This is a genomic window from Sulfurimonas sediminis (assembly GCF_014905115.1).
In the GTDB taxonomy this organism is placed as follows: Bacteria; Campylobacterota; Campylobacteria; order Campylobacterales; family Sulfurimonadaceae; genus Sulfurimonas; species Sulfurimonas sediminis.
The window spans coordinates 1375636-1606321 of record NZ_CP041235.1; the positions used below are offsets into that span (position 1 = coordinate 1375636).

General features: G+C 37.2%; 244 protein-coding genes, 8 tRNA genes and 1 pseudogene (1 of these 253 cut by a window edge). 125 read left to right on the top strand and 128 right to left on the bottom strand.

Going from position 1 to position 230686, the window contains the following annotated elements:
* Positions 1-42 precede the first annotated feature (42 nt).
* The 6 genes from soxY to dsbD form a co-directional block, all read right to left on the bottom strand.
* Positions 43-510, bottom strand: a complete 468-nt coding sequence (gene soxY, locus FJR45_RS07435) for a thiosulfate oxidation carrier protein SoxY (protein ID WP_193149970.1) — start codon at positions 508-510, stop codon at positions 43-45.
* 18 nt (positions 511-528) lie between these two features.
* Positions 529-1053: a sulfur oxidation c-type cytochrome SoxX gene (gene soxX, locus FJR45_RS07440; RefSeq protein ID WP_193149971.1), complete on the bottom strand. Its 525-nt coding sequence runs from the start codon at positions 1051-1053 to the stop codon at positions 529-531.
* Positions 1054-1132: 79 nt separating this feature from the next.
* Positions 1133-2290: a sensor histidine kinase gene (locus FJR45_RS07445; RefSeq protein WP_193149972.1), complete on the bottom strand. Its 1158-nt coding sequence runs from the start codon at positions 2288-2290 to the stop codon at positions 1133-1135.
* A complete protein-coding gene (locus tag FJR45_RS07450) occupies positions 2280-2933 on the bottom strand; it encodes a response regulator transcription factor (RefSeq protein ID WP_193149973.1) in 654 nt (217 codons plus the stop codon). Before FJR45_RS07450 ends, FJR45_RS07445 begins: the two co-directional genes overlap by 11 nt.
* Complete coding sequence (locus tag FJR45_RS07455) at positions 2930-4024, bottom strand: cache domain-containing protein (protein ID WP_193149974.1); 1095 nt, start codon at positions 4022-4024, stop codon at positions 2930-2932. The genes FJR45_RS07450 and FJR45_RS07455 overlap by 4 nt, the downstream gene beginning before the upstream one ends.
* Positions 4025-4054: 30 nt before the next feature.
* Entirely contained in the window at positions 4055-5791 is a 1737-nt protein-coding gene (gene dsbD, locus FJR45_RS07460; protein WP_193149975.1) for a protein-disulfide reductase DsbD, read from the bottom strand.
* Positions 5792-6207: 416 nt separating this feature from the next.
* On the opposite strand from dsbD, the gene FJR45_RS07465 reads away from it, so the two are divergent.
* Complete coding sequence (locus tag FJR45_RS07465) at positions 6208-6429, top strand: (2Fe-2S)-binding protein (RefSeq protein ID WP_193149976.1); 222 nt, start codon at positions 6208-6210, stop codon at positions 6427-6429.
* 161 nt (positions 6430-6590) lie between these two features.
* Here the strand turns inward: FJR45_RS07465 and FJR45_RS07470 are convergent, their stop codons facing one another.
* The gene (locus tag FJR45_RS07470) at positions 6591-9182 is read right to left on the bottom strand and encodes an ABC transporter substrate-binding protein (protein WP_193149977.1); all 2592 of its coding nucleotides are present in this window, start codon (positions 9180-9182) and stop codon (positions 6591-6593) included.
* Positions 9179-9679 carry a nucleoside 2-deoxyribosyltransferase gene (locus FJR45_RS07475; RefSeq protein ID WP_193149978.1) on the bottom strand — a complete coding sequence of 167 codons (501 nt, stop codon included), beginning with the start codon at positions 9677-9679 and terminating at the stop codon, positions 9179-9181. The genes FJR45_RS07470 and FJR45_RS07475 overlap by 4 nt, the downstream gene beginning before the upstream one ends.
* Before the next feature lie 415 nt (positions 9680-10094).
* Here FJR45_RS07475 and FJR45_RS07480 point away from each other — a divergent pair, with 415 nt between their 5' ends.
* Entirely contained in the window at positions 10095-12026 is a 1932-nt protein-coding gene (locus tag FJR45_RS07480) for a thioredoxin domain-containing protein (protein ID WP_193149979.1), read from the top strand.
* On the opposite strand, the gene FJR45_RS07485 is transcribed toward FJR45_RS07480, so the two are convergent.
* The gene (locus FJR45_RS07485) at positions 11998-12867 is read right to left on the bottom strand and encodes a CHAD domain-containing protein (RefSeq protein ID WP_193149980.1); all 870 of its coding nucleotides are present in this window, start codon (positions 12865-12867) and stop codon (positions 11998-12000) included. The two genes, FJR45_RS07480 and FJR45_RS07485, sit on opposite strands and share 29 nt — an antisense overlap.
* Positions 12868-12953: 86 nt before the next feature.
* Between FJR45_RS07485 and ppk2 the strand changes: the two genes are divergently transcribed.
* The 5 genes from ppk2 to FJR45_RS07510 all read left to right on the top strand — a co-directional run bounded on the left by ppk2 (position 12954) and on the right by FJR45_RS07510 (position 17729).
* Positions 12954-13895, top strand: a complete 942-nt coding sequence (gene ppk2, locus FJR45_RS07490) for a polyphosphate kinase 2 (protein WP_193149981.1) — start codon at positions 12954-12956, stop codon at positions 13893-13895.
* Positions 13896-13959: 64 nt separating this feature from the next.
* A complete protein-coding gene (locus FJR45_RS07495) occupies positions 13960-14676 on the top strand; it encodes a lysophospholipid acyltransferase family protein (RefSeq protein WP_193149982.1) in 717 nt (238 codons plus the stop codon).
* A complete protein-coding gene (locus tag FJR45_RS07500; RefSeq protein WP_193149983.1) occupies positions 14673-15455 on the top strand; it encodes a pyridoxine 5'-phosphate synthase in 783 nt (260 codons plus the stop codon). Before FJR45_RS07495 ends, FJR45_RS07500 begins: the two co-directional genes overlap by 4 nt.
* Positions 15452-16393 carry a 4-hydroxythreonine-4-phosphate dehydrogenase gene (gene pdxA / locus FJR45_RS07505; protein WP_193149984.1) on the top strand — a complete coding sequence of 314 codons (942 nt, stop codon included), beginning with the start codon at positions 15452-15454 and terminating at the stop codon, positions 16391-16393. Before FJR45_RS07500 ends, pdxA begins: the two co-directional genes overlap by 4 nt.
* A gap of 322 nt (positions 16394-16715) precedes the next feature.
* A complete protein-coding gene (locus FJR45_RS07510) occupies positions 16716-17729 on the top strand; it encodes a cytochrome-c peroxidase (RefSeq protein ID WP_193149985.1) in 1014 nt (337 codons plus the stop codon).
* Positions 17730-17750: 21 nt separating this feature from the next.
* On the opposite strand, the gene FJR45_RS07515 is transcribed toward FJR45_RS07510, so the two are convergent.
* From FJR45_RS07515 to FJR45_RS07540, 6 genes are all read right to left on the bottom strand, one after another.
* On the bottom strand, positions 17751-19127 hold the full coding sequence (locus FJR45_RS07515; protein ID WP_193149986.1) for a BatD family protein: 1377 nt from the start codon (positions 19125-19127) through the stop codon (positions 17751-17753).
* A complete protein-coding gene (locus tag FJR45_RS07520; RefSeq protein ID WP_193149987.1) occupies positions 19105-20652 on the bottom strand; it encodes a vWA domain-containing protein in 1548 nt (515 codons plus the stop codon). The genes FJR45_RS07515 and FJR45_RS07520 overlap by 23 nt, the downstream gene beginning before the upstream one ends.
* Entirely contained in the window at positions 20653-21465 is an 813-nt protein-coding gene (locus FJR45_RS07525; protein ID WP_193149988.1) for a vWA domain-containing protein, read from the bottom strand.
* Positions 21466-21559: 94 nt separating this feature from the next.
* The gene (locus FJR45_RS07530; protein WP_193149989.1) at positions 21560-21946 is read right to left on the bottom strand and encodes a hypothetical protein; all 387 of its coding nucleotides are present in this window, start codon (positions 21944-21946) and stop codon (positions 21560-21562) included.
* Positions 21943-22803: a DUF58 domain-containing protein gene (locus FJR45_RS07535; RefSeq protein ID WP_193149990.1), complete on the bottom strand. Its 861-nt coding sequence runs from the start codon at positions 22801-22803 to the stop codon at positions 21943-21945. The genes FJR45_RS07530 and FJR45_RS07535 overlap by 4 nt, the downstream gene beginning before the upstream one ends.
* A gap of 4 nt (positions 22804-22807) precedes the next feature.
* The gene (locus FJR45_RS07540) at positions 22808-23755 is read right to left on the bottom strand and encodes an AAA family ATPase (RefSeq protein WP_193149991.1); all 948 of its coding nucleotides are present in this window, start codon (positions 23753-23755) and stop codon (positions 22808-22810) included.
* A 62-nt stretch (positions 23756-23817) separates the two neighbouring features.
* Here FJR45_RS07540 and amrA point away from each other — a divergent pair, with 62 nt between their 5' ends.
* Entirely contained in the window at positions 23818-24372 is a 555-nt protein-coding gene (amrA, locus tag FJR45_RS07545; RefSeq protein WP_193149992.1) for an AmmeMemoRadiSam system protein A, read from the top strand.
* Positions 24373-24391: 19 nt separating this feature from the next.
* On the opposite strand, the gene rbr is transcribed toward amrA, so the two are convergent.
* A complete protein-coding gene (gene rbr, locus FJR45_RS07550) occupies positions 24392-25048 on the bottom strand; it encodes a rubrerythrin (protein WP_193149993.1) in 657 nt (218 codons plus the stop codon).
* A 150-nt stretch (positions 25049-25198) separates the two neighbouring features.
* Between rbr and FJR45_RS07555 the strand changes: the two genes are divergently transcribed.
* The 5 genes from FJR45_RS07555 (at position 25199) to FJR45_RS07575 (ending at position 29920) form a co-directional block, all read left to right on the top strand.
* Positions 25199-26446 (top strand): serine hydroxymethyltransferase, encoded by a 1248-nt coding sequence (locus tag FJR45_RS07555; RefSeq protein WP_193149994.1) that lies wholly within the window; start codon positions 25199-25201, stop codon positions 26444-26446.
* 9 nt (positions 26447-26455) lie between these two features.
* The gene (locus FJR45_RS07560; protein WP_151900118.1) at positions 26456-26998 is read left to right on the top strand and encodes a DUF1882 domain-containing protein; all 543 of its coding nucleotides are present in this window, start codon (positions 26456-26458) and stop codon (positions 26996-26998) included.
* Positions 26999-27059: 61 nt separating this feature from the next.
* A complete protein-coding gene (locus FJR45_RS07565) occupies positions 27060-27692 on the top strand; it encodes an SPOR domain-containing protein (protein WP_193149995.1) in 633 nt (210 codons plus the stop codon).
* Positions 27693-27708: 16 nt separating this feature from the next.
* Positions 27709-29133: an anthranilate synthase component I family protein gene (locus FJR45_RS07570; RefSeq protein ID WP_193149996.1), complete on the top strand. Its 1425-nt coding sequence runs from the start codon at positions 27709-27711 to the stop codon at positions 29131-29133.
* Positions 29126-29920 carry a shikimate dehydrogenase gene (locus FJR45_RS07575; RefSeq protein ID WP_193149997.1) on the top strand — a complete coding sequence of 265 codons (795 nt, stop codon included), beginning with the start codon at positions 29126-29128 and terminating at the stop codon, positions 29918-29920. The genes FJR45_RS07570 and FJR45_RS07575 overlap by 8 nt, the downstream gene beginning before the upstream one ends.
* 2 nt (positions 29921-29922) lie before the next feature.
* Here the strand turns inward: FJR45_RS07575 and FJR45_RS07580 are convergent, their stop codons facing one another.
* From FJR45_RS07580 to mltA, 3 genes are read right to left on the bottom strand one after another with little or no spacing between them, the layout of a single operon-like run.
* The gene (locus tag FJR45_RS07580; protein WP_226966404.1) at positions 29923-30822 is read right to left on the bottom strand and encodes a phospholipase A; all 900 of its coding nucleotides are present in this window, start codon (positions 30820-30822) and stop codon (positions 29923-29925) included.
* Entirely contained in the window at positions 30819-31388 is a 570-nt protein-coding gene (gene recR / locus FJR45_RS07585) for a recombination mediator RecR (RefSeq protein WP_193149998.1), read from the bottom strand. Before recR ends, FJR45_RS07580 begins: the two co-directional genes overlap by 4 nt.
* Positions 31385-32488 carry a murein transglycosylase A gene (gene mltA, locus FJR45_RS07590; RefSeq protein ID WP_226966405.1) on the bottom strand — a complete coding sequence of 368 codons (1104 nt, stop codon included), beginning with the start codon at positions 32486-32488 and terminating at the stop codon, positions 31385-31387. The genes recR and mltA overlap by 4 nt, the downstream gene beginning before the upstream one ends.
* Before the next feature lie 87 nt (positions 32489-32575).
* On the opposite strand from mltA, the gene dnaJ reads away from it, so the two are divergent.
* Complete coding sequence (dnaJ, locus tag FJR45_RS07595) at positions 32576-33697, top strand: molecular chaperone DnaJ (protein WP_193150000.1); 1122 nt, start codon at positions 32576-32578, stop codon at positions 33695-33697.
* A gap of 5 nt (positions 33698-33702) precedes the next feature.
* A complete protein-coding gene (locus FJR45_RS07600) occupies positions 33703-34293 on the top strand; it encodes a class II aldolase and adducin N-terminal domain-containing protein (protein ID WP_193150001.1) in 591 nt (196 codons plus the stop codon).
* Here the strand turns inward: FJR45_RS07600 and FJR45_RS07605 are convergent.
* Positions 34290-35585 (bottom strand): adenosylmethionine--8-amino-7-oxononanoate transaminase, encoded by a 1296-nt coding sequence (locus FJR45_RS07605; protein WP_193150002.1) that lies wholly within the window; start codon positions 35583-35585, stop codon positions 34290-34292. The genes FJR45_RS07600 and FJR45_RS07605 overlap by 4 nt on opposite strands.
* Positions 35586-35679: 94 nt before the next feature.
* Here FJR45_RS07605 and FJR45_RS07610 point away from each other — a divergent pair, with 94 nt between their 5' ends.
* Genes FJR45_RS07610 through FJR45_RS07625 form a run of 4 tightly spaced genes read left to right on the top strand, consistent with a single transcriptional unit; the run spans position 35680 to position 39948 of the window.
* The gene (locus tag FJR45_RS07610) at positions 35680-37146 is read left to right on the top strand and encodes a peptidylprolyl isomerase (RefSeq protein ID WP_193150003.1); all 1467 of its coding nucleotides are present in this window, start codon (positions 35680-35682) and stop codon (positions 37144-37146) included.
* 1 nt (position 37147) lies between these two features.
* A complete protein-coding gene (gene ftsA / locus FJR45_RS07615; RefSeq protein ID WP_193150004.1) occupies positions 37148-38512 on the top strand; it encodes a cell division protein FtsA in 1365 nt (454 codons plus the stop codon).
* Between the two features lie 12 nt (positions 38513-38524).
* Complete coding sequence (gene ftsZ / locus FJR45_RS07620) at positions 38525-39640, top strand: cell division protein FtsZ (RefSeq protein WP_193150005.1); 1116 nt, start codon at positions 38525-38527, stop codon at positions 39638-39640.
* Between the two features lie 5 nt (positions 39641-39645).
* Entirely contained in the window at positions 39646-39948 is a 303-nt protein-coding gene (locus FJR45_RS07625) for a J domain-containing protein (RefSeq protein ID WP_193150006.1), read from the top strand.
* A 4-nt stretch (positions 39949-39952) separates the two neighbouring features.
* Here FJR45_RS07625 and FJR45_RS07630 read toward each other — a convergent pair whose 3' ends face one another.
* From FJR45_RS07630 to FJR45_RS07675, 10 genes are all read right to left on the bottom strand, one after another.
* Positions 39953-40912, bottom strand: a complete 960-nt coding sequence (locus FJR45_RS07630) for a hypothetical protein (RefSeq protein ID WP_193150007.1) — start codon at positions 40910-40912, stop codon at positions 39953-39955.
* Positions 40903-41562, bottom strand: coding sequence for an ABC transporter ATP-binding protein (locus tag FJR45_RS07635; protein WP_193150008.1), 660 nt, complete (start codon positions 41560-41562; stop codon positions 40903-40905). The genes FJR45_RS07630 and FJR45_RS07635 overlap by 10 nt, the downstream gene beginning before the upstream one ends.
* Entirely contained in the window at positions 41559-42731 is a 1173-nt protein-coding gene (locus tag FJR45_RS07640; protein ID WP_193150009.1) for an ABC transporter permease, read from the bottom strand. Before FJR45_RS07640 ends, FJR45_RS07635 begins: the two co-directional genes overlap by 4 nt.
* Positions 42728-42925, bottom strand: coding sequence for a hypothetical protein (locus tag FJR45_RS07645; RefSeq protein WP_193150010.1), 198 nt, complete (start codon positions 42923-42925; stop codon positions 42728-42730). Before FJR45_RS07645 ends, FJR45_RS07640 begins: the two co-directional genes overlap by 4 nt.
* Entirely contained in the window at positions 42918-43586 is a 669-nt protein-coding gene (locus tag FJR45_RS07650; protein WP_193150011.1) for a nitrous oxide reductase accessory protein NosL, read from the bottom strand. Before FJR45_RS07650 ends, FJR45_RS07645 begins: the two co-directional genes overlap by 8 nt.
* 62 nt (positions 43587-43648) lie before the next feature.
* Positions 43649-44140, bottom strand: a complete 492-nt coding sequence (locus tag FJR45_RS07655) for a DUF4149 domain-containing protein (protein ID WP_193150012.1) — start codon at positions 44138-44140, stop codon at positions 43649-43651.
* Between the two features lie 14 nt (positions 44141-44154).
* A complete protein-coding gene (gene prmC / locus FJR45_RS07660) occupies positions 44155-44985 on the bottom strand; it encodes a peptide chain release factor N(5)-glutamine methyltransferase (protein ID WP_193150013.1) in 831 nt (276 codons plus the stop codon).
* Positions 44967-46226 (bottom strand): M48 family metallopeptidase, encoded by a 1260-nt coding sequence (locus FJR45_RS07665; protein ID WP_193150014.1) that lies wholly within the window; start codon positions 46224-46226, stop codon positions 44967-44969. The genes prmC and FJR45_RS07665 overlap by 19 nt, the downstream gene beginning before the upstream one ends.
* A gap of 42 nt (positions 46227-46268) precedes the next feature.
* Positions 46269-46481, bottom strand: coding sequence for a hypothetical protein (locus FJR45_RS07670; protein ID WP_226966406.1), 213 nt, complete (start codon positions 46479-46481; stop codon positions 46269-46271).
* 133 nt (positions 46482-46614) lie between these two features.
* On the bottom strand, positions 46615-46908 hold the full coding sequence (locus FJR45_RS07675; RefSeq protein ID WP_193150015.1) for a Dabb family protein: 294 nt from the start codon (positions 46906-46908) through the stop codon (positions 46615-46617).
* 77 nt (positions 46909-46985) lie between these two features.
* Here FJR45_RS07675 and FJR45_RS07680 point away from each other — a divergent pair, with 77 nt between their 5' ends.
* A complete protein-coding gene (locus FJR45_RS07680) occupies positions 46986-47171 on the top strand; it encodes a hypothetical protein (RefSeq protein WP_193150016.1) in 186 nt (61 codons plus the stop codon).
* On the opposite strand, the gene FJR45_RS07685 is transcribed toward FJR45_RS07680, so the two are convergent.
* The 7 genes from FJR45_RS07685 to FJR45_RS07715 all read right to left on the bottom strand — a co-directional run bounded on the left by FJR45_RS07685 (position 47166) and on the right by FJR45_RS07715 (position 54095).
* Complete coding sequence (locus FJR45_RS07685; protein ID WP_193150017.1) at positions 47166-48497, bottom strand: SLC13 family permease; 1332 nt, start codon at positions 48495-48497, stop codon at positions 47166-47168. The genes FJR45_RS07680 and FJR45_RS07685 overlap by 6 nt on opposite strands.
* A gap of 15 nt (positions 48498-48512) precedes the next feature.
* Positions 48513-49400 carry an NAD(P)H-dependent glycerol-3-phosphate dehydrogenase gene (locus tag FJR45_RS07690; protein ID WP_193150018.1) on the bottom strand — a complete coding sequence of 296 codons (888 nt, stop codon included), beginning with the start codon at positions 49398-49400 and terminating at the stop codon, positions 48513-48515.
* Positions 49372-50091 (bottom strand): NAD-binding protein, encoded by a 720-nt coding sequence (locus FJR45_RS07695; protein WP_193150019.1) that lies wholly within the window; start codon positions 50089-50091, stop codon positions 49372-49374. Before FJR45_RS07695 ends, FJR45_RS07690 begins: the two co-directional genes overlap by 29 nt.
* Complete coding sequence (locus tag FJR45_RS07700) at positions 50084-51646, bottom strand: ion transporter (protein ID WP_193150020.1); 1563 nt, start codon at positions 51644-51646, stop codon at positions 50084-50086. The genes FJR45_RS07695 and FJR45_RS07700 overlap by 8 nt, the downstream gene beginning before the upstream one ends.
* Positions 51647-51651: 5 nt before the next feature.
* Entirely contained in the window at positions 51652-53082 is a 1431-nt protein-coding gene (gatB, locus tag FJR45_RS07705) for an Asp-tRNA(Asn)/Glu-tRNA(Gln) amidotransferase subunit GatB (protein WP_193150021.1), read from the bottom strand.
* A gap of 62 nt (positions 53083-53144) precedes the next feature.
* A complete protein-coding gene (locus FJR45_RS07710; RefSeq protein WP_193150022.1) occupies positions 53145-53408 on the bottom strand; it encodes a hypothetical protein in 264 nt (87 codons plus the stop codon).
* A gap of 9 nt (positions 53409-53417) precedes the next feature.
* Positions 53418-54095: a F0F1 ATP synthase subunit A gene (locus tag FJR45_RS07715; RefSeq protein ID WP_193150023.1), complete on the bottom strand. Its 678-nt coding sequence runs from the start codon at positions 54093-54095 to the stop codon at positions 53418-53420.
* Positions 54096-54206: 111 nt separating this feature from the next.
* Between FJR45_RS07715 and FJR45_RS07720 the strand changes: the two genes are divergently transcribed.
* Positions 54207-54782, top strand: coding sequence for a Tll0287-like domain-containing protein (locus tag FJR45_RS07720; protein ID WP_193150024.1), 576 nt, complete (start codon positions 54207-54209; stop codon positions 54780-54782).
* A gap of 16 nt (positions 54783-54798) precedes the next feature.
* Here the strand turns inward: FJR45_RS07720 and rny are convergent, their stop codons facing one another.
* Positions 54799-56367 carry a ribonuclease Y gene (rny, locus tag FJR45_RS07725; RefSeq protein WP_193150025.1) on the bottom strand — a complete coding sequence of 523 codons (1569 nt, stop codon included), beginning with the start codon at positions 56365-56367 and terminating at the stop codon, positions 54799-54801.
* Between the two features lie 25 nt (positions 56368-56392).
* A complete protein-coding gene (locus tag FJR45_RS07730; protein WP_193150026.1) occupies positions 56393-56959 on the bottom strand; it encodes a 5-formyltetrahydrofolate cyclo-ligase in 567 nt (188 codons plus the stop codon).
* A gap of 75 nt (positions 56960-57034) precedes the next feature.
* On the opposite strand from FJR45_RS07730, the gene FJR45_RS07735 reads away from it, so the two are divergent.
* The 9 genes from FJR45_RS07735 to acpS all read left to right on the top strand — a co-directional run bounded on the left by FJR45_RS07735 (position 57035) and on the right by acpS (position 62694).
* Positions 57035-57598, top strand: a complete 564-nt coding sequence (locus tag FJR45_RS07735) for a TlpA family protein disulfide reductase (RefSeq protein ID WP_193150027.1) — start codon at positions 57035-57037, stop codon at positions 57596-57598.
* 1 nt (position 57599) lies between these two features.
* Positions 57600-58478 carry a signal recognition particle-docking protein FtsY gene (gene ftsY, locus FJR45_RS07740; RefSeq protein WP_193150028.1) on the top strand — a complete coding sequence of 293 codons (879 nt, stop codon included), beginning with the start codon at positions 57600-57602 and terminating at the stop codon, positions 58476-58478.
* A 134-nt stretch (positions 58479-58612) separates the two neighbouring features.
* Entirely contained in the window at positions 58613-58840 is a 228-nt protein-coding gene (locus FJR45_RS07745; RefSeq protein ID WP_193150029.1) for a hypothetical protein, read from the top strand.
* Between the two features lie 3 nt (positions 58841-58843).
* A complete protein-coding gene (locus FJR45_RS07750) occupies positions 58844-59104 on the top strand; it encodes a type II toxin-antitoxin system RelE family toxin (protein WP_193150030.1) in 261 nt (86 codons plus the stop codon).
* A gap of 353 nt (positions 59105-59457) precedes the next feature.
* Positions 59458-59829 carry a type II toxin-antitoxin system PemK/MazF family toxin gene (locus FJR45_RS07755; RefSeq protein ID WP_193150031.1) on the top strand — a complete coding sequence of 124 codons (372 nt, stop codon included), beginning with the start codon at positions 59458-59460 and terminating at the stop codon, positions 59827-59829.
* A gap of 178 nt (positions 59830-60007) precedes the next feature.
* Positions 60008-61354 carry a DNA repair protein RadA gene (gene radA / locus FJR45_RS07760; RefSeq protein ID WP_193150032.1) on the top strand — a complete coding sequence of 449 codons (1347 nt, stop codon included), beginning with the start codon at positions 60008-60010 and terminating at the stop codon, positions 61352-61354.
* 70 nt (positions 61355-61424) lie between these two features.
* Positions 61425-61685: a hypothetical protein gene (locus FJR45_RS07765; RefSeq protein WP_151900081.1), complete on the top strand. Its 261-nt coding sequence runs from the start codon at positions 61425-61427 to the stop codon at positions 61683-61685.
* 64 nt (positions 61686-61749) lie between these two features.
* Positions 61750-62307, top strand: coding sequence for a flagellar basal body-associated protein FliL (gene fliL / locus FJR45_RS07770; protein ID WP_193150033.1), 558 nt, complete (start codon positions 61750-61752; stop codon positions 62305-62307).
* A gap of 3 nt (positions 62308-62310) precedes the next feature.
* Positions 62311-62694, top strand: coding sequence for a holo-ACP synthase (acpS, locus tag FJR45_RS07775; RefSeq protein WP_193150034.1), 384 nt, complete (start codon positions 62311-62313; stop codon positions 62692-62694).
* Here the strand turns inward: acpS and thiS are convergent.
* Entirely contained in the window at positions 62662-62862 is a 201-nt protein-coding gene (gene thiS, locus FJR45_RS07780) for a sulfur carrier protein ThiS (RefSeq protein ID WP_193150035.1), read from the bottom strand. The two genes, acpS and thiS, sit on opposite strands and share 33 nt — an antisense overlap.
* A 226-nt stretch (positions 62863-63088) precedes the next feature.
* Complete coding sequence (locus FJR45_RS12625; RefSeq protein WP_193150036.1) at positions 63089-63586, bottom strand: c-type cytochrome; 498 nt, start codon at positions 63584-63586, stop codon at positions 63089-63091.
* 72 nt (positions 63587-63658) lie between these two features.
* Between FJR45_RS12625 and FJR45_RS07790 the strand changes: the two genes are divergently transcribed.
* The 8 genes from FJR45_RS07790 to FJR45_RS07825 are packed head-to-tail and all read left to right on the top strand — an operon-like array spanning position 63659 to position 71673.
* Entirely contained in the window at positions 63659-64804 is a 1146-nt protein-coding gene (locus tag FJR45_RS07790; protein ID WP_193151922.1) for a succinyldiaminopimelate transaminase, read from the top strand.
* Positions 64791-65300, top strand: coding sequence for a hypothetical protein (locus FJR45_RS07795; RefSeq protein ID WP_193150037.1), 510 nt, complete (start codon positions 64791-64793; stop codon positions 65298-65300). The genes FJR45_RS07790 and FJR45_RS07795 overlap by 14 nt, the downstream gene beginning before the upstream one ends.
* A complete protein-coding gene (gene murC, locus FJR45_RS07800; RefSeq protein WP_193150038.1) occupies positions 65297-66610 on the top strand; it encodes a UDP-N-acetylmuramate--L-alanine ligase in 1314 nt (437 codons plus the stop codon). Before FJR45_RS07795 ends, murC begins: the two co-directional genes overlap by 4 nt.
* Entirely contained in the window at positions 66610-66939 is a 330-nt protein-coding gene (locus tag FJR45_RS07805; protein WP_193150039.1) for a hypothetical protein, read from the top strand. The genes murC and FJR45_RS07805 overlap by 1 nt, the downstream gene beginning before the upstream one ends.
* On the top strand, positions 66920-69154 hold the full coding sequence (locus FJR45_RS07810) for an endonuclease MutS2 (protein ID WP_226966407.1): 2235 nt from the start codon (positions 66920-66922) through the stop codon (positions 69152-69154). Before FJR45_RS07805 ends, FJR45_RS07810 begins: the two co-directional genes overlap by 20 nt.
* Positions 69154-70368: a BaiN/RdsA family NAD(P)/FAD-dependent oxidoreductase gene (locus tag FJR45_RS07815; protein ID WP_193150040.1), complete on the top strand. Its 1215-nt coding sequence runs from the start codon at positions 69154-69156 to the stop codon at positions 70366-70368. The genes FJR45_RS07810 and FJR45_RS07815 overlap by 1 nt, the downstream gene beginning before the upstream one ends.
* Positions 70365-70886: a YtfJ family protein gene (locus tag FJR45_RS07820; protein ID WP_193150041.1), complete on the top strand. Its 522-nt coding sequence runs from the start codon at positions 70365-70367 to the stop codon at positions 70884-70886. The genes FJR45_RS07815 and FJR45_RS07820 overlap by 4 nt, the downstream gene beginning before the upstream one ends.
* A 1-nt stretch (position 70887) precedes the next feature.
* Positions 70888-71673: an EI24 domain-containing protein gene (locus tag FJR45_RS07825; protein WP_193150042.1), complete on the top strand. Its 786-nt coding sequence runs from the start codon at positions 70888-70890 to the stop codon at positions 71671-71673.
* Between the two features lie 153 nt (positions 71674-71826).
* Here the strand turns inward: FJR45_RS07825 and FJR45_RS07830 are convergent, their stop codons facing one another.
* Positions 71827-73908 (bottom strand): ATP-dependent helicase, encoded by a 2082-nt coding sequence (locus FJR45_RS07830; RefSeq protein ID WP_193150043.1) that lies wholly within the window; start codon positions 73906-73908, stop codon positions 71827-71829.
* 108 nt (positions 73909-74016) lie between these two features.
* Between FJR45_RS07830 and FJR45_RS07835 the strand changes: the two genes are divergently transcribed.
* From FJR45_RS07835 to FJR45_RS07850, 4 genes are all read left to right on the top strand, one after another.
* Positions 74017-74838 (top strand): GGDEF domain-containing protein, encoded by an 822-nt coding sequence (locus tag FJR45_RS07835; RefSeq protein ID WP_193150044.1) that lies wholly within the window; start codon positions 74017-74019, stop codon positions 74836-74838.
* A 66-nt stretch (positions 74839-74904) separates the two neighbouring features.
* Positions 74905-77532, top strand: a complete 2628-nt coding sequence (locus FJR45_RS07840) for a valine--tRNA ligase (protein WP_193150045.1) — start codon at positions 74905-74907, stop codon at positions 77530-77532.
* 1 nt (position 77533) lies between these two features.
* Positions 77534-79072 (top strand): SulP family inorganic anion transporter, encoded by a 1539-nt coding sequence (locus tag FJR45_RS07845; RefSeq protein WP_193150046.1) that lies wholly within the window; start codon positions 77534-77536, stop codon positions 79070-79072.
* A gap of 92 nt (positions 79073-79164) precedes the next feature.
* Positions 79165-80976, top strand: a complete 1812-nt coding sequence (locus FJR45_RS07850; RefSeq protein WP_193150047.1) for a diguanylate cyclase domain-containing protein — start codon at positions 79165-79167, stop codon at positions 80974-80976.
* Between the two features lie 3 nt (positions 80977-80979).
* On the opposite strand, the gene FJR45_RS07855 is transcribed toward FJR45_RS07850, so the two are convergent.
* Positions 80980-82395: a hypothetical protein gene (locus FJR45_RS07855; RefSeq protein WP_226966408.1), complete on the bottom strand. Its 1416-nt coding sequence runs from the start codon at positions 82393-82395 to the stop codon at positions 80980-80982.
* Positions 82370-83095, bottom strand: coding sequence for a flagellar basal body L-ring protein FlgH (gene flgH, locus FJR45_RS07860; RefSeq protein ID WP_193150049.1), 726 nt, complete (start codon positions 83093-83095; stop codon positions 82370-82372). Before flgH ends, FJR45_RS07855 begins: the two co-directional genes overlap by 26 nt.
* 70 nt (positions 83096-83165) lie before the next feature.
* Between flgH and FJR45_RS07865 the strand changes: the two genes are divergently transcribed.
* A complete protein-coding gene (locus FJR45_RS07865; protein WP_193150050.1) occupies positions 83166-83609 on the top strand; it encodes a GatB/YqeY domain-containing protein in 444 nt (147 codons plus the stop codon).
* 3 nt (positions 83610-83612) lie between these two features.
* Here the strand turns inward: FJR45_RS07865 and FJR45_RS07870 are convergent, their stop codons facing one another.
* From FJR45_RS07870 to FJR45_RS07920, 11 genes are all read right to left on the bottom strand, one after another.
* Entirely contained in the window at positions 83613-86657 is a 3045-nt protein-coding gene (locus FJR45_RS07870) for a MutS-related protein (protein ID WP_193150051.1), read from the bottom strand.
* 223 nt (positions 86658-86880) lie between these two features.
* Positions 86881-86970 (bottom strand) — tRNA-Ser (locus FJR45_RS07875).
* A 43-nt stretch (positions 86971-87013) separates the two neighbouring features.
* Positions 87014-87697 carry an orotidine-5'-phosphate decarboxylase gene (gene pyrF, locus FJR45_RS07880; RefSeq protein ID WP_193150052.1) on the bottom strand — a complete coding sequence of 228 codons (684 nt, stop codon included), beginning with the start codon at positions 87695-87697 and terminating at the stop codon, positions 87014-87016.
* Between the two features lie 57 nt (positions 87698-87754).
* Positions 87755-89719, bottom strand: a complete 1965-nt coding sequence (gene acs, locus FJR45_RS07885; RefSeq protein ID WP_193150053.1) for an acetate--CoA ligase — start codon at positions 89717-89719, stop codon at positions 87755-87757.
* The gene (locus FJR45_RS07890; protein ID WP_193151924.1) at positions 89688-90320 is read right to left on the bottom strand and encodes a 3'-5' exonuclease; all 633 of its coding nucleotides are present in this window, start codon (positions 90318-90320) and stop codon (positions 89688-89690) included. The genes acs and FJR45_RS07890 overlap by 32 nt, the downstream gene beginning before the upstream one ends.
* Before the next feature lie 11 nt (positions 90321-90331).
* Positions 90332-92146: a putative nucleotidyltransferase substrate binding domain-containing protein gene (locus FJR45_RS07895; RefSeq protein ID WP_193150054.1), complete on the bottom strand. Its 1815-nt coding sequence runs from the start codon at positions 92144-92146 to the stop codon at positions 90332-90334.
* Positions 92147-92148: 2 nt separating this feature from the next.
* Positions 92149-93816 (bottom strand): cation acetate symporter, encoded by a 1668-nt coding sequence (locus FJR45_RS07900; protein WP_193150055.1) that lies wholly within the window; start codon positions 93814-93816, stop codon positions 92149-92151.
* A complete protein-coding gene (locus FJR45_RS07905) occupies positions 93809-94132 on the bottom strand; it encodes a DUF485 domain-containing protein (protein WP_193150056.1) in 324 nt (107 codons plus the stop codon). The genes FJR45_RS07900 and FJR45_RS07905 overlap by 8 nt, the downstream gene beginning before the upstream one ends.
* Positions 94133-94146: 14 nt before the next feature.
* Positions 94147-95580 (bottom strand): OprD family porin, encoded by a 1434-nt coding sequence (locus FJR45_RS07910; RefSeq protein WP_193150057.1) that lies wholly within the window; start codon positions 95578-95580, stop codon positions 94147-94149.
* A 130-nt stretch (positions 95581-95710) separates the two neighbouring features.
* Positions 95711-96364, bottom strand: a complete 654-nt coding sequence (locus FJR45_RS07915; protein ID WP_193150058.1) for a response regulator transcription factor — start codon at positions 96362-96364, stop codon at positions 95711-95713.
* A complete protein-coding gene (locus FJR45_RS07920; protein WP_193150059.1) occupies positions 96364-97557 on the bottom strand; it encodes a sensor histidine kinase in 1194 nt (397 codons plus the stop codon). Before FJR45_RS07920 ends, FJR45_RS07915 begins: the two co-directional genes overlap by 1 nt.
* A gap of 119 nt (positions 97558-97676) precedes the next feature.
* Here FJR45_RS07920 and FJR45_RS07925 point away from each other — a divergent pair, with 119 nt between their 5' ends.
* From FJR45_RS07925 to FJR45_RS07960, 8 genes are all read left to right on the top strand, one after another.
* Positions 97677-98183, top strand: coding sequence for a peptidylprolyl isomerase (locus FJR45_RS07925; RefSeq protein WP_193150060.1), 507 nt, complete (start codon positions 97677-97679; stop codon positions 98181-98183).
* A gap of 154 nt (positions 98184-98337) precedes the next feature.
* Positions 98338-99423, top strand: coding sequence for an epoxyqueuosine reductase QueH (locus FJR45_RS07930; protein WP_193151925.1), 1086 nt, complete (start codon positions 98338-98340; stop codon positions 99421-99423).
* 50 nt (positions 99424-99473) lie between these two features.
* Positions 99474-99923 carry a 3-hydroxyacyl-ACP dehydratase FabZ gene (gene fabZ / locus FJR45_RS07935; protein WP_193150061.1) on the top strand — a complete coding sequence of 150 codons (450 nt, stop codon included), beginning with the start codon at positions 99474-99476 and terminating at the stop codon, positions 99921-99923.
* An 11-nt stretch (positions 99924-99934) separates the two neighbouring features.
* Positions 99935-100720 carry an acyl-ACP--UDP-N-acetylglucosamine O-acyltransferase gene (gene lpxA, locus FJR45_RS07940; protein ID WP_151900048.1) on the top strand — a complete coding sequence of 262 codons (786 nt, stop codon included), beginning with the start codon at positions 99935-99937 and terminating at the stop codon, positions 100718-100720.
* Entirely contained in the window at positions 100717-101961 is a 1245-nt protein-coding gene (gene clpX, locus FJR45_RS07945) for an ATP-dependent Clp protease ATP-binding subunit ClpX (RefSeq protein WP_193150062.1), read from the top strand. Before lpxA ends, clpX begins: the two co-directional genes overlap by 4 nt.
* 10 nt (positions 101962-101971) lie before the next feature.
* Positions 101972-103009 carry a rod shape-determining protein gene (locus FJR45_RS07950; RefSeq protein WP_151900046.1) on the top strand — a complete coding sequence of 346 codons (1038 nt, stop codon included), beginning with the start codon at positions 101972-101974 and terminating at the stop codon, positions 103007-103009.
* Positions 103002-103763 carry a rod shape-determining protein MreC gene (mreC, locus tag FJR45_RS07955; protein ID WP_193150063.1) on the top strand — a complete coding sequence of 254 codons (762 nt, stop codon included), beginning with the start codon at positions 103002-103004 and terminating at the stop codon, positions 103761-103763. The genes FJR45_RS07950 and mreC overlap by 8 nt, the downstream gene beginning before the upstream one ends.
* Positions 103760-104509, top strand: coding sequence for a MipA/OmpV family protein (locus tag FJR45_RS07960; protein ID WP_193150064.1), 750 nt, complete (start codon positions 103760-103762; stop codon positions 104507-104509). Before mreC ends, FJR45_RS07960 begins: the two co-directional genes overlap by 4 nt.
* A gap of 280 nt (positions 104510-104789) precedes the next feature.
* On the opposite strand, the gene FJR45_RS07965 is transcribed toward FJR45_RS07960, so the two are convergent.
* A complete protein-coding gene (locus FJR45_RS07965; RefSeq protein WP_226966519.1) occupies positions 104790-105971 on the bottom strand; it encodes an ISAs1 family transposase in 1182 nt (393 codons plus the stop codon).
* 189 nt (positions 105972-106160) lie between these two features.
* Between FJR45_RS07965 and carB the strand changes: the two genes are divergently transcribed.
* Genes carB through FJR45_RS07990 form a run of 5 tightly spaced genes read left to right on the top strand, consistent with a single transcriptional unit; the run spans position 106161 to position 112057 of the window.
* Complete coding sequence (gene carB, locus FJR45_RS07970; RefSeq protein ID WP_193150065.1) at positions 106161-109418, top strand: carbamoyl-phosphate synthase large subunit; 3258 nt, start codon at positions 106161-106163, stop codon at positions 109416-109418.
* Entirely contained in the window at positions 109379-109852 is a 474-nt protein-coding gene (locus FJR45_RS07975; protein WP_193150066.1) for a hypothetical protein, read from the top strand. The genes carB and FJR45_RS07975 overlap by 40 nt, the downstream gene beginning before the upstream one ends.
* The gene (locus FJR45_RS07980; RefSeq protein ID WP_193150067.1) at positions 109849-110295 is read left to right on the top strand and encodes a hypothetical protein; all 447 of its coding nucleotides are present in this window, start codon (positions 109849-109851) and stop codon (positions 110293-110295) included. The genes FJR45_RS07975 and FJR45_RS07980 overlap by 4 nt, the downstream gene beginning before the upstream one ends.
* A 1-nt stretch (position 110296) precedes the next feature.
* Positions 110297-110875 carry a Cj0371 family chemotaxis-regulating polar lipoprotein gene (locus tag FJR45_RS07985; RefSeq protein ID WP_193150068.1) on the top strand — a complete coding sequence of 193 codons (579 nt, stop codon included), beginning with the start codon at positions 110297-110299 and terminating at the stop codon, positions 110873-110875.
* 3 nt (positions 110876-110878) lie between these two features.
* A complete protein-coding gene (locus FJR45_RS07990) occupies positions 110879-112057 on the top strand; it encodes a glutathionylspermidine synthase family protein (protein WP_193150069.1) in 1179 nt (392 codons plus the stop codon).
* Positions 112058-112066: 9 nt separating this feature from the next.
* Here the strand turns inward: FJR45_RS07990 and hemC are convergent, their stop codons facing one another.
* Genes hemC through argB form a run of 9 tightly spaced genes read right to left on the bottom strand, consistent with a single transcriptional unit; the run spans position 112067 to position 119706 of the window.
* The gene (gene hemC / locus FJR45_RS07995; protein ID WP_193150070.1) at positions 112067-113026 is read right to left on the bottom strand and encodes a hydroxymethylbilane synthase; all 960 of its coding nucleotides are present in this window, start codon (positions 113024-113026) and stop codon (positions 112067-112069) included.
* Positions 113026-113859, bottom strand: a complete 834-nt coding sequence (locus FJR45_RS08000) for a DsbA family protein (protein ID WP_193150071.1) — start codon at positions 113857-113859, stop codon at positions 113026-113028. Before FJR45_RS08000 ends, hemC begins: the two co-directional genes overlap by 1 nt.
* Entirely contained in the window at positions 113813-114244 is a 432-nt protein-coding gene (locus FJR45_RS08005; RefSeq protein ID WP_193150072.1) for an FxsA family protein, read from the bottom strand. The genes FJR45_RS08000 and FJR45_RS08005 overlap by 47 nt, the downstream gene beginning before the upstream one ends.
* The gene (locus tag FJR45_RS08010; protein WP_193150073.1) at positions 114245-115948 is read right to left on the bottom strand and encodes a proline--tRNA ligase; all 1704 of its coding nucleotides are present in this window, start codon (positions 115946-115948) and stop codon (positions 114245-114247) included.
* A gap of 3 nt (positions 115949-115951) precedes the next feature.
* Complete coding sequence (hemA, locus tag FJR45_RS08015) at positions 115952-117232, bottom strand: glutamyl-tRNA reductase (RefSeq protein ID WP_193150074.1); 1281 nt, start codon at positions 117230-117232, stop codon at positions 115952-115954.
* Entirely contained in the window at positions 117232-118119 is an 888-nt protein-coding gene (locus FJR45_RS08020) for a polyprenyl synthetase family protein (RefSeq protein WP_193150075.1), read from the bottom strand. Before FJR45_RS08020 ends, hemA begins: the two co-directional genes overlap by 1 nt.
* Positions 118120-118551, bottom strand: coding sequence for a hypothetical protein (locus tag FJR45_RS08025; protein WP_226966410.1), 432 nt, complete (start codon positions 118549-118551; stop codon positions 118120-118122).
* 3 nt (positions 118552-118554) lie between these two features.
* Positions 118555-118842, bottom strand: coding sequence for a DUF2018 family protein (locus FJR45_RS08030; protein WP_193150076.1), 288 nt, complete (start codon positions 118840-118842; stop codon positions 118555-118557).
* Between the two features lie 12 nt (positions 118843-118854).
* Positions 118855-119706: an acetylglutamate kinase gene (gene argB / locus FJR45_RS08035; RefSeq protein ID WP_193150077.1), complete on the bottom strand. Its 852-nt coding sequence runs from the start codon at positions 119704-119706 to the stop codon at positions 118855-118857.
* A gap of 128 nt (positions 119707-119834) precedes the next feature.
* On the opposite strand from argB, the gene FJR45_RS08040 reads away from it, so the two are divergent.
* Positions 119835-120380: an HdeD family acid-resistance protein gene (locus FJR45_RS08040; RefSeq protein ID WP_151900029.1), complete on the top strand. Its 546-nt coding sequence runs from the start codon at positions 119835-119837 to the stop codon at positions 120378-120380.
* 1 nt (position 120381) lies between these two features.
* A complete protein-coding gene (locus tag FJR45_RS08045) occupies positions 120382-121668 on the top strand; it encodes an APC family permease (RefSeq protein ID WP_193150078.1) in 1287 nt (428 codons plus the stop codon).
* Here the strand turns inward: FJR45_RS08045 and FJR45_RS08050 are convergent.
* The 3 genes from FJR45_RS08050 to FJR45_RS08060 are packed head-to-tail and all read right to left on the bottom strand — an operon-like array spanning position 121652 to position 124502.
* Positions 121652-122542: a tetraacyldisaccharide 4'-kinase gene (locus FJR45_RS08050; protein ID WP_193150079.1), complete on the bottom strand. Its 891-nt coding sequence runs from the start codon at positions 122540-122542 to the stop codon at positions 121652-121654. The two genes, FJR45_RS08045 and FJR45_RS08050, sit on opposite strands and share 17 nt — an antisense overlap.
* Positions 122543-123679, bottom strand: a complete 1137-nt coding sequence (locus FJR45_RS08055) for a DegT/DnrJ/EryC1/StrS family aminotransferase (protein ID WP_193150080.1) — start codon at positions 123677-123679, stop codon at positions 122543-122545.
* A gap of 16 nt (positions 123680-123695) precedes the next feature.
* On the bottom strand, positions 123696-124502 hold the full coding sequence (locus tag FJR45_RS08060; protein WP_193150081.1) for an NAD+ synthase: 807 nt from the start codon (positions 124500-124502) through the stop codon (positions 123696-123698).
* A gap of 232 nt (positions 124503-124734) precedes the next feature.
* On the opposite strand from FJR45_RS08060, the gene FJR45_RS08065 reads away from it, so the two are divergent.
* The gene (locus FJR45_RS08065; protein ID WP_193150082.1) at positions 124735-126597 is read left to right on the top strand and encodes an HD domain-containing phosphohydrolase; all 1863 of its coding nucleotides are present in this window, start codon (positions 124735-124737) and stop codon (positions 126595-126597) included.
* Positions 126598-126605: 8 nt separating this feature from the next.
* Here the strand turns inward: FJR45_RS08065 and FJR45_RS08070 are convergent, their stop codons facing one another.
* The 3 genes from FJR45_RS08070 to FJR45_RS08080 are packed head-to-tail and all read right to left on the bottom strand — an operon-like array spanning position 126606 to position 128747.
* Positions 126606-127619, bottom strand: coding sequence for a transporter (locus FJR45_RS08070; protein WP_193150083.1), 1014 nt, complete (start codon positions 127617-127619; stop codon positions 126606-126608).
* A 50-nt stretch (positions 127620-127669) separates the two neighbouring features.
* Positions 127670-127954, bottom strand: a complete 285-nt coding sequence (locus tag FJR45_RS08075) for a hypothetical protein (protein ID WP_193150084.1) — start codon at positions 127952-127954, stop codon at positions 127670-127672.
* A gap of 34 nt (positions 127955-127988) precedes the next feature.
* On the bottom strand, positions 127989-128747 hold the full coding sequence (locus FJR45_RS08080; RefSeq protein WP_226966520.1) for a ferritin-like domain-containing protein: 759 nt from the start codon (positions 128745-128747) through the stop codon (positions 127989-127991).
* Positions 128748-128845: 98 nt separating this feature from the next.
* Between FJR45_RS08080 and FJR45_RS08085 the strand changes: the two genes are divergently transcribed.
* The 3 genes from FJR45_RS08085 to FJR45_RS12635 are packed head-to-tail and all read left to right on the top strand — an operon-like array spanning position 128846 to position 130047.
* Positions 128846-129439: an MBL fold metallo-hydrolase gene (locus FJR45_RS08085; protein WP_193150085.1), complete on the top strand. Its 594-nt coding sequence runs from the start codon at positions 128846-128848 to the stop codon at positions 129437-129439.
* A gap of 9 nt (positions 129440-129448) precedes the next feature.
* Positions 129449-129772 carry a methyltransferase domain-containing protein gene (locus FJR45_RS12630; protein WP_347402227.1) on the top strand — a complete coding sequence of 108 codons (324 nt, stop codon included), beginning with the start codon at positions 129449-129451 and terminating at the stop codon, positions 129770-129772.
* Complete coding sequence (locus tag FJR45_RS12635) at positions 129721-130047, top strand: methyltransferase domain-containing protein (protein WP_430739311.1); 327 nt, start codon at positions 129721-129723, stop codon at positions 130045-130047. The genes FJR45_RS12630 and FJR45_RS12635 overlap by 52 nt, the downstream gene beginning before the upstream one ends.
* A gap of 2 nt (positions 130048-130049) precedes the next feature.
* Here FJR45_RS12635 and FJR45_RS08095 read toward each other — a convergent pair whose 3' ends face one another.
* On the bottom strand, positions 130050-130544 hold the full coding sequence (locus FJR45_RS08095; RefSeq protein ID WP_193150086.1) for a PaaI family thioesterase: 495 nt from the start codon (positions 130542-130544) through the stop codon (positions 130050-130052).
* A complete protein-coding gene (cmoB, locus tag FJR45_RS08100; RefSeq protein WP_193150087.1) occupies positions 130544-131437 on the bottom strand; it encodes a tRNA 5-methoxyuridine(34)/uridine 5-oxyacetic acid(34) synthase CmoB in 894 nt (297 codons plus the stop codon). Before cmoB ends, FJR45_RS08095 begins: the two co-directional genes overlap by 1 nt.
* 61 nt (positions 131438-131498) lie before the next feature.
* Between cmoB and FJR45_RS08105 the strand changes: the two genes are divergently transcribed.
* Entirely contained in the window at positions 131499-132392 is an 894-nt protein-coding gene (locus tag FJR45_RS08105) for a cation diffusion facilitator family transporter (RefSeq protein WP_193150088.1), read from the top strand.
* A gap of 27 nt (positions 132393-132419) precedes the next feature.
* Positions 132420-134102 carry a bifunctional diguanylate cyclase/phosphodiesterase gene (locus FJR45_RS08110; protein ID WP_193150089.1) on the top strand — a complete coding sequence of 561 codons (1683 nt, stop codon included), beginning with the start codon at positions 132420-132422 and terminating at the stop codon, positions 134100-134102.
* Here the strand turns inward: FJR45_RS08110 and FJR45_RS08115 are convergent.
* From FJR45_RS08115 to FJR45_RS08125, 3 genes are read right to left on the bottom strand one after another with little or no spacing between them, the layout of a single operon-like run.
* The gene (locus FJR45_RS08115) at positions 134097-135101 is read right to left on the bottom strand and encodes a tRNA pseudouridine(13) synthase TruD (RefSeq protein WP_193150090.1); all 1005 of its coding nucleotides are present in this window, start codon (positions 135099-135101) and stop codon (positions 134097-134099) included. The genes FJR45_RS08110 and FJR45_RS08115 overlap by 6 nt on opposite strands.
* A gap of 20 nt (positions 135102-135121) precedes the next feature.
* Positions 135122-136375 carry a PHP domain-containing protein gene (locus tag FJR45_RS08120; protein ID WP_193150091.1) on the bottom strand — a complete coding sequence of 418 codons (1254 nt, stop codon included), beginning with the start codon at positions 136373-136375 and terminating at the stop codon, positions 135122-135124.
* A 50-nt stretch (positions 136376-136425) separates the two neighbouring features.
* A complete protein-coding gene (locus FJR45_RS08125; protein ID WP_193150092.1) occupies positions 136426-137055 on the bottom strand; it encodes a CDP-alcohol phosphatidyltransferase family protein in 630 nt (209 codons plus the stop codon).
* Positions 137056-137150: 95 nt separating this feature from the next.
* Between FJR45_RS08125 and FJR45_RS08130 the strand changes: the two genes are divergently transcribed.
* A complete protein-coding gene (locus FJR45_RS08130; RefSeq protein WP_193150093.1) occupies positions 137151-137591 on the top strand; it encodes an FAD synthase family protein in 441 nt (146 codons plus the stop codon).
* Between the two features lie 30 nt (positions 137592-137621).
* Here FJR45_RS08130 and FJR45_RS08135 read toward each other — a convergent pair whose 3' ends face one another.
* The 3 genes from FJR45_RS08135 to ligA are packed head-to-tail and all read right to left on the bottom strand — an operon-like array spanning position 137622 to position 141143.
* Entirely contained in the window at positions 137622-138443 is an 822-nt protein-coding gene (locus tag FJR45_RS08135) for a bifunctional riboflavin kinase/FAD synthetase (RefSeq protein WP_193150094.1), read from the bottom strand.
* A 34-nt stretch (positions 138444-138477) separates the two neighbouring features.
* Positions 138478-139194, bottom strand: a complete 717-nt coding sequence (tlyA, locus tag FJR45_RS08140) for a 23S rRNA (cytidine-2'-O)-methyltransferase TlyA (RefSeq protein ID WP_193150095.1) — start codon at positions 139192-139194, stop codon at positions 138478-138480.
* Complete coding sequence (ligA, locus tag FJR45_RS08145) at positions 139191-141143, bottom strand: NAD-dependent DNA ligase LigA (RefSeq protein ID WP_193150096.1); 1953 nt, start codon at positions 141141-141143, stop codon at positions 139191-139193. Before ligA ends, tlyA begins: the two co-directional genes overlap by 4 nt.
* Before the next feature lie 102 nt (positions 141144-141245).
* Here ligA and FJR45_RS08150 point away from each other — a divergent pair, with 102 nt between their 5' ends.
* Both FJR45_RS08150 and FJR45_RS08155 read left to right on the top strand, forming a co-directional pair.
* Complete coding sequence (locus tag FJR45_RS08150; protein ID WP_193150097.1) at positions 141246-141491, top strand: hypothetical protein; 246 nt, start codon at positions 141246-141248, stop codon at positions 141489-141491.
* 70 nt (positions 141492-141561) lie between these two features.
* Positions 141562-142596, top strand: coding sequence for a coproporphyrinogen III oxidase (locus FJR45_RS08155; RefSeq protein ID WP_193150098.1), 1035 nt, complete (start codon positions 141562-141564; stop codon positions 142594-142596).
* Positions 142597-142732: 136 nt separating this feature from the next.
* Here the strand turns inward: FJR45_RS08155 and FJR45_RS08160 are convergent, their stop codons facing one another.
* The 4 genes from FJR45_RS08160 to FJR45_RS08175 are packed head-to-tail and all read right to left on the bottom strand — an operon-like array spanning position 142733 to position 145765.
* The gene (locus FJR45_RS08160; protein WP_226966521.1) at positions 142733-144061 is read right to left on the bottom strand and encodes an MATE family efflux transporter; all 1329 of its coding nucleotides are present in this window, start codon (positions 144059-144061) and stop codon (positions 142733-142735) included.
* The gene (locus tag FJR45_RS08165) at positions 144046-144318 is read right to left on the bottom strand and encodes a hypothetical protein (protein WP_193150099.1); all 273 of its coding nucleotides are present in this window, start codon (positions 144316-144318) and stop codon (positions 144046-144048) included. Before FJR45_RS08165 ends, FJR45_RS08160 begins: the two co-directional genes overlap by 16 nt.
* Positions 144315-144560, bottom strand: coding sequence for a hypothetical protein (locus FJR45_RS08170; RefSeq protein WP_193150100.1), 246 nt, complete (start codon positions 144558-144560; stop codon positions 144315-144317). Before FJR45_RS08170 ends, FJR45_RS08165 begins: the two co-directional genes overlap by 4 nt.
* A complete protein-coding gene (locus FJR45_RS08175) occupies positions 144557-145765 on the bottom strand; it encodes an MFS transporter (RefSeq protein WP_193150101.1) in 1209 nt (402 codons plus the stop codon). Before FJR45_RS08175 ends, FJR45_RS08170 begins: the two co-directional genes overlap by 4 nt.
* Before the next feature lie 120 nt (positions 145766-145885).
* Here FJR45_RS08175 and FJR45_RS08180 point away from each other — a divergent pair, with 120 nt between their 5' ends.
* From FJR45_RS08180 to FJR45_RS08265, 20 genes are all read left to right on the top strand, one after another.
* Positions 145886-146287, top strand: coding sequence for a flagellar protein FlaG (locus FJR45_RS08180; RefSeq protein ID WP_193150102.1), 402 nt, complete (start codon positions 145886-145888; stop codon positions 146285-146287).
* A gap of 163 nt (positions 146288-146450) precedes the next feature.
* Positions 146451-147674 (top strand): argininosuccinate synthase, encoded by a 1224-nt coding sequence (locus tag FJR45_RS08185; RefSeq protein WP_193150103.1) that lies wholly within the window; start codon positions 146451-146453, stop codon positions 147672-147674.
* 15 nt (positions 147675-147689) lie between these two features.
* The gene (locus FJR45_RS08190) at positions 147690-148427 is read left to right on the top strand and encodes a ferredoxin-thioredoxin reductase catalytic domain-containing protein (RefSeq protein WP_193150104.1); all 738 of its coding nucleotides are present in this window, start codon (positions 147690-147692) and stop codon (positions 148425-148427) included.
* A gap of 20 nt (positions 148428-148447) precedes the next feature.
* The gene (rplI, locus tag FJR45_RS08195; protein ID WP_193150105.1) at positions 148448-148894 is read left to right on the top strand and encodes a 50S ribosomal protein L9; all 447 of its coding nucleotides are present in this window, start codon (positions 148448-148450) and stop codon (positions 148892-148894) included.
* 6 nt (positions 148895-148900) lie between these two features.
* On the top strand, positions 148901-149446 hold the full coding sequence (hslV, locus tag FJR45_RS08200) for an ATP-dependent protease subunit HslV (protein ID WP_193150106.1): 546 nt from the start codon (positions 148901-148903) through the stop codon (positions 149444-149446).
* Entirely contained in the window at positions 149443-150771 is a 1329-nt protein-coding gene (gene hslU, locus FJR45_RS08205; protein WP_193150107.1) for an ATP-dependent protease ATPase subunit HslU, read from the top strand. Before hslV ends, hslU begins: the two co-directional genes overlap by 4 nt.
* Positions 150772-150872: 101 nt before the next feature.
* Positions 150873-151757 carry a GTPase Era gene (era, locus tag FJR45_RS08210; RefSeq protein ID WP_193150108.1) on the top strand — a complete coding sequence of 295 codons (885 nt, stop codon included), beginning with the start codon at positions 150873-150875 and terminating at the stop codon, positions 151755-151757.
* A complete protein-coding gene (locus FJR45_RS08215) occupies positions 151747-152739 on the top strand; it encodes a L,D-transpeptidase family protein (protein WP_193150109.1) in 993 nt (330 codons plus the stop codon). Before era ends, FJR45_RS08215 begins: the two co-directional genes overlap by 11 nt.
* Entirely contained in the window at positions 152740-153705 is a 966-nt protein-coding gene (locus tag FJR45_RS08220; RefSeq protein ID WP_226966411.1) for a M99 family carboxypeptidase catalytic domain-containing protein, read from the top strand.
* A 34-nt stretch (positions 153706-153739) separates the two neighbouring features.
* Positions 153740-153982, top strand: coding sequence for a M99 family metallo-carboxypeptidase C-terminal domain-containing protein (locus FJR45_RS12460; protein WP_226966412.1), 243 nt, complete (start codon positions 153740-153742; stop codon positions 153980-153982).
* Positions 153951-154034, top strand: coding sequence for a M99 family metallo-carboxypeptidase C-terminal domain-containing protein (locus tag FJR45_RS12690; protein ID WP_488349774.1), 84 nt, complete (start codon positions 153951-153953; stop codon positions 154032-154034). The genes FJR45_RS12460 and FJR45_RS12690 overlap by 32 nt, the downstream gene beginning before the upstream one ends.
* 11 nt (positions 154035-154045) lie before the next feature.
* Positions 154046-155581 carry a hypothetical protein gene (locus FJR45_RS08225; RefSeq protein ID WP_193150110.1) on the top strand — a complete coding sequence of 512 codons (1536 nt, stop codon included), beginning with the start codon at positions 154046-154048 and terminating at the stop codon, positions 155579-155581.
* Positions 155578-156210, top strand: coding sequence for a hypothetical protein (locus FJR45_RS08230; RefSeq protein ID WP_193150111.1), 633 nt, complete (start codon positions 155578-155580; stop codon positions 156208-156210). The genes FJR45_RS08225 and FJR45_RS08230 overlap by 4 nt, the downstream gene beginning before the upstream one ends.
* On the top strand, positions 156210-156656 hold the full coding sequence (locus FJR45_RS08235; RefSeq protein ID WP_193150112.1) for a hypothetical protein: 447 nt from the start codon (positions 156210-156212) through the stop codon (positions 156654-156656). The genes FJR45_RS08230 and FJR45_RS08235 overlap by 1 nt, the downstream gene beginning before the upstream one ends.
* A gap of 9 nt (positions 156657-156665) precedes the next feature.
* The gene (gene mshL, locus FJR45_RS08240) at positions 156666-158306 is read left to right on the top strand and encodes a pilus (MSHA type) biogenesis protein MshL (protein WP_193150113.1); all 1641 of its coding nucleotides are present in this window, start codon (positions 156666-156668) and stop codon (positions 158304-158306) included.
* A 3-nt stretch (positions 158307-158309) separates the two neighbouring features.
* The gene (locus FJR45_RS08245; protein ID WP_193150114.1) at positions 158310-159116 is read left to right on the top strand and encodes an ATP-binding protein; all 807 of its coding nucleotides are present in this window, start codon (positions 158310-158312) and stop codon (positions 159114-159116) included.
* Complete coding sequence (locus FJR45_RS08250) at positions 159109-159906, top strand: CDC27 family protein (protein ID WP_193150115.1); 798 nt, start codon at positions 159109-159111, stop codon at positions 159904-159906. The genes FJR45_RS08245 and FJR45_RS08250 overlap by 8 nt, the downstream gene beginning before the upstream one ends.
* Positions 159903-160448, top strand: a complete 546-nt coding sequence (locus FJR45_RS08255; protein ID WP_193150116.1) for a hypothetical protein — start codon at positions 159903-159905, stop codon at positions 160446-160448. The genes FJR45_RS08250 and FJR45_RS08255 overlap by 4 nt, the downstream gene beginning before the upstream one ends.
* Before the next feature lie 8 nt (positions 160449-160456).
* On the top strand, positions 160457-162193 hold the full coding sequence (locus FJR45_RS08260) for a GspE/PulE family protein (RefSeq protein WP_193150117.1): 1737 nt from the start codon (positions 160457-160459) through the stop codon (positions 162191-162193).
* On the top strand, positions 162190-163437 hold the full coding sequence (locus tag FJR45_RS08265) for a type II secretion system F family protein (protein ID WP_193150118.1): 1248 nt from the start codon (positions 162190-162192) through the stop codon (positions 163435-163437). Before FJR45_RS08260 ends, FJR45_RS08265 begins: the two co-directional genes overlap by 4 nt.
* Here the strand turns inward: FJR45_RS08265 and FJR45_RS08270 are convergent.
* Positions 163438-163761 (bottom strand): annotated as a pseudogene (locus tag FJR45_RS08270) (YigZ family protein); the annotation flags it as partial.
* Positions 163762-163885: 124 nt separating this feature from the next.
* On the opposite strand from FJR45_RS08270, the gene FJR45_RS08275 reads away from it, so the two are divergent.
* Together FJR45_RS08275 and FJR45_RS08280 are read left to right on the top strand one after the other, a co-directional pair.
* Positions 163886-165484, top strand: coding sequence for an IS1634 family transposase (locus FJR45_RS08275; RefSeq protein WP_193150119.1), 1599 nt, complete (start codon positions 163886-163888; stop codon positions 165482-165484).
* A gap of 43 nt (positions 165485-165527) precedes the next feature.
* Entirely contained in the window at positions 165528-165830 is a 303-nt protein-coding gene (locus FJR45_RS08280; protein WP_430739307.1) for a type II secretion system F family protein, read from the top strand.
* Here FJR45_RS08280 and FJR45_RS08285 read toward each other — a convergent pair whose 3' ends face one another.
* Both FJR45_RS08285 and FJR45_RS08290 read right to left on the bottom strand, forming a co-directional pair.
* Complete coding sequence (locus FJR45_RS08285) at positions 165831-166409, bottom strand: IMPACT family protein (protein WP_193150120.1); 579 nt, start codon at positions 166407-166409, stop codon at positions 165831-165833.
* A 12-nt stretch (positions 166410-166421) separates the two neighbouring features.
* Positions 166422-167132, bottom strand: coding sequence for a YebC/PmpR family DNA-binding transcriptional regulator (locus tag FJR45_RS08290; RefSeq protein ID WP_193150121.1), 711 nt, complete (start codon positions 167130-167132; stop codon positions 166422-166424).
* 73 nt (positions 167133-167205) lie between these two features.
* On the opposite strand from FJR45_RS08290, the gene FJR45_RS08295 reads away from it, so the two are divergent.
* The 6 genes from FJR45_RS08295 to FJR45_RS08320 are packed head-to-tail and all read left to right on the top strand — an operon-like array spanning position 167206 to position 171749.
* Positions 167206-167655 carry a hypothetical protein gene (locus FJR45_RS08295; protein WP_193150122.1) on the top strand — a complete coding sequence of 150 codons (450 nt, stop codon included), beginning with the start codon at positions 167206-167208 and terminating at the stop codon, positions 167653-167655.
* 3 nt (positions 167656-167658) lie between these two features.
* A complete protein-coding gene (locus tag FJR45_RS08300; protein WP_193150123.1) occupies positions 167659-168924 on the top strand; it encodes an O-acetylhomoserine aminocarboxypropyltransferase/cysteine synthase family protein in 1266 nt (421 codons plus the stop codon).
* A gap of 51 nt (positions 168925-168975) precedes the next feature.
* On the top strand, positions 168976-170082 hold the full coding sequence (gene metX, locus FJR45_RS08305; protein WP_193150124.1) for a homoserine O-acetyltransferase MetX: 1107 nt from the start codon (positions 168976-168978) through the stop codon (positions 170080-170082).
* Positions 170075-170263 (top strand): exodeoxyribonuclease VII small subunit, encoded by a 189-nt coding sequence (gene xseB / locus FJR45_RS08310; protein WP_151899980.1) that lies wholly within the window; start codon positions 170075-170077, stop codon positions 170261-170263. Before metX ends, xseB begins: the two co-directional genes overlap by 8 nt.
* Positions 170260-171075 (top strand): carbon-nitrogen hydrolase family protein, encoded by an 816-nt coding sequence (locus tag FJR45_RS08315; protein ID WP_193150125.1) that lies wholly within the window; start codon positions 170260-170262, stop codon positions 171073-171075. Before xseB ends, FJR45_RS08315 begins: the two co-directional genes overlap by 4 nt.
* On the top strand, positions 171075-171749 hold the full coding sequence (locus FJR45_RS08320; protein ID WP_193150126.1) for a HesA/MoeB/ThiF family protein: 675 nt from the start codon (positions 171075-171077) through the stop codon (positions 171747-171749). Before FJR45_RS08315 ends, FJR45_RS08320 begins: the two co-directional genes overlap by 1 nt.
* A 163-nt stretch (positions 171750-171912) precedes the next feature.
* On the opposite strand, the gene FJR45_RS08325 is transcribed toward FJR45_RS08320, so the two are convergent.
* The 7 genes from FJR45_RS08325 to rsmH all read right to left on the bottom strand — a co-directional run bounded on the left by FJR45_RS08325 (position 171913) and on the right by rsmH (position 177495).
* Positions 171913-172203: a HigA family addiction module antitoxin gene (locus FJR45_RS08325; protein ID WP_193150127.1), complete on the bottom strand. Its 291-nt coding sequence runs from the start codon at positions 172201-172203 to the stop codon at positions 171913-171915.
* A gap of 10 nt (positions 172204-172213) precedes the next feature.
* Complete coding sequence (locus FJR45_RS08330; RefSeq protein WP_193150128.1) at positions 172214-172498, bottom strand: type II toxin-antitoxin system RelE/ParE family toxin; 285 nt, start codon at positions 172496-172498, stop codon at positions 172214-172216.
* Positions 172499-172601: 103 nt separating this feature from the next.
* Positions 172602-172678, bottom strand: a tRNA-Ile gene (locus tag FJR45_RS08335).
* A gap of 64 nt (positions 172679-172742) precedes the next feature.
* Positions 172743-173180, bottom strand: coding sequence for a globin domain-containing protein (locus FJR45_RS08340; protein ID WP_193150129.1), 438 nt, complete (start codon positions 173178-173180; stop codon positions 172743-172745).
* A gap of 2 nt (positions 173181-173182) precedes the next feature.
* Positions 173183-176284: an efflux RND transporter permease subunit gene (locus FJR45_RS08345; RefSeq protein ID WP_193150130.1), complete on the bottom strand. Its 3102-nt coding sequence runs from the start codon at positions 176282-176284 to the stop codon at positions 173183-173185.
* Positions 176285-176293: 9 nt separating this feature from the next.
* The gene (locus FJR45_RS08350) at positions 176294-176572 is read right to left on the bottom strand and encodes a hypothetical protein (protein WP_151899975.1); all 279 of its coding nucleotides are present in this window, start codon (positions 176570-176572) and stop codon (positions 176294-176296) included.
* Positions 176569-177495 carry a 16S rRNA (cytosine(1402)-N(4))-methyltransferase RsmH gene (gene rsmH, locus FJR45_RS08355; RefSeq protein WP_193150131.1) on the bottom strand — a complete coding sequence of 309 codons (927 nt, stop codon included), beginning with the start codon at positions 177493-177495 and terminating at the stop codon, positions 176569-176571. Before rsmH ends, FJR45_RS08350 begins: the two co-directional genes overlap by 4 nt.
* A gap of 108 nt (positions 177496-177603) precedes the next feature.
* Between rsmH and FJR45_RS08360 the strand changes: the two genes are divergently transcribed.
* The 9 genes from FJR45_RS08360 (at position 177604) to cobA (ending at position 186597) form a co-directional block, all read left to right on the top strand.
* Positions 177604-178587 (top strand): response regulator, encoded by a 984-nt coding sequence (locus tag FJR45_RS08360; protein ID WP_193150132.1) that lies wholly within the window; start codon positions 177604-177606, stop codon positions 178585-178587.
* Between the two features lie 222 nt (positions 178588-178809).
* Positions 178810-179136 (top strand): hypothetical protein, encoded by a 327-nt coding sequence (locus tag FJR45_RS08365; protein WP_151899972.1) that lies wholly within the window; start codon positions 178810-178812, stop codon positions 179134-179136.
* A gap of 42 nt (positions 179137-179178) precedes the next feature.
* A complete protein-coding gene (locus FJR45_RS08370; protein ID WP_151899971.1) occupies positions 179179-179832 on the top strand; it encodes a c-type cytochrome in 654 nt (217 codons plus the stop codon).
* Positions 179822-181270: a cbb3-type cytochrome c oxidase subunit I gene (locus FJR45_RS08375; protein ID WP_193150133.1), complete on the top strand. Its 1449-nt coding sequence runs from the start codon at positions 179822-179824 to the stop codon at positions 181268-181270. Before FJR45_RS08370 ends, FJR45_RS08375 begins: the two co-directional genes overlap by 11 nt.
* A 220-nt stretch (positions 181271-181490) precedes the next feature.
* Positions 181491-183128 (top strand): nitrite reductase, encoded by a 1638-nt coding sequence (locus FJR45_RS08380; protein WP_193150134.1) that lies wholly within the window; start codon positions 181491-181493, stop codon positions 183126-183128.
* Positions 183129-183334: 206 nt separating this feature from the next.
* Positions 183335-183643 carry a c-type cytochrome gene (locus FJR45_RS08385; RefSeq protein WP_193150135.1) on the top strand — a complete coding sequence of 103 codons (309 nt, stop codon included), beginning with the start codon at positions 183335-183337 and terminating at the stop codon, positions 183641-183643.
* Entirely contained in the window at positions 183643-184764 is a 1122-nt protein-coding gene (locus FJR45_RS08390; protein WP_193150136.1) for a radical SAM/SPASM domain-containing protein, read from the top strand. The genes FJR45_RS08385 and FJR45_RS08390 overlap by 1 nt, the downstream gene beginning before the upstream one ends.
* Positions 184764-185870 (top strand): cytochrome D1 domain-containing protein, encoded by a 1107-nt coding sequence (locus FJR45_RS08395; RefSeq protein ID WP_193150137.1) that lies wholly within the window; start codon positions 184764-184766, stop codon positions 185868-185870. Before FJR45_RS08390 ends, FJR45_RS08395 begins: the two co-directional genes overlap by 1 nt.
* Entirely contained in the window at positions 185863-186597 is a 735-nt protein-coding gene (gene cobA / locus FJR45_RS08400; protein WP_193150138.1) for a uroporphyrinogen-III C-methyltransferase, read from the top strand. The genes FJR45_RS08395 and cobA overlap by 8 nt, the downstream gene beginning before the upstream one ends.
* On the opposite strand, the gene FJR45_RS08405 is transcribed toward cobA, so the two are convergent.
* Complete coding sequence (locus FJR45_RS08405) at positions 186594-187073, bottom strand: tetratricopeptide repeat protein (RefSeq protein ID WP_193150139.1); 480 nt, start codon at positions 187071-187073, stop codon at positions 186594-186596. The genes cobA and FJR45_RS08405 overlap by 4 nt on opposite strands.
* Before the next feature lie 13 nt (positions 187074-187086).
* Positions 187087-187281, bottom strand: a complete 195-nt coding sequence (locus FJR45_RS08410; RefSeq protein WP_193150140.1) for a hypothetical protein — start codon at positions 187279-187281, stop codon at positions 187087-187089.
* Positions 187282-187346: 65 nt separating this feature from the next.
* Between FJR45_RS08410 and FJR45_RS08415 the strand changes: the two genes are divergently transcribed.
* Together FJR45_RS08415 and FJR45_RS08420 are read left to right on the top strand one after the other, a co-directional pair.
* Positions 187347-187685, top strand: coding sequence for a hypothetical protein (locus tag FJR45_RS08415; RefSeq protein WP_193150141.1), 339 nt, complete (start codon positions 187347-187349; stop codon positions 187683-187685).
* A gap of 53 nt (positions 187686-187738) precedes the next feature.
* Complete coding sequence (locus tag FJR45_RS08420) at positions 187739-188632, top strand: glycosyl transferase (RefSeq protein WP_193150142.1); 894 nt, start codon at positions 187739-187741, stop codon at positions 188630-188632.
* Positions 188633-188640: 8 nt separating this feature from the next.
* On the opposite strand, the gene FJR45_RS08425 is transcribed toward FJR45_RS08420, so the two are convergent.
* From FJR45_RS08425 to FJR45_RS08445, 5 genes are read right to left on the bottom strand one after another with little or no spacing between them, the layout of a single operon-like run.
* The gene (locus FJR45_RS08425; RefSeq protein WP_193150143.1) at positions 188641-188988 is read right to left on the bottom strand and encodes a thioredoxin family protein; all 348 of its coding nucleotides are present in this window, start codon (positions 188986-188988) and stop codon (positions 188641-188643) included.
* A 25-nt stretch (positions 188989-189013) separates the two neighbouring features.
* Entirely contained in the window at positions 189014-190819 is a 1806-nt protein-coding gene (locus tag FJR45_RS08430; RefSeq protein ID WP_193150144.1) for a cytochrome b/b6 domain-containing protein, read from the bottom strand.
* On the bottom strand, positions 190816-192018 hold the full coding sequence (locus tag FJR45_RS08435) for a cytochrome-c peroxidase (RefSeq protein WP_193150145.1): 1203 nt from the start codon (positions 192016-192018) through the stop codon (positions 190816-190818). The genes FJR45_RS08430 and FJR45_RS08435 overlap by 4 nt, the downstream gene beginning before the upstream one ends.
* 31 nt (positions 192019-192049) lie before the next feature.
* A complete protein-coding gene (locus tag FJR45_RS08440; protein ID WP_193150146.1) occupies positions 192050-192427 on the bottom strand; it encodes a hypothetical protein in 378 nt (125 codons plus the stop codon).
* On the bottom strand, positions 192417-192992 hold the full coding sequence (locus FJR45_RS08445; RefSeq protein WP_193150147.1) for a precorrin-2 dehydrogenase/sirohydrochlorin ferrochelatase family protein: 576 nt from the start codon (positions 192990-192992) through the stop codon (positions 192417-192419). The genes FJR45_RS08440 and FJR45_RS08445 overlap by 11 nt, the downstream gene beginning before the upstream one ends.
* A gap of 135 nt (positions 192993-193127) precedes the next feature.
* On the opposite strand from FJR45_RS08445, the gene ahbA reads away from it, so the two are divergent.
* The 4 genes from ahbA to FJR45_RS08465 are packed head-to-tail and all read left to right on the top strand — an operon-like array spanning position 193128 to position 194987.
* Complete coding sequence (gene ahbA, locus FJR45_RS08450) at positions 193128-194132, top strand: siroheme decarboxylase subunit alpha (RefSeq protein WP_193150148.1); 1005 nt, start codon at positions 193128-193130, stop codon at positions 194130-194132.
* 12 nt (positions 194133-194144) lie between these two features.
* Positions 194145-194549 carry a hypothetical protein gene (locus tag FJR45_RS08455; protein ID WP_193150149.1) on the top strand — a complete coding sequence of 135 codons (405 nt, stop codon included), beginning with the start codon at positions 194145-194147 and terminating at the stop codon, positions 194547-194549.
* Complete coding sequence (locus FJR45_RS08460; RefSeq protein ID WP_193150150.1) at positions 194539-194700, top strand: hypothetical protein; 162 nt, start codon at positions 194539-194541, stop codon at positions 194698-194700. Before FJR45_RS08455 ends, FJR45_RS08460 begins: the two co-directional genes overlap by 11 nt.
* Positions 194697-194987, top strand: coding sequence for a hypothetical protein (locus FJR45_RS08465; protein ID WP_193150151.1), 291 nt, complete (start codon positions 194697-194699; stop codon positions 194985-194987). The genes FJR45_RS08460 and FJR45_RS08465 overlap by 4 nt, the downstream gene beginning before the upstream one ends.
* Positions 194988-195002: 15 nt before the next feature.
* Here FJR45_RS08465 and FJR45_RS08470 read toward each other — a convergent pair whose 3' ends face one another.
* From FJR45_RS08470 to FJR45_RS08490, 5 genes are all read right to left on the bottom strand, one after another.
* Complete coding sequence (locus FJR45_RS08470) at positions 195003-195302, bottom strand: metal-sulfur cluster assembly factor (protein ID WP_193150152.1); 300 nt, start codon at positions 195300-195302, stop codon at positions 195003-195005.
* 22 nt (positions 195303-195324) lie between these two features.
* The gene (locus FJR45_RS08475) at positions 195325-196563 is read right to left on the bottom strand and encodes a hypothetical protein (protein ID WP_193150153.1); all 1239 of its coding nucleotides are present in this window, start codon (positions 196561-196563) and stop codon (positions 195325-195327) included.
* 8 nt (positions 196564-196571) lie between these two features.
* Positions 196572-196919, bottom strand: a complete 348-nt coding sequence (locus FJR45_RS08480) for a hypothetical protein (RefSeq protein ID WP_151899951.1) — start codon at positions 196917-196919, stop codon at positions 196572-196574.
* Between the two features lie 86 nt (positions 196920-197005).
* On the bottom strand, positions 197006-197653 hold the full coding sequence (locus FJR45_RS08485) for a Crp/Fnr family transcriptional regulator (RefSeq protein ID WP_193150154.1): 648 nt from the start codon (positions 197651-197653) through the stop codon (positions 197006-197008).
* Positions 197650-198882 (bottom strand): glutamate-5-semialdehyde dehydrogenase, encoded by a 1233-nt coding sequence (locus FJR45_RS08490; protein ID WP_193150155.1) that lies wholly within the window; start codon positions 198880-198882, stop codon positions 197650-197652. The genes FJR45_RS08485 and FJR45_RS08490 overlap by 4 nt, the downstream gene beginning before the upstream one ends.
* Positions 198883-198948: 66 nt before the next feature.
* Here FJR45_RS08490 and FJR45_RS08495 point away from each other — a divergent pair, with 66 nt between their 5' ends.
* Entirely contained in the window at positions 198949-199707 is a 759-nt protein-coding gene (locus tag FJR45_RS08495) for a pyrroline-5-carboxylate reductase (RefSeq protein WP_193150156.1), read from the top strand.
* A 12-nt stretch (positions 199708-199719) separates the two neighbouring features.
* Here FJR45_RS08495 and FJR45_RS08500 read toward each other — a convergent pair whose 3' ends face one another.
* The 8 genes from FJR45_RS08500 to FJR45_RS08535 all read right to left on the bottom strand — a co-directional run bounded on the left by FJR45_RS08500 (position 199720) and on the right by FJR45_RS08535 (position 207902).
* Positions 199720-200130, bottom strand: coding sequence for a hypothetical protein (locus FJR45_RS08500; protein WP_193150157.1), 411 nt, complete (start codon positions 200128-200130; stop codon positions 199720-199722).
* A 90-nt stretch (positions 200131-200220) separates the two neighbouring features.
* Positions 200221-201693, bottom strand: coding sequence for a threonine synthase (gene thrC, locus FJR45_RS08505; protein WP_193150158.1), 1473 nt, complete (start codon positions 201691-201693; stop codon positions 200221-200223).
* Between the two features lie 40 nt (positions 201694-201733).
* Positions 201734-202960 (bottom strand): murein hydrolase activator EnvC family protein, encoded by a 1227-nt coding sequence (locus FJR45_RS08510; protein ID WP_193150159.1) that lies wholly within the window; start codon positions 202958-202960, stop codon positions 201734-201736.
* Positions 202960-203772 carry a cell division protein FtsX gene (locus FJR45_RS08515; protein ID WP_193150160.1) on the bottom strand — a complete coding sequence of 271 codons (813 nt, stop codon included), beginning with the start codon at positions 203770-203772 and terminating at the stop codon, positions 202960-202962. The genes FJR45_RS08510 and FJR45_RS08515 overlap by 1 nt, the downstream gene beginning before the upstream one ends.
* The gene (locus FJR45_RS08520) at positions 203759-204430 is read right to left on the bottom strand and encodes a cell division ATP-binding protein FtsE (protein WP_193150161.1); all 672 of its coding nucleotides are present in this window, start codon (positions 204428-204430) and stop codon (positions 203759-203761) included. The genes FJR45_RS08515 and FJR45_RS08520 overlap by 14 nt, the downstream gene beginning before the upstream one ends.
* Positions 204423-205595 (bottom strand): tRNA (guanosine(46)-N7)-methyltransferase TrmB, encoded by a 1173-nt coding sequence (trmB, locus tag FJR45_RS08525; protein WP_193150162.1) that lies wholly within the window; start codon positions 205593-205595, stop codon positions 204423-204425. Before trmB ends, FJR45_RS08520 begins: the two co-directional genes overlap by 8 nt.
* Positions 205595-206980 (bottom strand): fibronectin type III domain-containing protein, encoded by a 1386-nt coding sequence (locus tag FJR45_RS08530; protein ID WP_193150163.1) that lies wholly within the window; start codon positions 206978-206980, stop codon positions 205595-205597. The genes trmB and FJR45_RS08530 overlap by 1 nt, the downstream gene beginning before the upstream one ends.
* The gene (locus FJR45_RS08535) at positions 206928-207902 is read right to left on the bottom strand and encodes an RluA family pseudouridine synthase (protein ID WP_193150164.1); all 975 of its coding nucleotides are present in this window, start codon (positions 207900-207902) and stop codon (positions 206928-206930) included. Before FJR45_RS08535 ends, FJR45_RS08530 begins: the two co-directional genes overlap by 53 nt.
* A gap of 53 nt (positions 207903-207955) precedes the next feature.
* Between FJR45_RS08535 and FJR45_RS08540 the strand changes: the two genes are divergently transcribed.
* Positions 207956-209068, top strand: a complete 1113-nt coding sequence (locus FJR45_RS08540; RefSeq protein ID WP_193150165.1) for an FtsW/RodA/SpoVE family cell cycle protein — start codon at positions 207956-207958, stop codon at positions 209066-209068.
* 19 nt (positions 209069-209087) lie between these two features.
* Here FJR45_RS08540 and FJR45_RS08545 read toward each other — a convergent pair whose 3' ends face one another.
* Entirely contained in the window at positions 209088-210800 is a 1713-nt protein-coding gene (locus FJR45_RS08545) for an ABC transporter ATP-binding protein (RefSeq protein WP_193150166.1), read from the bottom strand.
* 92 nt (positions 210801-210892) lie between these two features.
* Here FJR45_RS08545 and FJR45_RS08550 point away from each other — a divergent pair, with 92 nt between their 5' ends.
* Entirely contained in the window at positions 210893-211969 is a 1077-nt protein-coding gene (locus FJR45_RS08550) for a glycosyltransferase family 9 protein (protein WP_193150167.1), read from the top strand.
* Between the two features lie 177 nt (positions 211970-212146).
* Here the strand turns inward: FJR45_RS08550 and FJR45_RS08555 are convergent.
* The 7 genes from FJR45_RS08555 to FJR45_RS08585 form a co-directional block, all read right to left on the bottom strand.
* Positions 212147-212223, bottom strand: a tRNA-Asp gene (locus FJR45_RS08555).
* 275 nt (positions 212224-212498) lie between these two features.
* Positions 212499-212574 (bottom strand) — tRNA-Val (locus FJR45_RS08560).
* A 147-nt stretch (positions 212575-212721) separates the two neighbouring features.
* Positions 212722-212797: transfer RNA gene (locus FJR45_RS08565), tRNA-Glu, on the bottom strand.
* A gap of 137 nt (positions 212798-212934) precedes the next feature.
* Positions 212935-213010 (bottom strand) — tRNA-Val (locus FJR45_RS08570).
* Positions 213011-213016: 6 nt separating this feature from the next.
* Positions 213017-213093: transfer RNA gene (locus FJR45_RS08575), tRNA-Asp, on the bottom strand.
* 11 nt (positions 213094-213104) lie between these two features.
* Positions 213105-213180: transfer RNA gene (locus tag FJR45_RS08580), tRNA-Lys, on the bottom strand.
* A gap of 74 nt (positions 213181-213254) precedes the next feature.
* Positions 213255-214343 carry a CinA family protein gene (locus FJR45_RS08585; RefSeq protein ID WP_193150168.1) on the bottom strand — a complete coding sequence of 363 codons (1089 nt, stop codon included), beginning with the start codon at positions 214341-214343 and terminating at the stop codon, positions 213255-213257.
* 114 nt (positions 214344-214457) lie between these two features.
* Here FJR45_RS08585 and ileS point away from each other — a divergent pair, with 114 nt between their 5' ends.
* The 12 genes from ileS (at position 214458) to FJR45_RS08650 (ending at position 226225) form a co-directional block, all read left to right on the top strand.
* Complete coding sequence (gene ileS / locus FJR45_RS08590) at positions 214458-217226, top strand: isoleucine--tRNA ligase (RefSeq protein ID WP_193150169.1); 2769 nt, start codon at positions 214458-214460, stop codon at positions 217224-217226.
* Between the two features lie 108 nt (positions 217227-217334).
* Positions 217335-218675: an Asp-tRNA(Asn)/Glu-tRNA(Gln) amidotransferase subunit GatA gene (gene gatA / locus FJR45_RS08600; protein WP_193150171.1), complete on the top strand. Its 1341-nt coding sequence runs from the start codon at positions 217335-217337 to the stop codon at positions 218673-218675.
* A 51-nt stretch (positions 218676-218726) separates the two neighbouring features.
* Positions 218727-219134 (top strand): hypothetical protein, encoded by a 408-nt coding sequence (locus FJR45_RS08605; protein ID WP_193150172.1) that lies wholly within the window; start codon positions 218727-218729, stop codon positions 219132-219134.
* A gap of 84 nt (positions 219135-219218) precedes the next feature.
* Positions 219219-219569: a hypothetical protein gene (locus tag FJR45_RS08610; protein ID WP_226966414.1), complete on the top strand. Its 351-nt coding sequence runs from the start codon at positions 219219-219221 to the stop codon at positions 219567-219569.
* A gap of 65 nt (positions 219570-219634) precedes the next feature.
* Positions 219635-221080, top strand: a complete 1446-nt coding sequence (guaB, locus tag FJR45_RS08615) for an IMP dehydrogenase (protein ID WP_193150173.1) — start codon at positions 219635-219637, stop codon at positions 221078-221080.
* A gap of 275 nt (positions 221081-221355) precedes the next feature.
* Positions 221356-221766 carry a DUF1924 domain-containing protein gene (locus FJR45_RS08620; protein ID WP_226966415.1) on the top strand — a complete coding sequence of 137 codons (411 nt, stop codon included), beginning with the start codon at positions 221356-221358 and terminating at the stop codon, positions 221764-221766.
* Positions 221763-222302 carry a diheme cytochrome c gene (locus tag FJR45_RS08625; RefSeq protein ID WP_193150174.1) on the top strand — a complete coding sequence of 180 codons (540 nt, stop codon included), beginning with the start codon at positions 221763-221765 and terminating at the stop codon, positions 222300-222302. The genes FJR45_RS08620 and FJR45_RS08625 overlap by 4 nt, the downstream gene beginning before the upstream one ends.
* A 2-nt stretch (positions 222303-222304) precedes the next feature.
* Complete coding sequence (locus tag FJR45_RS12465; RefSeq protein ID WP_226966416.1) at positions 222305-223420, top strand: cytochrome b/b6 domain-containing protein; 1116 nt, start codon at positions 222305-222307, stop codon at positions 223418-223420.
* Positions 223421-223807 carry a Spy/CpxP family protein refolding chaperone gene (locus FJR45_RS08635; RefSeq protein WP_193150175.1) on the top strand — a complete coding sequence of 129 codons (387 nt, stop codon included), beginning with the start codon at positions 223421-223423 and terminating at the stop codon, positions 223805-223807.
* Positions 223800-224471 carry a response regulator transcription factor gene (locus FJR45_RS08640; protein WP_193150176.1) on the top strand — a complete coding sequence of 224 codons (672 nt, stop codon included), beginning with the start codon at positions 223800-223802 and terminating at the stop codon, positions 224469-224471. The genes FJR45_RS08635 and FJR45_RS08640 overlap by 8 nt, the downstream gene beginning before the upstream one ends.
* Positions 224468-225670: a sensor histidine kinase family protein gene (locus FJR45_RS08645; RefSeq protein WP_193150177.1), complete on the top strand. Its 1203-nt coding sequence runs from the start codon at positions 224468-224470 to the stop codon at positions 225668-225670. The genes FJR45_RS08640 and FJR45_RS08645 overlap by 4 nt, the downstream gene beginning before the upstream one ends.
* 51 nt (positions 225671-225721) lie before the next feature.
* On the top strand, positions 225722-226225 hold the full coding sequence (locus FJR45_RS08650; RefSeq protein ID WP_193150178.1) for an RDD family protein: 504 nt from the start codon (positions 225722-225724) through the stop codon (positions 226223-226225).
* Here the strand turns inward: FJR45_RS08650 and FJR45_RS08655 are convergent.
* From FJR45_RS08655 to FJR45_RS08685, 7 genes are all read right to left on the bottom strand, one after another.
* Positions 226209-226931, bottom strand: coding sequence for a tRNA 2-thiocytidine biosynthesis TtcA family protein (locus FJR45_RS08655; RefSeq protein ID WP_193150179.1), 723 nt, complete (start codon positions 226929-226931; stop codon positions 226209-226211). The genes FJR45_RS08650 and FJR45_RS08655 overlap by 17 nt on opposite strands.
* Positions 226932-226947: 16 nt before the next feature.
* Positions 226948-227640 carry a 5'-methylthioadenosine/adenosylhomocysteine nucleosidase gene (locus FJR45_RS08660; RefSeq protein WP_193150180.1) on the bottom strand — a complete coding sequence of 231 codons (693 nt, stop codon included), beginning with the start codon at positions 227638-227640 and terminating at the stop codon, positions 226948-226950.
* A gap of 2 nt (positions 227641-227642) precedes the next feature.
* Positions 227643-228365, bottom strand: coding sequence for a nitrilase-related carbon-nitrogen hydrolase (locus tag FJR45_RS08665; RefSeq protein WP_193150181.1), 723 nt, complete (start codon positions 228363-228365; stop codon positions 227643-227645).
* A gap of 1 nt (position 228366) precedes the next feature.
* Positions 228367-229305: an ACP S-malonyltransferase gene (gene fabD, locus FJR45_RS08670; RefSeq protein ID WP_193150182.1), complete on the bottom strand. Its 939-nt coding sequence runs from the start codon at positions 229303-229305 to the stop codon at positions 228367-228369.
* Complete coding sequence (locus tag FJR45_RS08675; protein ID WP_226966417.1) at positions 229302-230105, bottom strand: DNA-binding transcriptional response regulator; 804 nt, start codon at positions 230103-230105, stop codon at positions 229302-229304. Before FJR45_RS08675 ends, fabD begins: the two co-directional genes overlap by 4 nt.
* On the bottom strand, positions 230053-230577 hold the full coding sequence (locus tag FJR45_RS08680; RefSeq protein WP_193150183.1) for an FKBP-type peptidyl-prolyl cis-trans isomerase: 525 nt from the start codon (positions 230575-230577) through the stop codon (positions 230053-230055). Before FJR45_RS08680 ends, FJR45_RS08675 begins: the two co-directional genes overlap by 53 nt.
* A gap of 74 nt (positions 230578-230651) precedes the next feature.
* A protein-coding gene (locus FJR45_RS08685) for a tetratricopeptide repeat protein (RefSeq protein WP_193150184.1) crosses the window boundary here: on the bottom strand, positions 230652-230686 show its end. Its footprint extends 871 nt past the window's final position; 35 of the gene's 906 nt are visible here — the last part of the coding sequence; its start codon lies off the right edge, out of view; it ends in the stop codon at positions 230652-230654.

The following is a 230686-nucleotide window of genomic DNA, read 5'->3' on the forward strand; positions in this document are numbered from 1 at the left end:
CTCTATTTTATATTTTTCTTGACTTTAAATGTTTGGTTAGAATCAACCACAACCACCAATAGTTACTTTAACACTTTGAGAAGCTGTTAAAAACTCACCATTACTTAACTCTACCAAAGCAACTACTTTTTGCGTGCCACCAAGTTTAATACGTGTTGAAAACATTGCTTTGCCGTTAGCAGGAGTCAAATAAACATCAATTGTACGAGCGTTTGAATTTTTTCCTGTTAAAATATGAATAGCTTTCACATAGTTACTCTCAGTCATTGGAGAATCAACTGTTACAGTTACCGGAACAACTGCACCGTTTTCCGCAATTTCCGGAACTTTTAATTTCACTTTTTTTGAAGGTTTAGGAGTTTTCCCGCCTGTTATCGTCTTTACAGCAGTATTGTAGTCCATTTTATTTGGACTGACAGGTTTCGAACCACCGGCAAAACTCATTGCTGGCATAACAGCTGATACCGCAGCTACTGTTCCTAATTTTTTGAAAAAATCTCTTCTTTGCATAGTTTAAATTCCTTATAATTATTTTGGAGCAACAATATATGAAGTAATATCACATATTTCTCTTGGAGTGAATAACTTGGTTGTCAAGTTAATTGTCATATGAGTATCCGGATTGTCAATACGAGCATCTGCTATTTTTTGAAAAACAAACTGGTTGTCTCTTGCACCACTGTTAATAAAGTTTTCTCTATAGTCAGTTAAATCAGGACCTATATTACCGGCACCTTTTGCACCTTCTATATTATGACATGCAACACAGTTTCCGTATTGCTTGACTTTTCCGTCCTTTGTTTTTCTAGACAAACCTTTTGGCGGGTTTTTCTTTGCCTTTTTTCCGTTTAGGTTATGGAAAATATATGCACCTCTTGCTATCGCATCAGGGTCAGTTGTTACACAACCGGCTGGCATACTATATACTTTGGGTGGTGCTAACAAATCTTTTTCTATCATCTTACTCGCATCCGGATGCGTTATTACTTTGCTATAATCAGTAGCAAATAATGAAACACCCACAAGTAATGACATCATAACAGTTTTCTTCATTCTCGTTCCTCCTATTTGTTTTATGGAGTAAGTGTAACTACTAAATGTAAAATTTATGTAAAATCAGTTTTATTTATATTTAATTTGTCTTTTTTTGAGGAAATGTGTAGATAAATAGACTTCCCTGCTTCGGCAGTGACTCTATTTTGAGTTCTATATTCTCTTTATCTATAATCGCTTTTACTATATTGAGCCCTATTCCAAAACCGCCTTTGCTGCTGTCTTCTCTATAGTATCGGCTAAATATCTTTTCAACCTTTTCAATGCCTACACCATAGTCTTTAAAACTCAAACAGCATTTTTCGTTTTCTTTATACAGCGTAATGTCAATATTTGAATTTTCATACGAGTACTTTATGGCATTGGAAATGTTGTTGTCAATGAGACGCTGCAGTTCTTTGTCATTCATATACACCGTTTTGCACTCCTGTACTGATGCATTTATCTGAATATTTTTCATTTTGGCAACTTCATTAAAATACTCTATGCGTTCTTTGAGGAACTCGGCAAGATCTATATCTTTTTTTTCATGATGCAAGCGTTCGTATTTTATAAGATAGTCCATATCATTGTAGATATTTGAAAGTACTTTTGCGGCAGCTTTCATTCTCTGCATATATTTGTTTTGTTCATGTTTTCTGTTGTAAAGATCAATATTTACATTAATGATAGACAGAGGTGTATTAATCTCATGCATGGAGTCTTTTATAAAATTGTCCAACTGTTTGTTAATTCTTTGAAAAGGTTTGGCAAAACTGCCCAGAAAAAAGAGACTCAGTATAAAAACAAAGACAACAATGGTAAAAAGGATAATAAATACTTTTTCATACACAGGCGCAAAGGAGATTTCATTTTTCAGTACAAGATATCTTGCACCGAAATATCTCTCTTTTGGCAAGGTTACAATGAGATAGGCGTTGTTGCCTTCTAAATAATATCCCTCTTTAAAATAATTGATCGGAGTGTCAATCAAAGTAAAAATCGGATGGAAACCTTCGTCATAAAGACCTGATTGAAATGTTTTAAATCTCGGATACTCAAAATATTCATCATCCTGATTAAACTCTTCCATCGCTTTTACCACCAAAAGAGACTTTTCTTTCAAAAAAAGCTCATTTTGAATGGAGTGTATATTTTTCATATAGACTAAATAAAAAAACAGAGGCGTCAGCAAAATGCCTGATACCAAAAAAGTATAAATAAGTGCATATTTTGCCGAATATTTATTATCTTTCAATAATGTACCCTAAACCACGTCTGTTTTGTATGACTGCCTGTGGAAGTTTCTTTTTAAGATTGTTAAGCTGAACCCGTATTGTAGCCGGTTCCACATACTCTCCCCAGACTTCATCTTGAAACATTTCTGTAGAAACTATAGAGTTTTTATGCTTGATAAGCACTTCAAGCAAATCTTTTTCTGTTTTTCGCAGTACAATCTCTTCATCATCTTTCGTCAGTTTGCTTTTTTTCAAATCATACACCAGACCACAGCCGAGTTCCACACTGTTCCCGTCATTTTGCAAATGACTTGCAATTGCCTGATCTATACGCAGTTCAAGCTCTTCGAGATCAAACGGCTTGCGGATATAGTCACAACATCCTCTTTTGTAGCCCTCTTTTAAATCATCAACATCCGTCATGGATGTTAAGAATATAGCAGGTGTTGTAATTTCATCTGCACGCAGTTTTTTTAAAAGTTCAAAACCGTTGAGAGAAGGAACATTTACATCCAAAAGGAGCAGGTCATAGCTTTTATCATAAACAGCATCATATGCTTCAAGTCCGTCCGTAATCCCGTCTACTTCATATCCAAGATCACTCAAAAATTCTTCTACACTGATACGCAAAGAGTATTCATCTTCCAAAAGTAAAATTCTCATTTAATTTTCCCGTCTATTTTTTTTACTATTTTTCTGTTAAGCATCATTTGAATCAACTCGTCTTTGGAATATTTGTCAAATTTTTCATAGGCTTCATCAAAAAACAACTGCCTCTCTTCTTTGTCTATTACATCCTGTAAATAGACCATTGATTTGGCACTGTAATCTTTATATATATTGTTTTCATACTTTTCTTCTTTGACAACATCATACAGTCCGCTTCTTGTAACATTGATTAAAAAAGAGATATCGTCTTCGGGATTTCTAAAATAATCCAAATACCTTTTTGGCAGTACAAAAACAAAAGCTCCTATTATTGTACCACTTCCGTCTTTCATATTTTCATAAAAAATATATTTTTCATCTGCATAAACAACACCGTTAAGCTTCAGTTCTTTAAAATCAATATGGTTGAGAGTTTGAATATGTGCATAATTATAGTTTCTGTTTGCCAGAACATAATTGTCAACCGTCAGGTTTTGCATCATCAAAACTGCAGTATCTGTGTGCTTTACATCAAGTAACACATACAAATCAACACCCATGGAACTGAAAAAATCTGTCATAGATTTAAAAAAAGAGATAACTTCCACAAAGCCTAAAAAGTTACCGTTTTTATATACAGGCACTGTTGCCTTTATACCCAGACGGCGTCCTATTTCTACAGAAGTACGGGGGTTTGTATGTGTATAAAAATATTGCAGATCCAGTCTGTAGTCACCTATAGGCATACCGGCATAGATGTCATCCCAGCTTCTTGCAAAAATATTCAGCTCTTTTGTAATGACCTGGGCACGTATCCGCATACCGGTGTTTTTTTCAATATCCTGTGTAATGTCTTCTAAAATTTTATAGCCTAAATCTTCATCATCATTTTCCAAAGCATTGACAAGCGCTTCATTCTTTGAAAGAAGCAAGGCAATTTTCAGGTCATCCATTTCATGAGATTTAAGCTGGGAATCAAGTGTCAGCCGCATTTGATCCATAATATGGTAAATTTTTTCTTCTTTGACTTCATTTTTAAAGTATAAAGTAAGAAGCAGGACAATAACTATGATTCCCCCAAAAAAGATTACTATTTTTTTTAACAAATAAACTCCGCCTCTGTTCTTTAGTCCAAATTACTGAAGATGTTTTAAAAACGCTTCCGGTTCTATAAACCCTACAATTGTTTTGGATTTCTCTACATGTAAATCTTTGTCAAAAAAGATCATTACAGGAGGACCAAAAACACCATATGCCTTGCTGAGTGCCTTTTCTTTTGCACCGTTTGCCGTAACATCTGCGCGAATCAGGACATACTCACGTAGTTTTTCTTTTACTCTCGGGTCTGCAAAAGTCACCTCTTCAAGTTCTTTACAGGCTGTACACCAGTCAGCTGCAAAATCAAGCATTATTTTTTTACCTCTGTTTTTTTCTAACAAAGTATTGAGCTCATCCAATGAGGTTACTTCTGTAAATGTCAGCTTTTTCTCATTTGAAGGAAGTACTGTGCCCGCTGCCTGTGATTTTAAAAATCCAAGTGGCTGTTTTATACTTGGTGCGCCCGCCAAAACACTCATAAAAAGTGTCGAAGAGTAGATAAACAACAGTAAGGACAGACTCCGCTTGAAACTGTGTCCCTCTTTGTCAAAGGCTCCAAAATGGACACTGAATCCTATTCCGACAATTGCATACATCAGAGTGGTAACAGAAGATGGCAGTACTTTTTCAAGCATCCAAATAGCAACACCCAACATTAATGCGCCAAAAATTTCATTGACCATAACCATCCACGGACCAGGCTTAGGCATAAACTTACCGGCACTTACACCGACCAGAATAAGTAAAACCCCCATTCCTATACTCATACTGAAAAGTGCAGCTCCGCCTAAAAGTGCATCACCCGTTTGTCCTATGTATACCAAAGCACCTGCCAAAGGAGCAGCAACACAGGGACCGACAATAAGTGCTGAGAGAAATCCCATAATGGCTACACCTATAAAACCGTTACGATTTGTATTTGTACTGACTTTGGTTACAAGTGCATCAGGAAGTTTCAATTCATAAAAACCAAACATACTTGCAGCAAGAGCAACAAAGATACCTGCAAAAGAGTAGACAACCCATGGATTTTGCAGTGCGGCTTGCAAATTAGCTCCAAAGACTCCTGCTAAAATACCTGCGATTGTATAGGCAACAGCCATTGCAAGTACATACACCAAAGAGAGGGCAAAAGCTTTTTTTGTCGTAAGTCCTTCTCCCTGCGAAATTATTACACCGGAGATTATAGGAATCATTGGAAAAACACAGGGAGTCAGAGAGAGTAAAACGCCAAACCCGAAGAATGTTGCCAAAATAACGAAGAAACTGCTTGATTTTATTGTATCTGCTATAGAGTCAGTCTCTGACTTTTCTTCTGCCTTTACATGTAAAGCATTATTTTCAGCAGAGAGCTTGTCTGCATCTATTTGAAGAGTAAACTCTTTTGTACTGGGTTCATAACACAGTCCCTGCTCCGAACATCCCTGGAAAGAGATTTTCAATTTTATTGTTTGCATCCCTTTCAAAGAAGCATCTTTTTTCAATGTAACAATAAAATTCGGTGACTTGATATAAACTTTGTCACCCTGATGCTCGGATGTAGCAGGCTTTGTGATGTTTTGTATTGACAAACCTTTTGCATCAATCAGTTCAATTTTTAATTTATCAGCATACAGATAAATATCTTTGGCGATTTTCACACCTGTTTCTATCTGCATTGACTCATTGACTTTGGCATAAGGTTTAAATGCCTCATCAGGCATTAAAAAAGCAGCTGCATTTACAAAAGAAAAAACCAGAGTCAAGATAAAAAATATTTTTGCCAATAGTCTCATATAATTGTCCTTTTTAAAAAATAAGTGCCTAGCCAGCATAAATGACATATTTAACAACATACAAAGGATTTAGTTTCAAGGCGAACTTTTGTTGGCGATACGAGTATCGTTAACGAAGTTCAACGCAGAAAATGAATCCTTTGTGTGTTGCCCTTCGGGTGAAGAAAAAAAATACAATCTAACTTCGTTGAAAACCCTTGTACCCAAAGGGCATAGCAAAAGCTACTAGTAGCTCCTACGGATTTTCGCCTTGTATCTTGCATTTTCTCTCTTCATTAAATTATGTCATTTATGCTGGCTAGGCACTTATTACATTTTTGTGTGTATTCTCTGTGTAATTGTATCTCATAAATATAAAATTTGTGTTAATAAAAATATATTATAATTCCATATAAAAGAAAAAGGTTTATAAAAACATGATAGATTTAGATACTGAGATATGTGTATGCAATTCACTGACTCTAAAAGATATAGCTGAGTGTATAAAAGAAAATAACTTTACCACCCTTGAGGAACTCCTGGAAAATGACATATGCCCTATGGGTGATAAATGTGAATCATGCAGAGATGAAGGGTATCATAACGACGGACTCAACCTCCCGATGGTTTTGGCAATGGTAAAAAGAAAACAAATCTAAAGAGCACCTCCAATGCCATTAAGTTAAAAAAATTAATGCTTTCTCGGAACCGGTACTTCAGTGCCGGCTGTTGCAATAGTCTTGCCACTCTCAGCCGGCACTGAAGTACCGGTTCCAAATAAATGCTTAACTTAAATGGCATTGAAGGGCACTTCTCAATATTATTTTTGCACATCTTTTGGTATGACTATGGTAAAAGTTGTACCAAACATAGAGGTTTTCACACTGATACTCCCACCAAACTGTTTTTCTATAATCATTTTGGACATATAAAGCCCAAGTCCTGTGCCATTTTTGCCTTTCGTAGAAAAATAGGGTTCAAACAACTTGGACAAGTATTCTTTTCTTATCCCTCCGGCTCTGTCAGTCACATCAATCTGAATATTTGGACCGTTTTGTTTACATGTAACCTTTATGATTTTATCTTCTGTTTTCTTGTTTTCGTAGGCTTCAATGGCATTGTTTAACAGATTCAGTAAAACCTGTATCAGTTCATTTGCATATACATTTGCATGCAACTCAGAATCACATTCTGTTTGGAGTTCAATTTTATTTGACTTGAGTCTTGGCTCAACAAATTTTATCGCTTTTTTGAGCAATCCTCTCATGTCACTCTCTTGAGCAGCTTTGTTTGGGCGAAAATATGTCTTAAAATCCTCAATAGTATCGGAAAGATACACAACAGAATCGCTGATATCTTCCAAAGTCTGCATAATATCCTCTTTGGAAATTTGTTGCCCCATAAGATATTTTAACTGTAAATTTGAGATTTGAAGCGTAATTGTATTTAAGGGCTGGCGCCACTGATGGGCAATCATGCTAATCATTTCTCCCATTACAGCCTGTTTTGACTGTGCCGTCAGAATTTCATCTTTTTTAATCAGTTCTTTTGCTTTTTCCTGTACTTTGTGTTTTAAAATTTCATTTGTTTCTTGCAGTTCTTTTGTTTTTTGCTGCACTCTTTGTTCAAGCGCTACATTGAAGTTTTTCAATTTCTTTTGATAATAAATCATAATAAAAAAAATGATTGCAACAACCCCTAAAACCATCCATAAAAGAAAATAATCAACCCTTTCATGGTACCGTGTGAGTCTCCAGCTGTTTTTTATTGCCTCTATCTTCTCTTTAGAAAGACTTTTTAAAGCTTTTTGCATAATTGAGTACAAAACCGGTTCATCCTTTTGTACACCGATACTTCCATGCAGCAGCCTCTCTTTTGCCAGGAACCCATTGATTTTCAGCTTGCCGTATCCATACTTGTCTATAAAATAGTCAGCCTGTTCGTCTATAGATGCTATAGCATAGGCTCTGCCGTCAAGCACTTTTTTCACCATTGTATTTTTATTCTCTTCCACTTCAATGTTTAAATAGGGATACAGATAATTTAAATAATTTTTAAATGAGTTTTTTTGCACCAGTAACAACTTTCCTTTTAAAAACAGAGGATTTTCAACGAAAGATTTGTCAAGTCTGCTTAACAATGTAAAATGGGTACTGCTGAGAGGTTTTGTCGGTCTGATAGTAGTAAAGTGTCTGTTGTTTGTTGCCATAATGGCAAGAAGTTTGCACTTTTTTTCTTGCAGTTTTTGAAACAACTCTTCTTCTGAGTGTGATTCTACAGGAATAAATTCAAAACCTGTTTTATTGGCAATCATTGTAAACACATCAGCCATAATGCCAATGTGCTTACCGTCTTTATATCCGTCAATCGGAAAAAAATCATAATTTATACACAAAGGTATTTTTTTATGCACCTCTATATATCTTTGTTCCTCATCTGTCAATGTAAGTCCGTTTATCCCGGGCTTTACAATAAAATTATCCAGTGTTTTTCCCGCACCCACATGAAAATCATTTTTAAAAAGCTGCATCTGTTTATGCAGGAAGTTTTTGTCTATGGAACCTATGTCATATATAAAAGGCAGTACCAGTTTGTTGATTGTTTCTGCCTCATATTCCAATGTCTCTTTGTCAAGCTGTGGCGCATATTTTTCATGAATGATTTTGGCAATCTCTTTTCTGTGCGAAAGAGCATACTCCCAGCCTTTTATGGAAGCTTTTTTAAAAGCATGCACCCGGTATGGATGGTTTTTCAGTTCAGCAGCGGAGGTAAAGAGTTCCTCCTGCAAAACAAACAGATTGTCATTTGAGGGATCCAGAATATTATATTTTACACCGAGTTTGTCAAGCTTGTGAGGCTGATCGGAAATAAAGGCAGTCATAGCATCGACTTCACCCTTTGCAAATTCATCTACACGGTATGTTTGCGGAACCATTTTAAGATCACTTATCTTTACACCGTATCCGTCAAGATAAGGTTTGAAATTGAGCCTGAAATCATCAACAAGCGAAGACATGACTGTTTTACCGATCAGATCTTTGGGAGAATGAATAGAAGGCTGCGTAATAAGCACAAGTGCGGAGCGTTTAAAAAAAGATGCCAGCAAAACCAGGGGTTTCCCCTGCAGATACTCCAGTAAAATAGAAGAGTTGTAAATACCGTAATTTGCTCTTTGTGAGAGAACCTCATCAACAACATTCATCCCAGTCTGGTACTCTTTGATCTTAACATCCAGACCGGCATCCCGGTAAAATCCCTTCTCTTTGGCGGCAATAAATCCCGCAAACTCAAACTGGTATTTCCAGTGGAGCTGTAAAGAGACTTTTTCCAGGGCATCTGCAGCATGTCCGCGGTTTGTATCGGCTTGTGCGAAACCGCATAAAAAGAAGAGTATCAATATGAAAAATCTCATTCTCTGCCTTTTAAAAATTTTAAAACTGATTCAAAATCACCTTCTATAATTTTTGTAGAACAGGAGAGCATTAGATTCAGCGGATAATCAAAATCTTCTATCACTCTTGCATCCAGATCATAAAAAGATCCCTCTTTGGCAAATCTTTCATCTTCTGCAAACCTGTCGATATAATGAGAAGAATCACTTAAATACCCGTATACTTCTTTGTTCAGTCCATAGGCATATCCACACTCAAAAACAGTTCCGCTGTCAGGCTCTTTTCCTCGAAAAGGATTTAAATTGGCTATCACTGTGTCAGCCTCTTGTATCATCTTTATATTTGCATCAAATATATCCTGTGCTATCTTATGTTTTGTTTGTGAAAAATCGACAACATTATCCAAAGGATAAAGGCCCTGGTAGCCATACTTTTCACATAATTTGACCAGGTTTTTACCGATCTCTATAGAATTAACTTCAAATACATCAGGTCCGGCTATATAGATTTTTTTCATACAATACTCTGTTCACTAAATTCAACACTATTGTATCATGTTTTTATATAAGTTGTGTAAATTTCATGCTTAAGCAAAGCATCAGCCCTTTTTTCATACCCTACATAAGTGCCTGACCAGAATAAATGACATAATTTAATGAAGAGAGAAAATGCAAGATACAAGGCGAAAATCCGTAGGAGCTACTAGTAGCTTTTGCTATGCCCTTTGGGTACAAGGATTTTCAACGAAGTTAGATTGTATTTTCTCTCTTCACCCGAAGGGCAACATACAAAGGATTCATTTCCTGCGTTGAACTTTCGTTAACGATACCAGTATCGCCAACAAAAGTTCGCCTTGAAACTAAATCCTTTGTATGTTGTTAAATATGTCATTTATTCTGGTCAGGCACTTAAAATAAAGAAGGTTATATATTATGTCAAACAGATTAGCAAACGAAGATTCTCCATACCTGCAGCAGCATAAAGACAATCCCGTGGACTGGTGGCCGTGGTGTGAGGAGGCTTTTGTTCAGGCAGAAGCCCAAAACAAGGCAATTTTTATCAGCATAGGCTACAGTTCCTGTCACTGGTGCCATGTTATGGAAGAAAAAGTATTTGAAAACAAAGAGTGTGCTCAGATTTTAAATGAGAACTTTATTTCCATAAAAGTGGACAGAGAAGAGCGTCCGGATATAGACAAGTATTATCAGGAAGTTTATATGCTTTTAAACCGCCGTGCCGGTGGATGGCCGACGAGTATATTTTGTACACCACAGAACAAACCCTTTTTTGCAGCCACTTACATACCGCCTGAATCAAATTCTGGCAGTATAGAAGGTATGGGTTTTAAAGAGATTACACAGCTTATAGCAACAAAAGTAAAAGAGAAAGATCCCAAACTCTTTGAAAATGCCAATGAAATAGAAGGCTTTTTGGGTCAAAAAGAGCATCCAAAAGAGGCGACTGTATTAAAAGAGGAATTTTATAAAAATTTTCTGCTCCAAGCCAAAAACAATTATGACGCACAAAACGGCGGTTTTTCAGATAAACCAAAATTTCCACGTGCTTCAACTCTTGATGCTCTACTCGTTGTTGCAAGACTCTACAATGATACCGATGCGAAAACAATGCTGACCAATACACTCAATAACATGATAAAAGGCGGTATGTATGATCTTGTAGACGGAGGATTCTGCCGTTACAGTGTAGATGAAAAATGGCTGGTACCGCATTTTGAAAAGATGCTCTATGACAATGCCCTGCTCTGTGGCATCTACACAAAAGCCTATTTGTTATATGAAGATGAAACATATTTGCATATTGCAAAAGAGACAGCAGACTTCTGGTACAACTTTATGAGTGAAGATGGACTTTTTTACAGTGCAAGTGATGCTGACAGTGAAGAGGGAGAGGGAAGCTACTTTGTTTATACCTATGATGAAGTGTACACGCTTCTTGTTCAAAGTGGATATGAAAATGCAAAAGAGATGTGTGAGACGATGCATGTTACGCATCACGGAAATTTTGAAGGCAAAAATATCATTCGTTTTGAGGAAGAGATTCCTGCATGGTTCAGTGATGTAAAACCACTTCTACAAAAAATTCGACAAAAAAGAGACTACCCCTTTACAGACAAAAAAGTACAGACATCATGGTCGGGTATGATGATAAACGCTCTGTTTTTGCTTGGAACTGTAGATAACAAGTACAAAGAAAAAGCCATAAAAAGCCTTGATAAGCTTCTTGAAACACTCTTTATTGATGAAAAGCTGTATCATACGACACTTATACACAAAAAGCCAAAAGTCGAAGCTTTTTTGGAAGACTATGCATTTCTTTCACAGGCACTTCTGAGCGCTTTTCAATACACACAAAATGAAATCTATCTCATACATGCCCAACGGTTTGTCAACAAAGCATTAGAAGAGTTTTATGACAAAGGAGTGTGGAACTTCAGTAGCGGCGAATTTGCTGTCAAAGCCGAAATAACCGATACAACATATACAAGTTCCGTCAGTATTATGATAGATGTTCTACAAACACTGGGAACACTTCTTGAAGATGAAAAATATACTCATTTTGCCTTTAAAACAATGGAATACAACTCTTATGAACTCGGGCGTAAGCCAATTTACTACCCCTCTATGCTTATACAGGCTTTACGATATCTCAAAGGGGACAGAGTTATAAAAACAAGCGAACAAAACATTGACAACTACGCGTACAAACTGGCAAAAATAAAATATCCGTTCATACTGTTAAAAAGAAGTGAAAGGGATGATTTTATGATATGCGGAGACAAAAGCTGTTTTGCAAATACACAGGATGTGGATAAGATTAATCAACTTGTTGAGCAATCTCTCTAAACTCTTTCCACTTGAGAAAAAAAGCTTCTTTAAGCTTTTTTTTCCTCTTCATATTCTCTGCTTCAAGTTGTTTTATACAGGTAAAAAGTTTTTTGTCTTTTTGGGACTGCAGAAAAACTTTGTGCAACTCTTTTGTTACATATATATCATGAAGCTTTCCTAAAATATCCTGCAGTTCTTTGAGTGTGTTTCTGAGAGTATCTTTCTTTTGCAGATAAGAGGAAAACAGGTCTGTGGCATATCGCAGTTTTTTTAATTTAATTCGTAATTTGTGTGCCTGCTCATCTTCCAAGACAGTCCCTATTGTAGAACCGTATAAAATTATTTCATTTGTATAGCTTTTTAAAAAATTTTCGGCAAAAGGGATAATGTTTTCTTTCAGGGCAGACAACTCATTTTTTTTAAGCTTTTTTCGCCATTTTTTTGTTTCTATCCATCTTCTTAGTTTTCTTATAAGTTTTTTATATTTATGAGACTTTAAATACTTTTGAATCTTTTTATACTCTTTTTCTCTGTAGTGGACAACAATTTTGTAAAGCAGCAATTCAGTAGAAGAGAATGTCTCTTTTTTCAAGTATGTTTCTATGTAAACATCAATATCACGGGCTCTGTTGCAATAAGAAGCCACGGTTGCAATTTTGATGTCAATTTTTTTTGTAATTTTTTTTGGTATTACGGATTGAAAAGTAAATAATACTGAACGCATTCTTCTCAAAGAGACACGCATTTGATGCAGGGGCTCAGTCTCTTTTTTTACAAGCACAGCTTTTTTGTATTTTTGTATTTTTTTAAAATCAATTTCCAAAAAATTTTTAAATGCTGATTCAATACTTACATCCATTTTTTCATACCTTCTTGTAGCATTATAACATAGAACAAAATTTATGTTAAGGTAAAAGTGATTATAATAAATCAAAGGATAAAAAGATGGGACATGAAAGAACTATGCTCGAAGATGAGATAAAAGAAGGTACTGATTTAAAAGATATTGTACATGAAGACAGAAGAAAAAATAAAACGAAAGAGAAAGACATTGAGGACAAAAGAGGCAAAGACCCTCATAAAAAACGTGTTGCCGTCTGGGTAAAAGATGAAGTCCTGCGATATGAAAGCGAACTCAAAGATTTACAGATAGAACTCTTAAAAATGCAAAATCATGTCAAAGAAACAGGACAAAAAGTTTTAATGATTTTTGAAGGTCGTGATGCTGCGGGAAAAGGCGGTACAATCAAACGCATAACAGAACATCTCAATCCTCGTGGTGCAAGAGTGGTGGCCCTTGACAAGCCCAGTGACAAAGAGAGAACACAGTGGTATTTTCAAAGATATGTCCAACACCTGCCATCAGCCGGAGAGATAGTCCTTTTTGACAGAAGTTACTATAACCGTGCAGGTGTTGAACCTGTTATGGGATTTTGTACACAAGAAGAGCATAAAGAGTTTTTACATGAAGTTCCCGAATTTGAAAAGATGCTTGTCAATTCCAATATAAAAATTTTTAAATTCTATTTTTCCGTTTCAAAAGCCGAACAGAAAAGACGTTTTGAAAAGAGAAAAACAGACCCGCTCAAACAGTACAAACTCTCACCGGTGGATGAAAAATCACAAGATTTATGGGACAAATACACCATAGCAAAATATTCTATGCTCTTAGCATCCCATACAGACTATGCACCCTGGACAATCATTCGCTCCGATAACAAGAAAAAAGCCCGTATAAACACCATCAAACATATATTGAACCATTTTGACTATCCACAAAAAATTGACAAACAAAAGCTCAAAGCAGATGATGACATTCGCATTTCTGCCAATGATGAAATCAGAATCATGGAAACAGAGATGACCTTAAAAAAAGACAATGCCTAAGCGTGTTACAAAAGAGTTGTATATTTTTAGCTATAATTTTCTTTTTTAATAAAGAAGGTTACTCATGCTAAAAGATTTAGGAAAATTTATTTTTATGATTGAGCTTGGCTTCAAATACATAAAGATTTTCAAACAAACCTATTTTCATCCGTTTATCACACAAAAATATGCCTATCAGGAACTCTCAAAAGCAAGGCAGGAGTATTCAAACAAGGTTTTGGATTTTTTAAATATCAAAGTAAAACTTGTAGGGGAACTTCCAAAAAAAGACAAAATTCTTTATGCGATCAACCACCGTTCTCTGCTTGATATTCTCGTGATGGAAAATATTTTTTCAAGATACAACAAAAGTGGTACCTGGATAGCGAAACAGGAACTTTTTGAAGACCCGATATATGGCAAGTTTTTTCAATACAGCGGATGTATTCCGGTTGATTTGGAAAACAAAAAAGGACTCGTACGCTTTTTTAAGACCATCAAAAGAACACTTGCCAAAGTTGATGACTTAAATATTTACATCTTTCCCGAAGGTGAGAGATACAATGGAGAAGGCATTAAACAATTTCAAAGCGGTGCTTCAAAAATAGCCAAAGCAAACAATCTTGACATAGTTCCCGTATATATCAACGACAAACTTGAAAAGGTGTTTAAAAATGCCCCTTACAATGAACCTTACACTGTTGAAGTTCATGTAGGCGGAATCATCAACTATGAAAATTTGGAAGAGAAGTATCTCGAATTTTATAAATCAGTCAAAGAAAAAACAAAAGGAAACAAATGAAACTCGGTGTAAACATTGATCATGTGGCAGTTTTACGAGAAGCCAGACAGGTAAATGACCCTGATATTTTACAGGCACTTTATGTCGCCTGCCAAAGCGGTGCTGATCAGATTACTATACACTTACGAGAAGACAGAAGGCATATTCAAGACAATGATGTTACAAATATTTTGCAGTTTTCAAAGGTGCCTGTTAATTTGGAATGTTCTATCAACAAAAAAATACTCGACATTGTCAGTAAGGCCAGACCTCATCGGGCAACCTTGGTTCCTGAAAAAAGAGAAGAAGTTACCACAGAAGGCGGACTTGATGTTTTTGCCTATGAAAATGAAATATCCTATGCAATAGAGCAACTTCATGACGCCATCATTCCTGTTTCACTGTTTATTGACCCCTCTACAGATGCTATAGAACAGTCAAAAAAGCTCGGAGCCGAGATGGTTGAACTCCACACCGGACTTTTTGCAAATCTTTTTGCAATGCTTCACTCCTCTTTGCCAAAATCAAATCACTCTGTAAAAGAACTTGAATTTCCAAGATACGAACTCAGTGACAGGCTTGAAACTGCCCTTGAAGAGTTAAAACTCTCTGCAAGATATGCAAAAGAACTTGGTCTCGAAGTAGCAGCAGGCCATGGACTCAATTATCATAATGTAGATGAAATCATGCAGATTCAAGAGATTACAGAGTTGAACATTGGACAAAGCATTATTGCCCGCAGTGTTTTTACCGGATTGCGTGAAGCGATACAAGAGATGAAAAGAGTCACAAGGCGATGAGTCAGCCAACAATAGCCGTAAGTGTCGGTGATGTAAACGGCGTCGGAGTAGAGATAGCACTCAAAGCACATGAAGAGATTGCTGAAATTTGCCATCCGGTTTACTGCATTAATAAAAATATCCTGCAAAAAGCCTCTGCCCTTTTACATGTAAGCATCCCTGATGATTTCACACTTTATGAAGTTGCGGGAGATTTTGCTGTACAGCCGGGAAAAGTAGATGCCAAAAGCGGTTTGTATGCCTATGATTCTTTTATGGCTGCCGTGCATTTGTGTGAAGAAAAAAAAACCAAAGCCGTTGTAACCTTACCGATACATAAAGAAGCCTGGATGCAGGCAGGACTTGAGTACAAAGGCCATACAGACCTCTTACGCAAACACTTTGACAAAGAAGCCATTATGATGCTAGGATGCCATAAAATGTATGTGGCACTTTTTACAGAGCACATTCCTCTCAAAGATGTTGCAAAAAATATAAAATACAAAAAACTCAAACAGTTCTTTTTGGATATGCACAATGCAATTCCAAAAGCCCCTGTAGCCGTGCTCGGTCTCAATCCGCATGCTGGAGACAACGGTGTTTTGGGGCATGAAGAGCTTATAATCACAAAGGCAATAAAAAGTGCCAACAAAAAAATAGGCTTTGAGCGGTTTGTAGGTCCAATCGTGCCTGATGTGGCCTTTGCACCTTATTGTCGCAACAACTACAACTATTTTGTAGCAATGTATCACGACCAGGGACTTGCTCCGCTCAAAGCACTCTATTTTGACGAAAGTGTGAATATTTCACTTAACCTGCCCATCATACGCACATCAGTCGATCATGGAACTGCTTTTGACATCGCCTACAAAAATGAAGCAAAAACACTGAGTTATATCAATGCTGTACAAGCAGCATTAGAATTCATTAAAGCTGAAGAATCAATTCCGTCAAATTAAAAAAGGGGATTTACTCTTTTAATACCCAAAGCCCGCACTGAAGTACGGGTTCCGAACAACATTCTTTTTCTGCCATACCACTCTCAGCCCGCACTACAGAAAAAAATTTAGTTTTTCTAAGTCATGCTTTAGTATTAAAAGCACTGGTTCCGAACGATATCCTGTTCTTGGAATCGGTACTTTAGTGCCGACTGTTGCTGCTTTTTGCCACTCTCAGCCCAGCTTGAAAGATAAATTCCATAAACTTTTTTAAATGATAATTATTTTCCTTTAAGATTAGTTCTGTTATACTACACCTATAAATATTTAGAAGGAAGACAAAATGAAAAAAATCGCAGTACTAGCATTAACAGCCGCTTCGTTAATGGCATCTTCGTTAGTTCAAGATGCAAAAAACGCAGGCCTTATGCCAATTCCGAGTTCACAAACTGAGCTTTTAAAACTGATAGACAATCCGAAAAACCCTATCACAAAAGCAAAAGTAAAACTCGGTGAAAAGCTTTATATGGATCCGCGTCTTTCACGCAGTGGTCTTATTTCATGTAACACATGTCATAATTTAATGGAAGGTGGAGATGACGGCGTAGGTCCTTCAACAGGACATATGTGGAGACACAACCCGCATCACTTAAATGCACCGACAGTTTACAATGCAGTGTTTTTCGGCTCTCAGTTTTGGGACGGACGAGCAAAAGATTTGGAAGAGCAGGCACAGGGACCGGCACTTGCCCATCCTGAAATGGCAGCAACAAAAGAACACATAGAAGAAGTAGTCAAATCTATGCCACAATATGTAAAAGCATTTAAAAAAGCATACGGTGACAATGTAAAAATCACTTTTGAAAAAATTACGGACACTATTGCAAATTTTGAACGTACACTTGTAACACCGGCACCGTTTGATGCATTTATGAATGGTTACAAAGAAGCAATGACGCCAAAACAAAAAGAGGGTCTGAAAACTTTCATTCAAGTCGGTTGTGCATCTTGTCATAACGGTGTAGCGCTTGGTGGTGAAATGAATGTATTGAATGTGGCAGCAACATACAAATACATGAATGTAGGTGACTTTAAAGGTGACAAAAACGGCATGGTAAAAGTACCGACGCTTAGAAACATTACTGAGACTGCACCTTACTTTCACAATGGTATGATTTGGAACTTAAAAGATGCTATCAAAGAGATGGGACGCATTCAACTTGGGATGAAAATTACGGACAACCAGGCTGAGTCTATTGAAGCGTTCCTGGGTTCACTGACAGGGAAAAAACCGCATATGATGATGCCTATGCTTCCTGCTTCAACAAATAAAACTCCTAAACCGAACTTAAACTAGTTTTATAGCAACATAATGTTGCTATAAAATATCTTCTTCACAAATATATCTGATTATCTCTTTTTTCAATTGCTTAAATTCAGAATTTTCTACATTTTCAAGAGTATACACTAATCTGTCCAATGATCTGTTTTTTCCCAAATAAGGTACGACTTTTTTCAAAAACTTCTCTTTATCCCCAATACTCTGCAACTCTTTTTTGATTCTTTTTTGTTTGTCTGTTTTTCTAGTATTTTTCAGTACCTGATACATGTAAACTAAAAACAGTGTTACAAATACGCCCGACAAAAAATAAACTGCTTTTTCCATCATAGTTGTCCTTTGCTTCTTTTTTGTTCTCTCTTCAAGCACAGCATCTTCCACATGTATCGCAAAAGCCTGTGTTGTTATCTCTTTTACTCTTTGCTCCTTGATATCAAAATATTCTAAAGAAACAGAGGGAATTGTAAAGTTTTTATCCGAAACAATTTCAAAACTTTTTTGATAAATTTCTTCTTCTCCCCGGTGCAGTTTTTTTGTACTTTTTTCATATACGGTTGCACCTTCTATGCTTATGTTTATATCATCAAAATTATTGATATTGCCCTCGCCCTGCAGAGAGAGTGTGAGTTGTACCGGCTGATTTTTTTGGACATGTTTGACATTCACACTTGCATTAAGCTTATAAGAGCCCATAACAGTAAGATTATTTGGAATTTTTTTCACTTCCAAGCGCAGAGCATTAGAATAAATATTTCGTTTTGCATATTTTGGGGTTGAGAGTTCTATTGCAGCTTTTATGGGATTCAAAACAAAAGGACCGCTTTTTTGGGCTATGATTTCATAGCTAAGCTCTTCGACCCATTCGCCTTTGTTGTTTTCATACTCTTTGTCACTGATTTCTTGCAGTGCAAAGTCATTGAAACGGGGTGTCTCAACAGTATAATCTTCCACATTTTTAGAGACAAGCATTACATGTAACAGAAATTTTTCACCTACCATCGGCGTTGTATTGCTGATGTTCATACTGAGTTTATAATCCGGTGAATGTGTCTGTGTGCGTTTTTTCACCTTTACATGTAAAGGCTGTGTCTTTTCAACCTTGCCGTCAACTTTGATACTAAAAGCAGGTAATGTAACATCTTCGGTCGGTGTCAAAGAGTAAATTTTAGTCACTTTGTCTGCTTTTTTCGCATGAATCAGCGTTGCCTCATGGAGAGTTTTCACATTTTGCACGACATACCCGTCTATATACTCTATCATCGGAAATGTAACATGAAAGCCTTTTGCAACCACGCGAAATTCCAAAGTTTCTGTTTTGACAATCTCTTTTGGTGCAGTTGTCTGTACCCATGCATAGAGTTCCAAAGGAATACAAAAGAGTAGAAAAATCATACTACCGGGGTTTTTTACTGTCACTACTACTCCTTTTTGTTCGGATTTTTTGCAAGAAAACAGGAGTTTTTTGTTTTTGTATTATTTTTATCCATTTTTCTTCCTCTGACAAAACCAGTTTTTGCAGTTTTATCTTGTATTTTGAACTGACTTTGTAATCATTATTCATTTGTTCAAGCCTGTTTTTAAAACATACTTTTGCCGTGCCTCTGCTGAAAATCTTTTTGAGTTTTTTTCTTTTTTTAAGCTCCTGTGTAGTTATCTGTAAATTCTTTTTTGTCTCATCAAAAGCATGCAGTTGCAAAGAGTGCTCAAACTGAGACTTTGCCCGTTCCAGTTTACCAATTTGTACATAACAGTTGCCGATATTGTGATAAATTTTTGCATTGAACAGTTTGTCTTTGCCAAGTGCTTTTTTATAATACTTTATTGCCTGCAGATATTCACGTTTTTTATACAAAGCATTGGCGATATTGTAATTCACTTCATTTGTCGGCTTGAGCTTTTTATAATATTCTATCGCTTGTTCATACTGCTTTTGTGCATAAAAAGACTCTGCTTTTTGCAGGGTTATAAAATCGAAAACACCTGCATTTGCAGGCGCGTTCAAAGAGGTCAGCTGTATCAGACCAAACAGCACAGCCCGTGTAACTGTATGCTTTTTTTTCAAACCCGCTATAAAAACAAAATAGAGAATTAACAATGCAAGCCCCAGAGGATACATAAACAGTTCCTGATACTGTTTCATATCATAGGCATTGGCAATTATCTTTTGCGAACTCTTTTGTATGGCATTGAGAATTTTTTCTATGTCGCCCTCTCCCCATTGATATTTTGTATAATATCCATGACTCTTTTGCACCATACTTTTCAAACCATTATTTGACTTTGATGCAAAATCGATGACATACAGCCTCAGGTGATTTTTTCTTATATATGCAGTTTCATCCACTCTTGTGACATCTTCACCGCCGTCACTCAGCAAAATTATATTTTTTGTTTTTTCCGTACGCAGCATTTTATTACTTGCCTCAAATACGCCAAAGAGATTGGTGTTTGGTTCAAATTTTTGCTTTATCTGAGCGTTTTTAAGCATATATACAAGAGCCTGTGTATCTTCACTCAGAGGATAAAGCATATAGCTGTTTTTAGCAAACAAGAGTACTCCTACATGTAAATGCTCTGCTTTTTCGATGAGTTTTACAAGTTTTTCTTTGGCTAAGACCAAGCGGCTCGGATAAATATCTGATGCGTTCATAGATTTTGAAACATCAAGTGCAATAACAGCCGAACTGCTCATCTGTTGTATCAGCGCATTTTGTTTCAAATATACAGGACGGGCAAGTGCGATTATCATCAAAGATATGACAAGTAAAAAATATCTGTAGCGCAGAGAAGCCTGTAGCCACTGAGGATGTAATGTGAGTTCTCTGATCACTGCCTGAGAAAAAACATTTTCAAGAGTATTTTTTCCCTTTTTAAAAGAGAAAACAAAGAGCAAGGCGGGAATAACCAAGAGGTAAAGTACATCATCATATAAAAAAAACATTTACAACACCCCTTTGTTTTTTACATGCGGTAAAAGCAAGATTGCACACAACAACGAGAGCAGAAGAAAATAAAAATATATATGTTCTTCTACATCTAAAGTATTGTACTCGAGTTCACTTTTTTGCAGCATATCAATGCGTTTGTAAACTTTGAGCAAATCTTTTTTATTTTGCACTTCAAAGTTTTGTGCACCGTTTTTATTGGCAATAACCTTCATCATATTACTGTAACTTTTGTCTATGGTTATCGTATAAATTATTATGCCGTATTTTTTTGCCAGTTTCAGCGCAAATGCAAGCGGAATTTTACTTGCAGAGTCTTCTCCGTCGCTCAGCAGTATAATGATTTTTGACTTACTTTTTGAATTTCTCAAAAGTTCTGCAGCAGAGACGACAGCATCAATCAAAGCTGTGCTTTTTCCAAGAACCCCCACTTCAATCTTGCCCACGATATTTTTTTGTGCCTCTTTGTCAAAACTCAAAGGAGAGGCTACAGCGGCCGTTGTCCCAAAAATGACCAGACCTATTCTGTCTCTCTTTCTCATATCTATAAAACTTTGCACGACCTCTTTCACCACATCAAGTCTGCTTTGTTTGTAATTTTTTGCATTAAAACCATAGGTACTCATAGAACCGCTGGTATCAAGTGCCAACACAATATCAACAGCATTGCTCTTGAGTGCTTTTATTTTTTTTACTACAACAGGATCGCTTAATGCAACAGTCATACATGTAAGCATAAACCATTTTAAAATTTCTCTTACATAGTGTCTCTTCTTAACATGCGAGAACAGTTGCAAAAAATGCGGCATATAGAAAGATTCTTTTTCCCGTTTGAACAACAAAGCACTCAAAGCGAACAAAGGAAGCAGCAGCAAAAAAAACGGATATGTAAAATGAAAGGAACTAAGCATAGAATTCTCTTAGCCTGTCTAAAAACTTCTCTATTTCCTTGTGCAGCTTTTGCGGTATCTGTAGAGGTTTTTGCTGGTATTTATAGAGAAAAAGCTGTGAAATTATATGCTCAAGCTCTTTTTTCTGCTCCTGTGTTTTGGCCAGCTTTCTTCCATAATAGGTAAAAAGATACGCACTTTGTTTGGCATTATAAAAATTTGAATGCAGCAGTATATTTAAGTAATATTTTTCGTCTCTTTTGTTTTTTTGCACTCTTTTTTTATAAAAATAAAAGAGTGCAAAAAGCAGTATAAGAAAAAGCAGTATAAAAAACACCAATAGATACAAAGAGTTGTCCGGTACTGTTACAGGAGCAAAAATGTCATTTATTTCATTCATGCTTTTTCCATAAGAGCGATAATTTTTTCAGCCGGGTCTTCATCTGTGTAAATTTTCACAAAACGAACCCCTGCTGTTTGCAGTTTTTTATACAACATCTCATCATTTTGTACTATTTTTTTTCTATACGAATGAAGCGTGTTTTTGTTTAGGCTTATCTCTGCACTCATACCCAAAGCCGGGTCGGTAATATTCAACTCTCCAAGTTCTGCAGGATTTTCTTCAAAACGGTCACGGACAATAATAAGTACAATCTCATGTTTCAGACTCAATGCCATTAAATTTAAATCATGCGTATCAAAAAAATCTCCGATTAAGAACAGCATACTCTTTCTTTGAATTTGTCTGTAAAGAGCCTGCGTACTGTACGAATAATCCAAAGTTTTTCCAAGAACATCGAAACTCTCAACCTTTTCTGCCAGTCTTCTCACACCAAAGAGCTGTTTTGTCTTTTGCGTACACAAAAAGAGTGTATCACTGCAGATATAGCTCTCAAAGGGATTGTTTTGCTTGACACAGCTGTAACTGAGTAATACACAAATCTGAGTCAGTAAATCTTTTTTCAGTGTCCGAGTTCCAAAATGAAGCGAACCGCATAAAAACGGAACAATCACCACATTGAGTTCTTTTTGCTGATGAAAAACTTTCACATAGGGTTTTGTAGTTTTTGCACTTATGATCCAGTCAATATGCCTTATATCATCTCCGGTTTCATACTCTCTGAGTTCTTGAAAATCATATCCCTCACCTCTTTTTTTTGAAATATTTTCCCCTGCAATTTTACTAAAGACTTCCCTTTGTGTTTTGATAAGGATAAGTGCAAGTTTTTTATTGGACTCCAAAAGTGTTTTTAGCATGCTGTTACGGTATTTCTATAGATTCTAAGATTGTTTGGATAATATCATCGCTGCTCAACCCTTCTGCAATAGCGTCATAACTTAAAATGATACGGTGTCGCAATACATCTTTGATACTCAGAGCAATATCTATGGGAGAGACAAAATCATTTCCTCTTAAATAGGCTCTTGCTTTGACGGCTTTGAGCATATTTATAGTGGCTCGCGGACTTGCCCCAAAAGCGATATAGCGTTGCAACTCTTCAAGACCGTATTTTTTCGGATCTCTTGTTGCAAAGATCAGTCTTACTATATAGGCACTCAGCTCTTCTTCGATATGAACAGCTTTTACCTCTTCTTTCATCTCTTCGAGTTCACTGGCCAAAAGAACCGGTTCAATGGACTCAAAAGTCTCATTTGCAGCTTTTTGTGCTATTAGATACTCTTCATCTTCTGTGTTATAACCGACAATTACTTTAAACATAAAGCGGTCTAACTGCGCTTCGGGTAAAGTATAGGCACCCTCCTGCTCAATCGGATTTTGCGTTGCAAGCACCAAAAAAGGAGGTTCGATTTTAAAACTTTCATCACCAATAGTAACCTGTCTCTCCTGCATCACTTCCAAGAGTGCCGATTGTACTTTTGCAGGCGCTCTGTTTATTTCATCGGCCAAAAGTAAATTTGTAAAAACCGGACCGTGTTTGATTTTAAACTCTCCGGATTTGACATCATAAATTTCTGCTCCGATAATGTCTGATGGCAGTAAATCAGGAGTAAACTGCACACGTTTGAAATCCAGACTCAATGCTTTTGACAAGGCATTGACAGCCGTTGTTTTTGCAAGACCGGGCACTCCTTCAAGCAGTATATGTCCGTTTGTAATAAGTCCTATAAGCAGAGCATCAATCATGTTTTCATGACCGATGACCCCTTTTGCAATTTCTTGTTTTAGTAATTTTATCTTGTTTTTCATATATAAAGTGTAGTATTAGTTTGTAAAAGATATGTAAAATATATTTGCAAAGGAGTTTTATTATGGACACAGATGAGTTTTACCTCACAGACGAAGAAAAAAAAGCACTCAAAGAGATAGCAAAAGCAGCGCTTTATGAAGCTGTTATACATAACCGAAAAATTGCTCTTGATGAAGAGAAAGTACCTCCAAAATTCAAACTGCATTTGGGAGCTTTTGTCACGCTCAAAGAAAACGGCAGACTTAGAGGCTGTATAGGACGATTTGAACCGGATGAACCTCTTTATCAAGTCATTATAGATATGGCAATTTCCGCTTCACGGTATGACACCCGTTTTACCCCTGTCACAAAAGAAGAACTTGACAATATAGAGATTGAAATTTCAGTCCTCACACCCAGAAAAAAAGTCAACTCTGTTGATGATGTCATTGTCGGCAAACATGGAATATATATTGAATACGGCAATAAAAACGGTACCTATTTACCGCAGGTTGCAACAGATATGGGATGGGATAAAGAACAGTTTATCAGAAGCTGTTGTGTGGAAAAAGCGGGAATTGCACCCGAGCATTGCAAAGATGCAACGCTCTATGTATATGAAGCGATAGTCTTTTAACCTTCATACTCTTTGAGACCTATTTGATTTCAAGCAGTCTTGAAAAATATTCCTGTGGATGTTTGCACACAGGACATTTTTTCGGTGGTTTTTTTCCATAATGAACATGCCCGCACACTTCACATATCCATGCTTCTTCTTCATCACTCTCAAATTCATGTCCGGATGTGAGTCTGTCTAAAAGCATTTTATACATTTTCTCATGTTCCACTTCTACTTTTCCTATGGCGCTAAAGAGTGCAGCGGCTTCTTTATCACCCTCTTCTTTGGCAATTTTTGCAAAATCCGGATACATATCAGAATTTTCATAATGCTCACCGTTAATGGCATCCTGAAGGTTTTCCATTGTCTTGCCAAAACTCTCTTCACTGTTGTTTTTGAGTCTGTTATGCAGGGCAAATTCTAATTTTGCATGCTCTTTTTCATTGTTTGCCGCTCTTTGAAAGTGGGCAGCTATATCTCGGTATCCTTCTTTTTGTGCTACTTTTGCATAAAATTCATATTTGTTTCGGGCTTGAGATTCTCCGGCAAACGCTTTCATAAGATTGACTAAAGTAAGATTTTGCGTAATCATTTCCATTGCCTCACCACAACAATGTAGTTCTCCTCCTCCGACTGCCTGCAGTTCTACAATATTTCCACATTTATTACATCTATATGTTTCATACTTTCTCATATTAACACCTTTATATTGAAATCTTTCATCATTATTGCACAGACAAACTTAAAGTTTATCTTTAGTGCGTAAGCTCAGTGATTCAGAACAATATTATTATATTTTCAGTACAATAAATATATTTTTAATTTTTACAAGGATTTTGACACCATGAGTTTTTTAAAAGAGTACGATGAAGAAGTTTATAACTTGTGCGAAAAAGAGTTAGAGAGACAGACTAACCATCTGGAAATGATAGCAAGTGAAAACTTCACACTTCCGGCAGTAATGGAAGCTATGGGTTCGGTATTTACAAACAAATATGCTGAAGGGTATCCGGCAAAACGCTACTATGGCGGATGCGAATATGCTGACAGCGTAGAACAACTGGCGATAGACAGAGCCTGTAAACTTTTTGGGTGCAAATATGCAAATGTGCAGCCACATTCAGGATCACAGGCAAACGGAGCTGTTTATGCGGCACTTTTAAAAGCAGGTGACAAACTTTTAGGTATGGATTTAAGCCATGGCGGACACTTGACACATGGTTCCAAACCAAGTTTTTCAGGGAAAAACTACTCCAGTTTCACCTATGGTGTTGAACTTGACGGACGCATCAACTATGACAGAGTTTTAGATATCGCTAAAATTGTACAGCCTAAAATAATCGTTTGTGGTGCTTCTGCGTATGCTCGTGAAATCGACTTTAAAAAATTTCGTGAAATTGCAGATGAAGTAGGTGCAATTCTTTTTGCCGACATTGCACACATTGCAGGTTTGGTAGCCGCAGGTGAGCATCCTAGTCCATTCCCTCACGCGCATGTAGTAACAACAACCACACACAAAACACTTGCAGGACCTCGCGGCGGTATGATTATGACGAACGATGAGGATATAGCAAAGAAGATAAACTCTGCTATTTTCCCGGCGCTTCAAGGCGGACCGCTTGTACATGTAATCGCTGCAAAAGCAGTTGGTTTTAAACACAACCTTGCACCAGAGTGGAAAGACTATGCGAAACAGGTAAAGAAAAATGCTTCTGTATTGGCTGATGTACTTATGAAACGCGGCTATGATGTTGTAAGTGGCGGAACAGACAACCACTTAGTGCTTGTCAGTTTTGTAGGCAAAGAGATTTCCGGAAAAGATGCTGATGCTGCACTGGGAAATGCAGGGATTACTGTCAATAAAAACACTGTTCCCGGAGAGACACGAAGCCCTTTCGTAACATCAGGTATTCGCATTGGTTCACCGGCACTGACATCTCGCGGTATGAAAGAAAAAGAGTTTGAACTCATCGCAAATAAAATGGCAGATGTTTTGGATGATATCAACAATACTGAACTTCAGGCAAAAATAAAAGAAGAACTCAAAGAACTTGCACAAAATTTTGTAATATACAACCAACCAACATATTAAGGTTCCTACATGACTGCCATGGATTTAAAACTTATAAAAATGGTAAGTGACCACTACTGGATCAAAAGAGATACGGTAGTGAACAAAATCACTTTTAAAGGGCGTACTTTTTACAATAAATTTGAAAAAGTCAATGCACCTTTAAACCAGTCTGTGATCAACAAACATATAAAAGGTGAAATAACTGTCGCCCATTCGATTGTGGACAAAAAAGGGATTGTTGAGAATATAGTGATTGATTATAACGGCAGAGATCCTGAAAGATTTTATCACAAAGCACAGCTCCTTTTACGAGAAGAGGGTTTTATCAACTTTACAGCCTATGAAACGAAGACCAAAGGGCATTTGCATCTCTATATCCACAAAGGGCATACAACACTGCAAGAAGCTATACAGCTTGGCAAAATGATCAGTATGAAGCTGGCTGCCAAACAGCCAAAACAGTGGAGAATGTTTCCGACAAATGATTTGCCTGATGAATACAACATTTTGACACTTCCTTATGAAGTCTATGCAAAAGAGAGAGGCGCTTCGTGGTCGAAGCATATGTGATTTTGTTCTTTAGGTTATTTTTGGTATCATAGAACAAATAAAAAACTGAGGGTATAATAGTATGAATGATAAGAATGAACTAAGTGATATTGTCCTGAATAAAAACGGCTCATCCAGCTCAAATAAAAAAATAATTCTCGCTGTTGCTACACTGGGAATTATTCTCATTGTAGTTGTTATGCTTATGAATTCACTTAATTCCAAGGGTACAGACAATTTACCTCAGGCTATACTGCCGCCGGAACCTCAAGCCAAAACTCTTACACAGGAAACACCTGAAGAACCTCTTTTTGAAGAAGTGGATGTCATACAGGAAAATAATTCTGTTGATGAAGATTTGGACAAAATCGCACAAAAACTCAAACAAGAGAGTAAACAAGAACACAAAACAGTTGCTGCACCACAGAAAAAAGTAGTGACTCAAACCAAAAAAGTGACACAAAAACCTCATGAAACATCAAAGGTAAAGTATTATATACAGGTGGGATCTTTTTCAAAATATGAACCAAATAAAAAATTCCTAAAATCTATTACGAATTTAGGCTATAAATATAGATATCATAAAGTTACAGTCAATTCAAAAACGCTTAACAAAGTATTGATTGGACCATTTAAAACACAAAAAGAAGCAAATAATGCTAAACGTGTTATTCGTGCCAAAATTGAGCCGGGTGCATTTTTAGTAAAATTATAATTTTACAAGGGTAATCTTGATATATTCTAAACAATTTACACAAGATCAGCTGGCACCTATTGCCGTTTATTCAAAACTCAAAGAATTTTTCAAGGAGGAAGTATCCTACCTTTTTGAAAGTGCCGGACAGAGTGAAGGGAACTACAGTTTTATCTGTATAGGCGCAAGAGAACGCTTACAGTATATAGACGACAAAACAGTCTATACAGACAAAAACGGTACAAAACACATTAAAAAAGAAAATCCTTTTTCCTTTTTAAAAGAGTATTATAAAAATATAGATATCAATGAATATAAAAATGCCACAAAAGAACTAAATGTCGGCTATGTGGATGGGTTTATAGGCTATATCGGTTATGATATGGTGAAAGTTTTTGAGCCAAAACTTCGGTCATTCATGGACAAGCTCAAAGATGAATTAAACACTCCGGACTTAGACCTGATTTTGCCAAAACTTGTCCTTGTCTATTCGCATAAAAATCATCAGATTACACTTATTTCAACACTCAAAGAGTACAGTGAGAAATTTCAGGCCATTGAAGATGATTTAAAAGGCACATATACTTACAAACACAGAGTTTTTAACATTGGAAAGGACAAAGGAAGCTTTGCCCATACAAAAGAAAAATTCTTTGCCATGATAGACAAATCAAAAGAGATGATTAAGAGCGGTGATGTTTTTCAAATTTTGATGACAAATCGTTTTACAAGACATATAAAAGTACACCCTTTTAGTTTTTATCGTATTCTTCGTACAAAAAACCCCTCCCCTTATATGTTTTTAATGGAGTATGAAAATTTCAGTATCGTCGGCTCATCGCCTGAAGTTATGGTGAGACTCACCGATACACAACTCCTGCTTCGCCCAATTGCCGGTACAAGAAAACGCGGAACTACAAAACAAAAAGACAAAGAACTTGAAAAAGAACTGCTCGCAGACCCAAAAGAGTTGGCTGAACATTTAATGCTTATAGACCTTGGCAGAAACGATGTCGGTCGGGTTGCCAAAACAGGAACAGTCAAAGTGGAAGACATTATGCATATAGAGCGTTTTTCCCATGTAATGCATATTGTTTCTGATGTGGTGGCAACACTCGATGATGACAAAGATATGTTTGATCTGTTTATGGCAACATTTACAGCAGGGACTATGACCGGTGCGCCCAAAATTCGCGCTATGGAACTTATAGCCGAGTATGAAGGCTTAAAACGCGGTTTTTACAGCGGCAGTGTCGGATATTTCGGGTTTGACGGGAATATGGACAGTGCAATCGCCATACGAACAGCCCTTGTAAAAGAAGACAAGGTAGTCCTCCAGGCAGGTGCAGGCATAGTTGCGGACAGCATAAAAGAGCTTGAGTATCTTGAAGTAAACAATAAACTGGGTGCGCTCATTCACTCACTTGAAGATTTAGATATGGAAGAAAAAAATTATGAATAAAATTTTTTCTATCTTTGGTAATCCTGTTGCACACTCTCGTAGCCCTCTTATGCATAACAGTGTTTTTAAAAACCTTAACTATAAAGCTTGTTATACGCGTACATTACTCCAAAATGGTGCAAAATTGAAAGAAACTTTTTTTTCTCTAGGTCTAAGTGGTGCCAATGTCACAGTGCCGCACAAAGAGAGTGCCTATGCTGCCTGTGATGAAGTTCGGGGTTTTGCAAAAAAAATCGGAGTTGTCAATACACTTATAAATGAAAACGGAAAACTTATCGGCTACAACACAGATGCCGATGGATTTATGTATGCCATAAATGAGTTTCAAAATATACAAAATATTTTGGTACTTGGTGCAGGTGGCACAGCAAAAGCTCTTGTACAAAAATTCTTAGAAGAAGGATTACATGTAAGCATACTCAACAGAAGCAAAGCACGCCTTACATACTTTGAAAAACTTGACTGTGAATGTTATACATGGGATAACTTTCAGCCCAGTCAGTATGACTTGGTTATCAATACAACAAGTGCCGGTCTCAAAGATGAAAATCTACCTGCACCAAAAGAGATAATTGAAATTGCTTTGCAAAACACTCGTTATGTTGCAGATGCCATATATGGTAGAACTACTCCCTTCTTGCAACTTGCCAAAGAAAAAGGCCTTACATGTAAAGACGGTGCAGACATGCTGTTGGGACAGGGAGTATTGGCAAATGAGCTTTTTTGCAACTTTGAACTAGACAAAGAAGCTATAAAAAAGGAGATGCAAAAAAGCTTTTTTTACTAAATTTATCGAGAGAAACTAAAACCTATGGAGAGTTTTGTAATATTTTGATTATAATCTATTAAAGATTCCATATAGCCGCTAAAAAACTTAATATACAAATATGATTTATCCCTTCGTAAAGGATAAGAATAAGTTGCCAAAAATGTTCCTCTAAGGCTATCTATATTTCCACGCAACATGAGACTCAACATATGCTTATGGTAGAAATAGGTAAATTTTACTTTTGTATATCCCAGATATTTCATGATATCAGGATTATCACTTAAGTTGGCACTTCCTGGTAAAGGAGCTAAAAAAGTAAGATCTGTAATCAATGTTGTATGCTGAAGGCGTAATGTTGTGTAAAAATAATTGATACTTTTTGAAAGATTAAAACCATTAAATTCTTGTATATCTCCTGTATCTGGCAATCCATTTGATTTATGAGCCAAGGCAAATTTCACTGAACGCATTTGAAATATTGATGTTTTATCACTGATAGGAAAAACAACAAAAGCTTCAGGATTGTAGAGATTTTCCCGAAACGGAGATGATGTTACATACAATTGCCAAAAAGCCTGTTGTGTATAGGCTAACGAATATTTTTCACCAAGTCCAAAAAGATTTTTATACACTTCAAGCTGCAAACTTACTTGAAGTTCAGCTTCATATTTCTTATATTTTACAAGTTCTAATTTCCGGTTTATATATGTTTTATTTGCAATTCCAAAAGGTAAGATGTAATTTGCTTTATAGGGATGAAGTCCAAAAGAGTTGTCTAACCATTTTTGCATATTCTCTTTTGAAGTATCATTTGTAATATTCTCAATATTAATTTTACTTTTTGTTGCATCTATTTCTTCTGATGCCTGTAGATAGCCTAAACCTAACACTATATACAAAAATATAAAAACTTTCATCATACTCTCACCCTGTCTTCCAAAGCCCTTGTCAGTGACAACAAATCTATATTTTCCAAACTGACTCCTGTCGGAACACCCTGTGCTATTTTAGAAAAATTCAAATCATATATGCCAAGTTTGTCTTCTATATACAGAATGACGGCATCATTTGCTATTGAGGGTGTAAGCGCAAACAACACTTCTCTTATTCCATTTTGTACAATAGTTTCAAGATGTGCCATACTTAACTCTTCGAGTGATTCCAGAACAAAATATTTTCCGTCAAACAGACCATTTTCTTCCAAAAGCAAAATATCTTTAGCATTTTCAACTATGCACAATAAGGAGGTGTCGCGTGTCTCGTCACAGCAGATATGACACAGTTCATCTTCGCTCATGCCACCACACTCTTTGCATTTTTTCAGACTCCCCAGGGCATCTTCAATAGCATGTGCTATTTTCATGCCTACAAAGGTATCATTCATAATCATGTGATACGCCAGTCTTGTCGCCGACTTTTTTCCTATACTCGGCAACTCACCGAGTGCCTCAACAAGTCTGTTAAACTTTTCCAATGAATTGTTCATTTATCCACTTCTTTTCTTTTTGGCACAAACAACCATAGTTGTAACGGTGATTGCAGTTGTCCGGCAATTTTCAATGCATCTTCTTCACTGCCCAAAAACAAATCAGCTCTCAGCGGACCTTTAATAGCGCCACCTGTGTCTTGTGCAAAAACAATTTTATTAAATTTTTCTTTTCCTAAATTTGATGATAAGTATAGCATATTTCCTAACGGAATATATTTTTTATCAACTGCAAGAGAACTTTTCTCTCGAAGTTGTAACCCTAATGCACCTGTTGCCCCTTTGTCTCTTTTTACAAAAAAGATTAAAGAGGGATTATAATCAAGTATCTCATCGACCTGAGAGGGATGCTCCTCCAGCCATTTACGGATACTCTGCAAAGAGATGTTTTGCAAAGAAATTTCTCCTTTTTGCACCAAATACTTTCCTATTGACTTATATTTATAGCCATTTTGGTTTTCATATCCTATATACATTGTCGAATTATCGTCCAAGATTACCTTTCCTGAGCCCTGTACCTGTAGAAAAAATCTGTCTATTTTGGAATCACAGTAGCAAATGACCGAGGCATTTAAATCATTCAGTTTTGCTTCTTTGCGGCTGTAATAAGGAACCAGTCTGTTGTTGTGTATCTTCCCTCGAAGCCTGTAGTTTTTGAGTTCTGGATATACAGCACTCAAATCTACAACAACCAGATCCTTCGGTGTTGCATAAATCGGGTATTTGTAGGTATCACTCTTATAAAGAGAACCGTATATCCGTGCTTCATAGTAGCCGGTTAACAATCCCTCTTTGTTTCCGCTTTTGTCAGCTATGGAGTAAGGTGTGAAGTTATTGAGCAAAAACTGTTTTGCATCTGTTACATGTAAGGCTTTTTGACATAAATTTTTATAGATTTTTTGTCCCTGTCTGCTTTTACAGTTGTTTATAAAATTATTTAAAAATTCATCATAATCTTGTTCTTGAAATCCGGGAAGTTTTGCAAAGGATGTTTTGGTAAAATTTACATTTTTTATTTTACTTGGCTGTAGTGACTGTGTATGTTTGCTACACCCTAAAAAAAGTGTCATCATCAGGAAAAAAAGAGTTGTTTGTTTCATAAACAGCATTATATCATCTAATTATTTTTTTTTAAACTACAAAATGGGTATAATTTCAAAAAAATATTTAAATAGGATTTTATTATAATGGAACATTTAAGCTATTATGAGATTTTAGAAGTATCACAAAATGCAGATAAGGCAACTATCAAAAAAGCTTACCGGACTTTGGCAAAAAAATATCATCCGGATAAAAACTCTGGAGATAAAGAGGCAGAACATAAATTTAAGCTTATTAATGAAGCCTATCAGTGTTTGAGCAATGACCAGCAACGCAGTATTTATGACCGTTACGGCAAAGAGGGTCTGCAGGGAATGGGTGGAGGCAGCCGTTCTTCTTCAAGTTTTGATGATTTGGGATCTATGTTTGAAGAGATGTTCAGCGGATTTGGCGGCGGACGCGCAAGACGTCAGAATCCTGCCGATATGGACAAATATCCGCTTGACATGAATGTTGATATTGTCATTGATTTTAATGAGGCTGTATTTGGCTGTGAGAAAGAGATAAAATATACCTACAAAAAAGCCTGTGAAGCATGTAAAGGTACAGGAGCAAAAGACGGCAAACTCTCAACATGTCCGCAATGTAAAGGACAGGGGCAAATCTATATGAAACAGGGCTTTATGACCTTTTCTCAAACCTGTCCGGTATGTAACGGAACAGGCAGTTCAGCTGCAGACAAATGTAGAAAATGCCATGGCAAGGGTTATGAAGAGGTAAAAGAGACTATTACCATCTCTGTGCCAAAAGGTATTGACAGCGGGAACCGCTTACGCGTTTCAGGAAAAGGAAATATTGGAAAAAAAGGAAACCGTGGCGACCTTTATGTAACATTTGAAGTCAAACCAGACAAACATTTTATAAGAGACGACAACGATGTATATATTGAAATTCCGGTATTTTTCACTCAAGCCGTTAAAGGGGATACCCTGACAATACCTTCTTTAACAGGTGAACTTGAGCTAAAACTTGACATCGGAACAAAAGACAAACAACGGTATGTATTTAGAGGTGAAGGGATAGAAGATGTCCACGGACACGGAAAAGGTGATTTAATCGCTGTGATCAACATTCAGTATCCTAAAAAACTGACTGATGAACAAAAAGAACTTTTGGACAAAATTCAAGACTCTTTTGGCATAGAATCAAAACCTCATGAAGGCATTTTGGATTCAGTGATAGACAAAATGAAAAACTGGTTTAAGTAACCCTTATGAATAAAACACGCCTGAAAAATCAACTCTCATCACTGGCTCTTTCCATGTTTAGAAAAGATTTTTTTGGCATATATCACGGTTCAATATCTTCCAAAACAGACAAAAGCCGCTTTATCATCAACACAAAAGAGGCTATATTTGACAACATCAACGAAGAAAGTCTTATAGAGTTGTCTTTCAAACAGGACTACAGATGGAAACAGGCAAGTATAGACGCCAATATTCATCAGGGTATCTATTCGCATATTTCAGAAGCAAAATTTATATGCTTCAGTATGCCACAATTTACTACAGCCTATTCGCTTGAACATAACATTATCATCCCAAAAGATTATTTTGGATATACAGAGATAGGCTTGGTGGAAATAATTGATCCCAAACAATTTGAAGACTGGTATGAAAGAGCACAAAGTGAAATTATCTTGTATTTTCAAACAAAAAAGACAAATCTAATGGTGATTCGCGGATATGGGGTTTATGCATACAGCAGAGATATGCATGAAATGGCAAAAAAACTTGCCATTTTGGAAAAGAGCTGTCGACTGCTTATGTTAGGTGAGTCACAGACTCTTTGCGATTATAATTAAAGATTTTTTATAGCTTCGTATGCCGTATCCATCATAATATCTATCTCTTCTTTTGTGATGACATAAGGCGGCATAAAATAGACTATATGTCCAAGCGGGCGCAGTAAAACACCATGTTGCAATCCATACTCATATACCTTCAGCCCTATTCTCTCTTTCGCATCATACCCTTGTAACTCTACCACACACACCATACCTGTCTGTCTGATTTGCGATACGTTTGGTAATTGTAAAAATTTCTGCAGTTTTTGTGACATATACTCTGCAAGCTCTTTGTTTTTTGCAATAATATTGTTATTTTCAAAAATATCAAGCGTTGCATTTGCAGCGGCACAGGCTAAGGCATTCCCTGTATAGGAGTGAGAGTGTAAAAAAGCTTTGTGTTCATTGTAGTCACAGTAGAATTTTGCATATATGTTATTGGAAGTCAGCACCACAGAAAGCGGTAAATATCCACCCGTCAAGCCTTTTGAAAGAATAAGAAAGTCCGGTGAAATTCCTGCTTTTTCACAGGCAAAAAGTTCTCCTGTTCTTCCAAAACCAACCATTACCTCATCGGCTATAAGATGAATATCATATTTTGTACATATTTCCCGAACAAGCACCAGATACTTTGCATGGTACATATGCATATAGCCTGCACCCTGTATAAGAGGTTCTAATATCAAAGCACTGATTTGCGATGCTTTTTCCTGACACAGTTCTTCAAACTTCTGCGCTGCTTCTACAGCTGCCGTCTCACTCATGTCAACCGGAACCGGTGTCTGAACTGTTTTAATCAAAAGAGGCTCATAGGTCTCTTTGTAAAGTTTCACATCTCCGACACTCAAAGCACCTATGGTTTCTCCATGGTATGAGTTGCTCAATGAGACAAAAAGAGATTTTTTCTTTCCGTCATTATAATGTGCATGATAACTCATCTTCAAAGCAAGCTCAACAGCAGAAGAACCGTTATCTGAGTAAAAACACTTATCCAGGTTAGCCGGTGTTAGTTTTACAAGACGTTCTGAGAGTCTTATAACCGGCTCATGTGTAAAACCTGCCAGGATAACATGTTCTAAAGTATCAAGCTGTTCTTTTATTTTTGAATTAATATATTCATTCGTATGTCCAAACATGTTTACCCACCAGGAACTGATAGCATCTATATACCTGTTCCCCTCAAAATCTTCCAGGTAAATGCCGTGTGCTTTTTTAATCGGAATAAGCGGCAGCGTTTCGTGGTCTTTCATCTGTGTACACGGATGCCAAAGGACATCCAGGTCTCTGTTTTTCAATTCATTGTTTTTCATAGGCAAATTATACCTTTTATTTTCTCTCTTTATCAAGTTTTAATACGAATTTACATAGAATATCAAACAATATCACAAACAAGGTTTTTATTATATGATTACATGGATGCAAAGACATAAGAAATGGCTTATTATAACTATATGGATTTCAACAATAGCATTTGTTGGAGCAGGCTTTGTCGGCTGGGGGCAATACAGCTATGGCAACAAAGCAGGTGCTGTTGCAAAAGTGGGAAATGTTGAAATTACAAACGGTGAACTGCAAAAAACCTATTCTCGTCTTTATGCACAGTATAATCAAATGTTTCAGGGAAACTTTGATGAAGAAAAAGCAAAACAGTTCGGATTGGACAAACAGGCACTCCAACAGTTGATACAGCAGGCACTGCTTATCAATCTTGCACAGTCATATGATCTTATTGTAAGTGATGAAGAGATGATTGAAGCACTCAAACAGCAAAAAGCTTTTTATAAAAACGGAGCATTCGACAAAGAGACATACAAACTTGTTCTTTCCCAAAACAGACTGAGTATCAAAGAGTATGAAACCGAGTTGCGAAAAGAACTTCTTATACAAAAAACCCTGAAACTTCTTCCTGTAAAAACATCAAAAAATGAAGAAAATATTTTAAACACGATTTTTAATATCGCAGACAAAATAAACTATAAAGTCCTTACACTTGACGACATTCAGGTTTCCGTAGACAATGAAGCATTAAAAAAGTTTTGGCAAAAACAGAAAAACAATTTTATGAATGATGTTGTTTACGAGGTTAATTTTATCAAGGTAGCCCCTGTAACAAAAGAATTCAGTGATACAGAGATTGCGACATACTACAAAGAAAACAGAACACATTTCAAAGGCAGTGACGGTAAAATTTTACCTCTTGAGGCAGCTAAAGAAAAAGTTCTCAGTGAGCTCAATGCAAAAGCGATGAAAGACAAAGCCTTACGAACATATATAGCATTTAAAAAGAACAAGCTTCAAGAAAGTATAAAACCGCAAAGTGCGCAAATCTCAAAATCAAACAATCCGTTCAATGTGCAGACACTCGATACAATTTCCAAACTGGCACTGACGAAACCATATACAAAACCGATAAATATCAACGGAACATACTATATTTTTGAGTTAACAAAAATAATACCTGCAAAACCAAAATCATTTGAAGAAGCAAAAGCAGAAATTTTACCACTCTATATAACACAAATGAAAAAAGAAAAGCTAATGAAACTTGTCAATGATTCTGTAAATACTTTTATAGGCAAAACTTCTGATTTTCTTACTGTGACTTCTGTAGACAAGTTGGCACCTCTGAGCAAACAAGAAGCTGCTGATTTCTTACAAAAACTGTTTGTGAGTGATAAAAAAAGATCTTCTATCGCTCTGAATAACGGAAAAGTTGTTTTATACAACATTTTGGAACAAAAACTGCTTACAAATAAAAACAACGATGTTAGCGACACTGTCGCAAAATTAAAAAATACTCTGTTTAACGAAGGGCTTATAAAAACGCTTCAAAACAAGTACCAAACTGAGATTTATATTCAAGGACTCTAAATTGAGTAGAACTGTTTTAGCCATAGATATAGGTTCAACAAAAATTTGTGCAATCATTGCAGAAATCGACAATAATCATACAATCTCAATAACCGGTGCAGGCACAACAAAAGCACAGGGTTTAAAAAAGGGAAGCATAACAAACATTGAACTTGCTTCAAGAAGTATAAAAACAGCAGTTGAAGATGCAAAACGGGTATCAGGCAGTAACATTAACACTGCAATTGTTTCCATATCCGGAGCCTACACAAAAAGCCTTAACTCAAACGGTATTGTAAACATTCAATCAAAGGAGATCTCCTTTGAAGAGATAAAACGTGTTATGCATACTTCTTTGTATAACGCCAATATACCAAACGAATACGAAGTTCTGCATGCCCTGCCTTTTAACTTTAAAGTAGATGATCAGGATTACATAGAAGACCCGCTTGGAATGAATGCTTCACGACTTGAGGTTGAAACACACATTATAACGACACAAAAATCAAACCTGAACAACCTTAAAAAAGCTGTCAGAGGAGCTGGTGTCGAGGTGGAAAATGTAGTCCTTAACAGTTATGCTTCAGCCATCGCAACACTCAATGAAGATGAAAGAGAGTTAGGTGCCGCAGTTATAGATATGGGTGGCAACACAAGCAACATTGCAATTCACTCAGGCAATTCAATTCGCTACAATGAATTTTTGGGTGTTGGTTCAAACCATGTCACAAGTGACCTTTCCATGGCACTGCATACACCGCTTAATGTTGCGGACAAAGTAAAACTGACCTACGGTTCACTGCTCACACCAAGCAATGATTTAATAGAGCTTCCTATTATCGGAGATGAGAACTCTACACATGAAGTCTCTTTGGAAGTTGTCCACAATGTTATATTTGCAAGAGTTGAAGAGACATTAATGATACTTGCGCAGTTTATAGAAAACAGTGGGCTTAAAGAGCAGATTGGAGCAGGTATAGTCCTCACAGGCGGTTTTTCAAAAATGGACGGCATACGGGACCTGGCAGTAGCAACCTTTGGTTCTGTCCCTGTTCGTTTGGCAAAACCTATTGAGATGAACGGTCTTTTTGACTCACTGCGCGGTCCGGAATATGCAAGTGCAGTCGGGCTGGTTATCTACTCTGCTTCTCCTTATACCCCTTATGAGATTGATGTCAATAAAAGAGTCCGTCATACTAATGAAGAACCGACAGTAACAAACAGTATTGATCTGTCCAATGAACCTGTTATACCTATAGTCCCATCAGAAGAACAAACAGTTAGTGATAAGGATAAAATGGTAAACTTAGAAACAGTGAAAGAGAAAAAGAGTGAGGAAGCTGGAAGTTTCAGTAAATTTTGGAACTGGGCAACCCAGTTATTTTAAAGGAGTGAAAGAATGGAACCATTTGTAATAGAAGAAGCACAAAGCCCTACCGGTGCAAGAATTATAGCTGTCGGTGTCGGTGGCGGCGGTGGAAATATGATAGGACATATGATTAATGAAGGTGTTACGGGTATTGAAATGATGCTTATCAATACCGATGCACAGGTTCTCAATGAAACAAATGCCGCTTCAAAGATTCAAATAGGTGCAAAACTTACAAAAGGTTTGGGTGCCGGAATGAAGCCAAGTATAGGCAAAGATTCTGCACTGGAGAATTATGATGAAATCAGAGCGGCACTTGAAGGGGCTGACATTGTTTTTATCTCTGCAGGTCTTGGTGGCGGGACAGGAACAGGTGCTGCACCTGTAGTTGCCCAGATAGCCAAAGAAGTCGGAGCCCTTACTATTTCAATCGTTACCAAACCTTTTATGTTTGAAGGGAAAAAACGTTTAAAATTGGCAGAAGAAGGATTGGAAGAACTCAAAAAAGAGAGTGATTCTATAGTAGTCATTCCAAATGACAAACTTTTATCAATCATCGACCGAAGACTGGGGCTCAAAGAGAGCTTTAAAATAGTAGACAGTGTATTGGCGCAGGCTGTAAGCGGAACATCAGGTGTTATTCTCTCAAGCGGGGACAATGATATCAACCTTGACTTTGCCGACTTGCAAACTGTTATGAGTCACAAAGGTATGGCACTGATGGGTGTGGGTGAACATGAAGGTGAAAATGCAGCCTATGAAGCGATTAAAGCGGCAATAGAGTCTCCGCTCTTAGACAACATGTCCATTAACGGTGCAATGGGTGTTTTGGTACATTTCAGTATGCATCCTGATTTTCCAATGATGGAACTTGCAGAAGCTATGGAAGTTGTCCATGAAAGTGCACATGATGATGCAGAAGTTATCTGGGGAACATCTACAAGCGAGAAAATACCTGAAAACTATATCAAGATTACTATTGTTGCAACAGGTTTTGAAAAAGAACTGACAAACAATGAAGATTTTGTCAGTGAAACACCTGCTCCTCCTGTTCGTGCCAAAGTAAGACCGAGACTTGTCGTAGGCGGTGAGCTTGACGGTGACTATCTCGATATTCCTGCTTACATGAGACAACAACAAGACTAACTCCATTGCACTCTTTTGAAAAAATAATGAAGGCCAAATCACTCCTTGGTCTTCGCGAAAAAGCTTCTCTCAAAGAAATAAAAAACAAATACAAAAACCTTATGAAAAAATGGCATCCTGACAAGCATAAAGACAACTATGAGCAGGCAACACAGATGAGTATGCAAATAAATGAAGCATACCAAATTATACTTGACTACTGCAGTGCTTATGAATACCCGCTTGATGAGGAGAGTGTTAAAAAATCAACCTACACACCTCAAGAGTGGTGGAACAGTAAATTTGGAGACAACCAGCATAACATCTGATTTTTTACAGCCAAACACCATTTTTTATATAATATGCCAGCGGGTAGTAACTTACAGCTACAACATACAAAGTTGTAAAAAAAAGTGATATCTTATATTTTGCATTTTCATCTTCTTTCCCAAAAGGCACAAGTCCGAGAACAATACCAAAAAAAGTACCGATAAATAAAAATATATATAACAAATATCCTACATAGTTATAATCCTTTTGCAGCAGACAAAACGGGCAGTGATGTGTTGGCAGTTCGTATATATACGTTCCAAAAAAACCTATGAGTGAAACCAAGGCTGCAATAACAAACAGTAGATTCATAAGAGAAAACAGATATCTGTTTTTTATTTTATATGCAAATACAATAAACGCAAACAGAGCATAAAAACTTCCAAGAAGCATGATCGGATTTATACTTAGCAAATATGCCATATAGGTACCGTCTGTTGTAGAAAAAATAGCACCGCAACAGTCTACAACACTCTTTGTATCTATAGAAAGAAACATCAGACTCTCCAGCCCTGTTTCGAGGATGAGTAAAAAATATGCAAACAAATATACTTTTAACTTCAATTGTAGATATATCTGCTGTTCTGATTTCATATCTTCACTGTTGAGTACCAGCCAGTAGGCAAAAATATACAAATTGATGACTTTAAGTATCAGAAGATAGGTACCGTATTGTGTTGCATTGACGACACCGGCTCCACACATTGCCCCGGGTAAAATATTTGAAATATCATCAAGCGTAAAAATAAAAAATATAAACAATACAACCTTGGTGTAAAAAATAAATTTTATAACTACACTTACCAGATAGCTTTGTTTTTCCAGATTATACTGTAAGAGAGTTGTAGCATTAGGGTCATACCGATAGAGTATTTTCACACTGTAATAGAATGCAAGAGTGGCAAAAACAACAAAGAGCAGATTGAGTATATCAATTGTCAATACTTCAGGCGTCAGGAGCATAGCAGTTTACCATTATGTATCTCTACAACACGATCCACAAAATCCAAATCAAAAAAAAGAGGGTCATGCGTTGCAACGATGACAGTTTTGTTCATAGACTTTAATTCTTTAAGGATTTGTATAAATTCACAAGAGAGCTTTTCATCCAGATTTGCAGTCGGTTCATCTGCCAGAATTATTTTCGGATTATTGACATTTGCCCTGGCTATTGCAACTCTTTGCTGTTCACCACCCGAAAGACTCTTTACCCTCACATCTTTTTTATGTTCAATATCAAACATCTTCATTACAGAATGAAGCTTTACATGTAAAGCTTTTTCATCCAGGTTTAACGGTACCAATGGCAGTAAAATATTATCACGAACATTCAGCGTCGGAATCAAATTATATTTTTGAAATATAAACCCGATATTGTCTCTTCTGTATCTCGAGCAAAAATGATCGGGCAGTTTTGAGATATGTTTATTTTCAACCAAAACATCTCCGCTTGTCGGTTTGAGCAGTCCGGCAATCAATGAAAGTATGGTACTTTTTCCACTGCCACTGACACCTTTTAATATGACAAGTTCGCCTTCGCCAATTTCCAAATCAATAGTATCCAAAGCTTTTATATCATCATATATTTTGCTTACATGTAGCAGTTTTATCATCGTATTACCTCATCAGCATCAAGCGTAGCAATTCTCCATGACGGAATGACTGTTGCAAACATATATACAGGAACACTGAGCAAAAAGAGTAAAAGCAGTATCTTATAGTCAAGCACAAAGGGAAGTGTAAAACTGTTTGCAATATCATTATAGTCTATAAATATATTTTTAATGATTGGAGCATTTAAAATATATACAAAAAAGAGCGTCAGAATTATTCCCATACAATAAGCAATAAAAGAGATGATAAGCCCTTCATACATACGCGCGGTAAGAACATCCTCTATGGTCCAGCCTATTGCCTTGAGTATGCCTATTTCTTTTTTCTCTTCACTGCTGAGTCCGCTTGATTTGTCATAAACAATCATAAAAAATGTAAAAAGAGTAATGGTAAACAGGATTAAAAAAACAGTGCTGAGAAAATTAAACTGATTTTCAAGTGCTGTTTTCAAATCCTTTCTTGCAACGACTTTAAAAGTCGGAAACATATTTTGAATCTTCGACACTATGGAAGATAGTTCCAGAGGGTTATTGACACGAACAGCCAAATCTGTAGCCTCACTGTTTTTGTAAGCAAATATTTCTCTTAGCGTATCTTTACTCATAACGATCATATCATTTGATTCCAACTGTGTTGCGGCTTTGAATGTCCCTGCTATATAAATTTTTTTTACTGATAAATCAGGAGTGATAAAGTTGAAATATTCTTTGTAATAACTTGCATCCAATATGCGTTTGACCCCCTCTCCTACAAGCATAGAAGAAGCATTCAGTTCGCTGTTTTTTATTATATTTTCAAAAGTAGTGTTGTATTGGTTTTCAAATTCATCTATACCCACTACAATAAATCTGGCATGCATATGTTTAAAATCATAATATCCCCATACCCGTCCGGTTACATCAGAAACACCTTTTATATTTACAATGCTGTCTATAACATGCTCATCCAGTGTGGTGTCTCTGCCCGCCTTCTGATTTGTCACTATAATTTGCGGCTGCGTATCAAGAGTAGATTCCAGCTCATACTTCAGCGAGTTTTGCACAAAAAAGAATGACGCCAACAGAGCAATGAGCAGTGTCAGTATTATGAGAATAAATATGTTCTTTGCTTTATATCGCAAGATATAATTAACAGCATATTCAAGAAGATGAAAATTAATCTTCTTCACGGCATTGTCTTTATAGAGTTGTTTTTCAGTGCCAAAACAAAATTAGAAACAGTTGTTGTTTTGACAAATGCTCTCTTGGTCTCAAGCTCTTTTCTTGTCAGTGTATTATTCTTCTGCAAATACAGTATCTCCCCTATTGCTACAACTATCAAAACACTACATGTAAAGAGACAAAAGCGGCTTTTTTTATTCATCCAGTTTATACACATCTTCAGGCGTTATATCATCAAACTTGAGTATCTTTTTGCCTTTATGGTCAAGATAAAACCGTTTGGCAGATGCTTCATCCTTAAAAGCTATCAACTCATTTCCCATGGGTCCGTACACATCACTCCACATAACAAAATAGGCTTTTTTTGCATCAATAACCTGCTGCGTATAATACTCTTGCACCAACATATGTTTTATCTTCTTCGGATGTTCAAAATAGTACTTCATCATATCTTTAATTCCGTCAAAAGATACATTTTTGTCATCATACTCTATACGTGAAATCCAACTCGGATATTTATACAAAAGCATACCGCATACAGGACATTTTTCATCCTTTGTTACAGTAAGTTTAGTAAAATGTCTGTGTTTGCCTGAAACTCTTTTAACCTCCCACAGATAAAGTGCCAAAGCCTCCAGATATTTTTTATTGAGTGTTGCACAACTCTTTTTTGCAAGCAAAGCATTTGAGAGTTCTTCATAACTTTTGTATCTCTTTACATCTATATCAGAACATTTTTTCTTATAAATTTTTTCACCCATAGGATAAAGCTTCTTCTCTTTAAAGGCCTGTGAATAATTCGGATAAGACAAAAGAAGTGTTGAAAAAAGAGCAACAAGAATGAAAAGTTTAAAAATTGACATAAAACCACCTAATACAAAAAATTTGTTTAGGTAAATCTTATCAAAATAGTGTTAATTTAGCGTTAAAGTGACTTCGAAGGGACTCTTAAAAGCATCAATCTTCTGACAAACAGGACCAAAAGAGCAAATGCCAGTATTTTAAAATCTATCTCACTTGCAATATGAAGATGTTCAAAGGTGTCACTTTGCGTAGCTTCTGCTCCCAGTGCCTGCATGGAAAGGATTTTTGGAACATACACTGCAGAAAACATCAAAGATGCAAATATCACTGTGACAGCTGCTGCAAAACTGATAGCATCACGCTGACCCATTTTATAAGCCTTGGCCTCATACAAAGCGACAAAAGTGGCTACAAAATAGGTCCAATATGAAAACCTGTGAAAAATCTCTCCCATTATAATACCCGCATTATAATGGTCTATCAGCAAGTTGACTGTGATCTTGTCTGTATGAAAAATAACAGGCGCAACAATGGCACCTAAAACCAAAACAGCCCCAAAAGTAGCTGCTAAAACAATAAAATATGTAAAATCCAGATAAATATTTTTTTTCATTTTGTAAAACCTTGTTATATTTGTAATGTAAATCCGCGATCGAACGAGCTGTAGTCTTTGTAGAAAGTTATAGATTTAAAATCTTTTCCTTGCATATAATCCCGTATTTTATCTTGTTGGTCATAACCAATCTCACAACTAAAAAATCTAATCTTTTGTCTTAAGACTTCATCAAGAAGTTTTTTAATAATTTCATCACCCACCCTTCCGCCAAAAAGTGCATTTTGCGGTTCATAGGAGAGATTTGATTCCAAAGCAATACCGTTTTCAATATACGGCGGATTGGAAACCAGATAGTCTATTTGTTCGCAAACCGGCTCTAGCAGTGAGCCCAATCGCAATTCAATTTGTTCCTGCAGTCCAAATTTTTCTATATTTTTTTGTGCTACATCCAAAGCTTTTTGAGAAATATCCACTGCTATGATTTTAGAATTTTTAAAAGTCTTTGCAAGCATTATAGAGATAATACCACTCCCTACTCCGACCTCCACAAAAGTTAAAGCACTCTTTTTATCCGGCACATGTTTGATCACTTCATCTATGAGCAGTTCTGTTTCGGGACGGGGTATCAAGGCTCCCTCGTCTATGTAAAATTCTTCACTGTAAAAACTTACCTGCTTTGTGATGTATTCAAAAGGTTCATTGTTTTGTCTTCTTTGTACCCATTGGAAAAACTGCTGAGAAATTTCTACAAAACTGTTTTGATGGGTAATGAGCCAGAGTTCATCCACCCCAAGATATTTCATCAAAAGAAGCTGCGCTTCTCTTGGGGCTCTTTGTACACAGGGCTGCAAGTTCTGTGTAACCTCACGAAGTAAATCTTTGACTATATATCTGCTTCGCATTTACCCTCAGTACCGCTTTTTTCTATGTATCCCACATCCATGCCGAGTTCCTTCAAGCGTTCTATTACCGGAGGATGTGTATAATGAAAGAAAATATACAAAGGATGCGAAAGCGGAAAACTTTTGTTTTCATTGACCAGTTTTTTCAGTGCATTTGCAAGTTCAATTGCACCTGCGCTTCCGCCAAGTTCACTCCCCATCTTATCCGCTTCATATTCGTTATGACGACTCACAATGCCCATAACAGGCATCATAATAAAACCGAGTACCGGCATAAACAGCATCAGTAAAATCATAATGACATAGGGCTGTTTGGAAACACCTAGTTCCATATAAAGCGAATCCGGCAAATTACCAAAGATAGCGAACATTGCAAAAAGCATCACACCCACCAAAGCAATATTTTTATAAATATCCCCATGTGCAAAATGTCCGAGTTCATGCCCTAAAACGGCTAAAAGCTCCTTCGTTGTCAGTTTTTTGAGCAAAGTGTCAAACAAAACAACTTTTTTAGCTTTTCCGAATCCGCCAAAATAGGCATTGAGCCTGTTGTCCCGCTTACTCGCATCACTCACAAAAACACCCGAACTTACAAAACCTGTTTTGTCCATAAGTCTTTTAATTTCACTGTCAAGTTCTGCATCTTCAAGCGGTGTCAGTTTATCAAAAAACATTGCACGAAAAGTAGGATAAAGCATATTTATCAAAATCACTATCGCAAAAATAAACAAAAAGCTCCACAGCCACCACAACTCAAAATTTACAATGATTTCATAAACACCCCACACAACAAGGGAACCAAAAACAATTGTCAGGAAAAAAGAGATAAGCGTATCTTTTATCCACTGTCCAAGGGTTGAATTGTTAAAGCCGTATTTTGCATCAATCACAAATTTTTCATAATAAGAAAAAGGCAAAGAAACAATATAGTTAATCACTACAAAACTCATCACTATAGCCACATTCATCAATGCCTGGTTTGACATAGTATAGTACTGTTCGACAAGGTATTTCAATCCCACACCAATCCAGCCGATAAATACAAGATAGTCCACAAATGTATTCACAATGGAAAGCTTTTCTTTTTCGACAGCATAATTACCCGCTTTTAAGAAATCAGCGGCAGAGAGTAAAACCGGTGTTTTTCTCTTTATAAGATTGATATAGCCTATCTGCATTACACTTGTGTATATCATTATCAATACATAAAAACTATATATTCCTACTATTGTCATTAACATGCCGTCACCGCCTTATTTTAATTGAGAAATTATAGCCAAAACTTATCTAATCGGAATACTTTTGCTTAAAGGAACCACTGTTATTTCATCTTTTACAGGAATCGCATCTTTTGTGTTGTCGTAGAGATTATAGGCTATTAGATAAACAACTCCCAAAAGCAGACCTGCAACGATAACGGCCCAGACAATTCTCTTTTTTTCACCTTTTAATGTGTTGTAATCACCTATATCTTCCAATCTTGGTTCTGATATCATCTTTTCATCCTTCTTAAATATTTTTGTGAGATTATATCAAAAAGAAATATAAGCTGATGTGATAAAAAAGAGCTAGTTTGACGACTTAAGTCTATTTTTTATTTTGTTTTATCGTCATTTTAGAAAAATTCACTTATTCAAGTATATAATCAACAACTTTTGACTCTATAGTAACTTCTTTGATAAAAGAGACCACTTTGAGATGCTCTTCATGTGTTGCATAGATTTTAAGATCTTCCTCAGTTGCAAAAGTTGAGTAAAGAGAGAGGTCCATCGCTCTGTCTGATTCATTAAAGTTAATACCGACTTCAATAGATTTGAGGACATCAATACTTTTTTCCAGATTTTCAAGTTTCGCTTTTACCTTGGCTATATTGAAAGCTTTATTTTCCTCTTTAAATTTAAACATCACTATATGGACTATCATTGTTTCAACCTTCAAAAATTTATTATCTTCTTAAAATCTTAGCAAAAATTTTATAACATTTGGCTAAGATACTTCCTATGAAAGAATTATACGGCGTAGGAATTTTATTTTTTTATTTTTTAAAATGGCCCATCGCCATTGCTTATCCCTATATGCTGACACATGGTCTGCAACATAACCCTGTTATAGATATTTTATGGATCTACTCTGTTTTTTTAATTATCAAAGACCTTTACATGTACATCAGAAAAAGAAAATCATAGAATATTTTTCCAGAAATATTCTGCAATGAAAACGATAAAAAATATTCCAAGCAAATTCAAAACTATTCCATATTTCATCATATCTTTTACCCCGACAGCTCCGCTGCTCATTGCAATAGCATTAGGTGGTGTGGCGATTGGAAGCATAAAAGCATAACTCGCACACAGAGTGGCCACCATCATAAAAAGTGTTGTATTTATTCCTGAGTGTTCTGCTACAGAATAGATAACAGGCAGCATTATAGAAATCAGTGCCGTATTTGAGGTAATTTCAGTCGTAAAGGTTATCAACACAGCAACACTCAACAGCAGCAGCAGTGGTGAAAGCTCGGTCATATGCAAGAGATATGATGCAAGTTCATCTGCCAGTCCGGTTTGTGCAAAAGCTTTTGCAATGGAAAAACCCGCGCCAAACAAGAACATGATGGCATAAGGAATTTTTTTACTGTCTTCATTCCATTGCAGTATATTAAAAGGCGGCATAAACAGCGCCAATCCAAAACCAAGCAGTATGCCACTCTCACTCATACCAAGACCATTCCAGTAGGGTCTTACAGGAGCATTGACAAACAAGAGTGCAACTAGGCCCAACAATAAATACATCACTTTTTTTTGTGACGGCTCTAAAACTTTTTTTTCTATTTTTGTCTCTATCGGTATTGCATTGACACCATAACTCAACAGAAAACCGACACTTGTCAACATAAAAAGAGAGAGCGGCGCAACCATAAATATCCACTGGAAAAACGGGATAAGCTGCATATTGTGTTCTTGCATAATACCGAGCAAAATCAAATTTGGAGGTGTGCCGATGGGTGTCAATATGCCTCCTATACTTGCACCATAAGTAATAGCAAGGGCAAAACGCATTTTTAATTTTATGTTATCTGTTAAAAAAACTGCAATACTGATAAGCAACAGGGTTGTTGTAGTATTGGACAAAATGGAACTTAAAAGTGCTGATGTCAGTGCAAGAGAAAATATCATTCCTCTTGGTGTTGCAGGAAACAGACCCAGAAGTTTATTGGCTACATGTAAATGCAGCTTAGTTTTTTCAACCGCTATTGCAAGTAAAAAACCGCCAAAAAAGAGATAAATGATAGGATTGGCATAATTTGCGGCAGTCATTTTTGTATCTAAAATCCCAAAGGCAGGAAAAAGAACTATGGGTAAAAGAGAGACAACACCCAATGGCAGACCTTCATTTGTCCAAAGCGTTACAAAAAAGGCTATACACCCTATAAGGGAACTTTGCTGGAGTGTAAAAAAGACTCCGCTGAGAGCAAAAAAGAAAAGTCCTGTACTCAGTGCCATTGCTATTTTCATATAAATCCTTACATCCTACTTTGTCAATAAATCTTTCAAACTCTCATGTGGATTTTTCCCCTCGAGTGTCAGATACACTTCTCTCGCAATAGGAAGATACAAATCTTGCTTTACAGAGATGTCATGCAGAGCATACGCAGTTCCTATTCCTTCTGCAACTTCGCCCAGTGCTTCAAGAATCTCTTTTTGAGTACGGCCTTTTGCAAGACCGATTCCCACTCTGAAGTTTCTGCTCATGGGAGAAGAAGCTGTTAAAAACAGATCACCTGCACCACTTAAACCTATAAAACTCTCCTCTTTTGCGCCGTATGCAATGCCAAAGCGCTGCATTTCAACCAAACCGCGAGATATCAACGCCGCAGCTGCATTATTTCCTAATTCCAATCCATTGCATATACCCGCGGCAATCGCAATGACATTTTTGTATGCACCGCAAACTTCTGCGCCTATCACATCATCTGAAGTATATGTTTTAATAAAAGAGGGAAACAAATCACCCAACTCTTGAGCAAGTTTTTCATTCGAAGAGTTTATAACCAAGGCAGTCGGCAGGGACTGCATCACTTCTGAAGCAAAAGAGGGACCAGATAAAAAGGCTATATTTTCATCGGGAACATACTTTTCATATATTTCATTTAAAAACTTTCCGCTTGTAGCCTCTATACCCTTGGATGCCACAAGAATTTTTTGGTTTTTAAATACAAAATTTTCTTCAAGCCAGTCTGCTATCTGCTGTGCCGGTACTGTAACCACAAGATACTCGCATGCAAGAATCTCATCAAGAGTGACAAAATTGTCTAAATCTCTCGGAGTTCTAGACGTAATAAAAACACTGTTTTTTTCACTCAGGGCAAATGCCAAAGCACTGCCCCACTTACCTGCTCCAATGACTCCAATTGACATATCGCTTACTCCCAATCAAATTTTCAAATTCCTGTATATCTTTTTCATATCCTACTATTACTAGAATATCACCGCTTTTTATAACATGCTCTTTTGCTTTGTTTGAATATATAAATTCACTCTGCATATCTTCATGCATCACAGATAATACCAGTATGCCATTATATCGTGTCCAGTCTATACTTTTAAGTTTTTCATCCTTAAAATGGCTTGTATCGTCAATTTTAATTTGTGCAATTTTGAGATCACTCTCTTCATATAAAATACTGTGCAGTACCTTGTTCGATACCGGTTTTTCCAGTACATTTGCAATAATATCCGATGTGGTCTCTACAATCGGAATGACTTTTGTGGCGCCTGCCATTTTCAGTTTATCTGAATTTTCTTTATTTGATGCAATCGTTATAATTGTCAGGTTTTCAAAACTTGAACGCAGTGATATCGTTAAAAATATATTTTCGGAAGGGTCTTCCAATGCACAAAAAGCTATTGAATTTTCAATATCTACATTGTTGTCTATCTCTTCCCACTCATCGCTTAAATCAAAAAGTTCCACATCATACAAACCCTCTTTTTTATCACTCTCATCCAAAGAGTAAACTTTGATGCTGTTGTATTTGTCTTTTAGATTTTTTATGATTTCATAGGCGTATTTATTGTGTCCAAATATCAATGCTGTAGTTTTAGTCATCATGTACTCTTGTATGTAAATATTTTTCAAATTCTTTAATATACACCTGATATCCAATGACCAAAAGATAATCTCCGGCCTCCAGCAAAGTGCTGTCTAAAGGGTTAAAATAAAAGCGGTCTTTTTCATGTTTGTAAACACCGAGCAAAACGATACTGTAGTGTTTATTGTTCAAATCTCCGACTGTAGGGAAGTTTTCTACTATTCTTTTGGTGATGCCGATTTCATCGATAATTACATCAGAATCTTCACTCCTCAGCTCATGAATCACTTCAAAAGCGACAGGCTTTCCTACCAACTCTTTTGTTATAAGCCCCACAAGCTCCTGAGGATAGACTATTTTATTGATACCTACAAACTCCAGTTTGTTACGGTTTGCATCATTGTTTAACAAAGACAAAATCATAACATCTTTGTTTAAAGACCGTATAGTCAAAGCGGCATAGACATTGTCTACATCATTTTCACGCAGACACAGCACGCCTTTGAGTTGTTTTTGCATATCTATGTTGAGTTTTTCATAGCTTTCTTTGTTGCCGGGATTATAATTTAATGTAGTATACCCGTCCATTTTTGCATTTTCCACTCTTTGTGTATCTTCATCAAGAACGATAATATTATGCCCGCTTTTTGAAAGTTTTCTGGCAACTTCCCTGGCGACATTTTCATATCCGCATATCAGATAAAATTTTTTCAGTTTGGCAATATTTTCAATTGTTTTTATCTCTTTAATCTCTTCAAGTTTCTCGGTAAAAGCAGAAACAAACAAAGATGTGGTAAATGCCAAAACCGCAATACCTGCGATGATAACGATGACGGCTACAAAACGCCCTTCGCTCGTTACCGGAACTATGTCGCCGTATCCCACAGTCGAAATGGTCACTATAGCCCAGTACAGTGCTTCAAAAAGAGTATCAACAGGAGAGTCTGCCCTGTTGCCTTCCATAACATAAATCAAAACAGAAGAGATAAAAATGACAACAAAGGCAAAAATACCAAGCGTAAAAAACTCAAACTTTTTTGTTGCAAGAACAGAACTTAAAATCTGCAGACTTTTGGCATATCGAAAAAGTTTAAAAACCCGAAAAAGAATAAATATACGCAACAGTCTCAATTCATGGAAAAACGGTAAAATTGCAAGAAGATCTATAATAGCTTTTGGTGATGCCATATAGCTGAGTTTTACTTTGAGTATCTTTTTAAAAGCTTTGTAAAGATTGACCTCGCGAAGCAGAAATGTATCATGTTCCGCGCGTTTGACAATGATTTCACTGACACTGCTGTTTACCCACAAACGCAGCATATACTCTATAAAAAAGATGATAGAAATGACATAATTGCTAAAAAACATCAGGTAGTCATTTACATGATGTTTGACTTCCCGAATTAAAACACCTACACTTATAAAAATAAGTATAATCATAAAAATATCTATGTATTTCTTATATTTACACTTGTCATTCTCTAAAATATTGTAGAAAAAGTTTTTAAAAGACTGATACTTTTTTGAGGTATTTAAAAAATAGGCCGCATCAAGTATCAAACTTTTTATCATAGAAATTAGCCCAGTTTAGCTTTAAGAATTTCATTGACAACCTGCGGATTTGCACTTCCTTTGCTTGCTTTCATCACCTGACCGACAAAGAAACCGAAAAGTTTCTCTTTTCCGCCTTTGTACTGTGCAACTTTATCCTCATTTGCATTGATAATTTCATCACACATCGCCTCGATTGCTCCGGTATCTGTAACCTGTTTGAGTCCGAGTTTGTCAATTGCACTGTCAACATCTGTCGTTTCATTCTCCATTAAAAAATCCAAAACTTCTTTCGCCGCTTTGCCGCTGATGGTTTTATCATCTATTCTTTTGACCAAAAACCCAAGCTTTTTTGCATCTACCGGAGAGTTCGTGATATTTATCTCCCCTTTGAAACGGGCAGGCAACTCTACAGTCAGCCATGTAGTAGCCGTTTTTGCACTCACTCCTTCTTCTTGCAGCATTGTTTCAAAAAAGTTTGCTGTCTCCACAGCAGAAGTGATTACCATTGCGTTGTATTTATTCATACCGTATTCATTCACAAAACGCTCTTTTTTTGCATCAGGCAGTTCAGGAATTTGTGTATATTTTTGCATCATTTCATCTGTGACCACACATTTGAGCAGATCAGGTTCCGGAAAATATCTGTAATCAGCCGCTTCTTCTTTTCCTCTCATAGAGCGTGTTTCCTGTTTTACAGGATCAAAAAGACGTGTCTCCTGACAAATTTCCTCTTCATATGTGCCATCTTCCCATGCATCAACCTGACGAGCCACTTCAAGCTCTATGGCACGCTGAATAAATTTAAACGAGTTGATGTTTTTAATCTCGACACGGGTATACAACTTTTCATCTCCCTTTGGACGGATAGAGACATTTACATCCACTCGAAAAGAGCCCTCTTGCATATTTGCATCCCCTATATCCAAATAACGAATAATCGAGTGGAGCTTTTTCAGGTAAAGAATCGCATCTTCGGCACTGCGCATATCCGGCTCGCTTACAATTTCGAGCAAAGGCGTTCCGGCACGGTTCAAATCAACTTTTGAAATATTGCCGTCATGGATGTTTTTACCGGCATCAGCCTCTATGTGTGCCCGATTGACACGAATCGTTTTGTTCGAACCGTCTTCAAAATCAATTTGCAGTTTCCCATGCTCCACTATAGGTGTATAGAGTTGTGTAATTTGATAAGAAGAGGGAGAATCCGGATAAAAATAGGATTTTCTGTCAAAATAAGAAACTCTGTTAATCGTAGCATCAAGGGCCGTACCGAGCATTATGGATTTATGTATAACTTCTTTGTTAAGCACAGGAAGTGCACCGGGAAGTGCCAGACAGGTCGGACAGGTATTTGTATTTTGCTTATGGTTAAAACTCGTAGGACACGAGCAAAAAAGTTTCGTTTTTGTATTTAATTGTACGTGGACTTCAAGACCGATAACTACTTCAAACATAAATTTCCTTGTGAAAATAAATTAATTGTTCTTATTTTAACCAAAGTATGCTTTAAAGGACGTTATGAAGTGACTTGAGTATAGATTTTTTCTAACAGTTTCGTTTGTTTTTTCGCTTCTTGAAGTCGCTGTTTATTGACTAAAAAAGCATCTATTGCGAGAATAAGAAAGAGTGCGATAAAGATATAGACCATCGTGGTAAAAATCGCTATTACGATTCCGAAATTGATAAATATCTTGAAAGTAAACAGAGCACCGAACAATACTATTGCCCATGATGCTCCAAGCAAAAAGCTTATAATTTTTTCATAAATGTCTTTTTGCATTAAAAAAATCTAGTGAGATTCGTCAACAATTACTGCACCACCAAGGTAAACATATGTAAGCATCATAAAGATAAACGCCTGTAAAAATGCCATAAATGTCAATAGTGCAAAAGGAATCATCGGCAAAACCCATGGAGCAAGCATCAAAATTACCATCAAGAACATATCGTCTCCTTTAACATTTCCAAAAAGACGGAATGATAAAGAGATAATACGGGAGATATGAGAAACAATTTCAATCGGGAACATTAACCAGTACAGCCACCAGACAGGACCTAAAAAGTGTTTTAGGTATAAAAGTAATCCATGCTCTTTGATACCTACATAATTATAGTACACAAATACAGTCAAAGCAAGTGCTAAAGGCATTTCCAACATTGCAGTTGGTGCCTCAAAACCAGGAATAATACCAATAATATTTGCAATTCCAACAAACAAACCAATAGTTGCTACCAGTGCAAGATATTTACGGGCATGCAATCTACCCATTACATCCGTACCCATAGACCATACACCCTGCACATATGCTTCCATCAGGTTTTGTGTTCCTTTGGGTACAAGTTGTAAATTTGACATAGCCACTCTCGCTAAGATTAAAGCTATACCGGCTGATAGCAACATGTGACTCATAAAAATAAATGTCTTATCTTCTGAGATAAGTCCGAAAAAAGTAAACAGTTCACCCATAGGTGTGCTCCCTTGTCTTTAAATATTGGCGCAATTATACTCAAAGTTGCATTAAATTATTCTAAGTTTTGCTATAATCATCCCAAGAAAATCTTAATCGAGGAGGATTTCATGAATATTTTAAAATCCGTTACATATATTACACTGAGTGTTTCATTGCTTTTTGGGGCCTCTCAACAAGAGAACAAACAACTGCAGAACATAGTAAAAACAGGACAGAAAAGTTCTATGCTGCTGCTAAAAACCCTGGGTTCCAATATGAAAAGAAATATGAAAACAGGCGGTCCTATGCAAGCCCTTGATTTCTGTACACAAAAAGCCTATACCCTTACAGAGGAAGTGAATAAAAAGCTTCCAAAAGGAGTAACAGTCAAAAGAATCAGTACAAAATACAGAAACCCTGCCAACCAGCCACAAGGCAGTGAACAAGAAGTTTTGGTATCACTTGAAAAACTCCAAAGCTTACATGTAAAGCTACCAAAACAATTAGTACAAAAAGTCGATGAGCATACTTACAAATACTATAAACCTTTAGTAATCAACAAGCAGGTTTGTCTGAAATGTCATGGTAATATAACAAACAAAAAGTTAAAAGATGCCATTGCCAAAAGATACCCACAAGATAAAGCACAGCACTACAAAATGGGCGACTTAAGAGGAGCCGTTGTTGTAACGATTAAAAAGTAAAGTAGAAAATTCTACTTTACTTGGCAAATTCCACAGCCCGGCTTTCCCGAATAACATTTACTTTAATTTCACCCGGATACTGCACACGCTCTTCTATCTCTTTTGCAATTTCTCTTGCCATCAGAATTGACTCATCATCATTTACCAATGTAGCATTCACAATGACTCTGACTTCTCGTCCGGCATTAATCGCATATGCCTGTTTGACACCGCTGTGACGTGATGCGATATCTTCTATCTCGGTAACACGTTTTAAAAAGCTCTCCAAAACTTCTCGTCTCGCACCCGGACGTGCTGCTGAGAGTGCATCTGCCGCACAAACCGCACCACACTCTATGGAGTTGATTTCCTGTTGTCCGTGATGTGCATAGATTGCATTGATGACAACTTCATCTTCATTGTATCTGCGACAAATCTGGGCTCCCAAATCAACATGATTTCCATCCATATCATGCGTCAATGCCTTACCTATATCATGTAAAAGTCCTGCCCGTTTTGCCAAGATCGGGTCTCCCCCCATTTCTGCAGCCATAATTCCCGCAAGATGGGCAACCTCAAGTGTATGGGCTAAAGCATTCTGTCCGTAACTCGCACGGTAACGCAATCTTCCGATTAATTTCATAAGTTCGGGATGCATAACACCGATATTCATTTCGGCTATGAGTTCTTCACCTTCTGTTAAAATTTTGGATTCAAACTCTTCAGAAACTTTTTTAAATATCTCTTCTATTCGCGCAGGCTGAATTCTTCCGTCTTCTATGAGCAACTGCAGTGTTTTTGTTGCAATAGCACGACGATACAAATTAAAACTGCTCACAAGAATTGCGTTTGGTGTATCATCTATGATGATATCGACACCGAGCAATGTCTCCAAAGCCTTGATATTTCGCCCTTCTTTACCGATAATACGGCCTTTGAGTTCATCACTTTCCAAATGAACCAGATTTGTCAATCTCTCAGAAGCAAAGTCTCCGGCAAAACGACTCGTTGCCTGTGCCAAAATAAAGTTGGCTTTGCGCTCCCCTTCCTGTCTGGCTTCATTTTCATATTTTCTTACAATATGTGCTATCTCGCCACGCGCTTTTTCTTCAATTTTGTCAAGAAGAATCTTTTTAGCCTCTTCCTGCGTCATACCGGCACTGTGTTCTATGGTATGGACTGCTTCATCTATTTTCTCTTCATACTTTTTTTTCAGTGAAGCCAGTGATTTTTCATTTCTTTCCAGATTAACTTTTTGTGCTTTTATTCTGTTCAACTCATTTTGAATGTTTTTTTCTTCATCCTGTATCAAACGCTTCAGACTTTGTTCTTTGCGTAAAAGTTCATCTTCTCTTTGCGCAAAATCTGCACGTGCACGCTCTTTGGCACTCTCAAAGGCTTTTTGTGCTTCATGTTCTATTTCACGTGCTTTGAGTTTTGCACGCTCAAGAAGTGTCTGTGCCTCATTTTCAATCGCCTTTGCTTTGGCAACCGCCTGTTCAACATATACATCAAAGTTAGCACCGGTTATCTTTTTAGAAATTAAAAAACCAACTACTCCACTTACTGTTGCAATTGCACCACCAAGTAGTATTTCGTTTAACATCTAATAAACCTTTTTTATAAAGATCTTAGCTGCTCCGTTTACGCAGTGTTCTTGTCGGGGTTATAAGTACATCACATGCCACATCATATGCATCACATATCAAACTCTCTGTGTGGCAAAATACCGGTTGTACAAAAATAGTATATGGTTTTTCTTTTAATTTTGCAAAGAAACGATCATACATCCCTTTTCCAAAACCAATTCTCTGTAAATTACCGTCAACTCCCACTGCTGGAACTATAGCTATATCAATTTTATTATTTTTTTTTATTGTATTTCCCGCTTCAAAAATATCAAATTTTTTTTTCTTTAGCGGCAATCTAAATGGTACCATTTTAAAACTTTCGCCTTGCATAAACGGCACAAAAATATCATGTTTTTTTCTCATTTTTTTAAGCACTTTAAGGATGTCTGCCTCATACGGCAGCGGATAAAAAAACAATATTTTCAGTCTTTTGCCGGTTTTAAAATGTTCCAACTCTTTTAAGAGTACATTATTTATTAAAAAATCTTTATAAAACTTATTGTGTTGTGATGCTTTTTTAATCTTTTGTAGACATATTCGCCTGAAACTGTTTTTTGTAAGAGTCATATTAAATCTTTATCGCTATAATTTTAAGTGTCAAACTATATTTTACACAAACAAATAAACAAAGGCAAAAAATATATGAGAAATACTCCACTTTTAACTACTTTACTCACAATCAGTTTACTTTTTGGAGCCTGTTCAAAAGAGAAAGAAAACACCCAACAAGAAGCAAATTCACTCCTTGCAACAAATGAAATCGTTTTAACATCACTCGACAATAAACAGCTTGTTGTCAAAAAAGCAGACAATGGACTGCAACTTGAGGGGGCAAAAGGCAAAATAGTCATTTATGATATATTTGCGACCTGGTGTCCACCTTGTCAGGCGGAAGCTTCCCACCTTGCCTCACTCCAAAAAAAATATAAAAACAGACTGATTGTTATTGGCGTCAGTGTTGAGGATGGTATTGCAAATGAAAAGCTTGAAACATTCAAAAAACAATACAATGCAAACTATACTCTTGTCAAGTCAAGTGAAAATTCACGTATCATCAGTGAAATAGCAAAAGAGTTAAAACTGGGCAGAGACTTTGGCATTCCGCTTATGGTTTTATATAAAGACGGTAAAATCATCAATTATTATCAGGGTGCGACGGAAGAAGAGTTTATCGAAAGTGACATCAAAAAAGCGTTAGGAATATAAAATGTTTGGTTTTATAAAAAAATCTCTCAGCAAGACTGTCGCCGCTATAAAAACAGTCGCTCCAAAGAAAAAAATCACTTTTACAAAAGACGAACTTGAAGATATTTTACTTGAAGCTGATGTAGAATATGCTTTGGTCGAAATCATTCTCAATGAAATATACCAAGACAAAATCACACGCGAAATTCTTCGCTCCAAACTCCTGGCGACACTGGCATACACCTCATACAAAGAACCGAAATTCACTCCGCCTTTTGTAGAACTTATAGTCGGTGTCAACGGTGCCGGTAAAACAACCACTATTGCAAAACTGGCATACAAATACAAGCAAGAAGGCAAAAAAGTTTTACTCGGTGCAGGAGACACCTTTCGCGCCGCAGCTATCGAACAGCTGACACTCTGGGCAAACAGACTTGACATTCCTGTAGTTTCTTCAAAACAGGGACATGACAGCTCCGCCGTTGCCTATGATGCCATAGATTCGGCAAAGGCAAAAGGTTTTGACAATGTCATCATAGACACCGCAGGACGTCTGCACACCCAGACAAACCTGGCAAATGAACTCAAAAAAGTAAAGCGTATCTGCGACAAAGCCCACAAAGGCGCTCCGCACAGAACCGTACTCATTATAGACGGCACACAAGGAAACTCTGCAATTTCTCAGGCAAAAGCCTTCAATGAAATGATAGGAATAGACGGTATCATCATCACAAAACTAGACGGCACAGCAAAAGGCGGCAGTATCTTCTCCATCGCCTATGCCCTGGAACTTCCTATACTTTACGTAGGCACAGGAGAACAACCGGAAAATCTCACACCGTTCGATAAATACGAATTTGTAGACGGTCTGCTTGATGCCATTTTTGTAGAAGAAGAGTAATTACCCTCATTCAAATACTTCAAAGAGATGTATTATGAAAAATGGATTTTCAAGCACAGGAATAAACTACTTAAGTCTAAATTTATAAATTGTATGTATAATTATTCATACAATTATATTACAAGAGGTTCCCTATGCATAAGATAAGAAGTACTTTTACAGTATCTGATTTTATTATTGACGAGTTAAACAGTATATCACAAGAACTTAATGAAAAGAAGTCTCATATTGTGGAAAAAGCACTAAGTATGTATTTTGATACTCTTGACGAAAAACTATCGGATCAAAGACTTAAAAATTTAGAAAATGATCAAGAAAAAATTATACCTGCTGATAAAGTTTTTAAAGAATTAGGCTTATAGTACATGTATGAACTTCACTTTTTAACAAGTGCAAAAAAAGAGTTTAAAAAGCTAGATACTTCCGTCCAAAAAATCATAAAAGAAAAATTATTATTACTTATAACAAACCCAGACATTTTAAAAAACAATATAAAACCTCTAAAAGGTGAATATAGAGGAAAATTCCGACTTCGTGTGCATCAATACAGAGTTGTATTTCAAGTTAAAGATGCAGAATTAATTATAATTGTTGTCCGTATTGGGCATAGGAAAGAAGTTTATTAGAACAAAGGCATTTTGCAAAAATAACTTTCAAATTAAAAATTACACCCCTGTTATTGAAAATCCACTTATAAAATAATATTTCAATTAACAACCAACCTATATGATATAATACATATAGATTAAAACATAAGGATATAAAATGTTAAGCTATGGAATTACAGAGATTTAATCAAAGCCTTCACTTATTAAAAGTATAGATATTGGGAAGATTGTAGATAAACGGGCACATACTACTTTAGGTTATTTTATATCCGATAAATATGAGAGTTATATCAGACCACTTATCGATAAAATAGACAGAGAAGAGAAACTGAAAAAACTAAAACGTTTATCACAACATCAAGATTTGGAATTTGCAGAACTGGGCGTTGATGATGGACTCTAATAGCAATTATAAAAGAGGGGATATTGTTGTTGTAAACCTTAATCCTAAAAAAGGACATGAAGTAGGGAAAATCAAGCCTGCTGTTATTATCTCGGGAGAGGATGAAAACAGCATTCTTATACTGTTTATACTCATGCCCCTCTCAACTGATCTTATTGAAGATATGTCGCCATATAGAATTCGCATAACTCAGCGCGATAAATTACAACAGGATTCAGATATACTTATTAATCAAGTGAGAAGCCTCTCCAAACAAAGAATTGGCAAAAAGATTGCAACACTTACAAAAAATGAATATGAGCTGGTCATTCAATCTCTTTGTAAAAACTTCACTTCTTAAAATTACACTGATATGATGAAAAATCTGGCAAAATGCCATATTTTATACAATTGAAGCAGATATTTTATATGATGTCAGTGTCAGTTGACAATTATCTGGGACGAAGTTCGCGTTCCTCATCTGTCCCAACTGACTCAAGTTATAACATATTTTAAAAAATAAACAAAAAGAAAAAATTATGGCTAAGAAAAAAGTACTCTTTGAATGTCAACACTGTGGACTCACAACACCTAAATGGATGGGAAAATGTACCAACTGCGGTGCCTGGGACAGTTTTGTTGAATTAAACGAGCATCAGCAAGAAGTTGTCAAACAGACAAAATCAACGACATCATCATCGGCTAAGGCTGTCAGTATAAATGACATTGTGGAAGAAGAAGTTTATAGATTTTCTTCACTCGATGATGAACTTGACAATGTTTTAGGCGGCGGTATTGTTCCCGGTTCGCTTACGCTCATTGGAGGAAGTCCGGGTGTTGGCAAATCAACCCTGCTACTTAAAGTAGGTTCAAACATTGCATCAACAGGCAAAGACGTCCTTTATGTTACAGGTGAAGAATCAGCCGGACAGATAAAACTGCGTGCAAACCGTCTCAAATCCAACCATGATTCACTCTACCTTTTAAGTGAGATACGACTTGAACAGATTTTGGTTGAGCTTGAACACAGAAAGTATGATTTTTTGATTATTGATTCTATTCAGACTATTTATTCTGAAAACATTAGCTCTGCTCCGGGAAGTGTTACACAGGTGCGCCAAATAACCTTTGAATTGATGCGTATTGCCAAAGAAAAAGATATAGCCATTTTCATTATCGGGCATATTACAAAAGAAGGCTCTATTGCCGGTCCCCGTGTTTTGGAACATATGGTTGACACCGTTTTGTATTTTGAAGGGGATTCTTCTCAGGAGCTGAGAATTTTACGAGGTTTTAAAAACCGTTTTGGGGCAACAAGCGAAATAGGCGTTTTCGAGATGAAAGCCGAAGGACTTGTGAGTGCCACAGACATTGCTTCGCGCTTTTTTAACCGTAACTCTTCTCAAAGCGGTTCTGCACTTACTGTCATTATGGAAGGTTCGCGTCCAATTATTTTAGAAGTACAGGCACTTGTTTCAGAGTCACACACACCAAATGCCAAGAGACAGGCAACCGGATTTGACAACAACCGTCTTAACATGCTTTTGGCTTTGCTTGAGCGAAAACTGGAGATTCCTCTTTCAGGGTATGATGTTTTCATAAATATAACAGGCGGGATAAAAATCACCGAAACAGCGGCAGATTTAGCCATACTTGCCGCAATTATCAGCAGTTTTCGTGACCGTGCTATCTCCAAAGAGACAATTTTTATCGGCGAAGTCTCTCTCGTTGGTGATGTACGAGAAGTATACGCCCTTGATGCAAGGCTCAAAGAGGCAAGAATGCAAAATATCACCAAGGCACTTGTCTCTAAAAAACCGCTTGAAAAGACAAGTATCAAAACATTTATAGTCGATGAAGTAACAAAACTTTTGGAGTGGTATTAAATTATACATTTTAAAGTTATATTTGCATAATTTCGTTGTATAATAACGCTATATTTTTAAAAGGCAAAAAATGATAGATGCAGAGTTTAGAAGCGAAGAACGATTTTCAAGATTGTCACTGGCTTACGAATGTGCGAAAGAAAAAGATGATGTATGTGCAAAAATAGAATCAATAATCAATAAGTATGCTTTCAAGCCTGACACATATACAACAAAAGTCGCTAACGGAAAAGAAGTTTTGGTGATTGAGTTTCATGATGACTGTAATCGTGAAGCCGGACCGATTTTTGAAGAAATAATCAAGTCTCTTGATGTTAAAGTTATTAACTGAAAATAAAAATAATTATTTTTCTGATATACTAACAAAAATAAAACTGTAATTTCAAGGAAGAAATATGGCTGAAGAAAAAGAAACCGAAGAATCCGCACCCGTAGAAAAAAAATCCAGCAATATGCTGATGATTATTATCATCGTTGTTTTGATTCTTATCATAATCATAGGTGCCGTAGTTGCCTTTTTGTTAATGGGTTCAGATGAAGAAGCAGCAGTCAACAACGCTCCTCAGGCACAGGAAAGAGTGGCAGATACACGCACAAGCAGAAAGAGTGTATCCAGCGCTTCATTTGACAACAACAGAAAACTGAGTGATATCGGTGTCTTGTATCCGCTAGACACTTTTACAGTGAATTTAAAAAGTGATTCCGGAAGAAGATATCTCAAAGCAACAATGTCTTTAGAACTTGATTCTCCCGAACTCAGTCATGAACTTGACTCAAAAGCACCGGTACTTCGAGACAGAATTATTCGAATACTCAGTTCTAAAACTTTAGAAGAAATCTCTTCCAAAAAAGGCAAACAAAAAGTTTCACAACAAATTATGGATACTCTGAACTCTATGATTACTGACGGAAAAATACAAGGTATCTATTTTACTGAATTTGTCATTCAATAATTAATGATTGGTATAGACATCATAAAAGCATCGCGTATGCAGCATCTCATGGAGCGTTTTGGCGACAAAGGGCTTCGCAGATTTCTGTTAGAAGATGAGATCAGACTTATAAAGTCCTATAAAACAGCAGCCGGATTCTGGGCTGCAAAAGAGGCATTTTCCAAAGCACTGGGAACAGGTATAGGCGCAGAGTGTTCCTTTTTTGATATAAAGATTTACAAATCAGAAAAAGGCGCTCCGCTTTTTGCACTTTCAAAAAAGATCATTGAAAAATTTAAGATTATTGATGCTGCTTTATCCATTACACACGATGGAGACTATGCAATCAGTGTTGTCAGCATAGAGTCTTTAGACTCATCCTCCTCCGACAAAATCAAGCAGTTCTAGTTTATCATTATCTTTTAAAACTTTTCTGTCCCATTCATCCTGCTTGACTATTTCCATATTTACTGCCGCAGCCATCACTTTATCAACCAAAGCAAGCTCTTTTAGAATTTCCAAAAGCGTTACTCCGTCTTGAAAGACTTTACTGTTTCCATTTACTATTATTGTCATTCATATTTCCCGTTTCTATTTTTAGAGGTGCCCTTCATTGCCATTAAGTTAAGCATTTATTTGGAACCGGTACTTTAGTGCCGGCTGAGAGTGGCAAGACTATTGCAACAGCCGGCACTAAAGTACCGGTTCCGAGAAAGCATTAATTTTCTTAACTTAATGGCATTAGAGGTGCCCTTTATATAATTGTAGCAATTTTACTTGAATATCAGTGTAATATTGCACATTATAATTGAGAAATATACTCTGCCAAAGCTTTTATGTCAGCATCGGAAAGTTTTGCAGCCTGTCCTTTCATCACAGCTTTCATAGCTCCGCCGTATGTCCCGTCTTTATATCCTTTGAGTGCTGTTATAATTTTTGTTTCACTCCATCCTTTGATAATTTGAGATTTACCCAAAGCTTTTTTCTCAGCATTCGCACCGTGACAGCTTGAACAAGCAGTAAAAAGTTTTGCACCGTCAACTTTCACGGCCTCTTTTACTTGGGCAACCGTTGTTTTTTTTGCCTTTGCAACCGTTGTTTCCGTCTTTTTAGTTATATCTGCTGCTGTAGTATTTACTTCTACCGCTACAGGTTTACTCGGTGTTGTCTCTTTCACACTTGATACTGTCTCTTTCACACTTTGCGGTGCCTGAACTTCCTGTGCACTTTTTTGTGAGCCTTTTTCATTGCTGCACCCGACAATCAACACTGCCAGTACAACTGATAATACTATCTTCATTTTCTTCTTCCTTAATTGTTTATTAGTTATTGTACAGTATAATAACTTTAATTTAATAAAGCGATGACAAATATGAATTTTGAACCCTATCCATTTGAAAAACTAACAAATTTACTTGAAAATATACAACCCGACAAAAACCACACTCCGGCTGTCCTGACAATAGGCGAACCCCAGTTTGAAACCCCTGATTTTATACAAAAAGCGCTCTGTGACAATGCTTCTCTACTCAAAAAGTATCCAAAAACAACCGGCGAGACTGTTTTGCGTGAAGCACAAAGAAATTTTATAAGCAGACGCTTCGGTGTCAGTTTGAAAGATGAGGAGATTATTCCTACATTCGGAACAAGAGAAGTACTGTTTAACTTCCCGCAGTTTTTGCTTTTTGATATTGAAAAGTCTGTTATAGCCTACACAAATCCTTTTTATCAGATATACGAAGGGGCGGCAACGGCAACACGTTCAAAAGTCATCCATCTGAATTTGGATGAAAAAAACAACTTCAAACCTGACATAAATGAGAGTGAATTGGGCAGTTGCGATTTGGTTATACTGAACTTTCCAAACAATCCTACAACTGCTACACTTGGACTTGAAGAACTGGGAGAGTGGGTAAAACTGGCACTCAAATATGATTTTGTCCTCCTAAATGATGAATGCTACAGCGAGATATATACAGACAAGCCGATTCCTTCTCTGCTTGAAGCTTCTTTACATGTAAACAATGACAGTTTTAAAAATGTTTTAGTCATTAATTCCATTTCAAAACGCTCTTGCGCACCGGGTCTGCGTTCAGGCTTTATCGCCGGCGATGCGACAATCCTGGGAGAATATATGAAGTACAGAACCTATATAGGCTGCGCCATACCTCTGCCACTGCAACACGCAGCAGCCGAAGCATGGAATGATGAAGAACATGTAGCAAAATCAAGAGCTGTTTATAAAGAAAATTTTGAAATTGCACAGAAAATATTGGGAACACAAATTCCTGATGCGACATTTTACTTATGGATAAAAGTCGGTGATGCACTTGCATTTACACAAAAGCTTTACAAAAACTATAATGTCAAAGTACTCCCGGGTGAGTTTCTCGCAAGAGAAGATGCAGAAGGTGAAAATCCCGGTAAAGGTTTTATTCGTATCGCTCTGGTTGAGAGTCCGAAAAAAACAAAAGATGCACTACTAAAAATCAAGGAATGTTTACATGAGCAAAGATAAAGAGTTAAAAGAAAAAGTTTTAAAAGCCCAACAAGAGGGTGATATAGCCTCATTATATGTGCTGGAACAACAGGCACATGATACATTTGATGAAGATGCACTTCAAGGTTTTTATGCAAATATTCTTGATCTGGCATTTGAACGTCTCACACAAACACTAGAAGAACACACAAAGATGGATATGAATGAAGTGCAGGATTTTGCGACGCTCCGTGCCTTGTATGAGTATGCAATAGAACACTACTCAGCAGGAAAGACACAGGATGCGGCTGCACTTTTTGAGGTACTGAGCGGGCTGAGTAATGATGAGAAATTTTCTGCTGCTTTAAAACTGCACTGGATGGCGGCTCAGGAAAAAATTTCTTTTGACGATTTTTTAGACAAAATTGCAGACATTGAAGCAACACAAAGAGCAGGTACTTTTTACATCAGTGAGTTTCAATCTGAGGCACAGAAGTTGCTTGACAACTTGAAATACAAAGGCAAAAAAGCATGAAAATTCATTTTATCGGAATCGGTGGTATAGGCATCTCAGGACTTGCACAATACATGCATTTCAAGGGTCATGAAGTAAGCGGCTCAGATATCAAAGAGACTGTCATTACCAAAAAACTGCGCGACCTCGGTTTACATGTAACCATACCCCACTCCAGGGATGCCATTACAAACCATGACCTGGTTGTACACTCTGCGATTATCCGTCCTGACAATCCTGAAATTATTGCAGCAAAGGAAAAAGGCATAGAAGTGCTTGCCCGCCGTGAAGCATTGCCAAAAATTCTGCAGGACAAAAAGGTATATTCTGTTGCGGGAGCACACGGAAAAAGTACCACAACAGCTATTCTTGCCGCTATTATGAGCGGTTCTGCAATCATCGGTGCGGAATCCAAAGAGTTTGGCTCAAATGTCCGTTATGATGCAACAAATGATGTCATGATTTTTGAAGCTGATGAAAGTGACGGAAGCTTTATAAATTCAAACCCGCATTGTGCCATCGTCATCAATGCAGAACCTGAGCATATGGAGTATTATGACTATAATTATGAAAGATTTTACGACTCTTACAAAACCTTCATAAACCTTGCACCACTCAAAGTTTTAAATGCCGAAGACCCGTTTTTGGCAACACTCATCAATGAAATTGAAGCCGAGTGGCTTTATCCCAGCAAAGATATTCAAAACATAGAATTTGTTCTCATAAACAATCAGCCCCATACCCGTTTTACTTTTCGTGATTTTGGCAGTTTTGATGTCTGGGGATTTGGCAAGCATATCGCCATTGATGCCTCCCTTGCCATACTTGCAGCACATAAATCTATGTCCATAGAAGATATTCGCAAAAACATCTTACATTTCAAAGGCATTAAAAAACGTTTTGATATTGTCGGGTTTGAGCATGACAGTGTCATTATAGACGATTACGGACACCATCCGACAGAGATAAAAGCCACTTTTGAATCAGTCAAAGAGTATGCTATGCTCAAAGGGTTTGACAAGATTACAGCCATCTGGCAGCCACACAAATACTCAAGAACCATTGACAACCTCGAAGAATTCATCAAATGCTTTGACGGAGCAGCCGAGCTTATCATCCTCCCCGTATGGGCAGCAGGAGAAGCACCGCGAGATATTGATTTTCAAGAAAATTTCAAACACTACAACCTGACGATGGCGGACAAAATATCCCGCAGTAACAATACTATAAAAGTGATAAAAGACAATAAAGACCTGGAAACACTCGACAAAGGTCTCATTATAGGCTTTGGTGCCGGTGATATTACCTATCAGATCAGAGGAATCGCCTAATGGCATATATTTACGGCCTAATAATAGTAGCTCTTTTATTTGCGGCACTGCACTATTTTACAGAACTGAGCAACTCTCAAAAACTTCTTATCGGAGCTGTATTGCTCTTTATCATACTCGGTGCCGTTGCCTACAACAAATACAATCAGGCACAAAGAGACAAAATGCTCAATGCAATTGTAAAATACAAACAGGGCAAAACCATTATATGTAACGGTGTCGATGTCAATGCAGACATATACTCCCTCAGTACAGGAACCTACACCTTCATAGGCAAAAAGAACACACCCCACTATGCAGAGATGATAAGTGCAGACAGTTGTGAATAAAACTGCTAAAAGTTCCCGAGTCGATACCCTCATCCAGCAGCTTGACTTAGTTGAGCATATAGAACAGTTTAAAAGTTTTTTTTCCCGTGAACACTCTTTGTATATAGAAGGTGATCAGGAACTGCATTTTCGCTATATCAAAGAGCTTGACAAGCTGGAGTTTAAAGCCCCACCTAAAGTGAGTGATTTTTTTGAAATCAAAGGGCACCTCAAAAAACACGGAGTTTTAAATTTTGAACAGATTTTTGAGATTGTCAAAATTGTGCGCTATTTTCGCTACTTTAAAAACCGTGAACTTGAGGGTCTTATCGGGGAGTGGATGGACAAATTCATCATCCCAGAGCAATTTTTGGAGATAGAAAAGTATTTTACGCATGAGGGAAAATTTGAAGAAAATCTCGATGAAAACCTTTTTCAGCTCTCCCAAAGAATAGCAGAGTATAAAAACAACATTTCAGGTGCCCTCAAGAGAATGATGTCAAGTTCCAAACTTGCAGGCTACCTTGTCGATACCCAGATTCACTTCATAAACAATGAAGAGTGTCTGCTTGTGCGCGGTGGATTTAACCATGTCCTAAAAGGTGCCATACTTGGTAGAAGTACAGGTGGATTTTTTTATGTTGCACCAGACAGCGTCCTTAAATCAAAAGAGCAGATTCGGTTTATAGAACAAGAGCGTAAAGCTATATTTTACGAATATGCAAAAGAGTTTTCAAAAAAACTCTATGAACTTCAACCTTTTATTAACTTTATAGACAAAGAGTTTACAAAATTTGATAACTATCAAGCAAGGGTACTCTTTGCAAAAAGCAAAAACCTACAACTCATTAAAAGTAAAAAAGATACAAAAATAGTACTCAACAGTTTTGTTCATCCGGCTTTGCATAATGCAAAGCCTATCAATGTTGATTTTTCTAAAAATATTTTGATGATTACTGGAGTCAATGCCGGTGGGAAAACCATGCTCTTAAAGTCCATTTTAGCGGCTGCTTTTATGGCAAAATATATTATTCCTATGAAACTTAATGAAACAAAGTCACACATAGGAAGCTTTAAAGCGATACAGGCCATTATAGATGACCCGCAAAATGTAAAAAATGACATTTCAACTTTTGCAGGCAGAATGCAGCAGTTTTCCCGTATATTTGATTATAAATCAGCACTTATCGGAGTAGATGAAATAGAACTTGGAACTGATTCTGATGAAGCAGCAGCACTTTTTAAGGTCATTCTTGATGATTTAATCAAGCGTGGGCAAAAAGTCGTTGTAACAACCCACCACAAACGACTTGCGGCATTGATGGCAGACCGTGATGATGTGGAACTTATGGCGGCAATTTATGATGAAGAGCAGCGAAAACCAACTTATGAATTTATGCAAGGTATCATAGGCAAAAGTTATGCATTTGAAACAGCCAGCAGATATGGTATTTCCAATAGCATTGTCAATGAAGCGAAAAAAGTCTATGGAGATAACTCTGAAAAACTTTCACTCTTGATTGAACGCGGTTCACAGCTTGAACGAGAACTTAAACAAAAGCATAAAAAAGTTGATGAAAAACTAGATGAAATTTATAAAAAAGAGCATGCTCTCAAAGAGCAAAAAGAGCAGCTTTTGCGTGAACTTGAAAAAGAAAAAGCAGCACTCAAACACTCTTATGATATTGCCATAAACGAAGCCAAAAATGCGGCACGTGCAGGCGATGTCAAAGAGATTCACCGTGCGATGAACAAAGCAAACAAAAAACTGCCAAAACAGACACAAAAAGAGGACAAAAGAGATATAGAGTTTAAAGTCGGGGACAAAGTAAAATACCACTCCCAAAAAGGAACTATAGTTTCTATGAAAGGCAAAAATGAAGCTACCATAGAAGTGGACGGTATGCGAGTTCGCGTCAAAACAAAACATCTCAAACGCACCCAAATCATTCAGCCAAAACCGACGACAAACCTGAGCTTACATGTAGAGAAAAAAGCAGGACTCAAATGTGACCTGCACGGTTTAAGAGCCGAAGAAGCCTGTGAAGTCTTAGACAAATTTCTCAGTGATGCCCTTATCAACGGCTGGGATGAAGTCATTGTCTATCACGGCATAGGCACAGGAAAACTTTCCTATGCTGTCAAAGAGTTTTTAAAACGCCACCCACGAGTGAAAAAATTTGAAGATGCACCCCAGCATATGGGTGGATTTGGAGCAAAGGTAGTACATCTATAATGGCAAAATCAGTTGCAATCATCGGAGGCGGTGCAAGCGGGCTTCTATGTGCCATCTTTTGTGCCAAAGCAGGTTTACATGTAACACTGTTTGAACAAAACACAAAACCGGCAAAAAAAATTCTCGTCTCAGGAAACGGACGTTGCAATATTACAAACAAGCATTTACATGTAAACGATTTTTTTTCACAAAATCCCACCTTTGTAGAATATGCTTTAAAAAATTTCGGTTTTAAGGCGTTTGAAAAATTCACAAACTCCATTGGGCTGCTCTTACATGTAACGGATGACGGTAGAGCCTATCCTCTAAGCAATGAAGCAAAAAGTGTTGCAAAGATTTTTGTAGAATATGCGCAGAGTCTCGGTGTAACTTTTCATACAGAGCATAAAATCACAGATATAAAAAAACTGACAGACAGTTATGACAGTGTTGTTGTGGCAAGCGGTTCGCGTGCTGCTTCTCATCTGGGAGGCAATGCCGATGCCGAGGAGTTTGCAAAGGCATTTGGGCACACTGTAATTCAAGCCTATCCCTCTTTGGTACAACTGCACTTAAATTCAAAAACAGCCCATAAAATGAGCGGGGCAAAACTCAATGCCGAAGTCACTTTGCTTGTCAATCACCAAAAAGAGCTTACATGTAACGGCGATGTGCTTTTTACAAACTACGGTGTTTCCGGTTTTGCCATTTTAGATATTTCCCAGCGTGCGTCTGAAGCACTTTTAGAATATGCAGCGGTAGACATTTCCATAAATCTGCTCCCTGAATTTAACACACAAAAACTCTCGACACATCTCTTACATGTAAAGAAAAACATGCCTGCATTTACACTCTTGGATATACTTGTCGGCTTAATTCCATTCAAAATAGCAAACGGCGTATTAGAAGCCTTACATGTAAAGCCTGAGAGTAAAATTTTGGACACAAAACTTTCAAAAAAAATAGCAAACCTTATGCTCAACTGGCGGTTTGAAGTGACCGATACTCATGGATTTCGTCATGCAGAAGTCAGCGGTGGCGGCATAAACACTCTTGAAATCAATGAAAAAACATTTGAATCAAAGAAACAAAAAAATCTCTACTTTATCGGGGAATGTCTCGATGTCGTCGGGAGACGCGGAGGCTATAACTTTGCTTTTGCCTGGGCAAGCGGATATTTGGCAGCACAGGATATAATTAAAAAACAAATCCCACACAAAGAGAGTAAAAGATGAAACGAACACTAGGATTTTTAGCACTGATGACTGCACTGAATTTATTTGCAATTACAGTAGGAGAAAAGCCCAAAGAAGCAACTCTTGAAAAAGAAAACGGCGGCTACGCCAAAGACGGTTCCGCCTGGAATTCCAACAGCATAAAAGAGAAAGTCTATGTTATGTTTTATGTCGATCCGGATGAAAAAGATGCCAATGAAGCCTTCTCTGAGGCACTCAAGAAAAAAGAGTACAGAAAGAGAGGAGCGTATGGCAGCATTGCCATTGTCAATCTTGCCGCAACATGGAAACCGAATTTCATTATAGAATCTCTTTTAAAAAGCAAACAAAAAGAGTTCCCTGATACGATTTATGTAAAAGACAAAAACAAAGTTCTTGTCAAAGAGTGGAATCTGGCCGATGACAGTTCTGACATTATCATATTTGACAAAAACGGCAAAGTGCTCTTTTACAAAGCAGGAAAAATGAGCAAAGAGGATATGCAAAAAGCATTTACAGTGATTGAGGAAAATTTATAAAATGAATAACGAAATCGGTATTCTCAGCCTGAGTCTCAAAGATTTATTTACAAAAAAGATGCTGATATACTCCCTGATGCCTTTTATAGTCAGTATGCTTATACTCTACATTCTTTTTTTTATTGTTGCAGGCTTGGGTGTTGACCAACTTACGACTATGGAAGTGCAAACTACACAGACTACGATAGAAAACGGCATACCTCATACGGAGAGTTTTCAAGCCACACTCGCAGGCACAGGTATCATGAAGTTTTTGATGAGCAGCGCACTGACTTCGTGGATAGCCACTTTTCTCATCTATACCATAGGCGGATTGATGACGCTCTATGCTTCCATATTTGTCGCTTTGCTTATCATTGGCTTTTTAACTCATGCAATTTTAAAAGAACTGCAGCAAAGGCACTACCAGGATGTGCAAATGATAGGCTATTCAAATGCAATCGAAGGGATATTTTTAACACTCAAGTGGATATTTATCATGATACTGCTCTTTTTTGTTTTTATTCCTCTGTATTTCATCCCCGTTATCAATATTGTGGCCTTTAACTTTCCACTCTATTACTTTTTTCATAAAATGCTGACTTATGATGTCTCTTCGGCCATCTGTACCAAAGAAGAAGCAATGAAAATCAAGTTTTTTCATGCAAATACCCTGCGGCTCAAAACACTCGGACTCTATCTGCTCTCACTCATCCCTTTTGTCATCTTTTTCGCATCGGTATTTTATGTCATCTATCTCGGACACAGTTATTTTATAGAAACCAGAAAATTACGTAATGAAAGCTAATATGAGAATAGGTTTGCTTTCCTGCCACTCCCAGCCCACCCTAAAGGATGGGTTCCGAAAAAACTGTACACTCCCCGGAATCGGTACTTCAGTGCCGACTGTTGCTGTTCTCCTGCCATTCTCAATCCGCAATAAAACATGGGTTCCGAAAAACTACTCTTGCTCTTTTTCCTCCGCCTGCATCACCATTTTTCTGTAGGCCTCATCTTTTGCAACCATGCCGGCTTCATATAAAAACTGGCTTGGTACAAAGTTCTGTTTTTTGATTTTGTCATATTTTGCATAACTCAAATAGAGTATGTCTTTTGCACGTGTGACTGCCACATAAAAAAGTCGGCGCTCTTCGTCAAGACTGCCGCCCCGCTGCATCAGTTTTCTGTTTGGAAAGCGTCCGTCCATCAAATCTATCACATAAACTTCTTTGTATTCAAGCCCTTTACTTGCATGCACACTCAGCAGATTTACCCCTTCGCCCTGTGTCAAATCGGATGAGCCTAAAATCATCGCATTTAAAAAGCGTTCATGCTCCGAATAAGGTTTTGAAAGTTCTTCCAAAAGCAGTGTTTTTCTCTGGATTCGGCTCAAAGCTTCTGTTTTTTGTTTCTCATCAACAGAGCCGTCTTTGAGCGTGGCTCTTTTTGTTGCCAAAACATCGGCTATATACATGTAAAGTGCGGAATTTGCAATTTTTTTTACCACGGTTTTTGGCTGTTTAATCCCTTTCAAATCACGAAAAAGCAGATAAAAATTATGCAAAAAAGTCGCACTCTCTTTTGTCAGTTTAGGATGTTTGAGCACCGGATTTTTCATAAATTTCGCTTCAAAGCCGAGTTTTGCATATTTCCCAACAGCACCGAGTTCCAAAAAGTCATCAAAAAGCCCAAGTTGATGGTTGAGCTTTCGTTTTTCAAAAGGGTTTTTCACCGATTCATCAGGTGCATAAAGTCCGTAAAAAATACTCCCCTGCCCCAAATATTTAAGAGCAGTATACAACTCTTTTGCCATGGCAGAACCTATGCCCCGTGCAAATTCAAACAGATGAATAAATGCCATCATATCCGACTCATTCACAAGCAGAGTGTATAAATCTAAAATTGCTTTAATCTCACGCGAATCAAAAAAGCTTGTGCCGCCTTTACGCTTGCAGGGAATGTCAAGCTCACGCAGTCCTACCTCTATGCCGTCAGCCGAAGAGTTGTTACGAAAGATGACTGCTATCTCTTCTCTTGGTGTGGATGTGTCACGAATCATCGCAGCCATGGCATGATACTGGTCAAACAGCTCATCAAATGCCAAAAGTTTTGGCGCCTGTGCATCATAAATACGGGTCACTTCCAGCTTTTTAGGGTAAATCCGTTCATTATGCTCTATCACCTTGTTTGCAAGTGAGAGAATAGGCACGGAAGATCGGTAGTTTTTTGTCAGCGTATGCACAACGGCATCGGGATATTTTGTCGTAAAAGAGCCTATAATGCCTATATCTGCGCCGTTAAAAGCATAAATACTCTGGTCGTAATCTCCCACACAAAAGAGCGAAGGCGGATTCATGGCATCTATGAGCGTTCCCTGCAGAGCATTGGTGTCTTGATACTCATCCACCAAAACCTCTTTATATCCCAGCTCGTCATTTTTGCACATTTCTCTAAAATTCAAAAGCAGATCATTAAAATTTAAAAAACCGTATTCTTTTTTCAAGGCTTCAAATTCATCCACTATATCTGCATATATCATGGCAAAAAGTTCATGCTCCGGATAGTTCTCGATAAGCCAGTCTTCAAAATTGTTTTTCAGCTCTGTATTTTGATAAAAAGAGTACAAATCATACAGATAATTTCCGCCGTAAGGCTGTACTTCTGCTTCTATATGCATAAAGGAACGCTTCTCAAAAACAGAACGAAAAAGTGTTTTGAGCTCTCGCTGCTGCTTGAGCACCACTCTTTTGTCTCTTTTTTTCAGCCATCTGTAGCTTACCGCATGAAAAGTTCCCGCATCTATTTTTTTGGCAACACCCGCACCGAAATACTCCGCAACCCGAGCCACCATCTCTGCAGCTGCTTTGTTTGTAAAAGTCAGCAGAAGAATTTCATTTGGGGCAACGCCATTGTTGAGCAAATGTCCTATTCTTCCTACAATAGTCGAAGTTTTTCCTGTTCCGGCAGAAGCAATGATGAGATTTTTGCTGTGAGGAGATGTTGCAGCGGCATATTGTTCTTCATTTAATCTCGACAACGGCATAAACAAACTCCTTGGGCAAAAATTTTAAGAGTGTGATTATACTTATTTATTGTTAAATTTATTTGTGATATGCTAAAATCATTTAAATTAAATATTCTAAGGCAAGCAATGGAAGAAAATAAAAAAATATTAGAGATTGTTTCGAATGAGGCAAAAAACTCTATCGCACAGATTCCTGTTGTTACACCTACTATTTATGCTTCAGTTTTTTCAGACTTTGCCAAGAAAAACAATCTTGAAATAGAAGATGAGGAGAGTCTTTCAAGAAAGATTCTAGAAACTGAATGTTCACGATTTACAACTTTACAAAATGAAACATCCAAAAATGTACAGACATTAAGTGAAAATACGAACAGGGCCATTCATGCTATTGAACAAAAAGATGAAAAAATTCTCAATCAGGTACTGCAAGAGACGCAATATCTGCGTCAGGAAATTGAAAAACTCAAAGAGTCTGTTTACAAAGACGAACTGACCCACGCATATAACAGAAAATGGCTTCACGATACTCATCTGGACCCACTTGGCAATGCTTTTGTGCATAACGGAACACTTGCGATTATAGATCTGAACTATTTTAAACAGGTGAACGATACATATGGCCACATTATTGGTGATAAAGTTTTAATATATCTGACAAATGAACTGAAAAAATTAAAAATCCCTGTCGTACGCTACGGTGGTGATGAGTTTATCATACTCTTTGGCGACAGTGTCTCCGAGGAAAAAGCAAGCTCTCTTTTACATAAAATCAGAGAAAATGTTCTTGGCAAAAAATTAAAAGCACACAACGATACTTTTCGTGTCAGTTTTTCATTTGGTGTAACAAAATTTAAAAAAAATGATCTCCTGCCACAGGTTATAGAAGTGGCTGATAAAAATATGTACAATGACAAGATAGAGATAAAAAAGAGAGTCACCGGCATCTAAGCAAATACTCACCTCTTTTTGGATATAATCGCGCAATTTTAATTTAGATAATTTAAGGCGCGCACTATGTCAGACAACAAATACAATCCACAAGAAACCGAAAACAAATATTATAAAATTTGGGAAGAAAGAAAATACTTCGAAACAGACGGAAACAAAGCCATCCAAGAAGAAGGAAAAAACTTCTCTATTATGATGCCACCGCCAAATGTAACAGGACGACTGCATATCGGGCATGCTCTTACCTTTACACTCCAAGACATCATTACCCGCTACAAACGCATGGATGGCTATAAAACGCTTTGGCAGCCGGGAACGGACCATGCAGGAATTGCCACACAAAATGTTGTTGAAAAACAGCTTTTGGAACAGGGGCTCACCAAAGAAGAGATAGGACGCGAAGCATTTTTGGAGCGTGTCTGGGCATGGAAAGAAGAATCTGCCGGCATAATGACAGAACAACTCCGCAAAATGGGTGTAAGTCCTGCCTGGGAGAGAGAGCGCTTTACCATGGATGAAGGTCTGCAAAAGTCAGTCAAAGAGGCTTTTGTCCATCTCTACAATGAAGGTTTGATTGTTCGCGGAAACTACATGGTAAACTGGTGTACACATGACGGAGCCCTCTCAGACATCGAAGTAGAACACGAAGAAGAAGATGGCAAGTTTTACCACATGCTCTATCATTTTGCAGATGGCAGCGGCAGTGTTGAAGTGGCGACTACACGACCTGAAACCTATTTTGGAGATACTGCCGTCATGGTACATCCTGATGATGAGCGCTACAAAGACATTATAGGAAAAGAGGTTGTTTTACCACTTCTTGAGAGAAAAATAAAAATCATCGCTGATTCGTATGTTGATATGGAATTTGGAACAGGTGTCGTAAAAGTAACGCCTGCACATGACCAAAATGACTACGAAGTCGGGAAGCGTCATGATTTGGAATTTATTACGGTTTTTGATGAAAAAGGTATTTTAAATGACTATGCCGGAGAGTTTAAGGGTATGGAACGCCTTGAAGCAAGAGAGCCTATTGTAAAAAGACTGCAAGAAGAGGGTTATATCGTTAAGATAGAAGACCATAAACACCAGGTCGGACACTGTTACCGATGTAAAAACGTTGTAGAGCCTTACATTTCAAAACAGTGGTTTGTCCGCAAAGAAGTGGCAGACAAATCCATAGAAAAAACAAATGCAGGCGAAGCACAGTTTTTTCCACCGCACTGGATAAACTCCTATAACTCCTGGATGGGTGAACTGCGTGACTGGTGTATAAGCCGTCAACTCTGGTGGGGACATCAGATTCCTGTTTTTTACTGCGGAGATTGTGACCATGAATGGGCAACAGAGAATGAGCATCCGACAGAGTGTCCAAAATGTGCTTCAAAAAACATTTCGCAAGATCCTGATGTGCTTGACACCTGGTTTAGTTCTGCTTTATGGCCTTTTTCAACTCTAGGCTGGGGAAATGGCGACACCGAGATGGACAGACTTTTTCAATCACAGGATATGAAAGATTTTTATCCGAATTCTCTGCTTATTACCGGTTTTGACATTCTTTTCTTCTGGGTTGCAAGAATGATGATGATGGGTGAGCATTTCATAGGAGAACTGCCGTTTAAGCACATCTATCTGCATGCACTTGTGCGTGACGAACACGGTCAGAAAATGAGTAAATCAAAAGGCAATGTCATTGATCCGCTTGATATGGTCAACAAATACTCTGCAGATATTTTACGTTTTACCCTGGCTGTTTCTGCGGCACAGGGACGTGATATACGCATGAGTGTTGACAAACTCGAACAAAACCGTAACTTTACAAACAAACTCTACAATGCAAGCAAATACCTGCAGATGAATGGTGATACTTTTCCTGATATGGAGAGTTTTTGTGTTGAGACCGACCTTGGGCGTTACATGATGAGCCGTCTGAATTTTGCCACAAAAGAGGTTCGTACCTATCTTGATGAGTACAAGTTTAACGATGCCGCTCTTACAATGTACCGTTTTTTATGGAATGAATTTTGTGACTGGGGAATTGAGCTGAGTAAAGCGGACAAAGCATCTATCATAGAACTTGGTGCAATTTTCAAAGAAGCCATGAAACTGTTGCATCCGTTTATGCCGTTTATCACAGAACATTTATACCATGAACTCAGCGGCACTTCTTTGGAAAATGCTGATTCTATTATGATTAAGAAATTTCCGCACAAAACAAAACAGCGTAAAGAAGAAAAAACATTTGAAATCATTATGGATGCCATTGTCTCTATTCGCCGTGCAAAAGTTTTGGTTGATTTGGCAAACCAGAAAATCCAAAAAGCCTATGTCAAAATTGACGGTCTGAGCGATAAAGAAAAAGAGATGATGCTGCCTTACATCGCTAAACTTGCAAAGGTTGAAGATGTCGAATTTACCGATACAAAAATAGAAAATGCGGTCAGTGACATCGCAGACAGCTGTGAGACATTTATTCCGACAGACTCTATTGATTTGACGCCGATTATCAACAAACTGACAAAACAGGATGAAAAACTCCAAAAAGAGATAGGCAAACTGAGCGGTATGCTGAATAACGAACGCTTTGTTGCGAATGCTCCTGCGGATGTTTTGGAAAAAAACCGTGAAGCCCTCAAAGAAGCAGAAGCCAAACGTGAAAAAGTTTTAGCACAATTAGATTCATTAAAGGCATAGTTTGTTTGACATAAGAAAATACACCTCTCCAAATATAAAAAATGACATTTTATCAGGACTTGTGGTGGCTGTTGCACTTGTTCCTGAAGCCATTGCTTTTAGCTTTATAGCAGGTGTCAGTCCTATTGTAGGACTTTATACGGCTTTTATCCTAGGTGTTATTACTGCGCTTATCGGTGGCAAACCGGGAATGATTAGTGGAGCTACCGGCAGTGTCGCTGTTGTTATCGTCGGGCTTGTTATAGAAGCAAACCTGAAATTAACGGCACAGGGGTATAGCGGAGATGAGCTCTACTTCCATATGCTCCACTATGTTTTGCTGGCAACCATCATAGCAGGACTCATTCAGGTTGCAGTAGGCGTGCTCAAATTTGGAAAGTTCATTCGTCTTGTTCCCCAACCTGCTCTGTATGGTTTTGTAAATGGTCTGGCAATCGTTATTGCCATGGCACAGTTTAAATTCTTTGACGGACAGGGTTTAAGTATGTATGTTATCGTAGCCATTACCATGTTTATCATGTACTTCTTGCCAAAATATACAAAGGCGGTTCCCTCAGGACTTGTTGCCATTGTCCTTTTAACACTTGTCGTCTATTTTACGCATTTAGACACACTCACCGTCGGAGCCCTGGCCGATTTGTCAGAATTTAAAGGCAAACTGCCGCATCTCATTATTCCTGATACGCTTTTTAGTCTGGATGCCATTATAATGGTCCTTCCTTATGCCGTCATCATGGCACTTGTCGGTCTTATAGAATCACTCTTGACGCTTGCAGTTTTAGATGAAATGAGTGGAACAAGAGGCAGTGGAAATCAGGAGTGTATCGCACTTGGAACTGGAAACATCGCCTGTGGATTTTTTGGCGGTATGGCGGGATGTGCAATGATTGGGCAGAGTATCATCAACTATACATCAGGCGGTCTTGGACGGCTCTCCTCATTTACTGCAGCTGTCGGACTTTTAATCTTGGTCATCTCTTTAACAGATGTTTTAAATGCCATTCCGGTCGGTGTTCTTGTGGGCATTATGTTTATGGTGAGTATCGGTACCTTTGAATGGTCAAGTTTTTCGCATCTCAAACACATGCCAAGAGCCGATGTTTTTGTTATGGTCGTTGTGACAATTATAACAGTTGTAGAAGATTTGGCTGTTGCAGTCATAGCCGGTGTTATCATCTCTGCACTTGTATTTGCATGGAAGCATGCACGCATCTGGGCAAAAACACATACCGAAGCAGATGGCACAAAAGTATACGAGCTTGAAGGTCCGCTCTTTTTTGCAAGTGCCACAACTTTTTCAGATAATTTTGACATTCAAAATGATCCGCCAAAAGTTGTCATTGATTTTAAAAATGCAAGAGTATTGGATTTTTCCGGTGTCGAAGCCATTGATTCTCTCGTAAAAAAATACGAAGATGCCGGAAAAAATCTTCTTTTGCGCCATCTAAGTGATGACTGTAAAAAAATCATGAAAAAAGCCGGACCGCATTGCAGTTATGAAGAAGATGATCCGACATACAAGGTTGCTATTAATTATTAAATCATGTTTCAATGTGAAACATGATTTAAACTTTTAACATTTTCCGTACATGTAATGATATCTTTTAATCTATATCAGCATATCATTGAAGCATGAATTTAAAATCTTTGCAGATAAAAATTATCCTTATTTTTTCTCTTCCTGCCCTTGCATTACTTTACTTTTCCTATTCTTTGGTAAATGAAAACTATATCAAGTATAAGAACAGTACTTCCTATGCATTCTCTGCAAAACAAACAAAAATTCTCAGTAAACTCATTCATAATTTACAGCTTGAAAGAGGACTGAGTGCAGGGTATCTTGTTTCAAAAGACGAAATAATCCGAAAAAATTTGGAAAAACAGTATATCCATACAGACAGTGCCTATCAGGATCTGATTCACTTTTCTAATGCATATCAGTATTTTAAAAAACAGTTTCATTCTATTACGGCAGTAAGAAGAAAAGTTCTTACAACACAAATCAGCTTTTGGGATGAAATGCAATACTATAACTCCCTCAATAAAGAGCTGCTTCAGGCCATTACTGCACTGATGCATGATTTAGAATCAAAATCATATAACGGCAAAGCCCTTATTGAACTTCAAAAACTTAAAGAGTATTTGGGACAGGAAAGAGCGTATGTTTATAACCAGATACTCGCTCCAAAAAAAAATGAAAAGTATATACACTATATTCATCTTCTGCAGGAAAAAGAGAAAAAACTTCAGACTGTTTTTTACATATGTGCTTCCAAAAACACGCAAAATATTTTTAAACAACTCATACAAAAAGAGACTGTACAAAAAACAGCTGCCTTAAGAACAATGTTTTTTCAGGATAAACTCTCATCCAAAGAAGATGCAAAGATATGGTTTCAGACTGCTTCACAATACATTACACAACTTTACAATGTGTCAAGCCACATTCTCAATACCATTGTAACCGAGGCCCTGCAGACACAAAAAGATATAAAACAGGTTTTCACATATACAATTATCTTATGGATTCTCTCTTTTATCTCTTTTTTTTTCTTCCTCTATTATATCAATGCCCTGATCAAAAAAGAGGACAAACTTCTTGCAAAAATACGTATTGCTTCGCATACATTCGACTCACACGAGGCTATAGTCATTACTGACAAAAACGGTGTTGTTCTTGAAGTCAATAAATCTTTTACCAGAATTACAGGATATAAAGCAGATGAGATTATAGGACAGACGACTAAAATACTCAAATCAGGCAAACACACTAAAGAATTCTATGCTGACATGTGGCATCAGCTCCTTACATCCGGACAATGGAAAGGTGATATTTACAACAAACGTAAAAACGGTGAAATAATAAACTTTATAGCACAGTTTTATGATATTTCAGATCTAAGAAATGCACAGGAAGAGGCTCAATATCAGGCAAACCATGATTTTCTTACAGGACTGATGAACAGAAAAGCCTTATTGCAAAGACTGCATGAAGAGAATGCAAAAGCCATCAGACATAACTTCATTCATGCCTTTTTATTTATTGATCTGGACAATTTCAAGCAGGTGAATGATACCTATGGTCATCATGTCGGAGATGAATTACTCATTCAGGTCTCACACAGACTGCGAAGTGTTTTAAGAGAAGAAGATATCCTTGCCAGAATAAGCGGCGATGAATTCACCATCATCTTAGTCAATATAGCAGACAGCAAAGAAGCAGCCAAAGAGTATGCACAAAAAAAATGTCAAGCTATCATCAAAGCTCTTTCTGCGACATTTGTCATTGAAGGCAATGAAATTCATATTGGAGCAAGTATCGGTATCAAGATATTTCCGGATGAAAAGCATAATATAGAAGACATAATGAATGATGCGGACAAAGCTATGTATGTTGCAAAGAAAAACGGAAAAAACAGTTGTGCTCTTTATGATGAGGCATAAAACCTACTTTACATACACAAAACTCTCAGGCATGACAGATCTGTATTTTGGTATGGTTTCTCCCAAAGAAGCATTTATGTATGTCGGGTCTGCCACAACATATCTTTGACCTGATACCTCTACACTCTCCCCTGCCATAGGTACATGTAAAGCAGTACTCATATGGTCTTTATACTTAACACCCACAATACCAATACCAAATAAGTCTTTAACCAAACGGGTATACAATACAGCTCTGTCCTCGCAATCTGATTTTTCATAATAAAGCGTTTCCTCTGCAAACATAACTTTTTCTCTACCAAACTGTTCCTGGTCACGCTCATATATAAAAGCTTTTTGTACAAAATGCAGTACAAAATCCAAAGCTTCACTTGCTTTTTTGTTCTCAGTATATTTCTTGATATCACTTGCTATGTCTTTATATGTCTCATATTCCAAAGGTGCATTGAAAAAAACTTTATATTCCACCTGAGGATATGTTTTCATAAAATCAATAAGATTTTGGTTATACCGATAAGAAAAAGTGTAAACTTTTCCATGTTCTTTGAAAGAAACAGTTTTTGTTTGGATTTTTTTTGCAAGGAGAGGAAGTGTTTTTAACGTAAAATCAAGCGCTTTTGTTGCATTCGGATAATCATTTTTGTAAGTATATACTTTTGCAATATTTTCTTTGTTATATTTAGAAATGACATAAAATTTTCTATTATCCAGGGTATAGTTTGGTGTAGAGTAGATCTTGCCTTTGACACTGTGAAGCAGAACTATATGTTTGTCTGCACCCAAAGCTACGCGAACCCTGTAGCCAAGCTTATTCAACAAGAACCAGCTCAATAGTTTTTCATTATCCTGTGCAGGAAAAAGAGTATAGGAGAGTCTGTTTATTAAAAGATAGACTCCCCAGTCATTAAGATGCATCTCTTTACATGTATTCTCAATCTCATACAAAAGGCCATCATAATCGCTTGTCGCTACAACACTGAAAAAATTCTCAATCCCCTTTTGTGTTCTGGGGTAAAAGTTGGCGTTTTTTATTTTTTTATCAACATCAAACCCCAAACTTGTTCCAAAAAATTCAAAAACTGTATTGTCAGCTTTTATTTTTTTTTCCTGAGGAGCGGATTTTTTCTCAGCAAAAGGTTTTATCTTTATCACTAAATTCGGACCGACACCTCGAACTTTTTTTTGATGCAACGCCGGCAAACTCTTTGGTTTTTTCTTTTTGTATAAGGGTGTTGAGATATACGCACTGTATTCTTCCCACTGCTGCTGAAGATATTTGTTGAATTCACTGTCTTTTTTATCTTTGAAGCTGTTAAAAGATCCCGTCTGCACCTTTTTAAACTCTGCAAAACTCCCTGCATATACAGAACTTAAAAAAAGCGCTGTAACAAGACTAAAACGGCCAAATTGATTGAACAATTTTCGTCCCCCATCCCTGTTTTGTAGCACGATCCATATCTCCCTCGGTTTTATACAATATTTTTGCATCACTGATTTGTGTAGAGTTGATTCGGTTATATTGATCGATATCATATGGACGGATCACACCACTTAACTGAATTATCTGCTTCTGGTCATCTATCAAAATCTCTCTTTTTCCGGAAATATAATAATTTCCGTTTTTTAAAATTTTTACAATTCTTGCCGAAATGGTTGTTGTAAAACTTGCATCCTTTGTTGCACTTCCCGATCCCTTATAGTTACTGTTTGATGTAGAGTTAAAACCTACATTCGTAAATCCGTTCAAGTCTGCTACTTTGGAGTTTACAGCAGCATTGAGACCTGTGCTTGAAAACAATCCCCCTCCAAGTGTACTTGTATCAGCCTCTTGCAACTGCTTTGTACCGGTATTTGAACTTTGTGCAGTTTCTGAAATAACTACAGTTACAATATCACTGACATGCATAGCTTTGTGATCTGAAAAAAGAGGATTTTCTCCCTGTCCAAATATACTGCCGGTAGATGCAAAGTCTTGTTGATCTTCTTTTGCAGGCATCTGCTCAACATATGCAGGCGGTTCAAAGTTTATTTCGGGGTCGGTAAGGTTGGCCGTACATCCATTAAAAAACATCATTATCGAAGGTACTAGTACAAAAGTAGCTAATTTCATTTTTTTCATCAAGAAAATCCCTTAATTTTGCTATAATACTAGCAATTTTAGTTCCATAATATAAACAAGGAAAAAAACAATGTCATTAAAAGAAACAATAAACCAAGACGTCAAAAATGCAATGAAAGCAAAAGATACAAAAAAAAGAGATGCGCTTCGTCTGCTGACAAGTGCTTTTAAACAGATAGAAGTCGATGAGCGAAAAGAGCTTAGTGATGAAGATGTCATAAAAATTATTCAGACACAGGTAAAACGCAGAAATGATGCTGCAAGCCAATACAAAGAAGCAGGTCGGGAAGATTTAATGCAGATAGAACTTGATGAAATAGCCTACTATGAAGTCTATCTGCCAAAACAGCTCAGTGATGAAGAACTGCAAAATGAAGTAAAAACCATCATAGAAAAGACAGGTGCTTCGAGCATGAAAGATATGGGAAAAGTTATGGGTATGGCGAGTAAAGAACTAGCCGGTCGTGCTGATGGTAAACGCATCAGTGATGCAGTCAAAAAAGCCTTGTCTTAAGGCTTACCAATCATCCAGGACGAAGCCTTTTGGTTCGTCTTCTTCTTTCTTTTTCACTTCTGTATTTTTATTTATTTCAGGTTCTTGCACTTTTTTGACTTCAGCTTTACGCATCTGCTCTTCAAACTGCAATTCAAGCCCTTTACTCGTCATGATAAAACCGTTTACATGTAACTTGCCGTCGTGAATCTGTTGGTGATGATCTTTACACAAAGGCACGAGATTATGCTTGTTGTCTTTGTGAAAATGCCCTATAAATCCGGCACCGTCAGCCAATGACTTTTGCGAGATATGATGCACATCTTCTGCCACCGCACCACAGATAACACATTTGGTCACATAAAGCTCTTTGTTATACTTGGATTTTTTCTTCTTCACAAGCAGTTCAAGCTCATCATAATCATTGGCAAGACGTTTTCTGATGGCATTGGCATTTTCCAAAAATTCATTGTCCATATGGAGTGATTTTGCAAACTCCAGTCCATAGATACTGCTGCCACTTCCAGCTTGAAGCACACGGTTAAATATCAGCTTGTCATTTTCTTCATCATACTCCACACTCAGGTGCAAGTCTACAACATTGTCAAGCGAGGTAATTTCATCCATCGTTGAGAGTTGATGCAGGTGCGTTGCAAACAAAAACAGACATCGGGTATGTGAGAGCTTTTGTATGGCTGCGGCGACAATGGCAACGCCTGAGAGCGTTTCTGTACCATGGCTTATCTCATCACCCAGAACAAGTGACTTTACGGTTGAACGGTTGAAAATATTTTTGAGTTCGAGCATCTCCACTGCAAAAGTAGAGAGCCCTTTTGCCAAATTGTCACGTGATACGATACGTGTAAAAAGAGAGTCAAAAATGCTGAATTTCATCACCGCAGCACTCACAAAAAAACCTGACTGCGCCATCAATACCGCAATACCTATACTCTTCATCAAAGAAGATTTTCCGCTTGAATTTATACCGTATAAAAGGACTCCGTTGATGTCATGTCCGTCATGCACAGCCACATCAAGCATCACCGTTTTTGGATGCGGCAGATCCATATAGTCACGTTCTCCCATCACAATATCATTGGGAACATACAGCCCGCCCCGTTCCTGTACTTCTATCAGAGGGTGACGCAGCTGCATAATTTGCATAAAGTTTTCATCCTCTTTAGTATCGACTATCATCGGTCTTGAATGTTTGTACTCCTGTGCCACTTTTGAAGAACTTACACCTACATCCAAATCTGCCACATAGCTGATAACTCTGTCAAAAAGAAGAGAATAGCGTCGCTCAAACAGTGCCTGGAGCTGTATATAACGCTCTTTTACCAGCACAACAATTTTACGGCGGTTTTTCATAATATTGTCAGAGAGTTTATCGGTAAAAGCCGAAGTGATTTTGACATTGTTAGTCAGTTTTTTTACATTGAAATCTGCAAACTCTTCGCGTTTTTTAAATTCACTCTCAATGAGAGAAAACCTGTTTTTGCTCAAAGAGATGTAGTAGCCCTCTTTTTCTAAAAGTCCCAGGCTTACAAGTTTTGTCGAACTGTTGGCATTGACGCTGCTCAGCAGTGCCTCAATTTTGTGTATTATATCTTCAAAAGCAACCATCATAACGGCATTTTCTTTTACCAGCGTATCTATGGCTTCATCGACACCGCTCATCAAAAAGTTTTCATCTACCGTTGCATTGGTAAAACGCCGTGATATGTCCAAATCTATCGTTTTTGTTATATCACGAAGAAACTCTTCCACTTCGCTTTCATGAAAAGGTGTTTTTTGGATTTTATGTTTTTTGACATAGAGCATCAACTCTTTGACACTTACCATAGAGTCATACATGTGATTCATCTCAAACGGATGCAGTCTGCCGAGGCTTAAACGGCGTGCAAGCCTCTGTATATCATATACTCCCCGCATCATCTCATCCAAATATCTTACATGGGAAGAGACCCGTTCTATCAAATTGTACCGACGTTCGAGTTCATTCTCTTCCATTATAGGGTTGAGCAATCTCTCTTTTAAGAGTCTTTTTCCGATAGCCGTCGCACTTTTGTCAAGCATTTTTAAAAGTGTGAACTCTTTTCTGTCTTTTGAAATAATGCCCATCTGCTCCAGTGCATTGTTACCCAGATACATAAAACGACGATTGTCTATAATCCGCGGCATCGCCATCTTTTGTACGATGTGATAATCATGTTCTATCACAAAATCAATAAGAATCGCCAAAGCTTCCGTAATCATTGGCGAGCGTTCCAAATCCAAATGCTCTATGGGTGAAAGCAAAGATTGAATCTGATACACCTCTTTAAAAAGCTCGTTTTGATACTCTATTTTTGCCCGTTTGTTGTTTACAGAATAATGATAATGTTCAGGAATTTCCAAATACTGCATCACATGACGCTGATCATCAATTCCATCTAAAAAAGTCACAACTATTTCACTGGTTCGATAAACATTCAAAAGGTTAAAAATTTCATCAAGTGCATACGACGGGTCTTCACTCGTTCCATGTGTCTCATACAACCAGGTTTTTCCCGTGGTTACATCTATGGCAGCGTAACCAACCGTATAAATATCACGAAATTTGTCAATCAAAATAGAAACAATGTAGTTATCGTCATTATCAACAATGTGTTCAAAGTTGGTACCAGGGGAAACTATCTGGGAGATATACCGGCTGATTTTAGGAGGATTGCCTTTTTGTTTAACGACTATAACCGTATACTTTTGTTCTTGAATCAAACGGTTTAAATAGCGTTCAAAAGAGACCGCAGGCACACCCGCAAGCAGAGGATTTTTTTCAGAATTTTCTATTATTTTTTTATTTTTTTTTGTAAGTTGTATGTTTAGAAGCTCGGCAATCTCTTTTGCTTTTCCAATCTGTTCTTCATCATTATTGACTTCATACACTTCAAAAAAAGTGCCGATTTCCATAAAAACAACAGTATCTTTACCATATTTTTGTTCAAAAAACCGTTGCAAATCAAAATATACCTGCGTTAAAAGTTTCTCTTTATTGTTTAATATTTTATCAACTTCTGATGATTGCATGGAACTCTTTTTTAATGTTTTAGTATAGTGTGATTATAGCGTAAGTATAGAAAAAAATAAATGTCATATTTTGATATGGTCAGATACTTATATCTCCAACATACACTTGATTGGAGTTGCTATTGATAATTAGTTACACTGTTATCAAACGAACTGCTAGAATTTATACTAAGGAAAGTTAAATAAAATTTATAAATAATGGGTGGCCTAAAATAGGGGCTTCTGGTGGACGAGGAGAGATTCGAACTCTCGGTACCGTTGCCAGTACGCATCCTTAGCAGGGATGTGGTTTCAGCCACTCACCCACTCGTCCTTTTGAAGAGTGAGATTATAGTCATTATTTCATAATATTTAGCTTAAATCTGTGCCAATATTTTTTCTACGACGGCAGCAGGCTCTTTTGCCTGATAAATCGGACGACCAACTACTATAAAATCAACAAGTGCTTCTTTGGCATAGACAACATCGGCAACTCTTTTTTGATCTCCCGCATCTTCACCAAAAGGACGAATTCCCGGAGTAAGGGTCATAAACTCTTTACATGTAAGCTCTTTGATAGCCTTACTCTCATACGCCGAACAGACAACGCCATCAAGCCCACTCTCCATGGCATCTTTTGCAAACTGATTTGCTTTTGTTGCTATGTCCGCTTCATATACAGCAAAAAATTCATCTTCACTAAATGATGTCAAAGCCGTTACCGCCAAAACTATGGGGCGTTCTTTATATTTTTCAAGTCTTTGCATCACAGTACTCATGGCACGCTTTCCTGCACTTGCATGAACATTAAACATATCAACACCCAGTCCCATAATAGACTCAGCAGCATCTGCCATGGTATTTGGAATATCATAAAGTTTCAAGTCTAGAAATATTTTAAAATCGGGGTTGATTTCTTTAATAGCCTGCAAAAATGCTTCACCGTCACGAATATAGGTACGCAGTCCGACTTTGAGCCAGACATCATACTCTTTTATTTTTTCAATTAAAGCGAGATTTTCTTCTTTTGTAGGTAAATCGAGGGCAACACATAATTCCATAAACAACTCTTTATAGTAAATTTATGGAATTATAGCATCAAAACATAAAGCCTTGTATTATTTAGACTTTACCATTGTTTCAATTTTTTCAACAATACCTGGATCTTCAAGAGTTGAAATATCCTGAGTAATTGGCTCACCTTTGGCAATAGCGCGTAAAATACGACGCATAATTTTTCCGCTCCTTGTTTTTGGAAGTCCCGGTGCAAAAACCATATCATCACAGATAGCGATATTTCCTATCTCTTTTTTAATGATATTGTTAATAATTTTTGCCTCCTCAACCTCATCAGCCACGCCTTTGTCATCTTTTAAAACGATGTAGGCAAAAATACCCTCTCCTTTGAGTTCATGCGGTTTTCCAACAACAGCAACCTCAGCAACATTTGAATGTTTTTTAATAGCTGCTTCTATTTCAGCTGTACCCATTCTATGTCCACTAACATTGATAACATCATCTGTGCGTCCAGTAATCGTAATATAACCGTCTTCATCATAAACAGCACCATCACCTGTAAAATAGACAGGCTTGCCATCTTTTTGCACATCACCAAAATAAGATTTGACAAATCGCTCTTCATCACCCCAGACACCACGAATCATTGACGGCCAAGGTTTTGTTATACACATATATCCTGTTTCGCCTACTTCTACTCTCTCTCCTGTCGCAGGATCAAGAATCTCACCCATAATTCCAGGCAATGGAAATGTTGCACAGCCTGGCTTGATTGGTGTTGCTCCAGGAAGAGGAGAAACTATATGTCCACCTGTTTCTGTCTGCCAATAGGTATCTACAATAGCACACTTAGATCCACCCACCTCTTCATAATACCATTTCCATGCAGGAGGGTCAATAGGTTCTCCAACAGTTCCAAGTACCTTCAAGCTACTCAAATCATACTTAGCCGGTTCATGTTCTCCCATTTTATGCAATACACGAATTGCAGTAGGAGCAGTATAGAATTGATTAATTTTATACTCTTCTACCATTTTCCACGGACGACCAGCATCAGGATAAGTCGGTACCCCTTCAAACATTACAGTTGTAGCACCCATTGCAAGCGGACCGTAAACTATATAAGTATGTCCTGTAATCCAACCTATATCTGCAGTACACCAGAAAGTATCGTTTTCTTTAACATCAAACACCCATTCCATTGTCATCTGTGCCCACAGTATATATCCTGCAGAATTATGTTGTACACCTTTTGGTTTTCCTGTACTTCCGGAAGTGTAAAGTAGAAACAGTGGATCTTCACTATCCATAATTTCTGCTTTACATGTAACCTCTTGCATCTTAATAAGTTCATTATAAGAGTAGTCACGCCCTTCAACCCATCGTATATCTTCATTGTTTCTCTCAACAACGAGTACTTTTTCTACCGGCCCACCCTCAGCAAGTGCAGCATCTACTACCGGTTTTAACATATATGGCTTATCTTTTCTGTAAGCGCCATCAGCAGTGATCACAACTTTTGCATCCGCATCTTCAATTCTGTCTTTGAGTGCTTCTGCAGAAAACCCACCAAATACTATAGAGTGAATGGCACCGATTCTGGCACAGGCAAGCATCGCATAGGCAGCTTCGGGAATCATCGGCATATAGATGACAACTCTATCCCCTTTTTTGACACCAAATTCATTTTTTAATAAATTGGCAAAACGGTTTACATTGTAATAAAGTTCCAAATAGGTAATGATTTGCTTGTCTCCACGGTCACCTTCAAAAATAATCGCAGCTTTATTCTTGCGTTTGTCTAAATGACGGTCTATACATTGTTCTGAAACATTTAACTTTCCACCTTCAAACCATTTGACAAAAGGGTAATTCGATTCATCCATCACTTTTGTAAACGGCTCTTTCCAGCTCAGTTTTTCTTTGGCAAATCTACCCCAAAATCCTTCATAATCTTCAATTGCTTCATCTTGCAACTCATGATATTCACACATATTTTTGATTCTTGCAGTTTTTGCAAACTCTTTATTTGGTTTAAAAATCGGTTTTTTTTCTATTTTTGACATCTATTTTCTCCTGTGTTAGTTTTAAATATATCATTGCTGTCATAATGGCATCATTTACAGCATTATGCACACCCATTTGAGGAATATTACATTTTTTCAAGATTGTATCAAAACGCAAATCAATATTAGCTTGTGGTATCATTGCAATTGTTTTATCAAAATATATTTCAGAAACTTCAACCATTTTATTTGGCAAAGTGATTCCAAGTACCGGCTTTATATATTTATTTATCATTGCAACATCAAACTCAAGATAGTACCCCACCAAAGTGGCACCTTTGATATAATTCAAAAACTCTTTAATTCCTTCCAAAGGTTCTTTTGCATTCTCCAAGTCACATGGACGAATTCCATGTATTGTTATACTTTTTGCATCAATTGCTCCAAAGTTTTTCAAATAAACTTCAAAAGTATGTGATGTCAGTATTTTATTGTCTTTAATCTTAACTGCACCTATAGAGAGTATTTCATCTTCTTTTGGGTTGAGTCCCGTGGTTTCGGTGTCGAAAACTACAATTTCATCATTTTGTTCAAAAAGAGTAGAAAAAGATTTATCTTTGAGTTTTGATAAATTTCTCTTTTTTTTCATCTGTTCAAACATAGAGAAAAGCATTATGAAACCATTTCCAAATGAAAATGAAAACTAATAAACTTTTTCAGTTTATCTACCACTTGAAAACTATCTTTGAGCAAATCCCGGCTTGTTTTATCCAAATCTTTTGGATTTATATAATTGATATCTTTTTGATCCTTTGCATACAACATTGTTTTGAGCCTCATAGACAATAGAGTATCAAAACTTTCTATAAGTTCTGTCGCAAAAACTTTATCAAAAACACCTCGGTTATTCAACTCTTTGATACGTTCGATTGTATTGTTTTTTTTGATTTTATTCTCCAGCGCCAGACATCTTATTCCGTGAACAATTGCAAATATGCCACCTTTTTTCAAATCCAGTTTGTTTTCATGCTCTTTGTCAAGCTTAAAACCACTAAAAAGAGAGATAGGTGTTTCGAAAAAAAGTGTTGCTTTGGCAAGATGGGCTAAAACATCATCTCTCTTCTCAAAATGTGCAAAAAGATGGTCTTTTGCCACATTCACTAAAGTACAATCACCCGCAACACACTTTGCATCTAAAAATATACTCAAGTTTTGCAAACTGTTACCTTTAAAACTTGCTATCCAGTTATCTATTTCATTTTTAAAATCCTCTAAATTACGACGCCAATACGCATTAGAGACCATAACATTACCCTCACACTTGACAAACCCTATTTCTAAAAGTGCTTTGTTGAGTTTATGCATAGGCTCTACAAAAAGTTCTTTATCCATATCATCGGCAATAATCAGAGCATTGTCTTGATCGGTTTTGAGTATCTGTTCCTCTCTGCCCTCAGAACCCATTATGATAAGAGCAGATTTCTCCTGCAGAGATTCATCAACATACATCGTAAACACTTTTGCATATATTTTCTGGTTGAGTGTTGCAACAAGCTTGCTGATATAGCGTACTTTTACACCATTGGAATCAAGTGTTGTTACAAGATTTTTTAATCCATTTTGAACCTCTTTTAAATCATCAATATTCTGTGCTTTGTCTATTTGCACAGCAATCAGGTAAGAATGGTTTGCAAAATAACTCAACAAATCCAACTGTTCTAATATTCCGATAACTTTATCACCCTCTTTTACAACCAAGCGTTTAATTGCATTATGCGTCATAAGCACCAAAGCATTAAATAAAAAGTCACTCTTTTCAATAGTAATAATATTTTTAGATGCTATATGCACAATGGCATCACTCACATCATATTTACCCATCAAAACCTTCTCTCTCAAGTCCGTATCCGTAACAATAGCGTAGCTGTTTTCATCCCGTACGAGAATACATGTAGCCTTAAGCTTTTTCATCTCTTTTAAAGCATCTGCTATTATTGTATCTTGTGTAACAATACAAACAGCATGAAGATAAATATCTTTTACCTGAGATACCAAAAAAGGAGTTAATTGATTCTGCTGTGAATACTCTTTCAAATGTTGATGGCGTGTAATAAAATCTTGTAAAAAATACTCTTGGATGCGTTTGTTTTGTATCAATTCCAAAAAGTCATCTTTTTGAATCTCATAGCAAATCAAATCTTCACTGACAACAAACCTCTTCTGTGTTGTCCCGTAAATCAAAGCATCCGCATCAAAACTGTCCCCTTCACCATAAACAGTATGTAGTGTATCATCAATATACTCGGATACATATCCTTTTATGATGATGTAAAAAGCAACAGACGGAAGATTTTTGCTGATAAGCAGCGTCTCTTTAGGGTAGTATGCAATGTCGATTTTTTGCATCAGCTTACTCAGTTCTTCTGAACTGAGTAAGCCAAAAGGATGAATAGACTCAATAAGTTTTTTTTGGTCTAAGATGCTCATAGTTAATGCTCAGATGCACCCTCGGCACCAATACCGGTCTGGCTTCTAATGTATTGTGCTTCAAAAGCCTCCATCTCTTGTGCTGCAGCCTCTGATTTGTCAGTTACTGAGAAAAACCAGATACCGATAAAGGCAACAGTCACAGAAAAGAGTGCCGGGTATTTATATGGAAAAATCGCTTCGGCATTGCCAAAAATCTGTACCCAGACAATCGGACCAAGAATAACAAGTATAACAGCCGTAGCCAATCCTAATGTTCCACCAATCACAGCACCACGCGTCGTAAGCTTTTTCCAGTACATAGAGAGTAAAAGTACCGGAAAGTTGGCAGAGGCTGCTATTGCAAACGCAAGCCCGACAACAAAAGCAATATTTTGCTTTTCAAATGCTATTCCCATAATAATAGCAACAATCCCCAGTACAACAGTGGCAATTTTTGATACTTTCATCTCTTTGAGCCCATCAACTTCACCTTTTTTATACACAGAAGCATATAAATCATGTGATATTGCAGAAGCACCGGCTAGTGTCAGACCCGAAACAACGGCCAAAATTGTTGCAAATGCCACAGCAGAGATAAATCCAAGAAAGAAATCACCACCAACTGCATGAGACAAGTGAATTGCAGCCATGTTGTTTCCACCAAGAATTGGAAATCCACCGCTTATGGCCTGTTTTGCCAGATCCAGATACTGAGGGTTTTTATACACCATCACAATCGCACCAAAACCGATGATGAATGTCAGTATATAAAAATAGCCGATAAAACCTGTCGCATAAAAGACTGATTTACGGGCCTCTTTCGCATTGCTTACTGTAAAGAACCGCATCAAAATATGCGGCAGACCCGCTGTACCAAACATCAGAGCTATTGCCAAAGATATTGCAGAAACAGGGTCTGAAACAAGTCCGCCCGGAGACATAATTTCTACACCTTTTAACTCTGTTGCATGAGCAAACAATGCTCCAAAGCTGAAATCATAATGTGCCATTACGGCAATAGCCATAAAAGTAGCCCCTGAAAGCAGTAAGAATGCTTTAATTATCTGTACCCAGGTTGTTGCAAGCATCCCGCCAAAAGTGACATAAAGAATCATTAAAACACCAACCAAAATAACCGCTACTTCATACTGCAGACCAAACAAAAGCTGTATCAGTTTTCCTGATCCCACCATTTGGGCAATTAGATAAAGAATCACTGTAGCAACAGAACCAAATGCAGCCAGTATTCGAATAGGTTTTTGGCGCAATCTGTACGAAGCAACATCCGCAAAAGTATATTTTCCAAGATTTCTCAAAGGCTCCGCAATAATAAAAAGAATAATCGGCCAACCGACCAAAAAGCCAATAGAATAGATAAGCCCGTCATACCCTTTGAGATAAACAAGCCCAGAAATTCCCAAAAAGGATGCCGCAGACATATAATCACCTGCTATGGCCATACCATTTTGTAGCCCTGTAATGCCACCACCTGCTGTGTAGAAATCTTTCGCAGATTTTGTTCTTTTGGCTGCCCAGTATGTGATACCCAGAGTTGCACCGACAAAAATAACAAACATAACAATTGCCGGAACATTTAGCGGCTGTTTTTGAATCTCACCGTTGATAGTTCCAGAAGCAAATACCGCAATACTTCCAAAAATTAAAAATAAAAATATTCTATTAAACATCTAAGCGATCCTTTAATTTGTTTTTTACTTTGTTTGCCAAGTCATCAAACTGACCGTTGGCTCTTTTTGTATATATACCTGTCAATATAAAAGCAAAAACGATTACAGCCATTCCAATGGGAATGCCTATTGTTGTTACGGTTTTACTCGAAAGAGGTACAGCCAGTGTTGCAGGGTCAAAAGCTATTGTCAGTATAAATGCAAAATAGACTACAAGCATCGCTACAGTTAATTTCAGAGCAAACCCCTGTCTTGTTTTTACAAGCTTTTGATAATCAGGATCTGCTTTTATCTGTTGTATCTGTTCTTTGGTCATAATTTTTCCTTGTATTAAAAGTTATAGTTTGCAATGAGTCTGTACTCATTCCAGCCAGTGTCACTTCCTGGAGTTGTTTCTGCAAATTTTCTAGGAAAATTTCCACGAAAACGAAGTTGCAGTTTTTCAACTGCCTTTGGATAATATTTTATATCAAATCCAGCTTCTGTTGCTGTTCTCGCTACACCATATCCAGAGTTTGCATCTGTATCAAAAGAGCAATAATACGCAGCAGTTGAAAGATTGACTCCATGTTGTTTGAAGTTATAAACAGCAGCAACCTTTGTTGCTTTTGTTCCCGCTAAAAACATATGACGGGTCACCATCCCCTGAGTATATGCCGGCATACCGCCAAACTGTGTAAGTATCGCATTTTTGTAAGCATCATCTCCTGCATTGTTTGAAGATGCTTGAGAGTAGGCAATATATGTAGCAAAACCTTCATATTTTGCCCCGATTTTACCTGCCCAGTAAAAAGAGTCTACCTCACCGGACCCTCCCAGCGGAGAGTACTGCATATATTTTTTGCCAACACTGTTTTGTTTAATCATCTGTACTTTTACAAATGGTTTTACATCACTGTTAAGCAGACAGTTCCAGGAAACTCCTGCATCAGCATAAAGTGTATTATAAAGATTCCATGCATAATCATTTGACACATCTATATGAAAGTTCTTTGCTGTATATTTTAGTTGAATATTTGTAACACCTGCAGTTTTTTTCCCAGTTGTTGCAAGTCCCAGGTTCAAATACTCTCCTGTTGACACTCCTGTTGAAGCATTGACTCCTCTTGAAGTATATCCTGAAGTAGCAGCGAGTATTCCTCCTGCAGAATAGATATTTGCGAATGTTCCATAAGCGATTCTGTCTACATGTGCTATTTGCACAGTAATATTTTTCACATCCTTGCTTACAAACTTGTATGCTCTAAAAGTATTTGGAAGCGTTCTTGCATCGTCTGATCCCATCATTAAAGAGTCATATCTCTGATAACCGAGCTTAGCATCACTTTTTAGCCCATATTCACTGAAATTGTATCCAAGATACCCCTCACCAAGAATTGAATATGACTTGTACCCTGTTCCAAGCAGTGCCGGTGACTGGGCAGTGTGTTGCTGCACTCCAAGATCCTGCACTGTATAAAAAGCCGCAGCCAAACGAATGCCATTTAATGTAGCTGTTTCATACTTGAGATGGCCACCTAAAACAGTAGCATCTCTGTATGTATCTGCTCCTGAACCTCCTTGGTATTGTCTGTCCACATAAAACATTCTAATCTGACCGCTTGTTGTTCCTTTTAGAAACATATCTTTTATATCATCAGAAAGAACATGCACCTCTGGTGTCTCTGTAATACCATGCTTTAATTTTATATTCACGCCGTCATAATCAGCATATACACTTGTCACCAATGCTGTAACAAACATACTTAATGCAATTTTTTTCATATATACCTCCACTGTTTGATAAGGTAATCATAAATCCAAAACATAGCATTAACGTAGCAATTCATATTTTTTACACAAAATCAAAATCTAATCTCTGCTGTGTATCAATAGGTAACAATCTAAACTTCACTTATTTTTCGATCATATACCCCATGCCTCTGACATTAACAATAATATCTTCATGAAGTACTTTTTTCAGCCTGTTAATCTCTGCTCTTATGGTTGCATTGTCTACAATTTGTTCATCCCATACATATATACGAAACTGTTCAAAATCGACTATTCTGCTTCTGTTCCTGGCTAAAATATCTATAATCTGTGATTGTTTTTTTGTAAGAATCTGGGGAGTATTCTGAAACAAAAGCGTATTGTTTTCCTGATCATACATATAGTTTTTTGAAAGCCTGAGAAAAACCAGAGGAATATCTTTGTCTGTCAAAATTCTGTCAATTTTCAAAGCAAGCTCTTTTAAATGAAAAGGTTTTTTCAAGTAATCATAGCATCCCAGATCATAGGCACGGGAGATATCTTCTATATCTACCAGGGCACTGATATAAATGCTAGGCGTATGAATTTTGATTGCATGAAGTTTTTCCAAAAGTGTCAATCCGTCTATATTTGGTACAGAGATATCCAAGATCAATAAATCATAGTCGTCTTTTTGAAGATTTTCAAATGCTTCAAGACCGTCTGTAAAACTTACAACAATATGCCCCTGCTCCTGCAGATACTCCTGTATAGATTCGTTTAACATTATTTCATCTTCCAGTAAAAGAATTTTCATTATTCACCCATCATTTTAAATTTGTATTCAAATGTAGTCAGTTTGTCAGTGGATGCTATATCTATGCGCACATTGTCTTCTTCACAAATATTTTTCACCAACTGCAGCCCCAATCCAAATCCTTTGACATTGTTGTTTTCTCTGTAGTATGCATCAAAAATTTTCTCCGGATTTTTTATAATTTTAGACTTGCTTGCTACACTAAACATCACATCTGCTCCTGTTTGCTTTACATGTAAGAAGACTGTTTCCTCTGGCAAAGTGTATTTGATGGCATTTGTAATAGTATTGTCTACAATACGCTGAAGTTTTGTTTCATTAAAATAAATATAAACCTTGTCCAAATCACTGCTGTATTCAAAATCAATTTTAGCCAGATGTGCAACATCTCTGAAAAACTCTATCCGCATGCTGAGATACGAAACCAGTTCAATTGAGACTTTGGGATACGGCACCTGATCTTTTTTTACAAGATAACTCAAATCATCATATATATTAAATATATTTTTTGCAGCTGCTTCTATTTTGGACAATTGTCTGTCTTTTTTATTTTTCATTTCATACAGTTCTATACTTGTCAAAATAACACTCAGAGGCGTATTTGTTTCGTGCACAGTGTAGCGTAAAAACTCTTTTTGTGCGGCAAGTATCTCCTCTGAAAACTTTTTCTCTTCTAAAAGTTTTGCATTTGCCTCTTCCAAATACAATGTTTTCTTTTGTACCTTTTTTTCAAGAATAAGATTGATCTCTTTTAATGATAGCTTTTGCTGATTTATTGTCTTTACCATTTCATTTGCATACAGAACCATCTCTTTAAATTCTTTAAAAAAAATTTCATCAGGACTCAGCAATGCTTCTTTGTGTGCCGCATTTTTAAAAAAATTCAAAAACCGATGCATATCATTTTGAATCAACGCATAAAATATCTTATACAATCCAAGCATGATTGCAAAAAGTATAAAAGAGAGTGTCACAATAGCTAAAGTATTTTTCACCAGAAGGCTTTTGAGCTGTTTTTGTGTATCTCCGTAATCAGCCACACTGTGTTCTTGCTTGTAGATCGTTTTTTCATAATCCTGATAATTTTCTTTTATCAGCAAATAGGCAAATATAATAACAAAGACCAATATAACAACAGTTGTAACAGTATTGGCTTGCTTGATAGTCCAAGATGTAAATCTCTTCTTTTGCATTTTTTATCCCTATTTTTCTCAACAAAATTATACCGCTTTTAAGTACTTAATTTTAAAAATACAAGATATATTTATAAAGTTTAACTATAATAACAAAAAAATAAAATAAAGAGGTTTATATGTTTGGAAAATCACAACTCAAAGAATACAATTTAAGCGAAGAAGAATTAAAAAAACTGCAATATGCAAAAATCGTAACAAACAAAGGCGATATCTGGATTAAACTTTATCCGGAGGAAACACCAAATACCGTTGCAAACTTTGCACATTTGGCACAAACAGGATTTTATGACAACCTTAGTTTTCACCGTGTTATTCCTGGTTTTATGGCACAGGGCGGTTGTCCGCAGGGAACTGGAACAGGTGGTCCGGGCTGGTCTATTGCATGTGAGACTGACAAAAATACGCACAAACATGTCAAAGGAACACTTTCTATGGCACATGCCGGGCAAAACACAGGCGGAAGCCAGTTCTTTATCTGTTTTGTGCCGTGTCCGCATTTAGATGGTGTCCATACAGTTTTTGGCGGAATTGAAGAAAATGACGCTGAGAGTTTTGCGGTTTTAGATTCAATTGAAGGGCAGGACGAAATAAAAACTATAGAGATTCACGAAAAAAGAGACTAGTTTTAAATAACTTTATTTATTTACATGTAAGCTTGTAAACTTTTTCGGAACCGGTACTTTAGTGCCGGCTTTGTGTTTTTAAAGACTAAGGCCCAGGTTAAAACCCAGGTTCCGAAAAATACTCATTACCTAAAAAATCTTTCAAGGAAAAATCATCTTAGTACACATCTGTTGCAGTGTTGACTCACACTTCTTTCTGGAAAAACTTCAAAAAGATTTTCCGGATGAAAAACTGACCGGTTTTTTTTATGACCCGAATATTCACCCCTATTCTGAATATCAACTGCGATTACTTGATGTAAAACGCAGTTGTGACAAACTCGGAATAGAACTTTTAGAAGGCGAATATGACTATGAAAACTGGCTTGAAGCAGTTCGTGGACTCGAAAATGAACCTGAAAAAGGGGCTCGTTGTGAAGTCTGTTTTGACAAACGTTTTACAACAAGTGCAAAAAAAGCCCTCGAACTCGGTGAAAAGAAGATAACAACAACACTTTTGGTAAGTCCGCTCAAGTCCCAGGAACAGCTTAAACGTGTCGGTGACGAATTTTATAAAAGTCACGGTGTTGAGTTTGTAGCCGTTGACTACAGAAGCGGCGGCGGAACACAGAATCAAAGCCGTGTCACAAAAGAAGAACAACTCTACCGTCAGGACTACTGTGGCTGTATTTTCGGTCTTACCATGCAACGCGACCAGCAAAACAAACTGATGGATGAAATGTTTTCTCCGATTTCAGGACAAATGCTGCCTGCTTCCATCGAAGAACGCCTTTACATGTACACAAAACGCAATAACCTCGAAGATGAGGGCAAAGTATATAAAATAATCAAACAAAAATTTTTAAACTACAGACAATTTAAGTGTAAACTCACATCGGGTAAAAAAGATATTCTTGAAGCCTATGCTCTAAGTTACTCTACTCTACCGAGAAAAAAAGCACAAGGACGTATAGAATTTTCACACAATGGAGTGCATTATTTTAATCGTGAAGAGATAAAATTTATCACTTTGCAAACCTACAATGACTTGAGCAAATCAACTTATAAATCTGTCAAAGAGCTTATTTACAATCCTTTGGATTTTGAAAAAGAGCAGAGACTCAGAGCTGTTGTATCGGGCTCAGATTATGACATAACTCCCATAATAGTTGTTCAGGATATACCGCAGGCCAAGCTTATGCTTGAACTCGATGCCAAAGTATATGAAGACACCAAAGAAAAACTTATTATCTTTTCTTAACAATAAATTAGATAAAATATCAAAAAAATATTGTTATAAGGTTTATAAATATGCTTATGGATGTTACAGAAATACAAAAAATTCTTCCTCACCGTTATCCTTTTTTATTAGTTGACAGAGTTACTCAGCTCGAAAAGGGACAATCGGTTACTGCTTACAAAAATGTCTCTATTTCAGAACCGGTCTTTCAGGGACACTTTCCCGGTCATCCGATTTATCCTGGTGTTATGATTTTAGAAGGAATGGCACAGGCCGGCGGCATATTGTCATTTTTAAGTATGGGAGACCTTACAGAGGAAGAGATAGCAAACAAAGTAGTCTATTTCATGAGCATCGACAAAGCAAAATTCAGAATGCCTGTAAAACCGGGAGACAAACTCGAATACAGAATTTCTGTCATAAAACAAAAAGGTACTATCTGGATGCTTAAAGGTGAAGCCTATGTTGATGACAAATTGGCAAGCGAAGCAGAACTTAAAGCTATGATAGTTGACAAGTAAAGGATTTATTTTTGTCTCAAATATCTCAACTTGCCGTTATTGAAGACGGCGCGACAATCGGAGAAAATGTTACAATCGGACCATTTTGCTTTATCTCAAGTGAAGCAACGATTGGCAATGGAACAAGCATAGATGCAAACAGCTGTATTTACGGAAAAACGACTATCGGCAAAAACAACAAAATTTTTTCACATGCAGTCATCGGTTCAATTCCGCAAGACCTGAAATTCAACGGTGAAGATGTTGAACTTATCATCGGCGACAACAATACTATCCGTGAATTTACCCTTTTTAACCCGGGTACCAAAGGCGGTGGCGGAAAAACCATCATAGGAAACGATAACCTTTTTATGGGATATGTTCACCTTGGACATGATGTTATCATCGGCAATCACTGCATTTTGGCAAATGCTGCGACACTTGCAGGACATGTGGAACTTGGCAACTATGTTGTCATTGGCGGTATGACACCAATTCATCAGTTTGTACATGTAGGCGATTATGCCATGGTGGGAGGCGCTTCGGCTTTGGCACAGGATATTCCTCCCTTTTGTATGGCTGAGGGAAACCGTGCTTCTCTAAGAGGACTTAATTTAACAGGTCTGAGAAGACATTTGTCAAGAGATGACATCAATGCCCTTAAATCAGCCTACAGAGAACTTTTTGAATCAGGCAGACCACTCAAAGATACAGCAAGCGAACTGCTGGAAAACTCAGACAATCATTATGTAACAGATTTATGTAACTTTGTCATTACAACAAAACGCGGAATTCCGTTTGAAAGGAAAAAAGTATGATACACAGACATTGCAGCTTTTGTGATGCAAGCGAAAGCGAAAAAAACCCTCTAATAGCAGGCAACGGTGTTTACATTTGTAAAAACTGTGTTGTTTCAGCTTACAAAATAATGTTTGGTGATGAAAAAGAACTTGCAAAAGAGAACAACAGCGAACTTGTTGATGCAGTACACAAACTTATGACACCAAAAGAGCTTGATGCTTTTTTGGGTGAGTATATTATAGGACAGGAAAGAGCAAGAAAACTCCTGAGCGTTGCTGTTTATAATCACTACAAGCGTATATTTAAAATGCACAAATCAGATGAAGATGATACGGAAATTTCAAAGTCAAACATTCTGCTTATCGGTCCTACAGGAAGCGGTAAAACACTGATGGCACAGACCATTGCACGGGTATTGAATGTCCCTATCGCCATTGCGGATGCGACAAGTCTGACAGAAGCCGGATATGTCGGAGAAGATGTTGAAAACATTTTGACAAAACTCATTCAGGCAGCCGACGGTGATGTCGAGCGTGCACAAAAAGGCATCATCTTTCTTGATGAAGTTGACAAAGTTTCACGTATGAGCGAAAACCGCTCCATTACCCGTGATGTTTCAGGAGAAGGTGTCCAACAGGCACTTTTAAAAATCATCGAAGGTTCTTCTGTCAATATCCCGCCAAAGGGCGGAAGAAAACATCCTAATCAGGAGTTTACAGCTATTGATACTACAAATATTTTATTTATCTGTGGCGGTGCCTTTGACGGACTTGAAGATATTTTAAAGCGTAAACAGGGTGAAAATGTTCTTGGTTTCGGACAGGAAAAGAAAACAAAAGAAGAGAAAAAACCTACATTTGACATGGTTGAACCGGATGACCTGGTTCATTACGGACTTATTCCCGAGCTTGTCGGACGTCTCCCTATCATTGCATCACTCAATGAAATCACTGAAGATGACATGGTACGCATTTTAACAGAGCCGAAAAACTCATTGGTAAGACAGTATAAAAAACTTTTTGCCATAGATGATGTGGAACTGAACTTTGAAGAAGATGCACTCCGTGCCATAGCAAAAAAAGCCATCAAAAGAAAAACAGGCGCACGGGGACTTCGTGCAATTTTAGAAGAGAGCATGATAGATATCATGTATGAACTCCCTGAATACAGCGGTTATGAAGTAATGATTACAAAAGAAGTCATTGAAAATGGCGAACAACCTCTTTACATTAAGAAAACAACACAAAAAACAGCATAAGGCACAATAAATGATATTTAATAAAATAGTCGGACTTTTTTCAAATGACCTTTCAATCGACTTGGGAACTGCCAATACAATTGTAATAGCAAAAGGTCGGGGAATCATTATCAACGAGCCTTCTGTTGTTGCTGTCAAAACCGAAAAATATGGACAACAGCGTGTGCTGGCTGTCGGACATGAAGCAAAAGAAATGGTAGGAAAGACTCCCGGCAATATCAAAGCCATCCGTCCTATGCGTGACGGTGTTATCGCTGATTTTGACATGACTGAAAAAATGATCCGCAAATTCATCGAAAAAGCACATGGAAGAAGCTCTTTAATATCTCCCCGTATTATTATCTGTGTCCCTTACGGATTGACACAGGTTGAAAGAAAAGCTGTTCGCGAGTCTGCTTTAAGTGCCGGAGCACGCGAAGTTTTTCTCATAGAAGAGCCTATGGCAGCAGCTATCGGAGCCGGCATAGATATTCGGGAACCACAGGGGAATCTTGTTGTAGACATTGGTGGCGGTACAACTGAAATAGGTGTTGTCTCTCTTGGCGGTCTTGTGCTCTCAAAGTCCATCCGTACAGCCGGAGATAAAATCGATCAGGGTATTGTCAACTATGTCAGAAAAAAGTACAACCTTCTCATAGGAGAGAGAGTTGCCGAAGAGATTAAAATAAACATTGGAACAGCTGTAGAACTTGACCAGGAGCTTACAATGGTTGTTAACGGACGCGATCAGGTTGAAGGACTGCTGAGTTCCGTGGAACTTACAAGCGAAGATGCCAGAGAAGCTATGAAAGAACCGCTCAAAGAAGTCGCCGAAGCACTACGGGATGTTTTAGAAAGAATGCCGCCTGATTTAGCCGGTGACATTGTCAACCACGGTATTATTTTAACCGGTGGCGGTGCTTTGATCCGTCAACTTGACAAATATCTCTCAGACATTGTCAGAATTCCCGTTTTTGTAGCCGACGAACCTCTTTTGGCTGTTGCACGGGGAACAGGAAGAGCTTTGGAAGAGATAGACCTCCTTCAAGAACTTTTTGAGAATGAATAAAAAAACGTTTGTCTATTTTTTTATCCTGATAGCACTCTTTATGGGTGCTTTATACTACAACAACCCTATACAGTCTCCAATTGTTTCAGCACTCAACACTATAAAATCAAATTATCTTAACAGTATAGAATTTTTTAACAACAAAACAGACAAATATTTATTTCAGGCACAGGAGATAGAGAATCTAAAAAACAGACTGAAAAAATATGAAAATAACCATCTTCTCCTGCAGCAACTCACTTCTGAACTCAAGGATTTATACAAAGAAAACAACTCTTCACTCAAAACAGATCCAAAAGTAGAGCTTGTCCGTGCAATATCGTATGAAAAATTTGGAAATATCAACAGATTATGGATGGATATTCCAGATTATAATGCCTCAAAAATTTATGGCTTAACCTACAAAGAGTTTGTTGCAGGAATAGTGATAGCAAAAAACAACAAACCTCTGGCACTGCTTAATTCTGACATAAAAAGTGCCTACTCTGTTTATGTAGGGAAAGAAAAAGCACCCGGTATTGCACATGGGAACAATGCAGAAAATATAGTTATCAATTTCATACCGGCCTGGTTCAGTATCAAACCCGGGGATGAAGTGATCACATCAGGTCTCGACAACATTTTTTTTAAAGGTCTCAAAGTAGGAAAGGTTCTTTCTGTTACAAGATCACAAGGCTATCAAAATGCTGTCGTTAAACAATACTACAAGGCGAACGAGCCGGGTTATTTTCATATAATAAGGAGTCTAAAATGAAATATTTCATAATCTTGGTGTTGTTGTTTTTACATCTTACAGCCCAACAAAACAAACAGGAAATTACTATCGGTGCCGGACCGTACTTTCAGAGTCAACCGTACAAGGAGGCTTCTGCCCTTGTTTTGCCTTCACCGGTAATCTTTTTTGACAATTCTGTTGTGTATGCAAGATGGAGCAGATTCGGGCTTTACTTTTTAGGAGACAAAAAAGAGGAATATTCCTGGGGATTTTCCTTTACTGTGCAGCCGAGAACACTTGGCTACAAAGCATCAGACTCCGTCTCTTTACAGGGAATGAGTGACAAAGACTCAACAATGGAAGGTGGTATTGCTTTTAGTGCCGGCTATAAAGACTCTGCCTATATTGAAGTAATGCTTTTGGCCGACATCCTCAATAAATATAATTCATGGGTAGGCAGTGTAGAAATTGGTGACAAGTACACAGCAGGTCGATTTATTTTTTATCCGAGTGCTGTACTTTTATACCAGCCCAGAAAATTTCTTGACTATTATTACGGCGTCAAAAATTCCGAAGCAACACTGCAGCGTCCTGCTTACATGCCAAAGGGAGGATTTTCATTTGCCGTGCAAACATATATTAAATATCCTCTGACCAAAAAGCTCTCAGCTCTTTTGAACATAAGAGCAGACAGAATTCCAAACAGTGCCTACAACAGTCCTTTGGTAAACAACAAATTTATTTACTCTGGACTTGCCTCGGTTATCTACACTTTTATCTATTGATACCAATCCCCAGTAAAGATATGAAATTTAAATTAAAAATAAGCTATTAGATACAAGGCAGAGTGTTGCAGGAGCTACTGGTAGCTTCAAAATAGTCTAACGAAGTAGATGATAACTTATTTTTAACCCTTCGGGCGATAGTATTGCACCATATTGCTTCGTTGAAAACCCTTGAGGCTACTTGTAGCCCCTACGGGATTTCGCCTTGCACTATAATGAAATACTATCGTTTAAGTTTCATATCTTTACTAGGTAAATCCCACGAAAAATAAAACAAATCTTAATCAATATAGTTTGATTCAATCAATTGAACACTAAAATCATCACGATAAAGAGCATTTCTTTTAATATCTGCCATTGTAGTTTTACCGGTTAGGAGTACCTTTTTATCTTTGTTCTCATTTAAAAACAACTGATAAAGATTAACAGTAAAACTTCTAAGAATAGCTATAGAGAAAGGCTCTTTATATGCTATATGGTCATCTTCTTCAGTAAGCATATCTAAGTGATAGTGATATGTTTCCACTCTCCAATGTTGCAGTATCTTTTGAAGAAACTCTTTTGCAGTTGTTTTAAAGTTAGCCATTAAATATTGAGTTGAAATTGTAACTTCACCAGTCTGTGCATTTGTTAATGTTTTCGTCACTTTAATGAGTGATTGAATATTTTGAAAGTTCTCATGATACATAACTAAATCAGCACTTTTATTTTGAAAAACTTCTACTTTTCGAGAGACTCTTTTGTTGTTTTCAGTTAAATAGCTATCTTCATCATCAACTCTATCTGTAGGCTGATTAAACTCTTCTATGGTCTTTATAGCTTTCTCTTTGAGGTGTTTCTGGTTATCTTTGAGTTTTGCTATATATCTGTTACCTTGCTCATCAATAGTGTTGAGAATCTCTGATTGAGTAAGCAGTGCATCAAAGGAAAATATCTGTCCTTCATTGCTAAAAATATTATCGTTTAAAACCTCTTTGAGTGCAGTAATTTCGCTACTCTTATTTTTATCTAAAAACTTGTGAGCAAACACTATTTTTATATCTTTATCCAAGATATTTAGTATTGCTTTATGTCTTTCCTGTGTGTATTGACCATTCACGTCGCTACCTCTCAGCCACTTCCCGTCAATAGCAATATTTTCTTGTGCAATGAATGGAAAAAAGAACTCTCTAAATACTTTTTCCAAAGCATTATTATCTGTGTTTATCAATAAACGATGATATGTTGATTTGGAAGGAATCGTTATCTCTTCTTTATCAAAAATCTCTTTGAGTATTGCATTGTCTTTGTTATATATCATCCATGAAAATATATCCTTAAAAGTTGTATTTCCTTTGATAAGTGCAAAAAGTGTCATGAAAAGAACTTCGTGCAATGGATATTCTATCTTCCCTGTATCTACTCTATAGTCTGGGATACTTTTTAGCGATTCAAGTAAGGCTTTTGTGCGTGTTAATTTGATGGTAAACTCCTTGTTTTAGGAGTCTAAGCAATATTTCTTCCAGTTCTTTTGAATCTATTGATTAAGATTTATTTTATTTTTCGTGGGATTTACCTATATCTTTACTGGGGATTGGTATAACTAAACTCCTATTAAGTGCCTTTTGGCTATAATCTCTAAATTTATATAACCATATTTAAGAGGGAACAAATGCCAAAACGCACCGACATAAAAACTATTTTACTTATAGGTTCTGGCCCGATTATTATCGGTCAGGCCTGTGAATTTGACTATTCTGGAACACAGGCTGTTAAAACATTAAAAGAATTGGGTTACCGCGTTGTTCTCATCAACTCAAATCCTGCAACCATTATGACTGATCCTGAATTTGCAGACAGAACCTATATAGAACCTATCAAAGAAGATGTTATCGCCAAAATCATCAAAGATGAAAAAGTAGATGCTGTTTTGCCGACTATGGGCGGACAGACTGCACTCAATGTAGCTATGAGTATGTATGAAAAAGGGATGCTTGAAGGTGTAGAATTTTTAGGTGCAAACCCTGAAGCAATTAACAAAGGCGAAGACAGACAGCTTTTTAATGAAGCGATGACAAAAATCGGTATGGATTTGCCAAAAAGCAGAAATGCCTACAGTGTTGAAGAGGCCATAGAAGTTGTCAAAGAGATAGGTTTTCCGGTCATCTCAAGAGCTTCGTTTACTCTTGCCGGTGGCGGTTCCGGTGTTGCCTATAACATGGAAGAGTTTAAAAAACTTGCACAAGAAGGCATTTCAGCTTCACCGGTGAATGAAATAGAGATTATGGAATCCATGCTTGGATGGAAAGAGTATGAAATGGAAGTTATCCGTGACAAAGCGGACAACTGTATCATTGTTTGTTCTATAGAAAATTTCGACCCTATGGGTGTCCACACAGGAGACTCTATAACAGTAGCCCCTGCCCTAACACTCACAGACAAAGAGTATCAAAGAATGCGTGATGCCTCTTTTGCAATTTTACGTGAAGTCGGCGTTGACACAGGTGGCTCAAACGTTCAGTTTTCCATTGACCCAAAAACAGGACGCATGATTGTCATTGAGATGAATCCGCGTGTTTCGCGTTCTTCTGCATTGGCAAGTAAGGCAACAGGATATCCTATTGCCAAAGTAGCCACCCTTTTAGCAGTCGGATTTACCCTTGATGAGATTGAAAATGACATCACGGGAACACCTGCTGCATTTGAGCCGGTTATAGATTATGTTGTTACAAAAATACCGCGTTTTACATTTGAAAAATTTCCTGAAGCACAAAGTACACTCAGCACATCTATGAAATCAGTCGGTGAAGTTATGGCAATTGGTCGTACTTTTAAAGAGTCTGTTCAAAAAGCACTCTGCTCCCTTGAAACAGGACTTTGCGGTTTTGATGACATTGAGGCGGATGATGAATTTGTTAAACATGAGATCCGTCGTCCCAATGCTGACAGAATCTTGTATGTTGCCGAAGGTTTTCGTCGTGGCATGAGTATACAGGAGATGTTTGACACCTGCCAGATTGATCCATGGTTCTTGTATCAAATACAAGAGATGATGAAAACAGAAGCAACCATCAACGATAAAATCCTTTTTGATGAGGAGTTAATGCGAAAAGTAAAAGTTGACGGTTTTTCTGACAAAAGAATTGCACAGCTTATCGCAAAAAATTCTCAAGAAACAGTGAGTGAAGACCTGATCTATGAAGCAAGAAAAAAGCTTGGCATCAGTTTGGAATACAATGAAGTAGACACTTGTGCCGCTGAGTTTGAAGCACTCACTCCTTATCTCTACTCAACAACAAACATTACAAAACTGCCAAATGTCACAAACCGACAGAGTGATAAACAAAAAGTGCTTATTTTAGGCGGTGGACCAAATCGTATAGGACAGGGAATCGAGTTTGACTACTGTTGTGTTCATGCGGCATTCGCACTTAAAGAGATGGGCATAGAGACCATCATGTATAACTGTAATCCTGAAACAGTCTCTACCGACTATGACACATCTGATGTACTCTATTTTGAACCGATAGATTTTGAACATGTACGCGAAGTGATAGAAAATGAAAATCCTGATGGAATTATCGTTCACTTTGGAGGGCAAACACCACTCAAACTTGCGGACTCTTTGACAAAAATCGGTGCAAAAATTTCAGGAACACCCTCATCCGTCATTGATTTGGCAGAAGACAGAGAACAGTTTAGCGACTTTGTAAAAGCACATAATCTCAAACAGCCTGCAAATGGTTTGGCACGGACAAAAGAAGAATCATTCATTATAGCTGAGCGATTGGGTTATCCTGTGCTTGTTCGCCCTTCTTTTGTTCTTGGCGGACGCGGGATGCGTATTGTCTACTCAGAAGATGAACTTCGTCAATACATGGATCTTGCCATTTCTGTCTCCAATGAGGCCCCTGTTTTAGTAGACAAATTTTTGGATCAGGCCATTGAGCTTGATGTGGATTGTATTTGTGACGGCAAAGATGTCTACATCGGTTCTGTTATGCAACACATCGAAGAGGCAGGCATACACTCCGGAGATTCGGCATGTTCACTACCTCCGATGAATTTAACACAGGATATGATAGAAAAAGTTGAGCAGCAGACAAAAGTCATCGCACTCGGTCTTGGCGTTGTCGGACTGATGAATGTACAGTATGCAATTTATCAGGACGAAATCTATCTTATTGAGGTCAATCCTCGTGCTTCACGTACAGTTCCTTTTGTCTCAAAAGCAACCGGTATGCCTCTTGCAAAAGTAGCCACACGTGTTATGATGGGCAAAGATTTAAGAAGTTCACTCGCCTACTATGACAAATATGAAATAGTTGAAGAACACAACGGTCTGCTTCGTCCTCGTCTCAAAGGGCATGTCTCTGTCAAAGAAGCGGTATTTCCTTTTCATAAACTTTACGGTGCCGATTTGGTATTAAGTCCGGAAATGAAGTCTACGGGTGAAGTCATGGGTATCAGTAAAAACTTCGGGGTAAGTTTTGCAAAAGCACAGCTCAGTGCAGGAAACAATATTCCGACAGGCGGAACATGTTTCCTCTCTTTTGTTGATACAGATAAAAAACATGCTCCTGAAATAGCAAAAGGTCTGGTTGAACACGGCTTTAGACTTGTTGCAACAAAAGGGACACAAAAGGCCATAGAAGAAGCAGGCATAGCATGTGAAGTGGTTTTAAAAATTTCAGAAGGTCGTCCAAATATCGAAGACAGCATGAAAAATGATGAAATAGCAATGGCAATTAATACATCTGACAACAACACATCCAAAAAAGATGCTGTTGTCATTCGCCAAGAAGTGCTTAAAAGAAGTATTCCTTACTTTACAACACTCAGTGCAGCAAGAGCACTGATACTCGCACTCGATGAGATGGAAGATGAAAAATGGTCAAGCTCAACAGCCCTGCAAGATTTTTTAGTATAAAAACAAATATCATTCTCTCACAAACCGACACTACTGTCGGTTTTTTGTCACAGGATGCACCTAAACTCTCTGCAGTAAAATCACGTCCAAATACCAAACCTTTCATTGTTGTTTATAAAAATTTTCACGCATTAAAAAAAGAGCATAAAAGAGTTCCAAACAGTCAAAAAAACAGAGTCAGACGCTCAAAAAAAACAACCTTTATAGTAAAAAACCATGCTTTTCGGGTTGCAGAAGATGTCGTTGATTCTTCTTATTTGAGACAAAAGGAATGGACATACTCTACATCTGCCAATGAAAGCGGTAAAAACTTTTCAAGAACTTTTTGTGAACAAAAAGCTGATATAATAATAGAAGACATAAGAGGACTGTTTGAAGGTCAGGCTTCAAAACTCTATAAAATCAACCATAAAAAAATAAAGAGGTTACGATGAGCAAACTGTTCCAGGCGCTGCTAAGCGGTATGTTTTTTACTTTCATACTTGATTTTTTCATTATATTGGGTGTGAAACTCAATTATATTGATTTTTATGGTGTACATGTATACTACAATATTTTATTTGCTGATCATCAAAATTTATTTTTATTTTTATTTTTTTCTATAGTTCTTGGCTATCTTGTAGTCTATGCCAGCACAAAAACAGCACTGATTGTTATAGGTTCTCTCTTTGTCCTCTCTTTTGCAACGCTTATTCCTCCTATAGGAAAAGCTGTTGGAGAAATGATGCTTATGAAAAAAAACATTACACTCAAAACGGACAAATTTTTCTATCATGGTGATCTCTACTATGATGGAAGAAAAAATATAACATTTTACGATTATGAACTAAAAAAAGTTATAATTCTAGATAAAAATAAAATTCGAGGTCAATATTAGTATGAAACATATTTCTTCAATTGCCAGCGGTGTTGTTTTAGGAACTGCAGGTGTTTTAATGATGAGTACGCTTACAGGATGTGAGCAAAAACAACAAGAAGCACAAAATAAATTTTTGGTCATAGAACAACAGCCAAACGGAAAGTATAAAGTTGTCGAAGAGATGCCGACACAGGGACCTTCACGTGCAATCATCAGAGAACGTGATGAATTTGGCAGAGTCACAGAGCGTTTTATGAACGAAGAAGAGATGAAAGCTTTAGCTGCACAAGAGTATCAAAAAGTACAAAACGGTACAAGCGAAACACTTCAAGACAATTCAGGCAGTGCAGGCATGGGACTTGCCGGTACTATTTTAGCCGTTGCGGCAGGAAGTTTACTCGGAAATATGATAGGCAATGCGCTGATGAACAACAAAAGTTTTTCCAGAAATGCAAGCAGTGTCAACAGAAGTGCCTACAGCCGTTCGGCAGCAGGCAAGGCAGCAAGAAAATCAACAAGCAGCAGAAAAAGCTTCTTTGGCGGCACTTCAAGAAGCTCAAGCTACAGCAGAAGCAGTGGCGGATTTTTTGGAGGCTGATAGATGATAACGACACAAAAACTGAGTCCAATAGACGATGAAACCTTAGAAGAGATAGGCTTTACCTGGCACACTGATTCTGACGGCAGCAAGTATGTCAGCGATGAACTTGTAGAAGTCACCCAGGAAGAAGCAGAGGCCTATTATGAGGCAGCAAATACTCTTTATGATATGTATGTCGAAGCAGCCGAATATGTCATCAGCAATGATCTCTTTTTTGATTTGGGCATTCCTTTCAATCTTATAGAGAGCATTAAAAAAAGCTGGGAAAACGATGTCCATTGGCATATTTACAGTCGTTTTGATTTGGCAGGCGGTATTGACGGACAGGATATAAAACTTATAGAATTCAATGCCGACACCCCTACAGCACTTTTTGAGACTGCACTTTTACAATGGGCAATTTTAAAATCCAATGATATGGACGAAGAGCGTCAGTTTAACAATGTATATGAGGCCGTCACTAACAATTTTAAAAGACTCGTTACACTCTTTGATGACACAGACAAGTTTGAAGAATTCTATGACGGCTGGAAAATTCTTTTTTCTTCTGTTGAAGGCAATGACGAAGAAGAAGCCACCACAAAACTCCTGCAGCAAATGGCAACCGATGCCGGATTTGTTACAAAGTTTGAGTTTTTACAGAATGTCCGCTTTGATGAAGATGGCATTTATGACAGTGATGACATAAATTATGAGTACTGGTTTAAACTTTATCCGTGGGAAGACATTGCAGTTGATGAGCCGGAACTCGCCACAACACTCACAAATATCATTCAAAACCAAAAAGCCATCATTTTAAACCCTGCCTATACTTTACTCTTCCAGTCAAAAGGAATGATGGCAATTTTATGTGAACTTTTTCCGGATTCGCCTTACCTTCTTAAAACCTCTTTTGAACCGCTTCAGGGACTCAAGCAAGTTGAAAAACCTGTTTTTGGACGCGAAGGTGCCAATACAAAGATTATTGAAGCAAACGGAAGTATCAGCATTCAGACTGACGGTCCCTATGCGAATCATAAAAAAATCTACCAGGAATATGTGGAATTTCCAGAAGATGTCCATGGAAAAAAATATCAGGCAGGTGTTTTCTTTGCCTATGAAGCCTGTGGCCTGAGTTTTAGAAAAGGCGGAGATATTTTAGACAATATGAGTAAATTTGTAGGCCATGTTATACTTTAGAGGTGCCCTTTAGAGTCTTTGTGGCATTTCATCTTTAAAAGCAGTTTTTTCTGCTTCTTTGAGTAAATCCAGTGCACCTTTGTCTATCATTTTTTGGGCAAGTTCTTTGCCTAAATTTTTACTTTCTTCTATACTTCTTACGACTTTTTCCTGCATAATATGTGTTCCGTTTGGAAATCCAAGCATAACTCTGAAAACAACATTATCATCTTCTATAACAGCATTGCAGGCAACAGGAGCCGAACATCCCGCTCCGATTTTCGATATAAAATCTCTCTCAATCTGTGTACATGTAAAGGTATCTTCGTCATTGAGACTTTGTGCGATTTCTCGTACCTTTTCATTGCCGGTTACAATTTCAATACCCAGGGCAGCCTGCCCCATTGGCGGTATCATCATATCAAGAGAGAGCTTTTGGGTATAGGGAATATCTTTGAGCAAATCGAGTCTGCTGAGTCCTATCCATGCCAAAATTATCGCATCGTACTGCCCTTCTTGTAACTTTCTCAAACGTGTGTTGACATTTCCTCTCAAATCCTTGACTTTTAAATCAGGTCTTTTTTGCAAAAGTTGCATCCTGCGTCGCAGACTTGTTGTCCCAACCACTGCGCCCTCCGGCAAATCTTCAAGTGTTTTGTAAGTATGCGATAAAAAAACATCACTTTGGTCCTGACGTTGCGTCACAGCTATCAGTTCCAGACCATCGGGAATATATGTCGGCACATCTTTTAAACTGTGTACAGCAAGCTCTGCATTGCCTGTGAGCATCTCATCTTCAAGCTCTTTGGTAAAATGCCCTTTCCCACCGATGAGAGCCAAAGGTTTGTCTAAAACCTTATCGCCGTTACTTACTATTTTGTTAAGCACTACTTCTATTTCAGGAAAACTTACTTCAATTCTTTCCTTGATATGATATGCCTGCCAAAGTGCCAAGTCTGAAACACGTGTTGCTATTGTTAATTTTTGCATTACTTCACTTTTAGGTATTTTTTCTTTGTGTTATCTACAGAACCGTCAAGATAAACCGTCGGTGTTCCGCCAACCATAAGGTCAGTAGCTACAAGCCTGTCGTGGTTAAACTGCTTGATTACACTGGGATTTTGAATATCTTCAGGTGTAATATTTGTCCCTTCTGCTTTATTAAACGCTTCAAGAATTTTTTTGACATTTTTTTCTCTTGGATTGACTGAAACATTATAAAGTTTTAATACAACATCTTTTACACCTTGATGTTCTGCGGCAATTGCTGCTTTAACCAGTGTTGCTGAAGCAGGATGAATTCTTTCGAGTGGAAAATGGTAATAATATACAGCAAACTTTTGGGGCTCTTTTTTCATATCTTTAATCGCCCCTGGCACAAACCCTCTGCAAAAAGGACACAGTGGATCTGAAAAAATGACTATTTTATGTTTCGCATTGGCATTGCCGTAAATCAAATTTTCTTTTGCATAATGTCTGGCTTTTATTGTTGGTTTAACCTTGTCAACAAGAGTTTCTCCTGTATTTATATCTGTCAAATCTTTTGTAATCATCTGTCCGTTTGAAAACCAAATCATTTTTTGGCGAATTACCTGCTTTGGCTTGTTTTTCAAAACAGCTTTCACATTTACAATATAGGCATTCCATTTTGGAAGCTGCTTGAGTGATGTAACATCCTCTACTTTCACATCTACTGATTTGAGTCTGGGATTTTCACTAAATTTATCTTCTAAAAAATCTTCTATTTTTTCACTTGCTGTACTTGCATAAAGAAAACTACTTAAGAGTAGCGTCGTGCTCAATAATTTCAACATCAATGACATCTGAATCCTTTGTTATATTATTTTGTTCTTCAAAAGAAGAATTACATTTTCCTGATTTTACATTATAACGGTTAACAATCATACTCGTAAAAACACTAAACTGCATGAATATACCTAATATGTCTGTTAAAAACCCAGGAATAATCAGCAGTATGGCACCAATCAGGGTAAAAAGATTTAGTCTTTCAAACTGCTCAAGGTCAATGCAGTTATAAGAGACTGCCGTCATGTTTTCGATCAAGCTTTTTCTAAAATTCACTAAAATGGATATACCTATAAATGCGCTCAAGAGAATCTCAAAAAAAGTGGCAAGTCCTCCTATAGCAGAAGAAATCTGCACAGATACAAGTACTTCCAAAAAAAGATAGACTAAAAAATAAATCATTTAAATCAGTTCCGTAATTTTATCAAATATCTCTTCACTCTTGATATCTCTTTTTTCTTTTGTTGCTCTGTCAAAAATCTGCACATGTCCATTTTGCAACTCTTTTCCGATAACAATCGTATACGGGAATCCGATAAGTTCCGCATCTTTCATTTTAAATCCAAAACGTTCTTTTCTGTCATCGAGCATTACTTCCACATTTGCATCCTGCAGCTGCTTGTAAAGTTGTTCACCTGCTTGCACCTGCGCCTCATCTTTGATGTTACTTATCATAATATTTACCATATACGGTGCTGTTTCTTTTGTCCAGATACAGCCATTTTCATCATGATGCTGTTCTACAACTGCTGCTACAAGGCGTGAAACACCCATTCCGTAAGTCCCCATAATAAAAGGCTGTGCTTTTCCGTTTTCATCTAAAAACTCGGCTTTTAATGCTTTGGAATATGTCGTTCCGAGTTTAAAGATATGCCCTACTTCTATACCTTTTGTAAAAGAGAGCTCACCATCACAGTGCGGGCAGATATCCCCCTCATTTACTTCTGCTATATCTGCGAAATAAGCAGCATTACTGAGCACCGACAAATCTACACCTATAAAGTGATAATCTGCTTCATTTGCCCCACAGATTAAATTTGTGGCATCTTTTAAATCACTGTCAATGACATGTTTTGCCTTGTCTTGATCAAGCGGCCCTATAAAACCGGGAACCAATCCTCTCTCTTTGAGTTCTTCTTCTGTCACATCCACAATATCAAGCGCTTCTGTTGCATTGATCGCTTTTACTTCCTGAAGATTATCGCATCCGCGCACAAAGAAAAGAACAATTTCACTTGCATCTTCATATATAATTTTTTTTGCAACACATTTAACCGTATAATAAGGGTCTATTTTGAAAAACTCTGCAAGTTCATCTATTGTTTTTATCTCCGGTGTTTTAAACTTATTAAAAGAAGCTTCAGGAGCTTCAGGAATATTTGAGCGTTTGCTTCTTGAAGCTGCTTCTATATTGGCACCGTATTCACACTTTGAACAAACAGCAATTGTATCTTCACCACTCTCTGCCAAAACCATAAGCTCTTTGGAACCGCTTCCACCAATGGCACCACTGTCAGCTTCTACCACTCTGAAATCAAGCCCCATACGGGTAAGTATCTTTTTGTATACTGCTTCCATTGCATCAAATTCTCTGTCCAAATCTTCTGCTGTAGCATGAAAAGAGTAGGCATCCTGCATAATAAACTCTCGGCCACGCATAAGCCCAAAACGAGGACGGGCCTCATCACGGAATTTTGTCTTAATCTGATACAGATTTAATGGCAGATTTTTATAAGATGTCACACGGTTGCGGACAACATCAACCATCATCTCTTCATGTGTGGGTCCGAGTACGAAAAGATTGTTTTTTCTGTCGTGAAAACGAAGCAGTTCTTTGCCGAACTTTTCTATTCTTCCACTCTCCTGCCACAACTCTGCGGGTGTTACAAAAGAGAGTTCCACTTCCTGGGCACCTACTTTTGTCATCTCTTCATTGATGATATTTTCTATTTTTTTAATCACTCTTTTTGCTAACGGCAGATAATTATACAAACCTGCAGCAACCTGTGTAATAAATCCTGCACGAGATAAAAATATATGACTCGGAAGTGTAGCATCTGATGGTGCCTCTTTAGTTGTCGGTATAAAAGCTTTACTTCTTCTCAAATTTTAATCCTTTTTTAAATGGTGTTTGTACTGGTCTGGAATATTGTCATGTTCATCATTAAGAATATACTGCATTGCTCCGGTAACAGAATCACTTTTGGCTTCATGCGAGGCAGCACGCATCTTTTTTGTCATATCATGCAAAAATCTTTTGATTGCCTGATGCGCCATTTTTTGGGCTTGCTTTTCATACTCTTGAGGCAGAAAACCTTTTTTAACCGCACGTTGTGTCTCTTCCTGTGCGGCTTTTTCGGCTTTTTTATAAATCTCTTTTATGATAGGTTCCACATTGAGTGTATCAAGCCACTCATAAAACTCCACAACACTTCGCCCTACAATTCCGTGTGCCTGTCTTACATACTGTTCTCTTTGTGCTTTGTTCGCATCTACAATATCTTTTATATCATCCACAACAAAAAGAAAAATATTTTCTCTGTTTTTTATATCAATATCTCTTGGAACAGCCAGGTCAAACCAGAATCTCTCAAAATCTACATCTTCTATAAGTTCGTTGGTAATAATAGGATAAGAGGAAGCCGTAGCAGTAAATATAATGTCAAATTCGTTAACCGCTTTGTCCAGGTCTCCAAATTCATATACTTTCGCATTGCACTCCTGTGCCAAAGTCTGGGCTTTTTGCTTGGTTCTGTTTGCAATAAAAGTTTCCACTCCATCCGAGACAAGGTGTTTTGCACAGATTTCACTCATTTCACCTACACCAATCACAAGTGCTTTTTTTTCACGTAAATTTTGAACCTTTTCTTTAATCTGTTTTATTGCTACAGAAGCCACAGAAACCGGTTTTGAGGATATATCGGTAAGATTTCTTACCTTTGCAGCACATTTAAACGCATGAGAGAGTGCTCGTGACATTTTTTTATCCGAATAACCGCGTTCATTAGAGAATTTAAAAGCATCTTTTAACTGTCCTGCAATCTGTGTCTCACCGACTACCATAGAGTCTATAGAACTTGCAACCGCAAAAAGATGATGAATAGCACTACTGTCATCAACTATCTCAGCAGTTTTTCGTAAAACCTCTTCCGGCAAACCACCTTTGAATGCCAGTAACTTCATCATATGTTCTGTTGCTTCTTCAATGTCACTGCAGCACACATACAGTTCCATACGGTTACATGTAGCCAGCATGACAGCTTCACTGATGTTAGGCGATTTGAGAAGTCTTTGCAGACATGCCTCTTTCTCTTCATCCGTATAGGTGAACTTTTCTCTCAGTTCCAAATCGCTGTTTTTATGTGAAAGACTTACAATTAAATAATGCATCAATAACTTCTTTGTATCATTGTATCTAAAATGGCAACCAAATCTTCATCTTCATGCAAAGCACTCTTCGCCTCGTTTGAGAGTTTCTGTGCCAGTTCAAAAGATTTTTCTATAGTTTTATGTTCTTGCATTTTCTTTTTCATCCATAAGAGTTCTTCTTCTGTAGGTTTTTTCGCATGCAGAGATATAAGCTTTTGCTGATCTTTTGATTCAAGTGCATTATAAAGATAAATATACGGCAAAGTACATTTGCCCTCTACATAATCATTCATCGCAGGTTTTCCAAGCGTTGCTTCATCTGATGTAATATCAAGAATATCATCTATAATTTGAAATGAAAGTCCTAAGTTACGTCCGTAAAGAGCATATTTGTCTGCATCTTTTCCTGCCAGCAAAGCACTCGCTTTTGCAGCTGCTTCAATGAGTGTAGCGGTTTTGAGATAGAGCATATCAAGGTAACGCTCTTCATCGCTGTTAAAACTTTCTGCCATCTTTACATCCATCATTTCACCCTTGGAGAGTGCCGTAACCGATGAAGCAATTGTCTGTGCTACTGCTTTGTCAAAGGCAACAAGTTCGGTAAAGGCTTTTGAGTATAAAATATCTCCAAGCATGACAGCTGTTTTGCTTCCGTCTGTTGCATTTACCGATGCTGCTCCGCGTCTGGTCATTGCATCATCTATAACATCATCATGTAAAAGTGAGGCAGCATGAATCAGTTCTACTATGGCGGCTAAAAGAGGAGCATCCTTGTGTTTTGGAGCAATTTTAAGAATAAGCTTTGCCCGAAGTCTTTTTCCTCCCTGCAGCATTGCAAACAGACGGGTCACTTCATTATAATCACACTCTTGTATCAATCTTTTTATTTGTGCTTCTACTCTTTGCATTTATCTCGTCTTTTGTTTATTTTTTGCTGTTTCTAATCTTATTTGCTCTTTATCATCAGAGAGATAAAGCTCAAATTTTGCAATATTTTTGTTTACATCAAACTCTTTAAATTTAACCAGTATATAGGGTACATTGTAAAAATCTGCTCCAGGAGTTTTTAGTGTAACCCGAAAACTTTGATTTTTATGATTCAAGTACAGTATATTTTGCGCTACATGTTTATCATAAGAACGCAAAATTACCAAACCTTCATTCGTGTACAAAGTCCATCTAAATGTAAAAAGTCTTGTTTTGTTATCGTATTTTACAAGAATTTTCTTTGGCTCATCCTTTTTCAGTGAAATTTCCTGCACATCCTGCAAATCACCTGCAAAAAGAGCAGCACTGCAAAGAAACAATGCTCTCAGAAAAAACTGTAAAATACTTTTCAACTCCTATTCGCTTTGAGAAAGAATATCACCCATAAGTTCTATGTAAATACTTTTTGCTTTGGTTGCAACCTCATCCAAATGACTTGCTTTATATCGTGCAACTGCTGTATCAATATCATCACCGACCTCCTCTTGGAGCATCAACTCCATTGCAGCAACTTTTTCGACAAACTTTTCAAGCTCCTGTCTTACTATATCATTGTTCGCATTAAAAACAACATCCATAAATTTTGATCTTGGAGAACCTCCGAAAATATCATCTTCATCTTCAAATAATGCACTGTAACTCATACCTAATCCTTTTTATTTTACTATTTGGGTACCTACACCCTCTGATGTAAACAACTCTAAAAGCATAGAGTGTTCAAGTCGTCCGTCAATTATATGTGCTTTATGCACACCGCCGTCTATCGCTTCGAGGCAGGCATCAACTTTTGGTACCATCCCGCCGTGAATCGTTCCGTTTTCTTTGAGCACTTTTACTTCATCTTTTGTCAAGGTTGCAAGAAGTTGTTTTTCTTTGTTTAAGACACCCGGTGTATCTGTCAAAAAGATTATTTTGTTTGCACCTATGGCTTTTGCAACATATGATGCACACAGATCAGCATTGATATTGTACCCGGGATGACCCATCTCTTCACCCGCTGCAATAGGGGCTATAACAGGAATAAAGCCCTCTTTGATGAGATTTAAGACAACATCCGCTTTGACATTTGTAATATTGCCAGTCAATCCCCACTTGGAAAAATCTTTCGCCCTTGCACGGATAAAGTGTGCATCTTTACCACTGATACCTATTGCTTTTGCATCATGGGAATTAAGCAAAGAGACTATCTCTTTATTGATCTCTCCACTGAGTATCATTTCCACAATCCGCATCGTCTCTTTTGTAGTCACGCGCTGTCCGTCTATAAACTCTGTTTCAATTTTAAGGGCTTCGAGCATATCGGTAATCTTTTTTCCACCGCCATGAACAATTACAGGTTTGATACCTACCAAATACATAAGTAAAATATCTTCTGCAAACTTCTCTTTTAATTCGGGAGATGTTTGTGCCGAGCCGCCATATTTGATAACGACAATCTCTTTTCTAAACTCACGAATAAACGGAAGTGCATCAAGGAGTGTTTTTACTGTTTCAACTTTTGCCTGCAATATTTCTATCCTTTATGCAAAATAATTTTGTTATTCTATCCAATCTTCTATTAATGCTACTTAAGTAACTCTTCTTGTATCATAACTATGCTACAATCGTTCTCAAATATTTACAATAAGGAAAAAAAATGTGGAAGTATCCTATAGATGAGAATCTGTTTGACAAATTTAGCAAGTATTCAAAAATTACAGGTGTAATTTTTATCATTCTCGGAATAGTTGGTATTATATACCCTGTATTTATGACATTGGCTACCGTAACCTTTGTGGCATGGCTGATGATGTTTGGCGGTTTCATGGCTGGGTATTTTACCTATATAAGTGACAAAAGTGATGTTCTCGGATGGCTTAAAAGCTTTGTACTTATAGGGATCGGTGCTTTAATGATTTTTTATCCGATGACAGGAATCGGCACAGTAGGTCTGCTCCTGGCTATATACTTTTTTATGGATTCCTTTGCCAGTTTTTCTCTTGCTATGAATATGCGTCCTGCAAACGGTTGGATCTGGTGGATGATTAATGCCCTTTTTTCCATGTTAATCGGTATTTTGTTTATTGCAGGCTGGCCTTTTACTTCCACCTATCTCATAGGCTTACTTGTCGGTTTCAGTCTTTTCTTCGATGGCTTTGCCCTGCTTGTAACAGGGTCGATTTTCAAAAAAATGAACCGCTAAAATGCAAAAACAAAAAGCATTTGGGCTTTGGAGTGCTGTCTTTTTAGGTATAGGTTCCATGGTAGGAGCCGGCATATTTATAGTTATCGGACAAGCTGGTGCCATGGCTGGAAATATCGTCTGGCTCTCTTTTGTTTTTGGCGGGATTATAGCCCTTTTAAGTGGTTACTCTCTGGCAAAGCTGGCAGTACGCTACCAGTCACGCGGCGGGATAGTCGAGTATCTTGTCCAGGGTTTTGGAGAAAATATTTTCTCCGGTTCTATGGGTGTCATGTTTTATTTTTCCCAGCTTATTGCCATTGCAGCCGTTGCCAAATCATTCGGAACCTACAGTGCAACATTTATGCTTCACGGTGATACAGCCTGGGTCAATATATTTGCCATAGGCATTATCGCCTTTTTCACCCTTATAAATCTTGTTGGTGCTGCTTTTGTTGCAAAGGCGGAAAACATCATTGTCATCATAAAACTCGGAGTCCTTGTTACCTTTGCTTTTTCGGCACTTTTTACGATACAGCCTCAGCTTTTAAGTGTAGCGGACATGCCTCCTGTAAGCGGTATGGTTTTTGCCATCGGCATTACATTTTTTGCCTACCAGGGTTTTAGTGTGATTACAAATTCTGTGGAGGATATGGACAATCCAAAAGTGACCATGATGCGTTCTATGTTTGTCGCCTTGCTCATTGTGGCGGCTTTATACATACTTACAAGTATCGCTGTTTTAGGAAACCTGCCGCTTGATAAAATTATTCAGACAAAAGACTATGCCCTGGCTGAAGCGGCAAAGCCCATTTTTGGTGAATGGGGATTTAAGATCATGGCCGCCACAGCACTCCTGGCAACAGCCTCGGCTATTAATGCCACACTTTATGCTGTGACTGACATAGGATATACAATGGCAAAAGAGGGAAATCTTCCTGAAATATACGAATATAATATCTACCGCTCTTTTGAGGGACTCATTATCAGTGCGCTGCTGATTGTACCGATGATACTCTTTTTCAATCTGGCACAAATCACAACTGTTGCCGCTATCGTCATGCTCATCGTTCAGGGCAGTACACATATTGCGCACTTAAATCTTCTGCAGGAGAGTGGCGCAAAAAAATATCTTGTTGTTTTGGCGATTTTTTCCATGTTTGGCGTTGCGGGAATCACCCTCTATTCTACCTATAAAACCATGCCTGAGATTGCATACTATCTTATAGTTACTTTTGCTTTGGCTTTTACAACAGAATATCTACTGCGATACTTCAAACAAAGAATCATTTCTAAACAAACACACTAAAGAGACCTTCTTTTACTTTTACTTCCAAATCCAGAAGTGAAAGGGGCAGTCCGAAATGCTCAATTTTTACATAATCTTTAAATGTTACCAAAAGAGAAGTTGCTGCATCTTTTTGTAAAATTGTTTCAAGTTCTTCTTTTGTAAAACTGTGATGGTCTTCAAAATAATGCTTTGCTACAACATCAGGAAGATATTTGTCAAGTCGTTGTGGCCTTGCTATGGCAGTCACAAGACTCATTTTTTGTGTCGGGTTCACAAGTTTTACCTCACGAAAAAAGTCTTTCTCCTCTTCTACATGTAAAGCCTCTTTCCCCGGCCACAGACGCTCTCTAAAAGGACCTGCAGGCAGACAAAAACTGTTCTGTGTTTTTACATCGATGAGTATATCTTGCTTTTTGATATCATGTTTGGAGTAGGCATCATCCAAAAAAATTATCTCACAGCCCAGTTCTTTTGCTTTTTGTATGGCTCTTTTTCTCTCTTTGCTGACTATGACTGTAGCATTTGGAAGTTTTTTGGCATATATCATCGCTTCATCCCCACTGCTTTTGACATCACATAAAATTTCATTGCCCTCTTTGACAACAATCAAGCCTTTGGATGCCCGTCCATAGCCACGAAGTATAATCGCAGGTTTTTTGTGCTCCTTTGCCAGTGCAATAACCAAGGGGGTTTTGCCGCTGCCGCCGACAGTCAGATTACCAACACTGACAATTTCGACAGCAAAATCCTCCGGTGTCTGTAATTTGTATCGAACATACATAATAAAACAATAGAGCCAACTCAACGGAAGCAGTAGATAAGAAAGAAGTTTTTGCAAAGGAGTTGGGTTGTAGAAATACTCTTCAACCCAAAAAACGAGCGTTTTTTTCAATTACACTCTCGTTTTTGCTATTTTTTTGATTTTACTTATAACTGTTTGTACCTCTTCATCAGTCATACTTGCATAAATCGGCAAAGAAAGTACCTGTTGGAATGAACGCAGTGCTCTTGGAAAATCATTAACACGTAAAGCATATTTGCTTTTATAGTACGATAAAAGATGAAGCGGAATATAATGCAATCCTGCCCCGATGCCCTCTTCTTTGAGTGATACAGCAAAAGAATCACGGTTTTTATCTATTTTTACTATATAGAGAGAAAAAGGATTCTCTTCATTATCCATGTCTGGAGTAATAATGTGTTCTACCCCTTCAAGTCCTTCACTGTACATTTTTGCAATCTCTTTTTGTCTTGCGATGTTTTCATCCTGTTCTTTTACCTGTGCTCTGATATAGGCTGCATTTAAATGGCTCAGTGCATAATCATTTCCAATGTCAACAACATCATAAATATACTCCAAAGCATTTTCATTGCGTACCATTGCGTGATTTGCCAGCAACCTCGCTCTTTGCATAATATCTTCATCATTGGTCACAAGCATCCCGCCGTTACAGATATTTTTCTTTAAATGCGGAGAAAAATTAAAACAGACTATATCTGCACCTGTTGCACCGATTTTCACTCCTTTGTATGTAGCACCAAGCGCATCACTTGCATCTTCAACAATTTTGACATTATATATGGAAGCCATCGAATAGACTCTGTCCAAATCTACAGTCATACCGCCAATATGCGTTATGATAACCGCTTTGAGCTTTTTGGATTTGTTTTCTTCCAAATAGTTTTCTAATTGATTAAGATCAATATTGTAAGAATCTTCGGCTATATCAATAAAAACAGGCTCAGCATCAAAATGGCGGACAACCTCAGGTACACTCGGATGCGCATTTACACTGCAGATTACTTTGTCTCCGCGTTTTAAGTCAAGGGCAAGCATGGCAAGGTGCAGTGCCGATGTGCCGTGCGATGTAGCAAGTGCATACTCTGATCCGACATACTCACGAAACTCTTCTTCAAGTTTTGGTACCTGATACAAATCTTCTCCGTCTAGTACATCACTCACATTAGAGTGTGCCTCGCGGGAACTTTCATACTTACTAAAAGGGATACTCAGTTTTTCATTTTTCATTTTTTACTCCTAGGTTTTATAATGTAATATCGCGTGGATAATTAAAGTCATGATTCAATGTTCTTGAAGTCAGCTTTGCAATCACAGGCATCTTTCTTTTGAAATGATTTCTAAAAATTCTTTTTATTATCATATCCAGCATCTGTTCGTCAACACCCTTTTGTATGACTTCTTCACGCGAAAGTCTCTCATCCACATAGAGTTTCATCGCTGCGTCAAGCTGGGCATAAGTATAGCCCAAATCAGCCTCATCACTTTGACCGCTCCACAAATCAGCCGAAGGTGGTTTTTCAATGATGCTTTTACTTACATGTAAGTACTCTGCTAATTCAAAAACTTCACTTTTGTACAAATCTCCTATGGGATTCACTGCCGACGCCAAGTCGCCATAGAGTGTTCCGTATCCAAGCATTAACTCACTTTTATTGCTTGTTCCCAGTACCAAAGCATTCTCTTTTGCCGAAATATCAAACAATGTTGCCATTCGCATACGTGATGAAAAGTTTCCTTTTCTGAGATTATCCATATCAGGATGCATCTCTTCATACGCTTGCAACATTGGAGCAATATTACAGACAATACAACGCATATTAAAATCACGACACAGTTCATCCGCATCATCAAGTGAGTTTTGTGATGAATATTGTGATGGCATTTTAACACATAACAGGTCATCTCCAAATGCTTTTTTCGCCAAAACAGCGACCACAGCAGAATCCAGTCCGCCGCTCAAACCAACCACTGCTTTTTTTATACCTGTCTTTTTCACTTCATTTTCTAAAAAAAGAACCAAATAGTCAGTTATCTGCGAATATTTACTCATAATATATACTAAACCTTTACAACTTATTAACAAAAAATATTATATCTAAAATTTGTAACAAATGTTTTTTTAAGAAAAGTGATTTTAACGTTTTTGTAACAAATTTATTGTAAAATTAAGATCTAATTTTATTTTTAAAGGTTTTATAATAAATTCAACAACAATAATATCCAAACTAAAGTTATTGGTATCACTGCCTTTAATCGTTATATTTTTTGGATTTGTATTCTTAATGGTACACAGCTACAACAATCTGCAAGGCCTTTCTCATCTTAAAAAAGACGCTTTGCATATACAAAACATTTCTCTTCTGATAAATTCTCTTCAAAAAGAGAGAGGCTACAGCAGCGGGTATCTTGGTTCCCATGGGACAAAATTTCAATCACAACTGCGCAAACAGCAACAAAATACAGACAGTATATATGCTAAAATCATCTTTTTGCATGAAGATTATTCTCCTGACAAAAAGAGACTTGCAAAACTTCGCAAAAAAGTCCAATCACGCTCTCTTAGCACTGTCGATGCTTTTAACGAGTATACAAAAATCATATACCATCTGTTACAAAATCATCTCATGATCACCAAAACAATCAAAGAAAAAGAGATTGAACAGATGTTTCATGCCTACACAAACCTGCTTTTTATGAAAGAAGCCGCCGGTAAGATGCGAGGTTCGCTCAGCGGATTGTTTGCCCAGAAAAAACAAAACTACCAACTTGTCTTTACAGCAATGCATGCAAAAGGCGAGTATGATCTGGCACAGCAAAACTTTTTAACATATGCTTCTGATGACATTATGAAAGAGTTTTATACAATTGCACAGGCAAAGGAGTATCAATGGCTGCAAAATGTATTTAAAAAGTACACAAAACATCAAAATATTTCTGTCACACAGGATCCAAACGAATGGTTTGCTAAAGCTACAGCTATTATAGAAGCATTTAACAGACTCCAAAAACTGGAATTTGCCGATATTGACAGTTTGATAAACAAATATGCCTCAAGACTCAAAATAGAACTCATTATAAATATTTTTTTACTGATCCTCATCACTTTGATTATGCTTTTGCTTGGAGTCAAAATTAAAAACAGTATTTTAAGAAACTTAAAACTGTTAAGTGAATACAAAAATGCTGTTGACAGAAGCAGTATTGTTTCCAAAACCGACAGAAGCGGAAGAATCACCTATGTAAATGATAAATTCTGCATAATTTCAGGCTATACAAAAGAAGAACTTTTAGGAAAGCCGCACAATATTGTCCGTCACAACGATATGCCAAAATCACTGTTTCGGGATATGTGGCACACTATTTTAGAAAAAAGAGCCTGGTCCGGCGTTATAAAAAACAGAAAAAAAGACGGGAGTTCTTACATAGTTGAAGTGACCATCAACCCTATCCTAAACGAAAGAGGAGAAATTGAAGAGTTTATTGCCATCAGAAATGACATAACACAGATCTTACAACTCCACAAAGAGATAGAAGAGACACAAGAAGACATTATTCTCAAAATGGGTGAAATTGGTGAAACACGAAGCCAGGAAACAGGTTTCCATGTCAAGCGGGTAGCCTTATATTCTCAGATACTGGCAAAACATTACGGCTTGGGCGAAAAAGAGACAAAATACCTCACTATTGCTTCTCCGATGCATGATATAGGCAAAGTTGCCATTCCTGATCATATCCTGAACAAAAACGGCAAGCTGACACAAGAAGAATGGAAGGTTATGCAAACCCATGCGGAGATAGGTTATCAGCTCTTTAAAAACTCCCAAAGAGAGCTTTTGAAAACTGCAGCCATCATTGCCTATGAGCATCACGAAAAATATGACGGCAGCGGCTATCCAAGAGGTTTAAGTGGAAAAAACATTCATATTTACGGACGTATTACCGCACTTGCGGATGTTTTTGATGCCCTTGGCAGTGAACGTTGCTATAAAAAAGCATGGGAAGATGAGCGAATTTTCAAACTTATACAAGAAGAGAGGGGAAAACATTTTGATCCTGAACTTGTTGATATTTTCTTTGAACATCTTGATGAATTTTTACATGTAAGAGATAGCTACAATGATATGCACTCTTACACAAAAGTTTAGAAGAAGCTTTAAAAGCTTTTTCCAAACCCTATACTTGATTTGTAGTTTATATCATTCTGTATTCCGTTAAAATTCTGATAAATCGGTTTTGAAAATGTCATAAAAAACGAGTAACCGCTGTGCATGGCGACCTGTGTGCCTACTGTTGCAAAAACAACATGATGTCCTGTGTTGTAAGCGGTCTCCCCTCCAAAATCATCTTTATACGCTTTTTCTCCGTTGAGTTCAGCAAAAAGCGATACAGAGTAGTCAAAATCTTCTTTTTCATCTGCTCTGCAAAGCTTCTGATTATGTTGGTGCGCAAAAAGTTTGTATGAAAATGCTGCATTGTAGGTAAAAATATCCCCCAATTGACTCTCATCGACACCTTTTGTGTTTTTTTTGTACAGAATGTTTGCATGCAAAGAGAAAGTGTCAAAATCTTTTGTCAGAGCAACGCCCGCAAAAAAGTCCCATGAGCCGCTTCCTGGCTGCAAATCTGCTTCGAGGAGTTCTCCTGCATCTGCTATATCAGTTTTGCCTGTTGGTGCTTTTATTCCGGCTAAAAGAGCAACTTTCAGCGCTTTGTCATACACTTTATACTGTAGAATTGTAGAAATATCGCCTATACCCTGAGCATTTCCATGCGGATGTACTGCATACGAACCATTATCTGCTTCACCTGCGCGAATATTTACACGCGAAACATAGGGAAGTTGCATACTGAGTGTCAAATTGTCTGTGAGCCCGTAAGAGAGTGAGAGCGAATAGGAATCTATTGCATCAATATTGTGCAAATGACTTGAACCGTTTTGCATCGCTGCTATTATAGTTTGGTCAGAGAGTGTGTTGTTTTGGACACGCTCAGCATTTATGCCAATGTAGTAGTTTCCTTTTTGCATTGTATTTGCAGAAAGTGTATACGCGGCACTCGAGCCACCCATTCCCAAGACATGCGAAGAGTTGCATGCCCATAAAGGCGTTATAGCAGCTGATGCTGCCAGCGATAGTATCTGTAGTTTTTTGAAGAGTTTTTTTTGCATAAGTATCCTTATTAATAATTAAAAATTTTGAAATAGTTGTTTTATGAAAATTAAGAATAACTTGGGGGGAGCTCTGGGATTGAGAGGAGTGTAAATTTAATTTCATTTATATATATAAAAAAAGTAGAAATGGGCACAAAACAGAGTGTTTGTTCAAGTGTAGGAAGATAGATCGGTTCTCTTTGAATATCACCATCAAAGATATTGGATGAGATACTGCATATCTGACAGTCTTCATGTACTTCTAGGTCACTGTGGTGATGAAAAACCGCCATAAGTGTCGCAAGTACAAAAAGAGCGGCAAAGTATTTTCTGAGAATCTTTCTTATTATCATTTTTGAATTATAACATATTTTTTATATCAAAAAATCAGCACACCTCTTTTTTTGCCATAATATTAAGTTCATTACATGTAAAGCCTGCCGCTTTTCTTGCCTCTAGATTTAAGTTTTTAGGACGTAAAAATCCTTGCGGGTAATATTTGTCTATAATTTCAAAATAGACATCTTTGTTTACACCCTCTTTTTCACAGGCATAGGCAAACCAGACATCGCCCTTTTTTACATGTGAAACCTCTTCATCAAGGATTACATGTAAAGTGTGTGTAATTTTTTCAAGCATGGTATTTTTTGGCATTCTCTGGATTTTTTGCAGTATCATAGGTGTGGCATCCAAGCCGTTGGCCTCGAGATAACGGGGAACTACTGCCATACGCTCTAATAAAGTCTGCGTTCTCTGACTTGCTTCAAAAAGAGCGTTATGTACTTCCACATCACCATATTTACTGCCAAGTTCATGCAACAGTTTTTCAAGCAGTAAAAAATGGCGTATCTCATCATCTGCAACTTCCAGCCAATCATCATAATATTGTTTTGGCATATTTGTAAATCTGTATGCTCCGTCAAGTGCCAAATCTATAGCCGAATACTCTATGTGTGCTATGGCATGCAGCAGATTTACCTGCCCCTCTTTTGTTGTGAGGTTTGTTCTTTTTGGAACATCCTGCGGCGGTACTATCTTACATGTAAGGCTGTATGAGGGTTCTATAAACTCTTTTACCCTGTAATCTGTTTCAAAAACAACTCTTCCTGCTTTGTAATGCGCATAAAAATCATTAAATCTACTGATTTTTTCTTTGGGGTGATTTTGTCTGTAAAATTAACTCTAATTCTTTATAAAAATTCATACTGCAATAATGCTATAATAACACTAAAAAAGAGATTATAATGCAGATAAAAAAACAGCCTATGGGACCGTATCAGACAAATTGTTATATTGCTACAGTTGATGGCAAAGATTTTATAATTGACCCGGGTGTCGGTGCCACTGGGTGGGTTTTGAACAATGTCACAAATCCTGTAGCCATATTAAATACACACGGACATTTCGACCATGTATGGAGCAATTCAGAACTTCAGGAGAAACTAGGAGTCAAACTCTATACACCAAAAGGTGATATTCCTCTGCTGCAAGACAATACATGGATGCCGGATCTGCCGCCATCTACTCCTGATGTAGCCATTGAAGGTGACGAAGAGCTTGATTTTGACGGTACAAAGGTAAAGTTTACCCATTTTCCGGGGCACTGTCCGGGGTGTTCCACTATTGAAATCGAGCATGCAATGTTCAGCGGTGATTTTATTTTTCAAAGAAGTATCGGCAGAACGGATTTTCCTTACTCCAGCCCTGAAGATATGAAAAAATCTTTAGAAAAATTCAAGCAGATTCCTTATGACAAAACTGTCTATCCGGGGCACGGGGAAAATACTTCGATCAAACAGGAACAGCAGTACGCAGACTACTGGATCAACCAACTCTAAAGGAAACAGATGCAAGATCATTTTAAAGAAAAAGCACAAAACTGGGACAGCGGTGACATACGTGTCAATGGCGCAAAAACAATTGCCGATGCTATAGAAAAAGAGATACCACTGCATAAAGATATGGAGATACTCGACTTTGGTGTGGGAACAGGACTGCTTGGTTTTAGCATTGCTCCCAAAGTAAAACAGGTTTACGGTGTGGATACCTCGGCAAAAATGCTCGAAAAACTCCAGGAAAAAAACACGCCGCAACTAGAGATAAAACCTATCATCAAGATATTGTCAAAGAACCGCTCAAACAGCAGTTTGACGGACTTATCAGCTCAATGACACTGCACCACGTAGAAGATTTGGATGCTTTTTTTGCAACAATATACAAAAATATTAAAAAAGGCGGCTTTATTGCCGTTGCCGATTTAGAAAGTGAAGACGGTAGTTTTCACTCGGACAATACGGGTGTTCACCATTTTGGGTTTGACGCACAAACACTACGCGACATCGTCCAAAAACACGGCTTTACAGATGTAAAAATACAAAACATAAATACAATCAAAAAACCCCATAAAGATTTTGGAATATTTTTACTTACCGCCAAAAAGCACTAGAGTCAGGACTCTGGTGTCCCGCTCTTTTGCTCTTCCTCATCCAGCAGTTTGAGTTTTAAAACATGTTTGTCGGTTATAACAGTTTTAAATTCCCCTTCAAAAACTTTTATATCCAGAACAAAAGCCTGTACATGTACATTTCTTTTGCGCCCTTCTTTATGTCTTACTTTTGCAACAACATCAACAACATCATGCAGTTTTACAGGAGAGAGAAACTGGCAGTCACTCGCCACCAAAACAACATTTCGCTCATTGACTGCGAGCATAGCCGCATAATCAGCAGCACCAAAAATAAAACCGCCATGAATCAATCCGACCTCATCAGCAAGCATATCAGGAATAGTTTCAAGACTCAGTTCCACATATCCCTCTTCCATCTTTATCACTTCACCGCAAAGATTTTGGTTGACCTTTTCATGTGTTTGAATCATCACTCCATTTTCTGTATTTCTATACTCTTCAAGTTCCAATTCATCATCAAGCTGTTCATTTTTCATTATTTTTTATCCTTTATCAGTTTTACATAGACTCTTTGCGGCGCAGGATAGCCTTCAACTGTTTTTGTATTGTCTTCAGGATCAAGAAAGTCTTCTAATGACTGTCCTTCTATCCACTCTGTTTTACGCTGTTCATCAGCATCTGTAACAGAAGTACGCAATACTTCAAATTCATCAAATCCGGCACGAAGACACCAATTTTTCAATGCTTTTATTGTCGGTACAAAATAGATGTTGGGTATTTTAGAGTAGGAAGACTCAGGGCAGAGTGCCATTTCCTCATTTCCATCTATATAAAATGTATCTAAAATCACTTCGCCTTTTTTGTCCAATCCCTTATAAAGTGATTTTAGCATGGCAACAGGATCACTTCTGTGGTACAAAACCCCCAAGCAAAAAATCATATCAAATTTTTCATCATATATCGGCAGATGTTCAACACCAAGAAGTTCATACACTATGTCACTTTTTACAAAATGATTGATGAAATCGAACTGTGTTTTATAGAGTGGTGAAGGATCAAAACCGACTAAAAGTTTTGGTTCGTCTTCTTGCATCCGAAACATATAGTACCCGTTGTTACAGCCTATATCGGCAACTCTTTTGTTTTTTAAATCAAAATAGGGTCTGAGCAGATTGTATTTTATATTGCTTTTCCACTCACTGTCTATAAATGTTTCACCGATTTGAAAGGGTCCTTTGCGCCAGGGCATCAGCATTTTTGCCGTTTCATACACTTTTTTTTCATCACAGGCACCGCTGATTTTTACCACATCTGTAAGCGTTACATTACATGTAACGGCCTCAAGGCTCTCAATCGCTTCTCTCATGGGTGCTATGTTTTTCCACTGCATCCATTTTTGTCTCTCTTGTCTTAATTCTTCTAAGTTCATTTTATGCTTTTTATAGTTAAGTTTAAGTACAATTATATCTAAATAATAATTAAGGATTTTTATGCGATTAGAAAAGAAAGCGACTGTTGTTTCAAGCAGTGTGGCTACTGTATTGATACTGCTCAAGCTCACTGTCGGAATATTAAGCGGGTCTATCGCCGTTTTGGCATCTGCCATCGATTCGCTGCTCGATTTAACGGTTTCACTCTTTAACTATTTTGCGCTTCACAATGCAGAAAAACACCCGGATGACAAATTTCACTTTGGACGGGCAAAACTTGAACCGCTTGCGGCTGTCATAGAAGGAACAATAATTTCGCTCTCGGCACTTTTTATCCTGTATGAAGCAATTTCTAAAATAGTGCACCCAAAAGCAATGCAGCACATGAATGAGAGTATCACTGTGATGGTGGCATCTTTTGTCATCACAGGTTTTTTAGTCTTCTTTTTGTCATATGTGGCAAAAAAAACAGGAAACATGGTTATAAAAGCCGATGCGCTGCACTACAAAACAGACATATTTTCAAACGGTGCTGTTCTTTTTGCGCTTGTAGCCATCCAATATACAGGAGAGTATCTTATAGATCCCATTTTAGGTATTGCCATTGCATTTTATATGATTTACTCTGCCATTCCTATAGTAAAAGAAGGGGTATTAATGCTTCTTGATGTTGCCCTGCCAAAAGAAGATATTGAAAAAATAGAAGAAATTCTCAAAAATGAAAAAGAGATCACAACCTACCATTACCTGCAAACACGAGAAGCAGGTTCACACATCTTTATCTCTTACCATCTTGTCTTTAATGTGAGCATATCACTCTACGATGCCCATCTCATATCAGACAGGATTGAAGCAAAGATAAAAGCACTTTTTCCAGATAAAAAAGTCCATATTTTAACACACATGGACCCGTATGATGATTCAGACATCAATGAAGAAGAGGAAGAGTGGTAATAAATAAAAATATGTTATAATTTGCACATGCCTATACAAGATATAAATAAAAATGAATTTAAAAAACTTTTTGAAATCGCGATGGATGTCGCACATGTTGGATACTGGGAATGGGACATCAAAACAAATGATGTCCTGTGGAGCCGACAAAAAATCGAAATATACGGTGAAGATGCTGATAATTATAAACCCTCCTTTGAAAAATTTCTAAATGTAATTGATGACGAAACCAAAGAAATTGTCTTTAAGGAGATTGAAGATGTTTTAAGCGGAAAAAAAGACTTCTACAATCTCGAGCACAAAATTAAACTTAAAAATGGCAAAGTCGTATGGGTACATGAAAAAGCTTTTCTTGTAAAAGACAAAAATAACAAACCAATCAAAATGATTGGTATCGTTTATGATGTAACAGATAAAATTTTAGCCAAAGAAAAACTTGATTTAAGTAATAAATACGCTAAACATCTTGAAACACACGATCAACTCACAAACCTGCTCAATAAAAAATCTTTATTTGAAAATGTAGACGCGCTCATAGCAAAAAAAGAAAAATTTTCACTTCTCTTTTTAGATATAGACAATTTTAAAATGTTTAATAATACATATGGACATATACATGGTGATTTAATTTTACAAAAAAGTTCAGAAATTTTAAAAAGGTTATTCTCTGAAGATTTGTTATATCGCTACAGCGCAGATGAATTTGTTTTATTGCTTGACTCTTCTTATGACATTACTCAGGCACTTCAAAGTATAAAATTAACATTTATGAAGCCATTTACTGTTTCTGGGATACAGGTGAAAATAAATTTTTCCATAGGTATCTCAGAGTTTCCCAAAGATGCAAATAGCACTCAAAATATGATAACAGATGCAAATACTGCTTTACAAATAGCAAAAAATATGAAAAATGGAACTGCTTTATTTTATAACTCTGATATGGGAGACGATATAGCGCAACAACATTTTGTTCTTGAAGAATTAGAAAAATCTGTTAAAAATGAAAGCTTCATTCCATACTATCAAGCAAAAGTAGATTCAAGAACAAAAGCCATACTCAGTTTTGAAGCACTTGTAAGAATGCAAAGTAATTCTAAAGTTATACCTCCAAATTTGTTTTTAGGTATTGCAACTAAAAACAATATCATTAATGATATCGACTACATCATGTTAAAAAAATCTCTGCATCAATTAAGACAATGGCACGATATGGGGAAAAAAGTTTCAGTATCTGTAAATTTTACTACCGGAGATTTTAACAGTATGAGAGTTTTTAAACTTCTTGAAGAAAACAGTGACCTACTACAATACCTCACAATTGAGGTAACAGAAAGTGAATTAATGAGTCTTAATATGCAAGAACTGCAATCCATTGATGCACTTAAAAATCTCAGCATTAAACTCTCTCTAGATGACTTTGGAACTGGATACTCATCACTGCAATATATTCATAAATTGCCACTTGATGAGATTAAAGTCGACAAAGCATTTGTTGATAAAATTCCGGGACATAAAAAGGATGAGGATCTTGTTCGAATTATAAAATCAATTGCCGATACCTTTAACTTAAAATGTGTTGTTGAAGGAGTTGAAACAAAAGAACAAATTGACTTCTTTAGCAACCTTGGTATTCATACTATCCAAGGATACTTCTATTCAAAACCTGTTGATGCCAAAACTGCTACAAAACTTCTTGTAGATGGCTTATAATCTTTTTGCTTTAAAATTTTTATTGGCTATATTTTCCAAAAAAACTGTGGCATAGGAACCTTTTGGCAAAGTAAAAGCAATGTTTAAAATATCAAAATGATTTTTATACTTACATGTAATATCTTGAGGATAGACCAAAGCCGCCCGACGCAGACCTTTGTCATATAAAAATTCATCATCGTATTTTGCTTCTATTTCTCTTGCCTCGCCTCTGGCTCGGTACACATTACGTCCTGGCAAAAGTCCTGTCGGCACTACTTTTTTTGCTTGAAAATCTTTTTGAGGAGTACTTTTTGGTGTAAACAATTTCTCTTCATCTGAGAGATAGACATCTCCCTCCAAAAGCATAAATTTTCCGCCGTTTTTTTCTCTGCTCAAAAGAACTCTCTCTTTCAACCAGTCATTGAAATAGAGACTCTGATAGATAGAAACAAGAAACTTTTTCAGCTTTGCATCGTTTACATGTAAGTCTCCTGCTATCATCGCTCGTGCCTGTTCTATGGAATCTTCATCCCGTCCAAATCTTTGGTACCCAAAATAGTTGGGCAAGCCGTTTTTTTCACTTTTTCTAGCCAACTTTTCAATGCGTCCTGCTTCAATCTGTGTAACACCAAAAAGATTGATGCTAAAACGGTTTCCAGCCAGATCACCCATCCGTATGGAGTGGGTATGGCGTGTCACAGTGAGTATTTTTATCTGAGGATGTCTAAACTTTTTGAGCTGTTTTTCATACTTCGCCTCGACAGAAATATACTGTGTCGTTGTTGCATGTTTGTCTTTAAGTCCCCCATAGCCTATTTTTTCAGCAGGTATGTTGAGAAATTCAGCAAATGCTGCTATCATATCCCAAGTTGTAAGTTCTACTTTCTTTACATGTAATATAGCAAAATTACCATTGCCTTTAAACGATAAAGGAATTTCATCTACTATAAAATCTTCTTTGTTTTGTTCAAATTTAAAATGTATTGTCTCTTTGTTTTCTAAATATTCTCTGTTCAAATGTTTACTTCTTTTTTATGCTAATTGTATCTAAAAAAAAATGCATTTGTATGATTTTTCAACTTCAACTTTACTGCATTAATTCTCTTTTCAAAACTCTCACTGTTGATTAATTGGTCAATATAAAGTTTCGCCAATCTGCTTTTTAAACTGTTATGCTTTGGATAATACTCTTTGATTAAGAAATATACATACTGTGCCAGTTCATCTTTTCCTATAAACTGATGCTCATTGTTTTCTCTTTTATAAACAGCACAGGTAAGCCCTTTTTTGATTGCATGGGTAATGTTTTCGGCAGACCTTTCTTTTGCAAATACAATGCTAAAACGCTCTCCCACTTCATGATCGCTGTCATGCGCATCCGAATTGGCAAACGGTGCCAGATACTTGTGTTTGTTTCTTATTTGAAGCGCAGTCAGGTGTGTCATGTTGTTATACTCTTTAATTTTTTCCTCTCCAAAAACCTCAACACCGTCAAGATAGGAACTTTTAAGCATCTCTTTGTAAAAAGCCTGATGAAGATGATACTTTCCGTCTCTGTATACCCAGTTTGGATGTGCCAGTATAGACGCACCATTTGCTTCTTTGATTTTTTTGATAACCCAGATATTTTTTGCATAATGAAAAGGGTCAATAGTTTTATCTATATCCTCTTTTTGCAGTTCCTCTACAATCTCCTGCAGCTCTTGTTCATACTTTTGTGTGTTTTTTCTCTGCTCTTCTATGGAGCTGTTTGCATTGATGGAGAGTATATGACCGTTTCCCTGGGCAATTGACATATCTTTTTTCCCACCGACACTCACTTCCTCACCACTCAGTACCAGAATATCTATATTGTTCTGTTTTACTTTTTCTATCGCCTCAAGAGAGCCTTCATAACTGTCATGGTCAGTAATGCTCACAAAATCCATCCCTGCCTGCAAAGAAGCCAAAGCCATTGCAAAAGGTGTTGTTTTGCCATCGGAATAAACAGAATGCATATGCAAATCACCCTTGAAAGGTCTTAACTTTATCATCTCTTTGTCAACACAGTAAAGACAAACGGACTTAGACTCTTTATAGGTAAAATTGACTTTTACAATAAACTCTCCAAGATAGTTCATGGTGTATGTAAATACAATATGATTGTTTTGTACAGTATAGTCTATCTTGTCTTTATGATAATAATCCCCTCTTGAGAGGACTTCTACAGATTCAATATTACTCGTATTTTTAAGAGTAATTTTGTAAGCGGTATTTTCATTTTCCACCACTACATTTGGTGTTATCTTCATTGATTTTCCTGTTTGTTTTTATAGTTTTGCATTGGATATTCTGTAGCTGCTTATCTCAGAAAAAATCCGTAAACAGCTGATATTGTAAGCGTATACAGAGCAAGCAAATAGACATTTCTCGGATTTCCTGAAAGTTTTGGTGTTTTAATTTCTGATACATTCAGTATCGCAAGAGTTACGCCGCTTATATATAAAACGGCAGAAAAAACTTCATGACTAAAAAAACCTTCAAACAAAAAGATAAAAACCAAAATAAGACTGTTGTTATCCAGTGCGAGTCCTGTATATTTTGTTCCTCCGGCAAGTCCGTATGTACTGAAATAACTGAGTCGTACAGCCGCGGCACTGACCATTATAAATGCACCTATAAGGTATACAGGTTCAAAATGTCCATAACTCAAAAGCAATACAGCAGGTGTCACACCGTAGCTTACAATGTCTATTAAAACATCCAACTGCCCTCCGAATTTCGCATCTGTGGACGTTCTTCCTTTAAGCTTTCTGGCTACCAAACCATCCGCCCAGTCAAAAGCAACAGCCCAGACCATACCTATCATAGCCGCATAATAAAGACCGGTGATACTGAAATAGATGGCTAATAGTGTACAGGCTAGGCCTGAAAGCGATAAAAAGTTTGGAATATCTCTCACATAAGAGAGAATCGTTGGTTGTTTGGTCATAAATTGAATCCTTATCAAATTTTTACTGAATACTAAGTATATTTATGCTATTATATCTTAAATATCTTAATTTTATTACAAAAGGAAACAAAATAATGATTATATATACTGTCGGAACTTTTGATTTATTACATGTGGGGCATCTGGCCTTATTAGAATACTGTAAAACACTGGGAGATACACTTGTAGTCGGTGTTGCATCTGATCAGGTTGTAAACTCTTACAAACCAAATGTTCCTGTTGTTCCTTTAGCCCAACGTATGGAGATGCTCAAAGCACTCAAATGTGTTGATGATGTAAGAGCCTATCATGAACTTGAATATGTATCAGCCTGCAGAGAAGTGAATGCGGATATTTTTGTCATTGGAGAAGACTGGGGCGATCAACCGCATAATATCGCAGTAGAAGAATACCTCAAATCAAAAGACAGAAAAATAGTACAAGTCAGTTATAATCCACAGACTTCTTCTACAAAAATCAAGCAAAATGTTATTGCCCAGCTGCACAAGGGAAAATACATGGCGCATATACTGTAGCACTATAAAAGTTACAATAAAAAACGATACTTACAATTCCAATCTTTTTAGCATCCGATTTGCAATCGTTATATCTTTTTTAATTGCCTCTTTTAAGTTCTCCAAAGAGTCAAACTTCTCATTGTTTCGTATAAAATCCACAAAACTTATTTCAGCTTTTTCTTTACATGTAACCGTACCGTCAAGTATGTGTGTCTCTACTGCAAAACTGCCGTCTGTTGTTATACGGTGCCCTATAAAACTCACAGAAGGGTGAAAATGTTCTTCATCGTCAATGCGAGTAAGCGTTGCATACACTCCCTCTTTTGGCAGCAAAAAGTCCTTCACGCTCAGGTTGATTGTCGGAACAAGTTCCCGTGAGCCCAGACCCTGCCCGTCAACTCTTTTACCTACAATCGTATAATTATGTCCGAGAAAATCATTGGCACCTTTTATGTCGCCTATTTGAAGTTTTGCCCTTATTTTATGTGAATGTACCGAGTCGTTATTGTGTTTGACCTCTTCTACCACGACTACATCTCCTTTAAATAATTGTTTTAAATCTTCATAGGAATATTTTCTGTCTTTGCCAAAATGAAAATCATATCCCACAACTATTTTTTTTAATTTTGGAAACTTTTTTTCTAAGAAGGCAATAAAGCCCGCTCCGTCCAAATGCCGTATATCACCAAGCTTTAGATAGACAATACGATGCTTCGTATAACGTTGTCTAAATCCGTCAGGTGTCAGGTTGGCATACCCTGTTTCTATAACAACAATGGTTCCATTGTCATCAAGCTCACGAAAAAGTGCCTGATGCCCGATGTGCATTCCGTCAAATCCGCCTATGGCAATTGATGTGCTTTTTCTCATACTTGCACCTTCATTTTTTTCTTGTCTTTTAGCATTATAATCTATCTTTTTTAAAGTAATAACAATACTCTAAATTTCCCTCTTTTCCCGCAAGTTTTGAGGGAGATTTTTTCACCAACTGCCAGTTTTTCAAACGGCAGGCATCTTCAAACTTTTGCATGGCCCGCTCTATTGCTTTTTTATCCTGTACAACGCCGTTTTTGTCACGCTTTGCCTCTCGCCCTACTTCAAACTGTGGTTTAAAAAGCAAAATAATATCACCCGAGGCGAGCCTGTCAACATCATTTAAAATATAAAGTAAAGAGATGAAGGCAACATCACTGACAATCAATTCAAAGGGTTCGTCCGCCTCAAATCGGCGAATATCACAGCCCTCATAAACACTCACACGGGCATCTTTACGTAAAGAATCGTGTAACTGGTCTCGTCCCACATCGACGCAACTAACCGTTTTAACGCCGCATTCTAGCAATACCTGAGTAAATCCGCCCGTAGACGAACCTATGTCCAAGGCTGTTTTATTCTTTACATGTAAACCCGTTTCATCCAAAAAATACGCAAGCTTCAAAGCAGCACGGGAAACATAGATTTTATGCTGCACTACCTCCACCCTGTCATCTTCTTCTATGCCAAAAGCCGGCTTGTTGACAGTTTTGCTGTTTACAAGCACCAGTCCGTTTTTTATCATAGCCTGTGCTTTGTTACGGCTTTCACTCAGGCTGTTTTTTACAAGGTAGTTATCCAGTCTCACGCCAGCATCTCTTTCATCTCTTCTTCCTTAAGTGTTTTAACACCCAAACTGAGTGCCTTGTCATACTTGCTGCCGGCATCTTCGCCATAAATAAGATAATCTGTTTTCTTGCTCACACTGCCACTCACTTTTGCACCCAGTGCTTCAAGCCTCTCTTTTATAAGCGGTCGCGGTTCGCTCATCGTTCCTGTCAGAACAACTGTTTTACCCTTAAAGGGATTTTCCTGTGCTTCTGCTCTTTTCTTCGGCGGTACAGGTTGTAAAATCTCTTGAAGTTTGACAACCGTCTCTTCATTGACCCGCATAAACTCCAAATAGCTCTGCGCCATCTCTTCGCCTATACCATCAATGCCTACAAGCTGTTCCTGCGTTACATGTAAATACTCCAGCCCAAAGGCTTCGGCTATCATTTTTGAGGCAACCTCTCCGATGTGCTCAATCCCGAGAGCATTGATAAAACGCCAAAGTTCACACCCTTTTGCACTCTCTATGGCACTAAGCAGGTTTTTCGCTTTTTTCTCTTTGAAACCTTCAAGCTGTAAGAGTTTTTCCATACTCAAGTCAAACAGATCAAGCACACTTCTGACAAGCCCGGCATTAAAAAGCTGCTCGACTATTTTATTACCCAGACCGTCAATATTTAAGCATTGTTTTGATGCAAAATAGATAATGGAGTTGACAACTCGTGCTTCACATGTAAGATTCTGGCACTTTATCAGCACATCTTCTTGTAGGAGTTCACTTCCACAAACAGGACAGTGTGTCGGACGTTCAACTTTTTTTTCACTTCCGTCACGTTCCTGTGTCAAAACTTTTACGATTTTAGGAATAACATCCCCACTTCGCAAAATAATCACCTTGTCGCCTATGCGGATATCCATACGCTCTATCTCATCAAAATTATGCAGTGTCGCACGCTCAACTACGGCACCTTCTATCTCGGTTGGTTCTACTACCGCAACAGGAGTCACTACACCCGTTCTGCCTACTTGCAAAATAATATCTTTAACGCGTGTTATTTTTTCAACTGCCGGAAACTTGTATGCCACTGCCCAGCGCGGTACTTTTACCGTATAGCCCATATCTATCTGCGCTGCTATCTCGTTTACCTTTACAACCATACCGTCAAGCATCATAGGGTAACTCTCACGCTCCTCTTTCATACGCTCATACATCGCTTCTATCTCATCATAACCCTTGGTAACGGCACGAAGCGGTGGCTCACGAAAACCGAGTTTGTAGATATAGGACATTTTGTCACTCAAAAGTTTATGCGCTAAACTGTTGACACCGACACCGTAAGGTAAGAAGACAAGATTTCTTTTTGCGGTAATACTCGGATCAAGCTGACGAAGACTCCCTGCTGCGGCATTTCGCGGATTTGCAAAAGGCGGTTCTCCTTTTTTAAGGCGTTCTTTGTTGATTTTGTCAAATTCATCTTTAAAAATCACCACTTCACCACGGATTTCTATAAGCTCTTTATGCTCAATACTCAAAGGAATCGTACGAATTGTTTTGACATTTTGCGTAATCAACTCCCCAACTGTTCCATCCCCTCGAGTGATGCCTTTTTGCAGCTCACCGTTTTCATAAATAAGATTCAGCGAAGCACCGTCATACTTTGGCTCACAGTAAAAGGTCACATTTTTGTCAAGTCTGTAGGTTTTTTCCAGCCATTTTTTCAACTCCTCGGCATTGAAAATGTCTTCTAGTGACCACATCCGTGAGAGATGTTTTGCTTTGACAAAGCCCTCACTTACAACATCCCCCACCCTTTGCGTAGGCGAATCTTTTAAAACATCTTCAGGATGTGCCGCTTCATATTCCTCGACCTCCTTGTAAAGCCTGTCATACACTTCATCCGTCATAATAGGATCATCCAAAACATAATAATGATATGCCCACAAATTTAATTTTTCTACTGCCTGTTTATACTCGTCTTTTTTCATACTGTAATTTTATCTGAAACTTGATAAAAAAACATCTAACTGCTAACAATCCACTAACATTATGGTGATATACTCAATTCTATAAAACATAAGGAGCGTAAGATGAAAAAGATACTTGTCATAGCATTATTATTAGCAGGCGTAAGTTATGCAGATGAAAGTTTTGCCCAACATGAGGCACAAATGCAACAAATGCAAGAGAGAACTCAACAATACACAGCCTCAGGGACAGGAGAAAAAAAACAAAACAAGTACCAATATAAAAATGGTTCACAAAATCAAGGAAGCGGTTCAGGTTCTGGAAATATGTACCAGGGTTCTCGCGGAAAAGGCGGAGGAAGAAGATAAATATTTTACTCTATAGACTTTTATTTAGTCTTAACCTGCTAAAATTAGGAAAAAATTATGGATAATAAATATGACACTAATTTTAGCAGACTCAAAAGAAGCACAAGAAGCATACACACTCGTCACTGCTTTGCAAAAAAGATTTGTTGACAAACTTGATACCCTTTCACAAAACTTTGGAGCCGGTAAAAAGTTCAAAGAAGTGACTTGGCTCAGAGATGAAGGCATACACGGGGGCGGAAACAGATTTGAAGCACAGGACAAAAAGCTTTTCAATACCGCAAGCGTTAATGTGTCCCAAGTACATTATGATGACATGCCAGAAAAAAATCTCAAAAGTGCCACAGCCATTTCAACCATCATTCACCCAAATAATCCGCATGTTCCCTCTGTGCATATTCACATCAGTCTGACAGAGTTGCGTAATGCACCCTCGTATTGGCGAATTATGGCTGATTTGAATCCTGCAATTGCCAATGAAGAAGATAAAAAAATGTTTGACAGTGCTCTTAAAAAGCTTGGGAGAGAAAACTATGAAGCAGGAAGAGCACAGGGAGACAAATATTTTACAATTCCCGCCCTGCAACGCACACGTGGCATCTCCCATTTTTACCTTGAAAACTACAAAACAGACAACAAACAAGCCGACGCCGATTTTGCAAAAAACTTTGGAGAGGGCATTATAGACACCTACATCAACATCACAACAAATGCTCTGCAGACAAGAACAGAAATCTCAAAAGAGGCACTCCAACAGCAACTTGACTACCACACTCTCTATCTTTTTCAGGTCTTGACACTTGACAGAGGCACCACTTCAGGACTGTTCATCCACGACCAAAACGACATCGGCATAATGGGCTCACTCCCTTTACATGTAAACAAAGCACTCTTGCTCTCTTGGAAAAACAAAATGCAAAAACCCCAGGATAAACTGGTACAAAACATTGCAGATGCCATAGCCGACAAGGGAGTCATTGACACATTCACAAAAGAAAAACTCGCCAAAACAGTACGCACACATTACAATAAATACCCTCAGGCACTCAGCATGCAAGCCAGCGGAAACACAATCCCAAATACTGTTGGGAACCATAAAAACTAATATATTGCCAATAAGTTAAGCAGTTTTTTCGGAACGCGGACTTCAGTCCGGGTTAAGAGTGTCAAGACTATTGCAACAGCCGGCACTGAAGTACCGGTTCCGAAAAAGTCGCTAAACTCAATGGTATTGAATAGATTTATACTTTTGTATAAAGCCACTCTCTTTTAGAGTACAAGTACCGGTATATGATGCCTTTTATCAAAGTTTCTATATTCATAATAGCAAAAATCACAACAACTCCATAGCCCATATGATAAGCTATATAGGAAGGAATCACACGAAAAAGCCATAAAGAAGAGACATTGACTTTGAGGGTGGTTTTTGTGGCACCGGCTCCTCGAAGTGCTGCGGAATAAACAAACATAATTGCAAGCGGAATCTGTGCCAAGCCTACCAGTATCAGATACTTTGAAGCAACTGCAATCGTCAGAGCGTCTTTTGTAAAAAAACTGACAAGAAACTCCGGAAAAAGTATCATAATCAGCCCGACACTTCCCATAAATACATAAGCAATCCGTCCGGAAATTATCCCCATATTATAGGCTTTGTCAAAATCTTTTTTACCAATATTTTGCCCGACCAGTGCCATTGCGGCGATAGCAAAACCAAAACCGGGCATAAAGGCAATGCCCTCAACCCGGAGTCCTACCTGATAACCTGCAAGTTCTGCCGTTCCATACGCAGTGATGATGGAGACAAAAACCAAAAAACTCATACTCGATATACCACGGTCAAGCGCCGCACTCCAACCGACTTTTAGAACTCTTTTGACATCTTTGATTCGCACAATCGGGATAAAATCCAGGCTCGAATTCATCTTTTTTATAAATATATAGTAGGCAACAACATTAAATATATAAGAGATGACTGTCGCAATAGCCGCACCTTCTATGCCCCTGGCTTCAAATCCAAAATGCCCAAATATCAATACATAATTTAAAAAAGCATTCAAAGCAGCAGAAAAAAGTTTGATATACAAAGAACTTTTTGTATCTCCCGCGGCACTCAGAGCATTATAAAGCAGGTTGTCCAAAAATATCACGACAATGCCGAGTGATAAAACTTTAAAGTAGATACTGCCCTGCTCTACAACGGCAGGTGTTGCCCCCATCCAGCTGTAAAAATGCGTGCTGCCGAAATAACCCCCTATCGTGACAAAAAAAGCCAAAATTACGGCAAGAATGACAAGCGAAAAGAGAAGTGCCGAGGCTCTTTTTTTTCTGCCCTGCCCAATAAATCGAGATATAAGTGCATTGCCGCCTATGACATACAGCGTCATCAACACATTGATTATCATCATAAACTGCATACTCATACCGACAGCTGCAAGTGCCGCAACACTCACGGTTCCCACCATCAGCATATCTATAAGCACCTGTAAAATATCTACAAGGTGTTTGAGCGCTGCAGGAAAGGCAAGGGAGAGAACTTTTTTAGTATCCGGTGAAATTATTTTTGAAAAAATTGTGCTACCTCTTGCATCGTTTCTATCAGTGCCTCTTTTGTATCAAACTCCAAAACTTTTTTATCTCTTTGGTTTTCTCCCGGCGGTGTATAATCAAATACCAGCACATAGTTTATGAGTTTTACCTTATCACCGTATAAGTCAAACCATTCCAAACTCATTTCGGCAATTTCACTCTGCATATCAATGACAACTGCCCCATACAGACGTGTCAAATTCTCCAAACTGATCTCACCCTCTTTTGATTTGTAAATCATTCTTCTCCCTTGTCTAAACTTTTTTCCATTTCACCGTTTTTCATTTTCAAATATGCCAAAAATCCGAATATCGTGCCTGTTACAATAAAACCTGCACCAATCACATCCTCTTTTTGCACTGCCATTATTATCCAGCAGATATCGGCAAAAAGATAGACAATCACTGCCTGATAAATCTTTCCTTTATAGGTAAGATACGCACCAATGTTTAACAATAAGCCGCCAAGTATTGCAAAACTCATAATGAAATCTCTTTTATTTTTTGACTTTTAAGTACATATTTATAGTAAATAGCGCCAACAAAAAAACCGCTGCCAATTATAGCCGTAATTGCCTCTAAAGAAAATGAATGTGCTGCCAAAAAGCCAATCATATACGAAGTAAAAGCTGCCGAAGACAAAAACAGCATGTCATTATAGGCAACAATCCGTCCATAGTATTTTTTTTCTATATTTTTTTGCAAAAGCGTATAACTGTAAGACCATAAAGTCGTTGTAAAAAAACCGACAAGCACGCTCGCTGCCAAAGAAAGATAAAAATTATGCATCAAAAAAGCCCATATCCAGACAGCTGTTCCCTGGGCTATAAATACATAAACAAGCCTTGTGTTGTTAATCCATTTTCCAATATATACCGGACCGATGACAAGACCTACGGCACGAGCCGAGTGCAGTAGTCCAAGAGCCAGTGAAGCCGCGATAAAAGAGGCATAATACTCATCGACCATCAAGGCCACCAAAGCATCAAATGCTGTCAGTCCGACAAAAGAGTGGATAATCATCAGATGAAGAGCTTTTGGTGTTCTTTTGAGATAAACAAAAGTCTCCTGCATCATTCTAAAAATATTTTCTTCAATTTTCAGTATTTCTATTTTAATTTCTGTATAAAAGAGCAGCCAAAAAGCTATAAAAAACATCAATCCGTCAAGCAAAAAGGCCGTTTTTATACCAAACCAATAGACAACAAAACCGCTTACTGCCATTCCCAGTGTATATGAAAACGACCAGATAATAGAGTGCAGTTCATTAGCACGCTGCAATTTGCTCCCATGCAGGATTTTTGGCAAAAGTGACATCTCTGTCGTAAAATAGAATGAAGCTGCTGCCATTTTAAAAAATATCAGTACATACAAAAGCAACAAGTCCGAAACCTCTGTCACAAATATCAAAGAAACAGTAGCGACTATTTCCACTGTTATAAGCAGCAGCATTAGTTTCTTGGGATTCATCCTGTCTATAACAGGACCCGAATACGGAGCCTGTAAAACACCGGCAAAAAAGTTCAGCATTGCTACAAAACCGACAACAGAGGCGGATACATGTAACTCAATAAGCAGAGTATAAATAGCAACATTGGAAAACCAGGCCCCAAAATAAGAAATCAGCTGAATTGTCGAAAGCTGTCTTAATACTTTCTCTTCTTTGAGTAATTTTATATATTCTTTCATAAATGCAAGATTATCATAAATTTTTTAGGATAAACAAAAAAAATTCAAATATTTTCTAAAGTAATTAAACTATTAGTCGATTTTGTCATTAACAATTATACTTTATAAGAGGAGTATGTCATGGATGGCATTGCAAATGTTGCAAGACAGCAACAGTCACAGGTAGGTTCGGCAGAAATACAGGGAAGATCACAAAATCAGACACAGCAGGTACAGCAGACAGCACAGACAAGAACAAAACAGGCTGATGTTGTCAAAGAGATGCAAAATGACGCAACTGATAGTACAAAAAAGACAGATTCTCAAAAAGATGTTGAAAATCTGGTAGAGGAGCTCAATAATGCATTATCTCCACTCAATACAAGTATAAAATTTGGAGTAGACAAGAATGACATCTTTTATGTAGCAGCGATAGATACAAAAACAAATACCATTATTCGAAGATTTCCTGCAGAACAGGCACATGATTTTCTTCCAAAAATGCAAGAGGTCAGCGGAATTTTATTTGATTCCAAAGGGTAAAGTGTACTTCACAAAGTACTGCATTTACTCTTGAACCTTCTTTACATGTAAACACACCTTTACTAAGTTTTATTAAAACGAACAAATACAAAATTCATAAGCAACTTCTCACCTATTTTTCGTTATAATCGCGGTAATTATTTTATTATCAAAGGTTTTTTACATGAAAAAAAGTGTTAAAAAAGTTGTTTTGGCATACTCTGGCGGACTTGATACCAGTGTTATACTCAAATGGCTGCAAGACGAATACAAATGCGAAGTTGTTACTTTTACAGCAGATTTAGGACAAGGCGAAGAACTTGAACCTGCACGCGCAAAAGCACTTGAACTTGGCATCAAACCTGAGAATATTTTTATTGATGATTTACGCGAAGAGTTTGTAAGAGATTTTGTTTTCCCGATGTTTCGTGCCAATGCTATTTATGAGGGAGAATATCTTTTAGGGACATCCATTGCCCGTCCTTTGATTGCAAAACGTCAGGCAGAAATTGCAAAAATCACCGGTGCCGACGGTGTAGCTCATGGGGCAACAGGAAAAGGAAACGATCAGGTCCGTTTTGAAATGGGTTATTTAGGGCAAGATTCAACACTGACTATCATCGCTCCTTGGCGTGAATGGGACTTGAATTCTCGTGAAAAACTTTTGGCCTATGCGGCGGAGCATGGTATACAGATTGAGAAAAAAGGAAAAAAATCTCCTTACTCAATGGATGCCAACCTGCTGCATATCTCTTATGAAGGCGGGATTTTGGAAGACCCTGCAGCAGAACCGGAAGAGTCAATGTGGCTGTGGACAACTTCACCCCAAAAAGCACCAGATACTCCCGAATATATAGAAATCGAATACAAAAACGGTGACCCGATTGCACTCAACGGAGAAAAACTCTCACCGGCCACAATGCTACAGACACTCAACGAATATGGAAACAAACACGGAATTGGTCGTGTTGACATCGTTGAAAACCGTTTTGTCGGTATGAAAGCCCGCGGATGTTATGAAACTCCGGGCGGAACAATTATGCTTAAAGCTCACAGAGCAATAGAATCCATCACCCTTGACCGTGAAGCAGCACACCTTAAAGATGAAATGATGCCTCGTTATGCAAAACTCATTTATAACGGTTTTTGGTTTGCACCTGAGCGTGAAATGCTTCAAGCTGCCATCGATCAAACACAAAAATGGGTAGAAGGCACAGTACGATTAAAACTCTACAAAGGAAATGTTACAGTTGTGGGAAGAAATTCTGATGTCTCCCTTTTCAACCCTGAATATTCCACTTTTGAAGAAGATGAAGTTTACAATCAAAAAGATGCAGAAGGTTTTATAAAACTCAACGCATTACGTTTTATCATTGAAGGTAAAGCAAGAAACAAATTTAAAAAATAACTAAAGGAACGATAGATGAGTATAATAAAAATTGATATGAATTCACCGGAATTTCAGGCGGAACTTGAAAAAACAATCAAATTTACAGACAAGGTCAATGCACAGTTCGGTTGGGTCTACAACCCGCAAGAAGAAGTGAACGAAGGCGTACAGATGGGCCTTGCACGAAACAAAATGATGTACAAAAAAAGATTTTGTCCCTGTTTTATGGTTGAAGAAGTTGATGGAAAGCCAAGAAGTGTTGATGACAGAATCTGTCCTTGTAAACCTGCCATTGAAAAAGAGATTCCGGAGGGTGGAGTATGTCACTGTGGAATTTTCTGTACTCCTGAATTTGCTGAGAAAAAGCGTATTGAACTCGGTATGGAAGAGGCCGCACACAGTCACTCAAGAGGACTGACAAAAGAAGAGTGCGAAATACTTGTTAACAAAGACGAACTTGACGGAGATGAGCTTGTATCCCTTTTAGAAGCACGTGATCTTAAAATGGTTGATTTTAAGCTTGTAGATGTACGCGAGTACATGGAATGGCAGATGGGACACATTAAAGGTGCGGACAAACTGGTACCGACAAGTTCATTTTTTCAAACATGGGAAGAAACAAACTACGGTAAAAATGAAAACATCATACTCTACTGCCATGTAGGAAGCCGTTCTGCGCATGTTGCAAGAATTCTTACAGACAACGGTTATACAAAAATCGGAAACTTAACAAATGGTATTGTTGCCTATCCGGGTGAAATAGAAAGATAAAATAAAACTAGGAATAATCTATGAAAGTATTATTAATTAAAGATGTAAAAAGTTTAGGAAAAGCCGGTGAAGTCAAAGAGGTCAAACCGGGTTATGGTCAAAACTTTTTAATTAAAAAAGGTTTTGCCAAACCTGCAACACCTGAGATTATTGCTGAACATGAGGCAGAAATCAAAAGAAAAGAAGAAGAAGAAAAAGCTGAAATAGCAAGACTCAAACAGATTGCAGAAAAACTTGATAAACTCGAAGTTATCATTACTAAAAAAGTAGGTAACAATGGTCATCTTTTCGGAGCTATAACCAAAGAAGAAGTTGCCAATGCACTCAAAGAACAGCATAGCATAGAGATAGACAAAAAAGCTATTACCGACAAAGCCGTCATCAAAACAATCGGTGAGCATGACTTAGATTTAAAACTCGGCCATGGAATTCATGCAAAACTTCATGTCGATGTACAGGGAGAGTAAGAATTAATGTTTGATGCTACTACTATACTGGCCTACAAAGGCAAAAATAAAGCCGTTATCGGTGGTGATGGCCAAGTCACCTTTGGAGACAGCGTTTTAAAGGGCAATGCAACAAAAATTCGTACACTACACCATGGTAAAATCCTCGCAGGATTTGCCGGAAGTACTGCTGATGCTTTTAATCTGTTTGATATGTTTGAAGAATTTTTAGAAAATAAAAAAGGAGATTTACTCAAATCTGTTGTTGAGTTTTCTAAGGCTTGGAGAAAAGACAAAGTGCTGCGTCGTCTTGAGGCTATGATGATCGTTTTGAACAACGAGCACATATTTATTTTGACAGGAAACGGTGATGTGGTTGAGCCCGAAGACGGACAAATTGCTTCTATAGGAAGCGGAGGCAACTTTGCCATTTCGGCTGCACGTGCATTAAAAAAGCACGCTTCATTGGATGAAGAGGAACTTGTCAAAGAGTCTTTACATGTAGCGGCAGATCTTTGTATATACACCAATCATAATATCAAAACATTGATACTAGATGGAGAAAAAGAGTGAATTTAACACCAAAAGAAATTGTAGAATATCTAGACAACTATGTCATTGCTCAAAAAGATGCAAAAAAAACCATTGCACTTGCTTTGCGAACGCGCTACAGACGTATGCAACTTGATGATGAGCTTAAAAATGAAATCACTCCGAAAAATATTTTAATGATTGGTTCAACCGGTGTCGGAAAAACAGAAATATCACGCCGTTTGGCTAAAATGATGAAAGTACCGTTTATAAAAGTTGAAGCAAGCAAATATACAGAAGTGGGTTTTGTCGGTCGTGATGTAGAATCTATGATTCGTGATCTGGTTGTAAATGCTATCAGCATTGTCAAAGCGGAACAAGAAGAAGCAAACAAAGACAAAATAGAAAACTACATCATCAATAAAATCACAGAAAAACTGCTCCCTCCCCTTCCTGCCGGTGCGAGTGATAGCAAAAAAGATGATTATCAACGCCTCTTGGAAGCTATGGAAAAACGTATAGAATCCGGTGAAATGGATGATAAAGTCATAGAACTTGAAATAGAAAAACTCAATATCGAATTTAATGATACAAATTTGCCGCCGGAAATGGCGAAAGTGCAAGAGAGTTTTTCCAAAGTCTTTGCCACGATTAACAAAGAAGACAACAAAAAAGAGGTAACAGTTAAAGATGCCAAAATGCTCCTTCGTCAAGAAGCGACCAACAAACTTCTTGACATGACAAGAGTAAACGCAGAGGCATTGAGACGGGCAGAAAACGGAGGGATTATTTTTCTTGATGAGATAGATAAAATTGCACTCAGTGAAAAAAGTCAGGGACGCAATGATCCTTCAAAAGAAGGAGTCCAGAGAGACCTCTTGCCTATCGTAGAAGGAAGCAGCGTTTCAACAAAATACGGAACAATCAATACCGACCATATTCTCTTCATTGCAGCCGGTGCTTTTCATGTAAGCAAACCAAGTGATTTGATTCCTGAACTGCAAGGAAGATTTCCTTTGCGTGTTGAACTCGAAGCATTGACAGAAGAAACACTCTATCAAATTTTAACAAAAACACAGAACTCTTTACTTAAGCAATACCAAGCACTATTAGGTGTCGAAGGAATGAAGTTAACATTTGAAGATGAAGCGGTAAGAGCTATCGCAAAACTTGCACACCGTGCCAATGAAACGGCTGAAGATATCGGTGCAAGACGCCTGCATACTGTGTTGGAGCGGATACTTGAAGATATCAGTTTCAATGCAGATGAGTATAAAGGCAAAGAGTTTGTCGTCACAGCAAAACTTGTGCATGAAAAACTCGATAACGCCGTAGAAGATGAAGATTTATCAAGATATATACTATAATAGTCCCGTAAAGGAACAAAGTCCCTTTACTCCGCTTACGCCGCTGAGGCGACTGAAGGCAGACACTTGTGTCTGTAGAAAATAATTGACAAGGTTTATAAATGACTAAAGCTGGTTTCGTTTCCTTGATTGGACGTCCGAATGCAGGTAAAAGCACCCTAATGAATTCCCTTTTGGGCGAAAAAATTGCAATGGTAAGTCAAAAAGCCAATGCAACAAGAAAGCGTTCAAATGCAATCGTTATGCATGAAAATGCACAGATTATTTTTGTTGACACACCCGGTTTGCATGAAAAAGAAAAAATGCTCAATCAGTTTATGCTTGATGAAGCCCTTAAAGCCATGGGTGATTGTGATTTAATCGTCTATCTTGCACCGGTGACTGACTCAACTGAGCATTATGAAAGATTTTTAAAAATCAATAACGGACGGGTAAAGCATATTATTGTTTTAAGCAAAATAGATCAGGTTTCGCAAGAAAAGCTTTTTAAATCCATTAGTGCCTATAATAAATATGCTGATCACTTTGAAGCACTTATTCCCGTAGCCATTCCTCGTAAGGTAGGTCATAAAGATTTATTGGATACTATTGCAAAAAACCTGCCGAAATCTCCTTATCTGTATGACCCTGAGGATTTGACAAGTGAACTCGTGCGTGATATATATGCAGGATTTATTCGTGAAGCTATTTTTGAAAACATCAGTGATGAAGTCCCTTACGAATCGGATGTCATTATTGACTCTATCGAAGAAGAAACAGGCATTGACAGAATTTATGCCACTATAATTATAGAAAAAGAGTCTCAAAAAGGAATCATTATCGGAAAAGGCGGTGAAGCCGTCAAACGCATAGGAAAATCTGCCCGAGAGAAAATCGAAAGACTCAGTGGGAAAAAAGCCTATTTGAACCTTCAGGTAACCGTTAAAAAAGGCTGGACAAAAGACAAAAACTTCCTTAAAGAGATAGGATATGACCATGGGCAATAGATTTTACTTTTTCGTTATAAGTATTATCTGTACACTTTGTTTTTCAACTGCTGCACTTGCTTCAAATCATGACATTTTAACAAACTATCGACTGCATGGCATTAAAAATATTCAAAAGGAGTTGGATAAAAGCCTTGGCGATAAAAATTATTGGCAGGAGTTTCTCAAAAACAAAGATACCCAATTTGGCTATATTGAATCCTATACAAATATTTTACTGTGTGACAAATCGAAATCAGAACTGTTAATTTACTCCAGAGACCAGAACAACACCTATAAGCTACGAAAAGAGTACAGTGCTTTTACAGGAAAATTCAAAGGAGACAAAACAAAAGAAGGCGACCTTAAAACACCTGTTGGAGTTTATGATATTGTAAAAAAACTGTCAAAAGTTGACTCTTTTTACGGTCCAATGGCATTTGTGACTTCCTATCCGAACCTGTATGACAGGTACAAAGGCAAAACAGGACAGGGTATCTGGATCCACGGACTGCCAAGCAATCAGGAAAGAGACGAATTTACAAAAGGGTGTATTGCCATCAATAACAAAAGCATAGAATGTCTTAATAAAAATATTGATATCAAAAAAACAATATTGATTATAAAAGAAAAGACAAACAGCAGAAATACTGTATCAAAAGAGACCTTGGCACTGCTTTTATCTAATCTGTATGCATGGCGTTATTCCTGGCTTTATAATAATCTCGAAGATTATCTTCACTTCTATGCAGAGGAATTTAAAAGATTTGACGGTATGAATCTTGAAAAATTCAAACAGTACAAGCAAAGAGTTTTTAGCAAAAATGAAAATAAAATCATACTGTTTCGCGATATAAATATCATTGCATATCCCAATATTGAAAACCTGTATAAGATAACCTTTAACGAAGAGTACAAATCCGACAGCTTCTCTTTTCATGGAAAAAAGATATTGATTGTACGCTTACAAAACAATCAATTTAGCATTATAACAGAGAAATAAATGCCTCTGATTTTCAATATATGCCTGGCACTTCTTTTTTCATCTGTTCTCAATGCAAATATTCAGCTCATTAAAAAAGAAAACAGTGACTCAAACACTACCCTTTTAGTTATAGGCGGAATTCACGGTAATGAACCTGGCGGATATTTTGCAGCTTCAATACTGGCCACACACTACACTGTAACATCTAAGAATTTATGGATTATTCCGAACTTGAACAAAGAAAGTATTATGGCTAACAAACGTGGCATTCATGGTGATATGAATCGTAAGTTTTCACATATCAAAAAAGATGACAAAGACAGAGAAATCATCAAAGAAGTCAAAAAAATAATACTTTCAAAAAAAGTTTCTTTAGTCTTAAATTTACACGACGGACATGGTTTTTACCGCAAGCAGAACCAGGGCAGTATATTTAATCCGAATGCCTGGGGACAGACCTGTGTTATTGACCAATGCCAACTCCAGCAAAAACAGCTTTTTGGTGATTTAAACACTATTGCAGAAACAGTCAAAAACAATATCAATAAAAAACTCCTGAAAAAACATCACAGTTTCAATGTAAAAAACACCAATACAAAGTATGAAGATGAGGCAATGCAGCTTTCTCTTACCTACTTTGCTGTTACAAATGACAAGCCGGCATTTGCCATCGAGACAAGTAAAAATCTCTCCAGTTTGTCCCAAAAAGTCTTTTATCAACTCCTGGCAATCGAAGAGTATATGAAAATAATGGGGATCTCCTACAAACGCGACTTTGCATTAAATGCAGCACAAATCACGAATATAATAAAAAACTATGGAACATTAGTAATAAATCACAATATTTTGTTAAATTTGAATGATATAAAAAACTCTTTAAGCTATATTCCGATAAAATCAAAAAGTAATGAGTTTTATTTCTCCCATCCATTGGGAGACGTGAAAAGAAAAAAAGGCAGATATTTGATATATATTTGGGAATAAGTTAGTAACTACACTTAAACCCCAATACTTTAAAATGTCGGATTATTGTCCCGAAAAATACAAAATTGTTATAGACAATAACGAAGTTTCTTTGCCAAAAGCTTCAGAATTTTATGTAAGTGACGATTTTAAAATCGTCAAGAGTAAAAAACACCGTGTGAATGTTATAGGTTATTACAAAAAAGACAGAGTAGATGAGAGTCAGATAAACATATCTTTAAAACAGTTAAACAAACACTATTCAGTTGATAACAATAACAAAAACATACAGGATTGAGTTTTACAAAAATGATGAATTTTGTTCCATGTTATTGGTTCATTTTAAATAGGATTATAGTTAATGAATACATCAACACAGCACTCTTTTTCAAGTGTATTATCAATTAATCCATACAAAGAGACATACTTTAGTGGAATATCGAGTTTCATCACAGAAACAACAAGTCCAAAATTTTCAAAAGACCAGTTTGTAATTTCATATATCAGTACAAAAGAATTTATAAATGCCCAGATTGCAATCAGTAAAAATATTCCCGAGGAAGATCTGTTTGATGCTATCAGCAACAAAGCATATGATGAACTGGCCCTTGATCAGGCAGTTGAGTATAAAATTCGCTACATTGAGTCATTTGACACATTAGATGAAGAAAACAGATATTTTCATGTCTTTATTGTAGACCCTTTGGATATAACCAATACTTTTATAAAAATTGTTGAAAAAGTAAAATATATTGATGTCATTATTCCTTCGCCTCTTTTAATCAAATCACTTTATACAAAAGAGCTCATCGACAGTAACGGTGTACACTGTTTTATATACATTCAGGAAAATGATGCATTTTTGACTATTTACGGCAACAAAGAATTTGTTTATACCAAATCTTTAAAATATTCTCTTGTAGAAATGCATGAGCGTTTTTGTGAACTGTATGGTGAAAGAATTGAATATAACGAATTTATACGCTTTTTTTCAAAAGAAAATCTTAAAGAAACTACAAGTGATTACAAAGAATTTTTTATTCGTCTTTATAAAGAATTGTTTGCAAACATCAATGATATTCTCACCTATGCAAAAAGAGCATTTGATATTGAAAAATTCGAACATGTATATATAGGAGCACAACTTCCGACTGTAACAAAACTTTATGAAATGCTGGAAGTTGAGTTAAATATAAAGTCAAGTGAATTTGAATTTGATTACGGTTTTGAGACTGAAAATGAATATGTTGATCAACTGCATGCACTTATGCATATTTACACAACACTGCCAAAAGATGAAATATATGAATGTAATTTTACTGATTACAGACGACCGCCGAAATTCATCAAACGAGAAAGCGGCAAACTTATAATTTTAATATTTGCCTCCTTTGCTCTTGCATTTGCATACCCTATAACATATTGGATACTCACGTATGCACAGACTCTGCAAGAAGATCTGCTCAAACAAGAATACAAAGAGATTCATAATATCAAAATAACCAGAGAGGCAACTATTAAAAACAGGAAAGCAGACAAAGAAAAATCATTGAAACTGCTTGCCAAAGAAAAAACAGAATATTCTGAGAAAAAAAACACTCTTATGAAAATTCATGAAGTAAAAGTTGATTATCCTATGAAAGCAAAACTTTTAACAATGTTCACTAAAAACTTAAACAAGTATGGTGTAAAGATTGAAGAAGCAAAATATACAGAAGATAATAAAACAAAAATACTGACTTTTTATTTAGTTGCCAACAATGACAGAAAGATTACGCAACTCGTTGAATATCTCACTAAGATTTATGAAGGAAAATACAAGTTTATCCTTGAAGAGATTGTCTTTGATGAAAAAACAAATAAATATTTCAGTGAATTAAAGGTGCGTATATTATGAAAATAAATCTTGAAGACTATCTCCATAGAATAGATGCAGCTTTTAAAAACAAAACCCAAAAAGACATCTATATGACTTACCTTATGGTTGTCGGTATCATTTTTGCCTTTGCATACCTTCTGTTCTGGGACAGTTCATTTGACAAATTCACACAGACAAGGGCCAGTGTACAAAATCTCCAGACAAAGATAAATGCCGATAAAACATTTCTGCAGCATAACCCTGAAACGAAAATTCTACAGCTTGAAAAAGAAATTAGAAACATAAATAATGAAATAGTTGTCATAAAAGACACAAACTCTTATATAAAAAGTAAAATTGAAACTATTTCATCTTTAATATATGATGAACGGGCATGGGGTGAATATCTTGATTCCATAGCAACCAATGCACAAAAATACAATGTCAAACTGCTTACCCTGACAAATAAATATGCAAAAAATGAGAGTTCTTTTGGTCATATACTCGATATTACAATTGAATCAACTGCGAATTACAAAAACACCTTGAAGTTTATCAATTCGCTAGAGCAGAGTGAACTGGTCGTTGATATACACAACTTTGATATAAAAGCTGATCAAGCGCTGATTTCTGATTTAAATATATCTGTATGGGGGATTACATACTAATGAAAAAATTCTATTTGATTTTAATGCTCCTTCTGACATCGCAACTTTTTTCCAACAATCTGGCATGGGTTGATGAGCAGATTGAAGCGATTAAACCACCAAGAATCGGAGTTTCTGAAAAAGAAATTTCAAGGATAAAAGATCCTTTTATTTTTTTACACAAGAAAAATGATTCAAAAAAACACAAAACAGGCAAAAAAACAGTATTTGGTGCACATGCAAACTACAAAAAAGTTACGCGACACAGTACTGTGCATTTCAGGCTTGATGCCATCTTAAACAAATCAGCAATGATTAATGGAAAATGGTATAAACAGGGTAAATATATTTATGGTTATAAACTGGCTAAAGTTGGTAGAAATTCTGTTCTATTAGTTCGAAAAAATAAAAAACTTCTGCTTTCAACAAAAAGTAAAAGTAAAAAAATAAAAATCTATAATAAGTAGGGATCTCAAATGAAATTTATACAAACATCGGTTTATGCAACAATAATCACCGCGATGCTTTCAACAACTAGCTTTGCAGATTGTTCTTATGAACTTTTTAGTATCAGTTCTGCAAAAAATACTAAAATCATTGACTTTGTAGAACAATTGAGTGATGAATGTGGTTTCAGTATCATAGTAACAGATCCTCATGCTGAGAAATTCCTAAAAACAAAGCTGAATAAAACAAACTTAAAGAATTTAACGATTGATGAAGTGTTGGATATTATATTGACACAGCATAATCTTTCCTATACGCTTGACAACAACCTTCTAAAAATATCTTATTTAACAACAAAAGTTTTTAACATAGACTATATACTCTCACAAAGAAAAAGCACAGGCAGTACAGATGTCACACTCAGTTCTTCTTCAAATGCACAACAACAGGGAGGAGGAGTTGGCGGTGGCGGCGGCAGATCTGCCAATTCTCAAAGAGGCGCCGGTGGGAACTCAGGAACCGGTGGAGGCAATTCTACATCAGATACAGGTGTGAAAATCGAAAGTTCTGATGAAGTTAAATTTTGGGAGCAACTCGATACAGAGTTTCAGAGTATTCTCAACCGTCCAAATGACATATACAAAGCAACACCTCCAATCATAAACAAAAATGCAGGGCTGATAACTGTAACAGCTACAGATAAACAGCTCAAGCGTTTTGAAAGTTATCTAAAAAAACTGCAGGACAAGGTAAAACTCCAGGTACTGATTGATGTACAACTGCTCTCCGTTACCATGAGTAAGGGAAAAACAACAGGTATAGACTGGAAACAGCTGTATGCTTTGCAAAATGTCAAACTCTCTGCAAGTACAGCAAACTATAACAATATCGGTACGACAATACCTGCCAATGGAATTATTACAGATACTGCTGCGACAGGCGCGGGTGCATCACAACTTTTTACTATGAGTGCCGGTGGACAACTGACAGAAGTTATCAAATTTTTAAAAACACAGGGAGATGTTACTTCCATATCGAATCCGAAAGTTCTTACTTTAAACAACCAACCGGCACTTATTACAGCAGGGACAGAGTATTTTTATAAAATACTCTCATCAACCAACCAACAGGGAACAGGCGGCGGAGTTGCTGCTACAACCCAAACCGATTTGGTAAACTCTGTCTTTGCCGGTGTTCTTCTAACAATTACTCCGGAAATTTCTGACGACAAAACAATTACTCTGAGAATAAACCCCTCTCTTTCAGAAACAACAACAGATATCTCCCAAACACCAAATACAGGAAGAGATATGCCGCCGGATTTAAACCGCCGTCAGCTCTCTTCTGTTGTAACAGTAAAAGACGGTAACAGAATTATTTTAGGCGGACTTATAAATTCCAAAAACACAAATAATTCAAATCAGGTTCCAATTTTAGGCAGTATTCCCTTCCTGGGTAATTTATTTAAACATGAAGAGATGGTAAAAACAGTTGAAGAACTTGTCATAATTATAGAACCGCATATTATCCATAAAGAAAAAGATTCAATCTCTTTAAGTGATTTAGGCTATGAGGGACTGAGCGATGAATTACTTACACTTGAAATGGCTTCAAAAAAGAAAAAAGAGATAAAACTGAATCAAACTGATGATAGGGAAGAAGGTAAATAATCTATGGACAGTATCTTTGCAAAGTCAAAAAATGTTTTCTTAGATACAGTCAATGCCAAGGACTATATACAGTTAGACAGAGTTTCTACAATCTATAAATCCTTAAAAGACTCTATATCCAAACCATTGAAGATGGTCCTTCTTTTTGGAAAACCGGGAACCGGAAAAAGTATGTTTCTGAGTAAACTCTATGATGATTTAGCGCAAGAGTGCGATATCTATCTTTATGAAACACCTATTTTAGATGAAACAGAATTTTATAAAGTCCTCGCTCAGGATATTTTCAACATCCGATATAATGACACCTTAAACTTAACGCAGTTTATGAAAATTGTAAAAGAGAGAGCTGTTGAAAAGGCACCAATTGTTTTGCTTGATGAAGCACAACTCTATTCTGAAGTTTTAATGGAAAAAATAAGACTTTTATCAGATACAAGATGTATTAAATTCGTTATAACTCTGCATAAAACAGAAAAAGAAGATCTCATCGCAAAAGAGCATTTTCAAACAAGAATCTGGGAAACTTTTGAACTTGAAAATGCATCAAAAGCAGAACTCAAGATTTATATACAAAAAAAACTTATGAAGGCAAACTGTTTTGATACAGCAAATATGTTTCACACCAAAACAGTAAACAATATTTACAAACTTACACAGGGAAATTACAGAGATACCAATAAACTGCTTTATACTCTTTTTGACATCTATCACACCTATGAACAGAGTAACCATTACCCCTTAAGTACCACACATATTCCAAACAAATTTGTTGAAATGGCTGCCATACACACAGGACTTATCAATGCTTAATATTCGTGATTTGGAAAAACGTTGGAAAATCTATAAAATAAAATCATTTTTACCTTACGTCATTGTCAGTATTGTTTTATTCGCGATTATTCCGGCTGTTTACTACTTTTATACAACCAACACTAAAGCTGTATCACAAAAAAAGCCTGCTACCGCAAAAAAAACAGTTCCAAAACCAATTCTTCCACCAAAAAACAAACCGGCAGCAGTAAAAGTCAAGCCGGTGAAAATACAGCCAAAACCAGCACAACCTAAAACAGTTGTCACAGACAAAACAAAAGAGACATCTTTCCAAACACTCAAGCCATCAATGAATTTTATGAAAAACATTCAACACGAAGTGAGACAACCACAATACAGATATAAACAGACAAAGCAAAAGCATTTCAAAGAAAGAAAAATTACAGAGGCTGTTCAAGATATCTCAGTCAAATTGCCTTCAATAAAAAAAGAGAAAAAAATCACTATCACTATCCAAAGAAAAGAGACCCAAAATGATATTTTTGAAATTATCAAGCGTTTTAAAAAGAACAAGAACCCTGCTTTGAGTCTTTTTGTTGCAAAAAAATATTATGAACTTGGAAACTACAAGCAGGCATATAATTATGCACTGATTACAAATCAGATCAATTCCAATATTGAGGCAAGCTGGATTGTTTTTGCAAAATCTCTTATGCAGCTTCACCAAAAAAACAAAGCAATCCATACACTGCAGGAATATATAAAAGTTTCACACTCAAGTAATGCCGAAATTCTCTTAAATGAAATCAAATCAGGAAAATTCAGATGAAATTACTACTGCTAGTCATAGTTACATGTAACCTTTATGCCTATAATATAAAACAAAATTTATTTACTTTATATCAAAATAAAAAATATGAAGAGGTCTGCACCATAGGTTTTAACAATTTTCAAAGATATAAAAAAGATGAAGAGTTTGTCAGTTTATATGCATTTGGCTGTTTACATTCAGACTATATAGACAGATTGTCAATACCGATAACAATGTTGAAATTTTCAAAAGAAGCTCGTGCAAACTCAGCCTATTTTGCAGTTATTATGATGCAAAAGAAACTTTTATACCATGCCCTTATCGATGGATATGAATTGTCCCAATATGTTTTACCCTCAACAGATTATATATTGTCAAAAGTCTTTGACTTATATGTACAACTGGGGAAACATAAACCCAGAACCTTTTATCTGTTCAATGATCCGACAGATAAAAAACTAAGCTATAAACTCTATATTTCAAAAGATGAGAGAATAAGCAAGATGATTATTGAAGAATATTATGATACAATAATTTTAAAACGTCACATATACTGGTAGGAGTTATTGTGGATAGAATAACAACTGATTTACTTGCCAACGGCTCAATTATGAAAGGCCAGGTTGACAGGCTTCTGGCAAAAGGAATTAGTGAAAATTTAATTCTCAGAGACATCACACTTTCCGGCTTCATGACTATGGATCGTCTTATAAGATTTATTGTGCAACAAATAAGAGAAGGCGTTTATGACCTCTCTATTATAGACAATTATGATTATATAGAAGAAAAAGCAGTCCTGCAAAGACTTGCAAAAGAGCTGAATCTTCTTTTTGTTGATCTTGATTCCATTGATATGGATTATAATCTTATTGAAAAAGCTCCTCTTAACCAACTTGAAAAACACAATGCTATTCCTGTCTCACAGGATGATCTGAGTGTTACTGTCGCTTTTAGTGATCCATTAAACATGGATGCGCAAGAAGCTGTCCAACGACTCTTTCCAAGAAAAGTTCTTAAAATTGCTTTGGCAACAAAAAAACAGATTGTCTCCTATCTTTATAAAATCAGTCTCAAAGACAGTATTAAAGATCTGGTCAAAAAAATACGGGAAGAACTGAACTCTATCAGTTCTATTGAAGAGCAACAAGAAGCCTCCTCTATTTTACAACTCATAGATGTTGTTTTAAAAACATGTATTAATGCACGGGCAAGTGATGTCCATATCGAACCTACTGAAAAAAACTGTGTGGTTCGTGGACGTGTTGACGGAAAACTCACAGAAATGTTTATTTTCGAAAAAGACATCTATCCGCCTCTGGCATCAAGGCTCAAACTGCTTGCAAATTTGGATATAGCTGAAAAAAGAAAGCCGCAAGATGGTCGTTTTTCTACTTTAGTTGGGGCAAGAGAGTATGATTTTCGTATATCGACACTGCCTATTCTTTATGGCGAATCAATTGTTATGCGTGTTTTAGACAAACAAAAAGCGCTTGTAAAACTGGAAGATGCAGGAATGGACTCCAGCAGCTATCAAAAACTGCTCAAGGGGCTTAAAACTCCTTATGGAATTATTTTAGTTACCGGACCTACGGGAAGCGGTAAAACGACTACTTTATATGGTGCATTAAATGAGCTGAGAAATGTTGAAGACAAGGTTATTACTGTTGAAGACCCTGTAGAGTACAGAATGAATCTTATTCAACAGGTACAGGTAAATGCAAAAGTAGGTCTGAGTTTTGCCGATGCACTCAGGTCAATTTTAAGACAAGATCCAGATAAAATCATGATTGGTGAAATTCGAGACCAGGAAACTCTCGAAATTGCCATAAAAGCAGCACTTACCGGACACATGGTCATCTCTACACTGCATACAAATGATGCAATCAGTGCAATACCCAGAATGGCAGACATGGGAATAGAACACTACCTCATCAGTGGTGCACTTGTAGCCATTCAGGCACAAAGACTTGTACGAAAGATATGCAGACACTGTAAAACAGAAGACACACTTTCGGCATCCGTTTTGGAAGAGATAGACGGAGTTGTGCCCGAGGGGACAATCTTTTACAAAGGCAGAGGCTGTAAAGAGTGTTCAGATACAGGCTATATGGGAAGAGAAATGATTTGTGAAGTACTTAACATTTCAGAAGAACTCTCTTCTTTGATTGCCAAAGGTGCATCAAAAGAACAGATGCTTGAACAGGCAAAAAAAGAGGGATTTGTCGGACTCTTTCAAAATGGTATTCAAAAAGCAATTGACGGAATAACCAGCATAGAAGAGATATTAAAGGTAGCCAAGGGATGAAGTATTTTATAGCAACTGTTTTGACAAAAGGAAAAAAAGAGGAGATTGGACTCTATGCTGAAAACAAAAAAGAAGCAAACAGTTATGCCAAACTAAAATTTTCCGGTATCATCATCAAGGTTTCAGAAGCCCAGGAGCCTCTGGAAGTACAACTTAAAAGATTTAAAACAAATTTTTTATCAAATATAAAAAAAAGAAAAATCAAACCTGATGCCCTTATTGCCACTATACGACAGCTGGCTGTTATGACAAATGCCGGTATTTCCATCCATGACTCTCTGACAGAGATAGCAAATGCAACAACAGACGAAGCCCTTAAGAGTGTTTTTTCAAAAATTGCAGAAGATATTAATGCAGGACACTCCATTTCATCTGCCATGCAAAACTTCCGGTATGAACTTGGAAACCTTACAATTGCGATGGTTGAACTCGGAGAAAAGACAGGTAATCTCGATGAAGCCTTATACTCTTTGGCAAATATGCTTGAAGAGATACGGGCCAATGTTGTAAAGTTTAAAAAAGCGATGGCTTATCCGAGAAATGTCATGATTGCCATGGCTATAGCGTTTACAGTTTTAATATCCTACGTTGTCCCTCAGTTCAAAGCTATATTTGAGGAACTTCATGCCGAACTGCCTCTGCCGACAGTTATTCTTTTGAAACTTGAATATATTTTCAATAACTTCGGTCCCTATGTTTTAGCCGGATTAGCTGTAGCATTTCTGATATTCAAATATCTTATCAACAATTATGAACATATACGATACGGTTGGCATAAATTTTTACTGAGAGTGTATCTCATAAAAAATATTATTAAATTTGCAACTTTAAGTAGATTCACCCTTGTATTTTCTGAACTTATTCGAGCCGGAATTCCTATAGCCGAAGCTCTTGATACCGCCACAGCAATGGTAGACAACCTTCCCCTCAAAAGAAAACTTCAATCAGTCATCAGCACTGTAGAAAAGGGAGGAACACTGAATAAAGGACTTGAAGAAACAGGACTTTTTGAAAATATGATTATTCAGATGATTCGTGCAGGAGAAGACAGTGGTACTCTTGATACAATGATTAAAAAAGTTGCAGAATACTATAAGATGCGATTTGATGCGATTATTGACGGCTTAAGTGAAGCCATAGAACCTATTATGCTCCTGATAATAGCTTCTATGGTTATATTACTGGCACTTGGTATCTTCTTACCAATGTGGGATATGGGAAATGCGGTGCAGGGAAGAAGATAGCTACACCGCAGTAACAGTTACTACTCTGGCGGTTTTAGAAAGAAAATTTTTCATATTTTCTTCACTTGCTGTAATTATATATGATACTTTTGTATCAAATTCTTTGTGTGCTATCACAATGTCAGATACCTGACACTCATACTCGACAAAGCGCACATCACTGTAATCAAAAACAATTTTTTGCGTCAACTCTTTTTTATACTCATACAGCTCTGCTTTTTCAATGACTAAATTCACAGCATCACTGTATGCTCTGACCAATCCGCCCGTTCCTAACTTTGTACCGCCAAAATAGCGTACGACAATCACAGCAGTATTGATAAGTTTCCTGAATTCCACGAATTCAAAAAAATTAAAAGAAGACCACCTATACATCCCTAAAACAGGGAGGCTGTGTTGTAAAAGTGGGTGGCACAAACTTTAAGAGATATTTTTTTATAATACCTTTATGTATATCAGAAAAAAGAAAAATACAAGTGGTTCAATAAGTATCCAGATTATAAAAAAGATAAAGGGTAAATCTAAAGTAATTGAGAGTATAGGATGCTCAAAAGATCCAGATAAAATAGAAAGACTTTTAAAAAAAGCTCATAAACGAATAAAAGAGTTAGAGCCTACACTATTTGATAGTGTAAAGCAAGAGGAACAAAAACTAAAATTTTTGCCAATATCAAATGAACAAGTAATACCCATAGGTGATGAGTTATTTTTTGGTGCGATATTTGACAGGATTTTCAATAAAAAAACTATTTTTCAATCAGTTTATAAAGCAAATGATAAACATGAGCTTTTTAAAGCACTTGTTATCTCAAGAATACTCTACCCAGGCAGTAAACTTTATCTGAGTGATTATCTTTTTTATTTTAAAAAGAAAGAGATTAGTGATGAAGCGATATACCGATTGGTAGATAGTCTCTATAAAGATGAAGTAAAACAAAGAATTGAAGAAGCTGTATATAAAGATACACTTGCAAAAGTAGGTGGTAAAATAGCAGTATGCTTTTATGATGTAACAACTCTGTTTTTTGAAAGTGAAAGTGAAGATGATTTAAGACGCATAGGCTTTTCCAAAGAGGGCAAATTGGCTCGTCCTCAAATACAACTTGGACTATTTACAACCTTACAAGGCTATCCACTCTCCTATGAGGTGTATCACGGTAAAAAATATGAAGGGCACACACTTCTTGAAGCACTACTAAACTTTCAAAAGAAATTTAAACTTAAAAACAAACCTATTGTAGTAGCAGACAGAGGAATGCTCAATGATGCAAATATTGCTTTTTTAGAAAATAATGGATACAAATATATACTCGGTGCAAAAATTAAAATGTTACCAAGTGGTATCAAAGATAAAATTATAAATCTGACGTTTATTGATGATAACGTAACCCATGAAATAAATATCCACAAAACCATAACATATAAACAAGATAAACAAAAACATTCTCTTGATATATCCCAAAGGCTCATCCTGACATATTCATCACAAAGAGCGAAAAAAGACAAATACCTAAGAGAAAAAGCTTTAGATAAACTCAAAGCAAAAATAGAGTATTCAACAAACCTGACCAAAAACGATTTAAAACTCTCCCATTATGCAAAATATTTGGATATTGTAGATGACTGTAAGGTGGAGTTTAGACTCAATCATAATAAAGTTTTACAAGATAGTAAGCTTGATGGACTAAAAGGGTATTTAACAAACGATACTACACTTTCCCATAAAGATATAATAGAACATTACCAAAATCTCTGGCATATTGAAAAAGCTTTTAGAATCTCAAAAACAGATTTGCAAATACGACCAATACATCATAGGTTAGAACACCGTATAAAGGCTCATATCCTCATTAGCTTTGTAGCTTATGCCATATATAAAGAGTTTGAAATAAAAACAAGAGAGATTAAAAAAGAGTATCAAATATCATATAAAATTTTACGAGATTTAATTAAACATGTATTTGCTATAAAGTTCGATGATGGTGAGATATTTCCCATTAAGCTATCAGAAGTCCAGCAAAAGTTTTATGATGCTTTACATAGCTAAATTTTAAAATATTTTAAGGTTACTCAAAAGTGGGTGGCAAATCGTGGAAAACAGGAGCACTGTAGAAAAGGGAGGAACACTGAATAAAGGACTTGAAGAAACAGGACTTTTTGAAAATATGATTATTCAGATGATTCGTGCAGGAGAAGACAGTGGTACTCTTGATACAATGATTAAAAAAGTTGCAGAATACTATAAGATGCGATTTGATGCGATTATTGACGGCTTAAGTGAAGCCATAGAACCTATTATGCTCCTGATAATAGCTTCTATGGTTATATTACTGGCACTTGGTATCTTCTTACCAATGTGGGATATGGGAAATGCGGTGCAGGGAAGAAGATAGCTACACCGCAGTAACAGTTACTACTCTGGCGGTTTTAGAAAGAAAATTTTTCATATTTTCTTCACTTGCTGTAATTATATATGATACTTTTGTATCAAATTCTTTGTGTGCTATCACAATGTCAGATACCTGACACTCATACTCGACAAAGCGCACATCACTGTAATCAAAAACAATTTTTTGCGTCAACTCTTTTTTATACTCATACAGCTCTGCTTTTTCAATGACTAAATTCACAGCATCACTGTATGCTCTGACCAATCCGCCCGTTCCTAACTTTGTACCGCCAAAATAGCGTACGACAATCACAGCAGTATTGATAAGTTTCTGTCCTTGCAAAACCATCAGGGAGGGTTTTCCCGATGTTCCCGAAGGTTCACCGTCATCACTTGAGTGTTCCACTATTTGTTCATACTCATTCAGGTACCTGTACGCCGTTACAAAATGCCGTGCTTTAGGATGTTCTTCTTTTAGTTTATGAAGCAGTGTTTCATATTTGTCGTATGGCACCAGGCAGGCAATAAACTTTGACTGCTTCACTTCAAGAGTATTTGCATACTCTTCTTTTATATAGTACATGTAAAGTACATTTTACGCTAAATTGGTATAAACTTTTTGAACATCCTCATCATCTTCAAGTCTTTCTAAAATCTTATCAACATCAGCCTGTTCTTCTTCACTTATTTGTATAGGCGTATTTGCAATTCGCTCAAGTGTTGCTTTTGTAATTTCTACACCCATTTTTTCCAGTGCTTCATTCATCGTACCAAAACTTGTATAGTCAGCTGTCACTAAAACAACTCCGTCTTCTGTCTCTATCTCTTCAAGTCCTGCATCTATAAGTTCAAGTTCCAACTCTTCTATATCCATATCTTCTGAAAGTGGAAACTCAAAAAGAGCCTTACGCGAAAACATAAATTCCAAAGAACCGTTTGTCAGCATCTCTCCGCCGTTTTTATTTAAAATACTTTTGACATTTGCGACTGTTCTTGTGTTATTGTCAGTGGCACACTCAATAAAAAGCAGTACCCCGTGAGGTGCTTTTCCCTCAAAGTTTACCTCTTTCATATCGGCACTGTCTTTGGCAGTCGCTCTTTTTATAGCTGCATCAATGTTGTCTTTTGGCATATTTTCAGCTTTTGCATTTAAAATTGCAGTTCTGAGCTTTGCATTCATATCGGGATCTGTTCCGCCCTCTTTTGCCGCCATTGTGATAACTTTTCCAAGTTTTGGGAACAATTTGGACATTGCTCCCCATCTTTTTAATTTTGATGCTTTTCTATATTCAAACGCTCTACCCATAAAAAAATTCCTTATTCCGATTATTTTTGAAATTATACCATTTTCAATGTATAATACGGTAGAAGGAACACCTATGAGGCTCAGTTTTAGATTAAAACATCATTTTTTCAGTGCTTTTCGTGAACTCTTTGTACATCATCACGGTTCATTGGAATTTCGTGCAAAAATTTTTTCCCTGATAATCGCAGCCAATAAAGAAGCAACAGTAGAAAGCTATATCCTTATAAAAAATATTGGACTCGATCTCTACAAAGAAGATACCGACAGAGCAAACCTTCTGATGCTTTCAACAAAAGAACTTGTAAAAAAAGTACAGGACAACAATGGTCTAAATATTGATGCACTTGTTTTAAACATACAAAAAGAGTTGAAAATAATTCCCAGATATGCACATAAAATAGACATTGACTCACTTCGCAGGCTGCTCCGGTATACTTATGATACGGATACTTTGGCCTACCAGGAAAATATTTTAGAATTTTTACAAAAAATTAAAGATGAAACACTAAACAACAAAGGATAAACTGTGGATATACAAACATTGGCACTCCATGCCGGATATGAAAAAGACTCGCAAGGAACTATGGCGGTTCCGATTTATCAAACAACGGCCTATGAGTTTCGTGATGTAGAGCATGCTGCGAATCTTTTTTCATTAAAAGAACTCGGCAATATATACACACGTCTCAACAATCCCACAACGGATGTTTTTGAAAAACGTTTTGCAGCACTTGAAGATGGTGAAGCAGCCATTGCCACAGCAAGCGGTATGAGTGCAATCTTTTTTGCAATTGCCAATGCAGCCCAGGCAGGAGACAATATTATCTGTGCCAAACAGCTTTATGGAGGCAGCTTGACGCTTAGCACACATACACTCAAACGCTTTGGCATAGAAGCCAGATTTTTTGATGTGCATCAAGCAAAACAGATAGAAGCACTTATTGACGAAAATACAAAAATAATCTTTTTTGAATCATTGACAAATCCAAGTATTGATGTAGCAGATATAGAAGCAATTACCTCCATTGCAGACAAACATAATATTTTAACTGTTGTTGACAATACAGTTGCAACACCTGCTTTGTGCCGTCCATTTGAGTTTGGAGCAGATATTACTGTACACAGTGCCAGTAAATATACTACAGGTCAGGGGCTTGCCATAGGCGGCATCATGGTTGAAAGAAAAAATCTGACAGAAAAACTCAAAGACAATCCGAGGTATGCTCATTTTAATGAGCCTGATGCTTCGTACCACGGACTTGTCTACACAGATGTCGGGCTTCCTCCCTACACGCTTCGTGCCCGCCTTTCCCTTTTGCGTGATTTGGGGGCTGTTGTCTCTCCGTTTAATTCATGGCTCTTTATTCAAGGAATCGAGACACTCCCTTTACGCATGAAAGAACATTCAAAAAATGCACTTTTACTGGCAGAATTTTTAGAATCACATCCAAAGGTAAAAAAAGTAAACTACCCTGGTTTAAAAAGTAATCCAAACTACAAAAATGCCCAAAAATACTTTCAAGACGGTTTTTGCAGTGGACTGCTCAGTTTTGAGGTTGAAAATTTTGATGAAGCAACAAAAATTGTCAATGCCACAAAACTCTATTCTCTTGTTGTCAATATCGGTGATTCAAAATCGATTATTACACACCCTGCTTCGACAACGCACCAGCAGCTCTCACATGAAGAGCTGGTTGCCTGTGGTGTTCCTGAAGGCCTGATTAGAATTTCTTGTGGTTTGGAGAGTCCAAAAGATTTAATTGAGGATATGAAACAGGCACTTGAAGCATAATTAAGACTCTTTTGCTAAAATACTGTTACTAATTTTCGGAGAGCAATCACCTTGTCTTTAAACCTGCAAACACATACAGAACATTTTACAAATCCGCTCTATCTTGAGAGTGGACGTATTTTGGAACCGTATGATATTACTTATGAAACCTATGGAACGCTCAATGATGACAAGAGTAATGTCGTTGTTGTCTGTCATGCACTCACAGGTTCCCATCATGCCGCAGGACTCTATGAAGGAGAGGCAAAGCCTGGTTGGTGGGATGGTTTTATCGGTCCCAAAAAAGCGATTGATACCGATAAATATTTTGTAATCTGTTCCAATGTTATAGGAAGCTGCTTTGGTTCCACAGGTCCTATGAGCATGCAATATCCCCACCATGAACCATACCGTTATAAATTTCCCGTTGTCAGCATAAAAGACATGGTAAAAGCACAGCGTATTTTGTTTGACAGGCTTGATATTCACAGAGTACATGCAATAGTCGGCGGTTCCATGGGTGGTATGCAGGCACTCCAATTTGCCATACACTATCCAAACTTTGCGAACAAAATCATTGCAATGGCGACAACACATGCAACACAGCCATGGGCAATAGCTTTTAACAAAGTTGCGCAGGAATCCATTCTTAATGATCCTGATTTCAAACAGGGGTATTATGACCCAAAACTGCTTAAAGAACAGGGACTCTCCGGGATGGCAGTCGGTCGTATGGCAGGGCATATCAGCTTTTTGTCACCTGAGTCAATGCGTGAAAAATTCGGCAGAGAGTATAAGCTCACAGATGGACTGTATGAGCTTTTTGGAAAATTTCAGGTTGAGTCTTATCTGGAATACAATGGTTATAATTTTACAAAATGGTTTGACCCTTTGTCTTATCTTTATATCACAAAAGCCATTAACATCTATGACCTGTCTCGAGGATTTGACTCACTGGATGAAGCACTAAAAAGAATAACCTCTGCTCTGTATCTGATAAGTTTTAAAAATGATCTGCTGTTTAAAAACAGTGAGATGCAAGAAATGGCACAGATACTCAAAAAAATAGGAAACAGAAATCATGATTATGTAGATATTGACAGTAACTATGGGCATGACGCATTTTTGGTAGAGCTTGATAAATTTGAAAACAATGTAAAGGATGCACTCAATGGCTAAAGAAAAATTTGAAAAAAAACTCCAAAATGCCAAAGAAATTTTGGAAACACTTATGAGCCCGGAGATTACACTTGAAGAGAGTGTAAAAGCCTATGAAAAAGGCATGAAAGAGTTGGCCGAAGCACAAAAAATGCTCGAAGAAGCTCAAATCAAAATTCAAAATTTAAAAACTACGCAATGAGAGCGGCAGTTTTACAGCTCAATGCACAGGGAATGAGCTCTACAAAACTTTATAACTATATTCGGGTAGCCAGTAAAAAAGGCGTCAAAGTCCTGCTCCTTGGTGAATACGTTCTCAATCCTTTTTTCAAAGAACTCGAACAGATGTCTGTCTCTATGATAAAAGAGCAGGCACTCCATCAGATTAAAATCCTAAAAGAACTCTCTTTAACATACAGTATAACAATAATCGCGCCCTTGGTTATTGTCAAAAAAGATAAAATTTACAAATGCATTGCAAAGTTTTCTCCAACATCTGCCTCTTACTACAATCAGCAAATCCTTATTAACTATGCCCACTGGAATGAAGAGAAATTCTTTGCAAATGAGCTTGCACCACTGCTCTCCCCTATGGTTTTTAAAATTGACGGCTTCAAATTTGCGGTAATGAATGGATTTGAACTTCATTTTGATGATTTTTTTGCTAAACTTAGAAATAAAAATATAGACTGTTTGCTCGTACCGAGTGTTTCAACTTTTGAGTCTTATGAGAGATGGAAAGCATTAATACTCACAAGAGCATTTACACACAATATGTATATACTCAGAGCCAACAGAATCGGTGAGTATCAGGACAAAGAGTTTGTATGGAAATTTTACGGTGATTCTATCTTGGCATCCCCGAATGCAGAAATTTTAAACCATTTGGGAAATACTGAAGAGTTAATGATAGTTGATATGAGTCATACAGATGTAGTACGCGCTCGTCGCACATGGGGATTTAAAGAAGCTGTCAGCAAGAGAGCATTAAAACTTACAAAAAAGGATTTATAATGATGGAGTATTTTCACAGACAGGTGCAACTTTGGGGAGAAGAGACACAAAAAAATCTTCAGACAAAAAAAATAGCAATTGTTGGAGCAGGAGGGCTCGGTTCTTCTTTGAGCTTTGCATTGGGTTCTACAGGAATCGGAGAAATTCACATTATAGATTTTGATGATGTAAGTCTGCATAATATTCACAGACAAATTGCTTTTAAACTAGGAGATGAAGGAAAGAACAAAGCAAAAATAAACGCTGAAATTATACAACAGCGATGTCCCTTCACAAAAGCTGTTGCCCATGAGTGTAATTTTGAAGAGTGGAGCAAAAAGAACATTGCAGTGGATCTCATTTTAGATGCCACAGACAATCTTCCTACACGCGGAGATATTAACACTTATGCAAAAAAAGTCAATACACCCTGGATTTATGGAAGTGTAGAAGCATTTCACGGACAGGTTTGTTTTTTTGACAAATCATCTTTTAATGACGCTTTTAAAATAGTACAAAAAACACCGGCAGGCATTGCAGCACCTATCGTTATGCACATAGCATCCCTGCAGGCAAACCTTGCTTTGAGATTCTTGGCAGGCTTACATGTAAAGAAAGATTTGCTTTATTATCTCTTTTTCAACGAAGAGGGAGAACTTGTTACTCAGAAGTTTGGATTGCCAACAGAGGATTGATCATAAACAACAAACGAACTGGTGTGTTTGCATGACTTATTTATACTTTTGCTACCCAAAAAAGAAACAGTAGCGGAACAATCAGTATTCAAATCATAGATTGAAAAACCGAAAATATAAGGTAGTTGAGACTATAGCATGCCTTAAATCCATTAGTAGAATTTTATGCGGCTCTATGTATCTCTTTTAAATTTTCTTTTTGTTTTTGATATGTTTTGTACAAATCATAAGCATTTTGTAAATTTAACCAAAACTGTGGAGTTGTACCGAAATATTCAGAGAGTTTTAAAGCCATAAGTGGCGTTATACCTCTTTTTTCATTATAAAGTTCACTCAGTGTTTTTATGCCGACTTTCAAGTCTTTTGAGAGTTTTGCTTGCGTTAAATTCAAGGGGAGTGCAAACTCTTCTTTTAATATAATACCTGGATGTGTACTTGGTCTAATCTCTTTCATATAAAAATCCTTATTTATGATAATCATCTATATATACATCATAGGCATTAGAATTTTCAAATTTAAAAATTAGTCTAAATTGGTTATTAATTCTAATACTGTAAAAACCTTTTAAATCACCCTGTAATTGTTCAAGATGATTAGATGGTGACACTTTCAAGTCTTCCAGTGCAAAAGCTGCATCTAACATATCTAATTTTCTTTTACCGATATTATTAACTACTTGAGAAAACTTTTTTTGGTATTTACCATTAAAAAGCTGTTTTGTGTATTTGCATTTAAAAGACTGAATCATATTGTTATATTATCGCAATATGATAATATTGTCAAACAATCGAATATACCTTTACTTCTGTGTAATGAGAAAATTAAAGTAAGATTGATTCAAAAAATGTAAGTGGTGGGTTCTGAGTGACTCGAACACTCGACCGCTCGGTTATGAGCCGAGAGCTCTAACCAACTGAGCTAAGAACCCACTTGTTGTTGGTAGGTCGGAATTATACAAGGAGCTTCCTTATATAATCCTTATTATAAGGCTGCTACTGCGTATTTATCATCCAAATAGAAAATATATCCAAATATCTCCAAAATGAGTTCAAGGATGTTTCTGTCACGCCCTTTTCTTTTAGTTCTTCTAAAAGCGGTTTATAAAGCTCCAGCCATGTTTGACGGGCTTTTGCATCAATTCGAAACGGTGCATGACGACCGACCATTTGCGGTGCCCCTCTGTTTGTATTAAAATACTTCGGTCCTCCGCATATTTGAATAAAAAAATCTGCCGAATTCACTTTTGCTTTTTCAAACTCTGCATCATCCTGAGGAAAAAGATGAGAAATATCACTCTGCTTTATTGCATCATAATGTTTACTAATCAGTTCTCTGATGCCTTCTTCTCCTACTTCTAATAAAAATTCCGGTATTGGTTTTGTTACCGGTGGTCTTACACCAAACTGTGCCTGGCTTATTTCTAAATTCATTTTTATCCTTTGTTTGTCTGAGGTGGTTTTATTTTATATACAACGGCATAAAGCAAAGGGACATACAACAGATTTAACACTGTTGCCCATGCGATACCATATCCCAAAGATATTGCCATCGGTTGGAGTATTTTTGCCTGGCCTGATGCAAAAAATATAAGCGTTAAAAGCCCCAGTACGGTTGTCAGCGATGTCAAAAGAATCGGTCTGAGTCGTGTTTGCGCTCTTTTCATCAGATCTTCTGTATTTTTGGCATTTTTTATAAAATCTACCATGATAAGTCCATCATTAACGACAACGCCTGCAAGCCCTACTATACCTATGAGTCCCGGCATAGTCAGGTTTAGCCCCATTATCCAGTGTCCCACATAAACACCCAGAAGTACAAGAGGAATTGTACTGATAACAATTAAAGATTTTCTTATAGAATCAAAGAGCCACACCAAAGTAATAAAAATTAAAAATATTGCTATAAGCGCCGACTGCATCATCTCTCTTTTGTTTTTGTTATTCTCTTTTTCTTCTCCTTTGATATCTACAACAATGCCCTCTTTTTTAAACTTTTGCAGTGTCGGTTGGAGTTTTTTCATAAGTTCGGATGATGTTATAATTTTTTTGTCTGTAGAAGCATAAACACTGCGTATTCTTTTGCCGTTTTCTTTTTTAAGCGTTACAAAGCTTTGGATATACTCAAAATCACATATCTCTTTTAAGGCAACATATTTGTCTGACCCCGGAACCTGCAACTCTATTGTATGTATAGAACGTATCTCTTTATTTACATTGCTGTCAAGTCGTATACGCACCAACCCCTGGTCATTAAAAAGTTTTCCGTATTCCCCTTTCAGATAATATGCCCGCAGTTCATTTGAAATATCCTGTTCAGTAAAGCCCAGTTCCTGACCGTATCTGTTTACATGTAACTTTAGTTCTTTCTCACCGAGTGTTGCATCATCCGCTATATTGTAAACACCTTTAATACCTGCGAGTTCTTTTTCAAGAATTTTCAGGTAGGGTATAACACTTTGGGCGTTTTTTGTACTCAAACCAATTTCGACATCATGTGCTATCACCCCTGCACCAGGAACTTTTACAACAAGCTCTTCAAAAGCTGATTTTTGATTTTGCAGTACTTTTTTAATCTCTTTTGCTATCTCTTTTGCATCTTTTTTACGTGTTTGTACTCCAGGATTGTACTCTATAGAGAGATAAGGGCTGATGTATGTATCAAAAAAATTCTCAGGCGCTCGCTCGTGCAAATCTATAAATATATGAAACATGTTCTCACCAAGTTCTGCTCTGTTTTTGGCATCCATTTTAAAGCCGATAACAGAGGTTACAGAGGAGACATCTTCATTGTTTATGTTTTTAAGAATGATATTTTCCAGTTTTGTTACAATTTTTTCCGTATCTTTGAGTTCATTGTTGATATTTACCTTTCCATAGACATATATTTGTGTATTGTCAAAATCCGGAAAAAGCTGAAATTTTGCATTTTTAATCATTACAAATTCAAGTAAAACAATGCTCACAACAATAACACTCAAAGAGAGAAACTTTCTTCTAAAAAGAAAATGCAGGGCCCTGCTGTACCAGTCGTGCATTTTTTGCCAAAATCGTTTTGTAAAACTCCCTTCTTTGGAGATTTTCAAAAAATCATGTGCATGCAAGGGAAGAAAATAAAAAGCTTCAAAGAGTGAAGAGAGTAAAAGTACCGTTATCATGATAGGAATAATCTTAATAAACATTCCCATTTCACCTGTCATCAAAAGCATAGGTAAAAATGCAAAAACTGTTGTAAGCGTTGCGGTGAGTACAGCAGGAAACATCTCTGCCGCACCTGTTATGACCGCTTCTTTTCTATCCATCCCCTCTTCAAGGTGTCTGTAGATGTTCTCGGCTACAACTATTGCCTCATCAACGAGCATTCCAAGCGCAATCAGTGCTCCCAGAAGAGAGAGCATATTAAGACTGTCTCCCAATATCTCTGTTACGATAAGCCCTATCATAAAACTTACAGGAATACCGAGTGCGACAACAAAGGCTATGCCTCGGTTGATAAAAATCAGCATTGCCAGAAAAACAAGCATCAAACCAAACATTATATTTGAAAAGACGGTATTGAGGCGGTTTTTAATCCATACAGAAGTATCTGTATAGATATTATAATCCAAATCAGGATGTTTTGCTTCTTGTTTTTTTAAAAGTTCTCGTATCTCTTTTACCAAAGCAATGGCATTGCCGTTTTTGCTTTTTGTGACATTTATTGAAATATTTCGTACACCATTATAATGGGAGAGTTCCACCTCATCACTCAACTTGAAAGAAACCTCTGCAATGTCGCCGATTTTGACTCTTTTTCCGCCAACATCAATGAGTGTATTTTCAACTGCTTCTTTTGTCTTTTCACCGTTATATGTAGAAATATAAAGATGATTTGCTTTTTGCTTGATGGTGCCTATGGGAAAAATCGAACTTATTTTGGAGAGTTGTGCGATAACCAATGTTGAGGAGAGTCCGTAGGCTCTTATTTTTTGCGGATTAAGCTGTATATCCAGCTCTTCATCGGCATCACCACGAATTGTAATGTCACTCAAATCCTTAAACTTGCTTAATTCAGATTTAAGTTCATCTGCATGTTTTAGCAGTGTTTCCTTGGAAACATCTCCAGAAAGTGCTATGAGTACAAGGGGAAATGCATGTGTTTTGATTTTGGCAACAGGCTCATTCATATCTGCCGGCAAATCTTTTTTTACACTGCTCACTACATCTTTGACATCATTAAGCACTAAAATATTATCCGAACCGTTTTTAATGTCTGCACTGATACTGAACGAACCGTTTTTAATACTGCTTTTTATATCTTCAAGTGCATCAATATTCTGCAAATCATTTTCAATACTCTGCACAACCATTTTGTCCAAAATATCAGCCGATGTTCCTGCATAACCACCCTTTATGGTTATTTTATCCATATTCATCGGAGGGAAAATCTCTTTGGGTATATTGATATATGCAAAAATGGAGAGCATAAAAATAAAGAGTAATAGTATATGGTTTAAAAGTGGTTTTTCTATAGCAAATTCTATAAACTTACGAATCACTGCTGTTCCTTAAAAGAGAGTATCTAGTATTTGGTTTTTAAATTTTATCGACTCAACAGAGGCGCGGATGAGTTTGTTTTCTTCTTTGAGCGTATCATACTCTACTTTGAGTTTTGCAATATCTCTGCTTTTAAAGTAAATCTGCTCTGTAATGTAAATTTTAGGAAATGCAAACATAGCGATAAATGTTAACACCAGCAGCATATATAAAAAATAGTTCAGACCCAACTTTTGTTTTGATATAACCAGATTATCAAGTTCATCTAAAAGTTCGTTCTTTTCGCTCATTTTTCACCCATTTGAAACAGACGCATCTTTGCGCTGCGACTCCTGACATTTTCTTTGAGTTCTTCATCTCTCGCCGTAATTGGTTTTTTCGTTACAATCTTTCCCAGCTGATTGTTGTTTCCACATGTACAGCGAAATGCCTCAGGAGGGCATATGCATGATTTGGACCATTTGGAGAACTCTCTTTTAACAATCCTGTCTTCAAGAGAGTGAAAAGATATTATTGCTACTTTTGCATCCGGTAATTTTGCTTCTTCTATGCTCTTGAGCAGTGATTTAAGCTCACCGAGTTCATCATTTACTTCTATGCGGATTGCCTGCATTAAAAGTGTTGCAGGATGGATCTTCTTGCCTCTTGGCATATGTGGTTTGAGCGCTTCACTTAACTCTTTTGCCGAAACAAAAGGACGGTTTTGCACAATAGCATCTGCAATTTTTTTATAGTTTCTGAGTTCTCCGTATTCTAAAAGTATTTTTTCAAGTTCGCTTTTGGCATATTCATTCACTACATGTAAAGCACTCAGTGGCGCCTCTTTGTCCATACGCATGTCAAGTGTCTCACTCTCATACGAAAACCCCCGCTCTTTTTGGTCAAGTTGTAAAGAAGAAACTCCTATGTCCGCAAGAATGCCTTTAATTTCGCCGGGATCAAACTCTTGCAAAATTTCTTGCATCACATTTGAAAAACGCCCTTTTCTTATACTCACTCTCTCACCGTATTGTTCAAGACGCTTTGTTGAAAAGTCTATAGCGGTCTGATCCTGATCAATTGCTATGAGTTTTATATTGGGATTAGCTTCAAGTATCATACTCGAGTGTCCGCCGTACCCCATGGTACAGTCTATCACTATACCCTCTTTTAAATCTTTAAAAGCTTCAACAACCTCTTTATATAAAACCGGAACATGTGGAATATTTTGCAAAAGACACCCTGTCAATAGAAATTTATTAGTGATTATACAGCAAATTTGATTTAGGTTTAATTTTTTATACTGTATGATTTATGCTAAGAACAAAAAAAGGGTCTTCTTATGGTTTTACAGTATCAAAATGAATTATTTGCTTTGGCAACCATACTTCTGCTTATGCTCATTTATTTTAGGATAAAACAAAAAAACAAAAAAACAGAAGCGGATACAAAAGCAGATAAAAAAGAAGAAGAACTCAAAGCAGAGCAAAGCGGGCAAATTACTGCAACACCACAAAAAGAGATTCAAGAAAAAAAAATACAAAATACTGTGCCAAGCCATGCAAAGATAACAAAAGAAGATTTTAAAATATTTGCCGGGGAAAGAATTCTTTTGGCCGAAGACAATCTCATTAACCAAAAAGTAATCCTTGGAGTCCTTGGAGACAGCGGTATAGAAGTTGTTGTGGCAAATGACGGGCAGGAAGCACTTGACATCCTCCAAACGGACAAAAACTTTCTCATTATACTCATGGATGCGCATATGCCAAGAGTTGACGGATTTGAAGCCACCAGAGCTATCAGACACGATCCCCAAAACAATCATATCCCCGTCATTGCCCTGAGTGGAGATACGGCAAGTGATGACATCAGAAAAATGAAAGAAGCCGGTATGGATGAACATCTTGAAAAGCCTTTGCAGGTTGATGCTTTGTATGATATTCTTTATAAATACTCTGCTAAAATATCAGCACAAGAGGACAACTCTTTGGATATACCGACTTTAGATACACAAAGAGGTCTGCAGGTATGTGGCAATGACACTGCTTTTTACCACGATATTTTAAAAGAGTTTCTTCTCACCTATAGTAATTCTGCAGAAGAATTGGAAATTTTACTCAAAAACAATAAAACAGATCAGGCTGACAGACTGCTTCTCGATATTATTGGTGTTTCAGCGAATATTGGTGCAGATGCTCTGACTGCCTGTGCTAATGATATAAAAAACAACATAAATGCAAATAAGAACATCAATCTTACACTTTATAAAAAAAGAGTGCAAGAATTAGTCCAAAGCATCAACAACTATTTTCTTACATGTAACTAGCTTACATATAAGAAATATAAGAAAAACTATTACCAATCTACACATATAAATAATTCCTTAAACAAATAACAAAAATCCTTCACCTAATGTAACACTAATTATAAAAAAAAGATAAAATCATTATGTTAGTCAATAAAATTGATTTATATCAATATTATTGGTATCAGAAAAGACTAGAATACATATGATTCTAAAATATTAACAGAGTTTAAGGAGTGTAAAATGATCGATCCATCTATAATCAGACCGGAAATTGCGTTGGATGATTTTCTAACTATATTTGTATCGTCAGCACTTGTGTTAGTTTTTGGAGGATTTTATGTTGGTATATATACTGCAGTAAAAGTTAAACTACTAAAACCGTGGAGTATGCTTTTTGCATACATGTTTTGGGTATTGACTGCCTATTGTTTGTATTTAATGGGAAGTTTAATGCATGTCGGGGAATTTACTGCAAAAGCTTTAGTTGTCGCAGCAATTGGATTATTTTTACTTCCATTTGCTGTTTATTATATGCAAAATCAGGTTCATGAAGAAAATGAACATTGATGCACGATATATATTTTGACAATAAATTTATAGGAGGATACAGTGGCTAATAAATCTGTATGGAGTGACAATCGTTTCTGGCGAAGAACAGCAACGTGGGTTACAGGTTTTGCATCAGTTCTTTTAATTTGGTTAACGTTTGATACGTCAGCTCAGATTGCAATGGGAAATGATCAGGATCTACAAAACAAGGTGACGAAGAGGGTTCCAGGACCTACCGTTATAAATTACAAAATCACGTATGAAATGAGCGCAAAACGTGGTCATGAAATTCCGGTGATTGGGGAAAAAGAAAAGTTTTTTGGTCGAGATGACTATTCGGAAGAAGAAGCCGGGGCTTTACTTCACTTAGGCAAGTTAGGCTCACAGGCCAAAAACTGTATGGATTGTCATACACTTCTTGGAAATGGCGCATATTATGCACCTGACTTGACAAAAGCATGGCTAGACCCTGCATGGGGACCAGATGGTGCGATGCAGGCTCTAACGGGGAAAAACACAAAAGAAGAGGCGATGGCTGAATTCCTTATGCATCCGGACCAGTATCCTACACATGCCCGTATGATGCCGGATTTAGGTATCACAGCAAAAGAGGCTAAAGGTTTAGTTGCTTTCTTGAAACATATGTCATCTATTGACACAAATGGCTTCCCAAGAAACTTTGGAAAAATAAAAGGAGCAGTTCATGGCAAGTAAATATTTAACAGGTGTCGGAAGTGAATCAAAACAGTTGGCAACATGGTACTTTACATTTGCGGCTATTCTCTTTGGCGCCCAATTACTTTTCGGGTTAGTGGCAGCGATTCAATATGTAATGCCTGGTTTTTTATATGGCGTTCTGGATTTTTCAATTGCCAGAATTATACATATTAATGCACTCGTTGTATGGATGGTCTTTGCAATGTTTGGTTCTGTTTACTGGTTACTGCCGGATGAGACAGGTATTGAAACAGTCGGTATCAAAATCGGAAAGCTTTTGTTTTGGATTTTTGCAGCAGCAATCGTTGTCGTTGTACTTGTATATCTGTTCATTCAGGTAGGTCCTGCAGATGCAACAACAATCTGGTTTATTACAGAGGGCCGTGAATATATTGAAGCACCTCGTTGGGCTGACTGGGGCATTGTCGTTGTAGCTCTTGGATTTGTCGGAAATCTTTTCTTAACAGGAATGAAAGGGGAACAGACAGGAATTGTCACCGTTCTTATGGCAGATATGATTGCCTTTGCAGGTCTTTATCTGGCCGGTATGTTCTTTACGGACAATATTACAGTTGATCAGTACTGGTGGTGGTGGGTAATCCACTTATGGGTTGAGGCTACCTGGGAAGTTTTCGTTGGCGCGATTGCGGCTTACGGTCTTATTACTATGATTGGCGCACACCGTAAAGTTGTTGAAATGTGGTTATGGATAGAAGTTGCTATGCTCTTTGGATCAGGTATACTTGGACTCGGTCACCACTATTTCTGGATCGGAACACCTGAGTACTGGTGGGAAATCGGAGCACTATTTAGTGCACTAGAACCGTTACCGCTTGTGGCTATGTTTATTCACGTTCTATATGACTGGGGGAAAACGCAAGGTGCAGAAATGGCAAAAGAAGGTGTTAGCGAAGAAAATGTAAAATCAGTTATCACAAATAAGCCGGCATTTACATGGTTTGTCCTTAATGCCTTTGGTAACTTCTTAGGTGCCGGTATTTGGGGATTCTTCCATACACTGCCACAGGTAAATCTTTATACTCACGGTACACAGTTTACTTCAGCACACGGTCACCTGGCCTTCTTTGGAGCCTATGCGACCATCCTTGTCGGTATGATGTATATTGCGGTGCAAGGCACAAACGGTATTAAAGTTATGAAACATACCAAAGCATCTCTGTGGGCTGTCAGCATGATTACCGGCGGTGTTGTCGGAATGACTGTGGCACTTACAATTGCAGGATATGTACAGGTTCTTGTTTCCCGTGCACAGATGGGTGCTACCTGGGCGGCATACTTTGACGGTCAGAGCGGAATGTGGTTTTCTCAAGCAATGGACTGGAGACTCATCATGGGTGTTGTTACATTCATCGGTTTCATATTCCTGGCAAAAGATTTACTTACAACTGGTAAAAATCCAGTACACGAAAGATAAGGAGATATAATGTTTGAACCATTTACAGATGTCAACCCGAGTTTTTTCGGTTGGCTTAACCAAGGACCTTTAACCTTAACAATTTTTTTACACACAGTCATAATACTTCCAATGATTTGGATCTATTTTCAGGAGAAGAAACGTTTAGAAAATGAGAACTAGTCGGTATTGACTCTTAATTAGAGTCAATATCTAATCATATTTTAGAAGGAGAAATAAAATGAGATTAGGTAAATTAGTGATATCAGCTGCAGCGTTTGCAGTTGTCAGTTCAGGTCTGTTTGCGGGTACTTCGCATATGGATGTTGAAAAAATGTTCGAAAAAGAGTGTCAGGGTTGTCACGGTCCCAATCATGAAGGAGGCGTCGGTGCAGATTTGCGTCCGGCACAATTGGAAAAGAAAAATGCCTATACACTGGCTGAAATAATCTTAAATGGCCGTCCGGGTACCGCTATGCCTCCTTTTGCCAATAAAATGACGAAAGCAGATGCACAAAAAATGGTGGATTATCTTCAGCATTTCAAAGGCAAAAAAATAGAAGTCCTTACGCTTGATGCGGTAAAACAAGGATGGAAGAAACTCAACGACAGAATGAAATTCCTCAAAAAATATCCCAATCCTGTTGATGTAAAGAAAAACACTGATATTTGTTTTGTAACAGAAAGAGATGCAGCACGCGTTGTCTTCGTGGACGGAACAACCGGTAAAATTCTTTCCCGCCATCCTGCCGGATTTGCGGTGCATGTAACCGTTACAAATAAACGTCAGCCTCGTTATGCATACTCTATCTCCCGTTCAGGTCTGGTAACAATGTTTGACTTAAACACACCGGGTCAGCAAAAAATTGCTGAATGTCAGGTTGGTAGTGATTCTCGTGGTCTGGCAGTTTCACCGGACGGAAAATACCTGATGGCAGGGAATTATGTTCCGGGTGGTGCGGTGCTTATGGATGCTATGACACTTGAACCGCTCAAAGTCTACCCTACTTCGAGTGTTATCAATATGGACGGAGACATTGGTTCTTCTCGTGTAGCCGGTGTTTATGATACACCGTATGGTCCATATATTGCCTTTGCACTTAAAGATGCTGGGCATGTTTATATTATAGACTATTCAAAACCAAACTATCCGATAGTCGGAGATATTCCAAATATCGGTAAAATCCTGCATGACGGTTTTGAAAATGAAGGAAAAGAAATCGGTCGCTACTTAATGCAGGCTTCTCAAGGAAGTGATGTGATGGGTGTAGTTGACTTTAAAACAAAATCTTTAGTTGCCAAAGTATACACAGGTCCGGGAAGCAAGCCGCACCCGGGACAGGGTTCATCTTGGTATAATGACAGATACGGACAACTTTATGCGACAAACTCTATGAATGTCGGTGATGTTGTAATTTGGGACAGTGACTGGAATGTTGTAGCCCATATCAGAACTGCCGGCGGCGGTCTTTTTGTCGGAACAAGTGAACATACGCCTTTTATCTGGTCAGACAATGTTCTTGGCGGTCCGGCAAACTGGAACAAAATCTATCTCATTAACAAACAGACTTTGGAAACAGATAGAATTTTGACAGTCGGTACAAAAAGAGGTACTATTATAGACCCTGTAACGCATAAAACACTTTACAGTTGGAAAGTTCCTACTGTTAAAGATAAAAAAGGCAAAGTAATCATTCCTAGAATTTTACATGCTGAACCTGCAAATCATGGGAAATGGACTATGGTTTCAGAATGGAATGCCGGTCGTATCGGTATTTATGAAGCGAAAACCGGTAAATTTGTTAAATATATAGAAGGTTTGACAACACCAACGTTTACATACTCAATCGAGCACAGACAGTCTATTCCTGGGGCGTAGACTCTATTTTTATATTTCTCCCTTTTTTGGGAGAAATTCTCTCATTACTTGATATAAATCATCTTTTTTTTCATAATATTTTTTTATAATTATATATATAAGGTTTTTATTTAATTTTTCCCTGTTTTTTGGGATTTATAAGCAAAATTTCAAGTAAATTTTCGCTACAATATAAACAATATACACTGCTTAAAAAGGGAGATGGAGTGAAAAAACTGATTATTCTTTTTTTACTTTTTTGCTCTGTGGCTTTTGCACAAAAGCCAGATGGTAAAAAAGTCTTTCAAACGTACTGTTGGGGATGCCATCATCAAACAGCAATGGCCTTTGGTCCCCCGTTTTCACAGATTGCAGACAAACGTACAAAAGAAGAGATTATGGCCTATATTGCTTCGCCTCTGTCTCTGTATAAACAATTTGGCTACAAAAGAAGTGTCATGACACAGCTCAAACTCTCTGCTGATGAACTCGACGCGGTCAGTGATTATATTCTCTCATACAAAGGTAAAAAATAATGTTTCGATTATCAAATCTTATCGCTTCTGTTGTCGAAGACAAAAAAGAGAGAATTTTAGACGGAAGCATAGCCATTTGGAATTTTACAAACCGCTGCAATCTTTCGTGTCTGCACTGCTATTCCAAATCAACTTTGGATGAAGTAGATACCCTCACAACCCAGCAGATTAAAAAAACCATCTTGGAGATGAAAGCCAATGGTGTCAAATTTATCATCTTTTCGGGGGGCGAACCCTTAACAAGAAAAGACCTCTTTGAAATCGCCGACTTTTGCAAAGAGCACGGCATCATTACCTACCTCTCAAGCAATGGACTCTATTTTACAAAGGGCAATATCAAAAAAATTACTGACACTTTTAACTATGTTGGTGTGAGCATCGACGGTGATGAAGCAACCCATGACTATTTCAGAGGACTCAAGGGTGCATTTAAAGAGACACTCAAGTCTGTCCTTTTGGCAAATGAAACGGGTGCAAAAGTCGGTATACGCTTTACAATGACAAAAGACACCATCGGTTCGCTTGAATATATTTTTGATCTGGTTGAGCAGCACAATATACCAAAGATATATATCTCACACCTTGTCTACTCGGGGCGTGGACTTGATAACCTGAAAATGGATTTGACAAAAGAGCAAAGAAAAAAAGCAGTTGATTTTATCCTTGACAAAGCATTTGAGTATTATGAAACAGGGCGCGAAATAGAAATCGTCACCGGAAATATGGAGATGGATGCGGTTGCCTTTTTAAATAAATTTGCACAAAAGTATCCCAAGCTAAAAGAAAAGATGAGAGAGAGACTCGTCAAATGGGGCGGCAACTCTGCAGGTCGAAAACTCCTTAACATAAACAGCGAAGGCGATGTGCGCCCTGACCCATTCTTCCCGCTTATAGTGGGCAATATTATCCATCAGGATTTTGGTGACATTTGGCAAAGCGGAGATCTGTTGGAACAACTCAGAGTCCATCCAAGAAAACAAATCAGCGGTATCTGCTCTACATGTAAGCAGATAGATATATGTAACGGCGGCAGTCGGGCACGTGCGTATGCAATAACAGGCGACCTGTGGAGTGAAGACCCCTCATGTTATTTAACCCAAGAAGAAAGAGAGACAGTATAATGAAAATAAAAAAAATTTTAGTAATGGTATTTATTGCCCTATCTTTACATGTAAGTGCACTGGCACATGAAAAAGTCTTTGTTGTTGAACGGGAGAGCAATTCGGTAGCAGTCATAGAAGACGGGCTTCCGAGAAATCATATGCTAAACATGCACAATATGAATCACGGTGTTATGAAATTTTACGACAATGACGGCTATCTTATCTCACGGGATGGCTACATTATGCGTTTTAACCCTGTTACTGAGAAAAAACTCTCCGAATACAAAACAAGCAAAAGCGCCATAGGCTTTGTCATTAACAAAAACTATGTTGCCGTTGCCAATTATGATGACAAAAGTGTAGATATTTTATCCCGTAATCTGCAGCCTGTACAAAAGCTCAAAACCGGTTCACGGAATGTAGGCATAAAAATCTATAAAGACTATCTCGTTTTTTCAGAAATGGACAAAGACACGATTGCCGTCTACAAAGACACAAACAAGGGCAAAGGCAAACCGCATTTTGTTCTCTACAAAGAGTTTAAAGATGTGGGCATTATGCCTTTTGACGCTTTGCTTGATGGCAACAAATATGTCAACGGCTTTTTCAACAGTCCTTGGATAGGCGAACTCAATCTTGATACCATGAAATATAAAAAAATTCCATTGCAGTTGGGAGAGAGAGAACCGGTTTTAAAAGTACCGCATTTCGGTTTTTGGTCGGTGAGCCATTCTAAAATCTTCATTCCTGCGGTGGGAGACAACAAAGTTTTTGTTTTTACTCCGAAATTTAAATTTATTACAGCTATTAAAACTGAAGGCATGCCTGTTTTTACTGCCCTTTCACCGGATAAAAAATATTTGGCTGTGACATTCAGCGGTAAAAAGTTTCCGGTCATTCAAATCATAGATACAAAAACACTCAAAGTCATTAAAAGATTTGAATTTGACGGCAAGGTGTTACATGTAAGATGGTCTCAGGAAAAACCTTATCTGTATGTTTCCGTCAATGATGCAAACAAAATCGCAGTCATAAATACAAAAGGATGGTGGTTAAAACGCGAAATTTTTACCATCAAGAAGCCTTCTGGTATTTTTATTTATGAGGAAAAAAACAATGAGTAGAGTTTATTTAACCGGTGCCGGTCCCGGAGATATTGAGCTTTTGACAATGAAAGCACACAGAGTTATCACAGAAGCCGATGTCATCATATATGACCGTTTGGCAAATCCGGAAATATTAGAGATGACAAAAGACGGCTGTGAATTTGTTTATGTCGGCAAAGAAGACGGCAGGCACACACTTCCTCAAGAAGAGATAAATGAAGTCATTTACCAAAATGCTCTCAAGCACAATGTTGTTGTCCGCTTAAAAGGCGGAGATCCTTTTGTCTTTGGGCGCGGCGGAGAAGAGGGAGCATATTTGCATGAAAGAGGTGTGAAATTTGAAATTATTCCCGGCATTACCTCTGCAGTCAGTGTTCCTGCCTATGCCGGCATTCCGGTCACTCACCGTGGCATTGCCGTAAGTTTTCGAGTAGTAACAGGGCATGAATCCCCAAACAAAAAAGAGTCCCAGATTGCCTGGGAAAATTTCAAAACAGATGACACCATCGTATTTTTAATGGGACTGCATAATCTTTCTAAAATTTCATCAAAACTGATAGAAGTAGGCAAGCCCGAAGACTATCCCTGTGCCGTCATTTCACGCGGTACGACAAAAGATCAGAGTGTTGTTGTCGGGACACTCGGTGATATTGTGCAAAAAGCAGAGGGTGTGCCCACTCCCGCACTCATTATAGTCGGAAAAGTTGTTACACTCAGAAAACAGCTTGACTGGTTTCATCACTAATAGTTTTGTAACTTATACTCTTTATACAAGAGTAGAACTTCGGAATTTCCCGAGTCTATAGCCCTTTGGGCCCATTTCTTTGCCTCTTTGAATTTGTTTTGTGTGACATAGATTTCACTTAAGAGATAACAGGCTTTGGTATCACCCTCTTTTGCATTTTTTTTCAACCACTCTGCGGCTTTGTCAAAATTCATTGTCTGCATATAAATACGGCCTACATTTTGCAGCGCTTTTTTATGCCCCGCTTTTGCCGCACGCTCTAACAGTTCGGCTGCTTTAGAGATGTTTTGTTCTACTCCATACCCGTTGTAATACATCAGCGACAAATTATAGGTTGCATTGATGTTCCCCTGCTTTGCTTCTGTGTCTAGCAATGAAAATGCTTTTTTATAATTTCCGGTATGAAAGGCTTCAAAAGCAGCATCTGATCCGTATAACAATATACTCAGCAACAAGATAGAAAGTAATTTTTTCATGCAATTCCTTTTGTCATATATAGTACAATAAAGAGGAGAGAAACAGGGCACCCAAAAATGTCACCACTAACATTACAGAGCGTTTTTGCGACTCTTGTATCCCGTGATGTGCCTCCAGATAATCACTCAGTCGGATTGCCGGATAGATTGTAAAAATAAACATTGGGAAGGTCAGTACCAAAATAATCATAACATCGTGAAGTGTCATCAAAATTCCTCGAAATTAAATTTTTCTTTATAATTATTATTATATCATATAACAAAGGGGTTACTATGAAAAAAATCATAATTTCGACGATTTCGATACTTTTAAGCACTCTGCTTTTCAACGCCTGCTCAACAGCAAAAATATCATCCGAAGATGTAAAAACAGCTGGTTTCATATATTTCAAACATGAGATTCCACTCAAAAAAGTCCATACTCTCATTCGCGAAGCCGGTGAAAAAAACGGTTGGAGAATCACTGAGTTTAAAGAAAATATGCTTATCGGAGAAAAAGAAGAAAATGGTAAAATGAAAGCAGTTACCATTACTTTTGCAAAAAATTATTTTAATATCTCACCAAAAGATGCTGATTTGCAAGAAGCGATACAAAAGGAGCTGCAGGAGTAGTCATATTTATATATTTTTGATACACTTTATTCAAAAGAAATAAAAGGTATTGAATGGATTTTTTCAAATATATACATGCAGTTGGCACCGGTCCAAAAGGCAACAGAGATTTAAGCTTTCAAGAGAGCAAAGATATGATGCAGCAGATTTTGGACCAAAGTGTCCCGAGTGAACAGATTGCCGCATTTTTACTGGGCTGGAGACTCAAGCCTGAAACAACAGAAGAGTTTCGCGGCGCATTAAGTGCGTGTGATGCGTATACCAAAAAAGAAAATTTTCCCGATTCAATAGAATTGGGATATCCTTTTGACGGAAAAGCCAAAAATCCATATATTTTTCCACTGGTTGCAAAAGCACTTGAAAATACAGATTTGAAACTAGTGATTATGGGTGATGACAAACAACCTGCAAAAGACGGCATTACAATAAAAGATATATGCCAAAACATTGATCTTCACCAAAACATACAATACTTTGACAGAAAAAAGTATTGTAACAAACTGCATCAACTTACAGACATCAGAAATAAGCTGGGACTCAGAAGTGGGTTTAATACCATAGAAAAACTGCCAAAAGTGGCAAACAGTCAGTATGCGATTACAGGCGTTTTTCATAAACCTTATGTTAAAAAGTATGTTGAAATTTTTGCAGACAGATATGAGTCTTTTGCTTTGATTCAGGGCAATGAAGGAACACCGGAACTTTTCAGCAAAGGACGTATATGGATTATGAAGTCAAACAACATAGAAGAAATAATAGTAGCTCCTCAATATTACGGCATTCATTATAAAAAATCCTGGGAGCAGATAAGCCTTGCGGACTCTCTTGAACAGCTGAACAACCCTTCTGACGAATATTTAAAACTGGCAAAGCTCAATGCGGCAGTGTACCTTTTCATAGCACAAAAATATAAAACAATTGAAGATGCCTTTGATGCGCTTTCATAAATATTGTTTTATGGATGTAAACAATCCATTGTTTTTGTAATATTTATATTGCCACGCAATGCTTTACAGGTAAAAAGTTCCTCTCTGTCAAGAAAAAAAAGTGTCGGGTATTGTGTGGTATAAAGCATTTCTATCGGAAAGCTCTCTTCCTGGTTTCTATAAACCAAAACAAAAACTGCATTTTTCTCAATAAGTGAAGTAAGTCTTTTACTGTTTATCATTTTCATAAGAGCTTTATTGCAGGCAGAACACCCTTTTTTTGTCAAAAAAACAAGAAGTATTTTATTTGATTTGAGCGCTTTGTACTGTGCAGTGTTATAAGAATTCTCTATAGTAAATCCCTCTAACTCAAACAACAGAAGAAGCATGAACACGATACTTCTAATCAAAAGATTTTTCCAGGTGTGTCAGTGTTATGACAGGAGGGTCCGGCAGTTGCGGATAGGCTGCTTTTACAATATTTGTCACCCATTGCGGATAAATTCGAAAATTGAGTTTGATCTCTACATGTAAAGGATATCGGAGTGGTTTTTGCAGCAGGAATCTATTTACGACCCGCTTGCCTGCCGGTATTCTCGTATCTTTGAGTAATTTTTCATACCGCCAGAAAAACAGTCCCACAGGATTGCCTTCTTTGTCCCCAAATACTTTGTTAAAAATAACAGAACCTTTTTCTATCTCCCCTTCTTTGTTGAGTTTTCCGCTGCTAAAAACAGTTTTTCCCTGGCTGTCCTTCACCGTTATGTCAAGCCACAACTCACGAAAATCTGCTGCTCCTGTCGGCAGTTTATGTCCTGCACCAACATTTTTCACGCCTACAAAGAGCACATTGTTCTCAATATCCGCATCGAGTTTGGCGGATGTTTTAAGAAGCTGAAGAGACTGTGATTCATTCTCTTTGTTCTTTAATCCGCTCAGAAAATGATTGCCTCCTGCAAAATAGTGTACTTTTATATCTTTTTTAGACTGACCGCCAAGCGTTGAATGCCCCTGTAACGGAGAAAATTTTCCGTTTTTCATATAGGTCATATGACAGTCTATACAATCTTTATGCTCTTTTGGGTTTTGCGGATTGTTATATGGTGACTCTTTCCACTGTTCATAGGTAGAAACAACTTTTTTTCCGCTGTGTGGCAAAAATTCATTATGACAGGAGGCACAGTACTGACTCTTTTTATACAAAGGCTTCATATATTCCTGCTTGTGGATCTGCGGTTTTGCATTGATAAGTTTTTGGCTTATCCATACTTTCATATCTGTATGTGCGTCTTCATAGAGATACTTTTTTCTTTTTGTAAGATTCAAGCTGTAGGAACTGTTGCCCATTGATTTTGCATCAACAATTCGATGGCATGCGATACATGAAACCCCCTGCTCCAGTCTGTTCGGATGGTTTTTATACGTATTAATCAGGTTTTGCGAAGCTTTTGTAAACAATGGTTCCGGCATCATATTGTCTTGCATAAAATGTGTTGTTCTTTCCTGGTGCATACTCACGGCACTCGGATTATGACAGCCCATACACCATTGTCTGAACTCTTTGCCTCTGTCCATTTCAGCCAAATTTTCAAGCACCATATAGTATGGATTGGAATCTGCGAGATGTCTATGGTTTGAATCTGCCCATTGTTGAAAGATAGCCGGGTGGCAGGCTTTACATGTAACGGAGTTTGTCCAGTCTATACTGTGATGATGTTTTGCACCGTCTGTAAAGATGATATTTGTCAGTTTCTCTGAACTTGAATAGGCATAGTTTGGGAAGAATATCAGCAAAAGAGGAAGAACAGCTGTAATTTTTTTTACCGCAAAAAATTTTCTCAGATGCAGTGCAAAAAAGAACAGCAATACAAAAGAGCCATAAAGGTGTATGTAGTAAGAAACAATGCCATAGATATCACCGCCTCTGTTTCCTATCAAGAACAGGTACGTTCCGCTGACGAGTAAAAACACAAATACAAAAGCAAATGCCAACCCGCTTTTGCTTTTGTGTTTCATAATTATCATACTCTCATAAATATGCTTATATAAAAAAGGAAGAACAAAAAACAGTGTGAGAACTACAGAGCCAAAAATGTGAAGAAATTCTATCACTCGAAAATAGGACCATTGCAGTGAAAAATAGTTCATCAGCAAAATTCCACTGACAAACATAAAGAGAATATCAAGGTTTATATATAAAATTTTCATTGCAGTTCCTTATACTCGACAACATCACCTTCAAGTGATTTTAAAAATGCTACGATTTCATCTATCTGTATCTCTGTCAACTCCATGCTTAACTGGTATTTTCCCATAATACGGACAGCTTCGCGTAAATCAAATACGGCTCCGTTATGAAAATAGGGAGATGTTTTGGTAACATTGCGCAAAATAGGCACCCGAAAAAGCTGTTCGTTGTTTTTGCCTAAAAATCCGCCCTTGTTTTCAAAAGGATATCTGCTGTACGGCTTCACATTAAAATCAAAAGCAGCCACATCACGCCCAATGTATTGCGTGCTGAAAATACCGGTGACATCTATGATATGATTATAATTTCGTGTCGGAAATTTCTGGATGGTCTGCCCTCCGACTGTTATGCCCGTATGACACCCTTTGCATCCGAGCTGAATGAAGTTTCGAAAACCTCTTTTTGCCTCCGCACTCATTGCTGCATTGTCCCCTTCCAAAAATCTGTCATAGGCACTGCGTGTCAAAAGTGTTTTTTGGTAAACATCCAAAGCCTTACAGACATTTTCAAAGGTCACGCCGTCCGAAAAAATCTTTTCAAAAGTTTGTTTATATCTCTGGTTGTTTTTTAGCCTTGTTTCGACTGCCTGTGCCGATAGATTCATTTTGTATTTATCATGTATCATAGGAGCTACAGCTGCTTTGGAGCTTGTGAGTGAACCATCCCACATTCTGTATTTTGCCAAGGCTGAATTTAATATTGTCGGTGTGTTTAAATGGTTTGGAGCAGTTTTGGCACCTACTCCTATTGCCGTAGAGAGTCTGTCACTGCCGCTTTCATCCTTAATATGACATACCATACAGTCGGTTTTTGCCTGGGGATGTGTCAGGTCATCTAAAAACTGCTTTTTATTATGAGGATTTTTTTTCAGCATATGACAAGAAGCACAGCTGACTGTTTTATCCTGCGAAAGTATTGTGTCAAAGTACAGACTTCTGCCTAAAGCTACTTTCTCTTTTGTTATCGGATTTTCTTTTGAATCCAGCAGTTTTAAAAATCTATCATACTCTTTGGGTATCGGCTGCATTCCTCTGCTTAAGGCAATTTCACGAAGTTGATCATCACTGTAGAGCTGTTTTGGCTTGTTTGGAATTATATAAGGAAGCAGCTCTATCCATACAACAATAATAAAAATTGCCAGGAAAGTCAAGCGTAGCATAATGCACTCCCTTTATAAAACGAATATAAGATTAGATGCCAAAAAACTTTTTCAGCCAGTCTCTTTCTTCTTTTGTCTCTATATAGATTTTTCTCACTGTTTGATTTGCATCGCCAAGGACGATAACATCATTTCCTACAACTTTCAAATGTTGTTTTCCCCACTTTTGATCCAATTCATCCATGCGGTACAATGAATCTGCCGCATCCGGTTTCTCTTTGGTCCCTGTTCTTGTATCTACAATGGCAAGACCACCGATTGTTTTTTCAAACTTATACGGACTGTAGACTTTAATCTCTTTGTAAATTCTGTGCGGCTTTGTATCCGGGGTAGCTTTTTGTATCGCTATAAACCCAAGTGCAAAAAATGCAAACAATATCCCTAAAAACAATCCTTTTTTAGCGTTCATTATGACTCCAATTTTCTATATATTTTTTTGCTTTTTCATCAAGCATTTTCATTCTCTCTTTTCCTTTGGGCAAACTTTTACGCAGTTTTTTCATCTCCTGCAAAAATTCTGAAATTCCATTTGGAATCATCTTTTGCAGATATTTTCTTAAATGCTTTGCCATCGCAGGAGAAGCACCTGAAGTTGATATTGCAATAATCAGATCCTCTTTTTTTACATACGAAGGAAAAATAAAATCACAATACTCAACCGAGTCCACAGCATTACACAAACAATTATACTGCTTGGACTCCTCAAATATCTCTGCCTGCAGTGCAATACTGTCCACAGCAACCACTGCAACAGCAAACTCCCGTATATCACCTTTTTTGTACTTACGCTTTTCATACACAAGATTTTCTTCTTCTATGCGCTGCAGCATCTCCTCTGAAAATTCATTTGCAATGATATGTATATCTTTTGTAAAATCAAGAAGATGTTCCAATTTTTCATACGCAACATTTCCGCCACCTACTATAAGAATTTTTTTACCGTCTAATTTTAAAAATGCCGGAAAATAAGCCATTCCAAATACCCTTACTTAAGTTTTTGTAATCTAATCATAACATATACAGACATAAAGTTCTTGACAAATATCAATTTAAATTTAGATAAAGATAGATACAATCATTATGCTAAAAATTAATATAAAGTAATACAGATGAAACAAGAGATACTTTCAAGAATACAGAAAAAGTTTCCGTTGGTACAAAAACCTTTTGAGGTGATTGCTGATGAGTTGGGTATGCGAGAAGATGAAGTTTTAGAGATATTGCAAGCAGAAAAAAAAGCAAATATCATACGACAGACTTCCGCTATATTTGACACAAAACGCCTGGGGTACAAGTCATCTTTGGTTGCGTTTAAAATTCCCGAAGAAAAAATCAGCACTGCCGTAAAGATTATCAATGCCCATCCGGGTGTTTCGCATAACTACGAAAGAAACCATGATTTTAACATCTGGTTTACCATGGCAGTTGCACCTGATTCTGTTTTGGGTTTAGAAAAAACAATACAAACACTTGCGAGCCTTACAGAGGCAGATGATTATATTGTTCTGCCTACATTGAAGCTTTTTAAAATCAATGTCAAACTCAATACGACAGGAAAAGACGAAAAAAAAGAAGAGGTAAAAAAAGTTGTTCATAAAGATATAAAACTGACACCTTTGCACCATAAAATTATTCAAAGAGTGCAGTATGACATTGATTTTGTCAGTGAACCCTTTGCTGATATCATCAATGATCTCGATATAGACTACGAAACCTTTTTCAATACCCTGCAGGAGTTGCAAGAAGCCGGTGTCATGAGACGGTTTGCCTCCATTTTAAACCATAGAAAAGCAGGTTTCAATGCAAATGCCATGGTCGTATGGGATGTTGATGAAACGATTGGTGATGAGATAGGGGCAAAAGCAGCGGCTTTTTCTGCCGTAAGTCACTGCTACCTGCGTCCAAAATACAAAAACTGGCCCTATAATCTCTTTACAATGGTCCACGGAAAAACGACACAAGAGACAAATGCCATGATTGCGGAGATGGCACAGGAGATAGAGTCAAAAGACTACATGCCTCTGTACTCATCAAAAGAGTTTAAAAAGGTACGGATTGAGTATTTCACACCCAAATTTGCCGAATGGGAAAAAAAACATGCTACAGTTGCATAAAGGAGAAATATAATGGAAAGATTTTTTGAATTGGAAATTGCATATATTGTCATAGGAATATTTTTTTTGGCCATTACCGCCTTTGTCACAACAAGGGACTTTATGCCAAAAGGTGCCTTTAAAAAAGGAATGACTGGCATATTTGCCATATTTGCCATTATGATAGGTATTCATTATTTTGTAACAACCAAAAGAATGCAGGGTGTCAAAGAAATTTTCAATGAAGGCAAGACTGTCATCTGTGAAAACAAGATGAGAAGAACCATTTCACAGTCTGTTTTGATTTCCAAAGAACTTGGATGGAAACTTGATGGTGATTACTTCAAAAATCCTGATTTTATCAGAGATTTTCATACGGCAAGATGCGTAGACTATTCACCTATTGCCCCAAAAGATGAGAGTAAAAATGATAAGTAGACTCAAAAGATATGGTATGGCTATTATATTTTTGATTTTAGTCATTGTTTTAATGCTACTTGGAACTTTAGGTGTGAAGGATTTTGGAGATCAGATGTTTAAAGATGCAAATATTACAATTACCCCAAAAGGAGAGAGGATACAGTTATGAGTTTGACATTTTTGTTGAGTATTGGAATTGTTCTAACAATTATCTTTCATTTTTTAGGTGTTTATGCCGGAGCAAAAAGAATAGTATGGATTGCCATTATTCTTATATGGGCTGCTGTTATTTCTGTTGCAACAAGTGAGGTCAAGCCTAAAGCTTATGATGATATAAAAAGAATGCAGGGTAAATATAAAGATACAGACCAACTTATAGACGAAGCGATGCCAAAAGTTTCGGTATATGAAATGATAGTGATAAAAAACAGTTATTTAAAACATGAGCCTCAGTAGCAGGCTCATGAAATATTAAGCACCTAATGCTTTTTTGACATTTTCATCAGCCATGGAAATATTCCACTGCGGTTCCCAGACAACTTCTACATCAGCACTTTTTACATTTGGCAGTTTTTCTACTGCCTCTTTTACCCATTGTAAAATCATCTGATGCATAGGGCAGGCCTTTGTTGAAAGCGTCATGACTACTTTAACATTCCCCTCTTCATCACAACTGGCATCATAGATAAGACCCATTTCCACAAGATTAAAACCTACTTCCGGATCTATAACCGTTGAAATTGCTTGAAATAATTCATCTTTTGTATACATGTAATTCTCCTCTTATAAAATTTTATGCTTTAAAATTTATCATATAAAATACATTTCTGATAAATGCCAATGTTCCTATAAAAAGAAAAGAAGCACCGGCATGTAGGAATGCATCACCTTTTGTAAGTATTGCGATGGTAATCAAAACAACACCGACTGCACAAAACACAAACTGAGCCTGCGAACTTTTGTACGGTACCATATCTGCCAGCATTGGAACCTTTTGTTTCCCCACCAATGGTGAAAACTTTTCAAACCAGACCAAAAACGGAATTATTTTGTAAATATGCCCTGTAATCAAAAAAGCAAAAAATCCAAAAAAGAGCAGCCACATAGAGGCCAGCAAAAATTCCTCTTTTTGTGTCAGAAAATAAAAAACGACAATCACAATGGAAACCAACATGGAAATATAAGAGAACATCAAAGAGACCGCATAGATATCGTTCTCTTTTCTTGGTCTGGTGCTATAAATTATATAAATAAGATAAAAATAGACAACCATCGAAACAGCTGCCAAAGCATAGCCGATATAAGCCAGTATATCTATCTTAAAAAATGAAGATATGACAACACTCACAACAGCCGCACTCATCATGATCAAAGAAATCTTTAATGGCTTCAAAGAAAAGCTGTGAGAGAGCGTAAACATAGGCACAAGCACAATGGAGAGTCCCATAATGGTTATAGCAATGTAACCGCCTAAAACCGCATAGACATGGGCTTTGAGCAAGGATGCAATATCCAAAGAAATTGTTCCGGCATAAGAGAGTGCCATTAAAAGCCCAAAAATTATTCCGAAAAACAAAAAAGTATTTGAAATAAGCAGACTGCTCATCACCAAAGTTAATTTTTTGACTTTAAATATTGTTAAAAAAATTTCGCCTACAAATATCAGCATAGATATCAATACAGTCACGCCGCCGTAAGGCAACAGCGCGGGAAAATACAAAAATCCCAATACCATGAGCAGTGTACCCGTAAGCAGCAACGGCCAAATTGCATAAAAAAGTTCTACACCAAAGTGTCCGACTTCAAGAACAACCGGAACCAGTTGTGCCATTGCACCAAAAATCACCATCATGACAAAACCCAATAAAAACAGATGCGTAAAAGCTATCATATCCGGGTTGACAAAAGAGAGATTTGCAGCATCAAATGAAAAAAGATAGACTGATGCAAAAAAATAAAACAGGCTCCCTATCAGGAAAAAAGGAGCTATCAGTTTAAACGGCGGTGCAAAGTCCTGCGATATTTTTACCATTACTCAGCTCAACCGCCACAACTTGTCTGTGTCAAATCAGATTCACTTGCAGCATCTTTGTTATAGGAAAAAACAACTTTTACCAAACCGTCATCCAGTTCTTGTATATCATACTTCACATCATCTTCAAGTTTTGCAAAGAGTCCTCCCGGTGCTTTATGGTTGATCATAACCAGAGTATCGTTAGTGCCTTTTATAAGAGCCAAACCTGCCATTGCATTCACCATCGGGTGTGGCGGCCCCTCTTTTGATGTGTCAAAATAATAGGTACTCTCTCCATCTTTTTGCAGTTTGTAAAAATCAACGGTAGCACCGTCAACAACTATTTTTTCAGCTTCATTGGGTATATGTGACATTATCAATCCTTTTACTTATAAGATTTCATGATTGTAATCAAGAAAGCGTAATAATGGCTTGACTAATATCAATAAAAAGAAAAAAATCACTCAAAAAGGATGGTTAATGCCTCTTTATTGGTGATTTGGTATGAACTTGCCTCTTTTTTTACAAATCCTAACTTTGTGAATTTTTTAAGTATTCTCGAAAGTGTTTCAGGTGTCATGTGCAGATATTGTGCAAGCTGATTGTTTTTCATCTTCAGTGCCTCGTCATTTTCACAGATATATTTTGCAACTCTTGCCGTTGAGTCCAGAACAACATTCAAGGCTATCACATTGTCAAGATGCTTGATTTTTTGGGTCAGTGATTTAAAAAGAGCCAAAGAGATGTCTTGATTTCCAAGAAAATACTCTTTGAATTTTTCAAAATCTATCTCTAAAACGCTTCCGTCACTCTCAAAAGCAGCAGAAGCAGGATAAGGAATACCTTCAAAAACCGCCATTTCAGCCACCATACTCTTTGGTCTAAACCGATGCAGAACGATTTCATTGTTTTTTGGATCTATTTTATAAATTTTCACAACACCTTCAAGCACCATCGTAAGATGCTCTGCTTTGTCTTTTTCATAAAAAAGAATTTCACCTTGAGAAAAACTTCTCTTTCTTGTGATTGAAAGTAACAGTTTCAACTCTTTTTCATTGAGATTTTCAAAAAAAACAATACTTTTTAGTTCATCAACAGTCAACATCATCTTATCTGCCCGCTTCCATAAATTTTATATTTATACGTTGTCAATCCTTCTATGCCCATAGGACCTCTTGCATGGAGTTTGTTTGTACTGATTCCCACCTCTGCACCAAAGCCAAAAGCACCTCCGTCTGTAAAACGGGTAGAGGCATTGACATAAACTGCCGCTGCATCAATGTTGTTTAAAAATTTCTCTGCTGTAGTGATATTTTCAGTAACAATAGCTTCCGAGTGTCCTGAGCCGAAATGTATTATATGCTCAATTGCCCCGTTGACACCCTCAACAACCTTCAAATTTAAAATATTTGCCAAATACTCAGTATCATAATCGGCATCTGTCGCATCTGCAACACTGATTATCTCCTGAGTTTTCGCACAGCCCTTTAATTGTGTATTTGCATTGTCAAAAGCCTCTTTTAATAAAGGAAGTACCTCTTTTGCTATTGTTTTGTCTACCAACAGTGTCTCCATTGCATTACAGACACCCGGTCTTTGTACTTTTGCATTAATGGCAATTTTTATGGCACTCTCAATATTTGCGTCCTTGTCTATATAGGTATGACACTGCCCTTTGTCATGCTTGACAACACTTACCGTTGCATTTTCACTGACAAACTTTATAAGCCCTGCTCCTCCGCGAGGAATAATCAGATCTACATATTTGTCCATTTTGATAAGTTTGGCCACACCCTCACGGGAACTGTCCGGAATCAAAGATATAAGAGATGTCGGCAAATCATGATTTTCCAGGACCGCTTTTAAGACTTTAGCGATTGCTTTGTTTGAACGCTCTGCTTCTTTGCCGCCTTTGAGAACACAGACATTTGAACTTTTGAAACAAAGAGCAGCTGTATCGCTCGTGACATTAGGGCGTGATTCGTAAATTATACCGATTACACCAATGGGAATACTCACTTTTTCTATTTTCAGCCCATCTTCAGTCAGCCACCCGTCAAGTACGCGTCCTACCGGTTCTTTGAGTGCAGCTATCTCTTCTACAGCCTTTGCCATAGACTCTATTCTCTCTTCATCCAAAAAAAGTCTGTCCATCAATGCAGAACTTAATTTGTTCTTCTCACCTTCGAGCATGTCAATAGCATTTGCTTCTATAAGATCCATAGTATTGGCACGCAAAGCATTTGCCATTTCGTGTAGTATTTTGTTTTTATCACGTCCGCTCAAACTGTTAAATACTCTACTCGCAGTTTTTGCTTCTTTTAAAAATTGTTCCATATCCCCACCCATTTTTTAGACTTTATTTTAATAATGTTATACTACCATAAAACATTTAGGACTTGTATGAAAACAATTACATTTATCGGAAATGGCAATATGGCACTCAGCATTGCCAAAGGTTTAAAAAACAGTTACAAAATAGAAGTAGTGGGAAGAGACCGTAAAAAGTTGGAGAGTTTTGAAGAAAAACTCGGTGTACATGTAAAGAAATCTCTTCTTGATAATTTTAATATTGAAGATAAAAATATTCTCCTGTGTGTTAAGCCGGCAAATGTAGAAGAAGTGTCAAAAAAACTGCAAGGCAGAGCAGAGGTACTCTATTCGGTTTTGGCCGGAACAGGCATTCAAAAGCTCAAAGACCATTTTAACACATCTGCAGTTGTAAGAGCTATGCCAAACCTTGCGGCAAGTGTTGGAAAATCCATGACAACACTCACAGGAGACACCACCTATAAAGAAGAAGCACAAACGCTTTTTAATTCTATCGGCTCAACAAGATGGCTGGCAAATGAGAAAGAGATAGACATAGCAACAGCTCTTGCCGGCAGTGGTCCTGCCTATCTTGCACTTATTGCAGAATCTTTAAGCGACGGAGCTGTCAAACAGGGACTCAAACGCGAAGATGCCATGGCTATTATGCGCGGTTTGTTTGACGGTTTTGGAGAGCTTATCCAGGAAATACACCCTGCACTGCTTAAAGACGGTGTCATGAGTCCGGGAGGGACAACAGCAGCAGGGTATGCTGCACTCGAGAAAGGAAATGTTCGCAATGCCTGTATCGAAGCAATAGAAGAAGCCTATAAAAAAGCAGTGAAGCTGTAACGCCGGGCTGCTTTAATACCCCTCTTCTGATTCATAGGTCAAATACAAAATCATAATCCAGATTAACAGACAGACAGAGACTATTTCATACCCTATCAGCCAAACTACAGGAAATGCATTGAGATTCAGTAACTGAAAGCTTTCCCAATTTGCATTTGCTATAAATAAAAATAAAAACAAAGCTCCAACGGTATAGGGGATACCGACAAAATAGAGTATGTATGCAACAAATTCCCATTGTTGGGGAATAAACAGATAATCTTTAAAATCGACTTTTTGGGAACCAAAACTTGTACGCTTTTTAGCTGTTTTTGTTTTTCTTCCATGAAAAGACTTTGCACGTCTTTCATTCAAAATCAGTTGATTGTAATAAAGCATATTCCGCTTTTGCTTTAACTTATCCTCAGTCGTTGTTTCATTCATAATTTTTCCTATTAAAGTTATTTTACATCTTTAATAGTTAATGACAACTTAAACTGTTAATAATAATTATTTATCGCTTTTGTAAAAATGTTACAAAAATTTGAGTATCTCTTCTTCTATTTCCTCTTTTTCTATCACTGTTTTTTGCACTGTCGGTTTGGTAAACAACTCTTGTATCATCTTTGGAATTTCAAGATTTGCCACTCTCGATATTGATTCTAACGCTTCAATATCTTTCATACCAATCTCTCCTGTCAGTGCATTTGCAATTACCGGAGAAAATTTCGTCCACTCAGCCGTCGAATATGCAATCGTCTTAATTTCAGGTTTTGAACATGTTTCGTAGGATTTCATACATGTAGCCGTATGCGGATCCATCAAATAGTTATATTTTTCAAAAGTCTCTTTGATGTATTTTTTCCCCTCTTCTCCTGTACAAAAATCAGCATCAAAACACTCACGAAGCTTTGTAAGTTCATCCGCAGTCAATTCATAAAAATTATTTTCTTCAAGAGTTTGCATTAACTCTTTTGTTCTGCCTTCTCCAAACAGATCGAACAAAACTCTTTCAACATTGGATGACTTTAAAATATCCATAGCAGGTGATGTCGTACCGATAACTTCACAATTTCTCAAATCATATTTCCCGTCACGAATCAGACGCGTAAGCACATTGTTTTCATTGGATGAAATAATGATTTTTTCAACAGGCAGACCCATTTTCCAGGCATAATATCCCCCAAGAGCATTTCCGAAGTTCCCGCTTGGAACATTCAGATAGACTTTTTCACCCATTGCAACGGCATTTTGACGAACCAACTCCAGATAAGAATGAATATGATAAATAATCTGAAATATTATACGTCCGAAATTGACCGAATTTGCTGCCGAGAGTTTCATATCTTTTTTTTGCAGTGCATCCTTAAAACTTTGCGAAGCCAGCAAACGTTTTAAAGCACTCTGTGCATCATCAAAAACACCGTTTATGCCGATGACTTTTAGGTTTGGTGCATCTTCTGTCACCATCTGCAGACGCTGCACATCACTTGTTCCGCCATCCGGGTACAAACATGCAACTTTTACATTTGCTCTGTTTTTAAAAGTTTCAAGTGCCGCAGGACCGGTATCTCCGCTTGTTGCAGCCAAAATCAAATAATTTTCATTTAATCTCTGTGCGATAGAAGAGAGAACTACACCAAAGGGTTGCAGTGCCATATCTTTAAATGCGCGGGTAGGCCCGTGATACAATTCACTGATATAGAGGTTTTCTTTGACTTTTACAACAGGCACAGGATTGGATGCATCATCAAATTTGTCATACAGACCCAGTGCTTCATCAATCACTTCTTTTGCGATATCTATTTCAAAACGATCTAACATATCTGCTGCGAGTTCTTTATAAGAAGAGTTCAGATGCTTTTGTAAAAATTCTTCTCCGAGATCAGGAAGATTCTGCGGAACATATAAACCGCCAAAAGATGCTATAGGACTCAATATTGCCTCTGAAAAGGTAACCGTTTGCGGCTTGTTTTTATCTGCGCCGCGTGTTTGAATAAAGTTCATATTTTTTCTCTGTTTTTTATTTTTGCAATTATATCAAAATCTATTGAAATAAGCGTATCGGATTAATATGATTTGTTTTTTGTGTAACTTCAAAAACAAGTTCATCTTTGACCCTGCCGATTGTTGCCCCTTTGGCAATCTTTTTCCCTTTTTTGACATTTGGTGCTATCTGTGAAAGATTTGCATAAATTGTATGGAGTCCATTTTTGTGTTCGACAATAACAATATTGTCTAAAACCGCTGTCTTTGCCGCATAAATTACCTTACCGTTGAAAACAGTTTTTACTTTTGCATTAGGATATTTTGGTTTCAAAGAGATAGATTCATTAAATATCTTTATACCGTAAATAGGATCTGTATAGGTACCGTATTTTTTTGTAATGGTATAAGCATTGAGCGGAGCAATCGTTTTTCGTCCTCTGTACCTGATTGTCTTTATTGCCTGATAGCTGCTGCCGTGTTTTTTTACTTTTGGCAGGTTTTTTCCAAGTTTTTTCTGACGTTTTGCAAAAGCCAGTTTTCTCATCTTCTCTTCTTTTGCTCTTTTAATTTCATCTATTTTTATAAGATTCAGCTTAGAAAGCGTTCTTTTTAAAGCATTTTGCCTTCTGATAAGACTTTTTAACTCTTTTTTGTAGGACTCTTTTGCCAAAGTCAGTTTTTTCAATGCTTTTTTGTTCTCTTTTCTTCTTCGGATTACTTCTTTTCTTTTTTGATCTATATTGGCGATTGCCACTTCGAGTGAACTTACATGTAAACTGATTAAATCTATATTTTTTTCATTTTCAAAAAATTTTCTGCTTAAAAGTTTTGCTTTGTCTTTTGAGGCTTTGAGCATAGCTTTTAAAACTTCAAACTCCATGATAGCCTCTTCGTTTTCAGGATATTCTTTTTCCAGAACAACTGATAAAGAGACAGTTTTGGCTATAACAAAAATCAGATCCTCTTCGAGTTTTTGCCGTTTTTTTTGAAGTGCTTCCTGGGATTTTTTTAAAATTTTCAACTGTTGTGTATTTTCACTGTGACTGCTCTCTTTGAGAGAGAGTTCTTTTTCTAACTTTTTGAGATAAAGCGTTTTTTTTGCCAACTCTGTTTTTTGCTTGATGATGGCTTTTGCCGTCTGTGCCATTTTCGCATTGAGTACAGAATAGTTCTTCGTATAAGACTTCAGCGCAGAACTTGTTTTGTTTATTTTTTTATCTATTGCTGTCGCACCAAACAAAATACTGCTACATGTAAAGAGTAAAAAAAATAATACAGCTCTCATCAGACCTCTTCTTTATGCCCTAAAACTATAAAACCTGCCAGTAAAATAGAGACTGTTATAGAAACGCCAAGCATAATCAGTGAATCATACACTCTGTCAAAAATCACAACAGATATACCTATGTTTGCAAACTGCTCTTTTACCCACGGACTTGAAGCAAAATAGGAAAAAGCTACAAATGAAATACCAAAGGCTATAAATGCATCAACAATGGAAAGCCGAAACAAAACTGCTGAACGCAGCCATACAGGAGCACCGAACAATCCCATTATATTCATTCTTTCATTGTGTTTAAACTGCCATATACGAAGTTCTTTAAATATTAAAAGTATCGTAACAAGCAAAATAGATATTGCCAAAACAGATATGACATTTTTAAAAAGCAGCAACAGTTTATAGGTTGTGTCATGTGTATTTGAAAAAGTTTCCACTTTTGTAATATACGGGTACGCTAAAAGCTCTTTTTTTATTTTTTGCAACTCTACAGGTGTCGGATATCTTTTTAATTTAAATTTATAAAATTTTGGCAATGTTATTTTCAACAGTTCTATATTTTTTTTACTTATCCCTGTATTGAGTTTTTTTATGATCTCATCAGGAGAAAGCTGTTCGACAGAAGAGAGTGCTGTTATTTTATCCGTCAACTCTTTTGGCTGCAATGTTTTTTGACTGACGACCACAAGTGAATAGTTTTTAGCCAGATTCTCTTTATAGGCATTGATAGATCTGTCGACTATAGTAAAAATCTGCAATGAAAAAAGTATACTTACAAGAGCAATAACAAGAGAGATGTGATTTTTAAATGACTTCATGTACCTCTCCAAATTCTATATGATAGTGCTTGTAATCAACCTTCATTGTTTCAGGAATATGGTGTGTTACCACAATAACAGTAGTTTTAAGCTGCTCATTTGCACCTTCTAAAAGATTCCAGATCAGCTGTGAAGAGTAATCATCAAGATTGCCTGTCGGCTCATCGGCAAGTATCAAAATCGGATTATGTGCCAAGGCTCTTGCCATGGCTACACGCTGTTGCTCTCCACCACTGAGTTCCAAAGGATACTTTCCCACTTGATGCTGCAGTCTTACATGCTTAAGCAAAGAGTCAACCTGACTCTGTGTGATACTTTTTTCATAGCCGTTTATAATCAGCGGCAGCATGATGTTTTTTTCTATCGTCCACTCTTTTACAAGTTTATAGTCCTGAAAAACAATGCCAAGGTGCTTTCGCAAAAAATTCAGCTTTGCACTTGAAACACCTTTGAGCTCAACACCTCCCACAACAAGACTTCCCTCAATGGGCTTGAGCGCACCATAGAGTGACTTTAAAAGTGTTGATTTGCCACTGCCGCTTGCTCCGGTTATAAAAACAAAACTTCCCGAGTCTATAGAAAAATTTGCTTTGTTTATAATGGTTTCATCTTTGGAATAAGCAAGAGAGAGGTTCTGTGCAATAATAACTTTATCCATGTAACACCTTGTTAAGTTCTTTGTGTGCTTTGAGATTACTGCGTGATTTTAATGGGTACTCAGGATAGTAGAAAACTTCCTCATTATTGATAATAAGATACAAATGTTCCGGCCTGTCAAAACTCCCCATTGACAAACGCAGCATAACCCCTTCTTTGAGTCTGTATACCCGTTCAAAATGTATAAAACCGCCTTCAAAACGAAAAGTCTTATTATGCAGTGCAATGATTTCTTCTGCACTCAAGCCAGGTTTTGTAAAAGCAAAATCACCTTCAATAGCCAACTCCTGAGAAAACTCATCATTTATCATTGTCACATCATAAATGTTTTTTTCCATTTTTTTCCATCTGTCTTCGTATTTTGAACTGATGGCAATGTCTTTGTTTTTGTTAATTTGCAGTGTTGTTTTGTCAAAGGCTATAAAGGTCTCATAAGAGTACGCATAATAGTTTTCACTGTCTGTTCTGAGTTCCAAAGTTCCGCCAACCTTCAATACACGACGGGCCTCTTTGATAAAAGAAGTTGAAATAACTCTGCGATGCGGTTTTTTGTCCCATGGAACAGGAAAATGCACATAAACAGCCCCGACAATATTTGAAGGAACAAGCTCCATAAAAAGCCTCGCATCATAATCAAGCACAAGTAAATTATCTAGCTTTTGTATGACACTCTGTTTAAGTACCTGTTCTATGGAAGGACGATGAATCTCCAAGCCTATAAAGAGCACATCAGGATTCTTTGCTGCCTGGTGCAACAAATGCCGTCCCGAACCAAAGCCTACTTCAATGCGGACCTCTTTGTCCTGTGGAAATTCATTGGCAAAATATTCTATTTTTTTGAGTGCCGTTACTTCTTGCAGGTGTATATTCTTCGGTGCCTGGGGTACATTGGATGTGATTACATGTAAGCCTGCAGCTTTTGCATATGCCAAAAGTGCTTTATGTACATTGTGTATGGAAGCGGGACGCGTAAGCTTGTCGGTTTTAAGCAGGCTTCTGTTCTCTTCTTCCTTAACCAAAAGAAAAAAATCTTCACCTTCTACAGTCGTTGCAATGAGCTTTTCATCAGAATGCAAAACATTTGATGCAATAAAATTAAAACTTACCTCATCACAAACCTTTGGAAAATCAATTTGTTTAAATTTTTCTATATGTAAATGTGGCATTAAATCTCGTTTAAATCTAAATCTTTGACAGGAGTCACTCTCTCTTGTGTACTGTCTGTATTCTTTATATAGGTTTTGACATGAACCTCTTTCACCGGCGCACTCTTTTCTCCATCAACCACCTTGGTAAATGCACCCACTTTTATTTTGACTTCGGTACTCGGTTTTGAAACTATACCGTTTTCATCTATGCCGTAGACAGTATATGTATAGATACTGTCTGCAGTAATGTTTGTATCAAGAAATCTGTTTGTATGAATATTTTTATACTCTTTTGTTGTCTCTTTAAACCAGCCTATCTGGCGCTTTCTGACAATTTTATATGATTTGATTCTTGCGTCTGTGGCTTTCCAGGAAAGTTCTACACCTGAATCAGTAAGCTGTATTGAGGTAACAACAGGAGCATCGGGTTTTGGCAGCGTCATCCCCATAACGGTATTTTCATCATGTTCGCTTTCAAGCCCGTCTTTATCCACAACACTGACTCTGTAAAAATAAACCTGTCCGTCTTTGTTGATATGATCCGTAAAGCTGTTGTTGTACAGTTTGGCTATCAGTTCAAAAGAGCTGTCTATATCTTCGCCTCTGTATAAATAGTATTGATGAAAATCTTTTTGTTTTGAAACAGACCAGCTGATTTTTATCATTTTTGGCAAATTTTTGCTTGCACTTATATGTTCTACACTTTTTGGCAATGCCTTTGTTACAGATTTTACAATTTGTGAAGGTTGTGAAATGATTCCATCATAGGTCTTTGCCCGAATTCTGTACAGATATACGGCATTGTCTTTTAAATCTTCATCAATATACTCGGCATTTAAGCGCCCTTTTAGTGTTGCAATCTTTTTAAATGACTCATCTTCAACACTCTGGCGCTCAATTATATAGGATGCAACCCGCTGATTTTCATGCGGTCTCCATATAATTTTCGCACTTCGCGGAAGTCCGGCAATGGAGTGTATCCAGGCAACGGATTCCAAAACAGGGAGAGTGCTGACATTGTATACTTTACTGAGTTGTCCCTGGGCATCTTTGGAAACCACCCTGAAAGCATAACTGTATTTTGTTCCCGGTTTATTCTTTGCATCAAGATAATGCGTTTTAAATCTATTGTCTATACGGTCGTAATAATCCAGTTCTTTTGTAGTTTTTTTTCCTAAAATTCTTTTATAGACATAAATACCGTTTACACGCGGATCTTTTATACTTTTCCATTCAAAGGCTACGGTTTTCATATCACGCATGATTCCGTTTTTTGTAAGCGTTACAACAGGCAGTGTAGAGTCTATAGCAACTTTTTTCTTTGGCAGCGGGCTTATTCCCTGACAACCACTAAGAATCAGCAGTGAAACTGCGCATAATGTACTCAGGCTCAATAACTTCATTTAAAATCTCCGTATCAAATTTTTTATAAATTGTTTCTCGCATTATAGCATCAAACTCTGCTTGAAAAGTTAACTTTTCTTTTGTTGAGGGATGAATAAAGTAAATCATATAGGCATGCAGCAAAATACGTTCCGAGTTCTCCTGTTTTGGGCTCAGTCCATAGATATGATCTCCCAAAATATGACGGTTTATGCTCTCAAGGTGTACCCTTATCTGATGGGTTCTTCCGGTAAAAAGCTTGCAGGCTATAAGCTGAGTATGTTCGTCTTCACTCAAAGCCAGATGCTTAAACATCGTTTTTGCATACTTTGCATGTTCGAGTCCGGATGCCATTTTCAAACGGTTATGGGCACTTCTGCCTATGTTTGATTCTATTGTGGTAATTTCTTCTTTTAAAGGAGGCACAATAACAGCTATATAATAGCGTCCCATACTTTTGTCCTGCAACTGCTGTGACAAAAATTCATGGGCTGCATTGTTTTTGGCAACAACCATTGTGCCACTCGTTCCTTTGTCCAGACGGTGCACAATACCGTGACGCTCTTCCCCGCTTATGGTAGAAAGCCTGATACCTTTGTGCTTGAGCCAGTCAACCAGGGTTGCTTCTTTGACACTCGGTGCAGGATGTACTGTCACTCCGCTTGGCTTGTTTATGACCAGAACATCATCATCTTCATATAAAATTTCAACATCAAAATCTACATCAAGTGCTTTTTCCTCTTTTGCCTCCGGAAATTCTACCCTGACTCTCTGTCCTGATTTAAGTTTTACACCCGGACGGGGAACTTTTTTTCCATCTACAAAGACACATTCATGTTTGATCAGTCCTGCTATTTGCGAACGGGTCTGTCCTATCTGTGCAGTCAGAAAAGTATCCAGTCTTTCAGGATTTACGCATTTGTATTCTTGTGTGTTTATCATTCTTTACAGCCTTTATGATACAATCATAATAATTTTATTTTGGAGTTACAAATTTGTGGAGATTTGATAAGAGTATTTTATCACAATTTGACTTTTTTTCCATCATTCTTATCATTCCTTTGATAATTATGTCGCATTGGCTCATCGGTGAAGCTGTTCCTGCTCTTGCTGAAAAACAGCTTGCCTATGTCGGTGTTGCATTTTTGGCTTTTTTGGTTGTGTTTTTATTGCCTATAAGACGGATGAGTTGGCTTATCCCTTTTATATACTGGGGCAACATTGCCCTGCTTTTTGCAGTAGAACTTTTCGGACACTCACGTCTTGGAGCCCAAAGATGGATAGAAATCCCCTTCATCAATGCCACCATACAGCCCTCAGAATTTGTAAAACCTGCGCTTATTTTAATGCTTGCCTATCTTATCCATAAAAACCCTCCGCCTGCCCAAGGCTACAGACTCAAAGATTTTTTACGCATCAGCTTTTACATACTGCTCCCTTTTGTTCTTATTGCAAAAGAACCGGATTTGGGTACAGCCCTTGTATTACTGCTTATAGGCTACAGTGTTTTGTTTTATGTGGGTGTTTATTGGAAAATTATAGCCACTATTGTTGCAGGAATTTTGATTCTCTCACCACTTGCCTATAAATTTATGCTGCATGATTATCAAAAAGAGAGAATTACAGATTTTTTAAGTGAAAAACCATCGTATCACGTACAGCAGTCTATCATTGCCATAGGCTCTGGCGGATGGAGCGGAAAAGACAAAGAGAATGCGACGCAGACACAGATGAAATTTTTGCCTATCGCCACAAGTGATTTTATTTTTGCCTTTGTTGTTGAGCGAACCGGCTTTTTAGGTGCTTTGGCACTTATTTTACTCTATGCTATGCTCATATTGCATCTTTTGAGTCTGAGTATATTTAACAATGACTACTATATTAAAGTTGTCACTGTCGCTATCTCTTTTATGATTTTCATCTATATGGGTGTCAACATTGCCATGACTATAGGCTATGCCCCTGTAGTTGGCGTCCCTCTGCCTATGTTTTCCTACGGAGGCAGCAGTTTTTTAAATTTTATGATACTTTTTGCTATCATGCAAAATCTCATAACATTCCGGTACAAAGATATGTATGACAAAGGGGGAACAAAAAGCTTTGTATAGTCTCTGTGTTCAACCCGGATTATTTTTTCAGCTCTCCCGCCAGTCTTTGATACACAGCAGAACACTCTAAAAGCTCTTTGTGCGTACCGCTTGCCACTATGAGCCCTTTTTGCAGTACCAAAATTTTGTCAGCATGCTCAATTGTAGAGAGACGGTGTGCGATTGTCAGTGTGATTTTATCTTTTGTGTAGGCATCGAGTGCTTTTTGTATCCGCTTTTCACTCTCATTGTCGAGTGCCGATGTTGCTTCATCAAAAAGCAGCAGTGAAGCATGTTTGTATATTGCTCTTGCAATGGCTATACGTTGTCTCTGTCCACCTGAAAGATTTGCCCCTGCTTCACTCATCATAGTATAAATACCCTCTTCAAGCTGCATCACAAAATCATAGGCATCCGCCAGTTTTAAAGCTTCTATGACTTTTGCTTCATCTATATGCTCTTGGCCGTAGGCAACATTGGCAGCCAGAGTGTCTTGAAAAATGTAGATGCGCTGTGAAACAAGCGCGATATGATGCTTGAGTGACTTTTGCTTGAACTCTTTGATATTTATGCCGTTTATGAGAATCTCTCCGCTGTCGGGATCATAAAAACGCAAAAGCATATTCATAAAAGTCGATTTGCCCCCGCCACTGTCTCCAACAAGAGCAATATGTTCTCCCTGGTTGATTGTCAAAGTAATACCGTCTAGTATATTGATATTTTCATACTGTAAAACAACATTTTTGTATTCGATTTTCTTAATGTCTTCTTTGAGCTCTTTTGTACCCTCGACGACACTGTTTTCTTTGTCTATGATTTCAAAAACACGCTCACTTGCCGCAAGCGCATCCTGAATTTTTGAATAGGTTCCGCCAAGTTTGCGAATCGGTTCAAACACAAGTCCTACTGCCGTGATAAATGCTGTAAACTCACCGACAGTCATTTTACCATCAAAAACCTCTTTGCCCCCGACATACACGACCATGGCAAGTCCTGAAACTGCTATGATCTCCATTATAGGCGAAACAAGGGCACCGACATAAATGGCTTTCATGTTTATCTTGAAAAAGTTCCAGTTTTCTACACTGAAACGGGAGACTTCAAATTTTTCTGTTGCATTGGCTTTGATGATTTCACTGTTGTTGAAAACTTCTGTCAAACGCGATACCAAATCAGCATTTTTATTCTGGGAACGGTGTGAATACTTTTTGAGTTTTTTGGCTATAAGCATCAAAGGGTAAATAATCAGAGGCACAACAATAAGCGTATAAAAAGAGAGTAAAGGATTGAGATAGACAATATACCCCACGAGCGCAATAACCGTTAAAAGATCGCGAAACATATCAGGCAGCATATTTGAAACAAAATACTGAATCCGACCGATGTCATTTGTTACACGAGAAATAAGCTCTCCGCTCCGGTTTGCATACAAAAATGCCATATCAAGATGAATCATCTTGTCTAAAAGTATTTCACGAAAACGGGTCACAATACTCTGCCCGATGTACTCCATAAAAATTGTCTGAATATACTTTCCAATCGCTTTTGTCACATAAATGGCAATAAGCCCCAAAGGAATAAGGTAGAGCATTGTTTTGTCTTTTTTAATGAACATATCATCCATCATCGGCTTCATAATCTGGGCAGTTCCCACAGTTGACACAAGAATCAGCAAGCCGCCAAAAATGACAAGTAAATAGTAGAGTTTATACTCTTTTATATAAGGCCAAAACCGTTTAACAATCTCTTTCAAATGCACTCCGTTAAGTTAATATGACATTTTACACTAACTATCCTATATAAATGTTAATTGGCTATAATTACACAAAAAAAACAAAGATTCCTATGAAATATCCTTTACATGTAACCCTAAGAAAAAAACTCTCGAGTATTCTCAATGGTCTGCTTTCTTTCTTTTCTCATAAATCGCAGCCTGCTCAATATATTGACAAAGAGAAAGTCAAAAGCATTGTCATTATACGGCCAAATTACCGAATAGGGAACCTGCTTTTTTTAACGCCTCTTATCAACGAACTTGCAAAAGAGATGCCAAATGCAAAAATAGACATCATTGTCGGCATGAAACTTGCCGGTAAAATTCTTGAACCTCTGCCAAATGTTGACAAAGTCATAGACATCCCCCGAAAACTGCTTTTGCATCCGCTTGAGATGCTTGCCTACATCAAACAGGCCAGAACAAAAGAGTATGATGTTGCCCTGAATGTTTCCGGCGGTTCCACCAGTGCCCAAATCGTCACATCACTCACAAGAGCAAAATATAAAGCCAGCTTCGCAAGTGACAAACTCTGGGCGAATTTCACACATATTCAAGAAAGAGGCTTAAAGACCTACCGGCATATGGGACTTGAAAGTATGGAATTTTTACGATTTTTCAAAATTGATTTTCCAAAAAAAATGCCAACGCTTGATATAAAACCAACACAAGATGAGAGAGAAAAAGCAAAAAAAGACTTGCTTTCACTGTTACATGTAAATAATATTGCTGCCGGTACAAAGGTTATAGCCATCTTCAGAAATGCAAGATTTGACAAAAAGATAAGTGATGAATGGTGGAACGAGTGGGTAGACACACTCTTTAAGCTTGATGAAAACATTGTCATTATAGATATTCTCTCCCCTGACATTCCTACAAAACTCAACGAAAAAGTTTTGGAATATGCCAACAAAGATTTAAGAGTTTTAGGGGCATTTTTTCAAGTCTGTGATCTGTATGTCAGTGCGGACACAGGGCCTATGCATCTTGCAGTCGCTTCAGGTGCAAAAGTTTTGGCACTTTTCAACAAGACAGATATTCAAGTCTACGGTGCTTTGGGAGAACAAAACAAAACTATAAACATAGAAAAACTCTCCCCCGGAGATGTTGCACACATTACAACTGACTTTCTCAGTACTCTCAAGTAGTTTTTTCGGAATCTGTACTTCAATGACAATGTCATTAAGTTAAAAAAATTAATGCTTTCTCGGAACCGGTACTTCCGTGAGGGCTTTATCTTTGAAAGTCTGGATTAATAAGAACTTGAACAGATGATGTAAAAACAGTATTTTATGATTGAATGGATTGAATGAATAAAAAGAGAATGGCGCGGTGGATGGGGCTCGAACCCACGACCCCCTGCGTGACAGGCAGGTATTCTAACCAACTGAACTACCACCGCAACCTAAAATTATGCTTTTTGCTTTACTCGGCGTTAGAACCTTTCGCTCAATCGTCACATAGTATAACTATGCTCCTTTTTCACTCTAGAACCTGCCTTGATTAAAACAAAAATCAAGAATTTTATAAATAATCGTCACATTTTCTTTTTTAAAGTAAGAAAAAACTTGTTTTTTACATTAGTTGTGTCAAAAATTTTAGCGAAGCGTATCTTGATGCCCCTTGAGGGTGCTTAGGTACGTGAACTGAAATCTTTTGATGCAAATAATCAAAAAATGGTGGGCACTACTGGACTCGAACCAGTGACATCTACCTTGTAAGGGTAGCGCTCTACCAACTGAGCTAAGCGCCCAAAATATGCTTTTTACTTTACTCGGCGTTAGAACCTTTCGCTCAATCGTCACATAGTATAACTATGCTCCTCATTCACTCTAGAACCTGCCTTGATTAAAACAAAAATCAAGAATTTTATTATTAAAATTTCAAACACCAATTAAAATGGCGACCCCTAAAGGATTTGAACCTCTGTTACTACCATGAAGTGATAGTGTCCTTGGCCACTAGACGAAAGGGTCACTTTCATTGTTAACAAAGGGTTAACGGTTGTTTTTTGCATTAGTTGTGTCAAAAATTTTAGCGAAGCGTATCTTGATGCCCCTTGAGGGTGCTTAAGTACGTGAGCTGAAATTTTTTGATGCAAATAATCAAAAAATGGTGGGCACTACTGGACTCGAACCAGTGACATCTACCTTGTAAGGGTAGCGCTCTACCAACTGAGCTAAGCGCCCGAAAAATGGCGCGGTGGATGGGGCTCGAACCCACGACCCCCTGCGTGACAGGCAGGTATTCTAACCAACTGAACTACCACCGCGCATATAAAAATGGTGTCCTGTGATGGATTCGAACCATCGGCCACATCATTAAAAGTGACGTGCTCTACCAGCTGAGCTAACAAGACATTTGCCTCTTATTGTTAAGAGGTCGAAATTATAGACAAATAGATTTTAATTGTCAAGATATTTTCTCCTAAATTTAGAAAAAAGTCTCTTTATCAAGCAAAAGCAACATTTTTATTGCCATCAGGGCACTCTGTTCCTGTACATAATTCCTGTCACCGTGAAAATGCAGATGCTTTTCAGTATGTTGTGTTTTGCTTCGCACACCTATATATACAGTACCGACCGGTTTAAACTGCGTGCCCCCTGTATCTCCGGCGATTCCGCTTACTGCCAAAGCATAGTCTGCTCCACTGACATTGAGTGCACCCTCACTCATTTCTCTGACAACTTCGGCACTTACTGCACCGTTTTCTTCAAGTATGGCATGATCCACAGCCAACCAGTTTTCTTTGAGTGTATTGGAGTAGGTTACCAGGCCGCCCTCTAAAATTTTTGATGCGCCGTTGTGTTTTGTAAAAAAGTAACTGAGCAGTCCGCCTGTGCAACTCTCGGCAAATGTTATTTTTTTCCCTGAATGTGAAAGTTTTTCTATAATATACTCAATAATATTTGATGATGCAATAAGCTTTTTAGGCAACAGGTTTTTTGCTGCATGAATAAATTTTGTAATATCCCCGTACTTGTTACTCGTTACATCTACTCTGTGCCACCCTTGCACCTCCTGTGTTACATCAATATTGACTTCATATGTTTGTGCGATTGGAGTAAAAATTGTCACTATAGTGGATTTGTCTTCTTCAAATATATGTATAGTTGCCCGTATCTCTTCATTTTTTAAAAGTAATTCGGGCATTTTTTGTCCTTCATCCATCTGTATTACGTTTATCAGGGAGTTTTGAAATTCCAACAGATAGGAACGTTCTGCAAACAATGAAGCTTTCTGCGGTATGAGCATCCCCTCTTTTAAAATCTGGTTATCACTGGTTGCGGTGCATATCACTTTTCCGACAGTTGAAAAGTTTTGTTTACATGTAACGATAATAACCCGGTCGGATGTATGGAGTTCTTCTTCAAGATAAAGAAAAAAGGAGTTGTCACTGTCCTTAAAATAAGTTATATTATCTATAAAACCGCTGTTTTTTTCAATATCTCGCAAAATATACTCTTGTAATGATCTGTTATAAACAAATTTATTTCCAATGATTATCAGATGTGTTTTCATACTCTGTACAGCCTTGTTTGAAGAATTTTATTTGGCTTATTATAACACTTTTATTAGGTTTTAAACACATAAAAGGTATACTGCAAAAATTTATAATAATATTTTGAGGTTTCAATGGACTACAAAGACACACTACTTTTACCAACAACTACGTTTGCCATGCGAGGCAACTTAATAAACAATGAACCAAAGCGTTATGCTGCTTGGGATGAGAAAAAAGTTTATCATAAAATGAAGGCAAAACGTGCCGGTGCGGAACACTTTACCTTGCATGACGGTCCTCCCTATGCAAACGGACATATCCACATAGGACATGCACTCAATAAAATTCTCAAAGATATTATCATCAAAAACAACTATTTCAACGGGAAATCAGTCCGTTTTACTCCGGGCTGGGATTGTCACGGTCTTCCAATTGAACAGCAGGTTGAAAAAAAGCTTGGCGGAAAGCAAAAAAAAGAGCAGCTTGAAACTGCCGAGATCAGAAAACTCTGCCGTGAGCATGCTGCGAAGTTTGTAGACATTCAAAAAGAAGAGTTTAAAACACTCGGAATTATTGCTGACTGGGAAAAACCCTATGTGACAATGGATTACAGATTTGAAGCAAACATTTTCAGAACACTCTGCAGTGTTGCGAAAAAAGGTCTTTTGATTGAACGTAGCAAACCTGTCTTTTGGTCGTGGGCTGAACGAACTGCACTGGCAGAAGCCGAAGTTGAATATGAGGACAAAGAAGACTATTCGATTTTTGTAGCCTTTGAACTCAGCGATGAAGCCAAAGAAAAACTCGGACTGGACAAAGAAACAAAAGCAGCTCCGGTTATCTGGACGACTACACCATGGACAATTCCTGCAAATACAGGGATTTCGCTAAACCCTGAAGAAGAGTATGTTCTTACAACTGAGGGTTATATTGTTGCAAAAAAACTATTGAATGCTTTGGTTGAAGAGGGCATCCTCAAAGGCAGTGTTGCCAAAACTTTTGATGCGACTGTATTTGAAAACCTCAACGCCATCAACCCGCTCAATGGCAGAATTTCCCGTATGGTTTTAGGAGAGCATGTTTTAGTTGACAATGGTACAGGCTGTGTGCATACCGCTCCGGGTCATGGTGAAGATGACTACCGTGTCGGACTAAAATATGATCTTGAAGTTGTTATGCCTGTGGATGAAACAGGATGTTATGATGCAACTGTTGTACGTGATGCTTTGATTCCCAATGCAGAGGATTTTGTAGGGCGTCACATCTTTAAATCAAATGAAGACCTTATAGAGATGATGGGTGAGAGCGTGTTACATGTAAGCAAGTTTATGCACTCCTATCCACATTGCTGGAGAAGTCATACACCGCTTATCTACCGTGCTACAAAACAATGGTTTATCTCTGTTGATGAAAAACCTGAGGGCGAGGATAAAACACTCAGAAACATTGCCCTTGATGAGATTGAAAAAACACTTTTCGTGCCACAAACCGGAAAAAACCGTTTGACTTCGATGGTTGCAAACCGTCCTGACTGGTGTATTTCCCGCCAGCGTGACTGGGGTGTGCCTATCGCATTTTTCAGAGTAAAAGAGACAGGTGAAGTTTTACTTGATGAAAAGGTGCTCAACTTTGTAGCGATGATATTTGAAATGCAGGGAAGTGATGCCTGGTACTCTATGGACATCGCGCAGCTTCTTTATCCGGGAAGCGGCTACAAGCCTGAAGAGCTTGAAAAAGTGACAGATATTTTGGATGTATGGTTTGACTCGGGCTCTACCTGGAATTCGGTACTCAAATCTCGTAACTATGATGCTGGAGATTATCCGGCTGACCTGTATGTAGAAGGGTCTGACCAACATCGCGGCTGGTTCCAGTCATCTCTGTTTTTATCTTCTGCGGTTGAGCACAAAGCACCCTACAAAGGTGTATTGACACATGGTTTCACAGTGGATGAAAAAGGCGAGAAAATGTCTAAATCAAAAGGCAATGTCATAGCACCTGAAAAAGTCTTAAAAGAGTACGGCAGTGAAATCCTGCGTTTATGGGTTGCTTCTTCAGACTATCAGGGTGATTTGAAAATTTCTCAGGGGATTTTAAAACAGACTTCTGAAAACTATCGTAAACTGAGAAACACATTCAGAATCATGCTTGCCAATATCAATGACCTGGAAAACCTGACACCGTACGAAGATATGGGTGATTTGGACAAATGGATTTTAAATGTTGCACAAAACACGCTTGATGAAGTACATAAACACTTTAGCGAATATAACTTTGTCAACGGTATGAGCACACTCAATAACTTCATCGTTAACGAACTCAGCGGCATGTATATAGATATGACAAAAGACAATTTGTACTGCAATGCACAAGACTCTACAAGAAGACGTGCAAGTCAAAGTGCTATGGCAATGATTACAAAAACACTTCTGCTTCTTATGGCACCTGTCATAACCTATACAGCGGATGAGATAGTAGACAATGCCCCTGCCATCATCAAAGGCAATGCCGAAGATATTTTTGACATGAGCTATGAAAAAATTGAAGCCGGTGACGTGCCGTTTGATGCTGAGTATATGGTAAAAGCGCGTGAAGGTTTCGGCGCAGAAGTTGATAAACTCAAAAAAGAAAAAATCATCAAAAATACCCTTGAACTTGTCATTTGCACAGAATCAAAAACTGTCCTTGAGATGAACAGTACTGATGCAGAAGACTGGTTTGTTGTTTCCGGAATCTTCGAAGACAAACCCGAAGAAGAGATCATAGCCAGCTTTAAAGTTGATGAAGATACCTTCAGCATCGCAAAAGCCACACTGTACAAATGTCCAAGATGCTGGAAATACCAGGCTGAAGCAGAGGACTGCCTTTGTAAAAGATGTCAAAGCGTAGTCAATGATTGATTACACTCAGCCCGTTAGTACAACATTTATCATAACAACCATACTTGCTGTATTTGTTATGATTGGTATAGGTATTTTAGCTGTTAAAAAATTCAAAAAGGAAAGTTAGTGATTACATTAAAAGAAGCGCTTGCAATGAGCAAAGATGAACTTAATAAATTTAAAGATGAATTACAAACAAAGATAGAAGCAAACAAAGATTTAAATGCTTATATAGATGTCAATACTTTTGGTGAGGGCGTGCCTGTTGCCATAAAAGACAATATTCAAGTCAAAGGGTGGTCTGTTACTTCTGCTTCAAAAATTCTGCAAGGCTACATTGCGCCTTACAATGCCACTGTCATAGAAAAACTTTTAGCTGCCGGGCTCTCTCCTTTTGGTCGCACAAACATGGATGAATTTGCCATGGGTTCGACAACAGAGACAAGCTGCTACGGCAAAACACTCAACCCTGTCAATCCTGAGCATGTTCCCGGTGGAAGTTCGGGAGGAAGTGCCGCTGCAGTTGGAGCGGGTTTGGCTATAGCTGCACTTGGCAGTGATACAGGCGGAAGTATCCGCCAACCGGCAGCCTATTGCGGCATCGTAGGGATGAAACCGACCTACGGAAGAGTCAGCCGTTACGGTTTGGGAGCTTATGCCTCAAGTCTGGATCAGATAGGACCGATGACACAAAATGTAGAAGATGCTGCTATTTTGTATGACATTATCAGCGGGAGTGATGCCAAAGATTCCACAAATGCCATGAGAGATGACAAAGTCAGTGACAATCTCAATCCTGAAAGAAAGCTCACTATTGCCGTTTTGCCAAAGTATATAGAAAATGCGAGTGATGATATGAAAGAGGCCTACAACAAAGCAATTGCAGCACTCAAAGCACAGGGGCACACCATCGTTGAAAAAGAGATGATGGATGCCAAATATGACATTTCTGCATACTATGTGACGGCTACAGCAGAAGCAACAACCAACCTTGGACGATATGACGGCATACGTTATGGCAACCGAGTTGAAGGTGCAAACTTAGAAGAAACCTACTACAAAACAAGAAGCGAAGGTTTTGGGGATGAAGTCAAACGCCGTATCCTCCTTGGAAATTTTGTACTCTCAAGCGGCTACTATGAAGCCTACTATGTAAAAGCACAAAAAACACGCCATTTGATAAAAGAGGAGTATGCAAAAATCTTTAAGGATGTTGACCTGATTCTCTCTCCGGTTGCTCCGAATGTTGCTCCAAAATTCGGAGAACTTGCAAATCCGATGGAGATGTATCTGAGTGATATCTATACAATCAGTGTCAACCTTGCAGGTCTGCCTGCTCTGTCTTTGCCTATTATAAAAAATAAAGATGGCATGCCTGTCGGACTGCAGCTTATAGCCAATGCCTATGATGAGCAGACACTCTTTGACGGTTCACTGAGTCTTGAAAAAGAGATTGCCTATAAATAATGTAATGACAATGAGATAATTTTTTGCTACTATTTTAAAAAAGGAAGTAAAATGGCATATTTTGACAATGTAAAAGTAAAAGACAAACTCTACGGCTTGGTTTTTGGTCGGGGCAAGGTTTCGCAGGTTTTTGAAGATTCTCATTACAAAATGATGGTAAAATTTAAAAACGGTCATGAGGTTCCCTACACTGAAGACGGCATACCAGGCTGGGGAAACTTCAAAAAACAGACAATCTTTTATAAAGATGATATAGATTTGACAGATGTTGATTTTGCCCCTGTCACAAAAGTACTCTCTCCTAAAAAAATCATTAAACTCAGGGAAAAGAAAAAACTTGAAGTCAGACTGCCTTCGGGAATATGGACAAACTGCACAAAATGTGTGGCAAGTTATGTTGAAGATATGCTTGAGTCTGAGAACTATCATCTCTTTAGAAAAACACCTAAAAAAGGATAAATCATTACATATACAATCATTCATACCATACATATATTTGCTGTTTTTATTTATGGAGGATTTCTCTTTACCGATAATCTTTTTATGACAAAGATGAAACAGTCATTAACGGAAGAAGAACATAAAAAAGCACGTGAAGCCATCATGATACATGTACGAAAAGTTGTTCCAAAGGCTCTTATAGTTGCTGTACTCTCTGGAATGTATCTTTTTTCACAGGTTTTTGGAAAAATTTCTCCTGATGGACTAAGCAGTTTTCAGATAGCTCTTTCAATCAAAGCTTTTTTAGGTCTTTGGCTTGGTTTTCGCGGTGTCAATCAGGTATTTTTCGGTATACAGCCGTGGGTATTTAAAAGCCATATTTTCCCTTTTGTTCTTGTCGTTATTATCATTTTACTTTCCCAGTTTATGTTTTTAGATTTTACCTCTTTTTAACCACAAAAGAGGTATAATGCAAAAATTTCTAATAATTAATTTTATACTCTGCAAAAGGATACCCCATGAGAATTCGTAAACGCGCCCTGACATTTGAAGATGTACTTTTAGTACCACAGTATTCGGAAGTACTTCCTAAAGAGGTCTCACTTGAGACAAAACTCACTCGTAATATCACTCTGAAAATTCCTATGGTTTCGGCTGCTATGGATACAGTCACAGAATACCGTGCTGCTATTGCAATGGCAAGACTCGGAGGTATCGGAATTATTCATAAAAACATGGATGTCGAAACACAGTGCAAACAGGTAAAAAAAGTAAAAAAATCTGAAAGCGGCATTATCATTGATCCGATTTATGTCCACCCTGATGCTACTTTAGCGGATGCAGAAGCGTTGATGAAAGAGTTTAAAATCTCCGGTGTTCCTGTTGTAGACGGACATAACAAACTCCTTGGTATTTTAACAAACCGTGATATGCGATTTGAAAAAGATATGCGAAAACATGCAGACGAAGTGATGACAAAAATGCCGTTGATTACTGCAAAAAAAGGAATTTCTCTGGATGAAGCTGCAGACATTATGCACCAGAACAAAATAGAAAAACTCCCTATCATAGATGATGAAGGCTTTTTAAAAGGGCTCGTAACCATCAAAGATATCAAAAAACGTATAGAGTATCCAAATTCAAACAAAGACGCCTTCGGTCGTCTGATAGTTGGCGCAGCTATCGGTGTCGGTCAGATGGACAGAGCAAAAGCCCTTGTTAATGCCGGTGCCGATGTTCTTGTTCTGGATTCTGCACATGGTCATTCCAAAGGTATTTTAGACACCGTCAAAGCGATTAAAGAGTCTTTGGAAGTTGATGTAATTGCCGGAAACATTGCAACAAAAGAGGCAGTTCTTGCACTTATAGAAGCAGGCGCCGATGCGGTAAAAGTAGGTATAGGGCCTGGTTCAATCTGTACAACACGAATTGTTGCAGGTGTCGGTGTGCCACAGATTTCCGCCATAGATGAGTGTGCGGAAGTTGCCCGTCCTCACGGTGTTCCTGTTATAGCAGACGGAGGTATCAAATACTCCGGCGACATTGCAAAGGCACTTGCTGTCGGTGCGAGTTGTGTAATGGCAGGTTCACTTTTAGCAGGTACAGAAGAGTCGCCTGGTGAGACGATAATGTTTCAGGGACGTCAGTACAAATCGTACCGCGGTATGGGTTCTATCGGGGCTATGCAAAAAGGAAGCAATGACAGATATTTCCAAGAAGGCACAGCCGCTGACAAACTTGTTCCCGAGGGAATTGAAGGGCGTGTTCCGTTTCGTGGTTCTATTGCAGGAATTGTGCATCAGATGATGGGCGGACTGCGTTCTTCTATGGGATACTGCGGAAGCGAAAGCATTGAAGCTTTCTGGGACAAGGCAGAATTTGTTGAAATAACATCAGCAGGACTCAAAGAGTCTCATGTCCATGATGTCATCATTACGCAAGAGGCACCGAACTATCACGTATAATTAAATTTTAAATACATATAAGTGCCTGACAAGAATACCTTCCTCCTCCAATGCCATTAAGTTAAGCATTTTTTTGGAACGCGGACTTCAGTCCGGGCTGAGAGTGACAAGAGTATTGCAACAGCCGGCACTGAAGTATCGGTTCCGAAAAAGCATTAATTTTCTTAACTTAATGGCAGTGACCTCCTCCCCACTTTGTAAATCTTTTGTCAATAAACTACTACCAAATACTTGATAATCTACTGTTATACTTTTAAAATAATAGGAGGTGCTACTTGAAAAAGATACTACTAACATTTGGAATTTTAAGTATAACGCTTTATGCAAATCCAATAAATAGCTACATGGAGACTTTAAAAGTTCAAGCAAAAAAAGAGAACCAAAACTTCAGTGACTTTAGTGCTGTAAGAGGCAAAGAGATATTTTTCAAAGAACTGATTGGTAAAAGAGAAAAAAAGGTCTCTTGTGCAAGTTGTCATACAAATGACTTAACGAAAACAGGTGAAAACATCTTTACAGGGAAAAAAATAAAACCACTCTCACCAAAAGTAAATCCAAAGAGATTTACAAATGTAAAAAAGGTCAAAAAGTGGCTTAGAAGAAACTTTAAAGATGTTTACAAAAGAGAAGGAACAGCCCTTGAAAAAGGTGATGTATTATATTTTATGATGGGAGTTCAAAAATGAAAAAGATAGTAATTTTAATGATTTGCAATGGTTTAGTTTTTGCCGGCGGAATGGCTTATAATCAAGTGACGGATTTTAGGGAAAAGAAAAGCAACTCAAAAGAAAAAGCTTTATATATAAATGAGTGTGGTTCATGTCATATGCCATATCAACCACAGTTTTTACCTAAAAAATCCTGGATAAAGATGATGAAAAATCTTGATAATCACTTTAAAACCGACGCAACAGTTGAGCCGGAAGATTATAAAAATTTAAAAGATTTTTTACTTAAAAATGCTTCGGACAGCAAAGAGAGCAAAAGAGTTGGTAAATATTACAGGAAAATAGCAAATTCTATACCTAAACACAAAACTCTTTTAAGAATAAGTAACGCACCCTATTTTCAAAAAGAGCATAGAGAATTTCCTAAAAAATACATAACGCAAAAAGAGGTTAAATCTATTGCAAATTGTATTGCTTGTCATAAAGATGCAGAAAAAGGAACATATCAAGAGAGAAGTATATTTATACCAAACTATGGCAGATGGGATGATTAAAGATGAAAGCATATATTTGGCCTCTTCCAAACAGAGTTTTTCATACACTGATAGTTCTTTTTGTTGCTATATCATGGATAACAAGCGAGTGGGATAACTATTTAGATATACATGCAATTTTTGGCATAGCTGTAGGGTTATTGATTTTGTTTAGAATTGTTTGGGGCTTTATTGGACCAGAGTATTCGAAATTTTCTACTTGGCCTTTGCATATAGACGAGTTATGGGAATTTGCTAAAAACTTTTTAAATCCAAAAAAGTATGCGGGACATAATCCGGCTGCTTCTTTTGTGCTGCTTTCTATCTTAGTGGTTGGAATACTAGTAGTGTTGAGTGGGCTGTTGGCTTATGGAGTACAGGAAGGAAAAGGTCTTTTTAGTTTTTTACATGACACCTTTTTCCAAAAAATGGAAGTTTTTGAAGAGTTGCATGAATTTATAACAAATATATTTTTCTTGCTTATTTTTGCTCATCTATCAGGAGTAATGATAGATAGACTCTTACATCCAAAAACGCAAACTCTTAAATCTATTGTTACAGGCTACAAAAGTATTGAAGCAACAAGTGTGAGATTAAACAGCTTGCAAAAATTATTTGCATCTCTCTTTTTTATAGGATTGTCTATATTCTTTTCATATAGCATAAGTGGACAAAATATCTTTATAAAAAGCAAATATAAAGAGATAGAATATGAAAAACACTCTGCTATTTTTGTAGAAGAGTGTGCTGCTTGTCATACGCTTTATCCCCCTTTTTTACTGCCTAAGAGTTCTTGGAAACAGCTTATGAAGCAAAAAGAACTTGAAAATCACTTTGGTGATGATGCTTCTTTGAATGAGGAGGATAGAATTTCTATTTTAAACTTTTTAGTAAAAAACAGCGCAGAATTTTCTACAAAAGAGAGTGCAAACTATATTTTAAATTCACTAAAAGAGAAAAAAAAGTATATAATAGCAATAACTGATACACCTTATTGGAAAAAAAGACATAAAAATATAGATAAAAACATATTTTCAAGTAAAGAAGTAAAAAGTAAGGCAAATTGTAAAGCATGCCATACAAAAGTAGAAAGAGGTCTTTTAGAAGATAATCAGATAAAAATACCTAATGGAGCTTAGATGAGAATTATTCTTATTTTTTTAATGATATTTAACTTTGCTTTTGCAGATCACAATGATAAATATGAAAATAAAGAGCATTTTTTTAAAGACTTATCATATTTACACCTAAAAAACGATCAAAAAAAATACATACAAGTTATTTTAATTAATGCCAAGAAGAGATTAAAAAATATGAAAAAACTAGAAAACAGTACCAATAAAACTCTTAAAAAACTTTTCTTAGAAGATGATTTTGATGAAGAAGAAGCTTCAAGAGTTTTAAATATCTATGAAGCAGAAGAAGTAAAACTTCATATAGATACATTGAAAAAAATTCATAAAATTCTAAATAATGAGCAAAGAAGACAATTTAGCAGATATCTTAAGGAGTGGGAGTTTGAGTAAAAATATAATGCTAATAGAAGATGATAAAAAGATGCAAGAGTTAATACAAGAGTATTTAGAAAATTTTGGATTTAATCTGTCTGTGTTTGGAGAACCAAAAGAGGCTTTAGATGAACTTTTTTCAAAACAAAGTTTTTATGATTTGGTTGTTTTAGATTTAATGCTTCCAAATATGGATGGCTTTGATGTATGTAAGATTATAAAAAACACAGTTGATATACCCATAATAATATCAAGCGCAAGAGGTGATATAGGAAATAAAATCTACGGATATGAGCTTGGCGCAGATGATTATTTGGCCAAACCTTATAATCCAAGAGAACTTGTATTAAAAGTAGAAACACTCCTAAAAAGATATAAAAAGTCAAACAGTTTTAAAATAAACAACCTAACAATAGATGAAATCAACAGAACAGTAAAAATTAAAGATTATAAGGTTGATTTAACAAAAGCAGAATTTGATATTTTACTTTTCTTAATAAAACATACAAATTCAATTTGCTCAAGAGAGCAGATAGCCACAGCTATCGGATTGCCAATCGATACAAAAAAAAGAGTTATTGATATGCATATCTCTAACATTAGATATAAGATTGGAGATGATGCTAAAAATCCAGAGTTTATTAAATCTATTTGGGGTATGGGATACAAGTTTGTATCATGAATATTCAAAAAAAACTTTTTATATTTTTTGCTTTTAACGGAGTCTTGTTTCTGGCAATATCATCGTTCCTCTATCTTCAAAACAATAAAAAGCAAGAGCTTTTAATCGATAAAATCTACCTCAATAGCGCAAACACTATTTTAAAATATATTACTAAAGAACAAAATACTCAATTAAAAAACTATTTATTATCACAAAATCTTCAAGAGATAAAAAATTTAAAAAATTATAAAGTCACATATTCTAAAGATTTAGTTTTATCCAAATTAGCAATTGTCAAAAAAGAGAATACAAAATATTTAATAGTTGAATATCTTGATGAAAAAAGAATCTTTTTTAGTAAACTTTATCAAAAATTTAAAAAAGAGAACTATATTTTATTAGTATTTTTTTTAATAATTTTTATATTGAACATTACTCTTTTTATTTTAATCAACAGACTATTTAAACCTATAAAACTCTTAACCCAAAGGATGCTTGATTTTGTATCTTTAAGTAAAAATACAAGTAACTTCGATGAAATACAAGAGTTAAATATCGCTTTTTCAATTATGACACAGAAAATCAATACTCTACTTATGCAACATAAAGACCTCTTAAGAGATATGGGACATGAATTAAAAACACCTATAGCAAGAGGAAAATTTATAATTCAAAAAATAGAACAAGAGAATTTAAAAGTTGAACTCAATGCTGTTTTTAACGAATTAAACAGCTTAACTTCAACTATTTTAAATACACAACTATTATCAAAAGAGAATATGAAAATATCAAATTTTGATATTGACTCCATTTTACTAGAATCACTTCAAAGAGTTGGAGCGAGTGAAGATGAAGTTGAAATTCAAAAAAGAAATGAACTCAATTTTCAAGCTGATTTTTCTTATCTTATCCTTGCATTTAAAAACTTAATTGAAAATGGCTTGAAATATAAAATCAATGATAAGCTATACATAATCATAAAAGAAGATAGAATTATATTTAAAAATAGAGCAAAAAGATTAAAAAAAGAGTTTGAGTACTATTTAAAACCATTTTCACAAGAGGATAAAAACTCAGAGGGGTTTGGGATAGGACTTAGCTTGGTTCAAAAAATTGCTACACTACATAATTTTCAGTTAAACTATTACTATAAAAATGATTTTATACATTTTGAGATGATAGTAAAAAAGAGTATGAAAAGTGCTAAAAGAGAATAAAAAGAGTGTTACATTAGTATTAAGTAAGCGTTCTTACGCTATCTTTAGGGTATGAAAAAAAATATTAGATATGCAGGATTTTGGATACGCTTTTTTGCCTCGTTTTTCGATACGCTCTTTTTGGCTCTGCCTGTAGGTATCATTATTTATTTTGTAAGTGATGGCAACTGGTTTGATTTTTCCCAGTACCAACACAATATTCAAATGGCAATGAATGGGAATATGCATGCTCTTGACCAACAACCGCATACCTCTTTAACATGGGAATTTGTTTTTGAGATTTCAGTGTTGCTTGTGACAATTCTTTTTTGGGAAAAGTGGCACGGAGCTACCCCTGGAAAAAAATTTCTACATGTAAAGATAGTCGATGCCTTTACATGTAAAGATATAAACAACAAACAGGCGATTACACGTTCTTTGGCCTATATCCCCTCATTACTGTTGTTCGGACTCGGCTTTTTGATGGTGGCTTTTCGAAAAGACAAAAGAGGACTGCATGATTTGATTGCCGGAACCATTGTAATCTATGAGGAAGAAGCTACTCCTCACTCATAAAAAAACTCTCGACTGAGATGTTTTTAAAAGCGGCATTGAGTGAAGTAAAAAGCTGAGGATGTTCTTTTTCCATTGATGCGAGCATCTCTTTCATCTGTGCTCTAGCATAAGGCATTTTGACATCAAAACGCATAGCAGGACAGGCTTCATCACCTATGGCTTCTATGCCGTTGTCTTGTACAAAAGCACGCAGCTGACGTTCACGCATCTGAATCAAAGGACGAATCACAACAAGTCCGTTTTGGGCTGTATATTTCGGAGCAAGACTGCGCATCTGTCCATTGTAAATAAAGTTCATAAAAAAACTCTCTGCCGCATCATCCATATGATGTCCAAGGGCAACTTTGTTACATCCCAACTCCTTGGCAACACTGTAAAGATACCCTCGCCGCATACGGGAAAAAAAGCTGCAAAATGAAGAGTTTTTGCGAATTTTTTCTTTTGCCAAATCATAAGTCTGGGTCTCTTTTACTATATGTTTTATACCATGTTCCCTGCAATGTGCGGAGAGTTTTTCAAAATTTTCACCCATCCCGTAGCTTACGGTAACGGCAATAAATTCAAAATCAAAAGGAGCCCGACGCTGCTGCTCTTTCATCGCATGAATCATTGTCAGAGAGTCTTTGCCTCCGCTGAGTCCGACAAGAATTTTATCCCCCTCTTCTATCAAGGCAAACTCGGCATTTGTTTTACCGAGCTTTGACATAATTTTTTTGGAAAGTTTAACCGACAAGTTTATCAACCATTTTCATAATAAATTCAGCAGACTCTACAGCACTCGTCTCTAAAAACTCATCAAAAGAAAAACTTGCATCCATGTCTGCCGCATCACTTATTGCACGAAGAATAAAAAAGGGCACATCCAAAGCATCACATACAACAGCAACACTTGCCCCCTCCATTTCCAGTGCATCTGCATGAAACGTCTCTCCAATCCAGTTTTTTCTTTTCTCATCGGCTACAAACTGGTCACCTGTTGCAATGATACCTTCTTGGACATTTTTGCCCATCTCTTTTGCAACCTCTTTTGAAAGGGCTATCAGTTCTTTGTCTGCTTCCACATATACAGCACCCTCGGGCACATATCCAAAAGGATGTCCAAAGGCTGTAATGTCAAGATCGTGCTGAGCAAGTTTTGTTGCTACAATCAAGTCACCTATTTTGAGTTTTGGCGATATTGCCCCGGCAACCCCCGAAAACAAAAGTGTTGTTGCTCCAAAATGTTCACACATGGTTGTAGCCGTCAGTGTTGAAAAGACTTTTCCAATCTTTGAGTAGGCAATAATAAGACCAACCCCTTGGTAATCTGCTTCGTAGTAAGTGTTTCCTGCATATTTTGTTGTTTTGTATGTACCGACTTTTTCTAAAATCGGTGCGATTTCTTCAGGCATTGCACCCATTATTGCTATTGTCATATTTATTCCTCGATTGTAAATGTCTGTATTGATTTTTCAAACAGTGGCAGCTGATGCACTCTTTTGCCCTCTCTTTGAACGATACAGCTTCCGCCCCAAAAGCCAAGTCCGTCTTCAAATCCTACACGGTTGACAAAAAGAAGCTCTGCACTGCACTCTTTTGCAACATTGCTGATAATTCCATACCATTTGTCTTGAATATCCAAAGATTTTTCATTAAATCCGCGAGCCGGGGATGCCACAAGAACGATAATCAAGTCCGGATCAAGTCTGGTGAGTTCTTCATGCACACTGCTGTGCCATAAATCCTCACAGATAAGCATCGAAACTTTTTTTCTCACCGCAACAAAAGACTCAAATGTGTCACCGCCTTCAAAATAGCGGGCTTCTTCAAACATTCCGTAATTTGGTAGATGGACTTTTATATGCTTGGAGAGAAGTTTTCCTCCGCTGTAGTACAACGCTGTATTTCTAAAAACATTCCCGTCTTTGAGTGCTGCGCCGACAACAATATCAATATCTTTGCTCAACTCTTCAAAAACGCTCAGTTCTTCAGGTAAATAGGCATCTTCAAAAAGTTTATCCTGAAGCAAATACCCGCTTAAAGAGAGTTCAGGAAAGACTATAAGATCTGAACTCTCTTTGACACTGTTTATACATGTAACAGCGTCATTGAGATTTGTACGGTTTAACTTCGGTGAAGTTTGTGCAAGTGTGACTCTCATATTAAGAGCAAACTTCCTCTTTCACTTTTTGCAATGATGCCATATCTGATATATTGAGTGTTTTCAACTCTTTTGCAATTCTTCTGTTGAGGCCTTTTAGTACAACTCCGTTACCAAACTCTATGGCCAGATCAACTTCAGGTGCTATCGCCTGAATAGACTGTTTGTATTTTACCGGTTTTACAAGCTGCTCTTTTAAAAGGTCAACTGCTTCGGCTTTTGTACTGTAGGGTTTTGTTGTAACATTTGAAATCACAGGGGCTTCAAAAGTATCTTGTATCTGTGTCTGCATAATTTCAGCAAGAGGTTCCTGTGCAGGTGCCAATATATCACAGTGTGATGCAACAGACATATTTAAAAGTAAGGCCCGTTTTGCACCTGCTTCTTTAAAAGTCTGTTCCATTGATGCCAAATCTTCTTTATTTCCCGCAACTACAAGTTGTCCATCCTGGTTATAATTGGCAGGCCATACCTGCTTACCTTCATTTTGTGCATCACTACAAATTTTTTCCACACTTGCATCATCAAGACCGACAATAGCCATCATCCCTGCATTTTTTCCTTCACAGGCTTCTTGCATAAAAGCACCGCGTTTATGCACAAGTTCTACAGCATCTACATAATCAATAGCGCCTGCTGCACATAAAGCAGAAAACTCACCCAGAGAGTGTCCTAAAAAAAGTTCGGCTTTGGTGTCAGGGCAAGCTTCTTTGAAAAGTCTGTATGCTATCATCTGAACAAGTAAAATTGCCGGCTGTGTATAGGCCGTTTGCCCCAGTTTTTCATTTTCTTCAAAAATAAGTTCTTTAAAATCCACACCGATTCTTTCACCGGCTTTCTCAAACATTTCACGTGCAATTTCAGAATTTTCATAAAAATCTTTTCCCATGCCAACTGCCTGAGAACCCTGTCCTGCAAATATCATAGCTATTTTTTTCATATTTTTCCTTCTAAATATTTTTTATTTTCTGTTATCTTTTTTCGTAATGTGTTTCTGTTTAAACCCAAACTTTCAGCTAACTGTACCTGTGATTTAAACTTATGCAGACCTGCTTTGAGAAGCGGTACTTCATAAAGATATAAATAGTTTCTATAATCACTCTTGGAGCCAAGTTTGTCGTAAAGATAATGTTCAATAATATCCATTAGCTCATTGTCTTGAATATCCTGAAGTAAATAATTTATCATCACCTGTCTTTTTAAAGAGATGCCATTTTGAGACAAATCAGGTTTGAAATTACTTACGTCAAAGTTACTGCACTCACCAAACAACACAATGGCTTCGCTCACAAACTTTTCGATTAATGCTTTGACATCTTCCATTCTCTCTCGTAAAGGAGGAATATTAAACTTCACACTAAAAAGCTCATCAATGGCCCGGTGGGAAAAAGAGTCTTTTGCCGTTGCTATAACTCTTACATTGTTTTCTTTTACAGCCTGTGCCAAACGTTCAATATTGGGTGAATTGTCAAGATTTGTGATTATGATAGCTTGTGTGTTTTCTAAAGAAAGAAGCAGCTCATCAAAATTAGATGCATCAATTACAAATGCATCCGGAAGAATAAAAGAAGCCAAGGTCTTTTTTCCAACACCTATCTCACCTGTAATAAGGGCATTTACCGTAAGTGTTTTTAAAAGAGTCGCTGTCTTTTTAGCCTGGGAGGAAGCCTCACAGGCAGTTAGAAATTTAGTTACATCCACAACCGCTGCCGCCACCTGTTCCACAACAACCCTCTTCATCAGAAGGTTTGTTTTCTTCCGGAACACCAGTCATTGCTTCTTCAGCAGAGGCATCTCTTACATTGTTAATGGCAACAGTGAACATTAAATCTTTTCCTGCAAGAGGATGATTAAAATCAATTACGACAGTATCATCTTTGATTTCTTTTACTGTAACCTGCACAGTTCCGCCATCTTCACCCTGACCGTAAAGAGTCATGCCTTCAGTTAAATCAATCCCGGCAAACTGTTCTTTTGGAACCTCTTGAGTTGCATCTGCATTATACTCGCCATAGGCATCTGCCGCTTTTACCAAGATGTCAGCTTTGTCACCTGTATTCATATCTTTGATTCCATTTTCAAGTCCTGGAATAATTTGTCCTTTTCCGAACATAAATACCAATGGAGCTCCGCCTTTGTTACTGTCTACGATTTGATCGCCATCACGTACTTCATATTCCATTGATACAATTTGATTGTCTTGAATTGCCATTATTTTACCTTTTATTTTTTTGGGATTTTATCATAATAATCTATATTATTGCTGAAAAGCATATTTTACCCCGTTTAGCCTAAATGTTTCTTAGCCTCTTTTGCTTCTT

Excerpts from the sequence above, each read along its gene's own strand:
- FJR45_RS07950 (WP_151900046.1), top strand. The coding sequence starts at position 101,972 with ATGATATTTAATAAAATAGTCGGACTTTTTTCAAATGACCTTTCAATC.
- FJR45_RS07610 (WP_193150003.1), top strand. The coding sequence starts at position 35,680 with ATGATTACATGGATGCAAAGACATAAGAAATGGCTTATTATAACTATA.
- FJR45_RS07530 (WP_193149989.1), bottom strand. The coding sequence starts at position 21,946 with ATGAATGAAATAAATGACATTTTTGCTCCTGTAACAGTACCGGACAAC.
- FJR45_RS08105 (WP_193150088.1), top strand. The coding sequence starts at position 131,499 with ATGCGATTAGAAAAGAAAGCGACTGTTGTTTCAAGCAGTGTGGCTACT.
- FJR45_RS07635 (WP_193150008.1), bottom strand. The coding sequence starts at position 41,562 with ATGATAAAACTGCTACATGTAAGCAAAATATATGATGATATAAAAGCT.
- FJR45_RS07820 (WP_193150041.1), top strand. The coding sequence starts at position 70,365 with ATGAAACGAACACTAGGATTTTTAGCACTGATGACTGCACTGAATTTA.
- pyrF (WP_193150052.1), bottom strand. The coding sequence starts at position 87,697 with ATGGAATTATGTGTTGCCCTCGATTTACCTACAAAAGAAGAAAATCTC.
- FJR45_RS07815 (WP_193150040.1), top strand. The coding sequence starts at position 69,154 with ATGGCAAAATCAGTTGCAATCATCGGAGGCGGTGCAAGCGGGCTTCTA.
- prmC (WP_193150013.1), bottom strand. The coding sequence starts at position 44,985 with ATGCGAAGCAGATATATAGTCAAAGATTTACTTCGTGAGGTTACACAG.
- FJR45_RS08165 (WP_193150099.1), bottom strand. The coding sequence starts at position 144,318 with ATGATTTACAAATCAAAAGAGGGTGAGATCAGTTTGGAGAATTTGACA.
- FJR45_RS08340 (WP_193150129.1), bottom strand. The coding sequence starts at position 173,180 with ATGAATTTAGAAATAAGCCAGGCACAGTTTGGTGTAAGACCACCGGTA.
- FJR45_RS07675 (WP_193150015.1), bottom strand. The coding sequence starts at position 46,908 with ATGATAGTCCATATAGTGATGTTTAAATTTAAAGAGGAAAATAAAGCT.
- FJR45_RS07700 (WP_193150020.1), bottom strand. The coding sequence starts at position 51,646 with ATGATAAAAAGTTTGATACTTGATGCGGCCTATTTTTTAAATACCTCA.
- FJR45_RS08190 (WP_193150104.1), top strand. The coding sequence starts at position 147,690 with ATGAGTATAATAAAAATTGATATGAATTCACCGGAATTTCAGGCGGAA.
- FJR45_RS07960 (WP_193150064.1), top strand. The coding sequence starts at position 103,760 with ATGAAATATTTCATAATCTTGGTGTTGTTGTTTTTACATCTTACAGCC.
- FJR45_RS08040 (WP_151900029.1), top strand. The coding sequence starts at position 119,835 with ATGTGGAAGTATCCTATAGATGAGAATCTGTTTGACAAATTTAGCAAG.
- FJR45_RS08120 (WP_193150091.1), bottom strand. The coding sequence starts at position 136,375 with ATGAAGATAACACCAAATGTAGTGGTGGAAAATGAAAATACCGCTTAC.
- FJR45_RS07710 (WP_193150022.1), bottom strand. The coding sequence starts at position 53,408 with ATGCAAAAAGACATTTATGAAAAAATTATAAGCTTTTTGCTTGGAGCA.
- FJR45_RS08475 (WP_193150153.1), bottom strand. The coding sequence starts at position 196,563 with ATGGTAAAAATATCGCAGGACTTTGCACCGCCGTTTAAACTGATAGCT.
- FJR45_RS07720 (WP_193150024.1), top strand. The coding sequence starts at position 54,207 with ATGAATATTTTAAAATCCGTTACATATATTACACTGAGTGTTTCATTG.
- fabD (WP_193150182.1), bottom strand. The coding sequence starts at position 229,305 with ATGAAAAAAATAGCTATGATATTTGCAGGACAGGGTTCTCAGGCAGTT.
- era (WP_193150108.1), top strand. The coding sequence starts at position 150,873 with ATGACTAAAGCTGGTTTCGTTTCCTTGATTGGACGTCCGAATGCAGGT.
- FJR45_RS07765 (WP_151900081.1), top strand. The coding sequence starts at position 61,425 with ATGATAGATGCAGAGTTTAGAAGCGAAGAACGATTTTCAAGATTGTCA.
- FJR45_RS08625 (WP_193150174.1), top strand. The coding sequence starts at position 221,763 with ATGAAAAAGATAGTAATTTTAATGATTTGCAATGGTTTAGTTTTTGCC.
- FJR45_RS08455 (WP_193150149.1), top strand. The coding sequence starts at position 194,145 with ATGGAAAGATTTTTTGAATTGGAAATTGCATATATTGTCATAGGAATA.
- rplI (WP_193150105.1), top strand. The coding sequence starts at position 148,448 with ATGAAAGTATTATTAATTAAAGATGTAAAAAGTTTAGGAAAAGCCGGT.
- FJR45_RS08650 (WP_193150178.1), top strand. The coding sequence starts at position 225,722 with ATGAAAAAAAATATTAGATATGCAGGATTTTGGATACGCTTTTTTGCC.
- FJR45_RS07795 (WP_193150037.1), top strand. The coding sequence starts at position 64,791 with ATGAGCAAAGATAAAGAGTTAAAAGAAAAAGTTTTAAAAGCCCAACAA.
- trmB (WP_193150162.1), bottom strand. The coding sequence starts at position 205,595 with ATGCCACATTTACATATAGAAAAATTTAAACAAATTGATTTTCCAAAG.
- FJR45_RS08110 (WP_193150089.1), top strand. The coding sequence starts at position 132,420 with ATGCCTATACAAGATATAAATAAAAATGAATTTAAAAAACTTTTTGAA.
- FJR45_RS08410 (WP_193150140.1), bottom strand. The coding sequence starts at position 187,281 with ATGACACTTCACGATGTTATGATTATTTTGGTACTGACCTTCCCAATG.
- FJR45_RS08535 (WP_193150164.1), bottom strand. The coding sequence starts at position 207,902 with ATGATAAACACACAAGAATACAAATGCGTAAATCCTGAAAGACTGGAT.
- ahbA (WP_193150148.1), top strand. The coding sequence starts at position 193,128 with ATGAAACAAGAGATACTTTCAAGAATACAGAAAAAGTTTCCGTTGGTA.
- FJR45_RS08510 (WP_193150159.1), bottom strand. The coding sequence starts at position 202,960 with ATGAGAGCTGTATTATTTTTTTTACTCTTTACATGTAGCAGTATTTTG.
- FJR45_RS07920 (WP_193150059.1), bottom strand. The coding sequence starts at position 97,557 with ATGCAAAAGAAGAGATTTACATCTTGGACTATCAAGCAAGCCAATACT.
- FJR45_RS07645 (WP_193150010.1), bottom strand. The coding sequence starts at position 42,925 with ATGAATAAAAAAAGCCGCTTTTGTCTCTTTACATGTAGTGTTTTGATA.
- FJR45_RS08185 (WP_193150103.1), top strand. The coding sequence starts at position 146,451 with ATGAAAAAAAGTGTTAAAAAAGTTGTTTTGGCATACTCTGGCGGACTT.
- FJR45_RS08585 (WP_193150168.1), bottom strand. The coding sequence starts at position 214,343 with ATGAAAACACATCTGATAATCATTGGAAATAAATTTGTTTATAACAGA.
- FJR45_RS08290 (WP_193150121.1), bottom strand. The coding sequence starts at position 167,132 with ATGGGTAGAGCGTTTGAATATAGAAAAGCATCAAAATTAAAAAGATGG.
- mshL (WP_193150113.1), top strand. The coding sequence starts at position 156,666 with ATGAAATTTATACAAACATCGGTTTATGCAACAATAATCACCGCGATG.
- clpX (WP_193150062.1), top strand. The coding sequence starts at position 100,717 with ATGATACACAGACATTGCAGCTTTTGTGATGCAAGCGAAAGCGAAAAA.
- gatB (WP_193150021.1), bottom strand. The coding sequence starts at position 53,082 with ATGTTTGAAGTAGTTATCGGTCTTGAAGTCCACGTACAATTAAATACA.
- FJR45_RS07600 (WP_193150001.1), top strand. The coding sequence starts at position 33,703 with ATGAATAAAACACGCCTGAAAAATCAACTCTCATCACTGGCTCTTTCC.
- FJR45_RS08275 (WP_193150119.1), top strand. The coding sequence starts at position 163,886 with ATGTATATCAGAAAAAAGAAAAATACAAGTGGTTCAATAAGTATCCAG.
- FJR45_RS08645 (WP_193150177.1), top strand. The coding sequence starts at position 224,468 with ATGAATATTCAAAAAAAACTTTTTATATTTTTTGCTTTTAACGGAGTC.
- FJR45_RS08530 (WP_193150163.1), bottom strand. The coding sequence starts at position 206,980 with ATGAAGTTATTGAGCCTGAGTACATTATGCGCAGTTTCACTGCTGATT.
- FJR45_RS08230 (WP_193150111.1), top strand. The coding sequence starts at position 155,578 with ATGAAAATAAATCTTGAAGACTATCTCCATAGAATAGATGCAGCTTTT.
- FJR45_RS07715 (WP_193150023.1), bottom strand. The coding sequence starts at position 54,095 with ATGGGTGAACTGTTTACTTTTTTCGGACTTATCTCAGAAGATAAGACA.
- FJR45_RS08075 (WP_193150084.1), bottom strand. The coding sequence starts at position 127,954 with ATGATAATAAGAAAGATTCTCAGAAAATACTTTGCCGCTCTTTTTGTA.
- dsbD (WP_193149975.1), bottom strand. The coding sequence starts at position 5,791 with ATGAGACTATTGGCAAAAATATTTTTTATCTTGACTCTGGTTTTTTCT.
- FJR45_RS07485 (WP_193149980.1), bottom strand. The coding sequence starts at position 12,867 with ATGGATGTAAGTATTGAATCAGCATTTAAAAATTTTTTGGAAATTGAT.
- fliL (WP_193150033.1), top strand. The coding sequence starts at position 61,750 with ATGGCTGAAGAAAAAGAAACCGAAGAATCCGCACCCGTAGAAAAAAAA.
- FJR45_RS07890 (WP_193151924.1), bottom strand. The coding sequence starts at position 90,320 with ATGTTTGAACAGATGAAAAAAAAGAGAAATTTATCAAAACTCAAAGAT.
- FJR45_RS08070 (WP_193150083.1), bottom strand. The coding sequence starts at position 127,619 with ATGCAAAAAAAACTCTTCAAAAAACTACAGATACTATCGCTGGCAGCA.
- hemA (WP_193150074.1), bottom strand. The coding sequence starts at position 117,232 with ATGCATTATTTAATTGTAAGTCTTTCACATAAAAACAGCGATTTGGAA.
- FJR45_RS07835 (WP_193150044.1), top strand. The coding sequence starts at position 74,017 with ATGGAAGAAAATAAAAAAATATTAGAGATTGTTTCGAATGAGGCAAAA.
- acs (WP_193150053.1), bottom strand. The coding sequence starts at position 89,719 with ATGTCAAAAATAGAAAAAAAACCGATTTTTAAACCAAATAAAGAGTTT.
- FJR45_RS08610 (WP_226966414.1), top strand. The coding sequence starts at position 219,219 with ATGACAAAGATGAAACAGTCATTAACGGAAGAAGAACATAAAAAAGCA.
- FJR45_RS08055 (WP_193150080.1), bottom strand. The coding sequence starts at position 123,679 with ATGAAAAATGAAAAACTGAGTATCCCTTTTAGTAAGTATGAAAGTTCC.
- guaB (WP_193150173.1), top strand. The coding sequence starts at position 219,635 with ATGAGAATTCGTAAACGCGCCCTGACATTTGAAGATGTACTTTTAGTA.
- FJR45_RS08655 (WP_193150179.1), bottom strand. The coding sequence starts at position 226,931 with ATGTCAAAGCTCGGTAAAACAAATGCCGAGTTTGCCTTGATAGAAGAG.
- amrA (WP_193149992.1), top strand. The coding sequence starts at position 23,818 with ATGGACACAGATGAGTTTTACCTCACAGACGAAGAAAAAAAAGCACTC.
- FJR45_RS08125 (WP_193150092.1), bottom strand. The coding sequence starts at position 137,055 with ATGACCAAACAACCAACGATTCTCTCTTATGTGAGAGATATTCCAAAC.
- FJR45_RS08375 (WP_193150133.1), top strand. The coding sequence starts at position 179,822 with ATGGCAAGTAAATATTTAACAGGTGTCGGAAGTGAATCAAAACAGTTG.
- FJR45_RS08395 (WP_193150137.1), top strand. The coding sequence starts at position 184,764 with ATGAAAATAAAAAAAATTTTAGTAATGGTATTTATTGCCCTATCTTTA.
- soxY (WP_193149970.1), bottom strand. The coding sequence starts at position 510 with ATGCAAAGAAGAGATTTTTTCAAAAAATTAGGAACAGTAGCTGCGGTA.
- FJR45_RS07565 (WP_193149995.1), top strand. The coding sequence starts at position 27,060 with ATGAATGATAAGAATGAACTAAGTGATATTGTCCTGAATAAAAACGGC.
- FJR45_RS08315 (WP_193150125.1), top strand. The coding sequence starts at position 170,260 with ATGAGAGCGGCAGTTTTACAGCTCAATGCACAGGGAATGAGCTCTACA.
- FJR45_RS08470 (WP_193150152.1), bottom strand. The coding sequence starts at position 195,302 with ATGTATACAAAAGATGAATTATTTCAAGCAATTTCAACGGTTATAGAT.
- FJR45_RS12630 (WP_347402227.1), top strand. The coding sequence starts at position 129,449 with ATGCAAGATCATTTTAAAGAAAAAGCACAAAACTGGGACAGCGGTGAC.
- FJR45_RS08045 (WP_193150078.1), top strand. The coding sequence starts at position 120,382 with ATGCAAAAACAAAAAGCATTTGGGCTTTGGAGTGCTGTCTTTTTAGGT.
- FJR45_RS08405 (WP_193150139.1), bottom strand. The coding sequence starts at position 187,073 with ATGAAAAAATTACTTTCTATCTTGTTGCTGAGTATATTGTTATACGGA.
- FJR45_RS08130 (WP_193150093.1), top strand. The coding sequence starts at position 137,151 with ATGATTATATATACTGTCGGAACTTTTGATTTATTACATGTGGGGCAT.
- FJR45_RS07680 (WP_193150016.1), top strand. The coding sequence starts at position 46,986 with ATGAAAGAATTATACGGCGTAGGAATTTTATTTTTTTATTTTTTAAAA.
- rbr (WP_193149993.1), bottom strand. The coding sequence starts at position 25,048 with ATGAGAAAGTATGAAACATATAGATGTAATAAATGTGGAAATATTGTA.
- FJR45_RS08490 (WP_193150155.1), bottom strand. The coding sequence starts at position 198,882 with ATGGAACAATTTTTAAAAGAAGCAAAAACTGCGAGTAGAGTATTTAAC.
- pdxA (WP_193149984.1), top strand. The coding sequence starts at position 15,452 with ATGAGTCAGCCAACAATAGCCGTAAGTGTCGGTGATGTAAACGGCGTC.
- FJR45_RS07910 (WP_193150057.1), bottom strand. The coding sequence starts at position 95,580 with ATGAAAAAAATTGCATTAAGTATGTTTGTTACAGCATTGGTGACAAGT.
- FJR45_RS08420 (WP_193150142.1), top strand. The coding sequence starts at position 187,739 with ATGGATTTTTTCAAATATATACATGCAGTTGGCACCGGTCCAAAAGGC.
- FJR45_RS08155 (WP_193150098.1), top strand. The coding sequence starts at position 141,562 with ATGACACTAATTTTAGCAGACTCAAAAGAAGCACAAGAAGCATACACA.
- FJR45_RS12460 (WP_226966412.1), top strand. The coding sequence starts at position 153,740 with ATGTCGGATTATTGTCCCGAAAAATACAAAATTGTTATAGACAATAAC.
- FJR45_RS07500 (WP_193149983.1), top strand. The coding sequence starts at position 14,673 with ATGAAACTCGGTGTAAACATTGATCATGTGGCAGTTTTACGAGAAGCC.
- FJR45_RS07895 (WP_193150054.1), bottom strand. The coding sequence starts at position 92,146 with ATGAGCATCTTAGACCAAAAAAAACTTATTGAGTCTATTCATCCTTTT.
- FJR45_RS08250 (WP_193150115.1), top strand. The coding sequence starts at position 159,109 with ATGCTTAATATTCGTGATTTGGAAAAACGTTGGAAAATCTATAAAATA.
- FJR45_RS08060 (WP_193150081.1), bottom strand. The coding sequence starts at position 124,502 with ATGAGTAAATATTCGCAGATAACTGACTATTTGGTTCTTTTTTTAGAA.
- FJR45_RS07750 (WP_193150030.1), top strand. The coding sequence starts at position 58,844 with ATGTATGAACTTCACTTTTTAACAAGTGCAAAAAAAGAGTTTAAAAAG.
- FJR45_RS08030 (WP_193150076.1), bottom strand. The coding sequence starts at position 118,842 with ATGAGTTACAGTGCATTATTTGAAGATGAAGATGATATTTTCGGAGGT.
- FJR45_RS08150 (WP_193150097.1), top strand. The coding sequence starts at position 141,246 with ATGAAAAAGATACTTGTCATAGCATTATTATTAGCAGGCGTAAGTTAT.
- FJR45_RS07865 (WP_193150050.1), top strand. The coding sequence starts at position 83,166 with ATGTCATTAAAAGAAACAATAAACCAAGACGTCAAAAATGCAATGAAA.
- FJR45_RS07905 (WP_193150056.1), bottom strand. The coding sequence starts at position 94,132 with ATGACCAAAGAACAGATACAACAGATAAAAGCAGATCCTGATTATCAA.
- FJR45_RS08445 (WP_193150147.1), bottom strand. The coding sequence starts at position 192,992 with ATGGCTTATTTTCCGGCATTTTTAAAATTAGACGGTAAAAAAATTCTT.
- rny (WP_193150025.1), bottom strand. The coding sequence starts at position 56,367 with ATGTTAAACGAAATACTACTTGGTGGTGCAATTGCAACAGTAAGTGGA.
- FJR45_RS07915 (WP_193150058.1), bottom strand. The coding sequence starts at position 96,364 with ATGAAAATTCTTTTACTGGAAGATGAAATAATGTTAAACGAATCTATA.
- FJR45_RS08085 (WP_193150085.1), top strand. The coding sequence starts at position 128,846 with ATGCAGATAAAAAAACAGCCTATGGGACCGTATCAGACAAATTGTTAT.
- FJR45_RS08245 (WP_193150114.1), top strand. The coding sequence starts at position 158,310 with ATGGACAGTATCTTTGCAAAGTCAAAAAATGTTTTCTTAGATACAGTC.
- FJR45_RS08435 (WP_193150145.1), bottom strand. The coding sequence starts at position 192,018 with ATGCTACGCTTGACTTTCCTGGCAATTTTTATTATTGTTGTATGGATA.
- FJR45_RS08180 (WP_193150102.1), top strand. The coding sequence starts at position 145,886 with ATGGATGGCATTGCAAATGTTGCAAGACAGCAACAGTCACAGGTAGGT.
- mltA (WP_226966405.1), bottom strand. The coding sequence starts at position 32,488 with ATGAAACAAACAACTCTTTTTTTCCTGATGATGACACTTTTTTTAGGG.
- FJR45_RS07980 (WP_193150067.1), top strand. The coding sequence starts at position 109,849 with ATGAGCAAACTGTTCCAGGCGCTGCTAAGCGGTATGTTTTTTACTTTC.
- FJR45_RS07850 (WP_193150047.1), top strand. The coding sequence starts at position 79,165 with ATGAATTTAAAATCTTTGCAGATAAAAATTATCCTTATTTTTTCTCTT.
- FJR45_RS07735 (WP_193150027.1), top strand. The coding sequence starts at position 57,035 with ATGAGAAATACTCCACTTTTAACTACTTTACTCACAATCAGTTTACTT.
- FJR45_RS08495 (WP_193150156.1), top strand. The coding sequence starts at position 198,949 with ATGAAAACAATTACATTTATCGGAAATGGCAATATGGCACTCAGCATT.
- FJR45_RS07825 (WP_193150042.1), top strand. The coding sequence starts at position 70,888 with ATGAATAACGAAATCGGTATTCTCAGCCTGAGTCTCAAAGATTTATTT.
- FJR45_RS07975 (WP_193150066.1), top strand. The coding sequence starts at position 109,379 with ATGGTCAAGCTCAACAGCCCTGCAAGATTTTTTAGTATAAAAACAAAT.
- FJR45_RS08325 (WP_193150127.1), bottom strand. The coding sequence starts at position 172,203 with ATGAAAGAGATTAGACCAAGTACACATCCAGGTATTATATTAAAAGAA.
- FJR45_RS07670 (WP_226966406.1), bottom strand. The coding sequence starts at position 46,481 with ATGATATCAGAACCAAGATTGGAAGATATAGGTGATTACAACACATTA.
- ileS (WP_193150169.1), top strand. The coding sequence starts at position 214,458 with ATGGACTACAAAGACACACTACTTTTACCAACAACTACGTTTGCCATG.
- FJR45_RS08500 (WP_193150157.1), bottom strand. The coding sequence starts at position 200,130 with ATGAATGAAACAACGACTGAGGATAAGTTAAAGCAAAAGCGGAATATG.
- FJR45_RS07495 (WP_193149982.1), top strand. The coding sequence starts at position 13,960 with ATGCTAAAAGATTTAGGAAAATTTATTTTTATGATTGAGCTTGGCTTC.
- xseB (WP_151899980.1), top strand. The coding sequence starts at position 170,075 with ATGGCTAAAGAAAAATTTGAAAAAAAACTCCAAAATGCCAAAGAAATT.
- cmoB (WP_193150087.1), bottom strand. The coding sequence starts at position 131,437 with ATGAACTTAGAAGAATTAAGACAAGAGAGACAAAAATGGATGCAGTGG.
- FJR45_RS07900 (WP_193150055.1), bottom strand. The coding sequence starts at position 93,816 with ATGTTTAATAGAATATTTTTATTTTTAATTTTTGGAAGTATTGCGGTA.
- FJR45_RS07730 (WP_193150026.1), bottom strand. The coding sequence starts at position 56,959 with ATGACTCTTACAAAAAACAGTTTCAGGCGAATATGTCTACAAAAGATT.
- FJR45_RS07650 (WP_193150011.1), bottom strand. The coding sequence starts at position 43,586 with ATGTCAATTTTTAAACTTTTCATTCTTGTTGCTCTTTTTTCAACACTT.
- FJR45_RS08095 (WP_193150086.1), bottom strand. The coding sequence starts at position 130,544 with ATGAAAAATGAACAGCTTGATGATGAATTGGAACTTGAAGAGTATAGA.
- FJR45_RS07450 (WP_193149973.1), bottom strand. The coding sequence starts at position 2,933 with ATGAGAATTTTACTTTTGGAAGATGAATACTCTTTGCGTATCAGTGTA.
- FJR45_RS08430 (WP_193150144.1), bottom strand. The coding sequence starts at position 190,819 with ATGAAAATTTTATATATAAACCTTGATATTCTCTTTATGTTTGTCAGT.
- FJR45_RS07475 (WP_193149978.1), bottom strand. The coding sequence starts at position 9,679 with ATGAAAAAAATCTATATAGCCGGACCTGATGTATTTGAAGTTAATTCT.
- dnaJ (WP_193150000.1), top strand. The coding sequence starts at position 32,576 with ATGGAACATTTAAGCTATTATGAGATTTTAGAAGTATCACAAAATGCA.
- FJR45_RS07470 (WP_193149977.1), bottom strand. The coding sequence starts at position 9,182 with ATGAGATTTTTCATATTGATACTCTTCTTTTTATGCGGTTTCGCACAA.
- FJR45_RS07655 (WP_193150012.1), bottom strand. The coding sequence starts at position 44,140 with ATGAAAAAAAATATTTATCTGGATTTTACATATTTTATTGTTTTAGCA.
- FJR45_RS07510 (WP_193149985.1), top strand. The coding sequence starts at position 16,716 with ATGAAAAAAATCGCAGTACTAGCATTAACAGCCGCTTCGTTAATGGCA.
- FJR45_RS07535 (WP_193149990.1), bottom strand. The coding sequence starts at position 22,803 with ATGCTAAAAACACTTTTGGAGTCCAATAAAAAACTTGCACTTATCCTT.
- cobA (WP_193150138.1), top strand. The coding sequence starts at position 185,863 with ATGAGTAGAGTTTATTTAACCGGTGCCGGTCCCGGAGATATTGAGCTT.
- FJR45_RS08665 (WP_193150181.1), bottom strand. The coding sequence starts at position 228,365 with ATGAGAGTCACACTTGCACAAACTTCACCGAAGTTAAACCGTACAAAT.
- FJR45_RS08000 (WP_193150071.1), bottom strand. The coding sequence starts at position 113,859 with ATGTCATTGATGTTGAAATTATTGAGCACGACGCTACTCTTAAGTAGT.
- FJR45_RS07665 (WP_193150014.1), bottom strand. The coding sequence starts at position 46,226 with ATGTTAATGACAATAGTAGGAATATATAGTTTTTATGTATTGATAATG.
- radA (WP_193150032.1), top strand. The coding sequence starts at position 60,008 with ATGGCTAAGAAAAAAGTACTCTTTGAATGTCAACACTGTGGACTCACA.
- ftsY (WP_193150028.1), top strand. The coding sequence starts at position 57,600 with ATGTTTGGTTTTATAAAAAAATCTCTCAGCAAGACTGTCGCCGCTATA.
- FJR45_RS07790 (WP_193151922.1), top strand. The coding sequence starts at position 63,659 with ATGAATTTTGAACCCTATCCATTTGAAAAACTAACAAATTTACTTGAA.
- acpS (WP_193150034.1), top strand. The coding sequence starts at position 62,311 with ATGATTGGTATAGACATCATAAAAGCATCGCGTATGCAGCATCTCATG.
- thrC (WP_193150158.1), bottom strand. The coding sequence starts at position 201,693 with ATGAACTTTATTCAAACACGCGGCGCAGATAAAAACAAGCCGCAAACG.
- FJR45_RS08175 (WP_193150101.1), bottom strand. The coding sequence starts at position 145,765 with ATGAAAGAATATATAAAATTACTCAAAGAAGAGAAAGTATTAAGACAG.
- FJR45_RS08215 (WP_193150109.1), top strand. The coding sequence starts at position 151,747 with ATGGGCAATAGATTTTACTTTTTCGTTATAAGTATTATCTGTACACTT.
- recR (WP_193149998.1), bottom strand. The coding sequence starts at position 31,388 with ATGAACAATTCATTGGAAAAGTTTAACAGACTTGTTGAGGCACTCGGT.
- FJR45_RS07525 (WP_193149988.1), bottom strand. The coding sequence starts at position 21,465 with ATGCCGCATTTTTTGCAACTGTTCTCGCATGTTAAGAAGAGACACTAT.
- FJR45_RS08415 (WP_193150141.1), top strand. The coding sequence starts at position 187,347 with ATGAAAAAAATCATAATTTCGACGATTTCGATACTTTTAAGCACTCTG.
- FJR45_RS08320 (WP_193150126.1), top strand. The coding sequence starts at position 171,075 with ATGATGGAGTATTTTCACAGACAGGTGCAACTTTGGGGAGAAGAGACA.
- FJR45_RS12465 (WP_226966416.1), top strand. The coding sequence starts at position 222,305 with ATGAAAGCATATATTTGGCCTCTTCCAAACAGAGTTTTTCATACACTG.
- FJR45_RS07685 (WP_193150017.1), bottom strand. The coding sequence starts at position 48,497 with ATGAAAATAGCAATGGCACTGAGTACAGGACTTTTCTTTTTTGCTCTC.
- FJR45_RS08635 (WP_193150175.1), top strand. The coding sequence starts at position 223,421 with ATGAGAATTATTCTTATTTTTTTAATGATATTTAACTTTGCTTTTGCA.
- FJR45_RS08605 (WP_193150172.1), top strand. The coding sequence starts at position 218,727 with ATGGCATATTTTGACAATGTAAAAGTAAAAGACAAACTCTACGGCTTG.
- FJR45_RS08360 (WP_193150132.1), top strand. The coding sequence starts at position 177,604 with ATGGTTTTACAGTATCAAAATGAATTATTTGCTTTGGCAACCATACTT.
- FJR45_RS08225 (WP_193150110.1), top strand. The coding sequence starts at position 154,046 with ATGAATACATCAACACAGCACTCTTTTTCAAGTGTATTATCAATTAAT.
- FJR45_RS08135 (WP_193150094.1), bottom strand. The coding sequence starts at position 138,443 with ATGAGAAAAAGCACATCAATTGCCATAGGCGGATTTGACGGAATGCAC.
- ppk2 (WP_193149981.1), top strand. The coding sequence starts at position 12,954 with ATGGGACATGAAAGAACTATGCTCGAAGATGAGATAAAAGAAGGTACT.
- FJR45_RS08460 (WP_193150150.1), top strand. The coding sequence starts at position 194,539 with ATGATAAGTAGACTCAAAAGATATGGTATGGCTATTATATTTTTGATT.
- FJR45_RS08365 (WP_151899972.1), top strand. The coding sequence starts at position 178,810 with ATGATCGATCCATCTATAATCAGACCGGAAATTGCGTTGGATGATTTT.
- FJR45_RS08550 (WP_193150167.1), top strand. The coding sequence starts at position 210,893 with ATGAAATATCCTTTACATGTAACCCTAAGAAAAAAACTCTCGAGTATT.
- FJR45_RS07805 (WP_193150039.1), top strand. The coding sequence starts at position 66,610 with ATGGCATATATTTACGGCCTAATAATAGTAGCTCTTTTATTTGCGGCA.
- FJR45_RS08330 (WP_193150128.1), bottom strand. The coding sequence starts at position 172,498 with ATGATTCAGTCTTTTAAATGCAAATACACAAAACAGCTTTTTAATGGT.
- FJR45_RS08660 (WP_193150180.1), bottom strand. The coding sequence starts at position 227,640 with ATGACAATAGCAATAATGGGTGCAATGCCTGAAGAAATCGCACCGATT.
- ftsZ (WP_193150005.1), top strand. The coding sequence starts at position 38,525 with ATGGAACCATTTGTAATAGAAGAAGCACAAAGCCCTACCGGTGCAAGA.
- FJR45_RS08515 (WP_193150160.1), bottom strand. The coding sequence starts at position 203,772 with ATGAAGTCATTTAAAAATCACATCTCTCTTGTTATTGCTCTTGTAAGT.
- FJR45_RS07745 (WP_193150029.1), top strand. The coding sequence starts at position 58,613 with ATGCATAAGATAAGAAGTACTTTTACAGTATCTGATTTTATTATTGAC.
- FJR45_RS07520 (WP_193149987.1), bottom strand. The coding sequence starts at position 20,652 with ATGTTTTTTTTATATGATGATGTACTTTACCTCTTGGTTATTCCCGCC.
- hslV (WP_193150106.1), top strand. The coding sequence starts at position 148,901 with ATGTTTGATGCTACTACTATACTGGCCTACAAAGGCAAAAATAAAGCC.
- FJR45_RS08285 (WP_193150120.1), bottom strand. The coding sequence starts at position 166,409 with ATGTACTATATAAAAGAAGAGTATGCAAATACTCTTGAAGTGAAGCAG.
- FJR45_RS07465 (WP_193149976.1), top strand. The coding sequence starts at position 6,208 with ATGATAGATTTAGATACTGAGATATGTGTATGCAATTCACTGACTCTA.
- FJR45_RS07840 (WP_193150045.1), top strand. The coding sequence starts at position 74,905 with ATGTCAGACAACAAATACAATCCACAAGAAACCGAAAACAAATATTAT.
- FJR45_RS07690 (WP_193150018.1), bottom strand. The coding sequence starts at position 49,400 with ATGTCAATTGGAGTCATTGGAGCAGGTAAGTGGGGCAGTGCTTTGGCA.
- fabZ (WP_193150061.1), top strand. The coding sequence starts at position 99,474 with ATGCTTATGGATGTTACAGAAATACAAAAAATTCTTCCTCACCGTTAT.
- carB (WP_193150065.1), top strand. The coding sequence starts at position 106,161 with ATGCCAAAACGCACCGACATAAAAACTATTTTACTTATAGGTTCTGGC.
- FJR45_RS08380 (WP_193150134.1), top strand. The coding sequence starts at position 181,491 with ATGAGATTAGGTAAATTAGTGATATCAGCTGCAGCGTTTGCAGTTGTC.
- FJR45_RS08680 (WP_193150183.1), bottom strand. The coding sequence starts at position 230,577 with ATGGCAATTCAAGACAATCAAATTGTATCAATGGAATATGAAGTACGT.
- FJR45_RS12625 (WP_193150036.1), bottom strand. The coding sequence starts at position 63,586 with ATGAAGATAGTATTATCAGTTGTACTGGCAGTGTTGATTGTCGGGTGC.
- FJR45_RS08295 (WP_193150122.1), top strand. The coding sequence starts at position 167,206 with ATGAGGCTCAGTTTTAGATTAAAACATCATTTTTTCAGTGCTTTTCGT.
- FJR45_RS08255 (WP_193150116.1), top strand. The coding sequence starts at position 159,903 with ATGAAATTACTACTGCTAGTCATAGTTACATGTAACCTTTATGCCTAT.
- FJR45_RS08465 (WP_193150151.1), top strand. The coding sequence starts at position 194,697 with ATGAGTTTGACATTTTTGTTGAGTATTGGAATTGTTCTAACAATTATC.
- FJR45_RS07990 (WP_193150069.1), top strand. The coding sequence starts at position 110,879 with ATGATAACGACACAAAAACTGAGTCCAATAGACGATGAAACCTTAGAA.
- FJR45_RS07870 (WP_193150051.1), bottom strand. The coding sequence starts at position 86,657 with ATGCAATCATCAGAAGTTGATAAAATATTAAACAATAAAGAGAAACTT.
- FJR45_RS08485 (WP_193150154.1), bottom strand. The coding sequence starts at position 197,653 with ATGATGTTGACTGTTGATGAACTAAAAAGTATTGTTTTTTTTGAAAAT.
- flgH (WP_193150049.1), bottom strand. The coding sequence starts at position 83,095 with ATGAAAAAAATGAAATTAGCTACTTTTGTACTAGTACCTTCGATAATG.
- FJR45_RS07830 (WP_193150043.1), bottom strand. The coding sequence starts at position 73,908 with ATGCCGTTGTCGAGATTAAATGAAGAACAATATGCCGCTGCAACATCT.
- FJR45_RS07925 (WP_193150060.1), top strand. The coding sequence starts at position 97,677 with ATGTTTGGAAAATCACAACTCAAAGAATACAATTTAAGCGAAGAAGAA.
- FJR45_RS07605 (WP_193150002.1), bottom strand. The coding sequence starts at position 35,585 with ATGAAAAACAATGAATTGAAAAACAGAGACCTGGATGTCCTTTGGCAT.
- hemC (WP_193150070.1), bottom strand. The coding sequence starts at position 113,026 with ATGCAAAAATTAACAATAGCAACACGTGTTTCAGACTTGGCACTTTGG.
- FJR45_RS08520 (WP_193150161.1), bottom strand. The coding sequence starts at position 204,430 with ATGGATAAAGTTATTATTGCACAGAACCTCTCTCTTGCTTATTCCAAA.
- murC (WP_193150038.1), top strand. The coding sequence starts at position 65,297 with ATGAAAATTCATTTTATCGGAATCGGTGGTATAGGCATCTCAGGACTT.
- FJR45_RS07480 (WP_193149979.1), top strand. The coding sequence starts at position 10,095 with ATGTCAAACAGATTAGCAAACGAAGATTCTCCATACCTGCAGCAGCAT.
- FJR45_RS07555 (WP_193149994.1), top strand. The coding sequence starts at position 25,199 with ATGAGTTTTTTAAAAGAGTACGATGAAGAAGTTTATAACTTGTGCGAA.
- soxX (WP_193149971.1), bottom strand. The coding sequence starts at position 1,053 with ATGAAGAAAACTGTTATGATGTCATTACTTGTGGGTGTTTCATTATTT.
- FJR45_RS08235 (WP_193150112.1), top strand. The coding sequence starts at position 156,210 with ATGAAAAAATTCTATTTGATTTTAATGCTCCTTCTGACATCGCAACTT.
- FJR45_RS07575 (WP_193149997.1), top strand. The coding sequence starts at position 29,126 with ATGAATAAAATTTTTTCTATCTTTGGTAATCCTGTTGCACACTCTCGT.
- thiS (WP_193150035.1), bottom strand. The coding sequence starts at position 62,862 with ATGACAATAATAGTAAATGGAAACAGTAAAGTCTTTCAAGACGGAGTA.
- FJR45_RS08220 (WP_226966411.1), top strand. The coding sequence starts at position 152,740 with ATGCCTCTGATTTTCAATATATGCCTGGCACTTCTTTTTTCATCTGTT.
- ligA (WP_193150096.1), bottom strand. The coding sequence starts at position 141,143 with ATGAAAAAAGACGAGTATAAACAGGCAGTAGAAAAATTAAATTTGTGG.
- FJR45_RS07560 (WP_151900118.1), top strand. The coding sequence starts at position 26,456 with ATGACTGCCATGGATTTAAAACTTATAAAAATGGTAAGTGACCACTAC.
- FJR45_RS08480 (WP_151899951.1), bottom strand. The coding sequence starts at position 196,919 with ATGTCACATATACCCAATGAAGCTGAAAAAATAGTTGTTGACGGTGCT.
- FJR45_RS08675 (WP_226966417.1), bottom strand. The coding sequence starts at position 230,105 with ATGAAGAGGGTTGTTGTGGAACAGGTGGCGGCAGCGGTTGTGGATGTA.
- mreC (WP_193150063.1), top strand. The coding sequence starts at position 103,002 with ATGAATAAAAAAACGTTTGTCTATTTTTTTATCCTGATAGCACTCTTT.
- FJR45_RS08440 (WP_193150146.1), bottom strand. The coding sequence starts at position 192,427 with ATGAACGCTAAAAAAGGATTGTTTTTAGGGATATTGTTTGCATTTTTT.
- FJR45_RS07540 (WP_193149991.1), bottom strand. The coding sequence starts at position 23,755 with ATGAAAAACAAGATAAAATTACTAAAACAAGAAATTGCAAAAGGGGTC.
- FJR45_RS08265 (WP_193150118.1), top strand. The coding sequence starts at position 162,190 with ATGAAGTATTTTATAGCAACTGTTTTGACAAAAGGAAAAAAAGAGGAG.
- FJR45_RS08170 (WP_193150100.1), bottom strand. The coding sequence starts at position 144,560 with ATGAGTTTTGCAATACTTGGCGGCTTATTGTTAAACATTGGTGCGTAT.
- FJR45_RS08390 (WP_193150136.1), top strand. The coding sequence starts at position 183,643 with ATGTTTCGATTATCAAATCTTATCGCTTCTGTTGTCGAAGACAAAAAA.
- FJR45_RS08065 (WP_193150082.1), top strand. The coding sequence starts at position 124,735 with ATGGTACACAGCTACAACAATCTGCAAGGCCTTTCTCATCTTAAAAAA.
- FJR45_RS08350 (WP_151899975.1), bottom strand. The coding sequence starts at position 176,572 with ATGAGCGAAAAGAACGAACTTTTAGATGAACTTGATAATCTGGTTATA.
- FJR45_RS08020 (WP_193150075.1), bottom strand. The coding sequence starts at position 118,119 with ATGCAAAGAGTAGAAGCACAAATAAAAAGATTGATACAAGAGTGTGAT.
- FJR45_RS07985 (WP_193150068.1), top strand. The coding sequence starts at position 110,297 with ATGAAACATATTTCTTCAATTGCCAGCGGTGTTGTTTTAGGAACTGCA.
- FJR45_RS07580 (WP_226966404.1), bottom strand. The coding sequence starts at position 30,822 with ATGATGAAAGTTTTTATATTTTTGTATATAGTGTTAGGTTTAGGCTAT.
- FJR45_RS08005 (WP_193150072.1), bottom strand. The coding sequence starts at position 114,244 with ATGATTTATTTTTTAGTCTATCTTTTTTTGGAAGTACTTGTATCTGTG.
- FJR45_RS07630 (WP_193150007.1), bottom strand. The coding sequence starts at position 40,912 with ATGCTCCTGACGCCTGAAGTATTGACAATTGATATACTCAATCTGCTC.
- FJR45_RS07695 (WP_193150019.1), bottom strand. The coding sequence starts at position 50,091 with ATGACTAAAACTACAGCATTGATATTTGGACACAATAAATACGCCTAT.